The following is a 219,202-nucleotide window of genomic DNA, read 5'->3' on the forward strand; positions in this document are numbered from 1 at the left end:
TGGACGTGATCATCGGCGAGACGCTGGCCACGCTTTCCAACGTCCGTGCCTTCCTTGACGGCACCGCACAGGGCGCGCCAAACACGCCGCGCTGGATTTCCGTCACGGTCGAGGATCGCGACGGCACTCTCCTGCGCTCGGGCGAGCCGCTGACCGACCTTGCCGATCTGGCGCAGCAGGCCGATGCCGTGCTGGTCAACTGTTCGTCGCCCGAGGCGATTGATCAGGCGATGCCGATCCTTGCGACCTTCGGCAAACCCTTCGGCGGACAGGGCAACGGGTTCCAGCAGATCACCTCGGATTTCCTCAAGGCCAATCCGACCGTCGACGCGCTGACCAACCGTCCCGAGATGACGCCCGAGCGCTACGCCGACTTCGCCATGGGCTGGGTCGCGCAGGGGGCCACCCTGATCGGGGGCTGCTGCGAAACCGTGCCCGACCACATCGCCGCCATCGCCCACCGCCTGCGCGCGGCGGGTTATCCCATCGCCTGAGGTGTCGCCCATGCCCCTGCCAACGCATGCCCGTGTGGTGATTATTGGCGGGGGCATTTCGGGCTGCTCCGTCGCCTATCATCTGGCCAAGGCGGGCTGGACGGACATTGTTCTGCTGGAACGCAAGCAGCTGACCTGCGGCACCACATGGCACGCCGCCGGGCTGATCGGCCAGCTGCGCGGTTCGCTGAACATGACCCGCCTCGCCAAGTATTCGGCAGACCTCTACGTCCGGCTCGAAGCCGAGACCGGCATCGCCACCGGGATGCGCCAGACCGGCTCGATCAGCGTGGCGCTGACGCAAGCCCGGCGCGAGGAACTCTACCGCTCGGCCGCGCTGGCCCGCGCCTTTGACGTGGCGGTGGACGAGATCAGCCCGGCGCAGGTCAAGGCGATGTACCCGCATCTCAATGTCGGCGATGTGGTCGGCGCGGTGCATCTGCCGCTCGACGGGCAATGCGATCCCGGCAACATCGCGCTGGCGCTGGCCAAGGGCGCGCGGATGCGCGGCGCGCAGGTGTTTGAGGGCGTGAAGGTCACAAAGGTGCTGGACGACGGCACGCGGGTCACCGGCGTCGCCTATGAGGCGGGGGGCGAGGCCGGGGTGATCGCCTGCGAGCATGTGGTCAATTGCGGGGGTATGTGGGGGCGCGATCTGGCGGCTCAGTCGGGTGTCACGCTGCCGCTGCACGCCGCCGAGCATTTCTATCTGGTGACCGAACCGATCGAAGGCCTGGGCCGTCTGCCGGTGCTGCGCGTGCCCGATGAATGCGCCTATTACAAGGAAGACGCAGGAAAAATGATGCTGGGGGCCTTCGAGCCCAAGGCAAAACCCTGGGGCATGGCGGGTATCCCTGAGGATTTCTGCTTCGACAGTCTGCCCGAGGATTTCGAGCATTTCGAGCCGATCCTGGGGCTGGCGATGAACCGCATGCCGCTGTTTGAAAAAGCCGGGATCCACACGTTCTTTAACGGTCCCGAAAGCTTTACGCCGGATGATCGCTACTACCTTGGGCCCGCGCCGGAACTGGGCAACTACTGGGTCGCGGCGGGGTATAATTCGGTGGGGATCGTGTCGTCCGGCGGGGCGGGGATGGCGCTGGCGCATTGGATGACTGAAGGCGAAGCGCCGTTTGATCTGTGGGATGTCGACGTCCGCCGCGCGCAGCCGTTCCAGCGCAACCGGCGCTATCTGAAGGAGCGGGTGACCGAGACGCTGGGCCTGCTCTATGCCGACCACTTCCCCTACCGGCAGGTCGAAACCGCGCGCGGTATCCGTCGCTCGCCGCTGCACGCGCATCTGGCCGCGCGCGGCGCGGTGTTTGGCGAGGCGGCGGGATGGGAGCGCGCCAACTGGTTCGCCAAGCCGGGGCAGGAACGGGAATACCGCTATGCCTGGGGGCCGCAGAACTGGTTTGGCAACCAGAAGGCCGAGCATCTGGCGGTGCGCGACGGGGTCGGGCTGTTCGACATGACCTCGTTCGGCAAGATAAGGGTCGAGGGGCGCGATGCCTGCGCGTTCCTGCAACGGCTCTGCGCCAATGACGTGGATGTCGCCGCGGGGCGGATTGTCTATACGCAGATGCTCAACGACCGGGGCGGGATCGAAAGCGATCTGACCGTCACACGCCTGTCCGAGAGCGCCTTCCTGCTGGTCGTCCCCGGCGCGACCCTGCAGCGCGATCTGGCCTGGTTGCGGCGGCATGTCGGCGATGCCTTTGCCGTCATCACCGACGTGACGGCGGGCGAGGCGGTGCTGTGCCTGATGGGCCCGCAGGCGCGCGTGGTGCTGGCGCGGGTCAGCCCGGCGGCGCTGGACAATGACGCTTTCCCCTATGCCACCGCGCAGGAGATCGAGCTGGGCCTTGGTCTGGCCCGCGCGCACCGGGTGTCGTACGTGGGCGAGCTGGGCTGGGAGCTGTATGTCAGCACCGATCAGGCCGCGCATGTGTTCGAGGCGCTGGTCGAGGCAGCGCCGGAGATGGTGCTTTGCGGTCTGCACGCGCTGGATAGTTGCCGCATAGAGAAGGGCTTTCGCCACTGGGGCCATGACATCACCGATGAGGACCACGTGCTTGAGGCCGGGCTGGGATTTGCGGTCAGGACGGCCAAGGGCGACTTCATCGGCCGCGACGCGGTGCTGCGCAAACGCGAGGCCGGGCTGACCCGCCGGATGGTGCAGTTCCTGCTCAGCGACCCTGCCGCGATGGCCTATCACAACGAACCGATCTGGCGTGACGGGCGCATCGTGGGGACGGTGAGTTCGGGCAATTACGGCCATGCGCTGGGGGCCTCGGTTGCCATGGGCTACGTGCCCTGCGTGCCGGGCGCGGATGTGCTGGCCGGGACTTATGAGATCGACATTGCCGGGCGGCGGGTGGCGGCGAGGCCGTCGCTGGTGCCGCTCTATGACCCGACGGCGGTGCGCGTTCGGATGTGACGAAGCCGGGGGGCTGCTCGCCCCCGGACCCCCTCGCCCAAGGGGGCGCAGGCGCCCCCTTGGGAAACCCCCGTTCAAAAGATGCGTATTTTCAGCAAGATGAAGGAGTTGCGCGATGACGGATGATGTGTGCGCGCCCGCAAAGGCACGGCGGAGCGGGGGGCGCGGGGCGCGGGTTGCGCTGCGCGCGGCTCCTCTGGAAGAGATGCTGCGTCCGGTACGGGCGGGGATGTCGGGCGGGCAGTACAACCCGCTGAGCGCGGCTTCGGTTCAGCGCATCCATGAGGCGGCGCTGCAGGCGCTGGAAGTCATCGGGCTGGCCAATGCACCGCAGTCGGGCATCGAGATCATGACGCGGGCCGGGGCCATTCTGGGCGGTGACGGGCGGCTGCGCTATCCGCGCGCGCTGGTCGAGGACATGCTGGCCAAGGCGGCGCGCGGCATCACCCTGCATGGCCGCGACCCGCGCCACGATCTGCATCTTGAGGGCACGCGGGTGCATTACGGCACGGCGGGCGCGGCGGTGCATGTGGTCGATCTGGAGACCAACACCTACCGCGACTCGACCGCGCAGGATCTGCATGACGCGGCGCGGCTGGTGCACCATCTGGACAATGTGCATTTCTTCCAGCGGATCTGCGTGTGTCGCGATGTGATCGACAATTTCGACATGGATATCAACACGCTCTACGGTGCCTTGGCGGGGACGACCAAGCATGTCGGCACCTCGTTCAGCGATCCGGCGCATGTGGCGGGGTGTTTTGAGCTGCTGCACATGGTGGCAGGCAGCGAGGCGGCCTGGCGCGCGCGGCCCTTCGTGAGCAATTCCAACTGCTTCGTTGTCCCGCCGATGAAATTCGCCGAGGAAAGCTGCATCACCATGGAGGCCTGTATCCGCGCGGGCATGCCGGTGCTGCTGCTGTCTGCCGGGCAGGCCGGCGCGACCAGCCCCGCACCGATTGCCGCCACCATCGTGCAGGCAGTGGCCGAATGTCTGGCGGGGGTGGTCTATGTCAACGCCATGGCGCCAGGCCATCCGGCGGTGTTTGGCACCTGGCCCTTCGTCAGCGATCTGCGCACGGGGGCGATGTCGGGCGGCAGTGCCGAGCAGGCGCTGCTGACGGCGGGTTGCGCGCAGATGCACCGCTTCTACGGTCTGCCGGGCGGGGCGGCGAGCGGCATTTCCGACAGCAAGCTGCCTGACATGCAGGCGGGATGGGAGCAGGGCATCACCAATACGCTGGCCGGGCTGGCCGGGCTGAACCTGTGCTATGAGGCGGTGGGCATGCATGCCTCATTGCTGGGGTTCAGCTTTGAGTCGATCACGTTGGGGGATGATCTGCTGGGGCAGGCGCTCAGATGCGTGCGCGGCATTGATGTGACCGACGATTCGGTCTCGCTGGAGGTGATGAAAGAGGTCTGTCTGGGCGGGCCGGGGCATTATCTGGGCACCGATCAGACCCTGAAACTGATGCAGACCGAATACATCTATCCGGCAGTTGCCAACCGGATGAGCCCCAAGGAATGGGGCGAGGCGGGGCGGCCGATGCTGCTGGACGCGGCCAAGAAGCGCACGGCGGATATTCTGGCGCGGGCGCCCAGCCAGATTGACCCGGCCACGGACCAAGCGGTGCGCAGCCGGTTCAACATTCACTTCACCTGATGCCGTTCAGCGCGAGATCAGGACCGAGCATTGCGCGTGCCGAACGACACGGGCGGCGGTCGAGCCGATGAAATAGTCGCTCAAGCCCGGACGGTGCGAGGCGATCATGATCAGATCGGCCCCGGTGTCATCGGCGCATTGCAGGATCTGGCTGGCTGCCGCGCCGGTGCGGATCTCGGTCTGGATCGCGCTTGATTTGCCGTCAGAGAGCAGCGCCAGCTCGACCTTGGCCTCGGCCTGACGGCGGTCGTTCAGGTCGCGCGGCAGTTCGGCGGCGATATAGGTCGGCACATCCTCGAGAACGTGCAGCAGGCGGATCACGCCGCCGTCGTCCAGCAGCTGTTCGGCCTTTGCGATCAGGGCCTTGCCTGCCTCGCCATGGCTCAGGTCGACGGCGACGATGATGTTGGTGTACATGATGTTGCTCCGTATTCGCGTGTGAGGGACTTATAGCGCGGGCGGTGACGGCCTGCGTTGATCTGGGTCAAGGCCGCGCATCAGCCGGGCGATGCCCAGCAGGACCAGCCCGCCAAGCGCAAAGGCCACGCAGAGCCCGACGATGTTCAGCGCGACCTGCGCCACGCCATACTGCCCGAGGTCGAGAAAGAAATACGGATAGATCCCGTCGCTCTGTCCGCGCACCAAAGCATAGAGGCAATAGGCCACCGGCCAGATCAGCCAGACGGGCAGCATCCGCAGGCTCAGCGCCTTGCCGCCCCAGATCAGCCACCACAGGACGGCACCCAAGGGCACCAGCGTGTGATAGCCCAGATCGGTCCAGAAATCGGGTCCGGTCAGAGGCGTGTCGGGGACCAGCAGCGTGTGATAGATGCCGCCGACCATGGCGATGGACAAAACGATTCCCGCCAGCCAACCGTCACCGGGACGCCGCCCCAGCGCGATCAGCGCGAAGGCGATACCGGTCACCCCGTTGGTCAGAATGGTAAAGAACCGCACCAGCACCCACAGGCGGGCCAGCACGCTGCCCAGTTCGGGCTGCGCGCCCATGATCAGAAGCTGCCCGTAGATCGAGGCGAAAGCGATCAGCGCAATCAACGCGGCGGCGGCGCGGGCGAGGGGCGGTGTCATGGGAACCTCCGGTCTGACACCAGAAGGATAGCGGCTTTTCGGCGGAAATCACGTCAGGATTGCACGGCGCGAGAGATCGCGACAGACTGCGGGCAACGCAGGGAGAGCTTCTATGGATATGATGTCTATATCGGTGTTTGCGCTGGCCTTGATGGTGGCGGCGGGCACGCCCGGTCCCAGCATTGGGGCGCTGGTGTCGCGGGTGCTGGCGCGTGGCTGGCGCGATGTGCTGCCCTTCGTGGCCGCGATGTGGCTAGGCGAGGTGGCGTGGCTGCTCGCCGCGCTGGCCGGGCTGACCACATTGGCGCAGAGCTTCCATCTGGCTTTTGTGGTGCTCAAATGGGCGGGTGTTGCCTATTTGGTCTGGATGGCAGTGCAGATGTGGCGCGCGCCGGGGCAGGCGGGTGAGGGGGCGCTGCCGCGTCGCGGCTCGGCGTGGTCAATGTTCGGCGCGGGGCTGGCGGTGACGCTGGGCAACCCCAAGATCATGGTGTTCTATCTGGCGCTTTTGCCGACGCTGGTCGATCTGCGGGCGACGGGCTGGGGCGAGGCGGCGGTGCTGGCCGGGGTGACGCTGGTCACGCTGGCCGTGGTTGATCTGGGATGGATCGCGCTGGCGCAGCGGGCGCGCGCCTTGCTGCGCACGCCGCGCGCGGTCAGGCTGACGAACCGGGCCAGCGCGCTGGTTATGGGCGGCGCGGCGGCGGCGATCGCGGCCAAGGCCTGAGCGCAGGGGAAAAAGGGCAGCCCCGGCGGGCTGCCCCTGAGATGGATCAGCCGCGACCGCGACGCCCGCCGCGCCGGCCCGAGGCGGCGGCCGAGGCGGCAGCCGAGGCTTCGGCGAAGGTCGCGCCCTCTTTCATCGCTTCCAGCACTTTGGCCAGACGGATCCATTCACCGCCGTTGGAATCGTGGTTCATCAGCAGGTTGGCGGCGCGGATCGCCTCCATTTCCTGACTGCGGATCGGGTTCATGATGGCCGAGGTCATGCCCGCGCCCATCGCCATCGGCAGGAAGGCCGCGTTGATCCCGTGGCGGTTGGGCAGGCCGAACGAGATGTTCGACGCCCCGCAGGTGGTGTTCACGCCCAGCTCATCGCGCAGACGGCGCACCAGCGCGAAGACCTGATGCCCGGCGGTCGCCATGGCGCCGATCGGCATCACCAGCGGATCGACGACGATGTCATGCGCGGGGATGCCGAAATCGGCGGCGCGTTCGACGATCTTCTTGGCGACGGCAAAGCGCACATCGGGATCGGTGGAGATCCCGGTGTCATCGTTCGAGATCGCCACAACCGGCACGTTGTATTTCTTGACCAGCGGCAGGACCATTTCCAGCCGGTCCTCTTCACCCGTGACCGAGTTCAAGAGCGGGCGACCGTTGCAGGCTTTCAGCCCGGCTTCCAGCGCGCCGGGGACCGAGCTGTCGATGCACAAGGGCACGTCGGTGATCGCCTGCACGCGCTCGATCAGCAGCTTCATCAGCGGCGGCTCGACAAAGTTGTTGTCGGCATAGCGCGGGTCGCTGGCCATCTTGTTGGTGAACACCGCGCCCGAGTTGATGTCGAGCACCGTCGCCCCGCAGATCACCTGTTCAAGCGCGTCCCGCTCGACGGTCGAGAAATCGTCAAGCTCCAGCTCGGCGGCCAGTTTCTTGCGGCCCGTGGGGTTGATGCGCTCGCCGATCACGCAGAAGGGCTCGTCAAAGCCGATGATGACGGTCTTGGTCGCGGATTCGAGGACGGTGCGGGTCAAGGGGTAACTCCTTCAAGGCTCGCCAGCAGCGGGGCCAGCGTGGGATCGGTGAAATCGGAAATCGTGTGGTGAGCACCCGCCGCCCGCAATGCGGCGTCGGACAGGGTCGAGCGCAGGCCGATCACCCGCGCCCCGGCAGCATGGGCGGCGCGGATGCCCGAGGGGCTGTCCTCGAACGCGAGGCAATCGGCGGGGGCGACGCCCAAAAGGGTTATCGCCTGCGCATAGGGGTCAGGATGCGGCTTGCCGCGCGCGCATTCCTCGCCGATGACCAGCACCTCGAACCGCGCCCGCTGGCCAATCGCGGCCAGCATCGCCTCGGCATTGAGCCGGTTGGCGTTGGTGACCACGGCCAGCCCGTATCCGGCGCGCTCGGCGTGATCCAGCACCGCACCCAGTCCCGGCATGGCGGGAAACGGGCGGGGCAGGCGGCGGCGGAACTCGGCTTCCTTGGCGTCGGACAACGCCTGCGGATCGGCCTCACCGGGCAGGAACTCGGCGAAGATATCGACATTCAGGCGGCCGTGGACATGCGCCATGTAGAACGCCTCGTCCACCGCCAGCCCGCGCGCAGCCATCAGATCGGCAAAGACCGCGATATGGATCGGATCGGTGTGCAGCATCGTCCCGTCCAGATCGAAGAGCAAAGCCGCGCGCCGCATCCGGTCAGGCCGCCGCGCTGACGGGGGTCTGGCCGTGACGATGGGTCCATTCGGCGTTGGTCTTGATGCCGCCGAGCGGGAAGAAATGCACCGATTCAATGCCGAAACCGGGGTTGGCGGCCTTGTGCTCGGCCAGCTGGATCAGCAGCTCGTCCGGCTCATAGGGCAGCAGCAGCTTGGACACGTCCATCGCGCGTTTCTGCAAGACCTTCAGCGACGGGCCGACGCCGCAGGCTATGGCGAATTTGATCAGCGTCTGCAGCTTGGCCGGACCCGCGATGCCGATATGCACCGGCAGATCGACGCCCGCTTTTTGCAGGTTGTTGACCCAGTCGATCACCGGGCCCGCGTCAAAGCAGAATTGCGTGGCCATGGCCATTTTCGCATCGGTACGTTGGGCAAAGGCGGTTTTCCAGCGCGCGGCTTCCATCACCATGCGGTCGGATCCGTCGGGGTCGATGTCCTTGTTGCCCTCGGGGTGGCCCGCGACATGCAACCGCTCGAACCCGTCAAAGCAGCCCGATTCAAGCAATTGCATGGACGAGTTGAAATCGCCCAGCTGCTTTTGCGGGTTGCCGGCCAGAATCAGGCCCTGCTTGACGTCCGCCTCGCCCTTGTAGCGCGCCACCCAGTCGGCCAGCATCGCCTTGTCGGCGATGATGCGCGCGGGGAAATGCGGCATCGGCTCGTACCCCTCAGCGCGCAGGCGCTTGGCGGTCGCGGCCATTTCCTCGATTGGCGTGCCCTCGATATGGGCGATGTAGACGCGGGTGCCGGCGGGCAGCAGCGTGCGGAAATCGGGGATCTTTTCGGCGGTGCGCGGCATCACCTCGATCGAGTAGCCGTTCAGAAAAGCGGTTAGCGCGGCAGAGCCGGTCCGGGCAGGGGCGGCCTTGCGGCCAAAGGGGAACAGAGCCATGAGAGCCTCCCAGAGGTTAGCCACGCGCCGCCCACCCGTCATTGGCGATCAGCGCCTTGATTGCCTCTGCGTCGTAGTCCTGTTCCAGCTTGGCAGCCTCGGCGCGGGCGACCTGTTCCTGTTCGCCAGCGACATCATAGGGGTCGGCTTTGCGCCAATCGGCCATGTAGCTGTCGGCGTCGCGTGCGCCCACTTTCATCGCGCAGCGGTCGATGGCCTGCTCGAAGCGTTCGGGCAGCTGCACCTTGGCTGCACGGCGGCCTTTGCCGACGATGACCTGTGCGGGAATATCGCGCCAGAAGACGATGGTGACCGGCTGCATCGGGGCGTCTGACATGGGGACTCCTGTAGGGGCGTTACGGCGCACTCTGGCCGGAACTGCGCGCAGCGGGCGCGCCGTTTTCGACCTTGCCGCAGCGGTAAGCGACCTGCCCGTGATAGCAGGTGCGGCGTGACAGGGGCCAGCCGTCGGGATGTGAAAAATCCTCAGCATCTTGATGCGGAAAACAACAAAAGGCCCGCTCTCCTGTGCCGGAGAGCGGGCCCGATGTCAGCGCTGAAGCGTCAGATCAGAAGCGGCGCACCAGCGAGAAGCGCACCAGATCCAGATCGCCGTCGACCGTGGTCGCGCCGAAGGTTTCATCGCCATAGAAGTAGTGCTCGTAGTCGCCGCGAACGGTCCAGTCGTTCGACAGGGCGTGCTCATAGCCCAGACCCAGCATGGCACCGCCAAAGCGCGCGCCGTCGCCTGCAACGGTGACGCCGGCGTTATCGACAACAACGCTGCGCGAATCCGTGCCGTAACCGGCGGTCATGAAGACCAGCGAGCGGTCCATGGCATAGCCCAGACGACCACGGATCGAGGCCTGATGGTCCGAGGCGCTGGTACAGGTCAGCGTACCGCCGACACCACAATCGTTGGTGCCATCGCGGTTCGACACGTCAAGCGCGACTTCCGCACCATAGACCATGTTGCCGTTCTGCCAGTTGTAGCCGGCGATCCCGCTCAGGCCCGCGCCCTGCACGTCGGGGAAGTTGGGCGTTGCAACGCCGGTGGACATATCGCCCCGACCGTAGGTGACGCCAAGACCGGCATACGCGCCGGACCAGTCATACGACGCAACCGGTGCGATGGTGACGGGGGGTTCATAGACGGGAGCAACGGGGCCCGACGCCAGTGCAGCGGTGCCGATGGCAGAGGTGAGGGCTGCGATGACAAAGGTTTTCATGGCTCATTCCAATCGTTTCTTGATGTGCTGATCAGACAACGCTGCCTGACGCATTTGGTTCCATTCGTACCCGGGCGCGGTGCATTTTTTTGCATTTTGCAAGGGTGTGTCCCGGCAGGGACATAACCGGGCACGCCCCGGACGGGGCGTGCCACGGAATTCGGTGAGAGCGGTCTGGTTAGAAGCGGAAGTTCGCACCCAGTCGGACTTGCCCGTAGGCCACGTCGGTAAAGCAGTCGACGCTGCAGCCACCGCCCGGCAGCTCCAGACGGCCGAGATCGGTGTGAAGATACTCGAGGTTGACAGAGAACGAAGTCGTCAGGGCATGTTCGACGCCCAGGCCCGCCACCCAACCGTTCAGGCGATCACTGCCGGTTGCAACCGTTGCGGTGCCGGTTGCCGCGCCGCTGGCAAAGCCAAGGGTCCCGTAGACCAAGGTCCGGTCAAAGGCCCGGCCAATGCGGCCCCGCAGGTTGTAGACGTCGCTGACCTCGGTCGAACAGACGTTGCTCGCGCTGCAGCCAAAAGTGCCGCTGGTCGCGCCATTCGCCGTCAAGGTCGAGCCGGAATAGTCAAACGCAGCGCCGTACACCATCGGGCCGCTCTGCATATCGTAGCCAAAGGTCACGCCCCAGGGATGGCCGCTCCAGTCACCCGGTTCAGCGGTGGCCCCGATACTGCGCTCGGACCAGACGTTGTCCCCCGTCGGGCTGGCGATTGTTACGCCGACATACGCGCCGCCCCAATCATAGGTCGCAATGGGCGCTGCAACCGTCATCGGCGGTTGGTAGACGGGTTCTGTTGGCCCCGATGCAAGCGCCGCTCCGGCGGAAAAAACCGCCAGAAGGGCCGGGACGGCGATGCTGGATGAAATGAAACGCGTCATGGTATCGCTCTCCGTTAAAAATGAGTGCCGGTTAAAAATGAAGGCCGGTGCCGTTTGGGGGCACGTGTCACGCGCAGCTGTCCGGGGTTGCCCTGGCTTTTCGAATCACCTTGACGGTCGGGTCTCGTTAAGCCGAAGTATCCGCCTGCTCCGGAACGAAAGCCAATCACGCCGTTGTGCAACCAAGATGCGCGTCGATTTTCGGCGCCTTCCCGCTTGGCGAGAAGTTGCCGACGCCGACGGGCGCTTTGGCAACCGCCAACCACTGTTGCAGGACGGATGCACGCCGTGAACGCGCTTGCGTGGGTTTCCGCTGCACTCTAAAGTAGCGGTAACACGAAATGGAGGGCGTACATGACGCCCGAGCGTCCCGCAGGCGCGGCGGCGCATCCGCAATCGTCGAGGCCGCCCAATCGCGCGCGGACTCCGGCCGGAATCGAGCCAAAGCGCCAGTCTGGTCCCAGTGATGGGGGGCTTTATGCCGCCCTCGACCTGGGAACCAACTCTTGTCGCATGCTGATTGCACGCCCCAAAGGCGCGCAGTTTGAGGTTGTCGACAGTTTTTCCCGGGCCGTCGAGCTCGGCACCGGGCTGGAAAGCACCGGGCGGCTGGGGCATGTGCCGATGGCCCGTACCGTGCAAGCCCTGCGCATCTGCCGCCGCAAGCTCGATGAGCACGCCGTGATCCGCATGCGGCTGGTCGCGACCGAGGCCTGCCGACGCGCCCGCAACTCGGCCGAATTCATCCGCAAGATCCAGCGTGAGACCGGCCTGCGGCTGGAGATCATCCCGGCCGAGGAAGAGGCGCGGCTTGCGGTGATCTCCTGCGCGCCGCTGGTGGCTGCAGAAACCGAGCAACTGCTGGTCATCGACATCGGCGGTGGTTCGACCGAATTGGTGTGGATCGACCTGTCGGACGTCCCCCCGGCCGAGCGCCGCGCGTCGATCCTGACCGTCAAGCTGGGCTTTGCCGCGCAGGGCCTTGCCGCGCCGCTGCCGGGGCAGGCGCGGGTGGTCGACTGGATCAGCGTGCCGCTGGGTGTGGCGACGCTGCGCGAGCAGTTCAACGATGTCGAGGATGACGCCGCGCGCTTCGCCCTGATGAGCTGGCATTTCGAGGAACAGCTGCACAATTTCTCGCCCTACCAGAACCCGGCCCCGCGCGAGGGGTTCCAGATCATCGGGACGTCGGGCACGGTAACGACGGTGGCGGCCTCGTATCTGGGGCTGCGGCGCTATGACCGCAACAAGGTTGACGGGCTGACCATGACCTCGGCGCAGATCGACCGGGTGATCCGCGACTATCTCGCGCTTGGGCCGGAAGGCCGGCGCACCGACCCGCGCATCGGGCGCGAGCGGCACGGGCTGATCATGTCCGGTGCCGCGATCTTGCAGGCCCTGATGCGCGTCTGGCCAACCGATGTTATGTCGGTTGCCGACCGCGGCCTGCGCGAAGGGTTGCTTTATGCACAGATGAGCCACGACGGCGTGCTGGCGGGGCTGTGAAAGGAAAGACGATGGCGACACCGCCCGGAAAACCACCAAGTACCAAAACCCCCAGTGGCAAGAACACCTCGGGGCGCGGACAACGTGACCTCAAGGTCAAGGTCAAGACGGCGAAGGGGCGCAAGCTTTCGTCGACGCGCTGGCTTGAGCGCCAGCTCAATGACCCCTACGTCAGCCGCGCCCAACGCGAAGGCTATCGCGGCCGCGCGGCGTTCAAGATCCTGGAACTGGACGACAAATTCCGCTTCCTTGTGCCCGGCGCGCGGGTGGTCGATCTGGGCTGCGCCCCCGGCGGCTGGCTGCAGGTGGCCGTGCCCCGGGTCAACGCCCTGGGCGAGAAACAGGGGAAACGCGTGGGCACCCTGCTGGGCGTCGATCTGCAGGAAGTCGAGCCGATCGCCGGGGCCGAGGTCCATGTGCTCGACTTTCTGGCGGACGGCGCGGATGAGCAGGTCAAGGTCTGGCTCAACGGGCAGGCCGATGTGGTCATGTCCGACATGGCCGCTTCCGCCTCGGGTCACAAGCAGACCGACCATAACCGCATCATGGCCTTGTGCGAACACGCCGCCTATTTCGCATTCGACGTGCTGGCACCCGGCGGCACCTTTGTCGCCAAAGTGCTGGCAGGCGGGGCGGAGGGGGAGCTGCAACAACTGCTCAAGCAGCGATTCACCAAGGTGGTCAACGTCAAACCGCCCGCCAGCCGGGCGGATTCGTCGGAGAAATACGTGGTCGCCACAGGGTTCCGCGATGCCCCGGCCGTGATCGACAGCGACGACTGACAGGGGCAGATCGGGGGGCTGCTCGCCCCCGAACCCCTCGCCAGAGGAGGGGGCACGCCCCTCCTCTGGACTCCTCCCGTGGATATTTTCAGACAGAAAATGAAACAGGGTTAACGATACTTCATTTTCTGTCTCTAAATATCCTCGGGGGTGAATTTGCGCAGCAAAGAGGGGGCTGAAAGCCCCTTCGCGCGCCGCGTCAGCGGCGCGCCCGGCCCAACGAGGCGACCGGATCTTTGATCCGTGAGCCGAGGCGGGAGCCCCGCCTGCCACTGATCATCCCCTTCCCCCGCCGCCAACCGCCCGGGCCCAGGCCGGATGCCTTTGCAGAACGCGTCGGAAAGCGGAGCCGGGTCACCGTAGCGCTCCATCTGCGCGCTGTCGGCCACCGAAAGTTGCGCGTGATCCATGGCGCGCTGAAGCCCTGCACTCTATGCAAGCCGGTCGCGGGCCAAGGCGCTGCCCTTCCCGGTCTGGCGTGAAGGGGTCCTCAACGACGCCGATCTGCCCTTGGCGCAGGCGGTGTCTGACGGCCTCGGTCCCCACCCCTAGGCCACCTGCGCGGACCCGATCAGCCTGCCCCCAAAAACCGGCCAGGATGGACCTGCCCAACCCCCGTTTCTTCCGCACTGAAGACACCGCCCTGCCGCACCGCCTTGGCTGGCACCCGCGCCCGTCAGGGAATCCGGGACTTTTTCCGGCCTGTCTCGGACCCCGGCAGCCTCGGGTTCTGCGTCACTGATCCGGGCGCGCTGGCGGCGGGGATCCTGAAAGCCGGGCGCGACTGACGGGATTGCACGCAAAGCAGGGGGGCGAAACCGGCGTCGATATGGACAAATCGCGGCTGCTGGTTCAAGACAGCGGCCAACAGGAGCATATCATGACCGTCACCCGTTTCGCCCCGTCGCCCACCGGCTACCTGCACATCGGCAACCTGCGCACGGCGCTGTTCAACTACCTCATCGCCCGCAAGACCGGCGGCAAGTTCATCCTGCGTCTGGATGACACCGACCGCGAGCGCTCGAAGCAAGAGTATATCGACGGCATCAAGACCGATCTGGAATGGCTCGGTCTGGAATGGGATCAGGTCGAGCGGCAGTCCGAGCGGCTGGACCGCTACGCCGAGGTCGCAGACCAGCTGCGCGCCGCGGGCAAGTTCTATGAATGCTTCGAGACCCCGACCGAGCTGGACCTCAAGCGCAAGAAGCAGCTCAACATGGGCAAGCCGCCGGTCTATGACCGCGCGTCGCTGGCGCTGGATGACGCGGGCCGCGCGAAGCTGCGCGCCGAGGGGCGCGAGGGGTACTGGCGCTTTCAACTGGATCTCGAGCGCATTGAATGGACTGACGGCATTCTGGGGGATATCTCCATCGACGCCGCCTCGGTCAGCGACCCCGTGTTGATCCGCGCCGACGGGCAGGTGCTCTATACCTTCGCGTCGTCGGTGGATGACACCGATATGGGCGTCACGCATATCGTGCGCGGCGGCGACCATGTCACCAACACCGCGACGCAGATCCAGATCATCAAGGCGATCGGTGGCACCCCACCCGATTTCGCCCACCACAGCCTGCTCACCGGCCCGCAGGGCGAGGCGCTGTCCAAACGTCTGGGCACGCTCAGCCTGCGCGACCTGCGCGCGCAGGGCGTCGAGCGCATGGCGCTCTTGTCGCTGATGGCCCGCCTCGGCTCGTCGCAGCCGGTCGAGCTGCGCGCCAACCTTGACGAGATCGCCGAGAGCTTCGACCTCAGCCAGTTCGGCGCGGCCCCCACCAAATTCGACGCCGAAGACCTCTGGCCCCTGACCCGCCAGCATGTGCAGGCGCTGCCCTATGAGACCGTCGCCGACCACCTGACCGCCCTCGGTGTGCCCGCCGCTATCGCCCCGGCCTTCTGGGACGTGGCCAAGGCCAATGTCACCACGCTGGCCGATGTCGATGCCTGGTGGGTGCTCTGCCGCGACGGCGCGCAGCCGTTGGTCGCCGAGGAAGACACCGACTTTATCGCCGAGGCCTTCACCCTGCTGCCCCCGCCGCCCTATGGTCCGACCAGCTGGTCCGACTGGACCGGCGCTGTCAAAGCCGCCACGGGTCGCAAGGGCAAGGGCTTGTTCATGCCACTTCGCCGTGCCGTTACCGGCATGGACCACGGCCCCGACATGGCCTCGCTAATGCCGCTGCTGCAAAAGCGCCCGGGAACCGCTGACCCGCGCGCGCATCATCTGTCCCTAAATATCCACGGGGGTTTCCAAAGGGGGAGCGTGCTCCCCCCTTTGGCGAGGGGGTCCGGGGGCGCGCAGCCCCCCGTCTTCCCGATAAGCTGGGGGCGCGCAGCCCCCCGCTTTTCTTATTTCCCGTCCGACGGTGCAACAGCACCCGCCGCTACGCTCAGCGGCACCCGCGCCAGAACCTGCCGGTTCATGCGCATATCCTCAGCCACAAACCGCAGCTCGTAGCTGCCCGCCTCGGTTGGCGCATACAGCGTGACCTGCGGGCTGGCCGGGTCGAGATAGGCATAGGTCAACTCGCCCGAGAACTCGGCATTGCCCGGCACCACGATGTCGATCCAGCTGCGCGGGTTCGCCGGTCCTTGCCACTGCACGGTGAATTCCGCCCCCGGCGCGAGTGTCGCGGGCGCGGTCAGGGTGACCATCGGCGGCGTGACGGTCAGCGGGCGGGTCATCGCGACCACCCGGCCCTCGGGGCCCTCGGCGATATAGCGGATCTCGTAGGCACCCGGCGTCAGCGGCAGGATCAGCGGCAGCGGGTTGGCGGTCAGGTAGTCGTCCGCGGCCGCCGAGTTGGTCCGGGTCGCGCCCGCCTCGATCACATCGATATAGTCGCCTTGCGCGTTCGGGCCGGTCCAGCCAATGCTCAGCGTGCTGCCAGCCATGGCCGTTTCGGGCGCGGTCAGGGCATAGGTCAGATCGGTGACTTCCAGCGGCTGCGAGGCCAGAATGCGCGGCGCGCGGCCCTCGATTTCTTCGACATAGCGCAGGGTGTAGCGCCCCGGCGCGACCGGTACGCGGATCTGCGCGGGCAACCCGTCGCGCAGATAGCTGTAGCTTTGCACCGAATTGGTGCGGGTGCCGCCCTCTTCGATGATGTCGATGTAATCCAGCGGGTTCAGCGGACCCGTCACCTCGACCGTCAGACTGCTCTGCGCCGGTGCGGTCAGCGAGGCCGACAGGCTGGCCGGGGGCAGGGGCAGGGGGCGGGCGGGGCAGCTGCGGGTTCGACAACCGGTGCAGGCACCGGCTCGACCGCAGGGGCGGCGGCAGGGGCGGCCAGCGTCTGCGTCAGCGCCCGGGTGAGGGCGGCGGCGTCATCGGCCTGAAAATACTGCCCGCCGGTTTCCTCGGCCAGACAGGCAACCTGCGCGCCTTCCTCGGCGCTCAGCCCGAAACCCACCACATGGGCGGTGAAATTGACGCCCGAGGCGTCAAGCTCGCGCCCCAGCGCGCAAGGGTCAGCCTCGCAGGTTTCGATCCCGTCGGTGACCAGCACAACGGTCGCGGGGTCTTCGGAATAGCGCAGCGCCTCGGCGGCACGGCGGACGGCATCGGTCAGCGGCGTGCGGCCCTGAAACCGCATCGCGTTGACGGCTTGCGAAATCTGTCCGGCGGTCCCGGCAGCGGGTTCAACCATCACTTCGATATCCGAGCAATCGCCACGCCGACGGTGGCCATAGCCGATCAGGCCCAGCGTCGCATCGGGGGCCATACCGGCCAGCACCTCACCCACCACCGAGCGGGCAATTTCCAGCTTGGGCACGCCGTCAATCTGACCCCACATCGAGCCCGAGCCATCCATGACGATCATGGTGCGGGGGGTGATGGGGGTGGTTTGGGCCTGCGCCGAAACTGCACAGGCAAGGGCCAGCGATGAAGCCGCGAAACGCAGCAGGGTCTTGGACATATGAAGAATCCCGATCTTGAAACAACGACGCTGACGATACACAGCGTTTTTGTTAGTGCAACCAAGACGGGAAATCGTTCAAATATTCAGGGCGCATTGCGCCGAAAACATCCGGGCCATCCTTTCGGGGGCCGATCCGGCGCGCGGACCCTCAGGCGATGCGGCGGAAGGTCGACTCAGCGCCCGAGTTGTCAAAGAACGGCACGCTGTCCTGACGCTGTTCGCGCAGGATCGCCTCGGCCTCGGCCAGCACGACCTCGGTGATGAACGGCAGGTCGAGCGAGCGGGCTTCGGACAGGGCGATCCAGTGCAGATGGCTCAATTCATCCGTCGCGCGCGAGAAATCGTCGGGGTCGCCCGCGATATCCTCGGCCCGGGCCAGAAAGAAGCGCGCGTCAAAGCGGCGCGGCCGGCCCGGAGGCGTCACCGCGCGAAACAGGAACCGCAGCGCATCGCCAGACGGGCGCAGCCCGGCGGCGGCAAACTCGGCCCAATCGGCGGGCACGCAGCCCTCCCACGTGCCGGGACGTCCCAGCATCAGCCCGGCCTCTTCCCACAGCTCGCGGATCGCGGCGGCGGTCATCGCCTCAGGCGCCGGGGCGGTCGCGGTGACGGGCCGGTCGGCCAGGCGCGCGCGTTCGACGTCGGCCAGCGGGGCGGGCAGGGTGACCAGCCGGTCATCGGCGTCGACGGCACCGCCCGGAAACACATATTTCGACGGCATGAAGGCCGCAGCCGACCCGCGCTGCCCCATCAACACGCGGGGTGTTGCCGTGTCGGCATCGCGCACCAGAACGATGGTGGCCGCGTCACGGATCGGGGGCGAGGCGACGGCGATCAGTGTCATGCGTCGCTGCCAAAGCCATGCATGCGCCGCGACCATTGCAGCGCAACCAGTGCCCCCTTGAACCGGGGCAGCAGATAGAGCGCCAGCGCCAGCGCCAGTGTCCAGCACAGGGTGATCATCACCCAGGGCGAGGGGCCCCAGGCCAGATACACCGCCAGATACAGCGCCATGATGGATTTGCCGACCACCAGAATGGTCAGATAGGCCGGGCCGTCATCGGCGCGCTGGTGATGCAGGTCTTCACCGCAATTGGGGCATTCGTCGACGACCTTCAGATAGCCGCGCATGATCTTGCCGGTGCCACAGGCCGGGCAACGCCCCGACCAGCCCTTGCGCAACGCAGGCTTCAACGGGCGGTCGTCAACCATTTCGATGGGCTGGGCGATCATGGTCATGGCGGAACCTCTCTGCCGCGTCGCGGCGATGAAAGAAAGTCGTGTGCGGGTCTTCTGGCACCGCAGCGATGTCGGAAGGGACGGACCGTGCCTTCGACGCGGGGGGCATCAAAGCCGGTTGATCCGTGTTGCCCTCAAGATGGTGCATGCAAAGAAACAGGTCAAGTTCAGGATAACGCGAAACGCTGCGACGGAATGTCCGGTGCGCGGCGTTAGAGAGGTATCAACGCGCCAAAGGATGCCTCCGGCGGCGCACGATAGGAGAGAACCATGAACACCAAGACCCTCACCGCTATCGCCCTGCTGATCGCCGCCGTTCCGGCTGCAAGCTTTGCCCAGAGCGGCCCGATGGCAGGCATGACGCCCCCGACGCTCGATTTTGCAACGGCGGATGCCGACGGCAGCGGCGGCATCTCGGCGGAAGAATGGACCGCCTACAGCGCAACGCTGCACAGCGAAATGCGCGCCCAGCGGACCGCCGCCCGCGCCGATGCGCTGATCGCTGAGGCGGATGCGGACGGCGACGGCGCGCTGACCCGTGACGAGCTGATCACCGGCATGACCGCGATGGGTGACGCCCGCCGTGAGAGCCGTGGCGGCATGGGACGCGGCCATGGTGAGCGTCACGGCATGCGCGGCGACCATGGCGGCTGGGGCGGCCACCACATGCGCGGCGACGACGACCATGGTCGCCGGGGCGAGATGCGCGACGGACAGCGTGGCGGCCAGCGCGACGGGCAGCGCGGGGAGATGCGCGGTGAGCGCGGTGGCGATATGGCGTCACGCAGCTTTGCCCGCATGGACCGCAACGACGATGGCAGCATCGATGCCACCGAACTGGGGCAGGCGCAGGAGTTCCTGAACTGGATGGCACAGCGCCCGCGCTTCAACTGAGATCCGTTGATCTGAGTTGCTAACCGGCGGGCCGGGCGTTACCCCTCAGCGGGAACCCGGCCCGTTCACCGCCCTCTCACGGCCCCGACGCGCCAGACGGATCCATGCCAAGGGACACCGCCCTCACGATGACCGCAGCCGAGACCGACAGCGATGACGCGCTGCTCGCCCGTTACGCAACGGGCGATGCACTGGCGGCGCGGTTGTTGGTGGACCGGCTGTCGCCCCGGGTCTTTCGGCTGGCGCAACGCTTGTTGCAGGATCAGGCCGAGGCCGAGGATGTCACCCAGGAAGCCCTGCTGCGGCTGTGGAAGATCGCCCCGAAATGGGAGCCGGGCGGCGCGCAGCCGTCCACATGGCTGCACCGGGTGACCGTCAATCTGGCCACCGACCGGCTGCGGCGCAGGCGGGGGTGGGGCTGGATACCATCGACGAGCCCGACGATCCCGCGCCTGGTGCTGTCGAGACGATGATCGACGACGACCGCAAGCGGGCACTGGACGAAGCACTGGCGCTGTTGCCCGAACGCCAGCGCGTGGCGGTAGTGCTGCGCCATCTGGAAGGGATGACCAATCCCGACATCGGCGCGAGTATGGGACTTGGGGTCGAGGCCGTCGAAAGCCTGACCGCACGCGGAAAACGGCGTCTTGCCCAGCTGTTGTCGGGCCGACGCGATGAACTGGGGTATGACCGATGAGCACTGACCGTTCAGACGATCCATTTGACGACACCGCCCTCGACGCCCTGTTTGCCCAGGCGCGCGCTGCGCCGCCTGCTGCCTTGTCCGAGGGTTTCGCAGCCCGCCTGGTTGCGGCATCGCTTGACGCGCAAGGTGCCCTCGTGCCGCCAAAACCCGGTTGGCTGGCCCGTTTGCGCAGTGCTTTGGCGGAATTCGGCGGGGCACCGTCGCTGGCGGGCGTCGGCGCTGCCGGGTTGGCGGGCGTCTGGATCGGCTTTGCCGCGCCCGGATCGACCGGTGATCTGATCAGTACCGTGCTGCAAAGTGCCGCCAGCGTCAGCCCCACCGCGACGGAATGGGACGGAACCGAGACATATGTATTGGCGACCTCGGCCAGCGACCTTCTGGCGCTGATCGACGGCGATATCGAATGAGGCGATCATGAGCGATCTGACACCCACCCCTGCGACCCCGCGCCTGCGCAAACCCGGACGCGGTCTGCGCATCGCGCTTGTGCTGTCGTTGATGGTTAACCTGCTGGTTGTCGGCGTGCTGGTCGGCGGGGCGATGCGCGCCTCACGGATGGATGGCTTTGTGCCGGGTCAGCCCGATATGCGCGCGCTCTGGTGGGCGCTGCCCGATGACTCGCGCGATGCGCTGCGCGCTTCGGTCAACCGGCGGGGGATGCCGGGCGATCATGGCCATCGACCCAGCCGCGAAGAGCGCCGCGCGCGCAACGCCGAGCTGAACGCCCGCATGCTCGCCGGTCTGCGCGCTGATCCGTTCGACCCGCAGGCTTTTGCCACCGTGATGGCCGGGGACCGTGACGAGCGCGCGCGTCGGCTGGACACGGTGCATGCAGATTTTGCCGCGCAGGTCGCACAGTTGACGCCGGAACAGCGCCGCGCGATGGCGGACCGGTTCGAAGAAGGCTTGCGGCGGCACGACCGGTAATTGCCGTGCAGCGGCGGGTATGAGCGGGGCCTGTCTGGCCCCGTTTCTCTGCGCGGGGTCCGGCGCCTTGATCGGGCCGGAAAGGCTGGCAATAGCGCCTGCGGATTGGCAGCTGTGACGGCCACGACCGCACAGCCGTGTTCAGGTTGGCTGGCGTCGTTGGCCATTCACCGGTGTCTGTGTCGCAACCCGTCCTTTCGGTGCGACGACAGGTCCGGTCAATCCGCTGCCCTCGCATGCCGCGAACGTCACCGACCAGCTCTTGCCCAAAACCTGCGCCCCTCACTCGCCCTCGGTCATGCTGCGCTGTTGATGGTCACCTGATTGCGCCCGTCGGTTTTGGAATCCATCAACGCTGCATCGGCCCGCGCAAGCGCCTCGCGCGCGGCGGACCTCGTCGGTGTGGGGGGCGGATTTGAACACATCGCCAGCCCGACCGAGATGGTCACGGTGATGCTGCCCCGCCCATCGGGCAGCGAGATCGGCGCGCCACCGATCGCCCTGCACAGCGTTTCGGCGGCATGGCGGGCGTCGCCAAGCGTTGCTCTGGGGATTGCCACCAGAAACTCTTCTCCGCCAATCCGGGCAAGCAGCGTGCCGGGGTCCAGCACCCTGCTCAATCGGTGCGCGACGGTTTCCAGCACGGCATCGCCGGTCGCATGGCCATAAGTATCGTTGATCGCTTTGAACCGGTCCAGATCCAGCACCATCACGGCAAAGCGCCGTCCGGTTTCGCGCGACTCGGCGGCGATGCGGTCCAGATGCGCCAGCGCATAGCGGCGGTTATAGAGCCCGGTCAGCGGGTCGGTGATCGCCATTTTCAGCCCCGTGCTGACCGCGCTGCGCAGCCCGTCGGCGCGGCGCTTGCGCTGCACATGCTGGCGGATGCGCAGCGCGGTTTCCTGCGGATCCATCGGCATGGTGAACAGATCGCTCGCACCGACATCCAGCGCCATCGCCGCCGTTTCCGGGTCGGCATGCGCCAGCACCAGTGCCATCGCCGAATGCCGGCTAGTCATCCGCGACCGCAGATCCGAAACCAGCCGCTGGCCCGATCCATAGCGGCCCAGGTCACTGGCAATCATGTAGAAATCGGGTGCCGCGCCCGGCGGGGTATCGGCCAGCGCCGCGGCGGGAGACAGCACCATCAGCCGCCCTCGCAGATAGGGAGACAGGGCGCTGCGCCAGACCATCGAGATCGCCGTTTCCGCCGCGATCAGGCCGATCCGCCCCGGCATCGCAAACACCGTCTCCCCCTCGGCCAGATCCATCCCGCCCCAGGTTTCCGACCGCAGCCGCAGTTCGGTCTCGGTCTGATGGACGCGCAAAAGGCTGCGGATCCGCGCCAGCAAAATCACCTCATTCAGCGGCTTGGCCAGGAATTCATCCACCCCGGCCTCAAGCGCCTGCAACCGGCTGACCCGGTCGTTGATGCCGGTCACGATGACCACAGGGATATGCTGCGTCGCGGGCGACGCGCGCAGACGGCGACACACATCAATGCCCGACATGTCAGGCAGTTGCATGTCCATCAAAATCAGCTTGGGCTGCTGGGCCTGTGCGATTTCAAGTGCCTCGGCCCCTGAGGCGGCAAGCAGCGTTTCGTGGCACGCAGCGTTCAGTTTCACTTTCAATATGATCCGGTTGGTGGCCAGATCGTCAACAATGAGAATCCTACCGGTCATCACCCTATACCTTGCGCGGCTAGTCCATGGCACGTTACCCTTGAACATGTCGGGTCGCGGACATTGTTCATCCTACGCGCCAAATAGTTAATGAATTCTTTCCACTTCCCCGAAGGCACTCGCAGCCATGGCCATGACGCGGCAAACCGCCGAAACCTTTGCCGCTCAGGTTCTTGCCTGGCTGGCCGATGATAACGCCCGGATCACCGGCTTTCTCAGCTGGTCTGGTGAGAGCCCGTCGACACTGGCGGCACGCCTGACCGATCCGGGCTTTTTGCTGGCAGTGATCGAATTCCTGATGACAGACGAAGCCTTGCTGATCGACGCTTGCGCCGCTCTCGGCTATCCGCCCGAAACGCCCCTGCAGGCGCGCTCAGCGCTGCCGGGCGGGGCCGATTTTCACTGGACCTGAAAGATGCAGACAATTCGCGGTATTCTGTTCGACAAGGACGGCACGCTGTTCGATTTCCAGGCAACATGGGGCGCCTGGGCGCGCGCGCTGATTGCCGAGCTTGCCCAAGGGGATCCGGTACGGGTGCGGGCGATGGCGCAGGCGATGGCCTTTGATACCGACGCCGGGCGGTTTCTGCCCGAGTCGCCGGTGATTGCGGGCACCGGGCGCGAGGTGGCAGAACTGCTCGCGCCGATCCTTGCGGTCACGGCCGACACGCTCGAGGCGCGGATCGCCTCAGCAGCGGCCAGCGCGCCTCTGGCGCAGGCGGTGCCATTGCGCCCCTTGCTCGAACGCCTGCGCGACGCGGGTTTGCGGCTTGGCGTGGCAACGAATGATTACGAAGCCGTGGCGCGCAGCCATCTGCATGATGTGCTCGATCTCTTTGATTTTGTGGCCGGATTCGACAGCGGTCACGGCGGAAAACCGGCGCCGGGCATGCTGCTGGCCTTCGCCCGCGCCTGCAATCTGGACCCGCAGTCGGTGCTGATGGTCGGCGATTCGCGCCATGATTTGCAGGCCGGACGCGCTGCGGGCATGGCGACGCTGGCGGTACTGACCGGGGTCGCCACGGCGGCGGATCTGGCCGATCTGGCCGATGCGGTGCGGCCGGATATCGGCCATCTGCCAGAGCTTCTGGCGCTGTTTTGAACGTGTTTGCACTTTCTTAGGGAGTCTGCCGCATCGTTGCCCCTGTGACCTGAAAGGGGCGGCGATGCACGGTCTTATCAACAAGGCGCTGCAGGCGTTTATCTGCGATGCATTCGGCACGGATGCCTGGGAAGAAATCCTTCACCGGTCGGGTGCAGACGCTGTGCTGGGCAGCGACGGATTCGAGGCGATGCAGCTCTACGATGACGGCCTGACGACGACCGTTCTGGCTACGGCTGCCCAACTGCTGCGCCGGTCCCGCGATGCGCTGCTTGAAGACTTGGGCACCTATCTGATTTCCGGCGAACGGCAGGAACCTCTGCGCCGCCTGCTGCGCTTTGGCGGCGTCAGTTTCACCGATTTTCTGTTTTCGCTCGATGACTTGCAGGGCCGCAGCCATCTGGCTGTACCCGAACTGGGCCTGCCGGAACTGTCGATCAGTGAGGTCGAAACCGGTGGTTTCTCGTTGGCGTGCCGCGACGGATGGCCGGGGTTCGGGCATGTTCTGGTCGGCGCGCTCAGGGCATTGGCCGATGATTACGGGGCGCTGGTGGTGCTTGAACACCACGGCACCGGTTCGGGTACGGATGAGGTGATCGCCATCAAGGTTCATGATCCGGCCTATCACGCCGGGCGCCGCTTTGACCTTGCCGCCGAGGTGCGGTGATGCAGGACGATGCGTGCCTGTCGGGCTACGCGTTCAGCGAAGCGACACTGGGCGCGTTGATGCCTCTGTTTCTGTGGCTGGACAGCGATTGCCAGATCCGGGGTGCCGGACCGACGCTGCGCAAACTGCTGGGCGACGGGGTGATCGGTCAGGATCTTGAAAGCGTGTTCACGCTGCGCCGACCGCGCCGGACGGGGGCGCTCTGCGTCTGGTTCAGGCGCAGCGCGTGTCGATGACGCTGCGCGCGCCGCCGGGGACCCGCTTCAAGGGCGTCGCTGTTCCGCTTCAAGGTCAACGCGGGGCCTTGGTCAATCTGTCGTTTGGCTACGCGGTGCGCGATGCCGTGCGCGATCACGGGCTGTCCGCCACCGATTTCGCCGCCACCGATCTGGCGATCGAACTGCTCTATCTGGCTGAGGCCAAGGCGGCGGTCATGGGCGAAGTGACCAAGATGGCAGCGCGGCTGAAAGGCGCGAAAGCCCGGGCAGAGGAAGAGGCGTTGACCGATGTCCTGACGGGCCTTGGCAACCGGCGCGCGCTTGAGGCACGGATGGAGCGGTATCTGAATGCGGGGCAGGGGTTCGCGCTGCTGCATATCGATCTCGATCACTTCAAGCAGGTCAATGACACGCTCGGCCACGCGGCTGGTGACCATGTTCTGGCCGAAATCGCGGTGAAACTCCGCGCCAGCGCGCGGATCGGGGATCTGGTCGCGCGCATCGGCGGGGATGAGTTTGTGGTGCTGCTGGCCGGTGTGCAAGATCTTGGGCCGGTCCGCCGCGTCGGCGAGCGGATCTTCTACGAGATGCGTAAACCCATCCACTACCACGGCACGCCCTGTCGGATCAGCCTTTCCATCGGTGTCGTCTTCGCCAATCCGGCCCAACCTTGTGCGCCGACGTCGGTTCTGGCAATGGCCGACCGCGCGCTCTATGCCTCAAAGGGCGCAGGGCGCGCGCGGATGACCTTGTTCAGCGAAACCGGTGTCGTGCAAGAGCTGCTCAGCGTTGCGCGCGTCGGGTGAGGGGCGCCTCACCCTTTGACGAACAGCGTCCCTGGCAAGCGGCAAAGCTGCTCGACGCCGCTTTCGGTGATCAGGATCGGCTCGGTGATTTCGATCCCGCCATCGTCCAGCCAAAGCGCGGGCATGAAATGAAAGACCATGCCGGGCCGCAGTTCGGTCTTGTCGCCCCGGCGCAGCGACAGGGTGCGCTCGCCCCAATCGGGCGGGTAGCTCAGCCCGATGGAATAGCCGACGCGGCTGTCCTTGTGAAACCCGCGCGCGTTGAGGGTACTGTTGAAGGCTTCGGCGACGTCCTCACACAGCGCGCCCGGGCGTGCCACCGCCAGCGCCGCAGCGGTCGCCTCCTGCACCGCTTCTTCTGCCCGACGGTAGGTCGATGGCGGCTCGCCGAAGAACAAGGTGCGCGATTGCGGGCAGTGATAGCGCCGGTATACCCCGGCGATCTCAAAGAAATGCGCCTCGCCGCGCTGCATTGGCCGGTCATCCCAGGTCAGATGCGGCGCGGTGGCGTCCAGGCCGGACGGAGTCATCGGTACGATCGCCGGGTAGTCGCCCCAGTGCCCGTCCGCGCCGATCGTGCCCGCGTGCAGGATTTCAGCGACCAGCTTGTGCTTGGCCAGCCCCGGCTCGGCAATGTCGAGGATCCGTTGGTGCATCGCTTCCACGATCCGGGCGGCGCGGCGCAGGCGGGTGATTTCAGCCGGGGATTTTACCGCGCGCTGCCAGTTGACCAGCCCGGTCGCGTCCCTCAGGGACAGTGACCGCGCCAGCACGTCATGGGCTTTGGCGGAATAATAGTAGTTGTCCATCTCGACACCCACACGGCCGCTCGCCCAGCCAAGATCGGCCAGCAAGGCGGCGAGCGTTTCCATCGGATGCTTGGCCGGGTTCTGGACGTAGGTGTCGTCATAGCCGTGGATCTGATCGGCCTGCATCCAGACTGTCCGCCGCGCCCCGGCGGTGTCCATGCTGCGGCCCCACCAGAGCGGCGGGCCGTCGGGGCCGATGATCACCGCCTGGTGGACATAGAAGGACCAGCCATCATAGCCGGTCAACCAGGCCATGTTCGACGGGTCCGACAGGATCAGCGTGTCGAGCCCGGCCTCGGCCATGGCGGCGCGGGTCTTGGCGAGCCGGGCGTCGTATTCGGTGCGGGTGAAATCACTGTCGTCCATCGGGCCCTCCTGTTGATGGGCAAAGCATGGCACGGCAGCGAAACAGACGCAAAGGCGCGATGTCCCACGATGGGACAATGCAGCCTTCTGAATATTTTCAAAGATTTAGAGGGCCTGGGTAACCTTGCGTTTACCCCAGCGCCCACGGCTGCCTTTCTTTGCTCGCCAAATATCCCGGGGGGTCCGGGGGGCAGCGCCCCCGGCGGGTCGCCCAAGGAGCCTGCGCGTCAGCGCGGGGGACGAGGGCGAAACACCCCCCGCCTTGCGTCACATGTCCAGCCAGATCGTCATCGGCCCGTCATTGACCAGCGCCACTTGCATTTCGGCGCCAAACTCCCCGCGCCCGACCGCGACGCCCTGCGCGGCAAGGTGGTCGGCGAAAAGCTCATAGAGCGCGCGCCCTTCATCCGGCGGCGCAGCGGCGGAAAACCCCGGCCGGTTCCCGCGCGAAGTATCCGCCGCCAGCGTGAACTGGCTGACCACCAGCGCCCCGCCGCCCACATCCGCCAGCGAACGGTTGGTCTTGCCCGCCTCGTCGCGAAAAATGCGCAGTTTCAGGATCTTGTCGGCCAGCGCGCGGGCCTTGTCCGGCCCGTCGCCCTGCATCGCGCAGATCAGGATCATCAGCCCCGGCCCGCAGGCCCCGACCACCGCCCCGTCGACCGAGACCGACGCCTCGGTCACCCGTTGTACCAGCGCGCGCATCAGCGGTTCTGCGTGATGTAGAAGATGACGCCCGCGACGATGATCGCGACGATCACCGCGCCGGTGATCTTCCAGGCAGACCACGGGCGTTCGCCCTGCACCTTGCCGGTCTGGCCATTCACCACGAACCGATAGGATTTACCGCGATAGCGATAGGCCGCCATCCAGATCGGCAACAGCACGTGCTTGAACCGCTCATCCTGATGCTCGGTATCGACCGAATGCACCCGCTGCTCGTCGCCGCCGATGTCGCGGCGCACGTCCTGACGGATCACCTCGTCCATGCGCTCGACCGCCAGAACGTGGCCATCGGGCAGCTGCACCGTGTACCCCTCGGCGCGGAACCCGGACAGGAACTGCGGCGAATAGGGCGCCAGTTCGCCCAGCATCCACGGCTCGAGCGCGCGGACATATTTGCGCGGCAGCGATTGCGAGGCCATGATCAGCATATCGTGGAAATGCCGCGCGACCCGGCCCGACACGCGGTGCCAGCGGATCTTGCGGACCTGCTCGGTTTCCATCTTGCCGTTACGGTTCACCGTGCGGGTTTCGTAATAGGCGTCGCCCCGTTCGCCGGTATAGCGCGAGCGGGTGTCGCTGTCGAAAGACCAGTAGGGCACATAAAGCCCGTCCAGCCGCGAGCCGTCCGAGCGGGCGTAGTCCTTGAGCTTGTTGGGGGCGAACCACAGCCGCCCCAGCCATGATTTCATCGCATCATGCGCCTCGCGCTCGGCCAGTTTGAAGGGCAGGACGGCGGCGGGTTTGATCTGGCGTTGGGTGCCGGTGTCGGTCACCACCGGCGAGCCGCAGAACGGACATTGCGCCGCGTGCTGGGCGGGGTCGAAATCGACCTGCGCGCCGCAGTTCGAGCAACTGAGGATGCGGTGTTCCTCGATCGCGTCGGCGGGCAGGTGATTGGCCAGCGCGTCGCGCAGATCCATGGTTTCCAGCGCGACATCGCGCTCGGCCTCGGAATGCGGGATGTCCTGCTCGTGGCCGCAATACTGGCAGGTGAGCCGCCGCTGACCCGGCGAAAACCGCAGCTGGGCGCCGCAATTTTCGCACGGGAAACGGTGTTCATCACCCGCAACGGGCGGGGCGGGGGGCTTGTGTCGCTCATGGCGCGTTACCCGGCGGGCGGGGGCGGCGGCGGCGGCATGGCAGCGAAGACCTGTGCCAGCGCCTGCACGGCTCCGGCCTTTTCCCAGCCGGCCATGCCCTGCGTCCAGACCATGGTGTCGCGGGTCAGCTGACCCTGCGCCAGCATCTGTTGCAGTTGCGCGGTGCCGAAGGGCCCGGTCGTCTGGCCGTTCACCGCAACGTGGAACTGCGCGGCGGCGGGGGGCGGTGGCGGCGGAGCGGCGGCGGCGGGCTGCGTGTTGCTCTGATTGTTGCCCGTCATCGCATTGGCCATGGACTGCGCCATGCCCATGCCCATCCCCATGCCCATTCCGGCACCCATCGCGTTGTCGCCACCAGCCGAGGCCGCCTGCTGCATCGCCTGAGCCGCCGAAAACTGGGTGTATTTGTTCAGATCGCCCACGATCCCCATCGACGAGCGCTGGTCGAGCACCTTCTCGACCTCGGGCGGCAGCGAGATGTTCTCGATGTAGAGTTCCGGCATCGACAGGCCGTATTCGGTCAGTGTGGGCTCGATCGCCTCGCCGACGATCTTGGACAGATCCTGCGTGTTGGCCGCCATGTCCAGCGCCGGAATCCCCGAGGCCGCCAGCGACTGCGAGACCTTCTGCACAACGATATTGCGGATCTGCCCCGAGATTTCGTCCTGGGTGAATTCGCCATCCGTGCCGACGATCTCGGTCATGAACTTGGACGGATCGGTCACGCGGATCGTATAGCTGCCAAAGGCCCGCAGGCGCAGCGCGCCGAATTCCGGGTCGCGCAGCATGATCGGGTTCTGCGTGCCCCATTTCAGGCCCGGAAAGCGCCGGGTGTTGACGAAGTACACCTCGGACTTGAAGGGCGAGTTGAAGCCGTGGCTCCAGCTGCGCAGGGCCGTCATGATCGGCATATTGTTGGTTTCCAGCTCGTAAAGGCCGGGACCAAAGATGTCGGCCATCTGGCCTTCGTGGATGAACACGGCCGCCTGTCCTTCACGGACCGTCAGCTTGGCGCCCATCATGATGTTGTTGCCGTAGCGTTCAAAACGATAAACGAGCGTATCGCGGCTGTCGTCCAGCCATTCGATGACGTCGATGAACTGGCCCTTGAGGAAATTGAATACCATGGGTCACTCCTTAAGAAATCTATTCAAAAGATGGGGTCAACTTGCACCCGCCACAAGCTCGGAGGCAATTGAAAAAATCGTTCGGCGGGCCCGGGCCTCGGTCATGCCGGGGGTCAGGCGCGGGTCGTAGTGGATGCGCAGCAAGAGCAGATCCTGTTCGGTCAGCAGCGCGAATTCCTGATCATCGTTGAAAATCGACGGCCGCGCACCGTCGGAATCCGCGGCCAGTCCCAGCCCTTGGGTCAGTTCTTCGTGATAGCAGGCAAGGCGGGTCAGATCGGGGTGTTCGGCGCGAATGATGGCGACGGCTTCGGTGTAATTGGCCGACCCGTCGCGGGCAAAGGCCAGCACCAGACAGAAGGTCTCGCGCGGCATGTCGGTGATCAGGCGCACGGCTCCATCGTCAATACCGGGGATCAGCGCGCGCAGCCGGTCGCCAGCACCTTGGCGTTCGCTTTCCGAGAGGATCAGAACGTGGAAATTGCCGTCGGTCTGGCCCAGCGGCGTAACGCTGATCGGGTGGTCCGATGCTTCGGCCAGCCGGGCGGCGAGCGCGCGCACGTGTTGATAATCCGCAGCGCGGGTGGCGCGTCCGGTGGTTGCGCCGAACTCCAGCGAATAGCGCACGGGCACGGCCCAGCGACGCAGCACGCTGGAGCGGCCAGAGGCGGCACCGCGCTCGGAATGCTCGTCACGCAGGGCGACGTCGATATAGGTTTCGGCCAGCCGACCAGCGGTCAGCCGCAGGTCGTTGGTGCCCGGATCGGTGCGCAACATCCGGTTCGAGACGCGCTGCGTCTCGATCTCGGTGTAATAGCGCCGCAAGTCGGCCGATTGCGGGTCGATGGCCAGCACCTCGGCGGGCCGAGCCGGCGCGGGGGCGGCCATGGGATTGGGCGCACTCCCGCCGAGCGAGGTGCAGCCTGCCGTCAGCGCGGCGCTGAACCCCAGCGCCGCGAGGGACCGGACCGAAGGGTCGCCCGGTATGCGCACGTCAGGCCTGAGCGCCGTTTTCGCGCGCCTTGGCAGCCGACAGCGAATCGCGCAGCTCGATCTCCATCTTGCGCAGTTCCTCTTCGGCGGCGGCGCGCTTGGCCTTGCCTTCGTCGGCGATCTGCAGGCTGTCCTGAATGGTCGCGACCAGCTGATCGTTGGCGTGCTTGACGGCCTCGATATCGAAGACGCCGCGCTCCATCTGCTCGCGCACCGTGCGGTTGGTTTCGCGCAGGTTGTCGGCGTTCTTGGTCAGCAGTTCATTGGTCAAGTCATTGGCCGCCTTGATCGATTCCGCCGCCTCGCGCGAGCGTTGGATGGTCAGCGCCTGCGCCAGCTGGGTCTCCCACAGCGGCACGGTGTTCACCAGCGTCGAGTTGATCTTGGTGACCAGCGACTTGTCGTTTTCCTGCACCAGACGGATCGAGGGCAGCGACTGCATGGTGACCTGACGGGTCAGTTTGAGGTCATGCACCCGGCGCTCCAGATCGTCGCGCGCGGCGCGCAGATCGCGCAACTCCTGCGCCATGATGATCTTCTGATCTTCGGGCGCGGCCTCGACCACGGCTTCTTGCGCGGGGATCGTGGTGGCGTCGAGTTCCTTCAGCTTTTCTTCACCAGCGGCGATGTAGAGTGCCAGCTCGTTGTAAAAATCGAGGGTCTTTTCATAGAGCACATCCAGCGACTTGATGTCTTTGAGCAGGACGGTCTCATGGCTGAGCAGGTTCTCCGTGATCTTGTCGATCTGGCCCTGCACGGTCTCATAGCGGGCCATGAAATTGGCCAACGGTGCTGCCTTGCCGGTCAGACGCTCCCACCAGCTGCGTTCGCGGCGGGTGTCGAGTTCGCTGACCGAAAAGCCACGGATCGTGGTGACGATCTGGCGCAGGCTGTCACCGGCGGGGCCGACATCCTTGTTGCGCACGTCGTTCAGCATGGCCTGACTGATGGTCTGCAGCTCGACCTGGGCGCGGGCACCGAACCCGATGATCGACGAGGTTTCCGCCATGTCGATTTCATTCATCCGGCTGCGGATCGCATCGGCAACCGGGGCCTCGGCCTGATCCAGCGGGACAAGCTCGCCGACCGGCTCGGGCAGTCTCGTCAGCGCCGTTTCTTCAACGGCGGTCGCAAGTTGCGTGGCCTGCTGGCGGATCTCGTCGGACATCGGGGCTTCCTTTCAAGGGATGAGGTGCTGAAAACGGGGTCAACGGGGTTGCGGGTCGGGGATGCTGTTGGGGCCGGGAATGCGCGGGCGCAGGCCTTCGCGTTCCAGCCGCTCGCGCAGCACGTCGATTTCGATATCCAGCGCCTGACGGTCGTTGTCGCGCAGGGTTTCGGTGCGCAGCATGAAATTCTGCTCAAGATCGTCGAGCAGGGCCACATAGTCGCTGCGCGCCTCGGCGTTGCGATCACGCTCATAAATCTCGACAAACTTGACCGTCGCATCGCGCGCGCCTTCAAGGTAGACACTCAGATAGCGGCGGGCAGCGGTCAGGTTCTGCGGATCATCCTCGACCGTGCGCAACAGCTCGCGGACATGGGACTGAAAATCGGTCAGGCGGCTTTCCAGCGTGCGGTCGCGGGCGCGCAGCATGGCGTCGGACATCGCGGCCAGATAGGCCTCGGCGGTGTCGATGGCGCGGGCGACGCGGTCGGTCTGGAATTCGTCGATCCCCTCCATTCCCTTGTCGCGCAAGGGGTCGGGGCCGAAGGCGAAGAAATGCAGACCCGCGCCGAACAGGCCGAAGATCACCGGACCGGCCATGCCATAGGCGCTGCCCAGACCGGCCAGCCCAAGGCCAAGACCCATCACCACCGAGCCGAAGATCTTGCGCGGGATCGCCGGGCGGCGGGCGACGCGGCGTTGGGCGTAAGCGTCCTGGGCGATCACACCTTCGCGCGTCAGCCAGGCCGAGAGCATCAGCAGGGCAAAGACGCCCAGATGCTGCGCCAGTCCGGCGGGATCGCGGAAGAACGCGCTGAATGCCCAAAGGAAAGGCAGCATAAACAGGATGTTGACCCGCGCGCCCACCGGGTTCACCCGCTTGCGCTTGGCCTTCTTGCCGCGTTTGGGGCCTGTGCTGACCGCGGTCGAGCTGCGTTCCTCGTCCGAGCGGGGATCGCCACCGGGGCTGTATGCGCCGCCGTATCGCCGTGCCATGCCTCAGCCCCCCACGAACCAGACGTAGACGATCAAGGCGACCAACAGCAGGTAGGAGGTCTTTTGCAGGCCCGTGGTGCTCACGTCTCAATTCCCCGTCGCGTGCCCCAAGGCCGGGGCTGTGTGTCTTGCCCCCCAATAGCGGGAGAGTCCCCTCGATATAGGAGAGATTTATGAAACTATAAGACAGGTCCGGCGGGATTGGAAAGCACCGATGGGGTGCGCGCCGGTGCTCAGCCGCGTGGTTTGGGGCGGCGGGGCGGAGCGCCGTCCTTGCTGCCGCTGGGGCTGGCCGATTTCTGGCCCCATGAGCGCGGCTTGACGGTTTCGCCATCCGGCCCCTTGCGCGGACCGCCGTGCGATTTGGCCCCCCAGGATTTGCGCCCGGGCATCTCGTCGGGCGCGATCGTGCCGGGTTTGGCCGGGCGCACGGGGCGCTTGGTGGCGGGCTTGCCGATGGTGGGCTTACCGGCGGCGGGCTTACCGGCGGCGGGTTTCCCGCCCGTGGGTTTGGCCCCGGCGGGCGCGGGTTTATCGGCCGGTCTGGACGGCGCGGCGCGGCCCGAGGCGACGTCATCGGCCCCAAGCCCCAACTGGTCGCGCAGCACGCGCGGGCGCAGTTCCTCGACCGCGCCATCGGCCAGATCGCCCAGCTGGAACGGGCCGTACGCGGTGCGGATCAGGCGGTTGACGGTCAGGCCGACCGATTCCAGCGCGCGGCGGATCTCGCGGTTTCGGCCCTCACGGATGCCGACGCTCAGCCAGGCGTTCGCGCCCTGCTGGCGGTCGATCGACACCATCATCGGCTGAAAACGCTCGCCGTCGATGGTCACGCCCGCCTTGAGCGGGGCCAGCGTGGCGTCGGTCGGGCGACCGTTCACCCGGACGCGGTATTTGCGCAGCCAGCCGGTCGAGGGCAGTTCGAGCCGGCGCTTGAGCTCGCCGTCGTTGGTGAGCAGCAGCAGACCTTCCGAGTTCAGGTCAAGCCGGCCGATGGAGAGCACGCGCGGCATGTCCTCGGGCAGCTCGTCAAAGACCGTGCGGCGGCCTTTTTCGTCGCGCTCTGACGTCACCAGACCCAGCGGCTTGTTATACAGCCACACGCGCGTCGGCTCTTTGGCACCCAAGGGCACGCCATCGACGATGATCTTGTCGCGGGCGGTGACGTTCAGGGCGGGGCTGTCGATCACCTCGCCGTTCACGCGGACGCGGCCCTCGGCGATCATCGTCTCGGCGACGCGGCGCGAGGCGACGCCCAGCCGGGCCAGCACTTTGGCGATGCGGTCGCCGTCACGGACGGCGCCGGTCGGCACGGCTGTGGCTTTGGGGCGTTTCGGGGTCGAGGGTTTGGTCATCAGGGCAACGCGGGGCAGGGGAGGGGGACGGGCGGTTTTCCCGCGAAAACCCGGTGTGGCGGCGCCAACCCATGCGGGCAGGCTTGCGCGGTCGGGCGGGGACGGGCATCTAGGCCCCATGAACCCGTTCCCGAGCCCCATGTCAATCAAGCCGATGGAGATCGCGCTGGACGAAGCCCGCGCCGCCGCCGCGCGCGGCGAGGTGCCGGTGGGCGCGGTGATCACCAATCCGCAGGGCGTTGTGGTGGCCCGCGCGGGCAACCGTACGCGCGAGCTGAGCGACCCCAGCGCCCATGCCGAGATGCTGGCGCTGCGCGCGGCCTGTGCGGCGGCGGGCAGCGAGCGGCTGCCGGGCCACGCGCTGTGGGTGACGCTGGAGCCCTGTCCGATGTGCGCCGCTGCGATCGGTTTCGCGCGGATCGCCCGGCTGTATTACGGGGCGAGCGATCCGAAATCGGGTGGCGTGGCACAGGCACCACGGGTTTTTACCCATCCTCAATGTCATCATGCGCCCGAGGTTTACGACGGCATTGCCGAAGAACCGGCCGCCGCGCTGCTGCGCAGCTTCTTTTCCTCGCTTCGGCGATAATCGCTGGAAAACCGCATTATTGTTGCCAAAAATAGGGGCGAGGATGGTTAATTGTGGCCACGCGCCCCGGCAATGTCACGGAAATGCCCGGTCTGAATCGCAGTCTGAGAAAGTGGATTGCGTGATTCGGACGAATTTCGTAAAGTTATCAGCAAAGAAAAACCGAGGCAGTGGCAGAAATTCGGTCAAAACGGGCAGTTGATCAGGGCAGTTCTGTCCTGAAACCTGCGTCTGACCCGAAGCCTGTTGGTGTCGACGGCACAAACGGCAGAGCAGGCACCATGATCAATTCAGTCCAGGGACTTGTCCCTCAACGCTCCATTGCGTCCGTTGCACAGCGGATTTTCGCGGCACGCTCGACCATGGGTCGGGCGTTTCTGGCTCTGACGGCATCGGTTGCGGTGCTGGCCGGTTGCTCGGAACAAGCCGGCAACCAGGCGGCGGGCGGCGTTTACGGGTTCTTCAACTCCAGCCGCAGCCCGGCCATGGAAACGCTGGAAAACACCGTGGAATTTGCTGTGGTCGCGCCCAACCGCGCGATGGTGAACGCCCCCGAGGCGCTGGTGGTGTTCGAGCGCAACCTTGGCGGCGCGATCGAGCAGCGGATCATCCTGCCCAACGCAACCGCGATGCGTGGCGACAATGCGATTCATATCCGGGCGCAGACCTCGGGCAGCGCCGATCTGAACCGGCTCGATTTCGCCCAGATGTCGGCGCGGTTCGGCGGCATGCCGGCACCGTTCGAGACCGTCCAGGCCAGCAGCATGCAGACCGGCACGGATGCGCTGGGGGCCTATCTTTACGCAACCCAGAACGTCGGTTCAGGCGGGGTCTGCGTTCTGGTGTTGCGCCGTCTTGGTGTCGGCGCGCGCCCCTTGCCGCGCGGCACGCAGGCCTTGGATGTGGTCATGCGCAACTGCGTGAACGGCTCGCTGGAGCAGGCTCTGGCCCCGATGGGCGGCGGTGCGATGGGTGTTGGCGGTGCGCAGGGCACGATTTACACGCTGTCTCCCCATGCGGCGCCACGTGGATAAGATCATTGATTTTCATAGGCTTTATCGGGATGTACGAGTGATGCGGGGAAGCGTTCAATGAGGATCATCGGGACAAGGGCGCTGTCGCTTGGCGACAAGACCAACCTGTTGTTATGGATCGGTGTGATGGTCCTTGTCGCGGGTCTGGTCAGCGTGCCGACCTCCATTCAGGTGCAGGCGACGCTTGGCATTGCCTCGGTGATCGTGGTGGCCGTTCTCAAGCCGGTGGCCATGCAGAGCATGGTCGCGCGCTTTGCCATGATGGCCGTCGCCTCGACGCTGGTGATGCGCTACTGGGCCTGGCGGGTCACCGAAACGCTGCCGCCGCCCAGTGATATTGTCTCGTTTATTCCGGCACTTGTCCTGTTCATCGTCGAAAGCTACGCCATCGGCGTGTTCTTCCTGTCGGCCTTCATGACCGCGGACCCCGCCACGCGCGAACTGCCGCCGCGGGTGGCTGCCAAGGATCTGCCGACCGTCGATATTCTGGTGCCGTCCTATAACGAGCCGGTCGAGATGCTCGCCGTCACGCTGTCGGCGGCCAAGAACATGCACTACCCGGTCGACAAGCGCACGGTGGTTCTGTGCGACGATGGCGGCACCGATCAGCGGTGCAACTCGGATGACCCCGAACTGGCGGCCAAATCGCGCAAACGTCGGCGCGACCTGATCCAGCTGTGCAGCGAGCTGGGCGTCATGTATTCGACCCGCGCGCGCAATGAGCACGCCAAAGCCGGTAACATGTCGGCGGCGCTGGAAAAACTGGACGGCGAGATCGTGGTCGTCTTCGATGCCGACCACGTCCCCAGCCGCGATTTTCTGGCCCGCACGATTGGCTACTTCGTCGAAGACCCCAAGCTTTTTCTGGTGCAGACGCCGCACTTCTTCCTGAACCCCGATCCCATCGACCGCAACGTCGGTCTGCGCAAGGATTGCCCGCCCGAGAACGAGATGTTCTATCACCTGTCGCACCGCGCGTCTGGACCGGTGGGGCGGGGCGTTCTTTTGTGGCTCGGCCGCCTTGCTGCGCCGCAAGGCGCTGGACGAGGCGGGCGGTTTCGCCGGGGATACCATCACCGAGGACGCCGAAACCGCGCTGGGGATCCACGCGCGGGGCTGGAAGTCGCTGTATGTCGATCACGCGATGATCGCCGGTCTGCAGCCTGAGACCTTCGTGTCCTTCATCGAACAGCGGGGCCGCTGGGCGACGGGGATGATGCAGTTGCTGATCCTGAAGAACCCGTTGAAATACGGCGGTCTCAGCATCACGCAAAAGCTGTGCTACCTGAACTCGATGACGTTCTGGCTGTTCCCGCTGGTGCGGATGACCTTCATCCTTGCGCCGCTGATGTATCTGTTCTTCGGCTTGCAGATCTTCGTGGCGACCATCGAGGAAGTCGCTGTGTACATGACCAGCTACATGGTCGTTAACCTTATGATCCAGAACGCCTTGTACGGCAAAGTGCGTTGGCCGCTGATCTCCGAGATTTATGAGACTGCGCAGGCCCCGTATCTGTCGGCGGCGATCTTCAAGACCTTCTGGAACCCGCGCGGCGCCAAGTTCAACGTGACCGCCAAGGACGAGGTTCTGATCGAGGATTTCGTCTCGCCGATCTACAAGCCGATGGTGTTCATCTTCACGCTGACCCTGCTGGGCGTCGTGGCGGCGGCGGTCCGTTGGGTCATGTATCCGGGCGATCACAACATCATCATGGTTGTGGGCGGCTGGGCTGTTTACAACTTCCTGCTGGTCGGTGCCGCGCTGCGGGCTGTTGCCGAGCGTCAGCAGCGCCGGTCGGTGCCGCGGGTGCCGGTCAACGTGCCCGCAACGGTGGCCATCGGGGTCGACAACCCGTCGTTCCAGTCGGCCACGGTGGTTGATGCCTCGACCTCGGGTTGCCGGATCGTGCTGCGTACGCGGACCAATGCCGACGGCTCGTCCGCGCCGCTGCCGGTCAAGGGCGAGGCGTTCTACTTCACGCCCGAATTCCCCAAGTCGCCGCATCTGGAAAACGCCGTACGCGCGCAGGTTCAGTCGGTCACGCGCGAAGGTGAAACCGTCGCGCTGGGGGTCCGCTTTGACCCCGATCAGCCGATGGTCGTGCGCGAAACCGTGGCGCATATGATCTTTGGTGACTCGGCGTCGTGGGAGGCCGTGCGCGCCAGCCGTCACAAGCAGATGGGACTGGTGCGCGGCATGGCCTATGTGCTGTCGCTGTCGTTCCAGGGCATTTACCACACGCTGCGCGCCCTTGCGAACGAACCGGCCCGCCAAAAGCGCGCCCGGATCCGCGAACGCACCGAAGAGATCAACGAGTCAACGCCGGCGCATCTGCTCGCCTTTGGCGAGGCGTTCGATCCTGCGGCACCGTCGCGTCCGGTCTCTCTGTTGCAGGCCGCGATCTCGCAGAATGCGGCGCGCGGCGCGGATGGACGCTCGCCCGATCTGCAAGGGGGACGATCTGATGCTGGTGCGTCGCGTCGCCCTGCTGGCCGTGCTTGCGCTGGCCTTGCCGGTCGGGGTCGCCCCGGCTTTTGCCCAGTCTGACGGCATCATCCCGCTGCCCAGCACCGATGATGCGCTGAGCGGCGGTATGTCCGAAGGCGATCTTGACCGCCTGAATGAGGAACGCTTCGACGCCGAAGCGCACCGCGGCAACTTTGTCGAGCCGGTGGCCTATGATCCGTCTGTGGTCAGCCCGTTGCGCCCGATCGAGGCCCGCGGTCGCCCGGCGGGCAGCGCCATCCGTTTCGACGGTGAGCGGCGCACGCTGCAATTCGCGCTGTTCGTGCCGCGCCCGGATCAGGTGCGCGCGATGCGCATCTCGACGCTGTCGTCGATCAACGTGCTGCCCGAGCGCTCGCAGTACCGCGTGTACGTCAACGACACGCTGGTGGGCGAGGGGCGGCTGGAGAATTTCACCGAATTCGGCGCTGTTGACTTCCCGATGGGGGCGGCCGTGGTGCTGGCCGGACAAAACAACGTGCGCATCGAACTGATGCAGTACCACCGCATCTATTGCGGCCCCGAGGCCAGTTTTGCGCTGTGGTCGGACATTGATCTGGCCAATTCGGGTGCGGTGCTGTCGTCGTCCGAGGGGATTTCGGGGCAAGAGGGCTTCCTGATGGGGCTCGCCGCCGCGTCGGCGACCGGTTCGGGCATCGAGATCCGCGGGGCCGACGGGCTGGGTGCCTATCAGGACGAGTGGGTTTCGACCATCACGCAGCGCATCAGCGCGGCGTTGGGGGGCGACCCGATTCCGTTCCGCTTCACGCCCTATTGGAGCGTGCAGAGCACGGGCCGGTCGGCGTCGCGCATCACCTTCCTGCCGTCAGCCGTCAACCGGCTGAGCTTTCGCGCGGCAGGTGATGGCGCGCAGGTGATGGTGGTGGAATACGTCCCCGATCTCGCGCCCCGGTGCCTTGCCCGAGTTCGAGAACATCCTGCCCCGCGTCGCCGAACGCGCCGCGCCGGCCCTGATCGACACCCAACGCCCGGTGGCATTTTCGGAGTTCGGCTTCCGCACGACCGAAGTGTACGACCGCTATGCGCGCATCGATGCGCGCTTTCGCTTGCCCGACGATTACGTGGTGCTGACCAACGCCAAGGCCGAGATCGCGCTGGACTACATCTATGTCGACGGCCTGCCCGAAGGCGCGGCGCTGCTGGTCAATGTCAACGGCACCAACATTCGCCTGTTGCCGCTGCGCGGCGAGGGCGGTCAGTTGATCGAGCAGTTCCCGCTGCGGTTCGAGGCGCGCTATCTGCGCTCGGGCATCAACACCGTGAGCTTCGAGGCGATGATCCCCGGCTCGCCGCCCGACATGCCATGCCCGTTCACCGAAACGCCGTTTCTGGCGATTGGCCAAAGCTCGACCCTGACGATGCCCTACAGCCCGTCGATGTATCTGCCCGACATGCAGATCGGTTTTGCCGGTCTGACCCCGGCCAGCGTCCATGTGAACGAGATGTCCTCGCGGTCGTTCGACGCCAATGACGTGGTGACCCTGCGTGCCGCCCTCAGCGGCGGCGAGCGCAGCGATGCGGCGGCGCTGAACACCAGGCTGACGCTGTTGTCGCTGGATGATCTGGGCTCGGTGCCGATGGGGGGCTATCAGTTGAGCCGCCGGTCGCTTGAGGCGGCAATGACAGACTACCCGTCGACGCTGACCGGCGCGCCCGCCGAGCAGCCCGCGCATGCGCTGCTGCGCGTGCAGGACCGGTCCGACAGCACCGCTGCGCTGGCGCGGGGCTGGGACTGGATCCAGAACGGGTTCAGCACCGCGCTGCAATGGTTGCAGCCGCGGTCGGGCATGTTGCTGGAGCAATGGCTCGAGCAGCAGCACGCGCAGGCGGTGTTGATCCAGCTGGACGCGACGCATCCCAACAACCTGTGGATGGTGCGCGCACCGGATTCGGACATCAGCGCGATTGCCTCGGCCATCGTTGCCGCCCGGACCAATGCCGAAGGCCCGCGCGGTCAGGTTTCGGTTCTGGATCAGGACGGCCATTGGCAAAGCTGGGTCGCGCCTGACCGCCAGCCGGTGCTGCTGGAGGCCGTCACGCTGGGCAACGTCCGCCATGTGGTCGGCAATTTCGTGTCGGCCATGCCGATCCGGTACGTGGCCGGCCTCTTTTTCCTCGCCCTTATTTCGGCACTTTTCGCCCTCAGATTGGTGATTGCCACGCGGGAGCATGAGAAATGAATCGTCGCAATTTCCTGACGTTGCTGGGTGCTGCACCGGCTTTTGCCGCGGCTGGCGGTGCCTCGGCGCAGGGCTATCTGGCCACCGCTGATCTGTCGGTCAGCGCCGCCCCGGTGTGGGACGCGTGGAAAGCGGCGTATCTGCGCGCCGATGGCAGGGTCGTGGACGGGCTGCAGCACAATGCCAGCCACTCCGAAGGGCAGGGGTACGGGGCGCTGCTGGCGACTGAGTTCAACGATCTGGACGCCTTCGCGCGCATCGTCGAGTGGAGCGAGATGAACCTTGCCGTGCGCGGCGACGGGTTGCTGGCCTGGCGCTATCTGCCCGAAGAAAGCAACCGGGTGCCGGATCTGAACAACGCCTCGGACGGCGATCTGTTCTACGCCTGGGCCATGGTGCGCGCCGCGACGCGGTTTGACGACCGCAGCTATCTGGGCCGCGCACAGATCACCGCTGCGGCGCTGGTCGATCGCTGCGTTGTCGACAGCATGGCCAATCCCGCCGAGAAGATCTTCCTGCCCGCCGCGCAGGGCTTTGTTCATGCCGACCGGCAAGTGTTTAACCCGTGCTACATCATGCCGCTGGCCCTGCGCGAGCTGGCGGCGGCGACCGGCGTTGTCGAGCTGGCGCAGGTGGCGCAACACGCCGAAGCGATCCTGCAGCGGGTGGCCGTGTCCGGCCCGGTGCCCGACTGGTTGCAGGTAACCGCCAGCGGGATCGGACCGGCTGACGGGTTCTCATCCGCCGCCGGGTACGAGGCGATGCGCATTCCGCTGTATCTGATCTGGTCGGGGCTCAAGTCGCATCCGGCCGTGTCGCAGATGATGCGCGTCTACGAACAGACCGTCCTGCCCGGCGCCCCGGTGCCGACCCGGATCGAGCCCAGCACCGGCGCGGTGCTCGAGGCGTCCAACGATCCCGGCTACCGCGCCCTGGCCGCGCTGATCAATTGCACGGGCAATCCCGGCTCTGTCGGTTCCGATATGCCCGCGTTTGATCCCACCCAACCCTATTACCCGGCGACCTTGCAAATGTTCGCGATGATCGCTGCCAATCAGGTGAGTCCCGAATGCGTCCCGATTTGATCCCCTCCGCCCTTCGCGCGTCTGCTGCCAGCTTCGGGCTGGCGCTGGCGCTGACTTTGGCGATGCCCGCTCCGGCGCTGGCGCAGGCCCCCGGTGCCGAGGATCTGCGCGCGCTGATCTATTATCTCGACCATGACGACCAGCGCGCCGTACAGGCCGAAATGCGCCGCCTGCGCTCGGCCTTTCCGCGCTGGACGCCGCCGACGGATGTGAACGACCTGCGCGCGCAGGCCTCGACCACCGGCGCCTCGGTCGATGTGCAGCCGATCTGGGCGCGTATCCAGCGCAATGATTATGTCGGCGCGCGGGCGCTGATCGACGAGGCGCGCGCACGTGTGCCGGGCTGGTCGCCCGATGCCGAGATGCTGCGCGTGCTGGAAACCAGCGAATCGCAGATCGCCTTTGATGAGGCCTACGCCCGCCGGGACGCCGCAGCGGCCATCGCCGCCGTGCGCCGTACCCCGGCGCTGATGCGCTGTGACCGGATCAACAATGCGTGGCGTCTGGCCGAGCTTTATCAGGCGGCGGGCCAGAACGGCAACGCCGTGACCACCTATCGCGGTGTGGTGTCGTCGTGCACGCGGATCAGCGAAGTGACCCCGACGCTGGAAAAGGCCAATGACGTCACCACGCTGGAAGAACTGGCCGCGCTGTTTGACGTCGCCCGTCAGGCCGCACCGGCCAACACCAACAGCCTGAACGAGCTGGAAACGCGGTTGCGCGCCGGTCGCGGCGGGGCTGCACGCACGCCCGCGCGCACGGTGGCTCCGACCGCTCCGGCCGCTGCGGTGGCCGCTGCTCCAAGCGCCGCCGCGCCCGTGGTCACGGGCGGTGCCGCCCCCGCCGCGCCGCAGGTCGCCACCGCGCCGGGCCGTCTGCCGCTGCGCGGCGACAACCGCGCCAGTCAGGTGCGCGGGCTGAAAGAACAGGGCAACTGGGCCGGGTGCCTTGCCGCGTCGGCCAACCCGCGCTCGATCGAGGTGCTCTACGAGCGCTCGTGGTGCGCCTATAACCTCGACCGCGCCGGCGAGGCGCTGGCCGGGTTCACCGCCGCCTCGCAATCGGGCAGCGCCTTGGGCGGCGATGTGCCGCGCGATCTCGCGCTTTGGCATGATCCTTTCCTATCTGTCGATGAACATGACGGAAGAGGGGGCACGGCTGGCCGCCTCGACCCCGTTGACGCAAGAGCAGCGCGTGACGGTGGAATCGACGATTCTGGATCAGCGCGGCGTGCGGGCCTATCATTCGGGCGATTTCGCGCAGTCGATTGCCTATCTCACCGCGCTGGAACAGCTGAGCGGCTCCCTGCGCCGCGATCTGGCGATGCTGCGCGGCTATGCCTATCTCAACAATGACCAGCCGCGCGAGGCCGTGGCCGAGTTCACCCGGTTGAACGATCAGCTGTCCACCGAAGAAACCCGGGGCGCGCTGCAATCGGCCCGGGGCATCATGAGCGGGGTTAAAGACCCGTTGATGCATCTGGTCCTTCATATCGGCGCGCATGGCACCGACGGGGGCCAGATCGCCGACTGGATCGCGGGCAATCGCGGGGCGCTGAACGCCCAAGGCATCTGCGCCCCGCCGCCGCGCCTTTTTCTCACCCGGATCTCTGAGGCACTGGATGCCGGGCGCGACACCGACCCGCAGCAGCGCGAAGAGACCCTGTTGCGCGGGCTTGGGGCCTCGGGCGAGCAGCGGCGCATGGTGGTCAGCGCGCCGGGTCTGCTGGGGTCCACCGCCGATGTGCTGCAGGCCGACGGTTTCTATGTGCATGACGTGTCGCGCAGGCTGTATGCGCTTCACACACTGTTTCCGCGCACCCGCCTGACCGTGCTGATGGCCGTGCGCACGGCCAGCGGCGTGATCCCGATGCTGTTGCCCGACGAGCCGGGCGCGGCCGAGGCGCTGCTGCCGCTGATCCCCGATGATACATTGCCGTGGTCCCGGCTTGGTGCCGCGATCCGCCGCCATTTGCCGCGCGCCGCGCTGGTGGCATGGCGGCACGAGGATCTGGGCACGGTCTGGCCGCGTGTGCTGGGGCAGGTTGTCGGTCCCGACGCGGTGTTGCCGCCCAATGGTCTGCTGGATTTCGCCCTGAATGGTCTCAGCGCCGAGGCCCGCCTGCGGGCGCAGCGCTACCTGACCGGCAAGCCGCTGGTCAGCACCGCCCAGCTGCGCCACGTCGCCCATGCCTTTGCCGAGCGCTTCGGGCGCGCCCCGCTGGCCGATCCTGCTGCCGCGCTGCCGGGCTGGGTCCGCAACCGGCTGGCCGAGCTGGATGCCGGTTACACCACCGAATGGGCCGATCTGGCCGGGCTGGACGGCGTGCAGGTTCTGATGCCGCGCTAAGGGGGCGCGACGGTTCGGCACCCGCAATCCCCGCTGAAACGCCCGAATGCGCGATTCCCCCTTGGACCATGCGGCGGAATTCCTCTAAATGTCGCGCGACACGCGTTTCACCTCAGGCAAGGGCCCCTTTCGCCGATGGCAAGCCTCAACGATATCCGCTCGACCTTCCTCGATTATTTCCGCCGCCAGGGTCATGCCGTGGTCGACAGCTCTCCGCTGGTGCCGCGCAATGATCCGACGTTGATGTTCACCAACTCGGGCATGGTCCAGTTCAAGAACGTCTTTACCGGGCTGGAGCACCGCGATTATTCGCGCGCCACGACCTCGCAGAAATGCGTGCGCGCGGGCGGCAAGCACAATGACCTCGACAACGTGGGCTACACGGCGCGCCACCACACGTTCTTTGAGATGCTGGGCAACTTCAGCTTTGGCGACTACTTCAAGTCCGATGCGATTCCCTTTGCATGGGAACTGCTGACCAAGGATTTCGGCATCGACAAGAGCCGGTTGCTGGTCACGGTCTACCATACCGACGACGAAGCGGCGAACATGTGGAAAAAGGTTGCCGGTCTGTCCGACGACCGCATCATCCGCATTCCCACCGATGACAACTTCTGGCGCATGGGGCCGACCGGTCCCTGCGGTCCGTGCACCGAGATCTTCTATGACCACGGCGACCACATCTGGGGCGGCCCTCCGGGCTCCAAGGATGAGGATGGCGACCGGTTCATCGAGATCTGGAACCTTGTGTTCATGCAGAACGAGCAGCTGGAAAGCGGCGATCTGATCGACCTGCCGCGTCAGTCGATCGACACCGGCATGGGGCTGGAGCGGATCGGCGCGCTGCTGCAAGGCAAGCACGACAACTACGACACCGACCTGATGCGCGGTCTGATCGAGGCCTCGGCCAATGTCACCGACGGCGCGCCGGACGGGCCGGGCAAGACCCACCACCGGGTGATTGCCGACCATTTGCGTTCGACCTCGTTCCTGATTGCCGATGGCGTGATGCCCTCGAATGAGGGGCGCGGCTACGTGCTGCGCCGGATCATGCGCCGCGCCATGCGCCACGCGCATATGCTGGGCGCGCAGGACCCGGTGATGCACAAGCTGGTGCCGGCGCTGGTGCGCGCGATGGGCGGGCATTATACCGAACTGAAACAGGCCGAGGCGCTGATCACCGAGACGCTGCGGCTGGAAGAGACCCGCTTCCTGACCACGCTGGACCGCGGGCTGAAGCTGCTGGATGCCGAGCTGGACAAGATTGCCGACGACAGCAACCTGCCGGGCGAAGCGGCGTTCAAGCTCTATGACACCTATGGCTTCCCGCTCGATCTGACGCAGGACGCGCTGCGCGAGCGCGGGCGTGCGGTGGATGTCGCGGGCTTCGAGGCCGCGATGGGCGAGCAAAAAGCCAAGGCGCGCGCCAGCTGGTCGGGTTCGGGTGAGGCCGCCAATCTGGCGATCTGGTTCGAGCTGGCCGATGCCCATGGCGGCACCGAGTTCCTGGGCTATGACACTGAGACCGCCGAAGGGCAGGTGCTGGCGCTGGTTGCGGGCGATGCGGCGGTCAAGACGGCGACGGGCGAGGTTTCGGTCGTGGTCAACCAGACGCCGTTCTATGGCGAATCCGGCGGTCAGGTCGGCGATACCGGCTGGCTGCGCTGGGACGGCGGCGAGGCCGTGGTGCGCGACACCCGCAAGATGAACGGCGTCTTCGTGCATGTGGCCGAGGTCACGCAAGGCACGCTGCGCGTCGGCCAGCCGGTCAAGCTGGAGGTGGATCATACCCGCCGCAGCGCGATCCGCGCCAACCACTCGGCGACGCACCTGCTGCACGAGGCCCTGCGCCGCGCTCTGGGCGACCATGTCGCGCAGCGCGGCTCGCTGAATGCGCCCGACCGGCTGCGGTTCGACTTCAGCCATGGCGCGGCGCTGAGTGCTGCGGATGTGGCGGGGGTTGAGGCCGAGGTGAACGCCTTCATCCGCCAGAACGCGCCGGTGGACACGCGGATCATGACGCCCGACGACGCGCGCGCTCTGGGGGCGCAGGCGCTGTTTGGCGAGAAATACGGCGACGAAGTGCGCGTGGTGTCGATGGGCCGTCTGCTGGATTCGGGCAAAGGGTCTGACGGCAACACCTATTCGCTGGAACTCTGCGGCGGCACGCATGTGGCGCGCACCGGCGATATCGGCGCGTTTGTGCTCTTGGGCGACAGCGCATCGTCTTCGGGCGTGCGCCGGATCGAGGCGCTGACCGGCGAGGCGGCGCTCAGCCATCTGCGCGCGCAGGACGCCCGGCTGGCCGAGGTGGCGGCAGTGCTGAAAACCTCGATGGCCGATGTGGTCGAGCGGGTGAAAGCGCTGGCGGATGAGCGCCGGGCCCTGTCCAACGAGGTCGCGCAATTGAAACGCGATCTGGCGATGGGTGGCACGGGCGGCGGCGGGGTCGAGGCCGTGGAGGTCAACGGCGTCAAGTTCATCGGTCAGGTGCTGAGCGGGGTTTCGGGCAAGGATCTGCCCGCGATGGTCGACGCGATGAAGGAAAAGCTGGGCTCGGGCGTGGTGCTGCTGATCGCGGATACCGGCGGCAAACCGGCGGTTTGCGCCGGCGTAACCGACGATCTGACGGCGCAGTTGTCGGCGGTCGATGTGCTCAAGGCCGCGGTCGCGGCACTGGGCGGCAAGGGCGGCGGCGGCCGCCCGGCGCTGGCGCAAGGCGGCGGTGCGGATATGGCCGGGGCGGACGCAGCCCTCAAAGCGGCGCAAGCCGTCATCGGAGGATAACATGCCCAAAGCCCTGTGGATCGCCCATGTCGAAGTCACCGACGCCGAGGCTTATGGCCGCTACGCCAAGCTCGCCGGCCCGGCAATCGCGGCGTTCAACGGCAAGTTCATCGCCCGCGGCGGGCGCTATGAAACGCTGGAAGGCGCAGACCGCGCGCGGCACGTGGTCGCGGTGTTCTCCTCGCTGGAAGAGGGCGCGGCCTGCTACCGCTCGGACGCGTATCAAGAGGCGCTGAGCCACGCGCGCGGCGCATCGGTGCGCGATCTGGTCGTGGTCGAACTGGTCGACGACGCGGAGCTCTGAAAAGCGAGGGGCTGCTCGCCCCTCGCGCTCCCCCGCCAAAGGGGGAGCACGCTCCCCCTTTGGAAACCCCCCGTGGATATTTTCAGACAGAAAATGAAGCAGGGTTAACGAAGCCTTATCATCTGTCCTTAAATATCCTGGGGGGTGAATGCGCGGCACGCGCAGAGGGGGGCAAGGCCCCCTTGCCCGGTCTCACAGGGGCAGGGCGGTGGTGTCTTTGAGTTCTTCCATCACAAAGCTCGCCGAAACATCCGCCAGATCCACCCGCCGCGTAAGCTGTTGATAGAGCGCGTCATAGGCTTTGACGTCGGCAACGCGGGCACGGATCAGGTAATCCAGATCGCCAGTCATGCGGTAGGCGCCCAGGATTTCGGGCATGTCGCGGGTCGCCTTGGCAAAGCGCGCCAGCCAGCCGGGCCGGTGATCATTGGTGCGCACCATCAGGAAGACGATCAGGCCCAGCCCCAGTTTCTCGGCATCCAGCAGCGCGACGCGGGCGCGGATCACGCCGGATTCTTCCAGCAGCCTGATCCGCCGCCAGACGGCGTTGCGCGACAGGTTCACGGCGGCGCCGATATCGTCCAGCGGCAAGGACGTGTCGCGTTGCAGAACGGCGAGGATGCGGCGGTCTGTGTCGTCCAGGATCATCGTATTTGGCTTCTTATTGGGATGCAGTCACACGATCTTGCCATAAGACCTGAAACTTTGCGACCCTTTCCCACCGACCCGGCGCTAAACTGTCTGGACCCCAAACCGGAGACCCGCCATGATCCAGCGCCTGTTCCTTGATCACCCTGCCGCCGTCGACGAGAGCTATCTCGAGCACGCCCGCTTCGCGAGCGGCTTCAGTGGCTGGCTGATACTGGCGGGGCTGGCGGCGGCAGTTCATGCCGTGCTACCCTTTGCCTGTCAGGCGACGGCGAGCCGTATCATCCGCCGTCTGCATGCACGGATCGAGAACCGGGGTCACTGAATGTGCCGTTGGGCTGCCTATGTCGGAACGCCGATTTTTCTGGAAGACATCGTCAGCCGGCCCGGCCATTCGCTGATCCAGCAGAGCCAGCACGCCACGCAAGGCTCGACGGCGATCAACGCTGACGGGTTCGGCATCGCGTGGTATGGCGAGCGGCCTGAGCCGGGGCTTTACCGCGACACCTATCCGGCCTGGTCCGACCCCAATCTGCGCTCGATCACGGCACAGGTCCGCTCGCCCCTGTTTCTGGCGCATGTGCGCGCCTCGACCGGCACCGCGACCAGCCGCAACAATTGCCACCCGTTCACCGTCGGCCGCTGGAGCTTCATGCACAATGGACAGATCGGCGGCTATGACAGCTTTCGCCGCGACGCCGACATGATGATCCCTGAAGCGCTGTATCCCCACCGCAAGGGGGCCAGCGACAGTGAGGCGCTGTTCCTGATCGCGCTGGCCGAGGGGTTGGACCGCGATCCGCAAGGTGCCTTGGAGCGGGCTGCGGCGCGGATGATGGCGCTGAGCCGGGCCAAGGGCGGCGCGCCGCATCTGCGCATGACCTGCGCGTTCAGCGATGGCGAGACGCTCTATGCCGCGCGCTATGCGTCTGACGATGCTGCGCCCAGCCTGTGGCACCGCTGGTCGGACAGCCGGGGCGGGCGGGCCGTGGTGTCCGAGCCGCTGGAAGCCGACGAATGCGGCTGGGAAGTGATCCCGCAGGCCTCGTTCTGCCTGTTCAAAGGCGAGGCGGTCGAGATCCGGCCGTTTTCGCCCTGTCCACTGGTGCAGGCGGCTTGACAGTTCCGATGTCCGGGACGAAGCCGGACCGCATGACCCACAGTGATTTCCTGAGCGCCTTGCCGCCCGCGACCCGTGCCGCCCTGACCCATCGCTCGCCCACGGCGGGCTTGTGGCATCTGGCCGGGCATGGCGGGGTGATCATGGTGTTGGGCGCGCTGATTGCCATCGGTGTGCCGGGGTGGTGGCTGCTCATGCCGCTGCAGGGGATCGCGCTGGTCTTCCTGTTCACGCTGGAACATGAATGCACGCACAAGACCCCCTTTGCCAGCGATCGCTTATGCGACCGGGTGGGGGCGGTGACCGGGGCGTTGATCCTCAACCCCTTCACATGGTTTCGCTATTTCCATCTGGCGCATCACCGCTTCACCAACCAGCCCGGCGACCCCGAGCTGGACAGCCCCAAGCCCGAAACCCGCGCGCAGTGGCTCTGGCATGTGTCGGGCCTGCCGCTGTGGGGCGCGTCGATCCGGCTGATCCTGCGGCTGGCGGCGGGGCGCGAGCATCCCGCCTATCTGCCCGCCCGCGCCCGTGCGAAGGCCGAGCGTGAGGCGCGGCTGTTGCTGGCGGTCTATGCGCTGGCGGCGCTGACCCTGCTGTGGTCGCCGCTGATCCTGTGGCTGTGGGTCGTCCCGCTGCTGTTGGGCCAGCCGTTCCTGCGCCTGTACCTGCTGGCCGAGCATGGCGATTGCCCCCAGGTTGCCGACATGTTCGCCAATACGCGCACGACGTTCACCACCGCGCTGGTGCGGTTTTTTGCGTGGAACATGCCGTATCACGCCGAACATCACGTGTTTCCCGCCGTGCCCTTTGACAAGCTGCCCGCCTTGCATCAACAGATGCGCGAGCATTTGCGGGTGACGGCGGCGGGCTATGTCGCGTTTTCGCAGGCCTATCTGGCGCGCCGTCGCTGACAAGGGGTTGAACCGGGCGACCAAGACGGGCATGACTAGAACAAGTAGGGAACGTTGAATGAGCGACTCGAACCGGCCCAGCCTGTCGTCCATGGCCTTTGCAGGCGCCACCGCCTCGCGTCAGGCGGCGTATCTGGATGGGCTGAACAGCGAGCAGCGCGCCGCCGTCGAGGCGCTGAATGGCCCGGTGCTGATGCTGGCGGGCGCTGGAACCGGCAAGACCCGCGCCCTGACTGCCCGGATTGCGCATCTGATTTCCACCGGTACGGCGCGTCCGAATGAGATTTTGGCCGTTACCTTCACCAACAAAGCCGCGCGCGAGATGAAGCACCGCATCGCTGGCTTGCTGGGCGACACGGTTGAGGGGATGCCGTGGCTGGGCACCTTCCATTCGATCGGCGTGCGGTTCCTGCGGCGGCATGCGGAACTGGTGGGGCTTAAGTCGAACTTCACCATCATCGACACCGATGACCAGCTGCGGCTGATGAAGCAGCTGATTCAGGCCGCCAATCTGGATGACAAACGTTGGCCCGCGCGGGCGCTGGCCAATCTGATCGACGGCTGGAAGAACCGCGCATGGCGCCCGGATATGGTGCCGGGGGCCGAAGCGGGCGCGTTCAACAACCGCGGGACCGAGCTGTATGAGGCCTATCAAGAGCGGCTGCGCACGCTGAATGCCTGTGATTTCGGTGACTTGCTGCTGCATGTGGTGACGATCTTCCAGCAGAACCCCGATGTGCTGGCGCAATACCAGCGCTGGCTGCGGTTCATTCTGGTGGACGAGTATCAGGATACTAACGTCGCCCAGTACCTGCTGCTGCGGCTTCTGGCGCAGGGGCATCAGAACATCTGCTGTGTCGGTGATGACGACCAGTCGATCTATGGCTGGCGCGGGGCCGAGGTGGGCAACATCCTGCGGTTCGAGCGGGACTTTCCGGGTGCCAAGGTGATCCGGCTTGAGCAGAACTACCGCTCGACCCCGCATATTCTGGCCGCGGCCTCGGGCGTGATCAGCGCCAATGAGGGGCGGCTGGGCAAGACCCTGTGGACCGAGGCGACCGAGGGCGAAAAGGTCCGCCTGATCGGCCATTGGGACGGCGAGGATGAGGCGCGCTGGATCGGCGATGAGGTCGAGGCGCTGGAGCGTGGCACGCGCGGGCTGGACCCGATCAGCCCCGATGACATGGCGATTCTGGTGCGCGCCAGCCATCAGATGCGCGCGTTTGAGGACCGGTTTCTGACCATCGGCCTGCCGTATCGCGTGGTCGGTGGCCCGCGATTCTATGAGCGGCTCGAGATTCGCGATGCGATGGCCTATTTCCGCCTCGCCGTCAGCCCGACCGACGATCTGGCGTTCGAGCGGGTGGTGAACAACCCCAAGCGTGGCATTGGCGACAAAGCGCAGCAGACCATCCAGCGCGTCGCGCGCGAGGCCGAGGTGCCGCTGCTGATGGGCGCGGCGCTGGTGTTGCGCGACGGGCTCCTGGGCGGCAAGGCGGCGGGCAATCTGCGCGCGTTCATCGAAAGCATGGCGCGCTGGCACGATATGGTGCGCAGCCCGGTGGTGTCGGCCAATGATGATCTGGTGATTGAGGACGACGTGCCGCCGCCGAGCGTCTCGCATGTGCGGCTGGCCGAGATGATGCTGGACGAGATCCGGCTATACCGCCATGTGGCAGGCGCAAAAGACGCCCGAGGCCGAGGGGCGGCTAGAGAACCTGAAGGAACTGATCAAGGCGCTGGAGGGCTTCGACAGCCTGCAAGGCTTTCTGGAGCATGTCGCGCTGATCATGGATAACGAGGCCGAGGAATCGCAGGAGAAGGTCACCATCATGACCCTGCACGCGGCCAAGGGTCTGGAATTCCCCGCCGTGTTCCTGCCTGGCTGGGAAGACGGGCTGTTCCCCAGCCAGCGCAGTCTGGACGAAAGCGGGCTCAAGGGCCTGGAAGAGGAACGCCGTCTGGCCTATGTCGGCATCACGCGGGCCGAGCGGCTGTGCATGATCTCGTTCGCGGCCAACCGCCGGGTGTTCGGGCAGTGGCAAAGCCAGCTGCCCAGCCGGTTCATCGACGAATTGCCGCCCGAGCATGTCGAAGTTCTGACGCCGCCGGGCATTCATGGCGGTTTCAGTGCAGGCAAAGCGCATCACGCGACGCCGGTCGATGATGACTCGCTCGAAGGCCGCGCCACGCGGGCCGATGTCTATAACGCGCCGGGCTGGAAACGCATGCAGTCGCGGGGCCGGGTTGCCCCGGCGGCGCCCAAGGCCCTGCGCGGCTCGGCCGAGCCGTCGGTGCATTTTTCGGCCGGCGAGCGGGTGTTCAACAAGAAGTTCGGCACCGGCACGATCATCGCGGTCGATGGCGACAAGCTGGCCGTGGCCTTCGATCAGGCCGGGGAAAAGCACATCCTGTCGCAATATGTGCTGCCCGCTGACGGAATGGACGACGTTCCCTTCTGAGGGAAGTCGAGCGCTTAACTATAGCAGTTGAATGAAATGCCGCAGATGCGGGTTTTCCAGCGCCTGTCAGGGTGCCCTCAAGACATGAAAAAAGCGCGGTTGCCCAGGGAGGAGGAGGGGCAACCGCGCCGTTTCGCGGGACAGGGGAGGAGGTCTGGCCCGCCGTCTATGGGGCGCAGCGCCTCAGGGAGGAGGAGGAGCCGCCGCGCCATAACGAAAACCGAGGGAGGAGGTTCGGTCGTCGTATCTGTTTTGGAGCCCTTCGGCCCCGGAATTCGGGGCGCGGTTCCCAGGGAGGAGGAGGGGAACCGCGCCGGAGTGCTGTCGGCCCAGGGAGGAGGAGGGGCCTAAGCTACTGGTCGGAACCTGCCGCTGGGAGGAGGTAGCAGCGGTTCCTTGCACGATCGGCCCAGGGAGGAGGAGGGGCCGTCGTTCTGGTCGCAGGCCCAAGGGCCTGGAATTCTTTGCCTTTTAGACGTCGCGGCCGTAGGCTGCTTCGTAAGCCAGGCGGGTGATCATGCTGCGGCTGATGCCCAGATCGGCCAGCTCGCGGGTGGTCAGTGCGTTCAGTTCGTTGTAGGTGCGAACATAAACGCGCGAGCGGGTCCAAGCGGCGCTCAGCGAACCGAAAGCCGAAGCGATCTGGCCAAAGAGGCCAAAGCCGCGGGTCTGCTGGGTTGATGCGTATGCCATGGTGTCTACTCTTTCGTTCATCTGGGGTTGGACAAATTTCTTTCCCCGTTGAAGCAAAGATGGACTTTATGCTGCACTTGCACAATCCCTCGAATGAGCAACGCTGCTATGCAGCGAAGTCATGGCGACGTAGGGTAACCCAAGCGTCTGAGTTCCCGGCGCGCGGCCCGATCCGCTCCGGGCCCGCCTCGCGGTTTCGCAGGTGCAGCATTTTTCGCCACAGCGTGCTTAATCGGGTGGGGGTTGCCTTGTGCGTAAACACACTCAGGTTAGGCGCAATGATTCGGAATAAAGGGGGCTTTGCCCATGTCATCCAGCTCGGCGCCGACGCGCGAAGAGATTCTTGCAGCCCTGAAGGGCGTGGCGCTGCCGAAGGGCGGTGATCTGGTCAGTGCCGATTTGATTCGGGCGCTGGTCGTCGATGGCGGCGCGGTGCGCTTTGTGATCGAGGCCGAGACGGCTGACGAGGCCCGCGCGCTGGATCCGGTGCGCGCAGAGGCCGAGCGTGTCGTGGCGGCATTGCCCGGCGTGGCGCGGGTATCGGTGGCGATGACGGCGCATGGCCCGGCGCCCAAGCAGCAAGCGCCCAAGGGTGAGGCCCCTTCGCTCAGCATCGGTCGTCACCCGACGCCCGGCCCGTCGGTGGTGCCCGGCGTCAAGCGGATCATCGCCGTCGGCTCGGGCAAGGGCGGGGTGGGCAAGTCCACCGTGTCCGCCAACCTTGCCGTGGCGATGGCGCGCGAGGGCTGGCGCGTGGGTCTGGTCGATGCCGATATCTACGGCCCCAGCCAGCCGCGCATGATGGGCGTGTCCAAGCGACCGGCCTCGCCCGATGGCAAAACGATCATTCCGCCGGTGGCGCATGGCGTGCGGGTGATCTCGATCGGGCTGATGCTGCCCGAGGATCAGGCGTTGATCTGGCGCGGTCCGATGCTGATGGGCGCGTTGCAACAGTTGATGACGCAGGTGGCATGGGGCGATCTGGATGCGCTGATCATCGACATGCCGCCGGGGACTGGGGATGTGCAGATGACGCTGTGCCAGAAGTTCGACGTGACCGGCGCAATTGTGGTGTCGACGCCGCAGGACGTGGCGCTTCTGGATGCGCGCCGGGCGCTGAACGCGTTCTCCACGCTGAAAACGCCGGTGATCGGGCTGATCGAGAACATGTCGACCTTCATCTGCCCCAACTGCGGCCATGAGGAGCATATCTTCGGCGACGGTGGCGTTGCGCGCGAGGCCGAGAAGACCGGCATCCCGTTCCTTGGCTCGCTGCCGTTGACGCTGGAGGTCAGGCTGTCGGGGGATGGCGGTGTCCCCGTGGCGGCCACGGACAGCGCCGTTGCTGAAAGCTATCGGCGGATCGCGCGGGGGCTGATGGCGCAACTGGCCTGATCCGGCCCAGCCTTTCCCCGTGATTTCCCAGAACGGCCCGAACCTGAGAGGTTCCGGGCCGTTTTCTGTGGGCGATCTGGGAAATCAGGGGAGGGACGGACCGGGAAATCCCGGCACCCGCCGGGCTGTTTGCGGGAGGGAAGCGGGGGCGCACCGGGAATTTGCAGACGATTTCGATCTAAGTCTTTGTTTTTACGTCTTGGTGCCTTCTGGCGGCGGGTTTGGGAAATCCAGGGACATGCTTTGGGAATTCATGGCACCCGGCTGGGATTGGCCTGGGACAGGCGTGGGCCGAGCGGGCGGCGATGGGAGGCTGCGGCCCGATTCGGGGCCGGTCCGGCATCTGGTGGGAATCCATGGGAGAGCCGATTCAGCGCGAAAATCGATGGAATCGGGCCGATTTTGCCCAAAAACGCGCGACTCTGTCGGCAGGAACTGGCCGAATCGGATCACAGCCCTGTGCACGCCGATTTCAGCCTGTGGATAAACATGTTAATAAAATGAGGATAAATTCTGTTGCTTCACGGCAACAATTTTCGGGCGAGCCGGAGTTTCTTTCGGGAACAGCGCAGGCTTTGTCTTCTGCCCGATGTGGTGGGCCAAGCGCCGGTTAACCACAATATCTTGCTAACCAAAGGCTCCGAAAGCTTGATTTGGGGTCGTCATCCGCGCTGAGCGCGCCGCCCAATCCCGCGAAAATCGTCGCGTGGACTGAAATGTACCGTTGCTTCCCATGATCTCCCATGGAATACCTTGTTTCACCGAGGCAAAGCAAAAATAGAAACCCGGGAAGTAGTACAGGCAAACACTACAACGAAAGATCCAAAGCGAAGCGAGCAGCATCTCACATCCCCCCCCAATGAGATGGTTTCGTATTTGGGCTCCCTGAAAAATGGGAACGAGGGCGGCGGTCCGGGTATGGCAGCACCCGGGCCGCCGTTTCAATTTCAGCCCTCCGTTGTGGCGGGCCCATAGAGAAGGCGGGCACAGTGTCGCTGAGATTTCGCGGCAACGAGACGCAAGGCATCGACGGGAAGGGGCGCGTCTCCATCCCGGCCGACTTTCGTCCCGTGATCGTGTCCGGCGACCACCGTATGGCACAGGGCGAGCGCCCGAGCTTTGTCATCGTGTACGGCACCCGCTCTCAGAACCATCTCAAATGCTACACGCTGCGCGAGATCGAGAAAATCGAAGCGCGCATCGAGCTGATGGATGATGGTAGCGATGACCGCGAGATTTTGGAAACGATTTTCCACGGCAGCGCCATGACGGTTCAGCTGGGCGACGATGGTCGCATCGTGCTGCCGGCAAAGCTGCGCAGCAAGCTGGATCTGGGCGACAAGATTTTCTTCATCGCGGGCAACGACCACTTCAAGATGTGGAAGCCCGAGACCTACGACGACTTCGAGAATGACCGCACCGACGCGCTGCTGCGCGAACGGGGCGACCGCTTCAACCCCACCTCCCTGTTGCCCAAATTGCCGCCGCAAGCGGCCGCTGCAGAGTGACGCAAGGACCGATGACGCCGAACACCCCAGACGCCCCGCATATCCCCGTGCTCCTTGGCCCCTTGCTGGCCGGGGTGGCGCCGGTCGCAGGCGTCTGGCTGGACGGAACGCTGGGTGCTGGCGGCTATACGCGCGGGCTGTTCGAGGCGGGCGCAGAGACGGTAATCGGCATCGACCGCGACCCGCTGGCGCTGGAACTGGCACAGGACTGGGCCGCGCCTTACGGCGACCGCTTCCGCCCGGTGCAGGGCACGTTTTCCAACCTCGACACGCTGGCCGGTGAACTGCTCGACGGTGTGGTGCTGGATCTGGGCGTGTCCTCGATGCAGCTGGACCTGGCTGAGCGCGGGTTTTCGTTCAACCGCGACGGCCCGCTGGACATGCGGATGAGCCAGGAAGGGCTGTCGGCCGCGGATCTGGTCAACGACTGCGACGAGACCGAGCTGGCCGATATTCTCTATCATTACGGTGAAGAGCGCGCTTCACGCCGGATCGCCCGCGCGATCGTGGCGGCGCGCGCGGTGGCACCGATCGAGACGACGCTGAAACTGGCCGAGATTGTTTCAGCCAATCTGCCCCGTCCCAAGCCGGGGCAGAGCCATCCCGCGACGCGCAGCTTTCAGGCGCTGCGTATCGCCGTGAACGCCGAGTTCCACGAGCTTGCCGACGGGCTGGAAGCCGCAGAGCGCGCGCTGAAACCCGGCGGGATGCTGGCCGTGGTCAGCTTTCACTCGCTTGAGGACCGCATCGTCAAACGCTTCTTGCAGCAGCGTTCGGGCCGGATGGGGCAGGGCAGCCGCCACGCGCCAATGGTCGAGGTCGAGGCGGATCGCTTTGTCACCCTGACCCGCAAGGCCATCGCCGCCGATGACGCCGAATGCGCCGCCAACCCGCGCTCGCGCTCGGCCCTGTTGCGTATCGCGCGCCGCACCGAAGCGCCGGCCAGCGGTGCTGACCGCTCGGCGCTGGGACTGCCAAGGTTAGCGTTGAAAGGAGAGCGTTGATGCGCGCGCTTTTCTACGTGCTGTCGGCTTTCGCGGTGATGGGGCTGGCGATCTGGGCCTATGATCAGAACCAGAAAACCCAGACCGCCATGCGTGACGTGCGCAGCCTGCGTGCCGAGATCCACGCGCTGAACGAAGCGCTCAGTGTCCAGCGCGCCGAATGGGCGTATCTGAACCGGCCCCAACGCCTGCGGGCGCTGGTCGACATGAACTATGCCCGTCTGGGCCTGATGCCGCTGCAAGGCGCGCAATTCGGCCAGATCGGTGAAATCCCCTATCCGCTGATCGCCACCCAGACCGAGGGTTCGCTGTGACCGATCATTCCCACCAGCCGCCCCGCACACCGCTCCGCCCCTTGCCGCGCATTCTGGATGCGCGGGCGCAGGGCGTGAACCCTGAGAGCATCGAGCGCGAGAACCTGCGCGTCCGGCGCGAACAGGTGCGCGATGTGGGCCGCAGGCGGGCGGAATGGCGCATCCTGTTTCTGGCGGCGGCATTCTTTGCCGGATACGCCGCAATCGGGGCCAAGATGGGCATGCTGGCCGCTACCCCGGTGGTCGAGGCCGAGCCCTGGGTCGGTGAGGGCATCTCGGGCGAGCGGGCCGATATTCTGGACCGCAACGGCCGGGTGCTGGCGACCAATCTGGTCACGCATTCGCTCTATGCCGAGTTGCGCTACATGATCGACGGCCGCCGCGCCGCGCAAGAACTGGCGCGGATTTTCCCCGATATGGACGAAGAGCGGCTGGTCGGCCAATTGACCGACCCCAACCGTCGCTTCGTCTGGCTGCGCTCGCGCCTGTCGCCCGAGCAGGAGCAGGCCGCGCATGACATCGGCGAGCCGGGGCTGCTGCTGGGCCAACGCGACATGCGGCTTTATCCCAACGGTTCACTGGCGGCGCATTTGCTGGGTGGCACGGCCTATGGCGAGCAAGGCGTGACAGCGGCGGAAATTCAAGGCGTTGCGGGTGTCGAGTACGACATGAACGAGCGGCTCAGTGACGCTGATCTGGCCGATGTGCCGGTCGCGCTGTCGATCGATCTGGGCGTTCAGGCCATCGTCGAAGAGGTGCTGGCAGGGGGCATCGAGATGCTGAACGCCATCGGTGGCTCGGCCATTCTGATGGATGTTCACACCGGCGAAGTCGTCGCGCTGGCCTCGGCCCCGGTGTTTGATCCGAACGACCGCCCCGCGCCGCCTGTTTCGCTGGCCGAGCAGGAAACCTCGCCGCTGTTCAACCGCGGGGTACAGGGGCTGTACGAACTGGGCTCGGTGATGAAGGCCTTCGCGCTCGCGCAGGCGCTGGATATGGGCCTGATCACCCGCGAGACGATGATCGACACGCGCGGACCGATGCGCGTCGGCCGCTTCTCGATCCGCGATTACCACAATTACGGGGCGCAGATGTCGGTCGAGGATATCTTTATCCGGTCGTCCAACATCGGCACCGCGCGGATAGCGCAAATGATCGGCAGCGAGCGTCAACGCGAGTTCCTGCGGCAGTTCGGCTTTCTGGACCCGCTGCAACTGGAGCTGCCCGAAGCCCGCCGCCCGCAACCGCAATACGATCCGCGCTGGTCTGAGGTGTCGGCAATGACCATCAGCTATGGGCACGGTCTGTCGATGACGCCCATGCATCTGGCGGCGGGCTACGCCGCGATTGTGAACGGCGGCACGCTGGTGCAGCCGACCCTGCAACGCCGCGCCACGGTGATGCCGGGGCCGCGCGTGATCTCCGAGGAAACCTCGCGCATCATGCGCACGCTGATGCGCGAAGTGGTGACCGAAGGGACAGCCTCGATGGGCGAGGTCGAGGGCTATGTCGTCGGTGGCAAGACCGGTTCTGCCGACAAGCCCAACCCGCAAGGCGGCTATTATGACGACCGTCTGGTTGCCACTTTCGCCGGCGCTTTCCCGATGAACGATCCGCGTTACGTCATTGTCGTGACGATGGACGAACCTCAGGATACCTCGGGTCCGGTGGCGCGCCGCACTGCCGGTTGGACCGTGGTTCCGGTCGCGGCTGAGATCGTGCGCCGGGCCGCGCCGGTGCTGGGAATGCGCCCACAGGACCCGGCAGACGTTGAAGCGGCCCTGCGCCTGCGGTAGGCATCGCCCTAACCGGCGTTGGGGGAAAGAATGCAAGAGACAAGCCTTGGCGATCTGGGACTGACCGCCCGTTCTGGCGACACGCGGGTGCGTATCCGCGCGCTGACGCTCGACAGCCGCACGGTGAAGCCCGGCACGCTGTTCGCAGCGCTTCCGGGGTCGCGCGTGCATGGGGGCGAGTTCATCGACCCGGCGCTGCGCATGGGCGCCAGCGCGGTGCTGACCGACCGCGACGGCGCGCGTATCGCCGCCGAGACGCTGGCCCGTCACCCCGATGTCGCCCTGATCGTTGCCGAAGACCCGCGCGAGGCTTTGGCCCGCGCGGCGGCGCTGTTCTACGGCACGCAGCCAGCGGTGATGGTGGCGGTGACCGGGACGAACGGGAAAACCTCGGTCGCCAGCTTTACCCGCCAGATCTGGGCCGCGATGGGTCATGCCGCGATCAACGTCGGCACCACCGGGGTCGAAGGCGTCTGGGGCCGTCCGCTGGCCCATACCACGCCCGACCCGCTGACCCTTCAGGGGCTGCTGGCCGATGCCGCCGAGGCCGGCGTGACCCATGCCGCGATGGAGGCCAGCTCGCACGGGCTGGACCAGCGGCGGCTGGACGGGGTGCGGCTGGCGGCAGCGGCGTTTACCAATCTGACGCAGGACCATCTCGATTATCACGCGACGATGGAAGAGTATTTTCAGGCCAAAGCGGGGCTTTTCACCCGTTTGCTGCCAGAGGATGGCGTCGCGGTGATCAACACCGATGACCGGTTTGGCGCGCGGCTGGTGCGGCTGGTGTCGCAGCCGGTGCTGGCTGTCGGCTCGGGCTCCAGCTGCGATCTGCAGCTGATCGCGCAACGCTTCCATGCGCAGGGCCAGACCCTGCGCTTCGGCCTCAAGGGCCGGTCGCATCAGGTCGAGCTGGGGCTGGTTGGCGGTTTTCAGGGGGCGAATGCGCTGCTGGCGCTGGGTCTGGTGATCGCGACGGGCGGCGATACCGCCGAGGCGATCACCGCCATGGCGCAGTTGCAAGGCGTGCGCGGGCGGATGCAGCTGGCCGCCACCCGCGACAATGGCGCGCCGGTCTTCGTGGATTACGCGCATACCCCGGCGGCGGTCGAGACCGCGCTCAAGGCGCTGCGTCCGCATGTGATGGGGCGTCTGATCGTGGTGCTGGGGGCCGGTGGCGACCGCGACAAGACCAAGCGCCCGCTGATGGGCAAGGCCGCGGCGGAAAACGCGGATGTTGTATTTGTGACAGACGACAACCCGCGGAGCGAGGTTCCAGCCCTGATCCGTGCAGAAATAGTGAAAGCCTGCCCTGACGCGATCGAAGTTCCCGACCGCGCCGAAGCCATCCTGCGCGCCGTCGATGCGCTGGAGCCGGGCGATGCCCTGCTCATTGCGGGCAAGGGGCATGAGACGGGACAGACCATCGGCGACGTGGTCTATCCCTTTGACGATCTCGAACAGGCCAGCGTCGCGGTAGCGGCACTTGATGGAAAGCTGTGACATGACCCTGTGGACCGATACTGACGCCGTTGCCGCGACCGGGGGCCGCGCCACCGCGCCCTTCGCCGTCTCGGGCCTGTCCATCGATACCCGCTCGATCAGGCCCGGCGATCTTTTCGTCGCCCTGAAAGCCGCGCGCGACGGGCATGACTTTGTCGCGCAGGCCTTCGAGAAGGGCGCCGGCGCCGCGCTGGTCAGCCACATCCCCGAGGGTGTAACCGGCCCCTGTCTGCTGGTCGAGGACGTGCTGGCGGGCCTCACCGCGCTGGGGGCCGCAGGCCGCGCGCGGGCCAGGGGCAAGGTGATCGCGGTGACCGGCTCGGTCGGCAAGACCTCGACCAAGGAAATGCTGCGCGAGATGCTGGTGGAATTCGGCAGCGTCCACGCCGCCGAGGCCAGCTTCAACAACCATTGGGGCGTGCCGATCACGCTGGCGCGGCTGCCTCAGGATGCCGATTTCGCCATCGTTGAGATCGGCATGAACCACCCCGGTGAAATCAAGCCGCTGGCGCTGCTCACCCGGCCCGATGTCGCGATGATCACCACGATTGCGCCCGCGCATCTGGAGGCCTTCACCGATCTGGCGGGCATCGCGCTTGAGAAGGCCGATATCTACGCCGGTCTCACCCCGGGCGGCGTCGCGATCTACAATGCCGATCTTGAGACCTCACCGATTCTGGCCGGTGCCGCGGGCCCGCAGGGCGTGAGCTTCGGCAAGGCCGGGCAGGTGGCGCTGGCCTCGGTGCGCCTGACGCCCTCGGCGCTGGTCGCCACGACGATCATGGATGGTGACACCTATCACATCCGTCTTTCCGACGCGGGCGCGCATTTCGCCCTGAACGCACTGGGCTGTCTCGCCGTGGCGCGCGCGCTCGGGCTCGATCTGGCGCTGGCCGCACAGGGCCTTGGGCGCTGGCAGCCCCCCGCTGGCCGGGGCAAACGTGAGACGCTGCTGCTGGACCCCGCGACCGAGGCCACGGCGATCCTGATCGACGACGCCTTCAACGCCAACCCGACCTCGCTGGCCGCCGCCCTTGACGTGCTGGCCGCCACCCAGCCCGGCCCCGGTGGCCGGCGCATCGCCATTCTGGGCGATATGCTCGAGCTTGGCCCCGATGAGACTGCCCTGCACGCCGCCATCGCGCAGCACCCGGCTGTCGCCAAAACGGATCTGATCCACACCGTTGGCCCGCGCATGAAAACGCTCTGGCAAGCGCTGCCGCAGGGCAAGCGCGGCCATTGTGCCGCGCAGGCGGACGATCTTGGTGCCAAGGCGCATCACCTTGTGCATCCCGGAGACGTGGTGCTGGTGAAGGGGTCCAAAGGCAGTTATGTGTCGCGCGTCGTCGACGCGCTGCGCCATCTGGGCCACCCATTGCCCGACGATACCACGGGAGAGTAGCCATGCTTTTTTGGCTCGCAGAATTTTCCGAAGCCTTCATCGGCTTCAACCTGTTTCGCTATATCACCGTGCGGGCAGGGGCGGCGTTCTTTACCGCGCTGATCTTCGGCTTTGTCTTTGGCAAGCCGCTGATCAACTTCCTGCGCAAACGGCAGGGCAAGGGCCAGCCGATCCGCGAGGACGGGCCGGAATCACACCTGCTGACCAAAAAGGGCACGCCGACGATGGGCGGGCTCTTGATCCTGTCGGCGCTGACCTTCTCGACGCTGATGTGGGCGCGGCTGGACAATGTCTATGTCTGGCTGGTGCTGGGCGTGACGCTGGGCTTTGGCGTGATCGGTTTTGCCGATGACTACGCCAAGGTGACCAAGGCCAATACCAAAGGCGTGTCGGGCAAGATCCGCATGGCGGCGGGACTGGTGATTGCGCTGATTGCGACGGTCATCGCTGCCTATGCCCACCCGACCGATCTGTCGGGCCAGCTGGCGCTGCCGGTGTTCAAGGAATTCCTGCTCAATCTGGGTATCTTCTATGTGCCCTTCGGGATGATTGTCATCGTCGGTTCGGCCAATGCGGTGAACCTGACCGATGGTCTGGACGGGCTGGCGATCATGCCGGTGATGATCGCCGCCACCACGCTGGGCGTGATCGCCTATGCCGTGGGCCGGGTCGATTTCACCTCGTATCTGGATGTGCATTACGTGCCCGGCACCGGCGAGCTTCTGATCTTCACCGCCGCGCTGACGGGCGGGGGCTTGGGCTTTTTGTGGTACAACGCGCCGCCGGCGGCGGTGTTCATGGGCGATACCGGCTCGCTTGCTCTGGGCGGCGCGCTGGGGGCGATTGCGGTCGCCACCAAGCACGAGATCGTGCTGGCCATCGTCGGCGGCTTGTTCGTGGTCGAGGCCCTGTCTGTGATCATTCAGGTGGCGTATTTCAAGCGCACCGGGCGGCGGGTGTTCCTGATGGCCCCGATCCACCACCATTTCGAGAAAAAGGGCTGGGCCGAGCCGCAGATCGTCATCCGCTTCTGGATCATCTCGCTGGTGCTGGCACTGATCGGTCTGGCGACGCTCAAGATCCGCTGAACGGGCGGCTGTCCCATCGTTGGACAGCCCGGCCGGTTGCGGATTTACAACGGGTTGCGCGGGCGCGGTAACCCTGTGTTAACCGCTTTCGCGTCAAAGCGGCCGTTGCAGGCGCTGCAACAGCGCGCCGTTGCGGCAATAGGCGGGCGTCTCATCGGCCCCGTCGGCATGCGCTTCCAGCCAGCTTTCGCAGTCGCAGACCCCCGTGCAACCGATGCAGGTGAAGATCGCATTGCGCAACTCTTGCGCCGACAGATCGGCACGGATGATCGCTTCATCGAGGTCGGCGTGCACGGTCGTCGCCATGCGGTTCATGAGGTCGGCGTGCTGGTCGATTTTGCTGAACAGGCCCATCGGTCAAACTCCTTGCTGATGCAACAGAGTGACCCGCGCCTCGCCCGTTCACCTTGATTCAGATCAACCGCGCTTCTTTGCTCTGAAAATATCCACGGGGGGATTCCCAAGGGGGCGCGTGCGCCTCCCTTGGGCGGGGTGTGGGGCTGGCCCCACCGGGCCGAGGGGGCTCGATGCCCCCCGAGGCCCGCCCTTAGTGCCCCGGCTTGATGTGCTTTTTCAGCCGTGACGGCTGCGAGGATTTGCGGTCCTTGTAGGGGTTCTGTTCGGCACCGCTGCGCAAAAACAGCCGGATCGGCGTGCCCGGCATGTCGAAGCTCAGCCGCAAGCCGTTGACCAGATAGCGCTTGTAGCTTTCCGGCAGCGCCTCGGGGTGCGAGACCTTGACCACGAATCCCGGCGGACGGGTCTTGGCTTGGGTCATGTAGCGCAGCTTCACGCGCTTGCCGCCGGGGGCGGGGGCGGGTGGGCCTCGGTCATCGCGGCCAGCCAGTTGTTCAGGCGCGAGGTGCCCACACGGCGGTTCCAGATCGTATGCGCGCGAATGATCGCCTCGTGCAGCCGGTCCATGCCACGCCCGGTCTTGGCCGAGACGGTGACCAGCGGCGCACCCTTGAGCTGCGGCAGGTAACGCTCGAACGATTCCAGCAGCAGTTTCAGCTTGTCCTGCCGGTCTTCCTCGATGTCCCATTTGTTGACCGCGATGACCACGGCGCGGCCCTCGGTCTCGGCCAGATCGGCGATGCGCAGATCCTGGGTTTCGAATGGAATGGCGGCATCCAGCAGCACCACGACCACCTCGGCGAATTTCACCGCGCGCAACCCGTCGGCCACCGACAGCTTTTCCAGCTTGTCGGTCACGCGAGCGCGGCGACGCATGCCGGCGGTGTCGAACAGCCGCATCGGCGTGCCGTTCCACGAGAAGGGCAGGGCGATGGAATCGCGGGTGATCCCGGCCTCGGGCCCGGTCAGCAGGCGCTCTTCGCCGATGATCTGGTTGATCAGCGTCGATTTCCCGGCATTCGGCCGGCCAATGACGGCCACCTGCAGCGGGCGTTTCTCGGTCGGGGCCCAGTCGGGGATGTCGTCACCGAAGCCTTCGGTGTTGTCGGCCTCTGAATCCTCGTCAATGCTGACGTCGGTCTGCGGCGCTTCGGCCTGCGAGCGTTCCTCGAAGGTGGCGGCCAGCGGCACCAGCAGGTCATAGAGTTCGTCCATGCCCACGCCATGCTCGGCGGACAGGCGGACAGGTTCGCCAAGGCCCAGCGAGAAGGCTTCCAGATAGCCGCCTTCGCCTGCGTTGCCTTCGGATTTGTTGGCCGCCAGGATCACATGCCGTGCGCGGCGGCGCAGGATGTCGGCGAAGATCTCATCCGCCGGGGTCACGCCGATCCGGGCGTCGATCATGAACAGGCAGACATCGACCATTTCGACCGCGCGCTCGGTCAGGCGGCGCATGCGGCCCTGCAGGCTGTCGTCGGTGACGTTTTCCAGCCCGGCCGTATCGATGACGGTAAAGCGCAGGTTGTTCAGCCGCGCGTCGCCTTCGCGCAGGTCACGGGTCACGCCCGGCTGGTCGTCGACCAGCGCAAGGCGGCGACCGACCAGACGGTTAAACAAGGTAGATTTGCCCACATTCGGGCGGCCCACGAGGGCGACAGTGAAGCTCATTGCGGCCCCTGGATGCTCAGAAGCCGCCGACATAGGCGTCGGCGGGAGCTTTGTAAAGCGTCAGCGGTAGGCGAGCAGGTTGCCTTCGCGCGTCAGGATGTACATCACCCCGCCCGCGACGATGGGCGACGAGGCCGCGCCACCGGGGATCGGGATCTCGGCGACGGTGTTGCCCGAGACCGGGTCAAAGCCGCGCAGCACCCCGTCACCCGAGGCGACCCACAGCTTGCCGCCGGCCAGAACCGGGCCGTTCTGCGGGTAGATCGCCAGACGGCGGCGCACACGGTCCGAGGTATAGAGCGGCAGATCCTGCGCCCAGATCAGCGAGCCATCGCTGGCATCGAGGCGCATCAGGCGGTTCTGGTCGCTGACCAGAAACACCGAGCCGCCGACCGGCCACACCGGGTCATTGGCACCCTCGGGGCTGGTCCACAGCGTTTCGCCCGAGCGCACGTCGATGGCGAACACCCGGCCCGACTGGTTGGCGGCGTACAGGCGGTTGCCGTCGATCACCGGATCGCCGGTCAGCGCCGGGATCGAGGCCAGCGCGGCCCCGGTACGGCGGCCTGCGGCGACCGTGGTCCACATCCGCCCGCCGTTCGAGCGGCGCACGGCGGTCAATTCACCGGCCTGCGTCGGGAAGATGACGGCATCGCCCGCGATGGCCGGGGCCGAGCCGCGCGCGACGGTGGTCAGGGCAGGCGTGCCCGGCAGGGTCCAGTCGATCCGGCCGGTGGCGGCGTTGAGGCTCCACATGCTGCTGTCGATGGCGGTGACATAGACGTTGTTGCCATTCACCGCCGGCGAGCCGGTCAGCGGGGCGTCAAAGTCGACGCGCCAGATCTCCGCGCCGGTTGCGGCGTCCAGGGCAGCAAGGAAGGCATAGGCCGAGGTCACATAGACCCGCCCGCCCGACACGGCCAGCGACCCGCCCGAGGCCGAGGTGCCCCGGTCACGCGGTGCGGTCAGGTCGGTGCTCCACAGCACGGCCCCGGCGGTCGAGGTGGCTTGCACCCGGGCCGCGGCGTCGAGCGTGTAGACGCGGCCATCGGCGACCACCGGATCGGTGGTCAGGCGTCCGCGGCGGGTGTCGCCGGTGCCGATGGTCGTGGACCAGATCAGCTGCGGGTTGGCCGACAGCGCCGGGTGCGACGGGCGCGCACCGGGCGTGCCCTGACGCTGGGTCCAGCTGGCATTGGCGCTTTGCGCCGGCAGCGAGATCGGCTGCGCGCGGTTGGCTTGCACGCCGTCCGAGCCGCCCCACGGGGCGCGCAGGGCGACGCGCTCGCCTTCCAGCGGGCGTTCACGGTTACAGCCGGCGCTCAACGCCACCAGGCCAATCAGGGTCGCGGTACGGATCAGGCTCACGGGTTATCCCCCAGTAGGTCAGCCGAGGTCGCTGGGCTGGTCACCGCCCAGGACGACGATCAGTTGCGCGACCCGGCGCCGCAGCGCATCGGTCACATCGGGTTCTTGCAGCAGGGCCTGTGCCTGGGCCAGCGCGCCGTCTTGGTCGCCGGTTTCCATGGTCAGCAGGGCCAGTTGTTCCAGCGCCAGCGGGCGGAAGGTCTGCCCGGGCTGTGCCAGCCCTTGCAGTGTCGCGCGGCGTTCGTCGACAGGAATGTCGGTGCCGCCGATGATCACCCGCTTGAACGCGGCGATCTGGCGATAGGCCAGCGGCAGGGTGGAATCGTTTTCGACGCGGGCCAGCGTTTCCATCGCCCCGGCGCGATCCTCGGCCTCGATATCGGCCGCGCCCAGCAGCAGGTTCAGGATGCCCGCGCGGTCGCCGGTGGCGTCGATGGCGGTCAGTTCGGTCCGCTGGGTGGCCGGATCGGTGGTGTCGAGCGCGGAAATCACCGCATCGCCAAAGCTGCGCGCGGCGGCTTCGTCCTGCGCCTTGCGCCATTCGTTGAACGCGGCACCGCCGACGATCATCAGGACCAGCGCAATCGCGATCCAGCCGTATCTGCGCATCGCCCCATACAGGCGGTCGCGCTTGAGTTCCTCGTTCACCTCGTCGATGAAGCTGTCGGGGTTGCTCACGTCTGGCCTCCGGTTTTCTGAACGGCTGCGCCTTATGGCACACGTCGCCTCTCATAGCCCGAGACGCCAGCCCTTGCCAAGGGCGCTGCCTGCGCAGGCGCGGGGGTTCGCCGCTTTTCCTGTCAACGCATCGTTTGGCGGCCTGCCGCCTGTGCAGGTGCAGAATCTTCGGTGCACCTGCCGCATGACGCTGCGGCATGAGGCCCGCAGCGTTTGCAAAATAAGGGGTTTGGGGGTAATCCACAGGCAACCTGTTGCGTATAGACAACGTGTCAGGCTGCTTGTGGCAGGCCCATCTCTGGGCCGAGCCGTTCAAGCTGCGCGATGATCGGATTGAAAAGGCCCGAAGAATTGCTGCGCCGCGCAGCGGTTCCCGGCCCCAAGAGGTTACTTTGATGCGTGTCGTTCCGCTGATTACTGCCGCGTTGGTGCTGGCGTTCCTGTACCTGCTGGTCATGCAGCGTGACGCGCTGATGGCCTTTGTCGGCGTGGAAGCCAGCCCGGTCGAAACGGCACCGATGGGGGCTGCCGCAGCGGCACCGGTCGAGGATGCGCTGTTCACGGTCGTCGTGGAGCGGATCACCGAGCGCGATCTGGAAAGCGCCATCGTGCTGCGCGGCCGCACGGCGGCTTCGCGCAGTGTCGAGGTGCGCGCGCAGACCGGCGGTCTGGTGACCTCGCAGCCGCGCCCGCGCGGCGCGCTGGTCAGCGCCGGTGAGGTTCTGTGCCAGCTCGATCCCGGCACCCGCGCCGCGCAGATGAGCGAGGCACAGGCACGGCTGAGCGAAGCCCGTGCGCGCCTGTCCGAAGCGCAGATCAACCAGACCACCGCCACGCGTCTGGCCGAAGAAGGGTTTCGCGCGCAAAACACCACCGCCACCGCAGACGCTGCCGTTCAGGCGGCGCTGGCCGGGGTCGAAGCGGCGAACGCCGGGGTCGAAGCTGCCAGCACCGAGCTGGACCGCCTGACCATCGCTGCGCCGTTCGACGGGTTGCTGGAGGTGAACTCGGCCGAGATCGGCAGCCTGATGCAATCAGGCGGCCTGTGCGCAACGGTGATCCAGCTCGATCCGATGCTGATCGTCGGCTATGCCGCTGAGGCGCAGATCGACCGGCTGGCCGATGGCGCGCTGGCCGGGGCGCGGTTGTCGAACGGGCGCGAAGTGCAGGGGCGGGTGACCTTCCTTGCCCGCGCCTCGGACCCGGCGACGCGGACCTTCCGCGTCGAGGTGACGGTGCCCAACCCCGATCTTGAGATCCGCGATGGCATGAGCGCCGATATTCTGGTCGCCGCCACCGCAACGCGCGGGCATCTGGTGCCCGGCTCGGCGCTGACGATCAGCGATGACGGCACGCTGGGCCTGCGGCTGGTCGATGAGACCAACCATACCTTCTTTCAACCCGTCACCGTGCTGCGCGATGCGCCGCAGGGCTTCTGGGTCAGCGGGCTGCCCGCCGAGGCCGATGTGGTCGTGGTCGGGCAGGAATACGTAACCGACGGCATCGAGGTGCGGGTATCGCGCCGCGGCGAGGACTGAGCGCATGCATGGCATGATCGACTGGGCGGCAGCCCGCGCGCGGATGGTACTGGCCTTCGTGTTCCTGACGCTGGGCGCCGGGGTCATGGCCTATGTCGGACTGCCCAAAGAGGGCGAGCCGGATATCGAGGTGCCCGCGCTGTTCATCTCGGTGCCGTTTCAGGGCATCTCGGCGGCGGATTCCGAGACGCTGCTGGTCCGCCCGATGGAGCAGGAGCTGTCCGGCCTGACCGGCCTCACCGACATGACCGCCACCGCGCGGCAAGGATACGCCAGCGTCGTGCTGGAATTCGAATTCGACTGGGACAAGACCGCCACCATCGCCGACGTGCGCGACCGCATGAGCCGGGCTGCGACGAATTTCCCCGACGGTGCGGACAGTTACTCGATCAACGAGTTCAACTTCAGCCAGTTTCCCATCGTGATCATCGCGGTATCGGGTGACGTGCCCGAACGCACGCTGATGCGCGCTGCCCGCAATCTCGAGCGCGCGATCGAGGGCGTCGATGCGGTGTTGTCCGCCGATGTGTCGGGCACCCGCGACGAGATGGTCGAGGTGATCATCGACCCTTTGCGGCTTGAGGCTTATAACGTCAGCGCGGTCGAGCTGATCAACGCCGTGACGATGAACAACCAGCTGGTCGCGGCGGGGGATATCGAGACCGACTCGGGCCGCTTCTCGCTGTCGTTGCCCGGCAGTTTTGAGGACCCGCAGGACATCTACGATCTGCCGATCAAGCATGTCGGCGACCGGGTGGTGACGCTGGGCGATCTGGCCACGATCAACATGACCTTTCAGGACCGTCAGGGCACCGCCCGGTTCGAGGGGCAGCCGACGCTGGCGCTGCAGGTGGTCAAGCGCAAGGGCTTCAACCTGATCGGCACGGTCGAAGAGGTGCGCGCCGCCGTCGATGCCGAGGTCGCCAGCTGGCCGCCAGAGCTGCGCGAGTCGATCACTGTCACCCCGGCGCTGGACCGCAGCTATCAGGTTGCCTCGATGATCAGCCAGCTGGAAGGCTCGGTGCTGACCGCCATCGCGCTGGTGATGATCGTGGTGCTGGCCAGCCTTGGCACGCGCACGGCGCTGCTGGTCGGTTTCTCGATCCCGTCATCGTTCCTTTTGTCGTTCATCCTGCTGGGCGTGATGGGGGTGACGATTTCCAACATCGTCATGTTCGGCCTGATTCTGGCCGTGGGGATGCTGGTCGACGGGGCCATCGTGGTCGCCGAATACGCCGACAGCGAGATCGCCAGCGGCAAGGGGCCGATGCAGGCCTATACCACGGCGGCCAAGCGGATGTTCTGGCCGGTGATCTCGTCCACCGCGACGACGCTCTGCGCCTTCCTGCCGATGCTGTTCTGGCCCGGTGTGGCCGGTGAGTTCATGGGCATGCTGCCGATCACGCTGATCTTCGTGCTGACGTCCTCGCTGATCGTCGCGCTGATCTTCCTGCCCATTCTGGGCGGCGTGACCGGCCGGATTGCCCGCAGCTTTGACGGCATCGCCCAGCACCTGCGCCGCCTGCCGTGGCTGCTGCGCCTGCCGTTTCTGGCCGTGGCGCTGGTGGTGATGGTTGGCGGGCTGGCCACGATGCTCAACCCCGGCCTGCTTATCCCAGACGCCGGGGCCGTCGCGCAGATGGGCGTGCTGGCCGTGCTGCCCGGTGCGCTGGCGACGATGCTGGGGGCGGCGGGGATGTCGATCAGCCTGAACGCGGTCAAGCCGCGCCCGCGCGCCCGCGCGGTGCAATCGGGCTATCGCCGCACGCCGTTCGGCTGGCTGACCAAGGCGGTTGTCGGCAACCCGGTGATGCCCTTCGTGGTCACGGCGGGCATCGTCTTTGGCGTCTGGCAGGTGTTCACGTATTACGGCGAGAACAACTACGGCGTTGATTTCTTTGTCTCGACAGAGCCCGAGCAGGGCATCGTCTATGTCCGCGCACGCGGCAACCTGTCGCTGGCGGAAAAGGACGCGCTGCTGCAACAGGTCGAGCAGATCGTGCTGGCCGAACCCGGCATCGCCTCGAGCTTTGCCTTTGGCGGTTCGGGCGGGCTGGAGCAGAACACCGGCGGCGGTCAGGCACCGCGTGATATGGTCGGGCAGATCCAGTTCGAGCTGCTCAACTGGGATGAACGCGATGGCCGGCCCGAGCTTTTGGGGCAGGTGGTGCTGGACCGGATGGAGGCGCAGTTTCGCCAGATCCCCGGCATCATCACCGAATACATGATCATGTCGGGCGGGCCGGCCTCGGCCAAGCCGATCCACCTGCGCCTGACGGGGCAGGATTTCGAGGTGCTGGGGCAGGCGGTGGAAACGGTCGAAGCCCGGATGCGCGAGATCGGCGGCATCATCGGGATCGAGGACAGCCGCCCGCTGCCGGGGATCGACTGGGAAATCCGCGTCGATACCGCCACGGCGGGCCGCTTTGGTGCCGATGTCGCCACGGTGGGCGGCATGGTGCAGCTGGTCACCCGCGGGCTGATGCTGGACACGATGCGCGTCGACACCTCGGATGAGGAAATCGAGATCCGCGTGCGCCTGCCCGAAGAGGACCGGCTGCTCTCCACGCTCGATACGCTGCGCGTCCAGACGCCGCAGGGGCTGGTGCCACTGTCGAATTTCGTCACGCGCGAGGCCGTCGCGCAGCGCGGCACCATCGACCGCTACGGCGAGCAACGCTATTTCGACGTCAAGGCCGACGCCGCGCCCGAGATGGTCAGCGTGGTGAATGCCGATGGCTCCATCGCCCGTCTGGCGCCGCTGGCCACGCTCGACGCCCGTGTGCATGCCGAAGGCTCGGAGGCGGCGCAGGCGGCCCAGAGCGCGCGTCAGGCGGTCATCGAGGCGGGCCAGCATATCGTGCCCGTCACCCCGACCGAGCGCATCGCGGCGCTGACCAGCTGGCTGGAACAGGAAACCCCGCTGCCCGGCGGTATCGGCTGGCAATGGACCGGCGAACAGCAGGATCAGGAAGAGACCGGCGCGTTCCTCGGGGTCGCCTTCGGCGCGGCCATGGGGCTGATGTTCATCATCCTGCTGGCCCAGTTCAACAGCTTTTACAACGCGGTGCTGGTGCTGCTGGCGGTGGTGCTGTCCACGGCGGGCGTGTTGATCGGCATGCTGGTGATGAAACAACCCTTCTCGATGATCATGACGGGAACGGGGGTGGTGGCGCTGGCCGGGATCGTGGTGAACAACAACATTGTGCTGATCGACACCTATCAGGACTTCCTGCGCTACATGCCCAGGATCGAGGCGATCATCCGCACGGCGGAACAACGCCTGCGCCCGGTTCTGTTGACCACGATCACCACCATGGCAGGGCTGGCCCCGATGATGTACGGGCTGTCCATCGACTTTGTGAACGGCGGCTATACGCTGAACAGCCCGACCTCGATGTGGTGGAAGCCGCTGGCGACGGCGGTGGTGTTCGGGCTTGGCATCTCGACGGTGCTGACGCTGGTGCTGACCCCGGCCCTGCTGGCGGCGCGCATCTGGATCGAGGGCTTTGCCAAGGCGCTGCTGCCCTTCCTGCGCGCTTTCGCGCCGGGCCGCGCCCGCGCCGACCGCGCGCTCAAGCGCCGCAGCGGCAAGGTGCGCCATGCCGAGATCATCTGGGATCCGGCACCCGCCGTCGCGGGGCCGGCGGTCCCGTCTGTCGTGACGCCTGAGGCGCCTGCTGCCCGTCCTCTCAAACGCGGCCCCCGCCACGCGGCGGAGTGACCGGCACCACGGGGCTCCCGCCTCGGCTTGCGGATCAAAGATCCGCGCGCCTCGTTGGGCCGGGTGCGCCACGCTGACGCGCGGCGCGCGCCGCCTGGCCCTGACGGGGGTGATGAACCGACCCGGTGCTGCGTATTTAAGGCAAGATGAGGGGCAAGTGCCCCCCGCGCGCGTCTTGGCCCGCCAACGATCCTCAGGGGATGACGCCGGCTTTTGCTGAGGAGGGGGCAGGATGCCTCCTGACGCCGCGCGGCGCTACTGCCGCGCTTTGCCGGGTAACCAAAAGCCCCCGCGCCGGTTGAGGCGCGGGGGCGATTGCAGGGTCGCGATGCCGTCAGACGGTGATCAGGCTTCGTTTTCCAGCGCGTCCAGAGCGGCTTTCAGCTCGTCCTTGGTGACCTCTTTTTCGGTCACGGCGGCTTTGCCGAGGATCAGGTCGACGACCTTGTCCTCGAAGATCGGCGCGCGCAGCTGCTGTTGCATCTGCTGGTTCTTTTGCACGAATTCGAAGAATTCGCGCTCTTGACCCGGGTACTGACGCGCCTGGCCCATGATCGCCTGGGTCATCTCGGCATCGGTCACCTGAACCTCGGCCTTGCGGCCCACTTCGGCCAGCAGCAGCCCCAGTTTCACCCGGCGCACGGCGAGCGATTTGTGCTCGTCGGTCGGTTCGACCGTGTCGTGGTTGTGGTGATCGACCTCGGGGTTTTCGTCATGCCACAGCTGGTGGGCGATCTGCGAGGCTTCGGCATCGACCAGCGACTGCGGCAGATCGAAGCTGACCGCCGTGTCCAGCTGGTCGAGCAGCGCGCGCTTCACGATGGCGCGCGACGCCTGGGCGTATTCGCCTTCCAGACCGTCCCGGATCTGGCCCTTCAGCGCGTCCAGCGATTCGGCGCCAAAGCGGCTGGCCAGCTCGTCATTCAGTTCGGCCTCGGCCGGGGCTTTGACGGCCTTGATCACGCATTCAAAGACGGCTTCCTTGCCGGCCAGATGGGCGGCCTGGTATTCAGCCGGGAAGCTGACGGTGACGTCCTTGGTTTCGCCGGCCTTCACGCCGACCAGCTGCTCTTCGAAGCCGGGGATGAACTGGCCCGAGCCGAGCGCCAGCGGGTAGTCTTGCGCGGTGCCACCGTCAAAGGCTTCGCCGTCGATGCGACCGGTGAAGTCGAACACGACCTGATCGCCGTTCTCGGCAGCGCCGTCCTTGTCTTCGAAGTTCTGCGCCTGCTTGGCCAGATTGGCCAGCGCTTCGTCCACGGCAGCGTCATCGGCTTTCACCACCAGACGCTCCAGCGTCACGCCGGTGAAATCGGGATCGGCGATTTCGGGCAGGGCCTCGTAGGACAGATCGACGATGACGTCATCGCCTTCTTTCCAGGTCTCGCCGTCTTTCATCTCGACTTTGGGCTGCATCGCCGGGCGTGCGCCGGTTTCTTCGAAATGCTGCTGCATCGCGCCGTCGACGGCTTCCTGCATTGCTTCGCCGATCAGGCGCTGGCCGAACTGCTTTTTCAGCATGGCCATCGGCACCTTGCCCTTGCGGAAGCCCTTGATCTCGACCTCGGGCTGGGCCTCGCGCAGCTTTTCGTCCACCTTCGCCGTCAATTCTGCGGCGGTAACGGTGATCGTGTAGCCACGCTTCAGGCCGTCATTCAGGGTCTCGGTGACTTGCATTGTGTTCCTCGCATATGCTGACAGGCCGCCCGGACGGCGGCCTGAAGAAATCTGCGCCTTACTAGTTTGCGGGCCGGGGCGGATCAACCCTGAATCGGCGTGTGGACTAAGGCGAGTCGCGGGCTTTGCGCCCGGCTCTGGCTATGGGGGGCGAAGGCGCGCATAAAGGGCGGCGAAACACCCGCTGCCAGGGGAGGTGCGCGTGCCCCTTTTCGTCCTGTTGTTCCGCCTGCTTCGGCGCACAGCCCGCCAGCCGCGGGGTCGGCTGGTGCTGACCTTCGGCATCACGCTTGTCCTGATTGCGGTGATCTGGGGGATCGAGGCCGCAGGCTTGTGGCCGGACTGGGCGCATGTACAGGGCCGCGGGCGGTATTACTGAAGCAAGATTGCCGGTCTTGGCGGCTGGCGGGCTGACCGGGCAAGGTTCATCGACGCCGGGCGGTGAGGCGAAGCTGGTGAACCAGCAACACGCAGCAACATGCGAAGCACCCTGCCTTGCGCAGGTGAAAATCAATCAAGAACAGATTTTCAAGGCTTTGTGGCGATCCCGGAAGGAACGGAAAAATCCCCTGATCCCAACGGGATGCGCTGTAAAACAGCGCCTTGTTAGATCACGGGATTTCAATGACTTACAAACTGAATTGTAAAACCGCGCGGGTGCATCTCACAGCACCTCTTGCCGGCGGCGCGGACCACCCCTCGGCCAGTTCCGAGCAAAGGAGATGACATGAGCAAAGAGATGATGTTCCCGATCATGGGAGACCCGATCATCAAGGCTATCCCCTGGCCTGCACTTCTCCCGCATGAGGCAAGCGCTCAGCGTAACCACGGCGGGCAAACGCTCAACAGGCTCGCGCAGCGAGGCGGCCTTGGCATCGAGGAAGCCTATCACATCTTGCGGGATGAGCCTTGCCCGACCGGGGACCGGTACAACAAGGATTTGGTGCGCGTGGCATTAATGCGGATGCTCGCGAAGTTCAACGCGGGGCAGAACTGACCGTTCACCTCCGCGAATAGCTGCCCCGATAGGGCGGCGTCGTCTCTCCTGCATGCCATGACTTGATGATGTCCTCGCGCGAGGCCTGCCGCCCGCAGGCACTGCATCGCAGCCGGTGGAAGGCCATGAACCGCTCAGGTTCGCAGCCGAGCTGATCAGCCCCGAGAGTCGCGGAATGGCCGCAACCAGGGCAGGTGACGTGGATGAGAATCGCGCCGGACATGTGCGGAACGTATCGCGAACATGCGGGCGCGGAAAGGTGTCACTGAGCGACCCATTGCGCCAGCACCTGCAGCCGCTCGCCGCAGTCCAGCAACGCCGTGCGATCGGCGCGCCAGAGCGTTTCCACCTCGACCTGCCGTAGTGCCCGCTGCGGCAGGTCCACCGGGACCGGGCAGGCCGCCGTCATGGTGTCGGGCGGCGGGTCAGAACGAACCCAGGCGGCGCACGCTGTCAGCGCCCAGGCACATGCGGTCAGCGTCAGGATCGTTCGCAGCGGCATCGTCAAGCTCCTGTTGAAGGCGGTCACGTTCCAGAGCGGCAGCGGCCTGCGCCTCGGCCAGACCGATGATGCGCGCCTGAGCTTCCCGGAGATCGGCCTGCGCGCGCGCCACGCGGTCGCGTTCGACATTCCCGCGCCAATGGTAGCCGTACCCGACAGCGCCACCCCACGATGCCAGCAGGAACACGAGGCCGATTGCCCATGGCGGTAGGGCGGCTAGGGCGCGGATCATTCCGGAACCACCGGCGTTCTGATGGCCATGTCAGGCGCTCCAGTTGTTGTGAAGATTGACGATTTCGGCGGGGCCGAGCGCGCGGTTGATCGCGAGGACATTAGAGATCGGGCCGGGGAAGAAGAAGACGGGCGTCCCGCTGCTGTTGAGAGCACCGACAGCCATGCCGAGACCGTTGATCGTGGACCCGCTCTGCGCGCCGCTGTAGACCTCTGCGCCGTCCACGTACAAACGATCCGTGGTGCCATCCCAGAGCAGCGCGCCGGTGTGCCAATCGCTGCCGAGGTCAGGCCCGCCGAAGATCACGTTTGCCGAGTTTGCGCCAACGCCCCCGGACACTCGCCCGTTGGCGTCCAGCGCGAGCAAGGCGCGGGTGCCGGAACCAGAAGATCCGACGATCACGCGTGTTCCGACACTTCCCTCATTCGCCTTGAACCGCGCGACCAGCGTTCCCGCAGCGCCCGGCACGAACGCTGTCGTCAGCCGGTCGTCGCTACCGTCAAACTGCATGCCGGTGGTCTGGCGTGTCGGGCGAAAGCCGGTGGAGGACTGGGTGGCATTGATCGCATTGCCGCTCTTGTCCACCACCAGAGCCAGGGCAACCGTAAGATCCGCCGGGGTTTCGCCCGCCTCGTCAGCGAACAGCGTGGCAGGGTCTCGACCATCCAAGAGGAAGCCAGAGTCGGACGCGCCAAAGACCGCTGCGGGGGACCAGCTGTTGCGCTGTTGCTGGCCAAAAGGCGAGCCGAACCCGTCCAGCGGAGATCGGATGCTACGCATGCGACACCCATACGATGCCGGACTGCCCCGCGCCGGTTCGGGCATAGATGCGGGTTCCAGCGATTCCCGGCGCCAGATCGGCCAGATCGGCGTTACGCTCGCCCGAGTACGGGTTGTACAGGATGCCCTGCGCTCCAGTTGCTGGGGGCGTCTCGCCGACGGTGACCTGCACATAAATGCCGTAGCCACTGACGTTCTGGAAGGTGATGCTGGTCACATCGTCATTCGTGAGTTGTGTCCAAACGTCGGTGATCGGGACTTGTCCATTGCGTGCCATAGGTGGCTCCTTTCATGGGTGTGGATGCGGCGGGCAGGATGGTTGGGCTATTCCAGCGACATGCCGGCGAGGTGCAGCGCAGCGTCGAACTGCGCCGCGTAGCCCGCGATCAGCGCGGCCTTGTCTTGCCCGTTGACCGTGCGGCGCGCCTCGGCGGCTTCCTCGGCCGACAGGCCGGGGATCCCGTCCAGCATCTCATAGTGCCCGATGCCCTTGCGCCTGCCGTTCCAGCGCCCATCGATCAGACCTTTGATCAGCACCCGCGCCGAGATCACCGGTTCGAGCATCTTGTCAGGATAGCGCACCAGGTCGACACCCGCGTCGGCGGAAGACGCCGCGTAGTTATCCAGCCATGTCAGCTGGACGTGGCCCCGCCCGTAATAGACATGCCCATAGGGCGGCTGGGGCAGGGCGTAGCGCGCCACGGCGCTGGCCGCACCCCGGCGCTCGGCCAGTTTGTTGACGGCCCGGCGCGCCCCGGCGTCGGTGGCGGCAAAGCCCTCGCGCACCGGAACCATGCGAGCACCCGTTTCGTGGAAGGCTGTCGCCAGCGCATAGGCCAGCGTCGCGCGGCGGCCATCGCCGACCGTTTGGAACGCGGTCAGGATGCCGTTCATCCCGTCGACCTGCGACTGATTCAGTCGCCCACCAAAAAGGCTGCGGCGTACCGCGTTGAAAAATCCGGCGTCATTCATCGCGTTTCCTCCAGGGGATGATGCAGCGATTACCCGGGTGCGCCCATGCCGACCACCAGCGCCAGCGGGCGCGCTCGGGTTCGGGGATTGCGTAAAGTCGGGCCCGCAGGAACAGGACAGAGGCGGCAAAAACCATCAGGTTAAAGACCGCATTGAAGTCCACGCCACCCAGAGCGTCGCGCATCTGGGGCCAGCTATCTCCGAAGACCACACGCGCCCAATCCCACCAGAGCGAACGCAGGACTTTGGCCGACACCAGAAGGATCACAGCGGCGACGGTATAGCGTCCGAAAGGGTCGAGTTGCTGGCGGGTGAGCGGCCAGAAGGCTCGCATCACAAAGAGCATGCCCATGATCGCCAGGGCCGAGGAAGCCTGAGCGAAGAAGGCGGGGAGAATACTTGTCACTCGGCGGTCCTCATACTGTTCAGTGCATCCCGTAGCTGGCCGATCTCTGCGGCCAGCAGATCCTTTGCAGCCGAGCGCGCCGCATCGGCTTCGCTCTTGGCTGTCGGCTTGTCTGCCTTGCTGGGCTTCTTGCGGTTCAGGGGCCAGATCATGATCGCCCCGCCCGGTTGATCTGCACCATCGCTTCGCGAAGGGCATGGATCGCCTCAAAGAGCTGGCGCGCATCATCTCGGACGTCAGCAAGGCGCTGCGCATCAGTTTCGCGCAGAGTTTGCTGACCTCTGAAATAGAGCGCGCCCATGACCACAGCCAGAATGTAGCCCGGCCCTTGGTCTGTCGCCCATGCGATCAAAGATGTGATTGCAGCTTCCATCTAGCCCCTCAATCGGTGCTTCAGTCATCGCCTGAGCGCAACGATTTGCTGCTCAACCGGCGGCGCCTGATGCCTTTAAGGCGTCATCCAGGCGACCATCGAGGGCGCCAGCGACGCGACAATGGCGTGAGCGGCGGCGTCCTCGGTGATGTCGCGGTCGAGCACCATCCAGCCTGCGATGGCGCTTTTCCAGAAAGTCGTCGCACCGATCGATCCGACCTTCCATGTGCTGCCGAGGTCCATCGTGAGTGCCCGAGCGAGGGTGCCGACCGGGGTCTCCAGATCGTTGACAAACAACTTCGTCAGATAGTTGTTGGCGCTGGTTTCATGGCAAGTCGCCGTGATCAGGTTAGGCCCTGCCGACAGCGTCGACCCTGCGATGGAGATGGTGCCGCCCGAGTCGGCCAGCTGGAAGTAGAGCGCACCGGTTTCGGAAACCCCGATGCCGATGTGCGTCGACCCAGAAAAGCGGGTGATCGCACGTCCGTTGGTGACAACACCTCCGTCCAGCATGTCTTGCGTGATGTTCACCAACAAGAAGATGGTGAAGGCTTTGCCACCAGGCTTACCGGTGTCGATGTGCCGCGACCCGTTCCAGCCGGTGAAGCAAGGCAGATCGTTCATGCTTGCAACTTCCGTCACGGCTGGTGGCGTGCCCGTCGCACCGGCGTAAGCCATTTTGTGCGGAACAGGACCGCCCAAGAGCACACACTCAGGTTCAAGCATCCAGCCTGCGAAATAGTTGTTTACAAACTGGGAGCCGCCACCAAGGCGGGCGTAGAGTTGTGCGTACCACTCCGGCAGGAAAAACTGCGTGCCGAGGGTGACGTTTGTTGAGCCAGGGATAACCAGACCAGCCATGCTGTTTCCTCTCAGGTGATGTCGATAAGTTGCGTATGCAGGGCGTGGGATTTGGTGCGGGTTTGGCCATTGATCAGAAGATCATCCCCGGCACCGGCACTGTCCGCGATCGAGGTGCGAGCGCCGATGACCGGGCCTTGATATGTCCCTCCGACACCGGTCGCCGTATCGCGCAACCCGGCACCGAGCTGCTGCGCGGTGCCAGTCGGCGTATCGGACAGCGTGACAACAACCTCCCAATCGGTGCCGCTGTCGACGGATTCGACGGCGACATTGCTGATGGTCACGCTGTTGCCATCGCCCGCGTCCCACCAGCTCAGCCCGGCATTTGACACGGCGGTGATTGCCGCGTTGTCGATCACGATAGGCCCGACGATGTTTGCGGCGGCGGTGTTGAAGCGCACGCGGACCTCAGCCCCGGTGCGGACAGCGCTGATCATGCGGAGCGGTTCATATCCGGCAGAACCGAAGTAGGTGCCGAGCAGCGCCTCATAGACGAACCACGACCGGTGGTTGACGCCGTGATACCCCATGTGTGTGGTATCCGAACTGAGGCCTTCATCTTCTGCGTTGGTGTAGAGATACTCGGGGCCAACCGCGACGAAGTTGCGAACAGCATCTTGCATCAGCGTCAGCGGCGCGCGCGAAACTTCCATCGTGCCATTGGTCGTGCCAGCGGTGGTGTCGTTTGCATGCGTCATTCCGTGCACCAGCATCGGAGCTTCGTGACGGGTTCCGCCGTGACCTTCGATCAGATCTTGCCAGCCGTCATAGATGCGTTCGATCTCAGCGACATATTCCGCTTCGGTGTCGGCTACGTTGGAGCCGCCTTGTGACCACAGCATGGGGCCGATGATCATTTCGACGCCACGATCCTCGCACATCATGCGCAGCTGGGCGTAACAAAGCGCGAGGTTGCGCCACGTTGCGCTGCCAGGCCCCTGCTCCGACGTATTTGCGCCGCCGACAGCCACGTTGATGCCGACGATTGCGGTGTCGCTGTCGACCTCATTCAACATGTAGTTGCTGACTGCGGTGCAATCGCTTTCCGCATAGGCCGACCAGATCGTGTCTTCCTGTTCGCGCATATCCACGATCGCCCCAAGATCCTCGGGCGTGTAGAGATATTGGAACCGGTTGGGTTTGCTTGCATTGGCGAACATCTGACCGGGGCGGACTCCACCTGCGAACATTCCCAATCGGCCAGGTGCAGGGCAGGTGCCGTTCAGCAACCCGTAGGAAACGGCCGAGTTAAGCGACTGACCGCTCAAGGTCAGCACGAGTACCTTTTTATACGATGGGCTAATCGACCATCCACCTCGCCGGGGATATTGGTAGAGATGCGGGACCCCATCATACCCCGGCTGGAAGGCCTGTTCGACGAGCCCGATCGCCACCGCTGATACAGTCGCAGACAGCGCCTTAGGACCTGCAAAAGTACCGCCGTTGCTGGGGTCTTTGTATGTTGCGCTCCCCTCAGCCCCGTCCGTCAGTGGCCACAGAGCTGAAGCGCCGACGATCTGCGCATTACCGTCGCTGTCGACATAGGCTCCGTAAACCCCCAGATCCCCTTCATAGAAAAAGCGACGATAGAAAGATCCATCCTCCGTCTTCACCAGGTCGAGCGTCGCAGGAGCACCGTGCTCGCCCACAAGGCGGCGCGTCAACGGCCCATATTCTTGCAAGAGATCGAGATCTCGCGATGTCTCATCGCGGAAAAATTGACCTGAACCAGATTTGATCAGCGTGAACTCGATCGGCGCACCATGCTCGAAGGTCACGTTATCGGTGACAAAACCAAGATTGACGTCGACCGCGGCAAGGTCAGACTCGGAAACCTTACCATCCAGCGCAGCCTGCAGACCGGTCACCGTACTGATCGCCTGCTCGCCGGTGTGATCCGCCCGCGCGCGCAATGCGGCGTCCGAGGCGTTTGCCGTCGCCCCTTCCTCAACACCGGCCAGCTTGGCACGCTCAACAGACGACATGATCTTGGCAGTATCAGTTTCAGCCAGATCATCGATGTTATCGCCGGGTTGCACCGCGCTGTCTGCCAACGCGCCCTGCGCGGCGCTGGCCTTGCCTGCGAGCAACGCCTCGATCCATGCGGCCTCGTTGGCAAGATCGGCTTCATTGGAAACAACCCCGCCCGAAATCGGGCGAGTGCGCGGGGATACGGCCATAGCTGGACCTCGTTTATGTGGGGGTAGCAGTGACGGTCGCGGCCCAATGGCCGACGGCGGTGTTTTCGGTGACGGCGCGGACAAAGACGTGGTGCAGCACGCCAGCAGGAAGCCCGGTGACGGTGGTGTTCACCGGGTCCGAGGGATCGCAGGTGATCTCGGCATAGAAGATGGCAAGCTCTTGATCGGCGCTGGTGCCGACCCAGATCTGCAGCGCCGCGCAGGCGCTTTCGGACGGGGCCGTTGCGTCAATCTCGATCGAGCCTGCACCAGCCGTCAGGGAAACCCCCGTGGGCATCCCAAGAGAGAACCCGACCTGCACCGCGTAGAGAGGCACCCAAGCGCTGACACGATCATCAACCCGGCAGCGGATCCCAAAGTCATAGCTGGACCCGGAAATAGTCGCGCCCAAGCCACCCTCTGCGATCAGGTCGTCTGAGGCCTCGAAAGAGAAGTTTGCCATGGGCAGCCAGAACGGCTCTTGATTGCGACGAAACCGGGCCTCGATTGAATCGATGCGCGGATAGAAGGTCGTGATCGGCTCTTCGTAAACGTAGTCGCCCGGGACCGAGCAGGTCAGAAAGATCGTCGAGCCATCGACCGATGCCGACACCCAGCTGGTCTGCCGGACGGTAGGGTCGGAGGGAACTGTCGATTGGTCCAGCCGCTCCGCTTCATCGGTTGCCGCGTTCCACGCATAGACCGCTTCGGCATCCTCTTCGAGATCCAGCGGCAGCTGCAGCGCGACACCGCCGCCGCTTTCGAGCCACTGCGCCGGATGCGAGCGGGTCACGCGATAGGTGCCATTGCGGGCATCTGTCGGGCGGCCCAGCAGTGACACCGCCACCCGGCCACCAGCCTGCGCCTTGAGGGCGCTCGGCGGGAACAGCGCCGACAGCTGGCGCTGCAGCTTCATCCGCTCCGCGACAATCTTCTGGATGCGCTGCGCCTGCGGGCTCGAAAAAACCAAGCCAAGATCGATCGCCGTGATCCGGTCGTCATCGCCGTCCCAGTTCGCCGACACAGGGTAGGGCGGCTCTTCGGTGCTTTCCCATCCAGCGGAGGGGTCGGGGTGAACCGCCTTGACCGCCCCGGGCAGATCACGCGTCGATCGCGTGCGCCGGAAGATCACCGGCTGGTCCCGCAGGCATTCGCTCAGCGTCACCTCGGGCGCTTCCCACGCCCCCGGGGAATAGCCAATCTGACCGCCAGATCGGAACAATGTGCCCGCGCCGGCACTTTCCAGCGGCTTAAGGACATCAGACAATTCTGAACCGTCGCTATAGGCAATCAGCCCGCCGACGCGATAGCGCCGCTCGGCCCCGCCTGATTTCAGGGGCACCAGCTCATCCGCGATGACTGCCGCATCGGTGAAGTTCTGCAGGGCGATCTGGGCCAACGGATAGCGCGCGATCGGGTTGAAGCGCAGCGCGTCCAGCAGGCAGAGCGCCTGATTGTCGCTGACCTTCCATGTCTCGGGATCATCCGCGTCCTGCGTCAGATCGAGCGGGTTCCAGACCTTTGTCCAATCCGCCTGAACCTCGAGCATAGGCGGCGAGGACGGCCAGCGGGTGTTGCGTTCTTCAATGTCACCCGCGACGAAGCGCACCCACAGAACCGTCCGACCCGACCAGCGGTCCGTTGCCCAGAACTTTTCCGGGTTGATGCCGCGCAGATCGCCGACTTCTTCAAGAATGGCCGCCGGTGGGTGCGTCTGATCCCCGCGCCCGAACCAGACGTTCACATGACTGGCGAAGGGATAGTTGATCGCAACACCGCCGATGGTTCCCTTGACCGCGCGCCAGGTCACGACCGTGCCACCCACCGGCGCAGGCGCATCCAGCGTGACCCGAAGGTCGGTCGAGCCGACCGTCGCAATGGTCACCGGCCCGTCGTCGGTCCATGCGGCCATGCCGTCGCCAATCGGAGCCGAGGCGAGCCCATGCATGACATCGACGGTGGTGTTGCCCTCTAGCACGGTGGCGGTGCCCGTCGAATGCCCGCCGAAATCGTAGGGATTGCCGGTCAGGCCGACCGGGCGACGATCAAGGAACAGCGCGAAGTTCGTGCCCGCGCTGGGGCGGCTGTTCAGGATGATACAGCCATAGAGAATACCGTCCTTGACCACCCAATATGGCGCTGGCGATCCTTGGATCCGGCCATTGCGGCCATAGGCCACGCGGTACGGCGGCAGGCTGTCAGGCGTCGCAAGCTCGCGTGACAGGTCAGAGCCTTGGCTTTTCTTCTGCAGCAGCTGCGACGCGGCCGAAAGAACGACCGATATCCCAAGATTGACCAGCGCTGATGCAAGCGTTGCGTTCACCCCCCAGACCACAAGGGCCTTGATGATCAGATCTGGCATGACAGGATCACTTTCTTGAACGTCGCAAAACCGCCATCGATGCGGGATGCCCACATGTCGCCCCCGACCGATATGGCGAGCGCCCGCCGCCCACCCGCACGAATGAGGCCAATTTCCCCCGGCAAGCCGATACCGGGCTTGAGGTTCGATTCAGAAGCCAGCCCCATGAAAAGCCGCCGCCAGCCCCCGCATCACGGATCAGCGCATAGGCCCCAGCTTCGGTGCTGTACCGGCCCCGCAGCGGTGCCATCGCGTCAATGCCGTGCAGGCGCTGGAACACGTCGCACGCCGCCGTGCAGCAGTCCGACACCCCCCAGACCCACGGCCCGGACATCACGTCCAGAACCGCGTCCATAGCCGCATCGTGCGTCACCATTTCGGCAGCGATGCCACGAGATTTCCGATTGCCCCCGATACCCACCGCCCTGCCGTGTCGTCAGGGTCGGTGCGCCGTTGGTCATCCCAGCTGTGATGCGTCGCGGCGCGCGAGCGCTGCGACGGGCCGCTGGTGATCTGCAGGCTCACCAGCCGGACCATATCAATGTCGCCGTCGGCGGTGTCCTCATCGCTCACCGTGCCGATGCCGCCAGTGAAGCACAGCATCGGCTGTCCGATCAGCACCGAACCGGCCCGCTCGGTCGTCGCGCCGAACCATACCTGGACCGTCCGACCGCGCGCTGCTTCGGCGTCGCCAAGGATTTCATCGATCAGGTCAGGATCACCGCCCGCCGTTGCCGTACCCTCGACCATCGCCAGCGATGCCGCCTCATCGGGCAGGGTGACCGTTCCGGCATTCATTTCATGCAGGCCGATCCAGTCGTGCCCACCCCAGCTGATCGTCCCGGACCCGGAATGAACCCGCACGGGATCATCCGGCCAGTCCACGAAAACCAGCGTCACAGGTTGGAAGCCGCCCGCCGAGATGGCCGCGAGCAGATCATCATCGATGTCGCGCGTCAGGCCCATGGGTCAACCTCGGTGGCATCTTCGGGATACTCACCCGGCAACACCTCGCGCAGCGCCCAGGAATACATCCAGTTGCCGCTGACCGGCTGGTCTGAAGGCGACCGGCTGGTGACCCGGAAAACCGCTGTCTCGGTGTCGCCCACGCTGACAATCCCGGCAGGCAGCGCATCGAACAGCGGGATCACCGCATCGCCCGACGCATCCGCAAACACCGTCTTGACGGCTCGCGATGCGCCGCCGTCTTCGCCCTCGACGTATACCCTGATCACATCATAGGCGCGGCAGACCAGCGCCCCCGGGGTCAAGCCCGAAAGCGCCAAAGCGTCAAAGCCGTTCAACGTGGTGACTGTCGCCGCCAGGGCAGGGCCGGTGAACCACAAGAGCGAATCGCCGCCATCCGTCCATTCGAGCGGGTCACCCTCGGTTGTCCAGGTCAAAGGAGCCGAGGCCAGCGGGCGCGCTTCATGGCACCAGTTGATCGATGGGCACGCCATGCGCACCAGATTGACCCCGCCGTCCAATAGGCGATTGAGGCTTGCGCTCATGCCCGCCCCGTCGCGGTTTCCCGACAGCGATGACGCTGTGACGCGAATGATCCGGCGGCGCGGACCCGACGACGACACATAGTCCTGTCCGCTGAACACACCGCGCGACGACCGCGACGGCAGTTCGTCGTCGATCAGCGTCGCGGTGTATTTGAGCGGCGGAAAGGCGTAGATCACCGTCATGCCGGGCGCACCTCACCGAAGCTTTTATGCGTAGCGGTAACCGAATCGCGGACGATACCAGGCCTTGCATCCTGAACCGCGCGCTTCACCATCCGGCCCGTGTCGTCATAGATCGTTGCGACAAAGGCGTGCATGCTTGGGTCAAAGCCGATTCCGATGTGACTGGCACCGCCGTCGCCGCCGGACGCAACGCCAAGCTTTCCATCACTACCGCGACGCAACGGAAGGATGGCTTCCGGTCCCGCTTCGCCCATCACGCCCGCGCCTTTGGCAAATGCGAACATGGTCGGTCGGCTGACCACCTGACCGCTATAGGCAGACAGCGAAGGGCTGCCGCTGAAGACGTTCCCGTTGGCGTTGAACAAGACGTTCAGCAGGCTTCCGAAAATGCCACCTCCGGTCTTTCCGGCCGTCGTGCTGCCCAGCAACGACATCAGTGCGTTGTTCAACATCATCTCCGCCGCCCGGCTCAGCAGTTGACTGATAGCCTGACGGGCGGAATCACCGCCCTGCACCACTTGTATGAAAAATCGGCTCATGTTCCCAGCAAGGCTCTGGATGCGAGACTGCGCGTCTTCGGTCGCCTTGCTGACGGCATCGACACCGGCCGCCGCGCCCGAGGCAGCACCAGGCGTCTCTGCCAGCGCTTGATTGATTGCCGCCAGCGCAGCCGCTGTGTCGGTCGTTTCGATCCCGGCGTCGGCCATTGTTGCCCGCAGGGCTGCCAGCGCCTCGCGGGCGTGGTCAAAGCCTTGAGTAATTTGCTGAACGGCATCGGTTCTGTATTGCTGACCACGGTCGCGGGCGGTGCCTGCCAATTCGGACTGAAGTCTCGCAAACTCGTCTGCGCGGCTTCCGATTGCTTCGTCCAACCCAAGAATCTCGGCAAAATTGACGTCGCCGAAGGGCGTGCTGACGCCACCGAGGCTGCCGACCATGTTCCGAAGGAAGCCTGCCCAGATACCAGAAAGGCTGCCGACCAAAGTGTGGAATCCCGCCTCGACGCCCGCCCAAACTGCTCTGAGCCCAGTGGGAATGCTTGATGCGCTAATCACGATGCCAGCCCAGACGCCGCGAGCGACGTCGCCCAGAAGCGACAATGCCTCCCCCCAGCTTCCGGTTCGCTCGCGCAAGGTCAGCAAAGCGTTGATGGCAAAACCAGCGCCGACGATGAAGGCCCCGATGCCGGTTGCCAGCAGTGCGCCACGCAGGGTGATCAGTGATGCGACCCAGGTGCCGGTTGCCGCTATGGCTCCCCAGATCGCGGGGACATACGCGGCGACAAGCCCGACAGCGGCGCGGGCAATTGCCGGGATGAAATAGGCGGTCACCGCAGCAGACGCCGCGATGATATAGCCCTGGAAGCCGCCGACAGCATCGCTGGCAGCAGCTACCGCACTCAAAACCTGTGGACCAAAGGCCGACACTCCTGCGGTCAGCGCTGCAAAAGCCGCGACACCCAAGAGAACCGGCGATGCGATCATGGCGGTAGTTCGCAGGATCGTGCCCAGGATGATCAACAGGGGCCCGGCGACCACAGTGATCGCCGCAAGTGTCGCGCCAAAAGTCTGCATCGTGGGTGAAAGGCGGGCGAAACCGACAGAAAACTCTACCGCAGCGCTGGTAATGAAGGTCAGCGCCGGCAGAAGCGCCGCCGTAATCTGCCGCGAAATGCCGGTGACGACACGATGCAAGCGCGTCAGGTTGTCTCCAAACAGTTCAGCCGCGCGGGCGGTATTCTCAGAAAGCGTCAGACCGAGAGCATCGGCCTCATCCATCAGCGCACTCAGCCCGGCGGATCCGCCACGCAACAACGGCATCAGTTCTGCGCCAGATCGGCCCAAGAGCTGGATCGCAAGCGCTGTTCGCTCGGCCCCCTCCGGCATGCGCGCCAGCCGATCGGCGACGTCTTGCAGGACATCGACCGTAGGGCGCATCGCCCCCGCAGAATCCCTGACCGCAATCCCGACATCAGTGAAATCAGAGGCGTTCTCGACCATACCGCGCGACATGCGGGCGATTGCCCCCTGAAGCGTGCCCATCTCGACACCCGACAGCTCCGCCGCGTGCTGCAGCTGCGACAGAGCCTCAACCGGGATCCCGATCCTGTCAGCCGTTTTGACCAGATCGTCCATGGCGCTGATCTGACCGCGCACGGCCAGAGCGATGCCAGCACCGATCACACTGACCGCCGCGCCGATTTGCTGCATCCTCCGGCCGAGCTGCTGCATGGTGGACTGGGCCTGACGCGCACCGGTAGTGAATTGGGCCGCGTCCAGACCAAGATTGACCCGCAGGGCACCGACAACGCTAGAGGACATCGCTCTATCCTTTCTTATTCCGCATCAGCGCCCGGTCGATCCGATCCCAGGCAGCAATGCACGCCGCGAGGTTCTGCCCGCGCCGCGGCTTGATGCCGGTAAATTCCTCGAAACTTGGCGGCTTTTTCATCCGGGGCATGGTCGCGCCCCACCAGACCATCGCTTGTTCGCGCTGCTGGCGCGCGACCATGCCTTCCATCTCAAGGACGAACAGGCGTGGGGTCAGATCCCAGAACCGCGCCGGACATCCGCCCGCCGCGATGTAGTCTTTCAAGAGGCCGGGAATTTCTAGGCCGCTGCCTTCGGCCGTTTCCCGTTTCCCGAGGGTGCCGCCTTCTGCTCAGGGTTCATGGCTGTCATCAAGTCCGTGAACAGATTCGGGTTCGCCGCGATCAAGTCATCGACAAGATACTTGTCGGCCTCATCCTCATGGTGCCGCTGAAGCGCGATCAGCACCACATCGGTGACGATCCGCATGTTGGGCACCCAGCTTTTGCCAGCGCCAACCGGAGGCTCCAGCTTTTCCAAGGCATCCTGTCCATGCTTTTCTTGCAGATCAGCGATCGACGACATGCCCATGTGAAGCTTGTACGTTTTTTCGCCCAGCTGCACTTTCATCGACCCTCGGGGATCAGTCATGCTTCAACCTCACGCGATCGTTCTGGTGTTGGAGGCCTGCCGCTCCATGATCTTGGCAGACAGCGCGCCCATGGCCTTGTCGCCCACGGTGCCGGTGGGGATATAGTTGTTCACATACCCCCGATAAGTGCGCCGGATCGACGTGCCGGCGGGGTCGAGATTGAACTCGAACAGGACGTCCTCCTTGGTGCCAGCCTCAGTAAGCCCCGCAAGCGTGTCCAGCAGAGTGTCGCCAGCACTGCCAGGCCACAGCTGCTTTTCCTGCGACCAGTCCGCCACCGGCAGCAGGCCCGGGATGGTTTCCCGCGTCCGGCCCGGTGACTGCATATGCGTCACGTCCACATCTTCCGGGGTCTGGTCAGGAAAGGGCAGGGCCTCGAACCCGAGGATCTGGGTCCATGTGGTGGTCTCCGCGACCGTGCGACCAATCCAAAGCTCCCAGTCATAGGCGATATCGCCCGCGAATGCAGTTTGCGGCATCTCATGCCCTCCATGCAGTGGTGAAATCCATGCTGACACGGTGCGGCCGGTCAGGTTCGTTCGCGCCGCCTTCGCGGCTATCCCGGGTGGCAACATGCGTCACCAGCCGAAAGTTGGTATCCCGATACCCATGCAACACCGGGCGAATGGCACGCGCCAACGCCTTGGCCTGATCAAGGGTTTCCGCGTAGCAATCGATCTGCACGCGCCCCTCGAACAGTCCATTCGGCCCGTTCATCACCAGCCCTTCGGCATTATCGACAACCGTCAGAATAACCCCGGGCAGCGGCATCCCTTGCGGATGCGCACCCCAGTTGATGCGCGCGATCGGCGCGATAGCAATCACATCTGCCGATCCGGTCAGAAGGGCGCGAAGATCCTCTTCCATCATTCGACCTTGATCTTCACGCCGCGCGCAACGAACGAGGACAGACCCTCTGTCCAGCGATCACAGTTTATCGAACCCGGAAACAGCCATTCGATGGCGCCAAGGGCGTGGATGACCAGCCTGGCGGCCCGCAGACGCCAAAGCGGGTAGTGAACTTTCAAGAAAACCTGTGTCATCACGACCCCCTTGCAGCTTGCGCGGCAGCGCGTCGCGCTGCTCTCGCCACGGTGCGTTGGATGTCATTCCATATCTCACGCTTCAGGCGGTCCAGCATCGCATCCTTGTCCTGATCCCACGCAGGCCGCATGAAGGGCTGAGCGCGGTGATTGATGTTGCCGAACTCTTGGTTCCAAGCCGCCGGGTCGGGGCCGGGGCCCACGAACATCTCGACCGACGCCCGGTCATCCCGGAACATCCGGCGATGCTGTGACCGCTGGCGCTTGCTCAATTTAGTGCTGACCGCGATCGAATTGGCCAGATCAGGCGCACCGGTCGCAGGGTCATTCGGGGCCAGCGAGCGAGCGATCGCCGCCATCGGCTCGGCTGAGGTTTTCAATGCACGCCGCAAGCTCGCCTTCTGGGTTGCCTCGCGGCCCAAGCGCTCAAGCTCACGCTCCAGCTCCGCAAATCCCTCAAGGCGAACAGTCACGCTCATTGATCGGTCCTCGCGCTCGCGGTGATTTCCAGCCACTGACGGCGCGTCCCCGCCAATTCCTTGATCCCGTGAATGTCGTAGACCTGGCCTGACTCAACGAGCCGGTCCTTGGGCGTGATCCCAGACGAAAATAGCGACCAGCGCACAACGAAACGCGTCGTCACATGCGCGGCGGCCTCGCCCGCGCGCCAGCGTTCACCGTCGCTGATTGGCGTCTTCTGAGCCCAGACCAACAAGCCGATATTGTCCGCATCCGGGGCCACCTCGTTCCACTTCCAGTCCGACCCGAAACCGGTCGTCACCAACGTCGCGCGCCGGAATTGCACGCGACGATCGAGCAACGCGCGGGGTCTGCCGATCATCGCCATAGTCAAAAATGGGGGCGGATAAACCGCCGCAGCTTTGTCATGATTTTGGCCGGAAGCACCTCTGGCGTGCTTGCCTCACTCAGACCATCCCACTGTTCAATCAGTTCCTGCACCGCAAGCCGTATCTCGGCAGGCACATCCGCAGCAGCGTCGCCATAGCCGGCAACATAGGTAATCTGCACGGCGTCGTCGCGGTCAGCAGTGCTGGGCCACGACGATTCTGGATCGAGCCTCAGAAATGCCCCTGAGAAATCCTTGTGCAGACGGTAGGTGCTGCTGGCGAGCGTCTGCTCAACGCTACTGTCGTCGACGTAAGTGATCGACGCGATCGAGGCAACCGGCGCCAAAGCAAGCGGCAAGCGTTCCCCGGTGGGGAAAGCGGACCATGTGTCCTGCCACGTCTGGGTGATCAGGGCGCGACGCAGGATGCCGTCGATCCCGTCGAGATGCGACATCGCGGACGCGAGCAACAAATTGGTGTCTTCGAGATCGTCTGCATCATCGCCGCGACGGACCCAACGTTGCGCAGCCTCCGACGAAATCAGCGCTGCAACCGGTGCAGTGATAAGCGTCGAGTGTTGATAGCTCATTGGATCCGTCTTTCGCTGGGTGATCAGGCGCGATTGGTGCGCGGGCCACTTTTGGCCGGGGCTGCGGTGTCGGTCGGCAGCACCGCAGCCGGATCGACCTTGATCTTGATGTCCGTGTCATCAGGCCGCACGAAATCGGGAAAGAGCCCATCAAGTTCGGCACGCGTGAGGGTGGCGCTGCCGGTCAGTTCCTTGACGCGGTGCATCGCGGGCTTGCCGCCAGCGGTCCAATCCTCATCATCGCCCGGATCGAGCCGATCGAGCGCAGCGCGAACAGCGTCGGCGCTCTTGCGCGCCAACTCATCTTTGGCCTGCTGGGCGGCAGCCTCGCGCTCGCGCTGTTGAATGTCGCGCGGGTCGATCATGGCGGTCTCGCGTGCAGGCAGCTTTGCCATACTCGCGAAACCGCCTTTGATCAGGCTCTCGGCGGCGGCGGGCGACAATGAAACCACCTGTCCCGCGTCGGCGCAGCCATCGGGCCCCGCCATGATGCTGTGCATCTTCACGTCCATTTGTCAGATCCCTTGGCTGGTTGTGACCGTCAGGCCTTAAGCTGCGGCGGGCGAGGTGACCGAGACCAGATCACCATCGGCAGAGCCATCGATCGGCACTTTGCGCGGGCCGTACAGGATCGCGATCACCGCGCCAAAGGCGATGTTTGCCGTCGCCGAGGTACGGTTGACGCGCAAATACCGCTCACGAGGGCGGTAGACATCGACAGCCAGCACCTTGCCGTTGATGTCGTCATTCGTGGCGCAGGTCAGCGTCGCGACGGCATCAGCCAGAGAGGCCATGCCCGAACCCGAGTTCGCCGAGTTCTGTTCAACAGTCATCGCCGCGACACCGGTGGCGACGGAATCCTCGACCGTGGTCAAGAAGATCACGCCCTCATAACCGGCCATGTCGATAATCGCGGAATCGTTGTCGATGGAAGCACCGGCAGCGACCGCTACCGCGGCCCACACGATGCGGGTGGTATTCATCAGAGTCGGGCTCATGGCCTCACCTCATGTTGGGATCGTTTGGAAATGGCACGGGCCCGCGCGGCCCGTGCCAATCGCAGCGGGCGGGGTTTAGCCCAGTTTGACGCGGGCAAAGGCCTCGGCAAGCACCGGGGCTCCGTCGCCTTCATAGCGACCGATGAACCCGACCTGATTGGTTTCGGCGTAGAGTTCATTCAGGCGCTGGATCGTCAGCTGCAGCGAGTCCAGGATCCAGTATTGGCTGAAGTCGCCCAGCAGGCCAACGTATTGACCGGAGGTCAGCGTGTTGGGTGCGTATTCCGACATGATGACCGGCCGGCCCAGCAGGCGATCGGGCTCACCATCCCGCACACTCTCACGCCAGATATACTGACCGTTGCCGTCCTTGAGCTTGGCGATTTCCTTGACCACGTCGCGGTGGAAAAGCCAGTTGGACCGCATCTGGTAGCCCGATTTCAGGCTGTATTTGGCATTGATCAGGCCATCGGTGGTGGGATAGGTCGCGGCATTGTCAGCCGAAACATCGCGCGAGGTCGGGACACCATCGTTCGACGCGACAAACAGACCCAGCGGGCGCTTGTTGCCATTGCCGATCAGATAAGCCTTTTCCTGCGAAATTCCGAACTTGTACACCAGACGCTGGCGCACCAGCGCCTCGGCCGGCAGAGCAGAGGTGCGCAGCAGTTGTTGCGAGACCTTGATGCGCTTGGCCAGCGGGTGCGGCCGCATCTCGCGCTTGCCAAAGCCCATCGAGGTATCATTCGACCCGGTGGAAAGCTCGGTGGTCCAGTCCGCATCGTCAATGTCATTGTCAAGGCTCGGCAGGCCGATCGATGCCGAGTTCGGCATCGGGATGACATTGGCCAGGCCGCGGATCACCACGCTGTTGTCCAGCGCCTGGATCAGCTGGTTGACAAAGGTTTCCGGCGTGACCAGAAAACCGCCTTCGACGTTCACACCCGCCGAAAGGTCGCGGAACTCGCGCGACGCTTCGGCAGAGCCGCCGGTCAAGAAGCTGCGGAAGGATTCCATGACCGCATCGGTGCGACCGCGCCCCGCCCCACGATCACCACCACCCTGCGCGTTGCGCTCTTCGTCGTGCTCAAGGTTCTCGGCCAGTTCGCGTTCGGCCTGCAGCTGGCGCTCTTCACGGTCGATCCGCGTGCGCAGCTCATCGGCCTCGTTGAACAGCTTGTCGTAAGCCGTCTGTTCCTCGCCGGTGAGCGAGCGCTTTTCGGTGTCAGCCGCGTTCAGAAGCGCGCGGGCATCCTCGATCAGCTTTTTGCGCTTCTGGCGCATTTCGGTGAGCGTCATGTCAAAGATCCTTTTGCCTTGACGAAGGGCGGCACCATGCCACCCCCTAAGAACCCGCGTGCGGGGGGATTGGTCGTTGCAGAATTTCGGGGTGGTCAGAGGGCGAGCAGTTCCAGCCGCCGACGTTCGATCGCGTAATCGGGCACAGGCGGCAGCTGGTCAGCCTGCCAGCTCGCCAGCGAACGCTTGGCAATTTCGGTCTGCGGGTAGGCCGGGAAGGTCACAGGCGAGACATCGAACAGCTCGACCTCAAGCAGCGTGCGCGTGAGCTTGCCGTTGATGTCCTCCCATTTGTCGGCCTTGGTGCGGAAACCGAATGACATCTGGTCGACGTCACCAAGACGGATCGACTCGGCCAGATCGCGGGCGATCGAGGTGTTGGGCAGGGTGATCTCACACCGCAAACCGCGATTATCCTCGGCCAGCACCAGAGTTTTCGAGCGAGTGCGCCCAAGGATCAGGTTGGGATCATGGTTGAACAGCGCGCGAACATCGCCGCCGACAGCCTTCGCGAAGGCGCCCGCCGCGATCTTCTCACGAAACCCGCCCAGATCGTCGGACAGCTCATCAAACAGCGCCGCGTAGCCGATCAGCACCGTGGGCCCGGCGTCTCCGGCAGCGCGCACCTCGATATCCGGGCACGCAAAAAAGCGGCGCTCAGCGACCGGCGTGCCTTGGGTCTCTTTCGGGAAAGTCATGGCTGAACCTTTTTCGATGGTGGCGTTTCAGGGGTCGTTTGGGCGCCGGCCAGCGCATCGTTGACGATCTGCTCGACCTTGGCTTGAAGGGCAGCATCAACGGATCCGGGTGCGGCGCCGGTGGCCGCGTCGATCGCTGCGATAGGCACAGTGGCGCCCTGCACGTAGTAGCCCTCGCCGCCCGCATAAGGGTTCATATCCTCGGCACGGCGGATCTCGTTGGGGCTGATCGCGCCGATATAGAACAGGGCGCGATAGAAGTTCCCCCGCGCAGTCGCATCGCCGCGCAGCAGGCCCTTCATGTCGAAGGCAGCATAAAGCCCGGCCGCCCGGTCGGATGGCGTCAGCAAATAGGCGTTGTACCGGCTTTCGACCCGGCGCACCCAGCGCAGGATCGTGTCGACAACGAACTCGATCGCCTGATGTTCGATGTTACCAAAGGTTGCGGCGCCCATCTCTCCGATCTTGTGCGGTGGAACCAGGTAGATCCGGGCGATGTCGCCGATGCTGAACTTCTGCAGCTCGATGTATTGTGCGTCATCCATGGTCATGCCGATGCTTTCCCATTTCAGACCACCGTCAAAAATCGCGACGCGCCCGGCATTCTCCGGTCCCTGGTGACGCTCCTCCCAACTCTTGCGCAGAGCCTTGGCCGCCTCATCTGTCAACGGCTGATCGGACATCAGCGCGCCCTTGGGCTGTGCCGAATTGGCATAGAACGACCGCAGGAACTGGCCTGCCGCGAGTGCGTTGCCGATGGTCTGACGGTGTGTCGCGATTGGCGACAGACTGGTGACGCCATCCATCATCTTGTGAGGGATGCGCAGCACTTCCTCATCAAACAGGATCCGCGTCGGGCCTCGGCCATCCTCCCACCAACGATAGAGCAGCCGGCCGCGCCGATCGCGGAAAGGCTGAATATGATCGGGCAAGATCGGCGGCAGTTCGGCAATCTGGCCGCCGCGATCGGTGATGATCCGGGCAAATCCGTCGCCGCGCAGTGCGGTATGGGACAGGATCATCTCGCGCCACTCAAAAGAAGTCATCCCCGCGACTGGCATCTCGTGCAGCAGACGGTAGAGCGGGTGATCAGCGACCTTTTCGCGAGACTCCCGGCCGGTTTGCGGGTCGGTTTTCTTGCGGTAGACGTGCAGCGGCAGAGCCGCCAGCGTCTCGGCGATCAGTGAAATGCACGCATAGACCGCCGTGACGCGCATCGCTGAGTCCGGCGTCACCGAAACGGCGTCGCCACCGCCGAACATCTGCGCAAGAACGGGATCGCGCGGGTGCTTGGGGTTCACTGTGCTGCGCTGTTCCGGGGCTGAACGCGCTGTCAGAGACGAGAGAAAGCCCATCAGCCGCGAACCCCGAACACAGCAACCGCCGTAAAGACGGCACCGGATACCAGAAAGCCAGCCGCGGGCAGGATCAGGCCTGCACCATAGCCCAGCAACCCGACACCGACCAAACCGACGACATCCCGGCGATCAATCCAGACTGCGCGGCGCGGCGTCTCATCGGATTCGGTCATAGCAGGCCACCTCTTTCAAGAATTCGTTCGCTGGTCAGTTTTCCGGCGTCGCCCTGGTCACGCGATGCCACGCCGATGGCGTTCACCAGGGCAACGATGCCGTCGATGCGTTGCGCCGACTTGGCTTTCGTCGGTTTGATGTTTCCGGCCGGGTCAGTCTCGACCGCAACCACCTTTGCGTGTCGATCGAGAACCGGGTGACCGCCGTGGTGCAGTGCATTCGACATCACCAGCCGTTCCAATTCTTTGGATGGCGGCGACATCGAGATGAACCCTTGCTGAAAATACTCGATCGGCAGCCCCTCTTGAGCGATCTCGATCGTGGTCTGTGTGGCGTTGTACCGGTCAACGCCGATATTCTGGATCTCGAAACGCTCGGCGTCGTCAAAGAGCGTCTTCTTCAAAAACGCATAATCAACCACGTTGCCTGGCGTCGCGATGATCGCCCCGGCGCCGACCCACCTGTCATAGGGCAGCTTGTCACGCTTGCTATGCTCGCCGATCAGATCCTCTGGCTTGAAAAACCTTGCTACGACGGCCGGAGTTTGGAGGCCATCTTGCACCGGAAACCAGTGCAGCAGGGCCGTAAGGTCGTTGATCGACGACAAATCGATCCCCGAAAAGCACCGTTTGCCGATCAAAAGCGTCTCAAGGTCTTGCCAGCCGTGAGGGCCAGCGCAGTATTTCCACCCAAAGCGCCGGCCTGTGTCGTCTGCCATGTCGATTGGTAGCCAACGCACAGCCTGTTCCGACCAGATGTTGAGGTGGTAGGCCTTGAAGCTGTTTTCCAGCCGAGGCGATTGCATGGCACGGCGCGCGTCGGAGCGCATTGTTTCTAGCTTTTTTGACACGCCCAAATTTGGATTTGCCTTGTACCAGGTGCTTTCCTGCGTCCAGTCGTCATGGTCCGGGTCGGCGGCGTAGATGACAACTAGCGTCTCAGGGTCATCGAGCACCCCGTCGCAGATCTTCTCGCATTCGTCGTAGACCTCAGAGCCGTAACCGCCCTTTTTCCCTGCGGTCGAGATCAGGAACTCCAAAGGTTGGCGGCGATTGCCCTCCGAATCGTGCATGAACTGGTAGAGCTCGCCGCTCGGCCACTCGTGGATCTCATCACCGATCAGCCCACTGGCGGCCTTGCCGTGCTTGCCTTTGCCGGACCCGGATAGCGGCTTGAACGATGCATTCAGCGCACCGCAGTAGATCGCAGTTTTCAGGCACGTAAGCTCATTCGACAGCGCCTCGGACTTCCCGACCATCGCCGTCGCCTTGTTGAACACGATCGCAGCCTGATCACCATCAGCCGCAATCGAGTAGACCTCGCCGCCTTCCTCGCCATCGCCGAGCAGCATGAGCAGCGCTATGCCCGCAGCGAGCTCTGTCTTGCCGTTCTTGCGCGGCACCCAGATATAGCAGCGACGATAGCGGCGCGTCCCGTCTGGCCGCTTCCAGCCGAACAGAGGGCGCACGATGTCGTCAGCCTGCCAGTCCTCAAGAACAAATGGCCGCCCCGCCCATTCGCCAGAAGTCAGGCGAAGGTAGCGGGGGAAGAAATCAACTGCTGCGTCAGCTGCTTTCTCATCGAACCAATATGATCCCGACACCCAAAGGCCGCGCGTCCGGTCATACTGCGCTCCCGAGCCAACGCCTTTTGGCCGTTTCGGTAGCGTCATCTCAATTCAGTAGCCCGATCGGTGATGACTTTTCTGACTGACCTTCGGCCGCACTGCGCGGCGAGCTCGGGTTGAACAGATCCGGCGACGCGGCTGCCTGCGCCCGCGCGGCAAAGAGCCTTTGACGCGCGGCTGGATTCAGAGCGAAGTCAGCTTCCATCGAGATCAACGAACGATTCAGCCGATCGGCTTGCATGAATGCCGGGTGACCGCGCGTGTACTTTCCATGCGGGCTTTCACTTTCGTAGGTCGTTCCTTCGTTGTCGAGCACGCGCTGCAGCTGGACCCAGCGCCCGAAGTCCTGGCAGTAACGGCCAAAGGTGTGCGCATCGATCGACTGCAGGATCTTCATCGCAGCGAGGCGCGGGGCGATCTCAGACCAGATCACGCGACCTTCGGGGTTCACCCAATCCGGGGGCTGAATCTCCCCGGTTGCCCCGTCGATCGCAGCAACTGCTGCAGCTGCTTCGGCCTCGATAGGCTCTGATTTATTCGGTCTGCGCCCGGAATTCCCTTTGGCCTTCTTGACCGCCGCAGGTTCCGGCGCCGGACCCCGCCGTCCACCAGCCATCGATCGCCCCCTTGATTGAGCCCAACAAAAAAGTTCTGCCAAAACCTGCGCGAATTTTTACTTTCTTACCCGCCGGTCCCGGTCGTTAAGGGTTGCAGGGATTTACCCACCCCCTCCCTAGTCGATGCCTCGAAGTGACGCAGCCAAGCTCAAAGCCCTGGTGCTGGTCAGGTTTAGATCTGCCTTAGCGATGCGGCCCGCCGCATAGAGAGCTTCGAGCTTTTGCTTGACCACATCGTGATGCCATCTGCAGCAGGGCTGCCAGTTTGTCACAGACCAGAACAGCGACTGATCACCCTTGTGTGGGATGATGTGGTCGGTCACTCGCGATGCCTCATCACGTCCGCTTGCCAAGCAGGCAAGGCACAGAACGTTGCGGGCGAGATATGTTTTGCTCGCCTTGTCCCACCGGGTGGAATAGCCACGCTCGCGCGCAGATCCTCGATCTTTGTCGGTAGCCTTGGCACGCTCAGCACGGTCAGGCTGGTGCGGGGCACGAAATGTGGGTGGCATACTGGGCATGCCCTTAGCCATACCCTGAAACGCAAAAGCGCCCGGCGTTTCCGCTAGGCGCTATTCAGGCGTGGTGGGCCTCGCGTTTGAACGAACCCTCGCCGCCCAACCGACTGCGTCCGATGCCCGAGAGGGTGGGTTGCGCAGCCATAAGGCTATGGGAAGGGACACTAGCGACGTCTTGGCCCGTCTGTCAACTGGCCTTGCGGATCGAGATCAGATCTTCTGCCCGTGTCGAGACCAGATGCTCGGCCCCAAAGAGGCGCAGACGAACCCGCACATCGCCGGATCCTGCGATCTCGATAACCTCGCAGCGCGTTCCGGCCATCGGGCCCGCGCGAAACAGCGCACCACCGCCGGCACGCAGAGCACGCGCTGCCTTGCGCCGTGCCGCTGCTGCTGCCTCGGCATCCTCAATCTTCGCATCGACCTGCCGCATGTCATAGAGCGCGCGCAGATCCTCGGGCTTGATGCAGGCCCAGTTACCATCCTGCACCGTCAGCGCGCCCAGAACATGGGGCAGGGTGCGGATGGCATGCACCACAGGATACCCCGGGAACCGTGCGAAGACGTAACCGGGCAGGTAGCGCTTGGCCTGCTGAAGCTTGCGCCCGTGGCGCACCACCGTGCGGGTCAGGACCGGATGGAACCCCATCACGCCCCGCAGGGACAGCCAGCGTTCAACGAAGCTTTCGCGCTGTGCTGCCACCCGCAGGGCGTACCATTGCGCCGGGCCGGGCTGGAACAAGGGTGCAGGGCCCGAGGTGCTGACCACATCGCCCACAGCCACGGCACCGCGCCCGTCAAATGCTCTTGCCATCATCATCCCTGCACCGCCTCTGCCTTCGCCGCGCGCACGTCGCGCAACAGTGTCATCATCCGCGCCTGATCGGCCTCATACCGGCGCACGAATTCGGCCTCAGCCGGATCAACGCCCAGGCCGCAATCCCGGCGTTCATGGACGATGGCAATGCGCCGGGCCGCGTCGCGCGCCCGGTCCAACACCAGCGACCGCGCTTGCGGCGTTGCCGGGGGCACGCGCTTGACCTCGAAATAGCGCCAGGTCTCGACCAGCGTGCCGTCCTGCACCATCTGGTCGCCCTCGCGCGAGGCGAACCAGCTGAGCAGCTTGGTGTCAGCTTCGAGGGGCAGGGGCTGGCACAGATGCGCGAAGCTGATGAAGGCCGCGCGGGCAGGCCAGAAGTCCCGCGACGATCCTTCGCCATGCACCCGCATCATGCGCGCCAGCACGGCAAGATTGTCGTCGCTCATATAGGACAGCTCATCCGCCACGGCGTTCAGCATCGCGACGCCCGCCGCCTCTGCCACCTTCTTTGGGTGCCTGAACCCCAGCGGCTCGAACAGCAGCCTGCGCACCCGGTCCCGATTGGTCTCTGTCGTTTCCATCTTCGCCCCTTTCTCAGCCCTGCCGGACTTATCCACATGCAACCGGTTGCCGTTGTTTCCTAAGTTTTTCATTTCCTTCTCTTCTCCTTTCAGTCCGGAAGGTTTTCGGGCCGCAAAAACGGGCAAATGTGCCCGTTTGGTCGGTTTCTTTCCGAAAACGTTCCAGAAACTTTCCGGCGGAAGGTTTTCGGAATGTTTTGACGCAGCCCCTCAGCGGCCCATAGATGCCAGATCCAGTGCCTCCATTGCCTGCTTGACCCGCAAAACGGTGCGCGATGTGCCGGGCTCCAAGGTTTCGCAAAGCACCTGATCCAGCCGGACCACATAGGACTGATCTTCCGACATGCGGCGTGACCCGCCCGCGCGCAGAATGCGCTCTGGCAGGTCTTTCAGACGCTTTCGCTCGCGGTCATCGGCACGCCTCTGCTCGGCGTCGACCTTTGACTGTGCTGCCGATTTTGTGACGGTCAGCAGCTTGGGATGATAAAGCCGCACGCGCCCGTCGCTGACGATGCAACGCGTCCAGCCATAGAGCGGCGTAATCGGCCGGGCCATCAAGCGCATCCACTCGTCCAGGCTGATACGCGCGACCCACGCCAGATCGCTATCGCTGACCGGCAGCGTGCCAACGGGATCTTCATCCTGCGACGCGCAGAGCAAATCGAGGAACACGCCGCGCACGTCGCGGTCAGCATCCCTGCGGAAATCAGACGTGCGCCACCACGCGTGGTGGAACTGGAACCAGCCGTGCGATTCCAGCCGGACGCCAAGCGGTATCGGGTAACGGAACACATCGTCGGTCCCGACTGGCTGTAAATGCGGCTTGGCGCTCATTGTCGCCGGGGTGCTGCTTTGGGTCACACCAGCACCCCCTGCCGTGCATCCGGCGCATCGCGATACAGCCGCTTGCGCAGCCACGTATTCGGGCCAGGCGCAGGGCGGTTGGTGTCCCAGACAAACCAGCTGTTGCGCTGGGGCGGCGATCCGCCGCCGCGAAAGTCGATCTTCCAGCAGCACAGATATTCAACGCTGGGCGGATGCTTGGCGAACAGCGCGTCGAACCCGTTGATCCGCGCCGCCGGCCAGTCGGCGTTCAGCAGCATGGCCAGATAGCCCGGCTGCAGCGCCAGAGCGTGGGTCAGCCAGCGGCCATGCCCGTCGCGGGCGCTGATCTGGCCGTAAGGCGGGTTGGTGATCTGGATCGGTGCCAGCGCCTCGTGCACTGCAAAGAAGCTCCGCAGGATCACACCGGGCCAGCCCCGGTCCTGCACATCGTTGCCGATGACCTCGAACCCGTGCTGCGCCAGAACCCGGGCGATATGGCCAGCGCCAACGGCAGGCTCCCAGACACGGCGACCGTGGGCAAGGATCGCGTCCATCTCCGCGCCAAGAAAGGCGGCAGTCGCGTCCGGCGGCGTCGGGTCATAATCCAGCGGATCGCGGGCGTCGGCGGGCGCGTCCTGCCTTGGCAGATCAGCGATCAAGGGCACCCCGGCGACAGGGGACGGGCGCGTGGCGCGGAACAGGGCCTTTGCTGAAGCCGCACTCATGGCCAGCCCGCCACATAGACCGGCCGGGGCCGCGCGACGAAGCTTTCCACTTCATGCCGGATGCCGTCCGAGTCGCGCCACCCGGCGATGCAGGGGACATAGATCGCACTCGACGCATCGAGCATCGGCGCACACCAGCGGGTCCAGAACGCGGCGTCCAGCGCCAGCGAGGCCGCAGCTGCGCCGCCCTTCCACGACCTGACATCCCGCGTTACGGCCTGCGACTGCACGATCGGCGAGACGGCGGTAACACCGCGCATCGCCAGCCAGCGCTGCCATTGCGCGGCAAGGGCAGCGGCGTCCTCTGCCCGGGCCGGATCGTAAACCCCGGTCGGCGCGGCAAGGCGGGTGTAGGGTGTCGCCAGGTACACCTGACCCCGTGCAACCATCGCCATCGCCTCGACCGTCACGCCAAAGCGCACGGCGGGGTGGTCGCGCAGGGTGGCCCAGAAAGCCTTGGCGTCGGGCGCGATCATGTCATGCCCAACGCGGCTTTATACAGGTCAATGATCGCCTCTTCCTCGGCAATATCATCCGGCTCGCGCTTGCGCAGAGCGATGATCTTGCGCAGGCATTTGGGGTCATAGCCACGGCCCTTGGCCTCGGCCATCACTTCCTTCTGCTGCTCGGTGATGTCTTTTTCCGCCTCAAGATGCTCATAGCGCTCGACAAACTGGCGCAGCTCATCAGCGGTCACGTCATAAGCGTGCTGCTTCACGGCTTCGTCCTCGGCGGTTTCCTTCATCGGAGGCTTGCCTTGCCTTCTGGCCTTTGCAGCCTTGAAATCTTCATGGGAAAACCGGACGCTGCCGCTGCGAATTGCGGCGCCAGATCCTATCTGAAAGCAGCCCGGATCCAGCGCCTCGATCGGCGCGATAATCTTCTTGATCGCCTTGGTTTGCGCTTCGTCGTCAGTGATCGCGCGGATGCGGTCCCACTGCGGCACCAACGCGGCCCAATAGGCGTTTACCTCTGCCATCCGGGGCAGATCCCCGCGCAGCTGAGGGAACGCCGTCAGCAACGCCTCGCACCGCCCGAAATCGCCGTAATCGTGCGGATAGTCACCGGTCGATCCTACCCCGCCGCCCAGATGCGCAGCGATCGCCGAAGACGACGCGCCGCCGGGAAAGGCCTTGATCTCATCATAGATCGCCGCTGCCAAAGTCTCGCTTTGCGTCATGGATGCGCCCTCGAAAAACCGACAGCCTGCGCTGCACAAAAGGTGAAGGACCAAGCGCGCCCGCACCGGCCGGGATGGCCACCGTATGGGGTGCGGTTAACAAAAACGAACCGGACGCGCTCGGGAGGTGTGACCAGTACCAGCAGCGGCTTAACCGCCCCGTTCACGTCCGGGCGTCCCCGGCTGCAGGTCACACCACCGGAAGGCGGCTGAATGCGGGGCTTCCACCCGCTGCGGTTCGTCACCTCTGACGCCGTAACTGCCGGACGCCAACAGTCTGCGAACCGCCTCGCAGATGGCCTACTCGAACCGCCAGCCGGGCGCGGGAACGGGTGGTGCTCTCCCGGCTGGATCGCGACTGGTTCTTTCGCTTGGGATTGTTCGAGCGCGGCGGCGGGGACCGATCCCGCAGCCCGTTTCCGGGTCGCGTCCTTAGTGAAGTAAGCCCGCCGTCCATGGCGGTTCACCGCGCTCGGAAAGGGGGTGCGCAGTATGCACATCCTTTCGGAAGGCGGCTGAGAAAACGGGCGGCGCGTGATTGGCGAAAGCGCCGCCCTCTGTGTGTGCAACTTCGCGTCGATCAGACCTTCATGGCAGTCTCCCTTGCTGGTGCGCGCAGCGGCATTGTGGGGTGCGCACGTCCCCTGTCCCACGGCTGCGACGGACCGCAGGCGAAGAACAGGCTGGGCTGAAAAGGCCCCGGCAGCGTGGAACGCCGCCGGGGAAGTTGACGGGAGGCAAGCAGCGCGGATAACCCGCCGCGCACGGGAACTGGCGCCGCCACCACGCGGGGCGTGAGTGCCCCGGGCTGCCCTGGTGACGGCGATCCGCGCGGGGAGGAGGTCGCGCGAATAGGTCATGCGGATGCCCTTTGGTGGGCGGCATGCAGGCGTCCCACCACAACGTCAATCACGCGGCCACGAGCGCTTCCCCCGGCCATCCTCGACCGGGCAATGGCGTCATCGTACAGATCGGCGAAGTCGATGGCGTCAAACACTGCCGCCAATTCCAGACGCATAAACCGCTGGTTAGTGGCGATGGCTGGAAGCCATGCGCTAAGGATCGGCCCCGCGTAAGCTTCAATCTGAGCGCCTTGCATGGAGTTGGAAATGCCCGCCAGCCCGGCGGTGATTGCCTCGCCCTCGCCAGCCTCGATCATGCGCCGGATAAGGCCGATGGCGTAAATATCGCGCGGCTTTTTGAAGGCGGCGCTGGGGTTCGCCGTGGCGATCCGACAGCCGCCCGCCTCAACCGCCTTGCTGGCGGCAATCGCCCATTCCATGCCGGCCTGCAGTTCCGCGCGATAGACGGCGAGCCGATCAAGGCTAATCCTATCCCGGTTCACAGCGACGAAGCTGGCGGCTTGCTCCCTCAGAGTCATCGGCACCATCATCGCCGGAAGCGCTGTGATCCCACAAAGGGCCGCTGCATGCGCACGGTGCTGGCCATCCACCACGGCAAACTGCCCGGCATCGCCCGGTGCAATGAGGATCGGCTGATACTTCTTCCAGTCCCAGCCGCGGGCAATGCGGGCAATGATGTTGCGGCCCTTCGCCGTAAGGGCGCGCTGATACCGGGTGTCGATGGTCAGCGCAGAGACGTCTGCCCAGAGCATGGTCGGCAGCATCTGGTCAGCGGGCGCATCGGCGGGATGGAAGCCGGTCAGGTCGATGTGACGGAAGTTCATGCGCCCACCTCCTGCGTGCCGACTGAAAGTCGAAACTCAGTTCTTGATGCCCGGCCCGCAGACCAGCCCAGCGGCTTGAGAATTGCCCAGCTCCAGCGGCGGGGATCGACATGCGGCAGATCTTCGGGCCAGCTGAACAGCTGACAACCCGCCGCGTCGGCGACGTCACGCGCGACCCGGCCCAACGCCGGGGCAGGGCGGTTCACCCCGGTGTGGAACGCCAGCAGATGTCCGGCAGGCAGCGCGTCCAGCTGCTCGGCCAGCGCCTGCACCAGCACCGCGCGCGGCTCGGCCACATCGGCAACCCAGTCGACACGCCGCGACGCATGACGCAGCGGCGCGTGACCCAGCCGCACCGGCTCGACGTCGATCAGGGCCCAGACGGCAGACAGCGGCTCTTGGGCCCGCCCGGCGCGGCGCTCGACAATCGCCAACCCCTGCGCACCCAGCCTGTCGGCCAGCCGCGCTTTTGACCCCGAGAACGAGCGCGCCACGATGACGTCAGGATAGACGCGGAACTCGCGCGGCCCGAAGATCCGCCGCGCCAGTTCAACCAGATCGCTGGGGCCTTCGCTCAGAATGGTGACCAGATCGTGACCCAGCGACTTGGGGTCCAGCGTGGCCAGCATCCGCGACAGCTTGGCCGCGGGATCGGGGTCCAGTCGGCGGTCACGAGATCACCCCCCGCACCGGCACAGAAACGACAGTGTCGGTCGACGCCTTGCGTTCCACGGAAGGGTCTGTGCTTTCCGCATCCGTTTTCAAGGGGTCCGCACAACCCCCGGAAAACTTTCCCAGCCGCTGCGCCGCCCGTTCCTGCCACCACGCGCCGAACGCGCGCACATGGTTGGCAAGCAGCAGCTCGGCGACCGTCGCGCGAAACCGAATACCCATTACACGGAACCCCCCAGAAAACGCGACGCCGCATCCGGCGCCAGTGAAAACGCATACCCAACAGCAAACCCCGAGGGTGCATGACTGCCCTCCCACCATTTGCGCGCGGTCGATCCGTCGACGCCGAACAGATGCGCCGCGTGCTCGGGGCTGTCGAAACTCTCGCGGACGAACTGCGACCAGGCGGCGGCGAAGTGCTGCCGATAGGTCAGGGCCCGCCGTCTGGAACTCTTTCCGGGGGACATGCTCAGACCTTCCATGGTTGCGTGACGCGCGGCATCATCGAGGGGGTAGGGGTGTGGAACGGACGGCATCAGGAAACCGCCGTGCTTGCCGGGGTATCCCCGATGGCTGCTCGAACGCTGCCGTCGGCCTCGACCCCTCCGGCGGCGGACATCGCGGGATACCAGTCAGCGGCCATGATGGTCTTGTCTGTCAGGCGTTCGATCTTCACGGCCAGTTCGAGGGACGGCTTCTTGTTTCCACTCAGAATGGACGAAAGATGCCCTTCGGTGATCCCAAGGTTCTGGGCCCACTGTCGCTGGCTGACGCCGGAGTCTTTGATGAGTGTCCTGAGCATGGCCAATCTTTTCTCACAGAAAGCTTTTCCGCGTCAAGCAGCAACTTAACCAAGAGAAAAGCTTTTCTTTCAGGTGATGGATTGTTCTCGGCGGTCGTGGGACGCACCGACAAATGAGCACGATCCTGAAACTCTACTTAAATGCCGAACGAGGACGCCAACGGCGCCTTGCCGAAGCGCTTGGCGTGACAGAGAGCCACGTCTCAAACATCGCCAATGGTCGCAAGCAGGCATCCGTCGATGTCCTGCGAAAAATCGCGGAACTTACAGGGTTACAGTCCTCAGACCTGCTCGGAGCTGCTGAGCCAGCTGGGCTGGCCGAACAGGTTGTGCCCTACACGAGCCGCAGCATGTCTCAAGAGACCACTCTGGACGCGTATCTTGCACCAAAGACCCGGCATCGCGCGATGTTCATGACGAAGACCGGCGAGCCGTTGCTGGGCATATTGCCGGGCGACGTACTGGTGATCGACATGCGCAACCCGCCTCGACCGGGCAACACTGTGCTGGCGGCCGTCATTAGCGGTGACACGTCGGAAACCCGGATTTTGCGCTATGCACCGCCATTTCTGCTATCTGGAGATCCGACGGAAGATCCAATCTCCGAGGCGGACGCCAGAATTCAGGGCGCAGTTGTCGCGGTCGCACGGGGCCACGGGCTGTAGTCGAAAATGTCGGCTTTGCTGTTGACCGGAATTGCGCACTGCGGTTTCTTGCAGGTGTTGGTTGTGAGTGAATTGGAGGAAGCACATTGGCATTCTTTGGGCGAGCTTTGGGGTGGACCTTTCTGGGGGCGGTCGGGTTCTTTGGTTTGGTGTCAATGTGCGCGCCGCCAGACAATCCGAGAAGAGCAACACCAGACGGACCAGTTGCCGCAAGTCCTGCCGGGGCTGCTCCGGCACCGCAGCCCACAACTCCGGCCTCCCGATGGCGTGTGAGCCAAACGCGATCTGAACTCGACGATCTCGCGGCGCGTGGTTCTGTCGGTAAATTCGCTGTCCGAAATTCCGGGTATGTTTGGCGTGGCGGGTCCAGCAACGATGATCATCAGGTGCGAGCAGAATACCACCAGCGCCTATGTAACCTTTAACGGGTTGTTCATGGCGGACATTCAATCCTATGGACGGGTCGATGTCCGCATAGACCAGCGCACAGCGCGCCAAGTTTCGATGCGGGAGTCCAGCGACAACAGTGCGCTAGGGCTGTGGCGCGGAAACACAGCCATTCCATTCGTGCGCGATCTTTTCGGTGGCGATCAGCTGTTTCTCCGCGCGACGCCCTTCAATGATAGCCGGATCGACATGATCTTTCCGATAACCGGACTTGAGCAAGCCATCTCCCCCCTGCGCCAGGCTTGTAATTGGTAAAATCGCGCTCGCGCGGGCTTTCCGGTCATCGCTAGAAGGCACGAAAACACCGGACGGTCGGCGCGTCGTGAACGCAGACGAAGTCCGTGCGCAACTGGCAGCCTCCGAACAAACGCTCTCGGATATCGCGTTACGGATCAGGTCGCTTTGACACCTTCGCACCAAACGATTTCCGTCGTGCCAACTGGGCGCATTTCAGCTTGTACGCGGAAGGTCGCTTTGACTGCTTCAGCAATAAGGTCTGTGCGATCCTCTGCTATCATCCGGTGGAGATAGGCAATTTGCTCAGCCGTAAAAGGCGGCTGATCGCCAGCGTTCTGTCTGCTCATCGCAACCTCTCCGCCCCGCCTCGCGCGGGGCTTTTTCATGCGCGCCACCATGGCGCAGTGAGGGCGGCGTAGCAGCCGCGCGCAACTGATTATCTCAAAACTTTTCTATTAGTCAAGTTTATAGCTTGACTTAAACTTTTCCTGTGGGCAAGTTTCGTGACATGCTCATAACCGGAGAACCCCCATGACAACCCCCACCCCGCAGACCGCCCTGGTCGTGCACGACGACCTCAGCGCCGAACTGCTCAGCCAGTTCCGCCGCGCGCTGATCGTCCGGCCCGACAGCCTGATCCTCGACCCCGAGGACCGCCTCGACATCTGGGGCACCCTGCTGACCGCCGCCCGCCGCCGCAAAGCCCGCACCCCCGCCAGCCCGGCGGTGCCGCGTGATGCCCGGTGGCGTTGTGCACCCCAACCACGTCCGCGCGGCGATCGACCGCCTCGGCCTGCCGGTCGACGACATCCCGCGCGCCGACTTCCCAGCCCAAGGAGCCCCCGCCATGGACAGCCCCCACCCCGCCGCCAGGCTCAGCCCCGACATGGTGCAGCAGCTGGCCAGCACGCTCGACAAGATCAAGCGCCTCACCGCGATGATCGAGGTGCTGAACGGGGCACACAGCAACGGACCTACACGCGGACAATTCGGCTCGGCAATCCGCGAGCTGTTCGAGATGTCTTGGGGTGCCGATTTCCTGCGCGATGGCCCGCGCGATCACGATCTGGGCAAAAGCGCGATCACCGGCATCATCTCGGCTGTCGCCCTCCAACGGGCCGAGCTGCAGGCGCTGGTCGCCCCCTATGTCGAGGGTGCCGGCACATGACCTTCGACGCCCTGATCACGCTGGCCCAGAACAGCCAGATCCACAACGCCGCCACGCCGGTGCTCGACCGCATCGCCGAGATCCTGCGCCTGCTGCGCGAGACTCTGGATCTCGGATGACGTCGACCTGACCCCCGAGACCACCTTCGCCGAGCTGGAGATCAGCAGCTTCGACAAGGTCGAGTTGGTCATGGCGTTTGAGGATGCTTTCACCATCGAACTGACCGACGACGACATCGAGGCGATGCAAAGCGTCGGCGCGGCGATCCGCATCCTGACCCGCGATCTGGCGACCGAAGGGGCCAGCGCGTGACCGCGCTCGCCCGGCGGGCCGGGATCCTGTGCAACGACACGCGGTTCCGCCTGTTCGTCGCCCAGCGGATCACCCAGCCGGGCGGGCCGGTCACCGCGACCGCCGCCGCCGAATACCTGCGCGGCCAGTGCGGCATCACCAGCCGCCGCGCGCTGGACACCGACTCCGCCGCCGCCGCCCGCTTTGCCGCCCTGTGCACCGACTTCGACGCATGGCGCGGTCGCATCCCAACCCAACGCTGAGGTTCATCCATGACCACCGCTTCCACCAACCCGCCCCTGCGCCACGGTGCCGTCGCGCTGCTCTGCGCTGCGCCCACCGTCGCGCGCCGCTGGGCGATGAAAGACACCAGCCTCCCCCTCGCCACCCGCCAGCGCGCCGCCCACTGGCTGCGCCTGCACGGCACCCCCGCCGATCAGGCGGCAGCGCAGGCGTTTCTGACGCAGGGAAGCCCATCATGATCACCGAGCCACCCCTCGACCTGACCGCCGCGCATGAGCGCGCCAGCGCGACGCTCACCGCCGCCCGAGGCGCGCAGTTCATCGACGGCCCGGCCCGCCCGCCGCGCACCGTCCCGCTGGTCGCCGTCGCCTACGCCATCGCAATCGTCAGCCTCGCCGTCGCGCTGGCGCTGCCGTTCTGGATTTGAGGGCCCGCCATGAAAAACCGGCTGACCAACCTGACCGATCACCTTTTCGCCCAGCTCGAGCGCCTGGCCGAAGAGAACCTGACGCCCGAGCAGATCGAAACCGAGGCCAAGCGCGCCGAGGCCATCGTGTCGCTGGCCGATCGCGTGACCGACAACGCGCGCACCCAGCTGGCGGCGGCGAAACTCTTTGCCGAGCATGGTCAGCAGATCCTGCCGATGTTGCCCCAGATCGGGAAGGCATCGGAATGAAGGGTCAGAGCATTCCCTACTCCGACGCCGAACTGCGCTGGATCAAGCGCAACCGGGATCTGCCGCGCCGCGATCTGCACACGAAGTTCTGCGCGCTGTTCGATCGGAAGGACGTCTCGCGGATCAACCTGACGGCGCTGTGCAAGCGCAAGGGCTGGCTTACCGGGCGCACCGGGTGCTACGAGAAAGGTCGCGTGCCCGAGAACAAGGGCAAGCGCATGCCCTACAACGAGCGCAGCGCGGCGACCCAGTTCAAGTCGGGCCAGCGCCCTCACACATGGCGCGGCCCCGGGCACGAATCCACCGACAAGGACGGCTATGTCTGGCTCATCGTGGCCGAGACCAACCCGCACACCGGAGCCGATACTCGCCGCGTGATGAAACACCGCTGGCTTTGGGAGCAGGCGAACGGGCCGGTGCCTGACGGCCATGTGCTCAAAGCGCTGGATGGCGATCGTGGCAACACAGACCCCTCCAACTGGCGGGTGATCCCGAGGGCGCTTCTGCCGCGCCTGACCGGTCGCTTTGGCCGCGACTACGACGCCGCGCCGGACGAACTCAAACCCCTGATCATGGCCACCGCCGAGCTGGCGCAGATCGCAAGCGAGAAGAGGAAACGGCATGGCTGACCGAAAAGACACACTCCTTAGCTTTCTCCGCGACACGCGTCTCCACGAGATGACCATCGAGCTGGATCAGGGCGTTCACCGCTCGATCAGGTTTGGTCGCCCCGGATCTTCCGTATACCACTTCCGTCTCACCACCTGGGCCGGACATCTGGCGATCTCGGGTGACATGGGCACCTATGTGTTTGCGCGCCACCACGACATGTTCACCTTCTTCCGTCCAGTCGCCGGCAAGCTGGAGATCAACCCGCAGTACTGGCACGAGAAGATGCAGGCGGGCTGCAAGTATGGATCAGCGAAGACCTTCTCGGATGAGTGCTTCAAGAGCGCCGTGAAGGACATGACGGACAGGTGGGAAACCACTCTTGGCGAGGCCGACGATCTGCGCAAGGAAATCGCGGACGAACTCCTCAATGGCGACTGCTCGAACGAGCATGAGGCCTATGAGCTGCTGCGCGACTTCAGCTCGCGCGACGGCCACGAGTTCACAGATGTCGGCGACTATGACCTCACCGACTGGTCGCACGGTTTCCTCTGGGCGCTCTACGCCATCGTGTGGGGCATCAAGAAATATGACCAGCTGAAGGACGGGCGGACGCAGGCCGACCACGACCGGCGGGTATTGGCAGGGGATCGCGCTGATGCCTGACCGCGTCCAACTGTCCCGCGCCAAAGGCTGGCGGATGCCGGAGAACACCGTGAAGGTCGACCGCAGCACGAAATGGGGAAACCCGTTCACGATCGGCGACGCGCGCCGCCTCGAAACCGGGGCAACGTTTTTGCAAGAAGAAGTCAAGGACGCCGAAACCGCCGTGCGGTTTTTCCGCGACATGCTGGAATATCAGAACCGCCCTTATCCTACCGAGGCCGAAATCCGCACCGAGCTGCGCGGCAAGAACCTCGCCTGCTGGTGCAAGCCCGGCGCTCCCTGTCATGTCGATGTGTTGCTGGAGATCGCCAATGCCTGACAGACCCGACAGCCCTCCGCCTGTTTCCGCTGCACGGATTCTGGCTATATACCGTGCTACGAAATCGTTGCATCTGCGCACGGGTGGCGACCCAGCCGAGGCGTCTTTCGAGCTGCTGGCCGCAGCCTGCCTGATTATCCACGAGGCGCGCCCGATGCGCAGCGCAGCCGAAGTCATTGCAGACGTCGCCCCACATGCCGAGGTGACGGCGCTTGAATGGTTCTCCGACATGGTCGCCGAGTGGCGCAGGGGGATGCATAATGCCTGATCGCCGCATCACCCAACCGCGCATGTCGCCGCCGCACAAGGTCGGCAAGCGCGCAGTGGTCGTCTGCCTCGACCCCGGTGACTACCGGGCGCTCTACGAGCTGACGCTGACCGCTGGCACCAGCATGGCCGACTGCCTGCGTCAGCTGATCCGCGACGCAGCGCAGCGCTTGCCAACGGAGGAAGGGCAATGACCGTCTACGTCGACCCAGCCCGCCACCCTTACGGGCGCATGATGATGTGCCACATGATGGCGGATTCAACCGAGGAGCTGCTGGCGATGGCCGACAAGATCGGCGTCGCTCGCAAGTGGATCCAGAAGGCCGGATCGGTCTATGAGCATTTCGACATCGCCAAGGCGAAGCGTGAAGAGGCGGTGAGGCTGGGCGCGATCGAGGTCAGCGCCATGGACCTTGGCAGGCTGATCCGCTGGCACTCCGGGCGAGGTCCGAAGCCCGCCTTTGTGCCCGAGGCCAAGCCATGACCCGCGCCATCCGCCTCACCCTCAAGCGCCTCTTCTGCCGCCACCAGTGGGAGAGGATCAGCAACCATACCGAATGCGTCAAGTGCGGAAGGATTTGGAAATGACCGCCCGCGCCAGCATCACCTTTGCCCCGCGCCTGCTGCCGGTTGCCGAGGCTGCGGCGTATCTCGGGATCTCGCCATCGAAGCTGCGCGAGCTGCAGATCCCGCGTCGGATGCTGGGTGGCAAGCGCGTGTTTGACCGTATGGACCTTGACCGGTTTGCGTCGGATCTGCCCTATGAGGGCGACGATCAGAGCAAACGAGACGAGGCTGCATGCGACCAAGCATTCGGGATCACGCCGTGAAACTGCCCCGGGTCCACAGGGTCAAGCGCGGCAGCCGCGTCTATCGGTATCACCGCGTGACCCGGGCCCTTCTGCCCGACCTGCCCGAAACGCACCCGGATTTCATCGCCGCATGGGTGGCCGAGGACTCGCAAACGCCGGCCAGATCCAAGAGCGTTATCGGAACGCTGGCCCATGCCGTCGAGGATGTCGGCCGCGCACGCACGTTTTCCGCCCTGTCCGAGGGTTACCGCGCGATGATGCGCCGCGAGTTTGACGTCATCCGTTCGGACTATGGCACGGTCAAGATCACCACTCTACGCCCCAAGCATATCAGGGCTGATCTGGCCAAGCTGGACCCGATCAAAGGCAACAAACGGCTGCGGGCGTGGCGGCTTGTGTTCGCGAATTGCATCGAACGGGCGTGGCTCGATTCTGATCCGAGCGCTGGTATTAAAAAGATCGCAGAAAACACCACAAACCGCGCGGCATGGACCGACGAAGATGTCGCGGCCTATCGGGCGCGCTGGCCTATCGGCACCTCGGCGCGCGGGTGCTTTGAACTGCTATGGTGGACAGGCTGCCGGGACAGTGATGCGGTGAAACTGGCCTGGTCGCAGATCGGCCCTGACGGCGTGCTGACCTTCCGGCAGGAAAAGACCAAGGGTCTGGCCTATGTGCCCTGGACCGCGCCGCTCCCATCGTGGGCGGCCAGCTGGGCCGGGGACCGCGCCACCGCCATCGAGGCCGTGCGCGCCGTCGCGCCGGGCGGGTTCACGATGCTTGAAGCCCACGGCGGGCGCTCGCGATCGGCAAAGGGCCTGTCCAACCTGATCAGCGCCTCAGCCCGGGCCGCTGGCATTATCGGAAAGACAGCCCACGGCCTGCGCGTCGCGCGCCTGACGGCCATCGCGGAATCGGGTGGCCCAACCCAGGCGATCATGTCGTGGGGCGGGCACAAGACGCTCAAGGAAGCCGAGCATTACACCCTCACGGTGAACCGGAAACGTCAGGTCGTCAGGGCGGAACAAGAACAGAACGATGTAAAACAAGCGTAGCAGCCTGTAAAACATGAAAATAAGGCAGTATTTTCAAAAGCTTGCGGCTATAGTGGCGATCCCGGAAGGACTCGAACCCTCAACCACCTGATTAGAAGTCAGGTGCTCTATCCAGTTGAGCTACGGGACCGCTGGGTCTGTACATGCTTCACCCGGGCAGGGAAGGTCAAGACGTCGCGTGGCGGGTCACAGGGACAAGCTGTCTAAAGTCTCGGCCAGCAGGCTCAGGTTCTCGGGGTTCGAGAAGCGGTGATCGGCGCCTTTGACCAGTGTCAGGGTCATGTCGGGGCTGTCGGCATGGGCGAAGAGGCGCAGCGCGACCTCTTGCGGCACGTCCACATCCGCCGAGCCTTGCAGCAAGCGAACCGGGAAGGGCAGCGGCAGCGGGTCGCGCAGGACCAGCTGGCTGCGGCCTTCCTCGATCAGGCGGCGGGTGATGATGTAGGGGCCGCCGTCATACTCGGACGGCAGGGCGACGTGCCCGTCGCGTTCCAGCGCGGCGCGCTGGGGGGCGTCGAAGCTGGCCCACATGCTGTCTTCGGTGAAATCGGGGGCGGCGGCGATGCCGACCAGCGCTGCGATACGTTCTGGCATCGCCTTGGCGGTGAGCAGCGAAATCCAGCCGCCCATGGAGGAGCCGACCAGCACCAGCGGCCCCGTCGCCAGCGCGGTGATCGCCGCGACCGCGTCCTGCGCCCAGTCACCGATCGCGCCGTCGAGGAAATCCTCGCTCGACTGACCGTGGCCCGAGTAATCAAACCGCAAAAAGGCGCGGCCGCGCTCTTTTGCCCAGCCCTCAAGGAATTGCGCCTTGGTGCCGGTCATGTCGGACTTGAACCCGCCGAGGAAAACCACGGTGGGGCCGGTGCCCGGCGTCAGGACATAGGCCAGGCGGCGGCCCTGCTGGGTGGTGAGGAAATCGGTCACGCGAAGGGCACCCCTTGCGTGCCGTCGCCGCGCTTGTCGGCGGGGGCGGCCCAGGTGGCGGGGTCGGAGATCAGGGCGGCCAGCGCCTCGGCCCCGGCTTCGAGCATCTTCTCGCCCTTGTCGGCATTGGCGCGGGTGGGGTTGCCCGCCATGCCGTTGCCGGTGGCGGCGGTAAATGGCCGCCAGCGATAGCTTGCCTTGCCCGCCTTGAGGAACCCCGCACCGTCCATCCCGTGGGTGATCCCGCCAAGGTTCGAGGCATCGACCAGTTCCGGCTCGCAGGCCAGCATCATCGAGGTTTCAGCTTCACCGGCATGCATCACCCCCGGCTGATCCTCGCAATATTGCGCCAGCGATTGCCCGGCTTCGGAGACATAGGTGGTGGCCACCAGGGTCGCGGGCGAGGTCGGGCTGAGTTCGTCGCAGATCTGCTGCATGGCGATCTGGTTGCCGCCGTGGCTGTTGGAGATCAGGATGTCGCGGAAGCCGTGGCGGGTGATCGCGTCGATCAGATCGCGGATCACGGCACGGAAGGTGGCGTGGCTCAGCGTCAGCGTGCCGCCGTAAGGCATGTGATGCTCGCTGAGACCCGACCAGACGACGGGGGTAACCACGACGGGGCGCTGGTCATAGGCTTTGCGCGCGGCGCGGGTGGCGATTTCATAGCCTAGCCGCGTGTCGGTCATGGTGGGCAGGTGGGGCCCGTGCTGCTCGATCGAGGCGATGGGCAGGATGACGACAGCATTCTGCGCGGCGAGGGCGCGCAGCTCATGCGCCTTGAGCTGGGACCAGTCGACGATAGGCATGGGCGGGCACTCCTTTTGCCGGGCATTCTGCACGGGCGCGGGGCAGGTGCAAGCGGCTCAACCGGTGCTTTGCGCCAGCACCCGGCTGATGGTGGTCAGCGGCTGGCCCGATTGTGCGCGCCAGGTGTTGAAGGCGGTCTGCACGGCGGCATGGGCCTTTTTCGAGCTGGGTTCCTTGTCGATCACCCCCTCGGCCACCAGCCGGGCGACCACGTCCTGCGACAGGATATAGCTGTCCTTGCCCATCTGCCGCAGCATGTAGGGGCCGGTATTGCCGCCCAGCCGCGCGCCCTCGGACTTGAGCCACTGCACCAGACCGGCGAAATCCTCATCCGGCCAGTCGGCGATGAGGCGGCCAAAACTGCCGTGGCTGTCGCGCACCCGGCGGATCATCGCGGCGTTGTCGAGGATCGCGCGCAGTTTGGGCGGCGAGCGGATGACGCGCGTGTCTTCGCACAGGTCATAGAACCAGTCGTCGGGCTGAAAGGTGATCGCGCCGATGTCGAAGCCGAGGAAGGCCTCTTGGATACCCGGCCATTTATTCTCGACCACCTTCCAGCTGATCCCGGCCTGCAGGATGCCGCGCGCCATTTGCGCCAGCCAGCGATCGTCAGGGATCGCGGCCAGCTGGTCGGGGGACAGCGGGGTGGGGATCGCTGCCATAACGGCCTCGACGCCGCCCTTGCGGGCGGCGGCTATCGTCAGGATCTCGTCAAAGCTGCGCATCGCACCACCCCCGTTTGCGGCGATTCTGCGGGGTGAGGCGGCGCAAGGCAAGTCCTTAGCCGAGGCGGTCCAGAACCGCGTCTGTCGGCTCGACGGTGGCGTAGCTGGTCAGCCCGGCCATCATTGTCGCGTGGACCTGTGCGGCGGGCACCGTAACGCCGCCGTGGCTGAGCGCGCGCGTGGCGCAGGCGTCGTCGGCGACGAGGCAGGTATAGCCCAGATCGCCCGCCGCGCGGGTGGTGGCGTCAATGCACATGTGGCTCATCGCCCCGGCGATCACCAGCCGCTCGATGCCCAGAGCGTCCAGCGCGGCCTTCAGCCCGGTCTCGCGAAAACTGTTGGGGAAGGCTTTGACGATCAGCGTCTCGCCGTCCTGCGGGGCAAGCGAGGGATGGATTTCGGCGCCCTCGGTCCCGGCCTCGAAAAAGGGCGCGGGGCTGCGCGCCATGATGTGCTGGACGTGCAGCACCGGCCAGCCCTGCGCGCGGAAATGCGCGACCAGTTTGGCGGCTTGGGTTGCGGCGGCGTCGGTTCCTTCCAGCGCCATGCGGCCCCCGGGGAAATAGTCGCGCTGCATGTCGACGATGAGAAGGGCGGTTTCGGGCATGGGAACTCCTGTGGTTGTTGCACGCAGCTTGCACCGTGCGGCGTGCGCGTGCTACTGGCGGAACGGACATAAACCATGCCGAACCCGCCAAACCGCACCCTTGCCCTGATCGCCTATCCCGGCGCCTCGCGCGCCGCGCTTGAGGGGTTGGACGAAATGCTGACCTATGCGGGCAGGCTCTGCGTGCAGCGCGGCTTGCCGGTGATCACGGCCAGCCGCGTCGGCCCCGATCTGCCCCAGCAGCGCTTTGACGCGGTGGTCGTGCCGCCTGCGTTCGGCTCGCTCGACTATCTCAGTCCTGATCCGGCGCTTGCCGACTGGATCGCCGGGCAGCGCGGGCAGGGCGCGCTGATCGCTTCGGCCTGCGCCGGGGCGTTCTATCTGGGTGCGGCGGGACTGCTGGACGGGCGGCGCGCGACGACGCATTGGGCGCTGGCCGACCGGCTGGCGGCGCGCTTTCCGGCGGCCCGGATCGAGCCCGAGCGGGTCACGCTGACCGACGGGCCGGTGCTGACGGCGGGCGGGCTCTTCTCGTGGATCGATCTGGGGCACGAGCTGATCGCGCGGCTGGCGGGCAGTGCGGTCATGCGCGAGGTCGGGCGCTTTTTCGTGCTCGACACCGGGCGGCGCGATCAGCGGCTCTATCGCCCCGGCCCGCAGGGGCGCGCGCATGCCGATGCCGCCGTGCACCGCGCGCAAGAGGCGATGCAGGCCGATCCGGCGCGGGGCTGGCGCATTGCCGATCTGGCGCGGCTGGCGGCGCTGTCCGAGCGCAGCCTGCACCGCCGCTTTGCCGCCGCCACCGGCCAGTCGCCGCTCGATTACCTTGCCGCGCTGCGCATCGCGGTGGCGCAGGATCTGCTGGCCGATACCAGCGCGCCCATCGACGCCGTTGCCGCCAGCGCCGGTTACGCCAATACCGACGCCTTTCGCCGCGCTTTCCTGCGGCAGACCGGGCAGGTGCCCTCGGCTTACCGGCGTCACCTGCGGCGTTGACAATGCCCGCCGGGCGGCGCAGAAACCGCCGACATAACCCGCAACCGGGCGCTCCGTGGGCGCCAAAATGACGAGGAACCGGCCGATGAGCCAGATTTCCCTGACCTTTCCCGATGGCAATGTGCGCGCGTATGCGGCAGGCGTGACGCCCGCCGAGGTGGCGCAATCCATTGCGCCGTCGCTGGCCAAGGCCGCGATTTCCGCGCAGGTGAACGGCGTTCACTGGGATCTGCAATGGCCCATCACGGCCGATGCGAATTTCTCGATCAACACGCTGAAAGACGACGCCCCGGCGCTGGAACTGATCCGGCACGATCTGGCGCATATCATGGCGCGCGCCGTGCAAGAGCTGTGGCCGGACACCAAAGTGACCATCGGCCCGGTGCGCGATTACGGCTGGTTCTATGATTTTGACCGCGCCGAGCCCTTCACGCCCGACGATCTGGGCGCGATCGAAGCGGTGATGAAGAAGATCATCAACGCCCGTGATCCGGTCCGCACCGAGGTCTGGTCGCGCGCGGACGCCATCAAGTTCTATGAGGACGCCGGTGAGCCCTACAAGATCGAGCTGATCAACCGCATTCCGGCGGATCAGGATCTGCGCATGTACTGGCACGGCGAGTGGCAGGATCTGTGCCGCGGCCCGCATTTGCAGAACACGGGTCAGGTGCCCGCCGATGCCTTCAAGCTGACGCATGTCGCCGGGGCCTATTGGCTGGGCGACAGCACGCGGCCGATGTTGCAGCGCATCTATGGCGTGGCGTTCCGCAAGCGTGATGACCTGAAAGCGCACATGACCATGCTGGAAGAGGCCGCCAAGCGCGACCACCGCAAGCTGGGCAAAGAGATGGACCTGTTCCACATGCAGGAAGAGGCCCCCGGTCAGGTGTTCTGGCACCCGAACGGCTGGACGATCTATGCCGCGCTGCAAGACTACATGCGCCGCAAGCAGCGGGCGAATGGCTATGTCGAGGTGAACACGCCGCAGGTGGTGAACCGCAAGCTGTGGGAAGCCTCAGGCCACTGGGAAAACTACCGCGAGAACATGTTCATCGTCGAGGTTGACGAGGAAGGCGCGCGCGAGAAGGTGGTCAACGCGCTCAAGCCGATGAACTGCCCGTGCCACGTGCAGATCTTCAACCACGGTCTGAAATCCTACCGCGACCTGCCGCTGCGCATGGCCGAGTTCGGCTCGTGCGCGCGGTATGAGCCCTCGGGCGCGCTGCATGGCATCATGCGGGTGCGCGGCTTCACGCAGGATGATGGCCACATCTTCTGCACCGAAGAGCAGATCGAAAGCGAGGCGCGCGATTTCATAGAGTTCCTGTCGGGCGTCTATGCCGATCTGGGCTTTACCAAGTGGCGCATCAAGCTGTCGACGCGCCCCGAAAAGCGCATCGGCACCGAAGAAAGCTGGGACTTCGCCGAGGGCGCGCTGGCTGGCGCCGTGACGGCGGCGGGGCATACCTATGAGATCTTCGAGGGTGAAGGCGCCTTCTATGGTCCCAAGCTGGAGTTCGTGCTGACCGACGCCATCGGCCGCGACTGGCAATGCGGCACGCTGCAGGTTGACCCCAACCTGCCCGAGCGGCTGGACGCGGAATATGTCGGCCCCGACGGCGGCAAGCATCGCCCGATCATGCTGCACCGGGCCACGCTGGGCTCGTTCGAGCGCTTCATCGGCATCCTGATCGAGGATCACGCCGGCAAGCTCCCGCTGTGGCTGGCCCCGCAGCAGGTGGTTGTCGCGTCGATCGTGTCGGATGCGGATGACTATGTGCACGAGGTCGTGGCCGCCCTGACCAAGGCGGGCTTGCGCGCCGAGGCGGATATCCGCAACGAGAAGATCAACTACAAGGTCCGCGAGCATTCGCTGGCCAAGGTGCCCGTGATCCTGGCGCTGGGCGCGCGCGAAGTGGCCGAGCGTACGGTCTCGGTGCGCCGTCTGGGCGACACGCGCACCGCGTCGATGGGGCTTGACGACCTGGTGGCCGAACTGGCCGCCGAGGCCACGCCGCCCGATCTGGCCTGATCGCTGAATGACAAAACCCCGCCTTTCGAGGCGGGGTTTTCGTTTGGATCAGTCGATGCAGAGCGTCTCGCGCCGACCGGGAGCGGTGAACACCTCCTGACAGCCAAAGAGCGGCGTAAACGGCGCGCAGGTGCCCGAGCGCGCCAGACACAGCCCCTCGCAATCGCTGGCCGCATCGCAGCGCTGGCCTGCATCGCGCGTGGTGTGGAGGCAGGCATAAAGCCCCCGCGGCGCGGTGTCAGACTGCCCCCATCGCGCAGACAGGCAGCGCGTTGCTGGGCGAGCATCGGGGGATCGGGCGGCGGCGCGGGCGCGGGGGTGTCGGCTGGCCGGGGGCGGTGACCGGCTCGGGGGGCAGATCTGCGCTTTGGCCTGCCGGGGGCAGGGTGGTTTCGGTGATCGCCGGTGCCAGTGCCAGTGCCTGTGCCTGTGGCGGTGCCTGTGCGGGAACAGGGGCTGCGGCGGGGGCCATCTGACAGGCCGCCACCAGCAGCGCTGTCACCAGTATCAGGGCGTTGCGCAGGGCCATCTTAATACGGCATCGGATGCGCGCGGTGGATCGCGTCAAGCCGGGTCACCAGCTCGGCATCCAGCGCCATGTACAGGGCCGGAAGCTGCTGCTCGAGCTGCGCGGTCGTCGTTGCCCCAAGGATCGGCAGCACCGGAAAGGGCCGGGTCCTGAACCACGCCAGCGCCATCTGCACCGGGTCCACGCCCCAGTCGCGCGCCGCGCCCAGATAGGCGGCGACGGCGTCGAACACGCGCGGGGTGATCCGCCCGCCCAGATCCGGCGTGGCCGACCGGCGCGACGAGTCCGGCGTCACGCCCCCGGCGTATTTCCCGGTCAACAGACCCGCCGCGAGGGGCGAGAAGGCCAGCATCGGAACCTGCTCCATCGCCAAAGCCTCGGCCATGTCGGTATCGGCCAGACGGCACAGCAGGGAATATTCGTTCTGGATTGAGGCGACGCGGGGCAGGCCTGTCTCCTGTGCGATGCGCAGCCATTGCGCCAGACCCCAGGCGCTTTCGTTCGACAACGCGATCTGGCCGATCTTGCCCTCGGCGATCAGCGCCGCGGCCTCGGTCAGCACCTCGGTCATGTGCGCGCGCACGACGGCGGCGTCATGGCCGGGCCTGAAGCCCCAGTTGCGGCGGAAATGATACGAGCCCCGGTTGGGCCAGTGCAGCTGATAGAGGTCGATATGGTCGGTCCTGAGGCGGCTCAGCGAGGCCTCGACGCCCGCGCGCAGCCGCGCCGCGTCGATCAGGGGCGCGCCGCCGGGGATCACCGCGCTGCCCTCGCCGGTGACCTTGGTCGCCAGGATCAGGCGGTCGCGGCCCCCGTGCCGGGCGATCCAGTCGCCGATGACCGTCTCGGTGCCGCCCAGCGTTTCGGGCTGCACGGGATTGGTCGGATACATCTCGGCGGTGTCGAGGAAATTCAGCCCGTGCTCGAGCGCAAGATCAATCTGGCGATGCGCGTCCGGGGGTGCGGTCTGGCGGCCCCAGGTCATGGTGCCAAGGCAGAATTCGGGAATTTCGGGGCCGTTTGGGCCGAGGGTATGGGTGCTCATGCGGTCTCCTGTTGCCCTGAACGTAACCTGTCGGGGGGAAAGGCAAGCGGAGCGGGATTGAGAACAAAAAGAGAACATGCTAGGGTGCGGGGATGGCTGATCCTGACGATTCCCCCTCGCAACGACGGCTCGCGGAGCTTGCCGCGCTGGCGCAGCAGATTGCGGCAGTGCAGGGCATCGGGGCAGAGAACGGGCCGCTGCCGTCCCCCGCGCCGCTGGCCCCGCTGCCGCAGATGACACTGGCGCGCGGGCGGGTGCATGAGCTGACCGGCCCGGCCCGCACCACGCTGGCGGCGCTGGCGGCAGCGGTGGCGCAGGGGGAGGGGCCGGTGGTGTGGCTGCGGCCGGGCTGGCGGAACGAACAACTCTGCCCGCAGGGGCTGCGCGCGCTGTTGCCCGATCCGGGCGCGCTGATCGTGGTGCCCTGCGCCAAACCGGTGGATGTGCTGTGGAGCCTGGAAGAGGCGCTGCGCGCGGGCTGCGTGGCGCTGGTGCTGGCCGAACTGGCCGACGCCCCCGACCTGCGCGCCCTGCGCCGCCTGCATCTGGCGGCGGGCGAGGGGCTGGCGCGCAACCGTCAGGCCGGGCGCGTGCTGCCGGCGCCGCTGGGGCTGGTGATGGCCTGCGACAGCGCCGACAGCCGCATTGCGGGGGTGGAAAGCCGCTGGGCGCTGCACCCGCTGGCGCCGACACCGGACGCCCGCCGACAGCGCTGGCGGCTGGACCGGTTGCTGACCCGCAGCCAACCGCCGCGCGACTGGGAAATCGACGGCGGCCCGCTGCCCGAGGGCACGTCCTGCATGCCGCTGGGCGCTGATGAGACCCTGAGCGAGGTTGCGTGACCGCGCGGAGAGCCCTGCGGGCTCACGCCGTTAAGTGCGTTTGAGGGGCGCTGCCCCTCTGGCGCGTGCCGCGCCATTCACCCCGGGATATTTGGGGACAGATGAGGCGCATGGTTAACAAAACCTTATCATCTGTCTGAAAATACCCTCGGGGGGTGAATTCGCTGAAAGCGAAGAGGGGGGCAGAAGGCCCCCTTGCCCCGGTCCCGGACCCGCGCTGACGTCAGAAGGCTTCGGGCCGGATCTCGTGCGCCATGTGGTCGAGCACGGCGTTGACGAATTTGGACTCGCGGCCTTCGGGAAAGAAGGCCTGCGCGATCTGGACGAATTCGGTGATCACCACGCGCGGCGGGGTGTCGGTTTCGGCCATTTCAGCCCCGGCGGCGCGGAAGAGGGCGCGCAGGGTGGGGTCGATGCGGGCGATGGGCCATTTGGCGACCAGCGCGCGGTCGGTGAGCTGGTCGATCTTGCCTTGCCGGTCGACCGCCAGATCCACCAGTTTGCGAAACAGCGGCACGTCGGCGTCGACCCAGTTTTCTTCCTCGGTCTCGGCCCCGATGCGGTGGGTTTCGAACTCGGCGCGGACCTGCTCGACCGTCTGGCCCGAGATTTCCATCTGGAACAGCGCCTGAACGGCGTAGAACCGGGCGGCGGCGCGTTTGGCGCGTTTGTCGTTGGGCGCGCTCATGCGTCAGAGCCTCCGTCAGCCATCAGCACAGAGTCGCCTGCCGGACGAAAGCCGACGGTGCCGCGTGCGCCGCCCCAGCGGCGTTGCAGGGCGATCAGGTGCAGCGCGGCCGCGGCCGCGCCGCCGCCCTTGTTCTGGTCCTTGGGATCGGCGCGGACGATAGCCTGCTCGATGGTTTCCACCGTCAGGATGCCATTGCCCAGACACGCGCCTTGCAGGCCCAGCAGGGTCAGCGCGCGCGAGCTGTCGTTGCACACGGTGTCGTAATGCGTGGTTTCCCCACGGATGACGCAACCCAGCGCCACAAAGCCGTCGAAATTGGCCATGCGATGTGCCTGACCAATCGCGGCGGGCACTTCCAGCGCGCCCGGCACTTCGATCAGCTCATGCGTCGCGCCGGCCTCGTCCAGGGTTGCGCGGGCACCGGCGATCATCATGTCGGCGATGTCGCGGTAATAGGGCGCGACGACGATCAGCAGCTTGACCGGCTTGTCAAAGCGCGGCAGCGGCAGGGTATAGTGGCTGGCTCCGGCCATGGCTCACTCCTTGGGAATGGGGCGGGTGCCCGCAATGCTGAGCCCGTAGGCCTCGAGTCCCACCACACGCGGGGTGGGCGAATTGGTCGCCAAGGTTAGCACATGCAGGCCAAGCGCGGCGAGGATCTGCGCCCCCAGACCGTATTGGCGCAGGGTACTGGGCGAGGCACCTTCGTCCAGAGCGAGGGTCATCGCCGTGTCGCGCAGCAGCACGACAACGCCGCGCCCTTCGGCCGCGATCATCTTCATCGCGCAGCGCAGGTCGCCCGCGTGGTCCGCGCCGATGCCCAGCACGTCCTCGAGCGGGTTGAGCTGGTGCATGCGCACCAGAACCGGCTCGGGCGTGGTCAGATCGCCCATGGTCAACACGACGTGCTCGGCGCCCTGGGTCTGGTCGGTGAAGACCCGCATCGACCAGTCGCCGCCATGCGCCGAGGTCACGGCGCGTTGGGCGGTTTCGCGCACCAGATTGTCGTGGCGGCGGCGATAGGCGATCAGGTCGCTGATCGTGCCGATCTTGAGGCCATGCATCTGGGCAAAGGCGATCAGGTCGGGCAGGCGGGCCATTTCGCCGTCGCCCTTCATGATCTCGCAGATCACGCCTGACGCGTTCAGCCCCGCCAGCCGCGAAATATCGACGGCCGCTTCGGTATGCCCTGCGCGCACCAGCACGCCGCCCTCGCGGGCGCGCAGCGGAAACACATGGCCCGGCGTGGCGATGTCGGCACCGGTTTTGGACGGGTCGATGGCCACGGCGACAGTGCGCGCGCGGTCATAGGCCGAGATCCCGGTGGTGACGCCTTCACGCGCTTCGATCGACACCGTAAAGGCGGTCTCGTGGCGCGAGGCGTTGTTGGTGGACATGAGCGGCAGGCCCAGCGCGTCGATCCGGTGCCCCGGCATCGACAGGCAGATCAGCCCGCGGCCATGGGTCGCCATGAAATTGATCGCCTCGGGCGTGGCCATCTGGGCCGGGATCACCAGATCGCCTTCGTTCTCGCGATCCTCGTGGTCGACCAGAATGAACATCCGTCCATTGCGGGCCTCGTCGATGATTTCTTCGATCGACGAGATGGCTTCGCGCCAGTTGTCCTCGACCGGGCCGGGCTTTTCGTAATCCATCGCGCGCTCCTGTCCGCTTGATGTGCAGATAGCGCAAGGCAGAGGCAGGTGAAAGGGGGCGAGGGGTGCTACGTGGCGGTGCTGCGCGCATTGCAGGCCCCGCTTGGTAGACAAGAGACGAAAACCGTGATCAATCCTGCCCTGTTTTGCGGACAGGCAGCTTTCGGCAGCGGCCTGCCATGGACCCGGAAATGATGCCCCGCAGGGGCAAGACGATACAACGGACGGCCCCGAGCATGCAGAGCTATACCATTTTCGCCTACCATCTTTGTACCTACACCTGGGCGCTGGCCTATGCGGCGATCATCTATCGGGGGTTCAAGGACAAGTCCTACGGCATGCCGATTGTCGCGCTGACGCTGAACCTGGCCTGGGAGCTGGTGTTTGCGCTGCTGATCCCGCCCTATGGCAGCGCCGATGCGACGCTGATCCCGCATGGCGGGCTGAAGGCGCAGATGATCTTTCTGGTCTGGGCGACGCTGGATGTGGTGATCCTGTATACGTATTTCAAATACGGCTACAAATACTTCGCCGAGAAATACAATGTCAGCCGGCGCGCGTGGGTCGCGTTCACCATCGCGATGCTGATCTTCTCGTTCTTCATCATGTATAACGGCGGCAATTTCCTGCGCCAGTTCACGCTGTATTTCAACAACGATCAGATCGAGGCCGCCAAGGTCATCGCCTTCATCCAGAACGCGCTGATGTCGATCTCGTTCATCGCGATGTACTACATGCGGGGCAACACCGAAGGGCAAAGCTTTACCATCGCCTGGGCCAAGTGGATCGGCTCGTCGATGACCGGTGGGATCATCTATACGATCACCCATGCCGACGACGGCGCGTTTGTAATCACCTTCATCGCGGCGATCTTTGTGGCGGATGTGTACTACATGTTCCTGATGTACCGCGCGCTGAAACGTCAAGGGATCAACCCCTGGACGCGGTTCTGACACGGCAAAGCCGGCGCGTGGGGTGACTCACGCGCCGCTTTTGTGCTGGGCAAACGCCGCCTTGAGCGAGGCTGCCGAGAACGGCTTTTGCACGATGGGGCAGGGCGGATAGACCTCGACGAGCTCAGCCGAGGCACCATAGCCGGTGGCCAGCACGAACGGCACGCCCTTGGCATGCAGGGCTTCGGCCACGGGAACGGACTGTTCCTCGCCCAGATTGACATCGAGCAGCGCCAGATCGACCGGGTTGTTGGCGATCCAGTCCAGTGCGGCGGCAACGCTGGCGACGATCTTGACCTCGGACGCGCCCAGATCCTCAAGGATGCCAGCCGCGTCCATGGCGATGATCAGCGTATCCTCAAGCACCAGCGCCTTGCCCGCGATGCCGGACTTGCGCGCAGGTTCGAGCGCCGGGGGGCGGCTGGTGCGGCATCGGTGCTGCGGATTTCGGTGATCGCGGTGGGCGGCAGGCGGAACTGTGCCTCGACCCCTGACATCCGGTAGGAAATCTGTGCATCGCCGCGCAGCTCGTGCGGGATGGAATTCTCGATGATCGTGGAGCCAAAGCCGCGCCGTTTGGGGGGCGATACCGGCGGGCCGCCGCGCTCGACCCAATCGATGAGCAGCCCGCCCGAGCTGTCGCTACGCAGCGTGATCTGGAGGCGGCCCGACTGGTCGCAGAGCGCGCCGTATTTCATCGAGTTGGTCGCCATCTCATGCAGCACCAGCGCCATCGTCGTATAGGCACGCGGGGTGATCATCGCGTCGGGGCCGGTGATGTGCACGCGCTCGGTCTTGTCGTCGGCATAGGCGGCAAATTCGCAGGAGATCAGCGAGATCAGCGAGCTGGGCTCCCAATGCTCGGCGGTCAGCTGGTCATGCGCGCGGGCCAGTGCCTGTATGCGACCGTCCAGATTGTCGGTGAATTCCTCCAGCGTGCGCGCCGACGAGCGCGACTGGGCCAGCAAGCCGCGCATCAGGTTGAGGATGTTGCGCACCCGGTGGTTCAGCTCGGAAATCAGCAGCTCTTGCTGTTCCTGCGCGCGCTTGCGCTCAAGACTGGTGGCCTCGGTGATCTTCAGGAAGATCTCCAGCAGCACCGTGCGCAGGATTTCCGCCGCGTGGATCTGCTGACCGGACCACGGCGCGCTGCGCCCCTGAGCCGTTTCGCGCCACACATCGAAGCTTTTGCGCGGGGTCAGGCGCACGCCGTTGGGGCCGATGCTGACCGGCTTGGACGGATCGCCTGCCCAATCGATCGTCTCGAGCACCGGGCGGCGCGAGAGCAGCAGATAGTCGCGCGGGCGCTTGGAGATCGGAATCGCCAGAATGCCCGCGACCCGGTCCTGATAATCGCGCGCCGTGTCATGCACCTTGCCCAGACACTCGCTGGCGAACACGCCCGAGCCGATGGAGCGGTCCAGAAACCGGGCCAGCGCGCGGGCTTCTTCTTCGCTGAGTGCGGTGCCGGTGGCGCTGTAGGTGCCATCTTCGATCAGCGCGAGGCCGTCATGCGGGATGACGCCGCGAATATCCTCGGACGCAAACAGCAGGCTTTCCGACAGCGCGCGGCCATCGGCCATATGGCTCATCAACAGGGTCTGCAGGCGGCCGGTCTGTTGCTCGGCTTCCTTGCGGGCGCGGTCTTCGAAGCTGGTCAGCTCATACGAGAAGATATGCCCGAACATCTCGATCGCGGTGCGGCGCTCGTAGTCGATATAGCGCGGGCTGTGGTGGTGGCAGGCAAACAGGCCCCACAGCTTGCCCTCTTTCATGATCGACACCGACATCGAGGCCTGAACGCCCATGTTGGTCAGATATTCGATATGGATCGGCGATACCGCGCGGGTCACGGCCAGCGACAGGTCCAGCGGACGGCCCGACAGGTCAATGCCCGGATGGATCGGGCTGCCGGTGTCGCTGACATCGGCGATCAGCCGCAAGAGCGAGCGTTGATAGAGCGCGCGGGCCTGCACCGGAATGTCCGAGGCCGGGAACATCATCCCGTCGTATTTCTGCCGCCCGTCCGAGCGGATTTCGGCGATGACCTTGCCCGAATGATCGGGCTGGAACTGATAGACCATCACGCTGTCAAAGCCCGACAGCGCCTGCAATCCGCGCGCCGCGTCCATCGCCAGCATGCGCAGGCTGCCATTGCGGCGCACGGCAGCGATCTGGGGATACACCTCGGTCATCACGTCGCGCCCGCTGGCGGCACGCTTGGGCTCGAACTCGACGATCAGATGCGTGCCGGATTGGTGGATCGACACGTCAAACGCCCGCCCGTTGGCGCGCATCACCACGCCAAACAGCCGCACCACGCCATCGGGGGTCTGCACGCTGCGCAGCGTCTCGCGGATGCGGGCGAACCCGTCGGACACGATCAGCGCGGTCAGGGGCGCGCCGAGCGCCTGCTCGACCTCTACCCCCAGAATATCGGGCAGGTTGGCCGAGGCATGCTGCACGATCCAGTCGGACGAGACAGCCACCAGCGCGCCATAGGCTTGCACACGGCCCAGCTGGTGGATCGGTTCGCGGTCACAGTTGGTCAGATCGACAGGGGTGGAAGGCATCATAATGCAGCAACTTTTTCAGGGGTGTCTTGCCGGCGAGCGGCCTGCTGGAACAGCGAGAAAGCGGTGTTGGTATCGGCGATGATCGTCGCCGCGCGGGCCGAGGCCGGGTCGATGACGTCAAGCGCCGCGCAATGCGCGCGCCATAGGTCGGGCTGCGGCGACAGCTGGAAATAGGCCGGGAGGGCGCTGGGCGGCTGATCGGCAAAGATCTGGCGGCGCAGCACCTCGGTGCCCAGCCGCGAGCCGAGGATCAGGTAATCGACCGCCAGCGGGTCCAGCCCCCGCAAGGGCTGCGCGGGGTGCGCAGTTGTTCCGGTGGCCGCGAGATCAGCATCGAGGCGGGCGATCAGATCGTGCAACACGGGCGTGCAGATCAGCGCCGCAGGGTCAACACTGCAAAAGACCGCCCACAACCCGGCGCGCTGGGTCGCCAGAAACCACGGCAGGTGCCCGATGGGAGAGGCGGTGAAACGGGCGAGGTCATGCTCGGTGGCCACGTGCTGGGCCTGCGTCTGCTGACGCAGCTCGTGTCGAAAAGAGAGACGTGTCAAAATAGGCCGACCCTTTGTGCACCTTGGCTTTCAAAGCGTTTCACAATTGAGAGTCGCAAAACGTTGAACCCAACGTTGACGGACTGCAAAAGGTTCCGCCCCGGGCAAAGATTTTTCCAATAAAACGTAAGTTCTACCGGCGATTGTGCGACCGGTCGGCGCGGATGGGATCGCCCAGCAGCCGCAATCCGTTGAGCACCACCAGAACCGTCCCGCCCTCATGCCCGATCACCGCCAGCGGCAGCGGCAGCTCGAAGAAAAGCCCGCCGGTGACCAGCACCGCCATCGCCCCCAGCGCGAAGATCAGGTTCTGCTTGACGATCCGCGCCGTGCGCCGCGCCAAGCGGTGCGCCTCGGCCAGACGGGTCATGTCGTCGGACAACAGCGCCACATCGGCGGCCTGCAACGCCACCTCGGACCCCGCCGCGCCCATCGCGATGCCGACGTCGGCCCGCGCCAGCGCCGCCGCGTCATTCACCCCGTCGCCGACGAAAGCCACCTTGCCGCGCGCCGCCATCGCGGCGACCAGCGCCACCTTGTCGGCGGGCAGCAGGTCGGCGTGGATTTCATCCGGCGCGAGCCCCAGATCGCTGCCGATCCTGAGCGCCACAGCGCGCCGGTCGCCGGTCATCATTGCGCGCTCGGCAATGCCGCCCGCGCGCAGCGCCGCCAGCCCGGCGCGCGAGCTGGGCCGGGGTTGGTCGGCCACCGTGACCGCGCCCAACAGGTCGGCCCCGCGTCCCGCATAGATCAACGTCTGTGCGCCATCGGCCAGTGCCGCAACCGCGGGCCGGGTCACATCCGCCCCCATCCGCGCCGCCATGCGGGCGTTACCGGCCCAGAGCGCGCCCTGCGCATCCTCGCCCAGAATACCCTCGCTGGGCGCGGCATGGACGTTCTGCGCCGCCACCAGCGTCAACCCGCGCCGCGCCATCTCGGCGCGCAACGCGTGGCCAATGGGATGCTCGGAATTCGCCTCAAGCCCCGCCAGTGTCGACAGAAACGCGTCCTCGTCACCCGCCGCCCAAAGCCCGGTCACTTCGGCTTTGCCGGTGGTCAGCGTCCCGGTCTTGTCAAAGGCAAAGGCGCGCACCTCGGCCAATGTTTCCAGCGCCGCGCCGCCCTTAAACAACACGCCGCCCCGCACCGCTGCCGATAGCGCTGACAGGATCGCGGCGGGGACCGAGATCACCACGGCGCAGGGACTGGCCGCAACCAGCAGCGTCGCGGCGCGGTAGAGCGCGTCGTCCCAGCTCCAGCCCAGCAGCAGGAAGACGCCCAAGGCCAGCGCCGCGCCAAGCAGCACGGCGACGGTATAGCGCTGACCGAACCACGCGCTGAACCGCTCGGACGGGGCCTTGGCCGCCTGCGCATCGGTGACCAGCGCGATCATCCGCGCCACGGTTGACTCGGCTGTGCCATGCGCGACGGTCACATCAAGCACACCGTCCAGATTGGCCGTCGCCTCGAACACCGGGTCGCCGGCGGCCTTGTGGACGGGCATCGACTCGCCCGTGATCGTGCTTTCATCCAGCGTGCCATCGCCCGAAGCAATCACCCCGTCCACCGGGACCCGCGCGCCGGGGCGCAGAACGACGGTATCGCCGGGGATCAGCGAAGCGACGGCGACCTCGCGCAGCGCGTCGCCGTCGCGTTTCAGTGCCGTATCCGGGCGCAGCGCCATCAGCGCCTCGACCGCGCGGCGGGCGCGGCCCATGGCGCGGTGTTCCAGCGTGTTGGACAGCGAGAAGAGCGTCAGCAGCACCGCCCCCTCGATCGCGGCACCGACCGAGAGCGCGGCCAGCGCGGCGACGACCATGAGCAGATCAATGTCGAACACACGCGCGCGCCACAGCTCACGCCCCGCCGTCAGCGTCGCGGGCACCCCACCGGCCAGATAGGCGAGCAGCAGGGCAGGCGGGCCAAACCCGTCGGGCAGCGGTGTCCAGTGCGCCAGTGCGGCCACGATCAGCCCCAGCGCCGTGAGGGCGCTCAGCGCCAGGTCCATCGTGTCGATCCAGCGTTTCATGGCAATCGTCCTTGGGGCACACCGCAGGCAGAGCATGGCGGACGGTGTGAAACAAGGGCCAAGGACGCGTTACGTCCAAGGCACGACGCCGCAGCTTCCCCAGCGGAAACCCGCACGACGTTCTGGGGGGGGATTGTGGGATTGCGGCGGGCCGCCAGCGGAATTTCTTGACAGGCTGGCACGCGTCACCTCACGCTGGGATTTGTATAATTGTGGGTTGCAGGAGAATAAACGTGAGTATCGAGCAAACGATCAAATTGCTGTCGGACCGGGTAAATCGCCACGCCTCAACCATGCAGACCGAAGAAGCTGTCAAGACTGCCGTCGTGTTGCCGTTCTTACAAAGCCTTGGGTACGACGTTTTCAATCCGACTGAAGTTGTGCCTGAATTCACTGCTGATGCAGTGGGAAAACGCGGCGAAAAGGTCGACTATGCGATCAAGATCGACGATGAAATCCGTATCCTGATCGAATGCAAGCCTATCACGACCAAACTGGATAAAGTCCATTTGGCGCAGTTGTTTCGGTATTTCACTGTTACCAGCGCGAAGTTCGCCATTCTTACGAATGGTCGCCACTTTCAGTTCTTCTCTGACCTGGACGAACCCAACAAGCTTGATGCGCGACCGTTCTTCACATTTGACCTGGCTGAACCTCAGGCACACATTCTGGCCGAGTTGGTTAAGTTTGAGAAAAAGGGATTCAACGTTCAGGCAATTCTCGCGGACGCTGAACGCCTGCGCTACACGTCGGCGGTAAAGTCGCAGATCCAGAAACTCATGGAAGACCCGCCAGAAGATCTTGTTCGGTTGGTCGTAGGTCCGTTGCATGAGGGACGGTTTACTGCGGCGATCGTCGACCAGTTCCGCGGACTGGTGAAATCGGCCTTCCGTGATATGGTTCGCGAGGCAGTGCAGGTGCGACTGTCGTCGGCCCTTGCCACAACCGAAAGTGCGCCCGAGGTTGCCGAAGAGACCTCGGACATCGTCACGACCCCCGAAGAGACCGAAGGTTTTATGATCATCAAGGCGATTGTCGGTGGCACTATCAGACCTAGCCGCGTGGTGATGCGCGATCAGAAAAGCTATTGCGGTGTTCTGATTGATAATAACAATCGAAAGCCGCTTGCGCGGCTGCACTTCAACAGGACGGTAAAGTACCTCGGGCTGTTCGATGGTGAGGCAGAAGAGCGTGTTCCTCTGGAAACGCTTGAGGACATTTACGGGCACGCTGGGCGTCTGACCGCCACTGCCGCGCGCTATGCCGCGACCTGACAGCCCGGCGCACCGCACCCCGGACGCAGACAGCCCGGCAGAGCGCGACCGGCCGGGGCCGGGCGCGCCTTTGTTGGTGTCACGCCCGGCGCGCGGTGGCGGGTTCGGGGACCTCGGTGCGCCAGACAGGCAGGCGGATGACCGCGCTTGTTCCGGTGTCGGTGGTGCGCACCAGAAAGTCACCGCCGTGCAGCTCGACCAGCTTGCGGGTCAGCGGCAGGCCCAGCCCCAGACCGCCGCGCGTGTCACGGTTCTTGATGTCACCGCCCACCACGAAAGGCTCATAGAGCCGCGCCAGATTGACGTGATTTTCCAGCCGTCCGTTGTCGGTGACCCACAGCTCGAGATTGCCGTCGCCGTCCCGCCGCGCACCGACGCGGATCTGGTCGCCGCCATGGTTGATGGCATTGAGCGCCAAGGCATTCAGGGCGGTTTTCATATGGTCGGGGTCAAGCTGAACACGCAGCGACACGAAATCCGGATCGCGTTCGATGGTTTTCAGCGCGCCCGAGGCACCCGGCAGCGTCATGCCTTCGATGACCGCGAAAAGCTCGGACAGGTCGCACAGCTGCTCGTTCAGCGTCACCTCTCCCGACGAGGCATCACTGAAGTGGATGATCGTCTCGACCAGCGCCATCAGATGTTCGACCGATTTGCGCGCGGCGCGGGTCAGGCGCGGGTTGGCGGGCTCGCCTTCCTGCATCTCGAGCAGGCGCAAGCTGCCAAACAGGATGGTCAGCGGCGTGCGCAGTTCGTGGCCGATCAGGGCGATGAAGGCCTGCTTGGCCGACAGATCATCGGTGAGCGTTGCGGGCTGCGGTGGTGCCGCTTCGAGGGCCGCGACAACGGCGCGGCCCAGATCGACGAGGATGGCGATCTGCGCCTCGGAGGGGCTTTCATGCGGCTTGAGATCGAGCGCACACAGGCTGCCCAGCCGCTGACCCGACGCCAGAACCAGCGGCACACCCGCGTAAAACCGCGCCTGCGGACCGCCGGGGACCACCATCGGGTGACGCTTGAACCGAGGGTCGGCGGACAGGTCGGCGACGACGAGCGGATCGCCGGTCAGGACCGTGTAGGCGCAAAAGCTCATTTCCCGCGGCATGCGGTCCAGATCCATCCCGACGACGCATTTGTACCATTGGGTATCGTCTTCAAGGATGCTGATATGCGCCACGGGGCAATCCAGCAGCTTTCGGGTGGCTTCACAGAGCGCCTCGAACAAGGCGTCATTGTCCGACCCTAGGCCGGGCACGGCGAAAACAGACCGCAATCGGGCCTCTTCGTTAAAGGGGATAGGGTACGTACGCAACGAGATCGCTTCCTAAAGGGCAGTAGTGTTGACCTAATGCTAGGGCGATTTTTGGCGCGTCAAGGGGAAATCTGCAGATCAGGGTAAGGTTAACCTGTCGCAGGGGTGGAAACTGTGCGGTTTGTGCCACGCTTTGTGTCTGATCGCGGACCAATGCAGGCGGATGAAAGCCGCGGGACGGGTATCGTTGCCTCAGATCGGGCGGTCGATGCCGTCGTAGACCGCCTGCAGCGCCTGAAGACGCCGGTTGTAAGCGTCGCGGATGCAGGCGGCATTGGCACCGCAGGCCATACGCTCGCGCAGCCATGCGCTCTGATCGTCGTGCATCGCACCGCGCATGCCCATTGCGAACAGACCCGAGAGCAGCCGGAACATCGTTGCCATCTCGACATCGAGATCGTTGAGGTCGCGGTTCTGGCAGATCACCTGTTCGTTGGGGGTGAGCGTGGTCAGCGTGCAGTCAAAACTGGCCGCCTGCACCGCGCCGGGCAGCAGCAGGGCAAGACAGGTAAGAGTGCTCAAAAGGCTCCGCATGGGGGTGCTCCAATCGGGCGGGGTGTCCGTCTGTGAAGGATACACGACGCCACAGAGCCGTCCATGGTGCTGATGGCCGTCCGCTGCCGCCGCGACGACAGCTTTTGGCCGACGCAGGGCAACCGGCCCAGCCGGGCATCAGGCACCCGTGAAACCGTGCCCGCAAGGGGCCGGGGCAAAGCGCCAGACGCTGCCAAACCCCGCGTTTCCACCGCAAATGGCGAGGAACACACATTTTGACCAAAACGCAATCAACGCGCGCGTTTTGGTCAGGATGTGTGTTTCAGAACACTGCCGCTGGAAATAGTTTGTTCCCGGCTAAGGCATGGGCGGCTGAGGCAGGCCGGGTTTTATCGGCGTAGACTGGCCATTTGCCGCTTCCACACGCCACGCGATAAGGGGAAACCGTGTGTGTGGTGAAAGAGATATGCCGGGATTTAATATCTTGATTTCACTTTGTGGCATTAATGGCCGAGAAATATTATCGGTTGTCCCTCTCTCCCTTTTTTGTCTAGGTTTCACGCGCGTTGCACCGCCTGTCGCAGCGAGTCACGTGTCTTTTGGGAGAGATCTATGCCTGTTGCCTGCCGCCCCGTTGCCGCCGCCGCTTGCGCCCTTCTGTGCGTCGCGGCCCCTGTCTCAGCGCAGGACTGGTCTGGCACTTATGCAGGCCTGAGCGCGGGTTACACGGAAAGCGACGTTGATTGGACGGCCATGGGCACAAGCCTGTTCGTGCCGCCGAACGCGGGCTATTCCTCTGCCGAGAACGGCTCGACCTATGGTTTGCATCTTGGCCAGCGCTTTCAGCGGGACAATGGTCTGGTGCTTGGCTGGGAAGTTGGTGTTGCCGACCTTGACCATGATCGCCTCGCCGAGAATCCCTATACGTCCGGCGAAACCTTTCAGACCCAGTTCGGCCCCATGCTGACGGTCACCGGGCAGATTGGCCAAGCGACCGGCAATTGGCTGGTTTATGCCGAAGCCGGTCTGGCATGGGCCGAACGCCGGGTCACCAATCGCGCGCCTTATTGCGCCGTGGGGCCTTGCACGCTTGATCTTTCCACCTCGCGGCCGGGGTTCGTTCTTGGGCTCGGTGTGGATTATAAGGTGAGCGACCAGATGTCGATTGGCGTCAGCTATCGCAATACCCGCTTTGGCTCGAGCGAGGAAGCGGGGACTGTCTCGCAGATCGGCTTCCCGGAACAGTTGCGTATCGACGGCGACGCGTCCGTCGTCAGCCTGCGGCTGAACTGGTACTTTAACTGATAGTCCAGCCGGCACAGTCGCTGAAGATCGTGCCGGCAAGGCCCCGCCAGCGTTTCGGCGGGTGGTCAAGGCCGATGCCGTCAGCGCCAGCCCGGCCGATCAATGCCGACGATGCGCCGCCTTTCCGCCCGTTTTAGCCCGTCACTCGGGTGATCGATCCAGCCGCGCGGCATCCGTGATGGCCTGCGCGACGGCCACGGGCGGCAGCGCCGTGACGGGGGTGCGGCCGACGGCCATGCGGCGTTGCCAGTTCCGGCCCCCGGCCTCGAGCCGCTGGTTGATGGCGCGGGTCGTGGAGCCTTCGCTGGCCGGCAGGGGTCCGCCGAGCTGGACCGCAAGCGTATCGACGGCTTGGGTTTGCGGACCGGCCCAGAGGCACGAGAGACTGTCGCCGTCCCACAGGATCAGCGCGCGCTCATCGCCCTTGGTCAGCAGTGCGCCGCCGCCATCGAGCGCGCGTTCCACCGCGTCGGTCAGCGGGCCGAGAAGCTCGATCTGCGCCTCGGGCGTGCGGTCCGGCAGGAAAGACCACAGATGCGCCGCCGCGAGTGTCGTCAGTGTCGCGCGCCGCTCGGCGGTGTCGGGGTCGACCCATCCGCGCGCGCGCAGACCGGCGACGATCTCTGCGCCTTGTGCTGTCGTCGGCGTGCAATCGGCCATCAGGGCCGAAACTTCGGGCGCGGCGGTTACGGTGATCTGCGCGACGGCGGGCAGAGCGCCGAGGCTCAGGGCGGCGGCAAGTAAAAGCGTGTGCGTTTTCATCCCTGTCTTTCTTGCGTGAACCGGCATCAAAGCGGCGTGGAGCGGGGGCAGCAGCTGCGCTCAACCCTGCGGCGTCAGGCGTTCCATGTAGAACAGGTCGCTCAGCGGCGTCGGCGCGGGCTCGTGCGTGAGCCGCGACCAAAGGCGCATCGACCGGGTGCCTGTACCGTCGTCCTCGATCACCCGGCGGCTCAGCAGGCCGGTGGCGGCATCGTCTTGCGCCCCGCCGTGTTGATCCATCAGAGCGTCGGTTTCAGGGTTGCGCGGCATGCCAAGGATGCAGGTCACCTGCTCGCCACCCTCAGGCAAGGGGCGCAGCGCCACGAACAGAAGGGCTGCGTCCTTTTCATAGACGCGGGCCGCACCAGAGAGAACCATGTGCTCAAAGTTCCCGGCCAACTGCGGGGCGCGCGCGAAGCGCGCGTCGAGATCGTCACCCTCGTCGGTGATCTCCAGCACCAGCGCGGTGGCGAGGTCCGTGTAGCGCCCGTCGCGATCGGCGACGGCTTGGTGCCAGCCCTCTTGCTCAAGCGTGGCGCGGATCCCCAGACCGTCACGGCTGCGGTCGAAACACAGGGCGCTGACGTCGGCCATGGTGCCGCCAAAGGCAGCGGTCGCGGCGAGGGAAAGGATGAGGCTCTGGGCGACGAGGCGAGGGGCTCGGGTCGGCAGGCAATAGGCCATGGTGTCTCCGTCAATCTGGGCGGGCATGGTGGCAAGCCCCGCCGCGTATGACAAGACACTTGCGGCCTTCGGCAAATCTGGGAGGGGCGATGAAGGATGCCTGCGGGCACGCGCGATGGCAGGGCGCGGGGCCAATAGGTTCTGGTGATCAAGGGCTGGCGCTGCACCGCCGCTCAGCCTCGCCGCGGACTGGACAGGGACAGGAGGGCGGGAAACCAGCGGGGAAACATGTCCATCAGACCACCGGTGGTTGCCGGGGGGGGCGCAAGGAATGTTTCTTGAAAGTGGTGCGGGTGAAGGGACTCGAACCCCCACGCCAAAGGCGTCAGAACCTAAATCTGGTGCGTCTACCAATTCCGCCACACCCGCAAGCCAAGGCGGGTTCTAGCGTGCCACGGGCTTGAACGCGAGGGGGAATCGCCGTCAAAATGCGCGGGGCAGGTCATAATTTCGCCCTTATTGGTGCCAAAATGGAAACAATATCGAGCACCGCGTTTTTGTCAGAGGAAGTCATCCATGTTGTCATCCATCACGCCCCAGCTGTCGCCGCTTCCGCTTGCCACGCGCCGGTCGCGTCCGACCGGGCTGGTGCCGGGCACGTTGGTTCGGACGCGGGACGGCGAGATGCCGGTGGAGTTTCTGCTGGCCGGGGATCTCATCGAGACGGCCGACGGTCTGGTCGAGCTGCGCGGCACCTCGGTGCTGGCGGCGCGGGATGTGGATGTTGTCGTGATCGAGCCGGGCGCGCCGGTGGCGGCGGTCGGGCAGGGCCGGGCGCTGGTGGTGCCGGTGGATCAGCAGGTGCTGGTCAGTGACTGGCGGGCGATGATCCTGCACGGGCAGGCGCAGATGCTGACACCGGCCTCGTCGCTGGTGGACGATCTGCTGGTGCGCCGGGAGACGCGCGCCGCCGTGCCTCTGATCCGGCTGCATTTTGACACGCCCCAGGTGATCCGGGCCGATGGGATCGAGGTCGCCAGTGCGAGCACCCGCGCGCCGGTGGCCGGGGTCGAGCGCTACCTGCACTGAAGACGGTGCGCTCAAGCGCACCCTACCCGGGGTGGCCGATTACACGGCGCAGTACCGCAGGCAGGGCTTCTGGCAGATCCTCGGCGATCAGACCCGGACCGACGTGCCGCGCGGCGGCGGCATGCAGCCACGTGCCGGTGCAGGCGGCGGCGTAGGAGCCGACGCCCCGCGCCAAGAGACCGGTGATTATCCCCGCCAGAACATCCCCCGATCCCGCCGTTGCCAGCCACGGCGCAGCCTGAGCACCGCTGGCGGCGTGGACCGAGCTGCGGCCATCGGGCGCGGCGATGACCGTATCGGGGCCTTTGAGCACCACCACGCAGCCCGCGCGCGCCGCCGCCTGACGCCCAGCGTCGAGGCGCGAGAAGGCGGGGCCGTTGGCCGGTTCGGCGCTCAGGCGCGCGGCCAGATCGGGAAACAACCGGGCGAATTCGCCGCCATGCGGGGTCAGCACCCAGTCTTCGGGCAGGGCGCCGCTCACCGGTCCCAAGGCGGTCAGCGCATCCGCATCTACCACCGTAGGGCGGGGTTTCACCCCGCCTTCCCGCAACGCGCCCAGCAGCGCTGCCGCGCGCTCGATCCCCAGACCGGGGCCAAGGCAGAGCGCGGTGATGCGTGTGTCGGCCAGCGCTTCCGCCAGCGCCTCGGGGCTGTCGATCCGGCGCAGCATCAGCGCGGTGATCTGCGCGGCGACCTCCATCATCGCGGACCCCGGCGCGCCGAGCGTCACCAGTCCCGCCCCGATCCGAAGTGCGGCGCGGGCAGACAGGCGGGCGGCACCGGTGCGGCCCATGCCGCCGGTCAGGATCAGCGCGTGGCCATGGGTGAATTTATGCGCGGCGGTGGTTTTGTCGAGCTGTGCAAAGGCCGGGTCGTCGGGGGTGACAAGGCTGGCCGTCACGCCCGCAGCCTCACGCCAGGCGGCCACGCCGATATCCACGGTGACCATCTCGCCGCACAGCTCTGGTCCTTGTGCCAGCACATGACCGGGCTTGCGCCAGCCGAAGGTGACGGTGAGCGCGGCACGGGCCGGGATGCCGCCGGGGATCAGGCTGCGCCCGCTGTCCAGACACAGGCCTGAGGGGGCGTCGACGGCCACCACACGCGCGGATACGCGCGCAAGCGCTGCCACGACCCGCGCCAGTTCGCCCGTGACCGGCCGCGACAGGCCAGTGCCGAACACCGCGTCAACATAGACATCCGCCTGCGGCCCCTCTGCCAACGCCTCAGCCGTCAGTGGAGCAACCGGCCCCGTCCAAGCCCGCGCGTTCGACACCGCGTCAGGGGGCATCCGGTCCGCACCCGCCGCCGCCAGCACGCGGACCGTCCAGCCCCGGGCGGCGAGCAGCCGCGCGACCGCAAACCCGTCGCCGCCGTTGTTGCCCGGCCCGCAGAGCACACAGGCACGTTCAGCCCCCGGCCAGCGGGTCACAAGGGCGGCAACGACCCCCTCGGCGGCGCGTTCCATCAGGTCCAGACCGCGCACGGCGCCCGACTCAATCGCAGCCGTTTCTATGGCGCGCATTTGTGCAGATGTTACTAATTCGATCACGTCCGCCCCGTTTGCATTCAGTTGAAGCCTAAACTATAGTACATTTGCACAAATAATGTGCGATATCGGGGGATTTCCGCCGCGAATGGTGGAAAAGCCGCACCCCGGCAGGCTAGCGGATTGTCGCCTTGGCGGGAACGTGGTCTGAGGGTTGCGAGCCCGAACCCGGAGGGAGCGTCCGCGCATGAAAAAGATCGAAGCTATCATCAAGCCCTTCAAACTGGATGAAGTGAAGGAAGCCCTTCAGGAAATCGGTATTCAGGGGCTGTCGGTGATCGAGGTCAAGGGCTTCGGACGCCAGAAGGGGCACACGGAACTCTATCGCGGCGCCGAATACGTCGTTGATTTTCTGCCCAAGGTTAAGATCGAAGTGGTGCTGACCGACGACATGGTCGATCCCGCGATCGAAGCGATCATTGCCGCCGCGCGGACCGACAAGATCGGCGATGGCAAGATTTTCGTTTCACCCGTCGAACAGGTGATCCGCATCCGCACCGGTGAAACCGGCGACGACGCGGTCTGAGCCTAAACTTTACACTACAATCAGGGGACAAATATGAGCGTTGAAACGGTTCTCAAACTGATCAGCGACGAGCAGGTCGAGTATGTGGACATCCGCTTCACCGATCCGCGCGGAAAGCTGCAGCACGTCACGGTCGTGTCGGATCTGGTCGATGAGGATTTCCTCGAAGAAGGCTTCATGTTCGACGGCTCGTCGATCGCCGGCTGGAAATCAATCGATCAGTCGGACATGAAACTGATGCCGGACACCAGCAGTGTCTACATCGACCCGTTCTATGCCGAGAAAACCATCGCGCTGCACTGCGACGTGGTCGAGCCGGACACCGGCGAGGTTTACGACCGTTGCCCGCGTCAGACTGCCAAGAAAGCCGAAGCCTACCTGAAATCCTCGGGTATCGGCGACACGTTCTACGCTGGCCCGGAAGCCGAGTTCTTCCTGTTCGACGACGTGCGCTATTCCGTGACCCCGCAAAAAGTGTCGTTCCAGATCGACGCTGATGCGGCGGCCTGGAATACGGATGCCGAGTTCGAAGGCGGCAACATGGGCCACCGTGCTGCGCACAAGGGCGGCTACTTCCCGGTGAACCCGGTGGACGAAGCCCAGGACATCCGTTCGGAAATGCTGTCGACGATGAAGTCGATCGGCATCAAGGTCGACAAGCACCACCACGAGGTCGCGACCTGCCAGCACGAGCTGGGCATGATCTTTGGCGGTCTGGTCGAGCAAGCCGACAACATCCAGAAATACAAATACATCATTCACAACGTGGCCGCTGCTTACGGCAAGACCGCGACCTTCATGCCCAAACCGATGAAGGGTGACAACGGGTCGGGCATGCACGTAAACATGTCGATCTGGAAAGACGGCAAGCCGCTGTTCGCAGGCGACCAGTATGCGGATCTGTCGATCGAAGCGCTGTATTTCATTGGCGGTATCCTCAAGCACGCCAAGTCGCTGAACGCGCTGACCAACCCGTCGACCAACAGCTACAAGCGCCTGATCCCGGGCTTTGAAGCCCCGGTTCTGCGCGCGTATTCGGCCCGCAACCGCTCGGGCTGCGTTCGCATCCCGTGGACGGAATCGCCCAAAGCCAAACGCGTCGAAGCCCGCTTCCCCGATCCGGCAGCGAACCCCTACCTGGCCTTCGCCGCTCTTCTGATGGCTGGTCTGGACGGCATCAAGAACAAGACCCATCCGGGCGAAGCCTCGGACAAGGATCTGTACGACCTGCCGCCGGAAGAACTGGCCGCCATCCCGACCGTCTGCGGCTCGCTGCGCGAAGCCCTGGAAGAGCTGGAAAAGGATCACGACTACCTGCTCGCAGGCGGCGTGTTCACCAAGAGCCAGCTGGAAGGCTACATGGCGCTGAAATGGGACGAGGTTTACGCGTTCGAGCACACCCCGCACCCGATCGAATACGCGATGTACTACAGCTGCTGATCTGAGGATCACGGTTTTGAGGGGCGCCCATAAGGGCGCCCCTTTTCCGTTTGGGGACGGGCGGATATAGACTACAGTTGCGCCGGACCCTCATGGTGTCGGGTCTCTGCAAGGACGGGCTATGACCAAGTACCACCCCCTCGATGTGCGTCATCCCGACAACCGGCCGTATCTGAGCAAGAATTACCTGCTCGACCCGCCGTCGATGACGCATAACACGCGCTATGACGCGGTCGAGCCCGCCCGTGGACGCGCCGCGCGTCTGGCCGAAATGGTCTCGGCGCCGCTGGGCCGGGGGCAGCGCACCAGCACCGCCACCCCGTCCAGCCCGGCTCAGGCGACCGCGCCCTGGGGCAGCACGCCGTCCCGCGCCGCGCCGGTCGGCGCGACGTCCTCGGGCGCGTCCCGCGCAGCCGGGATCTTGCGCACGGTGTTCTTTCTGGGGGTGTTTGGTTTCATCGTGCTGAACCAGACCGATGCGTTCGAGCAGATCACCGCCGAGTTGCGCGGCTGGTTCGCCTCGATGGGCATTGCCTTCCCCTTCTGATTTATTCGGTCAAAGTCGTGCAAAATTGTGCAGACTTCCAGCGCGCTTGCGGGCGGCGGTTCTGGTATCCTTTCCCTCTGCGCAGGCACGTCAGCGCAGCGGTGGAAGGGCATTATGCGCACAGGGACAGGCATCGCCGGGGCAACACTGCTCTTTGATGCGCGGGACGGCGAGCCGGACCTCGTGCTGGCCATGCAGTACCTGCTCGATGACCTGCGCGCTGAGGGGCGGCGCATTGTCGGCCTCAAGCTGACCTCCAGCACTCTGCGCCTGCGCGCAGAGCCGTATGAAATGGTGGTAACCGTCGCGCCTGATCCGTTACCCGCCAGCGCGATGCACGGCCTGTTGCGGCCCGTCATCGGCGACGCGCCCGATTTCGCCCGCGTCCATCTGGGCCGCGCCCTGCGCACCCATAGCCGGGCGATGGGGTTCCTGCTGCGCCGCCGTGGCGCTCCGCTGGCCGATCTGGAGGACAGCGAGCGTCTGCTGGTGCATGAAGGCCGCCATTGCCTGTTGTCGGTGCTTGAGGCGGCGACGCCCTCGCTGCTGATCTGGCAGCCGGGGGGGCTGGTGCTCAGCCTTGACGAATTCCGCCGCGCCGACCCCGCTGTGCTGATCGCGCAGGGCGACCTGTCCGCGCCGCTGACCGCGCCGTCGCCAGACCGGCTCAGCCTGCCGCGCCCCGGCACCGAACGGGACACAAGCGCCGAACAACCGCCGCCGGAAGCCGCCCTGTTGACCCGCGCGGATCGCCGCGACAAACGCAGCCTCGGGCGGCTCTTTGGCAAACCATCCCCGCGCCCGCCCATCGTCCCGCAGCTCGACCGCCAAAGCGAACGTCTCGCCGCCGCGCTGCGTCAGGGCGACGGGCCGGACCCGCCGCCAAAGCGCCGCTTCTGGGCGGGGCGTGCCTAGCCGCGATGGCGCGCGTCAAAGGCTGCCTCTTCGGCGGGGGTCAGCGTTTCGCGGCGCACCTGATAGGTATGGATGGCAAACAGCACCGCCCGCGTCTTTGGCAGCCGCATCAAGACCTGCCGCTCGCTGCGGATATAGCCGCGCCGCTCGGTATCGGGCGCGCGTTTTTCCGCTTCACGGCGCGGCTGAAACAACGCCGGATCGATGTAATCGAGCACATTGCCCCGCCACAGCGGTTGTTCTGGCCGGATCAGATCAAACAGGCGCTGAACCCGCTTCCCAACGCCGGTATCGTAGGAGGCGACCGGTGTGTGGATGCCGGGCAAGCCGCGCCCGATCTTCTCGCTCAACGTCCAGCTGGCGGGAAAGCACAGCACGGCGGCCGTCATCACATGATGCCCGTCGGGGCCATCCTGCAACAGCACCAGATCCTCTTGCACCAACCGCCCCAGCACCGCCAGCGGCGCTCCCTCACGCGCGACGAACCGCCCGTCCGGGCAGCGCCAACCCTCGCTCCCAGCCGTGAACCCCAAGGCGGGCAGGCGCGCCGTGACGGCCTCGAATAGCTCATCGACCGCCGCTTCCGATCCGGGCAGGGCGGCCAAGACCGCGCAGGGTCGCTCGGCAAGCAGGCGTTCGCGCTCGGCCATCTGCTGCGCGTAGACCTCGTCAACCCGCAACCAATCCTCGGGATCGAGGGGCTGAATGCCGGGCAGGCGGCTCAGGCGCGGGTCCATCCAGGTCTTGAACGGCAAGGCATCGTGCAAAATCGCCATTGTGGCCTTTCCCCAAGTCGCTTTTGGACAAGACTGTCCATAAACCCTGCGCAAGGCTGGGCAGGGATTTCGGGGGCAGACGATGGACCACTACGCAGACCGGCGCAAGATTGACCCAACCCGCGGCGCAGAGCTGGGCGACGGCAGCGCCAATGACAACGACCGGGTCGAGATCGGCCCGACCCAGCTGGCCTTTCGCGAATGGGAGGCAGCCGGCCTGACCCTGCCCGATCTGGCCCGGATGCGCGCCTACCGGCTGGCGCGGCTGGTGCAGGCGATACAAGCGCGCGATCTGGCCGGGCTGTTGCTGTTCGACCCGCTCAACATCCGCTACGCCACCGACACCACCAACATGCAGCTGTGGAACAGCCACAACCCTTTTCGCGCCTGCATGGTCTGCGCAGATGGCCACATGGTGGTCTGGGAATACAAGAATGCGCCGTTTCTGGTCGATTTCAACCCGCTGGTGAAAGAGCTTCGCCACGGCGCGTCCTTCTTCTACGCGGTGACCGGCGACAAGGGCGGCGACGCGGCCAACGGTTTTGCCGGGCAGATCACGGAAGTGTTGCGCGCGCATGCCGGCGACAACAAGCGGCTGGCGATCGACAAGATCCAGATCCTGGGCCTCAAGGCGCTGGAACGCGCCGGTTTCGAGATCCACGAGGGTGAGGAAGTCACCGAACGCGCCCGCGCGATCAAAGGTCCCGACGAGGTTCTGGCGATGCGGTGCGCCAGCCATGCCTGCGAAGCCTCGATCGCTGAAATGGAACACTTCGCGCGGACCGAAATCCTCAAGGGTGGAATCTCCGAGGATGACGTTTGGGCCGAGCTGCACAAATCCAACATCCGCCGGGGTGGCGAATGGATCGAAACCCGCCTTCTAGCCTCGGGTCCGCGCACCAATCCCTGGTTTCAGGAATGCGGTCCCCGGCTCATCCAGCCCGATGAAATCGTCGCCTTTGATACCGACCTGATCGGGACCTATGGCTTTTGCATCGATATCTCGCGCACCTGGTGGATCGGCGAGGGGCGACCGACCAACGCGATGGTATCGGCCATGAACCACGCCGTCGATCACATCGCGCAGAACATGGCGATGCTCAAGCCGGGCGTGACGATCAAGGAACTGGTCCACAGCGGCCACCCGCTCGCGCCCGAGTTCTGGGCGCAGAAATATTCGTGCAAGATGCACGGGGTCGGGTTGTGCGATGAATGGCCCTACGTGCCCTATCCCGATGGCTGGGTCGAGGGCGCCTTCGACGTCGCCCTGGAGCCGGGTATGGTGCTCTGCGTCGAGGCGCTGGTCTCGCCCGAGGGCGGGGATTTCTCGATCAAGCTGGAAGATCAGGTGCTGATCACCGAGACCGGCTTTGACAACCTGACGCGCTATCCGCTGGACGCCGCTCTGCTGGGGTAAGCCGCAGAACCGGGAGGATTTTCCATCCTCCCGGACCCTCCTGGAGGATACTTTCAGACAGAAAATGGCGCATGGTTAACAAAACCTTATCATCTGTCCTTAAATATCCTGGGGGGTGAATTGGCCGACAGGCCAAGAGGGGGCAAGGCCCCCTTGCCCGGCCGCAGGCGATCACCGTCGCCGCGGCAGCGTCGCCAGTGCCACGCCGGCCAACACCACGGCGCAAGCCAGCACCGCGCCGCTGCTCAGCCGCTCGCCCATCAGCATCGCGCCCGCAGCCAGCGCGATCACCGGCACCGTCAGTTGTGCCGCAGCAGCGCGGGCGGCACCGAGCTGCGGCAGCACCGCGTACCACAGCGCGTAACCCAGACCTGAGGTCACGGCCCCCGACACGATCGCCAGCACCCAGCCCATCGGGGCGATATCGCCCAGTCCGGCGGGCAGGCAGGCCAGCGCGACCATGGGCGTCGCCAGCAAGAAATTCGCCGCCGTCGCCTGAAGCGGATCGGCCGCGCGGCGACCGGCGAGGGAATAGAGACCCCAGCCAAGCGCGGCCGCGCCCATCAGCAGGGCGGGGGGCAGGGCGGGAACCGCATCCGCGCCCGGCAACAGCAGCCCCGCCAGCCCGGCCAGCGCCAGCCCCGCACCCCAGAACCGGCGCGCGGGCGGCTGTTCGCCGCCCATCACCGCACCGGCCAGCATCGTTACCTGCACGCCCGCGAACAGGATCAGCGCGCCGATGCCGCTGTCCAGTGCCCGGTATGCCAGCGAGAAGCCAACCAGATACAGCGTCAACCAGAGAGCGGGCAGCAGGTTCGCCCGTCCCGGCCACGCCCGCGCCAGCGCCGCCAGTACCAATGCACCCGCCGTCACGCGGATCAGCGCGAAGGGCAGGGCTTCGATCAGCCCGCCGCCCACCGCGGCGCGGTTGAGCAGCGAGTTGGCCGCGAAAGCGACCATGACCAGCGCGCTGAGCGCGAGCAGGCGCATGTCAGCCGTCGAGTTCCACGGCCTTGAGCGCGGCGTCGAGCCGCGACAGCGTGCCCGGCACGTCCTTGAGCTTGTCAAGACCAAAGAGGCCGATGCGGAAGGTGCGGAACCCGTCACCCTCGCCGACCATCAGCGGCACGCCCGCCGCGATCTGATACCCGGCGGCAGCGAAGGCCGAGCCGTTCTGCAGCTCGGGCCGCTCGGTAAAACACACCACGACACCCGGCGCGCCAAAGCCCTCTGCCGCAAGCGGCGGGTGGCCATAGGCGGCCAGCAGCGCCCGCGCGCCCTTGCCAAGCGCGCATTGTGCCTTCTTCGCGGCCTCGAAACCCATTGCCTTGGTTTCCAGCATCGCATCGCGAAGACCGGCCAGCGCGTCGGTCGGCAGGGTGGCGTGATAGGCGTGGCCGCCGTCCTCATAGGCTTTCATGATCGCGCGCCATTTCTTCAGGTCCAGCGCGAAGCTGTCCGAGGTGGTCTCGGCCAGACGCGCCTCGGCGCGCGGGCCCATGACCACGATCCCGGCCGAGGGCGAAGCGCTCCAGCCCTTTTGCGGCGCCGAAACCAGCACATCGACGCCAAGCGCCTTCATGTCGACCCAGGCCGCGCCTGAGGCGATGCAGTCGAGCACCATCAGCGCGCCGACCTCATGCGCGGCATCGGCCAGCGCCTTGATATAGTCGTCGGGCAGGATCATCCCGGCCGAGGTTTCCACATGCGGCGCGAAGACCGCCTGCGGGGCCTCGGCGCGGATCTTGGCGGTGACTTCGGCGATCGGGGCCGGGGCATAGGCCGCCTGCGGGCCATTGCCACCGGGGCGGGCCATCATCACCTCGGTGCCGTCGTTCAGATCGCCCGCGTCAAAGATCGCGCTCCAGCGGAATGAAAACAGCCCGTTGCGCACCACAAGGCATTTGCCGCGCGCGAATTGCCGCGCGACCGATTCCATCGCGAAGGTGCCGCCACCGGGCACCAGCGCCACGGCACTGCCATTGTAGACTTCTTTCAGCATGCCCGAGATGTCACGCATGACACCCTGAAAACGCTGCGACATATGGTTCAGGGACCGGTCGGTGAAGACGACCGAAAATTCCTCGAGTCCGCCTTGGTCGATGGCATCATGAAGCGCGGGCATCGGGTACTCCGTATTTGATTTGCGCGCCAACTTAGGCCGGGCAGGCCCCCGGCGCAACGTGGCGCGTCACGGGGTCGCGGCGAGCAGCTCGGACAGGGTGACCAGCCGAAATCCACGCGCGTGCAACCCGTCGATGATCAGAGGGAGCGCCGCACGGGTGGCGCTGCGGCTGCTGGCCATCGCGTGCAGCAGGATGATCGAGCCGGGCCGCGCCTGTTCGATCGCGATGCGCGCGATGCGCTCGGCCCCGGCGTTGAGGTCGCTGTCGGGTTCGATGTCCCACATGACGGTGGTGCGGTTCTGCTCGGCCAGCACCCAGGGCAGCACGAACAGGCGCTTGCCATAGGGCGGGCGAAAATGGATCGGGCCGGTGTACCCCGCCGCTCGGATCGCCGCATCGGTGCGGGCCAGCTCGCGTTCGACAAAGGCCGGGCGCACCAGCACCATCCGCGTGTGGCTGTAGGAATGATTGCCCAAGTCGTGCCCGGCGGCGACCAGCGCGGCGGTGAGCATGGGGTTCGCCTCGGCCTCGCGTCCGGTGACAAAAAAGGTGGCGCGCAGGCTGCGCCCGGCAAGGATGCCAAGAATCGCCTCGGTCTGCACCGGCACCGGCCCGTCATCGAAGGTCAGCGCGACCAGCGGCTGCGTGGTCTCGACCCGGTCCACCATTGCACCGAACAGCTGGAAGCTGCGCGCGCGCGACAGCTGCCACAGGCCAGCGGCGGCCAGTGTAAGGATCAGGAGAAGGGCAAGGAGTCGGCGCATCGCCAGAGCCTGCGCCGCGCGGGCGCCCCCGGTCCAGTCTAGAGCGCGGGGATGAGCGCCCAGCCGCCGAGGCCGATGAGCATCACGGCGGACAACCGTGAAACCAGCCGCGCAAAGCCGGCGGGCAAGCGGCTGCGCGTCAGCGCCACGCCGCCCGACAGGATTGCCCACCAGGCCAGCGAGCCGAGGAACACGCCCGCGACGGCGATGCTGGCGGTGGCGATGGTTGCGTCTTCGGCCAGCCCCAGCCCGGCGAACATCGCCACAAAGGACAGGATGGTGGCCGGATTGGCGATGGTCAGCGCATAGGTCGCCGCCGCCGTGGTGATCAGGGTGCGGGCATTGGCTGTGGCGGGCGTCGCTTGGCCGCCACCACTTAGCCAGCCGCGTATCCCCAGACCGATCAGCAGCAGGCCGCCAAGGATGCGCACCCAGCCCGCGCCACCGTCCAGAACGCCCGCCATCGCGGCGAAGCCAAAGGCGGCAAAGGCGGCATAGGTCGCATCCGCCAGCGCGGTGCCGACACCCCCGGCAAACCCGGCGGCGAAGCCCATGTGCAGCGTGCGCGCGATGCACAGCGCACCGATGGGTCCAAGCGGGATGGCGACGGCGAAGCCCAACAGAACAGCCTTGAAAAACAACATGCTGTCAGCTCGCGACGGGTGGCACAAAAACCCCGGCCACCGGCGAAGACAGCGCCAGCACCGTCTGTGAACGGCCCAGAAATCCCAGCTGCTTCAACCCGGCCAGAAAGGTCTCAAGATCGGCCAGCGAGCCGGTGCGCATCTTGACCAGATAGGACCAGTCGCCGGTGACATGGTGGCACTCCTCGATCTGCGGATCGGCGGCAGCATGGGCGCGGAAGGCTGCCTCATCGGCGCGCTCGGACAGGGCTATCCAGACAAAGGCGAGGATGGGCAGATCCAGCGCCTGCGCCTCAACCGCGACGGTGAACCGCTGGATCGCACCGCTGGCCACCAGACGGCGCAGACGTTCGTTCACGGCCGAGGGCGACAGGCCGACATGCGCACCGATATCCGCCAGCGCGCGGCGGGCATCTTGGGCCAGAAGGTCGACGATTGTGCGGTCAATGGTATCCATAACCGCAATATTTGCTGAAATAGTGGCGATTCGCAAGCTAAATTCATGGCCTGGGCGGCTTGGAGCGTCGCGCCAGGGAAAGCCCGCAGCCTTCAAGGCACGCGATCAGCCGGTCTGCTGGCGCGCAACCTCTTCGAAGGCGGCGATGCAGGCTTTGACGATCCGCGAGGGGCGGGTCTGCGGCGCGGTCAGCAACAGCGTGCGGAAGTGGATCGCGGGCACAAAGGGGCGCAGTTCGATCTGGGTGCCGCGATAGAGCTCGGCGGTGAGCGGATTGACAAAGCCACAGCCGATCCCCGCCGCGATCATCGCGCACACGGTCGACGAATAGGGCGTCTCGAACACGATCCGCGGTGTCGATCCGGCGGCGCGCAGGATCGCGTCGGCTTCTTGCCGGGTGGTGTCTTCGGCGGCCAGCGCAACGAATTCCTGCCCGTCCAGATCCTGTGGCGTGATCGACTCCAACGCGCACAGCGGGTGCCCCTTGGGCAGGCCGACCATCGCGCATTTGGTCACGAAGGGCCGCGCATCGACGCCGCTCAGGTCGATCTCGTCGGCGGCAAGGCCAAAGTCGAACTGCCCGGCCACCACCAGATCGCGCACCACGGACGACATATGCGTCTGCATGGTGATCGCCACTTCGGGGTAGGCGCGGTGAAAGGCGGCCAGCGCCAGCGGCGCGATGGTGGTGCTATAGGCGGACAGGCAGGCGATGCGGATCTCGCCCGCGCCGAAATCGCGGATCCGCGCGGCAGCGGAGTTGAGCCGCGACAGGCCGATGAAGCAGGCTTCGACCTCACGGTGCAGCATCTGCCCTTCGGCGGTGGGAACCATGCGGCCCTTGATCCGCTCGAACAGCGCAAAGCCGATGTTGCGCTCAAGCTCGATGATCGCCTTGGATGCGGCAGGTTGCGAGATGCGCAGCAGATCGGCGGCCCGCGACACGGTGCCGGCGGTCATGATGGTGTGGAAAATCTCGATCTGTCGTTGGTTCACGGCACGAAACCCATAACCTGAGAGAATGGAGTGATCAGACCTTAGTATTGGACGGAATAGACCGCAACGCCGTAAAACCGGGGCTATGAAGACGAGTCCCGAGGATGCCATGCACGACCAGACGCTTTGCGTGACCCCGCCTGAGGCCGATATGACCGGCTTTGACACGCTGGCCGTGCCGGTCTACCGCGCCAGCACGATCCCCTTCGCCGATGCCGAGGGCTATCAGAACCGCCGCCTGCGCGGGCCGGATGGCTACAGCTATGGGCTGGGCGGTACGCCGACCACGCGGTCGCTGGAAGGCCAGATCACCGCGCTGGAAGGCGGAGAGCGGACCGTGCTGGTGCCGTCGGGGCAGGCCGGAATTTCGGTGGCGATGCTGACCTTTGTTCAGGCGGGCCAGAAGATCCTGATGCCCGACACGGTCTATCCCCCCGCGCGTGATTTTGCCCGTCAGGATCTGGCGCGCATGGGGATCGTGACCGACTTCTACGATCCCGGCTCGCTGGACGATCTGCGGGCGCGGCTCGACGACCAGACGCGACTGGTCTGGCTGGAATCGCCCGGCTCGACCACGATGGAAGTGCAGGATTTCGCCGCCATCGCCGATTTGGCGCATGCGCAGGGCGCGCTGGTGGGTTGCGACAATACTTGGGCGACGCCGCTCAATTTCAAACCCATCGCCCATGGTGCAGATCTGGTGGTCGAGGCGCTGACCAAGTATTTCTCGGGCCATTCCGATGTGCTGATGGGCTCGATCACCACCGCGACGGTCGCGTTGGGCCATCAGCTGCGCCGGTCGCTGGGGCGTTTGGGCATCGGCGTATCGCCGGACGATTGCTCGCTGGTGCTGCGCGGTATGCAGACGATGAGCGTGCGCATGCAGCATGCCTCGGCGGTTGCCCTGCGCGTGGCGCGATGGATGCAGACCCGGGCCGCCGTGACGCAGGTCCTGCACCCCGCGCTGCCCGACTGCCCGGGCCACGCGCTGTGGAAACGCGATTTTAGCGGCTCAAGCGCCGTGTTCAGCATCGTCCTGACCGCCGGGGCGGAAGCGCGGCTGATGCGGGCGCTGGATACGTTGGACCATTTCGTCATCGGTGCCTCATGGGGCGGCACGCGCAGCCTGCTGGCGCCGATGAACATTTCGGGGGACCGAAGCCTGCCGCGGGCAGGCGCACCCGAAACCTATCTGCGCGTCAGCATCGGGCTCGAAAATGAAGCCGATCTGATGGCGGATCTCGAGCGGCTGTTCGCAGCGCTCGAAGAAACAGCGCGTGACGCTGAATAAAAACAAACCTGGCCGACAGCCACCCCCAGCCCAACAGACAGGACGTCCCGATGACCCAGACCCGACGCAATTTTCTTGCCGCTACCCTGTGCAGCGCCGCGCTTGCCAGCGGATTCGCCGCGCCTGCCATGGCCGAGACTGCCCTGACCGAGCGCCTGTCTTCGGACACGCTGGTCATCGGCATTCACAACCGCGCGCCCTGGGGCTTTCGCGGCACCGACGGCGAGGCCACCGGCTATCACCCCGATCTGGTGCGGGCCGCCTTCTCGCATCTGGGTGTCGAGAACATTGAATTCGTCATCTCGGATTTTGGCGCGCTGATCCCCGGACTCAGCGCCAACCGCTTCGACATGATCGCCTCGGGGATCGCCATCACGCCTGAGCGGTGCGAGCAGGTGATCTTCAGCGAGCCGGACCTGTCCATCGGCGACGGGCTTCTGGTCGAGCAGGGCAACCCGCATAACATCCACTCCTACGCCGATTTCGTCCAGAACCCGGATCTGATGCTGGCCGGGGGCCGGGGCACGCTGAACTCGCGCAATGCGATGGAAGCCGGCGTGCCCGAGGATCAGATGCTGCAACTGCCCGAAACCAACGATCTGGTTTCGGCGCTGCTGGCCGGGCGGGCACAGGCGGCGACACTGTCGTCGCCCTCGGTGATCTCGCTGCTGGCCGATCCCAACCTGGCCGAGCGCGGGCTCGAGCGCGCCGAGCCGTTTGAGGGCCTGATGCGGGCGGATGGCACCCCGGCGGCGATGTATACCGCCATCGCGTTCCGGCCCGCGGATACCGCGCTGCGCGACGCCTATAACGCCCAGCTGTCGGTCATGATCGAGGATGGAACGCTGGAAGAAATCATGGGCCGCTATGGCTTCGGTCCGGCTGAAATGCCGCCGTCGCGGACCACGGCTGATATCTGCGCCGCCCGCTGACGTCGCGGTTGAAGGACAGGCTTCGTGACCTTCCCAAACATCCTTGCGGGCATCTTCGAGGGGTTCGGCGTCACCGCTGCCGTGACGTTCTACGGCATGCTCTACGCCGTGCCCTTCGCCTTTGGCGCCGGCATCTTGCAGCACTTCACGCGCGGGTGGGCCCGGCTTGCTGTTACCGCCGTGATCGAGTTCTGGCGCTCGTCGCCGGTGATCATCACCTTGTTTGTGATGTATTACACGCTGCCCAGCTTCGGCCTCACCCTGTCGGGAATGACAGTCGGGGCGATGGCGCTGGGGCTCAACATCGGCGGCTATGGCAGCCAGGCGGTGCGGGCGGCCCTGCAATCGCTCGACAAGGGACAAGTCGAGGCCGGGCTCGCGCTCGGCCTCAGGCGCTGGGAGGTGCTGGGGCTGGTTGAGCTGCCGCAAGCCTTCACCGCCATGCTGCCCAGCTTCGTCAACCAGTTCATCCAGCTCGTCAAAGGGACTGCGCTGGTGTCGCTGATCACCCTGACCGACATGACCTTTCGCGCCAAAGAGCTGTCGCAGCTGAGCTATGATCCGGTCGGCACCTATACCGGCCTGCTCGTGGCCTATTTCATCGTCTGCTATCCCGCGACCATTCTGGGACGGATGCTGGAGCAGCGGGTCTCGACGCCCGCAAGGGGGCTTCATGACCTTTGATGTCGATTTCGCACTCTCGACACTGCCCTTCATTCTCAAGGGCTTGTTCACCACGCTTTGGGTCACGGTGGCCAGCGCGCTCGGCGCGTCGATCCTGGGGTTCGTGTTCGAGGTATTGCGCCGCACCAGCCGCGTGATGGGGCTGCTCATGCGCTTTGTCATCGACGCGATCCGCTCGACCCCGGTTCTGGTGCAGCTCTATTTCTTGTACTTCGTGCTGCCGTTCTGGGGCGTCGTGCTGCCTGCGCTGGTCGTCGGCGTGATCGGATTGAGCGTCTATTACAGCGGCTATCTGGCCGAGGTGTTCAAGGCCGGGATCGACGCCATCCCGCGCGGGCAGACCGAGGCGGCCAAGGCCATCGGCCTGACCCGGCTCGATGTCATCGCCTTTGTCATCGCCCCGCAGATGCTGCGCAATATCGCCGCCCCGATGGGCAACTACTTTGTGTCGATCCTCAAGGCGACGCCGTATCTGGCGGTCATCGCGGTGCCCGAGATGCTGGGCTCAGCGCTGGATATCGGCTCGCGAACCTTCCGCTATGCCGAACCCATGCTGGTGGTCGGCGCGATCTTCCTGGTGCTGGCCGTCGCCATCGGTCAGGGCGTCCGGTGGCTGGAACTGCGCCTGCTCGCCTCGACCAGACGCTGAGCGCCGCGTATTGAAAGTGAGAGCAATGACCGAAACTGTGATCCCCGCCGTCTCGTTGCAGGGCGTGACCAAGAAATACGGGACATTTCAGGCGCTGACCAACGTCTCGCTCACCGTCGCCAAGGGCGAGCGCGTGGTGATCTGCGGGCCCTCGGGGTCGGGCAAGTCCACGCTGATCCGCTGCATCAACCAGCTTGAGCGGCACGACGGGGGCAAGATCATTGTCGACGGGGCCGAGATCGGAGCGCGCGGCACCCGCCTGCCGGACCTGCGGCGCGAGGTCGGGATGGTGTTCCAGCACTTCAACCTGTTCCCGCACCTGACCGTCTTGCGCAACTGCACGCTGGCGCTGACCCGCGCCCGCAAGATGCCGCGCGCCAAGGCCGAAGAGATCGCGCACCATTACCTTGCGCGCGTGCGCATCCCCGAGCAGGCCGACAAGTTTCCCAGCCAGTTGTCAGGCGGCCAGCAGCAACGCGTCGCCATCGCGCGGGCGCTGTGCATGAACCCGCAGGTGATCCTGTTCGACGAGCCGACCTCGGCGCTGGACCCCGAAATGATCAAGGAAGTGCTCGATGTCATGATCGACCTGGCGCAGGGTCAGATGACGATGATCTGCGTCACGCATGAGATGGGCTTTGCGCGCAAGGTCGCTGACCGGGTGGTGTTCATGGACCGGGGCGAGATCGTCGAAGCCGCGCCGCCCGAAGACTTCTTCAACACCCCGCAGAACGAGCGAACGCGCTTGTTTCTGGGACAAATCCTGTGAAAGGCGCGGCGATGGACAAGAGCATGGTCTGGTGTGGTCTCGATCTTGACGCCGAGGGCAAGGACAGCGACTTCCTGCGCATTCCGCATTCGGTCGACACCTCGGCCTATGGCTGGATCGGCGTCCCGGTGGTGCGCATCAAGAACGGCGAGGGGCCGACCGCGCTGCTCTGCGCGGGCAATCATGGCGATGAATACGAGGGGCAGGTCGCGCTCAACCGTCTGGCCCGCGCGATCGACGCGGCGGATGTCACGGGCCGGGTGATCATCCTGCCCGCGCTCAACGCCCCGGCCGTGCGCGCCGGACGCCGTGTCTCGCCGCTGGACGAAGGCAACCTGAACCGCGCCTTTCCCGGGCGCGCTGCGGGGACGCCGACCGAGATGCTGGCGCATTACATCTCGACCGAACTTTTTGCGCGTGCCGATCTGGTCATCGACCTGCATTCGGGCGGGCGTTCGCTGAACTATTTGCAGTGCGGGTTGGGACACTACGGCAAGGCACCCGAGACCGACGCCGCCATCCGCACGCTGCTTGAGGTCTTCAGTGCGCCGTGGAGCATCTTGACGCAGGGCGGCGGCGGCGGGGGGCGACAACCCTCTACGCCGCTGCCGCCGAGCGCGGGATACCGGCGATCACCTGCGAACTGGGGGGCGGTGCCACGCTGGACCCCGAGGGCACGCGCCACGCCGAAGAAGGCACGCGCCGCGTTCTGGCGGCCTACGGGATCTGGCGGGGCGCAGAGGTTCCGCCGCGCGCCAAGACGCGCTTTGCGCGGACTTTGCCGCGCGATCTGTCGATCTACGCCCGCCACACCGGTCTGTTCGAGCCGCACGCGGCGCCGGGTGACGCGGTCAGCAAAGGCCAGAGTGCGGGCCTGCTCTATCATATCGATCAGGTGCTGACCCCGCCGACCGAACTGCGGTTCGCCGTGGATGGCATTGTTTCATGCCGCCGGGCGCTGACGTTGGCGGGGCTGGGCGACTGTCTGTTCAATCTGGCGGAAACGATCTGACGGCAGCGTGCGTCGACGGGGCGATTGTCACCGTTGGGCAAGCGAGAGCGCGGCAAAGCTTTCCAGCCCAAAGCGTGTCCACCCATCGACGATTTTCAGAACCCGGTCGCTGTCCCAAGGTAGCGAGACCCTTCAACGTGTCACCAGTCGCCTGCGATGCGCAACGTCACCTCGACCGAAAACCGGCTTGACGATGTCTGGCGGCGGTGCGGTGGGCAGGGGCCTCTGGTGAACCGTTTGGTCGCCGCATATGGTCCTGATCAGCGTGTCGCAAGCAAGCGAACGCTTCGAGGCCTTTCCGCCCCTTCGGAACTGTGCGTCAACGGTGCGCTGATGATGTCTCGGGACGAGTCGCAAACCCCTGAAAGTGCATCATGGCCGCCTGATTGATCATAGTCAGCTGGTTGTGCGCGATCATCCCGCGACCGAGAGCTTCTAAACGGCGGTGATGTCCGTGTCGGAGCCCGACGGCAACAACATCGGCGCGGTTTACCAAGACGAAGCAACGCGCAACGCATCATCCGTCACCCTCGAGTTCTGGGCCAGCGTAGCAGCCGTTCGCCATGCCCGCTCGAAACCGCGCCGAGCACCGGGTGGCAAACGCCCGCTACCCGCCCTTTGCGCCCGAGGCACCAAGGACGCTGCGATCACCCTACGCGGCACGTCTGGCATAAGGCGGTGTCTGTTCGCTGACCTGCGGCTCATCGTCGGGCTGCCCTTGACGTCTTCAAGCTCATGAAATACGAACCGTCTTCAGTTGCGGGCGTTGTGTAATGGTAAGACCTCAGCCTTCCAAGCTGATGACGCGGGTTCGATTCCCGCCGCCCGCTCCAGGTTTTCCACCCAGATCTCAGCCGATGGACGCATACAGCGCGTAATCTGCCGACAGCCGCGTTTGAGCACGGGCGCGCAGCGCGTCGGGCAGGGCGCCATCGCCCTTGGGTGACACGTTCACCTCCGGCAGTTCGATGGCGAAATCCAGAAGCTCTTCCAGATACGCGACAAAGCCGCCGATCTCTTCATAGCGAAACAGCCGGTCAACGCCGCAGGCTCTCCCGTCATCGCCCTTCAGAAACGCCGATTGGCAGCCCACATCGGCGACCACGCTGCGCGGGGTGTCGAGATGCCCCTCGATGAAGTCGGCAAAGCTCATGCCCATGGTCGAGCCCGGCAGCTCGAACATATCCTCGCGCTGGCGCACCCGGTACCACGAGCCCAGCCAGTCTATCGGCTCGCGCATCAGCGCCACGGCGGTGAAGTCCTGCCCCGACAGCTCGCGCAGATAGGGCCGCAGGAACCGCTGCCAGTTGCGCGCGTCGCTGTGCTTGAGAGCGCCGGGTTGCATCACCGACAGCGATGCAAGCGGTGCCAGCGCGGTTTCGATCGCCGTGGACCCGGTCTTTGGCGTGGCCAGGATCACCAGGCGCTGTTCCCAGAAGACAAGCATCGCGCGCCCTTTCCCTGACGGTTTGAACGGTTTCTTAACTAAACTGGCAAAAATAGGGAATGCGACAAAGAAAGCTTGAAATGTTCTCTTTATGTCCGCATATAGATGAGAACATTGCTGGAACAAACGCTGTATTGTGGCCCCGGGCGGGCTGTGAAATAAGGGGCTAAACCATGGCAACCGCGAGCCTTCTCGACATGCAGGACAAGCGTTCACAGGATAAGCAGAAAGCACTCGACTCGGCATTGGCCCAGATCGAACGTCAGTTCGGTAAAGGGTCGATCATGCGTCTCGGGGCCGATAACCCTGTGGCCGAGATTGAGTCGACATCGACCGGCTCGCTCGGTCTGGATATCGCGCTGGGGATCGGTGGTCTGCCCAAGGGGCGGATCATCGAAATCTACGGGCCGGAAAGCTCGGGCAAGACGACGCTGACCCTGCATGTCATTGCAGAGGAACAGAAAAAAGGCGGCGTCTGCGCCTTTGTTGACGCCGAGCACGCGCTTGATCCGCAATACGCCAAGCGTCTGGGCGTCAATCTGGACGAGTTGCTGATCTCGCAACCCGACACGGGCGAGCAGGGGTTGGAGATCGTCGATACGCTGGTGCGTTCGGGCGCGGTGTCGCTGGTGGTGGTCGATTCGGTCGCTGCCCTCACCCCGAAGTCCGAGCTTGAGGGCGACATGGGCGACTCCAGTCTGGGCGTTCACGCCCGCCTGATGAGCCAGGCCATGCGCAAACTGACCGGGTCGATCAGCCGGTCGAACTGCATGGTCATCTTCATCAACCAGATTCGCATGAAGATCGGCGTCATGTTCGGCTCGCCCGAAACGACGACCGGCGGCAACGCGCTGAAATTCTACGCCTCGGTTCGTCTGGACATCCGCCGCATCGGCTCGGTCAAGGACCGTGACGAAATCGTCGGCAACCAGACCCGCGTGAAAGTGGTGAAGAACAAGGTTGCGCCGCCGTTCAAGCAGGTCGAATTCGACATCATGTATGGTGACGGGATCTCGAAAACCGGCGAGCTGATCGACATCGGCGTAAAGGCTGGTGTCGTTGAGAAGTCCGGCTCGTGGTATTCCTACGGCGATGAACGGATCGGGCAGGGGCGTGAGAATGCCAAGAGTTATCTCAAGGCCAATCCGACCATCGCGATGGAGATCGAGGATAAGATCCGCGCCGCCAACGGTCTGGATTTCCACGTCGGTGAAGAAGAAGGCCCCGTGCTCGACGATTGAGGAACGGTTTGGATGAGCGATCAGGCGACCCGCGCCGAACTTGATGCCGCAATCCCGCATATCATGGCCGCGCCAAAGGATGGCGCGGCCATCGAACAACTGTGCTTGCGCCCCGGCTACGGGGCCCGCCAGTTCGTCGATCAGATTACGCTGACCGCCGCCAGGGGTATCCCGGGCGAGCGATGGTCGACTGCGCCTTGGTTGCGCTTGCCCGATGGCAGCCCGCATCCGGGCATTCAGGTCTGTATCCTGCAACGCCGCGTGCTCGATCTTGTCTGGCGTGACCGCAGGGCCACACCACATCCGGGCGACACGTTCATCGTCGATATGGACCTGTCCGAGGCCAATCTGCCGACCGGGACGGTGTTGCAGGTTGGCACGGCGCAGCTGCGTGTGTCCGACGTGTTCAATGATGCCTGCGTCAAATGGAAGACCCGCTACGGTGCCCCGGCCAAAGACTGGGTCACCGCGCCGGGCCATCCGGCTTTACGTCTGCGAGGCCTCTTGTGCAGCATCACGCAGGACGGCGTGATCCGATCCGGTGACAGGCTGCGCAAGGGTTGAATCGGCTCAGCTCACCGCCTTGAGCCGTTCGATCAAGTGCCCGATCTCGCCGACATCCGCGTTGGCAAAGGCTATTCGCATCTCTCTTGCACCCTCGCTTTGTGCGTCGGGCCGGAACATCGTGCCCGGAAGCATGAGAACGCCGACCTCTGCCAGCAACCGTTTGGCGACAGTGGTTGAATCGGTTTCAAACGGGTGGCGCGCGTAGCCGAAATAAGCGCCGCAACCCAGCAGCTCCCACCCAGGGACCTGCGCGAAACCGTCCAGCAGGGCGCGGCGTCGCCGCAAAATTTCCAGGCGCTCACCGGCCAGCCAGCTTTCAAGGTTCTCCAACCCCCAAAGCGCCGCCATTTGCCCGGGGCCGGATACACAAATCGTCACCGTATCGAGAAACTTCTCGATCTCGGCCAGACGCGCGGGCGACGCGGCAATCGCCCCGACGCGGTGGCCCGTCAGGCGATAGGCTTTCGAAAAGCTGTAGAGATGAATGAAATTCCGGTCCCAGTCCGGGTTCTGGAACAGCCGATGCGGCGGTCCGTCTTGCGTGTGGAAATCGCGGTAGGTCTCATCGACGATCAAGGCGATGCCATGGCGTTCGGCCAGGGCAGCAAACGCATCCAGCGTCTCGGCGGAATACTCGACACCACCGGGATTGTTCGGCGTCACCAGCGTGATCGCTTTGGTGCGGGGCGTGATCAGGGCGGCGCAGCGCTCAAGATCGGGCAACAGATCCGAGCCTGTGGGCAGCGGCACAGCCTTCACACCAGTCATGCTGAGCCACATAACATGGTTAAAGTACCACGGCGTTGGCAGAATGACGTCGTCCCCCGGTCCGGCGAGCGTGGCGATCACCGCGCAAAATGCCTGGTTGCAGCCCGACGTCAGCGCGACCTGTTCACCCCGCACGGCGCCAGCGTACAACGCAGCCGTCCGCGCCGCCAATCTCTCGCGCAGGGCGGCATTACCCAAAACCGGACCGTAGAGGTGGATCTCGGGGTCTTGCTCGATCGCCCGCGCCATGGCTGCACGCAGATCCGCGGTCGGCGGCTCGACCGGGGCCGCTTGCGACAGGTTGAGCAGCGGATACTCCGACGGCACTGTGGTCTGGGTTAACCAACGGCGCGCTTCGGGGACCGGCGGGGCAAAGGTGGCGGCGAAGGCAGGGTTCAGGGGCAGGGACATGGCGTGCTCGCATTGGGTCGTGGCCAGAGTGCCGCATGCCGCCATGTTCGGCAAGGTGGCGGGCCTTGCCATCCGTGCGTCACTGCCGCATGCACGACGGGTATTCAAAACCCCCGAGGCCCCATGACCCCTGCCGCGCGCGAGGCTGCCGCCATTGAACTTCTCGACCGCTGGCTGGGCGGGCACCCTGTTGAGCAGGCGCTCACCCTCTGGGCGCGGGCCAGCCGATTCGCAGGGTCCGGTGATCGCGAGGCCGTGCGCGATCTGGTGTTTCAGGCGGTGCGGCGCCGGCGGTCGGCGGCGGCTCTCGGTGGCGGCGAAACGGGGCGCGCGCTGGTGCTCGGCCTCGCGCGCGAGGCCGGGATCCGGCCCGAAGCCTGGACCGGCGTCGGTCACGCTCCTGCTGAACTGAGCGAAGCCGAGGCGCGCCTTCTGGACGCGCCGCTGCCCGTTCTGGCCCGGCCTGTCGCGCTCGACTGTCCGGACTGGCTGCTCGACCATTTTGAGGCCGCGCTGCAGGGGCAGACCGACGTCATCCTGTCACGCATGCGCGATCGCGCTCCGGTTTTTCTCCGCGTCAACACGGCACGGACCAGCCGTGACGCGGTGGTCAGCGAGCTCACGGCGCTGGGGATCGAAACGCGCCCGCACCCGTTGGCGCCAACCGCGCTCGAAATCACCGCAAACCCCCGTCGCTTGCGCAACTCTGACGCGCTGGCCGAAGGGCGCGTCGAGATGCAGGACGCGGCCAGTCAGGCCATTGCGCTCGACTTTGCCGCCCATGCCCGCGGCCCCGTGCTGGACTATTGCGCCGGGGGCGGTGGCAAGGCGCTGGCACTTGCCGCCGAAGGATTCTCCGTTTCGGCGCATGATATTGATCCCCGCCGCATGGCCGACCTGCCAGCACGCGCCAAACGTGCAGGGGCAGCCATCCAGGTTCTTTCCGGCCCGCCCACCGGGACGTGGTCCGCCATTTTTGCGGACGCACCCTGTTCTGGCTCAGGCAGCTGGCGACGTGCGCCCGAGGCGAAATGGGCTTTTACACCCGCGAGGCTGGCCGAGTTGACGGCAATTCAGGACACCATCTTGCGCCAGTGCGCGGACCTCACGGCGCCAGGCGGTTTGCTGGGGTATGCGACATGTTCGATGCTGCGCGAGGAAAATGAAGATCGGGTTAAAGCGTTTTTGGAAAACCAGCCCGGCTGGCGCTGTATTCTCGAGCGGCGTTTGTCCCCCCTTGACGGGGGCGATGGCTTTTATCTGGCGGTGCTGCGCAAAAGCGCTGGCAGCTAAACCTATGCGCGAAATCCGTTTTCCGGTACCATAGTGCTGTTGTTAATCATGCCTTAATGCCTTGGAGCCACAACGGGGTTATGCCCAGTTCCTTGCGCCATCCCGATCTCGCATATCCTCAACAGCAACTTCGCTGCGTCGGAGGTGGATGCCCGCGGCGGTTTGGCGACACCGCTCAAGCGCCTTGCGAGCGCCGCGAATCAGATCCTGGTTGCCGCTTTCGGGAGCGCTCTTCTTGCCGGGGCCGCCGCTGTATCTGGCTTCGGGGCGGCGGCACTTGTCGTTGCCAGTGTCTCTGGAACCCTCATGATCCTGGCTCTTGCGGCGGCGCTGTCGCGTCTGCTGAATGAAAGGCGCGATACAGCCCGCAGTGCGTCACTCCTTCACGCGGCGGAGTTTGATCCCGATCCGGTCGTCATAACGACGTTTGACGGTGCACCAAGGGCGGCCAATCCAGCGGCAGGGTATGAGACGGATCCGGTTCGGATCCTGGGTGCCTGGTGTGTCGAGGCCGCGCCAGTGGTCGCAGCACTCCTCGCAGACGTTGAAGAAACTGGTGGTGTCACGCGCGAATTCTGGCGTCAAAAGAAGGGACTAAGGCTTTCCCTTCATCGTCTGGGTGCTGCTGGCGACCTGGTGGCCTGGCGTTTTTCTCCTCTCAATCGCGGCGGCGGCAGATATATTGACGACCTTGGGATGCCGGTGCTTACCCGCGATGCCGAAGGCGTGCGCGCCAACGCGGCGACACGCAGCCTTTTCGATCATGGAGAGGACGCGGCGCAGGTTCTGGAGGCCGTTGAAGCCGCCCGCGATGCTGGCGAACAGATGCCTTTGGCACTTACGCTACACAATGGCCATTCCATGCGCGCCTTGCCTGTTGGTGGGCGGGACGGGTTGCTTGACGTGGTTCTGATGCCAGCGTGGCGCGTTTTGCAAGAAGGTGAGGTGGCGGCAGCGTCGAATTTCGAAGAGATTCCAGTCGCTCTCATGCAGATCGATCCCGAGGGACGCATTGCCGAAACGAACCGTCACGCGCGCGCGCTGCTGGGGGTGGCCGAGGGAGAGAGGCACTTTTTCTGGGAGGTTGTCGAAGGGTTGGGGCGTCCGGTTGCGGATTGGCTTGAGGATGCGCGCAACGGACGAACGCTTGGACGGCCCGAGGTTTTGCGCGCGCCGCTGACGGGGCAGGACACGTTCGTGCAGATTATTCTGCGTCGCGCCACGGCGCCGGAAATGCAGGGGGCTCTGGTGGCCGTTGTGTCGGATGCAACCGAGCTCAAATCGCTTGAGGCGCGCTTTGTTCAGAGCCAGAAAATGCAGGCAATCGGACAACTTGCCGGTGGCGTCGCTCATGATTTCAATAATTTGCTGACCGCGATCTCGGGGCACTGCGATCTGCTCTTGTTGAACCGGGATCGCTTCGATCCTGATTACAATGATCTGTTGCAAATCCACCAGAACGCCAACCGCGCCGCGGCTCTGGTGCGCCAACTTCTGGCCTTCTCACGCAAGCAAACCATGAAAACCGAAGTCCTTCGCCTCGAAAGCCTTCTGGAGGATCTGACCCATCTGCTGACCCGGCTGGTCGGGGAGCGCATCACCGTATCCCTGAGCCATGCCCCCGACGTCGGCGCAATTCGTGCGGATCGTCGGCAGTTGGAGCAGGTGATCATGAATCTGGTGGTCAATGCGCGTGACGCGATGCCGATGGGGGGAACGATCCGGATCGAGACCGAGGCTTTGCGCCTGCGCGAAGAGCGCGAACTGGGGCGGGCGCGCATTCCGCCGGGGACGTATGCGCTTATCCGCGTGATCGATCAGGGTCTCGGTATACCGGACGATATCATCGACAAGATCTTTGAGCCGTTCTTTACGACGAAAAAGCTTGGCGAGGGGACAGGGTTGGGTCTGTCCACAGCGTATGGCATCGTCAAGCAAATGGGCGGTTACATCTTCGCCGACAGCCATGAAGGTTCGGGTACTGTTTTCACGCTCTATTTCGGTATCGCTGCCGGTGCCGATGTCCTTGATCCCGTTGAGCCGGCCCGGGTGAGCACCAGGCACACCACCAAAGAGGCGCCGCGTGCGTTCACGTCGCCGGTCACGCTGACGGCGAAGCCCGGCGGTTTCAGCCAGCCTGCGGCGCCGTTTAAGACCGACCGCCCATCCCAGGATCCGGCCGCGGCACAGGCCGGCGATGTTCGGCCAGTGTTTGCCGCGCGGGGAGGGTCGGTTCTTCTGGTCGAAGATGAAGCCCCCGTGCGCGCCTTCGCCGCGCGTGCACTGCGGCTGCAGGGATACCAGGTGTTCGAAGCGCAAGATGGTGAACAAGCTCTGGAATTCCTGGCTGATCCGACGATCCGCGTCGACATATTCGTCACCGATGTCATCATGCCTGGCATCGACGGTCCCGGCTGGGTCGCCCAGGCTCTGGTTTCACGGCCGGGGACCCCGGTGGTCTTCGTCTCGGGGCACACCGCCGATACGTTCAGCGCTGCGCTGAACCGGACGCCCCGCGCGGTATTCCTGGGTAAACCCTTTTCCCTCAAGGATCTCACCGATACCATCGCGCAACACCTCGATCCATCGGGTGTCGCGGCGCGGGCATGAGCGGTCGCCCGCGGCGCTTGCAACGGAGGGGCGGGGTGTTAGGAAGGGCAGGAACCCGACCAGAACCCGAGGTTGACCTTGATCGATACTCTCGCCGCGCGCATCCGTCAGACCATCGACGCAAAGACCAAACCGCTGGGATCGCTGGGGCAAATAGAAACCCTCGCCGAAACCATTGCGTTGTTGCAAGAAACCACCGAACCCACGATGCGCAACTGCACGCTGGTCATCTTTGCTGCGGACCACGGCATTGCGCTTGAAGGTGTGTCGGCTTTTCCTCAGGTCGTCACTGGCCAGATGGTCCTGACTTTCCTGTCCGGCGGTGCGGCGGCGAATGTGTTCGCCACGGTGAACGGTGTGACGCTCAAGGTTGTGGATTCCGGCGTCGCGGGCAAGCCGATGTCGCATCCCCAGCTTATTGACCGACGCCTTGGCGCCGGTACCGCCAGCTTTCTGACGGGCCCGGCTATGAGCGCGGCACAGGCACAGTTGGCGCTGGACCATGGCGCCGCCTGCGCGCGCGAGGCAGAGGGTGACGCGCTCGCTTTTGGCGAAATGGGCATCGCCAACACGGCAACGGCAAGCGCATTGGCGCATAAGCTGACCGGGCTGCCGCTCGCGGATCTGATCGGCCGCGGAACCGGGCTGGACGACGCGGGCGTTCAACGCAAACTCGCCATCCTGACCCGGGCCGTTGCGCGGACCGGTGCGCTGACACCCCAAGAGGCTATGGCCGAATACGGCGGGTTTGAGATCAACATGATCGCCGGCGCGATGCTGGAAACCGCGCGCCAGCGTCGGGTGGTGATCGTGGATGGCTTCATCGCCACCGCCGCAGCGGTTCTGGCGACCAAGCTCGAACCCGAGTCGCGCAGCGCCATGGTCTTCGCGCATCACTCGCATGAAGCTGGCCATACCGCCTTGCTCAACGTGCTCGACGCCAAACCCTTGCTGGCGCTGGACATGCGGTTGGGAGAGGGGACCGGTGCCCTGTTGGCCTGGCCGTTGCTGAAAGCTGCCGCGGCGATGATGACCGATATGGCCAGTTTTGAGGCCGCCGGGGTCTCGAACAAGGACTGAGCGATGCGAGGCGCGCGCGCAGCTCTGGCATTTCTGACGCGGCTGCCTGCGGGCGCACTTGAGAGTGCCGATTTTGCCCGTGCGCCGGGCTGGTTTGCGGCGATTGGTCTGCTGATTGGTGGGCTCACGGCAGTGATCTGGTGGTTGGCTGCGCTGGTCTGGCCGCCGGTCATCGCTGCGATCATCGCCGTCGCGGCGGGATTGCTGCTGACCGGGGCGCTGCATGAGGACGGGTTGGCCGACACGTTCGACGGTCTCGGCTCGGGCCGTCCGCGCGAGCGCGCGCTGGAAATCATGCGCGACAGCCGGATCGGCAGCTATGGCACCCTGGCGTTGGGACTGGCGCTTGCTGTCCGTGTGGCAACGCTTGCCGCGTTGGGGCCGTTTGCGCCCGTTGCCTTGATCGCGGGTCAGAGCCTCAGTCGGGGGGCATGGCCCTGATGCTGCGCGTCGGGCCCTATGTGCGTGCCGCAGGGTCGGGCACTGGAATGACCGGGCCGCTGGGCGCGACCCGCTGGCCGCTGATCGCAGTGCTGCTTGCGGCGGTCGCGCTGACGGGCACGACGCTCGGCTGGGCGCTGGTTCCGGCTTTGGGCGGGTTGATCGCCGCGCAAGCGTTGATCCGCGCCTGGGCCCTCAAGCGGCTGGGCGGGTTGACTGGTGACGTGCTGGGCGCGGCGCAGGTGTTGGGTGATTTGGGCTTTTTGTTGGGGGTTTTAGCATGGCGTTAATACTTTTGCGTCACACTCGACCGGAACGGGCCGAGGGAACCTGCTATGGGCGCACTGACATGCAACTGGACGACAGCTTTGCGGCCGAGGCCGCGCGCATCGCCGCGGAACTGCCTGACGTAACGCGCATTCTGTCCTCGCCCCTGTCGCGCTGTCACCGCCTTGCGCAGGCCGTGGCGCAAACCCGCGGCCTGCCGGTCGAACTGGATGAACGTCTGATCGAGATGGATTTCGGCGCGTGGGAGAACACGCCCTGGGATGCCATCCCGCGTGATCAACTCGACGACTGGATGCGCGATTTTCTGGGCGCACGGCCGCATGGGGGCGAGTCGGTGCAGCAACTCTATGACCGCGTCGCTGCGGCGCTGAGCGATGCGGCTCAGGGCCCCGGGCCTGCCTTGGTCGTCACGCATGCGGGGGTTATCAAGGCCGCGAAAACGGCGCGCGGCGATGAAAACGGCTGGCAAAGCGACATTGCCTTTGGCGGCTGGGTACAGGTGGACTGGGCATGAGCACGGTGCTGGTGCTGGGCGGCGCGCGTTCAGGCAAAAGCGCCCTTGCCGAACGCCTGACGCTCGCCACAGGCGCTGCGCCGCTCTACATCGCCACCGGGCAGGCGTGGGATGATGAGATGCGCCAGCGAGATCGCCGACCACCGCCAACAACGGGACGGGCAGGGCTGGACGACCTGTGAAGCCCCCCTCGCGCTGGCAGGCGCCCTCGCCGCCGCCCCCGCCGACCAGCCCGTCCTGATCGACTGCCTGACGCTCTGGCTCACCAATCTGATGCTGGGCGAGCACCCCATCGACCCCGCCACGCAGGCGTTGCGCGATACGCTTGCCGCCCGCCCGGGCCTGACCGTCCTTGTCGCGAATGAAGTCGGGCTTGGCATCGTGCCTGACAACGCGCTCGCCCGTCGCTTCCGTGACGCGGCCGGGCGGCTCAACCAGCAAATCGCGGCGCAGGCTGACACCGTGGTCTTCACCGCCGCTGGCCTGCCGATGATCCTGAAAGGGCAACTCCCGCCCGCGTGAGCCGCGCCTCTCTTGCGCGACGCGGACGGGCAGGCGATAACCCCTGCATGGCCAAGGCATCCCCCCAATTCACCTGCACGGAATGCGGCGCGCTCCACACCAAATGGAGCGGGCGCTGCGATGCCTGTGGCGCGTGGAACTCCATCGTTGAAGAGGCACCGCTGAACGCCGGTCCCAAGGGCCCGGTGGCGCGCGGCCGCTCGATCCAGTTGAGCACGCTGACCACGCAAGAGGCACCGCCCCCCGCACCCTGTCCGGCGTGGCCGAATTCGACCGCGTGCTGGGCGGTGGTCTGGTCAAGGCATCCGCCATCCTCGTTGGCGGCGATCCGGGCATCGGCAAATCGACCCTGCTGTTGCAGGCCGTCGCAGCCTTCGCGCGCAACGGTTTGAACACGCTCTATATTTCCGGAGAGGAAGCCGCCGCCCAAGTCCGCATGCGCGCGCAACGTCTTGGCTTGGGCGACGCACCGGTGCGGCTGGGTGCGGAAACCAATCTGCGCGACATCCTGACCACGCTCGACACCGAGCGCCCCGATCTGGTGATCATCGACTCGATTCAGACCATGTGGCTGGACAACATCGGCTCGGCCCCCGGCAGCGTCTCGCAGCTGCGCGCGGCGGCGCATGAGTTGGTCACGCTGGCCAAACAGCGCGGCGTGTCGGTGATTCTGGTCGGCCATGTCACCAAGGATGGCCAGATCGCCGGCCCCCGGGTGATCGAGCATATGGTCGATTGCGTGCTCTATTTCGAGGGCGAGCGCGGCCACCAGTTCCGCATCCTGCGCGCCGTCAAGAACCGCTTTGGCCCGGCCGATGAGATCGGCGTGTTCGAGATGACCGGCGCGGGGCTGGCCGAGGTGCCGAACCCCTCGGCTCTGTTCCTGTCCGAGCGCGGCAAACCCGCCCCCGGTTCGGTGGTTTTCGCCGGGATCGAAGGCACGCGCCCGATGCTGACCGAAATTCAGGCCCTCGTCGCGCCGTCCCCCTTGTCCAACCCACGGCGCACGGTGGTCGGGTTGGACAGCGGGCGTCTGTCGACGATTCTGGCCGTGCTCGAGGCCCGCTGCGGCATCCCTTTCGCCGGGCTCGACGTCTTTCTCAACGTCGCCGGGGGGATGCGCGTCAGCGAACCTGCGGCGGATCTGGCGGTCGCTGCCGCACTTTTAAGTGCGCGAGAAGACATCGCACTGCCTGCAGACACTGTTGTCTTTGGGGAAATCTCTCTGTCGGGCGCGTTGCGGCCGGTAAGTCAGACAGAAAACAGGTTGAAAGAAGCCGCAAAACTTGGTTTCACCACGGCCATGCTACCCAAAGGTGGTAAAGCAGGGCCCAAGGTCGGCGTTCAGCTGCGCGAGATGACGGATCTCACGGGTTTTGTCGGCGAAGTTTTCGGCGCGGGATAGTGCCAAGGAGCGGATTTCTATGGATTCCTTTACTCTGGTCGACGCCGCAGTCGCGCTGGTCATCATTGTGTCGGCCATCCTCGCCTATTCGCGGGGGCTGGTGCGCGAGTTGCTGGCGATCGCAGGCTGGGTTGTCGCTGCCGTGGTCGCCTTTGTCATGGCGCCCACGTTCGAGCCCTTGGTCCGCGAGATCCCCTATATCGGCAATATTCTGGGTGACAGCTGCGAGTTGACGATTATCGCGGCGTTTGCCGGGGTCTTTGCGATCATGCTGGTGCTGGTGGCGCTGTTCACGCCGCTGTTCTCCAGCCTGATCCGCAATTCGGCGCTCGGGGGGCTTGATCAGGGGTTAGGGTTCTTCTTCGGTGTGTTGCGCGGCATCCTGCTGATCGCTGTCGCGCTGATCGTCTTCCAGAACGCCGTGCCGCCGGGGACCGTGCCGATGGTCGACAACGCGCGCTCGGTTGCGCTGTTCGCGCAGGTTCAGGCCGCAATCACAGATACGCTGCCAGCGGATGCGCCCAACTGGATCGTGCAGCGCTATGAAGAACTGACCGCCAGCTGCACGGCCACGACGGGCACCTGATCCCTTGATCGACCCTCAGTTTCGCGCCGAGCTGAACGAGAGGCTGTTCACCTGCTACATCGGGGGGCGCTGGACAGCGCCCTTGGCACACGTGCTGTGCCGGTTCACCCGTTCGAGGGCACACGGATGGGCACCATCGCCTGCGCCGAGCAGGGCGATATCGCGCGCGCGGTGGCTGGTTTGGGCGGGCCGCTGCCCGAAAGACCCGCGCTTGAGGACGCCTATGCCGGCAGCGCCTCTCTCTGCGCGCGCTGCGCCGCGAGGAAGGGTTCGCCGACGCTGTCGCGCCCCCGCGCGTGCCCGCGACCTTACCGCCCGGTGACGGGCCGCTGATTGTGCTCAGCGCCGCCGCGACCGCCTTGGCGCGGATCGTCGGAGTGTTGATTGCCGGGGCCGGGCGCGGGGTGATCTGGAAACCTGCGCCGCGTGCTGCCGCGTCCGCCCATCTGCTCATGCGGGCGCTGGGGCCGGTATCGGGGATGCGGCTGGCGATGGTGCAGGGCGATCACGCCACCGGCGCGCTGTTGGCGGGGCAGGGCGGGCTGGTGTGGCTGTCGCGCGCGCCGTGCCCCTTGGTGGTTAACGACCCGGCCACAGCGCCACTCCCCCAGTGATCCCCGCGTCCGGCGCGCCCAGAGCCGCCTCATCCTTGCGGTCGTAGTCGAAGTTTGAGAGCAGCCGCTGCACAGCCGCAATCCGGGCACGGTATTTGTCGTCGCCGCGGATCACCGTCCAGGGGGCAAAGCTGAAATCCGAGCGCGCGAAGGTCTCGCCGATTGCCTTGGTGTAGGCGTCCCATTTTTCCAGCCCGTTCACGTCAATCGACGACAGCTTCCACTGCTTGAGCGGGTGCTTTTCACGCTCCAGCATGCGGCGCAGCTGTTCGGCCTGACCGACATTGAACCACAGTTTGATCAGCTGAATGCCGTCATCGACCAAGGCTTTCTCGAAGCCCGGCAACTGGTCAAAGAAATGCGCGCGTTGCTCAGGGGTGCAAAAGCCAAAGACCTGCTCGACCACGGCACGGTTGTACCAGCTTCGGTCCAGCAGCGCGATTTCTCCGGCGGCGGGCAGATGGGCGATATAGCGCTGAAAGTACCATTGTGTGCGCTCGCGGTCGGTCGGTTTGGGCAGGGCGACGGTCTTGGCACCACGCGGGTTGAGGTTTTCACGCACCCGCTTGATCGCGCCGGACTTGCCCGCCGTATCGCGCCCCTCGAAGACCACGACGATGCGCTGGCCGGACGATTCGACCCAGCGCTGAAATTTGACCAGCTCCACCTGCAGGTCTTTCATCTGCGCTTCGTAGTCGTCCTTTTTCATCCAGCGGTCATAGGGGAAGTCGTCGATCAGGATGTCGCGCTTGGCACCCTCTTCAATCGCCTTGCGCACCGCCTTGGGCGCGCCATTCTTGAAATACTCGGAAATCGCGCCGTCGAAAGGCAGGTCCATGGGGAGGCTCCAGTGTTTTGCGCAGGCTAGGCTGGTGAGCCTGCTGACGACAAGCAGAATTCGGCGCTTAGATGTCAGGCATTATAATGACAGACATTGCTTGTGGGCAGGTTTGATTAGTCTCAATCAGACGCACGGGGACGGGGACGGGTCAGGCATCAAAGCGTTGCCGACTGCATCAACGCGCGTATAAGCATGATAACCCTCTGAATACAAATAATGCCTGACAATATGGGTGGCTGGCACTTGCGCTGATACAAAACCGCGTGCAACAGGGGTCGGCAGTTTGGCCCGGTCCATGACCGGATCAGCGTCACCCTGTCACGACCTCTTGCCAAGCGCCTCGCCACGCAGCACTGTTTCCCCATGCCGACACCGATTTCAGACCTGCGCAACCTTGGCCCCTCGAGCGAAGAGAGCTTCGCCCGCGCCGGGATCCATGACGCCGAAACGCTGCGCGATCTTGGCGCTGATGCAGCCTATGCCCTTTTGCTCAAATCCGGCGAGCGGCCGCATTTCATCGTTTACTACGTGTTGCACATGGCCCTGCAGGGTCGGCCGTGGAATGATTGCAAAGGCGCGGAAAAGGACGCGCTGCGTCTGCGCTTCGATGGGCTGAAAGCCGCGCATAAGGCCCAAGGGGGGATTGAGGGAATCGAGGCGATCCTTGATGAGATCGGCGTGATCGACCCTGCCGGACCCCGGCGTAAACGACGGAGCGGATGACAGTGCCGATGATGAAGACAACCCTGGCCGTGCTCGTGGTGCTGGCGCTGGCCGCGTGCGGGGGCGGGCGCCCGGACGACATTGACGTGCCCAGCCGCCTGTTCCCCGGCGAGACGCCGCAAATGCGCGTGCTCATCATACAGGCGTCGCAGGATCTGGAGATCCCCGAGGCGCTGCTGCACCGCGTCATCCAGCGCGAAAGCGACTACCGCGCCGATGCGCGCAACGGGCCGTATTACGGGCTGATGCAGATCCTGCCACAGACCGCCCGCACCATGGGCTTTCGCGGCGAACCGCGTGAGTTGCTCGATCCCGAGGTGAACCTGCGCTATGCCGGGCGCTATCTGCGCGGCGCGTGGCTGGTGTCAGACGGCGATATGGAGGATGCGGTGATGCATTACGCGCGCGGCTATTACTACGACGCCCGCGACCGCTGTCTGCTGGTCGAGACGGGCCTCGCGCAGCGCGAAACAAACCGCCGCTGCCGGTAAGCGCCTGCCCGCGCGCATGGAAAAAGGGCGGGGAAAATCCCCGCCCTCAATCATTCCTCAAGTGGTGGCTTAGCCGACCAGCTCAAGACCCGAGAAGAAATACGCGATTTCCTGCGCGGCGGTTTCCGGCGCGTCCGAACCGTGGACCGAGTTCTCGCCGACCGACAGGGCGAAATCGGCGCGGATGGTGCCTTCATCGGCTTGCGCCGGGTTGGTTGCGCCCATCACTTCGCGGTTCTTGGCAATGGCGCCTTCGCCTTCCAGAACCTGCACGACGACCGGAGCCGACGCCATGAATTCACACAGTTCGCCGTAGAAGGGGCGCTCTTTGTGCACTTCATAGAACTGGCCAGCCTGCGCCGGGGTCAGGTGAATGCGCTTTTGCGCGACGATCCGCAGGCCCGCATCCTCGAACTTGGCGTTGATCTTGCCGGTCAGGTTGCGGTTGGTGGCGTCGGGCTTGATGATCGACAGCGTGCGTTCGATAGCCATGTGACTCTCTCTCGATGGGCGACAAAGGCCCCATGCCCGTGCCGCCGGTTAAATCCCGTGCGCGTCTACCATGGGTCGCCGGGCTTGAAAACCCGCGACGGGTGGGCGTTGTGGCTCACAGTTCGTCAAACCCTCCGGCCCGGTCCAGCCGGATCGCGATGATCCCGGCCGCCAGCGCCGCCAGCGCCGAGCCGAGAATCAGCGACAGCAGCATGACGGGCGTGCTGCTGCGCTCGACCGCCAGCAGGGTGATCCAGGTCAGCGCCGCGCCGCCCGTCACCGCCAGCGCGCCGGCAAGGCTGGCCGCCGTCCCGGCCAGATCGGGCCGTACCGAGATCGCGCCGGTATTGGCATTGGCCATGGTCAGCCCGTTGCCAACCCCCACCGTCATGGTGAATCCGAACAGCAAGAACGGGCTGGAATAGCCCATGAGGAAGGCCAGCAGACCCAGGCTCAGCCCCACCGCCGGGATCAACCGCCCGACCAGAATCAGCCGGTGGATGCCCAGCCGGGGCGCCAGCCGCGCCGTGGCCAGCGCGCCCAGCAGGAACCCCCCGGTGATTGACCCGATCCCGGCCCCGATCCACGCAGGCGACAGATCCCACAGCCGTGTGGCCACGAACGGCGCGCCTGCGATGAACACATAGAACGCCCCGACCGAGAACGCCTGACACATCGCGTAGCTCCAGAACCGGCCCGAGCGCAGCAAGGACGTGTAATCCGACAGGCGCAGCGGGCGCGGCCCGGTTTTCAGCGTCTCGCCCAGATCGGCCCAGACCAGCGCCAGCGCCATCGCTCCCAGCGCGGCATAGAGCGCGAAAATCGCCCGCCAGCCGATCACGGTGTCCAGAATCCCGCCCACCGTTGGTCCCAGCATCGGCGCCAGCGCCATCGACGCGCCGATCACGCCCATCTTGCTGGCCGCTTCGCGCGCCGGGAACTGGTCGCGGATGATCGCCGCCCCCAGCACCGTGCTGGTGATGATCACCGCCTGCGCCATGCGGAACACCAAAAACAGCATTTCGTCCTGCGCCAGCACGCAACCGACCGAGGCCACCATATACAGCGCCACCGCAAACAGCATCACCGGGCGGCGGCCCAGCCGGTCGCTGACCGGTCCCATGACCAGTTGCAGCAGAGCCGAGACGATCATGTACCCCGAGACGGCCAGCGCCATGCTGCTTTCCGTTGCGCCCAGATCCACAATCATGCGGGGCAGCGAGGGCAGGAACATGTTCAGGCTGAGCACGGCCATGCCGGTCAGCAAGATCAGGGTCGACAGATGGGGGGCGTTCGCGTGTGCATGGATACCTCGGCTGTGTGCGCCATCCAAAGGCGGGCCAGCGGGGAATTGCAACCCGTGCAAGAATTTCTGCATCCGCAAAGGCCCCCGCTGGCGTGTGTCGCGCCCTTCTGCTAAGCGGCGCAGCATGTTGACCATAAATGACCTCAGTTACTCTGTTGACGGACGCCCGCTGCTTGTGGGCGCGTCGGCGCGCATTCCGACCGGCCACAAGGTTGGCCTCGTGGGCCGCAACGGTTCGGGCAAAACCACGCTGTTTCGCCTGATCCGGGGTGAGCTGGTGCTTGAGGGCGGCTCGATCAGCCTGCCGTCCCGCGCCCGCATCGGCGGCGTCGCGCAAGAGGTGCCGTCGCCGTCGACCAGCCTTCTGGACACAGTGCTTGAGGCGGATGTCGAGCGCGCCTCGCTGATGGCCGAGGCGGAAACCGCCACCGACGCGCATCGCATCGCCGAGATACAGGCACGTCTGGCCGATATCGATGCGTGGTCAGCCGAGGGGCGGGCAAGCACGATTCTGAAAGGTCTGGGCTTTACGGCTGAGGAAATGCTCATGCCCTGCTCGGATTTCTCGGGCGGCTGGCGCATGCGCGTGGCGCTGGCGGGGGTGCTCTTTGCCCAGCCGGACCTCCTGCTGCTTGATGAGCCGACCAACTATCTCGATCTTGAGGGGGCGCTCTGGCTTGAGGCCTATCTCGCCAAATATCCGCACACCGTCATCGTCATCAGCCACGACCGTGGCCTGCTGAACCGCGCTGTCGGTGCAATTCTGCACCTCGAAGACAAGAAGCTGACGCTCTACACCGGCGGCTATGACACGTTTGCCAAGACCCGCGCCGAACAGCGCGCGGTGCTGGCAGCCGAGTCCAAGAAGCAGGACGTGCGCCGCGCGCATCTGCAAAGCTTCGTCGACCGCTTCAAGGCCAAGGCGTCGAAAGCCCGTCAGGCCCAGTCGCGCGTCAAGATGCTGGAGAAAATGACGCCGATCACCGCACCGGCCGAGGCTGCCAAGCACGTCTTCACCTTCCCTGCGCCGGAAGAACTCTCGCCCCCGATCATCAACATGGAGGGTGTGTCGGTCGGCTATGGCGACACGATCATCCTGCGGCGTCTGGGGCTGCGCATCGATCAGGACGACCGCATCGCCCTGCTGGGCCGCAACGGCGAGGGCAAGTCAACGCTGTCCAAACTGCTGGCCGGAAAGCTGGAGCCGCGCGGCGGCAGCTATACCCAGTCCAACAAGCTGCGCGTCGGCTATTTCGCGCAGCATCAGGTGGATGAGCTGTTCCTCGATGAGACCCCGGTGCAGCATTTGCGCCGCATCCGTCCCAATGAGGGCGAGCCACGCCTGCGCGCGCGTCTGGCCGGGTTCGGCCTGATGGCCGATCAGGCCGAGACGGTGGTGGGCCGCTTGTCGGGCGGGCAGAAGGCCCGTCTGTCGCTGCTGCTTGCGACGATCGAAGCGCCGCATATGCTGATCCTCGACGAGCCGACCAACCACCTGGACATCGAAAGCCGCGAGGCCCTGGTCGAGGCGCTGACCGCCTATAGCGGCGCGGTCATTCTGGTCAGCCACGACATGCACCTGTTGTCGCTGGTCGCCGACCGTCTGTGGCTGGTCAAGGACGGCGCGGTCGAGCCGTATCTCGAAGACCTCGACGCCTACCGCGCGCTGTTGCTGGGCGAGGGCACCGAGAAGCCGAAAGCCGAGAAAGCGCCCAAGCCCAAGGCCACGCGCGAGCAGGTTTCGGCGCTGAAATCCGAGCTGCGCAAATGCGAGCAGCGCGTCGCCAAGCTGGAAGAGATGCGCGAGAAGCTGGCCAAGAAGCTGGCCGACCCGCAGCTCTATGAAGACGGGCGCAAAGGCGATCTGGACGTCTGGAACCGCAAATACGCGGAAGTCATGGACGCTGTTGACCGGGCCGAGGCTTTGTGGATGAAAGCCGTGGAAGCGGTTGAAAACGCTGAGAAGTAAATGTCAGGCCTTTAAGGTCTGACGTTTAATTTCCGGCCGCAGTAACCGCCGGGCAGGGCGGCGTGTCCAGATAAGGCCCCGGTGCCGCCAGAAGCGCGAGAGCGGCTTGTGGCGCGGTGCTCTGGGGTGTCAGGCAATTGTCTGACATAAAGGCTTCCAGTGCGCCGATGGTCTCGGCGCGGCTGGCCCCGTCCATCAGGCCCGGCTGATACCCGCGCAACGTCAGCGCCACTTGGACGGCTTGAAGATCGCCTGCGGACAGGGCCGCGTTGCGCGCCTCGTCATCGGCCTGCGCGGGCGGCAACCACCCCAGTTGCTCGACCCGCTGCAATACTCCGTCGCGAAACTCGACCGCCCGCAGTTCGGCCCCGACAATCTCGCAGGCGCGGCAGCCATCGGTCAGGTTCTCCATCAGCACAAAGCGCTGCAGGCCATTCGCAGCCCGATGCCCGGTGACGCGAAGCCGCGCGTCGCCAAAGGCCTGCGGATGGGCGGTCTGCAGGGCCAGCGATTGCGGGTCGCCGGGGTTTTCTGCCGTCAGTGTCTGCGGCAGCAGCGCGCCCCGTGCGCCGTTCACGAAGACCGGCTGCACATTGGTATTGGCGCGGAAGGGGAATTCGACCTCGGCCAGATCGACCACGCCCAGTTCAACAAAACCAGTCGCCACCCCCGGCTCGCCAATCCGTGGATCGTTGGCAAGGCGCTGCGCGAACAGCAGCCCACCCGGCGGCAAACCCGCCGCATCGAGGCAGGTCCACAAAGCATCGGTGATCCCGTCGCGTTGACATCCAGCGGCAACACCCGCCGGGGCGATGTCGAGGCTGCTCAGCACGGACTCGGTCTGCGCTGCCAGCGGAACGGAAAACAACAGCGTTGCGACGGCTGCGGGCAGAAAGGAATGGGGCATGAGCGCTCGATGAGTCATCGCGAAAATCTTACCATATGGAGTTATGCTGCACTGCGTCAAATCACAGCGGCGTTGACTTTGATGCGCGGACACGGAAGCCTCTGATCATGCTTGATCTCGCGTTTCTCACCTCGGCCTTTGTCACCCTGTTCGTGATCATTGATCCGATCGGGCTGGCCCCGCTGTTCATTCCGCTGACCGCCGGCATGACCGCACAGAATCGCCGCGCCGTGGGGTTGCGGGCCTGCCTGATCGCGGCGGCCCTGCTGACGCTCTTCGGGCTGGCGGGCGAAAGCATCCTGACGACCATCGGCATCACCATGCCCGCGTTCCAGATCTCGGGCGGGGTGCTGTTGTTCCTGACCGCGCTGGACATGCTGTTCGACCGCCGCCAGCCGCGGAGAGAGGGGCACGCGACGCAGGACGCGCCCGACCCGTCGGTGTTTCCGCTGGCCATGCCCCTGATCGCGGGGCCGGGGGCGATGACCTCGATGATCTTGTTGATGAACCAGACCACCGGCTGGGGCGGGGCAGCGGCGCTTTTGGGCGTGATGCTGGCCGTCGCCGGCTCGGCCTTTGTCTTTTTCCTGCTCGCCCCGCCGATCGAGCGTCTGCTCGGCCGTACCGGCGAGATGGTGATCACCCGCCTGCTGGGCATGCTGCTGGCGGCGCTGTCGGTGCAGTTTATCCTGAACGGCGCCCGGGCGGCGGGGATCATCTGACGCAGGCGTGACAGCCGGTATCCCTTGGCGCAGGCCCATCACTGGCCTACATTGAGCGAACCCCAAGGACATGTAGATGCCCAGTTTCGAGCAACTCAGTGATGATCAGATCGCCCGGCTCGTCTATCTGACGATCCTTGGCGCGGTTCTGATCAGCTACATGCTGGTCGCCACACGCGGACGCATCCTGACGGTGGTGCGTCACCTTCTGCTCTGGGCGCTGATCTTCACCGGTGCCGTGGCGGCCTATGGGCTGTGGGACAACTTCCAGTACACCACCGCAGCCGTGCAATCCGCCGACGGCGAGGGGTTGATCCTGCGCCGCAGCCATGACGGGCAGTATCATCTGACGCTGGACATCACCGGGCCCGATGGCCGCGTGCAACCGGTGCGTTTCATCATCGACACCGGCGCGACCGAGATGGTCCTCACCCAGCAGGACGCCGCCAAGCTGGGCTTTGACGCCGACGATCTGCAGTATCTGGGCACGGCCAGCACTGCCAATGGCATCACGCGCACGGCGCAGGTCACCTTGCGGCAGGTCACGCTGGAAGGGCACACCGCCCGGCAAGTGCGTGCGCTGGTCAATGAGGGCGCGCTGCATGCGTCCTTGCTGGGCATGGGCTATCTTGAGCGGTTCTCGCGCATCGAGATCATGCGCGACCGGCTCAGCATCACCTTCTAGGCTGCGACGGTCTTGGCCTTTTCGCAGCGCGCCAGCGACGCCCCGCGCGCAATCGAGTTCAGCGCCAGGATCGATTCCAGACCCTCATTGCATTCCACCAGTTCCCCCACCGTCAGCGGGTCCAGCGTGGCATAGAAAGCCTCGACCGCGTTGGCCAGATGGCCCGCCATCCGGCACACACCCTTGAGCGGACAGGTGTTGTCCTTGGCCATGCATTCGATGAACGGCAGATCGGATTCGAAGGTGCGAAACACCGCCCCCACGCTGATCTCGCGCGCTGGCCGGGCCAGCATGAAGCCGCCATGGCGACCGCGCAGCGTGGTGATATAGCCCGATTGCCCCAGTTGATTGACCACCTGCGCCAGATGGTTCTCTGAACCATTGATGACAGCGGCGACATCGCTCTTGCGCACGATCCGGTCCGGATTGACCGCGCAAACCATCAGCGTGCGCAGGGCGAGGTTGGTTCGGGTTGTCAGGCGCATGGGCTCTCCGGGTTACTGGGGGTACTGATTGATACGGGGCAGGGTCACGTTTTTTCGGTGCGCTTACCTTGATTGAGATCAAATCGGCGGCGATTGTCGGGTGCCCCACCACGTGACGGGCGCGGCGTTGCCCTGAAAGACCCGGTGCAGCGGGCCGAAGGGGCGATCTTTTCTTTCGCCTGTGAAGCGTCTAGGCTCGCCCGGAACAAGACCGGAACCCCCGCCTATGCGCTCGACCATCCTGATTGCCGTCGTCTCGATGCTGGGCTGCACGATGCTTGTCGCGGGCACCTCGCTGATCGCCAAGGCGCTGGGCAGCGGGGCGCTTGGCACGGTGATCCACCCGCTGATGGTCAGTCAGGCGCGCTTTGTCTTCGGGTTTCTGGCCGTGGCCGTGGTGTTGTCGCTGCGCCTTGCCTCAGGGCGCAAGGCCTGGGTGCAAAGCCCGCAGACCCCCAAGCCCAACTGGACCCGCCACGCGCTGCGCACCCTGCTGGGCTGGACCGGCGGCGGGCTGATGTTCGCGGCGGCGGCGCAACTGCCGCTGGCCGATGTGAACGCGCTCAGCTTTACCAGTCCCGTCGCCACCATGCTCTTCGCCATGCTCCTGCTGGGCGAGCGGGTCGGCCCATGGCGCTGGGGCGCGGCGGTGATCGCCATGCTGGGGGCGCTGGTGCTGCTGCGGCCGGGCGCAGGCGTGATTCAGCCCGCCGCGCTGCTGGCAGTGGGGGCGGCGGTCGCGATGGGGATCGAGGCGATTGTCATCAAACGGCTGGCGACGTCCGAGCCGCCGGGGCGCACCATGCTGATCAACAACGCCATGGGCGCGGTGCTGTCCTCGGTTGTTGCGCTGACGGTCTTTGTCTGGCCGCAGGGCGCGACGGTCTGGGCCGGGCTGATCGGCATGGGCGTCGTCATGGTCACGGCCCAAATTCTGCTTCTGGGCGCAAACCGGCTGGTCGATGCCAGCTTTGTCGCCCCGTTCTTCTATCTCACCCTGGTCTGGGCTGCGGTCTATGACATCGTGTTCTTTGACGTCTGGCCCGATGCCGTCAGCCTGACGGGCGCGTCGATTGTCATCGCGGGGGGGCTGGTGATGACATGGCGCGAGGTGCTGAACGCGCGCCGCGCGGCCGTTCCTGCCTCGGTCACGGTGCAGGCGCTGCGCTGATTGGCTTGCGCGCGCAGGGCCGGAGTGCTAGGGCAATCGCATGACAACGCTGCGCATCCTCATTTGCTGCTGCATTACCCGCTGACCGCAAGGTCGCGCGGGGCGCTGTCTTTCCCCACCCGGAAGGTCTGTCGCTAACCCCGCGCAAGGGGTGTATTTGGCATGAGCTTGGGCTTGGGAGAGGGACAGACCATGACCGCGATCCGGCTTTACAACACGCGCTCGCGCTCGAAAGAGGGGTTCACCCCGTTCGATCCGCTCGATGTGCGGCTGTATGTCTGTGGCCCCACGGTCTATGACCGCGCGCATCTGGGCAACGCAAGGCCGGTGGTGGTGTTTGACACGCTGTTCCGGCTGCTGCGCCATGTCTACGGCGACGGGCACGTCCGGTATGTGCGCAACTTCACCGACGCCGATGACAAGATCAACGCCACCGCGCTGGCCCGGCACGAGGCGGGGGCCGAGGGCACGTTGGAAGAGCTGATCCACCAGCGGACCGAGGAAACCATCGGCTGGTATCATGCCGATATGGACGCGCTGGGCGCGCTGCGCCCGACACAAGAGCCGCGCGCGACCGAGTATATCGGCGAAATGATCGCGATGATTCAGGGGCTTATCGACAAGGGCCACGCGTACGAGGTTTCGGGCCACGTCCTGTTCGATGTGCGCTCATATCCTGACTATGGCCGTCTCTCGGGTCGTTCGGTCGATGACATGATCGCCGGTGCCCGGGTCGAGGTCGCGCCCTACAAGCACGACGCGATGGATTTCGTGCTGTGGAAACCCTCGGACGCCTCGCTGCCGGGGTGGGAGAGCCCCTGGGGCCGGGGCCGTCCCGGCTGGCATATCGAGTGCTCGGCGATGAGCTTCGAGCTGCTGGGCGCGTCGTTCGACATCCACGGCGGCGGCATCGACCTGCAATTCCCGCACCACGAAAACGAGATCGCCCAAAGCTGCTGCGCCCATCCGGGGTCCGATTTCGCGCGGGTCTGGATGCATAACGAGATGCTGCTGGTCGAGGGAAAGAAGATGTCCAAATCTCTGGGCAATTTCTTCACCGTGCGCGAGCTGCTGGAGCAGGGCGTGCCGGGCGAGGTGATCCGATATGTCATGTTGATGACCCATTACCGCAAGCCGATGGACTGGACTGAAAAGAAGCGGGATGAGGCTGAGGCGATGTTGCGCAAGATCGCGCAATTCCTTGCAATGGATCCGATGCAGAAGCCGTGGATGGACAGGCAGGGGGCGCACCCGCCTAAAGAATTCGTTGACGCACTTGCGAACGATCTAAATACCTCGCTCGCGCTCACTTTGTTGAGCAAGTACCTGAAGGACCAAAACGAGGGGGCTCTCACTGCTGCGCTCAAATTATTGGGGTTTGATCCGGCGAGCTTGCGCGAGCGATTTTCTGGTTTCATTGCGACGTCGGCGACCAATGAGTTTGTCTCTGGTAGCCACACGATGACCTTTTGCGAAGGGCATGGAGTGGATGCAAACCATGTTAGCGAACTGAGGGCGCGACTCTCGGCGCTCCGTGACCAAGCCATGGCGACCAAGGATTTCGCATCGGTCGACGCGCTGAAAGCCGCGCTGATCGAGGCCGGGGTTGAGGTGCGGATGTCGAAGGCCGGGGTCGAGCTGGTGCCGGGGCCGGGTTTCGATGCGGCCAAGCTGGGGGCGCTGCGGTGAGCGGCGCGCGGGTTGCGGTGTCGGAACCGGGGGTTTCACACCCCCGGACCCCCGTGGCGTATTTCGGGCAAGATGAAGCGCGCGGGTTAAGAAAAGGTAAACGGGGGGCGGTATGTCGTTGAAATCGCACGAGGCAGGCGCACGTCCCATCGGGGGACAGCGCGAGCGACTCTATCTGTATGACACCACGCTGCGCGACGGGCAGCAGACGCAGGGCGTGCAGTTCTCCACGCCCGAGAAAGTCGCGATCGCCAAGGCGCTGGACGGTTTGGGCGTCGATTATATCGAGGGCGGCTGGCCCGGCGCGAACCCGACCGACAGTGAGTTCTTCGAGGCGCGGCCGCAGACCAAGGCGGTTTTCACCGCCTTCGGGATGACCAAGCGGGTCGGGCGCTCGGCGGCGAATGACGAGGTGCTGGCCGGGGTGATGAACGCGGGCACGCCGGCGGTGTGTCTGGTGGGCAAGACGCATGATTTCCATGTGACGACCGCGCTGGGCGTGGCGCTGGGTGAGAACATCGAGGCAATACGCGAGTCCGTGGCGCATATGGTGGCGCAGGGTCGCGAGGCTTTGTTCGACGCCGAGCATTTCTTTGACGGCTACAAGGCCAACCCCGACTACGCGCTGGCCTGCGTGATGGCGGCCTATGAGGCCGGGGCGCGCTGGGTGGTGTTGTGCGACACCAATGGCGGGACGCTGGCCGGTGAGGTGAGCGGGATCGTCGCGGCGGTGATCGCGGCGGGGATACCGGGCGATCATCTGGGCATCCATTGCCATGACGACACCGGCAGCGCCGTGGCGGCCTCGCTGGCCGCCGTCGATGCCGGGGTGCGCCAGATTCAGGGCACGCTGAACGGGCTGGGCGAGCGCTGCGGGAATGCCAATCTGACCAGCCTGATCCCGACGTTGCTGCTCAAGGAGCCCTATGCCAGCCGCTATGAGACCGGGATCACCCGTGAGGCGATGGCCGGGCTGGTGAAGATCTCGCGCAGGCTGGACGATATCCTGAACCGGGTGCCGTTGCGCTCGGCGCCCTATGTGGGGGCCTCGGCCTTTGCGCATAAGGCCGGGTTGCATGCCAGTGCGATCCTGAAGGATCCGACCACCTATGAGCATATCGAGCCCGCGCTGGTCGGCAACGCGCGGGTGATCCCGATGTCGAACCAGGCCGGGCAGTCGAACCTGCGGGCGCGGCTGCAATCGGCGGGGATCGAGATCGACAAGGGCGACGACCGGCTGACGCGCATTCTGGACGCGGTCAAGGCGCGCGAGGATCAGGGCTATGCCTATGACAGCGCGCAGGCCAGTTTCGACCTGCTGGCGCGCGCAGAGCTGGGGCTGTTGCCGAGCTTCTTCGAGGTCAAACGCTACCGCGTCACGGTCGAGCGGCGCAAGAACCGCTATGATCAGATGGTCAGCGTCTCGGAAGCCGTGGTTGTGGTGAAGATCGGCGATCACAAGGTGCTGTCGGTCAGCGAGAGTGTTGACGAGACCAGCACCGACCGCGGCCCGGTCAACGCGCTTTACAAGGCGCTGAGCAAGGATCTGGGGCCGTATCAGGCCACGATCGACGACATGAAGCTGGTCGACTTCAAGGTGCGCATCACGCAGGGCGGGATAGAGGCCGTGACGCGGGTGATCATCGACAGCGAGGACGGGCAGGGCCGGCGCTGGTCGACGGTGGGGGTGAGTGCCAACATCGTCGATGCGTCGTTCAGCGCGCTGCTGGATGCGATTACGTGGAAGCTGGTCCGCGACGGGATCGAGCCGGCAATGTAACCTTGACGGGACATCTTGCTGCCGCTATGTAACCCTTGGGTTACTTGATGGAGGTGGCACGATGCGGCCCGAAACGATTGCGGCGATACGGACGACGGCGCTGGGTCTGACCGGCTTAGGCTGTCTGGCCTATGGTCTGGCTGCGCTGGTGCTTGGGCGGCCCGATCCCGTGGCGTGGTACTGGCCTTCGGTGCTGGGGCTGTTGGCAGCGGCGGTGATCTCTGTGGCGTTCATGGCGGCGGGCCGCGCCGCCGCCACGGCTTCGAAGGACGAGCTGTACCGGTTGGTCTGGCGACGCGCGTCGGCGCAGGCCTATTGGGCTTCACTGGCGATCTTTGCGCTGTTTGCGGTGCTGGGCGCAACGGGACAGGTGGTCTGGCCTGCCGCGGTTGCGGCGATGGGGTGCCTGATGGGGGCCTCGTTCCTGTGCCTTTTCGTGCTGCATGATCTGAGGATGCGATGAGCCTGATCGTCCATCTGGCCGACTACCGCCGCCGCGCGGGCCTGACACAGGCGCAGCTGGCGCAGGAGGCGGGGGTCAGCCGCAAGACCATCAACACCATCGAGAACCGGGTGTTTGTGCCCTCGACCACGCTGGCATTGACCTTGGCGAAGGTGCTGGCGGTCAGCGTACACGACTTGTTCGCATTGGAGGAAGAATGAGCGTGCTCGGAAAAATTGCCGTCTCTGTTGCGCTTGGTGTCACGATTACGGGCGCGCTCGCGCTGGGCCTGATCGCGAGCGACCGCCCGGTGCCGGATCTGCACGCCGAGACCGGCGGGCTGGATTTCAGCGTCTTGCAGCAGGCGGCGTTGCCTGACCTGCGCCAGTACGTGGCGCGCGACGGCGCGTCGCTGGGGTTCCGGCGCTGGGACGCCGGACAAGAGGGCGCGCCGCTGATCGTCGCCGTGCACGGCTCGGGCTGGCATGGCGCACAGTTTGCCGGGCTGGGGGCGGCGCTGTCTGCCCAAGGGTTCGACGTGATTGCACCGGATCTGCGCGGGCACGGACCGGCACCGCAGCGACGGGGTGACATCGATTATATCGGGCAGTTCGAGGATGATCTGGCCGATCTGATCGCACGTGAGGCCGCATCGGGGCAGGAGGTGGTCCTGCTTGGCCATTCCTCGGGCGGGGGGCTGGTGATCCGCTTTGCCGGGGGCGGGCATCGCGCGCTGATCGACCGGGCGGTGCTTCTGGCCCCCTTCGTGCAATACGACGCGCCCACCGCGCGGCCCGAGTCGGGCGGGTGGGCGCGCGTGATGACGCGGCGGATCATCGGGCTGACGATGCTCAACGCCGTGCGTATCCGGGCGCTGAACGCGCTGCCGGTGATCCAGTTTCGCTTTCCTTCCAGCGTGTTGGACGGCCCGCAAGGGCAGACGGCCACGCGGGCGTATTCCTACCGGTTGAACGCCAGCTTCGCACCGCGTCGCAACTGGCAGGCGGATGTCGCGGCACTGCCGCCCTTTCTGCTGATCGCAGGCGCGCAGGATGAGGCCTTCCGCGCCGAGGCTTACGAACCCACCTTCCGTGCGATCACCGAGCGGGGCCGCTATACGCTGACCGGTGCCAGTCACCTGTCGGTGGTGGACGATCCCGAGACCGCACAGCGGATCGTGGATTTCCTGCGCGGCAGCTGACGCGCGGGGCTGGCGCAAGGCCCGCCGCCGCGCTATGCGGCGGGCATGACACCTGATGCGATCAATGCCTGCGCTGCTCTGGTTGACCGGGGCGATCCGGACCGCTTTCTGGCCGCGATGGCGGCGCCTGTGGCCCAGCGTGGCCCGCTGTTCGTGCTTTACGCCTTCAATCTGGAACTGGCCCGCGCCCCGTGGGTCACGCGCGAAGCGATCATTGCGCAGATGCGGCTGCAGTTCTGGCGCGACGTGGTGGCGCTTGAGGAGCCCAAGGCGCATGAGGTGGCGGACCCGCTGCAGGTGCTGATCCGCGACGGGCTGCCGGTTGGGCCGCTCAACGCCATGATCGACGCGCGCGAGGCCGAGATCGGCACCTCGGCCCCGTTCGAGGATGAGGCGGCGCTGTGGCGCTATCTTGAGGGCACAGCGGGCGCGCTGATGGAGGCCTCGGTTCAGGCGCTGGGCGGGCCGCAGAGCGATGCCGCGCGCCGTCTGGGGACGGCGCAGGGGTTGGCCAACTATCTGCTGGCAATCCCCGCGCTGGAGGCGGCAGGCCGCCACCCTCTGCCCGACGGTCGCCCCGAGAGCCTTGTCTCCCTTGCCCGGCAGGCGCGGACACGGTTGAAGGCCGCGCGCCCTGCGCTGCGCCCGTTGCCGCGCGCGGCGCTGTTGGCCGCATGGCGCGCGGATGCCTTGCTGGCGCAGGTCGAAAAGGCCCCGCAGAGGGTTGCGCAAGGGTTGCTGGGGCAGTCCGAATTCGTCCGGCGGGGCAGCTTGCTGGTACGGAAAGTGTCCGGCTTCTGAGCCAAGACTCCATTGAACGGTTGACGCGTCTTGGCCCTGAGTTTACCTCAGAATTAGTTCTGTCCATTGGGTTATCTTTTTTTGGCCAGTGTCTCAGTTGCGTGGCTGACCTGTCTACGGCAATTTTGAGGAGACAAAGATGATCGGTCATGGCGTGCCGGGACTCGATATTCGGCAAGACCATGAGTTTGTCGCAACAGCTGCCGCGGTTTTCGCGGCGCTGACGATTGGGCTGGACGCATGGTGGCCAGTCAGCCTGCGGCTGACCGGACAGGGCGGGCATATGCATCTTGAGCCCGAGCTCGGTGCAAAGCTGACGGAACTGGGGCCCGGTGGGTCGGGTGTGATCTGGGGCGTGGTCGATGCCATTGACCCGGACCGCAGGATTTACATTCAGGGCTGGTTCGGCGTGCGCGGTGTTGTTGCCGGGCGCGTGCATTTCGATCTTGAACCCAGCCCCAGCGGTTGCCGCCTGAAACTGGTGCATCAGGCCATTGGCCCGGTGCCCGAAGATCAGAACACCCGCTATCGCCAGATGTGGCGCGAAATTCTGGATGGTGCGCTGCGGCGCTATCTGACGGGAACCGCGGTCTGAGCATGGCTGTGACTGCGCCTGATGCGCTTGCCGCCCTGATCGACGCGCGGCAGGCGGCGTCGGGCGGGCGGCTGATCGTCGCGCTGGCCGGGGCGCCAGCCAGCGGGAAATCGACGCTGGTCGACGATCTTGCACGGATGCTGGGCGCGCGGGCCGCCGTGGTGCCCATGGATGGCTATCACCTTGATAACGCTGTGCTCGAGTCGCGCGGGCATCGGGACCGCAAAGGCGCGCCCTGGACCTTTGACGTCGGGGGACTGGCGCGCGATCTGGCGCGGGTCCGGGCCGATGAGGCCTCGGTTCTGGTGCCGGTGTTCGACCGTGCGCTGGATCTCTCGCGAGGTTCGGCCCGCGAGATCACCCCGGATGTGCGCATCGTGCTGGTCGAAGGCAATTACCTGTTGCTCGATGATCCCCCCTGGGCGGCGCTGGCCGGTTTCTGGGATCTGACGGTGATGCTTGACGTGCCGCTGTCCGTGCTGGAAACCCGGCTCATCCAGCGCTGGGAAGGGCGTTCTGGCGCGGCGGACTGGATCCGGCTGAACGACTTGCCCAACGCGCGTATCGTGGTCGAACGGTCACAGCCGGCGGATGTGGTGATCGGCGGCTAAGCGGCGTTTGCAGGCTGCAGGTCACGGCGTTCTCCGGCCGCGCGGGATTCCGTGACGGTTCCGCACGGTAGGGTGCGGTTTGTGGTGGCAAGCCCCGCTTTATTCATGTTAGCGCCGCTTGGGTAAGGGTTCGGTTTGGCGCATTTTTCAGCATCTGCTGCAGGGTCCACCGGGGTTCGGCTTTGGATCTGTCGTGCGCGCTTTTAAGCTGTGACCGCCTCGGGATCTGTCTTTCCCGGGCCTTGTGTGAACGCGTAAACCCTTGAAACAGGGTGGTGGCCTTCCGTCTTACAGAACGGTTTCACAAATCGATGCTGGGAGCAGCGCTATTCACGTGCACCATTTAGCCTATGTCAGCCGATCGCTGACACCGTTGGACCCGTTGATGCTGGATGATATTCTTGACGTCTCGGTGCGTAATAACCAGCGCGACGGGATTACCGGCGTTCTCATGTACCACGATCAATTGTTTTTTCAGGTTCTGGAGGGCGGCAAGCAGGTTGTCGAGCACTGCTACGAGCGCATCAAGACTGACCTGCGCCACAGCGGTGTCTCGCTGATCTGGAGCCATATGGTCGAAGCGCGTGCCTTTGCGGAATGGGCAATGGGCTATGCGGGACCGGAAGAGATCGGCGCGTATTCGGATGACAGTTTTCATTCCCTTGCCGACATCTTGCTCAGCAAAGACACCGTGCCTGCCAGCGAATGCGTCGCACTCAGTCTTGCCCGGCTGATGTACAAAGACTTCAAAGACTGCGGCTAAGACCGCAACGGCTTCAGGTCTCGCTGAGAAACCGTGCTGCCAGCGGCAGGGCGGCGGCTCCCAGCGCGCGGGCATCAGGGCCAAGCGTGCCTTCGATCAGGCGCGGGGCGGTGATCCCGGGCGCTGGCAGGGCTTTGAGCGCTGCCCCGGTCGCGGCCAGCAGGCGGGTTCGCAGGGGCGCGGGCATCCAGCCGTCGATCACCATCGCGTCGATATCCAGCAGGGCTGTGGCCGTCAGTGCCACCTGCGCCAGCCCCTGCGCAGCCTCGGCCAGCCAGTCAGCGACCAGCGCCTCGGGCACGTCCCAAGCGTCGGGCGATGCCCACAGCAGATCTGGCGACAGGCCGTGATCCTGCAGTCGCTTCTCAAGTCCGACGGTCGAGGCGAGGTCGATCAGTTGGCGCGGCTGCCCCGCACGGTCGAGGACACTGAGCGATCCCAGCGCCCCGGCGTTGCCCTGCGGCCCGCTGCGCAACCGCCCGTCCAGTGCCAGCCCGCCACCGGCAAAAAAGCCGACATAGGCATAGGCGATGTCGGCGGGCAGGGCGGTCCTGCCGAAGACCAGCTCGGCCTCGCAAGCGGCGCTGGCGTCGTTTTCCAGAAACACCGGATAGGGCAGTAGGGCGGAAAATTCGTGGCGCAGATCGGCGGTGCGCCATGCCTCCATCGCCTGTTCCGAGCCGCCCGGCCAGTCCCACAGCCGGAACGGACAGGCGATGCCCAGCCCGGCAAGGCGCGGTTGCAGCGCGGCGGGAAGCTGGGCCATCAGTTCGTCGACGGCAAGTTGACCAAAGCGCAGCGCGGCGTCGGGTGTCGGCCAGTCGTGGCGGCGCAGGCGACGACCCCTTATCTGGCCGGTGAAATCGACCAGCAGCATTTCATTCGAGCGACGGCCGATCTTGAGCCCCAGAAAGAACGCCCCGTCCGGGTTCAGCGCCATCGGCACCGAGGGCTGGCCCACCCGCCCGCGTTGCGGCTCGCCTCGGGTCAGCAGCGCCTCGGCTTCCAGATCGCGCAGGATGACCGACGCGGTCTGTGCCGACAGCCCGCTGAGCCGCGCCAGCGCGGCGCCGGGTTGCGGGCCGTGGCGGCGCAGCAGGGTCAGCAGCAAACGCCCATTGGACTGGCGCATGCTGACGGCATTGGTCGCGTGAGAGGTGTTCATCGGCGGGTCTCCTGTCGCTGAGCATGCGAAGGGGGCGGGGGCTGTCAATAGATAAGTCAGAGTGATTTATTTATTGACAGACTCACCCGTTTCCCGCGAAGACAAAGCATCAAACCGGGGAGGGGACCAGATGATCCTGTGTTGCGGCGAGGCGCTGATTGACATGTTGCCCGTGGACGGCGGCGCTTTTGCGCCCCATGCGGGCGGGGCCGTGTTCAACACTGCAATCGCGCTGGGGCGGCTGGGCGCGCCGACCGGGTTCTTTTCCGGGCTCAGCGCGGATTTCATGGGCGATATCCTGCGTGCAAAGCTGGCCGAGGCGCGGGTGGATACCAGCCTGAGCGTCACGGCGGACCGGCCCTGTACGCTGGCCTTCGTGCAACTGGTCGACGGGCAGGCGCGCTATGCGTTCTATGACGAAGGGACGGCAGGGCGGCTGTTGAGCGTTGCCGACCTGCCGAACGTGACCGCACAGGCGCTGTTCTTTGGCGGCATCTCGCTGGTGGTCGAGCCTTGTGGCGCGACCTATGAAGCGCTGATGCAGCGCGAGGCGGGCAAGCGCGTGCTGATGATCGACCCCAACATCCGCCCTGGCTTCGTGCGCGACGAGGCGGGCTATCGGGCGCGGCTGGGCCGGATGCTGGCGATCGCGGATATCGTCAAGCTATCGCTTGAGGATCTGGACTGGCTGGCCCCGGACGGGCGCGAGGCCTTTGTGCAGGGGTTGCTGGACGGCGGCACGGCGCTGGTGCTGCTGACCGATGGCAGCGTCGGCGCGACGGCGATCACACAGACGCGCCGGGTGTTCGAGCCTGCGCGCAAAGTGAGCGTGGTGGACACCGTCGGCGCGGGGGATACGTTCAACGCCGGCGTGCTCGACAGCCTTCAAAAAGCCACGGCCCTGAGTCGCGCGCGACTCAGGGAACTGGACGAGACGACGATTCGTGACGCTTTGCGGCGTGGGGCATCGGCGGCGGCGGTGACCGTCAGCCGGGCCGGGGCAAACCCGCCCTGGCCCTCGGAACTGATGGATTAACAATATGTTAACCGCAACGGCGCGCGCGGCAGTTGCGCTTGGGTGCGGGATCGCTTTGGGGTCTGTTACGGAACTGTCATGAAGCCGTGACAGAAGCGTCATGTATCGGGCGTACCCGGTGCACAGCCTCAAGAGTAGGGGCTGGACCCCGAACCGATCCAGGAGCAACTCCATGTTCGCCAAGACCACGAGCCGTATCGCGATTGTCGCCGCCACCGGCGCCCTGCTGGCCGCCGTGCCGCTGGCCGCGCAGACCCGCACCAACATTCAGGTCGCCGGTTCGTCAACCGTGCTGCCTTTCGCCTCGATCGTCGCCGAAGAATTCGGCCAGATCTTCCCGGAATTTGAAACCCCCGTCGTCGCGTCGGGTGGTTCGTCGGGCGGCCTGCGCCAGTTCTGCACCGGCGTTGGTGAGAGCACCATCGACATCGCCAACGCCTCGCGTGCGATCAAATCGTCGGAAATCGAAACCTGCGCCGCCAACGGCGTGACCGACATCCGCGAAATCCGCATTGGCTATGACGGCATCGTCTTTGCCTCGGCTGCCGACGGCGACGCCTTCGCGCTCGAGCCGCGCGACGTGTACATGGCCATCGCTGCGACCATGCCCGAGGGCGTTGCCCAGCCGACCATGTGGGACGAAATCAACCCCGAGCTGCCGCACCAGCGCATCGTGATGGCGATCCCCGCCTCGAACCACGGCACGCGCGAAGTGTTTGAAGAGAAAGTCATCTTCCCGGGCTGTGAAGCCGTTCTGGGCGAAGACACCGACCACGAAGTCTGCGGCGCCCTGCGTCAGGACAACGTGATCGAAATCGCCGGTGACTACACCGAAACGCTGGCCCGTCTGGCCTCGGACCGTGACACCGTCGGCGTGTTCGGCCTGTCGTTCTACGAGCAGAACCGTGACACCCTGCGCGTCGCCACCATGAGCGGCGTCACCCCGTCGCTGGAAACCGTTGCCTCGGGCGAATACCCCGTGTCGCGCCCGCTGTTCTTCTACGTGAAGGGCGAGCACGTCGGCGTCATCCCCGGCATCACCGAATACGTCGAGTTCTTCCTGTCGGACGCGATGACCGGTGCTGGTGGTCGTCTGGAAGAAGCTGGCCTGATCCCGATGCCCGACGCCGAGCGCGCTGGCGTGCTGGAAGCCTACACCAACGGCGTGTCGGTCGGTCAATAACCTGCCCTGATCCCCTGTGGCGCCCCGATCCCCGGGGCGCCATGTCCTTGTCTCAAAGATGAAGCCGCGCGCATGACCAGCGTCCTGATCGCCGCCCTTGTCCTGGCCTTGATGGCCTTCGCCTACCGGCAAGGGTATTCGCGCAGCCGCGTGTTGGCCGGGCAGTCCCGCCTGCACTCGCGGCCGCAGTACCACGGAGCTTTGCTGGCCCTCTGGGCTGTCGTTCCCTTCCTTCTCATTCTCGCGCTCTGGGGCCTGACCTCGGGGCAGGCGCAGGAATGGTATCTGGCCAGCCTGATGCCCTCGGATGTCGCTGCGGGCTCGGACTATGCCGCAGCCGCCGCCCGGTTGCGCAACATTGCCTCGGGCTTCGGCGTCGCCGGCGACATGGCCGAGTGGGAGCGCAGCGCGGGTGAAAGCCTGGGCCGGTTCAACACCATCCTGAAACTCTCTGCCGTCGCACTAGGAGCGCTTGTGGGCATCGCCGGTCTGGTGATGGCGCGCGGGCGTCTGACCGCCCGGCTTCGCGCGCGCAACCATGTCGAGTCCGCCATCAAGGCGCTGCTGATCTTCTGCTCGATCGTGGCCATCCTGACCACGCTGGGCATTGTCGTCTCGCTGGTTTCCGAAACGCTGCGCTTCTTCACCTATGTGTCGCCGATCGACTTCTTCTTCGGCACCGTCTGGAACCCCGGCTATTCGACCACCTCGAACGAAGCCAGCGGCTCGTACGGCATGCTGCCGCTGCTCTTGGGCACCGTGATGATCTCAGGGATTGCCATGCTGGTGGCCCTGCCCATCGGGTTGATGAGCGCGATCTGGCTGACGCAATACGCCCAGCCCCGCGTGCGCAACATGATCAAGCCGGTGATCGAGGTTCTGGCCGGGATCCCGACCATCGTTTACGGCTTTTTCGCCCTTGTGACCGTCGGCCCGGCCCTGTCGGGAATGGGCGATGCGGTTGGCCTGAGCATCAACGCCACGTCGGCGCTGACCGCAGGCATCGTCATGGGGATCATGATCATCCCCTTCATCAGCTCGCTGTCGGACGACATCATCCGGCAGGTGCCGCGCACCATGCGCGACGGCTCGCTGGGGCTGGGGGCGACCAAATCCGAGACCATCCGCATGGTCATCGTGCCCGCCGCCCTGCCGGGGATCGTAGGCGCCATCCTGCTGGCCGTCAGCCGCGCAATCGGCGAGACGATGATCGTGGTGCTGGCTGCCGGTAACGCGCCGATCCTGCGCTTCAACCCGGCCGAGCCGACCTCTACCTTCACCGTGACGATCGTCACCGCCCTGACCGGCGACGCCGATTTCGCCTCGCCGCAGTCGCTTGTCGCCTTTGCGCTGGGCCTGACCCTCTTTGTCATCACCCTGATGCTGAACATCGGCGCGCTTGTCATCGTTCGGAAATACCGGGAGCAATACGAATGAGCAGTGTCGAGACTGAATTCGACGCCAACACCCGGCGCCGCGCGCAGGTCCGCCAGTCGCTGACCCGCCGCAACCGTGCCGAGAGCCGCTTCCGCCTGCTGGGGCTGGGCTCGGTGCTGGCGGCCATGGCCTTTGTCGCCGTGCTCTTTGGCAACATCCTGTCCAATGGTCTGCCCGCCTTCTGGCAGTACAACCTGCAGACCGAGGTCTATTTCGACCCCGACGTGATCAACGTCCCGGCCCCGCCGGTGCAGGAAGCCGGTCAGTCCGACGCCGACTTTCAGGCGGCCTCGCTCGCCTGGCAGCGCCGGTTGGCGATGGTCAACTGGAACCGCCTGATCACGGCGTCGATTACGCAGGCCATGCAAGGCGTGGATGTCGAGATCGACGACCGCTCGGCCCTGTCCATCGTCGACACCGGCACCCGCTTTGTGCTGCGCGACATGGTGCTGGCGAACCCCGACCTGATCGGGCAGCGGCGCAACGTCAGCATGCTGCTCTCGGCCGATGGCGACAACTGGTCCAAGGGGAAGCTGAGCCGCGACCTGCCCGATGACCGCCAGCAACTCAGCCGCCCGGCCCGCGACGCGATTGACGCGCTGACGGAGACAGGGGCGGTCCACCCGGCCTTTGCCTGGCATATCTTCACCAATGTCGACAGCCGCTCGTCACCGGCAAGCGCCGGTCTGGCGGGGGCCTTTGTCGGCTCGCTCTACATGATGCTGGTGGTGATCCTGCTGTCAGTGCCGATTGGTGTGTCGAGCGCGATCTATCTTGAGGAATTCGCGCCCAAGAACCGCATCACCGACCTGATCGAGGTCAACATCAACAACCTCGCGGCCGTGCCCTCCATCGTGTTCGGTCTGCTGGGGGCGGCGGTGTTCATCAACATCTTCCACCTGCCACTCTCGGCCCCGCTGGTCGGCGGTCTGGTGCTGACGCTGATGACCCTGCCGACGATCATCATCGCTACACGCTCCAGCCTGCGCGCCGTGCCGCCGTCGCTTCGGCAGGCGGCATTGGGGATCGGCGCGTCGCGCATGCAGATGGTGTTCCACCATGTGCTGCCGGTGACGTTCCCGGGCATCCTGACCGCCTCGATCCTGGGTGTGGCACAGGCGCTGGGCGAAACCGCACCGCTCTTGCTGATCGGCATGAACGCCTTTGTGGCCAACATCCCGGCTACGCCACTGGAGCAATCGGCGGCACTGCCGGTGCAGATCTATCTGTGGCAGGGCAACGAGAACCGTAACTTCTTTGAAGAACGCACCTTTGCTGCGATCATCGTGCTTCTGGCGCTGATGATCCTTCTGAACGCTCTGGCGATCTGGCTGCGCAGCCGCCTTGAAAGGAAAGCATGACATGGACGCCACCTCTGACCCCCGGCCGATGGCCAGCAACCACCGCATCGTCCCCAGCGCCCCGGCGTCGGTAGGCGCGCGCGACAGCCGGATCTCGGCCCGCGACGTGACGGTGCATTACGGTGCGAAGCAGGCGATCTTCGATGTGTCCATCGACGTGCCAGAACGCTCGGTCACCGCGTTCATCGGCCCGTCGGGCTGCGGCAAGTCGACCTTCCTGCGCTGCTTCAACCGCATGAACGACACGATCGAGGGCTGCCACGTCGGCGGCAAGATCACCATCGACAGCGAGGATATCTACGATCCCTCGCTCGATGTGGTCGAACTGCGCGCCCGCGTGGGGATGGTGTTCCAGAAGCCGAACCCGTTCCCCAAGTCGATCTATGACAATATCGCGTACGGGCCGCGCATCCACGGGCTGGTGAAAAGCAAGGCCGAGACCGACGCGCTGGTCGAATCCTCGCTGAAAAAGGCGGGGCTCTGGAAAGAGGTCTCCGACCGTCTCGATCAGCCAGGCACCGGGCTCTCGGGTGGGCAGCAGCAGCGCCTGTGCATCGCCCGCACGATTGCGACCGGACCGGAAGTAATCCTGATGGACGAGCCCTGCTCGGCGCTGGACCCTATTGCCACGGCGATTGTCGAGGATCTGATCCACGAGCTCAAAGAGCAGTACACGATCATCATCGTGACCCACTCGATGCAACAAGCGGCGCGGGTCAGCCAGAAGACGGCGTTCTTCCACCTCGGCAAACTGATCGAATACGGCGACACCGAACAGATCTTCGTCAACCCGCGGGACAAACAGACCGAGGCGTATATCACTGGCCGCATCGGCTGATACCAGGGCCGCGGGCGGGTTTCGCCCTTGGCCAAGACGCTTTGCAGCGTCTCGCCCGCGGGCGACCGGGCAGGGGGCTTTCAGCCCCCTCTTCGCTTTCAGCGAATTCACCCCCCTGAGGATATTTAGAGACAGAAAATGAGGGGCGGTTAACCAGACGTTAACGCCCCTCTTTGCTCTCTCAATATCCCGGGGGGCGGGCCGGAACGGCCCGGTGGGGGGCAGCGCCCCCGCGCGGCGCGAAGGGGCTCGATGCCCCTGAGCGCCGCTTCTCCCTTACCGCCAATGCGCCATCGGCAGCCCCGCGACCGGGCTGCGGAACGCCGGAATGCGGGTGCCGCGCAGCGAGCCGATGTAGAGCGTTTGCAGATCGGGCCCGCCGAAGGTCACCGAGGCGAACCACGGCGCGATCTGGCCACCGCAGGCGAGCATGTGGTTGGGGGTGACGGCGTCGCGCTCGAAGGCCTCGTACAGCGCCGCCGACGGGCCGGGGTTGTCGTCGTCCAGAATCACCCGGAAATCCCCTTGCGGCGTGATGGCAAAGATCCGGTCGGACATGACATGCGTCCCCCACAGGTTGCCGAAGCTGTCAAAGGCGATCCCGTCGATGAACCCGCCGGTGTCGGAAGGCCCGAAAACTTCGCGCTCCAGCACCGTCGCACCTTCACCGACCCGCAGGCGGGTCACCCGGCGGCCCGAGGTCTCGACCACGTAAAGCCATTCCTCGGCTGCATCGAAGCGGATCTCGTTGGTGAACATGAACCCGTCGGCCACGATCCGCGCGCCGTCGTTGTCCAGCACCGCGACATAGCCGTCGCTCAGTTTGGGACTGATCGCCGCCATCCAGTTGGTGATCCGGGTCGAGATCGTCAGCCAGATCCGCCCCTGACTGTCGCGCAGCACGAAATTGACCTTGCCAATGGCCGTGCCGTCGATCGTATCCAGCACCACCGTCGTGCGCCCGTCACGGGTCATGCGTTCCAGCCGGTCGGTGCCGAAATTCGAGATCAGGATCGAGCCGTCCACATCAAAGGCCAACCCGTTGGGCAGGGTGCCCTGGGTGAAGCGATCCGCCTCGTCCAGCGTGCCGCCAAAGCGCTGGTCCAGCGATTGCGCGACCAGTGCCTGTGTGCCATCGGGCCGGATATGCACCACCCCGCCGCGCGCATCGGCAGACCACAGAGAGCCGTCGGGTTCAGCAAGGATGCATTCGGGCCGTTGCAGGTCTTCGCCGACGTACCACAGATCCTGCGCGGTGACGGTGAAACCGTCGAGGGGGTTGCGCATCACGTCACCCTTTGGCCTTCGCCATATCGACGAATTTCTGTGTTTGTTCCCAGGCGGCCCGCACCGGATTGTGGATCGGTTGCGCCTGCAAGGCGTCCCAGGCGGCGGCGACGTCATCGACATCCGGCGCGTCGCCCAGGGCAAGGCCCGGCGTTTCTTCGATCCGCGCTACGGCAATGACGCCGGCGCCCGCCGTCAGGATGGTTTTCGTCGGCGCGCCCTCGCTGACCAGAAACAGTGCGGCAGGCGAGACCTTTTCCGGTCCCAGCGCGTCGGCTGCGCCCGCAGGCAGCAGCGCTTCGGTCATCTGCGTCATCGCGGCGGGGGCAAGGGCGTTCACCCGGATGCCGCTTTTCTCGCCTTCGATCGCCAGCGTGTTCATCAGCCCGACCAGCGCCAGTTTGGCGCTGGAATAGTTGGCCTGACCGAAGTTGCCATACAGCCCCGAGGACGAGGTGGTCATCAGCACCCGCCCGTACCCCTGCGCGCGCATGATCTCCCAGACCGCCTGCGTGCAGACCCATGCGCCGCGCAGATGCACGTCGATCACCGCTTCGAAAAAGTCGGTGGGCGTCTTGGCAAAGCTCTTGTCGCGCAGGATGCCGGCGTTGTTGATCAGGATGTCGATGCGGCCCCACTGCGCGATGATCCGCGCGACCATGTCCTGCACCGCATCGGCATCGCTGACCGAGGCCGCGCTGGCCATCGCCTCGCCCCCGGCGGCGCGGATCTCGTCGACCACGGACTGCGCGTTGCCCACGTCGTTCACCACGACCTTGGCGCCGCGCGCGGCCAGCGCCAGCGCATGCGCGCGGCCCAAGCCGCCGCCAGCACCGGTGACAATGGCAACGCGGGTATCGAAACGGATCGGGTCAGACATCTACCCAGCCTCCTTCAGTTTTCAGCCGGTGGCGGATCGGATTGGTCCGGCCCAGCGTCTGTTCGATGAAACACCCCTTCTTAGCGGCCTCGATCAGGGCTGCAACCTCTGCTTGTGTGTTGGGGCTTTCCATCAGCACGTCGATTTCAAAACTCTTGGGTGCGGTCTCATAAACGCGCCCCTTGGCCTGCCAGTCCCATTGCACGCGGGTTTCGACCTTGAGGTCGCTCAGCGTGACGCCCATGCGTTTGGCGAAAGCGCGGATCTGGGTCATGATGCAGCCGGTCAACCCGCCGACGAACAGCGCCAGCGGTGGTGGCGCGCTGGCGTCGCCGCCATGGAACGCGCCCTCATCGGTGGCCATTTCCCATGGCCCTTCGGCGAAGGGATGCACCATGGTGACGCTCAGATCATTGCGCATCTTGCCCGAGGCGGTGCCTGCGGCGTCGAACTGGACGATTGCCTTTTCCATGCTCACTCCATGATTGCGACGGCGCGGACGAACCCGGCCGAGGCGCGTTTGATCTTGAACGGAAAGCAGGAAATCCTGAACCCGGTGGCAGGCAACTGGTCCAGATTGGCCAGCTTTTCCATGTGGCAATAGCCGATCTCCATCGAGGCGCGATGCCCCTCCCAGATGATCGAGGGATCGTGGCTTTCGGCGTAGCGCTGCGCGGTGTGGTAGAAGGGCGCGTCCCAGCTCCACGCATCGGTGCCGGTCACGCGCACGCCGCGTTCCAGCAGGTACATCGTTGCCGCCTTGCCCATGCCGCAGCCCTTGAGCAGGAAATCCGGCTGTCCATAGGCCGCACCGGCCGAGGTGTTGATCACCACGATCTCCAGCGGGCTGAGGCTGTGATTGATGCGGTTGAGCTCGGCCTCGACATCCTCGGGCGTGACCACATACCCATCGGGGAAATGGCGGAAATCCAGCTTCACGCCGGGCTGAAAGCACCAGTCCAGCGGTACTTCGTCGATTGTGATCGACGGGCGGCCCCCCGGCACCAGCGCGCGGTCCATGGTCGAATGGTGGTGATAGGGCGCGTCCAGATGGGTGCCGTTATGCGTGCTGACCACCAGCGTTTCGACCGCCCAGCCATCGCCGTCCGGCAAATCCTGCGCGGACATGCCGGGGAAAAAGTCGGTCATCTGTGCCTGCGTCTCGCGGTGGTTCATGTAGTTGATCTGCGGCAGCATCGCGGGCGGGTCCGAGGCAATGCCGGACTCGAGTGCGACGGAAAGGTCGATGATCTGCATACAGGCTCCTTACAGCAGTCCGGTGGACATAGGGGGAAGACGATCAGCGCCAGCAGCACCAGCACCATGATCGCGGCAAAGGGCAGCGCGCCTTTGAAGACATCGCCCAAGGGGATGGACGCATCGTCGAGCGCGCCCTTGATGACAAAGACCGACAGGCCCAAGGGAGGTGTGAGAAGGCCGATCTCGACGGCCAACACGGTCACGATGCCGAACCAGATCAGGTCGATCTGCATCGCCTGCGCGATGGGCAGGACCAACGGCAGGGTGATCATCATGATCGACGAGCTGTCCAGAATGGTGCCCAGCACGATCAGGATGGCACAGAAGATCAGCACGAAACCGACCGTGCCCAGTTCCAGCGCGATGGCCCATTCGGTGACGGCGGCGGGCAGGCCGCTGAGCGACAGAAACCGCGAATACATCGTGGCGGCGATGATCAGAAAGCAGATCGAGGCGGTGATATGCCCGGTCTCCAGCGTCACCTGCCACAGCACGCGCGGCCCGATCCGGCGTTTGACCCCGGCGATGACGATCGCGCCAAGGGCACCGATGGCCCCCGCTTCGGTCGGGGTGAAGATGCCGCCATAGATACCGCCCAGCACCAGCCCGATCAGCGCGGCGATGGGGAAGAGTTTGGACGCGGTATCGCCCAGCAGCGAGCCTTCCTGCACGCTGGCCGGGACCGGGCGCGGCGTGCCGGTGAAGCGGGGCCAGTAGCGCACCATCAGCGCGATGCCGATGCAATAGGCAACCGCCAGCACCAGACCCGGCCCGATGCCCGCCAGAAACAGCAGGCCGACGGATTGCTCGGCCAGAATGCCATACAGGATCAGCAGCAGCGACGGCGGGATCAGCATGCCCAGCACGGACGAGCCCGCCACCACCCCGGTGGCAAAGCGCGCGGTATAGCCGATGCGCATCATCTCGGGCACCGCGACCTTGGTGAACACGGCAGCCGAGGCGATGGAAATCCCGGTAATCGCCGCGAAAATCGCATTCGCCCCGACCGTGGCCATGCCCAGCCCGCCCTTGAGCCGACCCAGCGCGCGGTTGGCGACATCAAAGGTATCGCGGCCAATATCGGCGCGGCTGACCACCAGACCCATCAGCACGAACAGCGGCACAACGCCGAACAGGTAGCTTGAAATGCTCTCGCGCGTGGCCAGCGACATCATCCGGGCGGCGTATTGCGCATTGTCGCGCAGCACCCAGATGCCGATGAACGAGGTCAGCGCCAGCGCGATGGACACATGCATGCCCAGCCAGATCAGGCCCAGAATACCGGCCAGCGACCACAGACCAATCTCGACGCCGCTCATGCGGAGACTCCTTTGACGGCTCGGATTGCCAGCACCAGTGCGCGCAGGCCAAAGACCAGCGCCATCATCGCGGCACCCAGCAAAACGATGCCATGCACCGGCCAGATCGGTGCCAGAAACTGGCCGACCGTGCCGACCATTTCATTTCGCCCGTACGAGCGCAGAAACAGGGGATAAAACGCCGATACCAGCGTGCAAAGCAGCACCGCCCCGGCCAGATGCAACAGCGCGTCAAAGGCCTCAGCCAGACGCGGGTTGTTGCGGTGCAAGGCCCCCAGCAGCGCGTCTGAACGGGTCAGTTTGCCCTGCGCGGTGGTGTTGGCGATCTGCAGGAACACGATGGCGAGGATGGACATGGCGACCATCTCGGGCACGCCCGCAATAGGGCGGTCAAAGAAGAACCGACCGACTACATCCGCGGCGATCAGCAGCATCACGGCCAGAATCATCAGCGTGCCCAGAACGGACAACAGCGCGGTGATCCGGTCGACGAGGCGGGAAAAGGCGTCCAGCGGGGCGATGCCCGTGGAAAGCTGGTCGAGCGAGGCCATGGCAGGGGCTCCGTCAGAGGGAAGAGGGGCCGGAGGGGACAGCGCCCGCCCGGCCCGCAGGGATCAACGTCCCGATCAGCGCATCGACCAGTCGCGGCCCAGATCGGCCCCGGCGGCTTGCAGCGTGGCGACATAGGCGTTCAGCACCTCGGTCGCAGGCAGGCCCGCCGCATCCGTCGCAGCAGCCCAGGTGCCAGCCACGTCGGGCAGAGCGGCGGCCCAGCGCGCGCGCTCTTCCGGGGCCAGCGTGTGAAGGTGGTCAGCATCCGGTGCGATGGCTGCCATGGCGGCCGTCACGCGGGCGCTTTGCTCTTCCAGATAGCCAGCCTGATAGGCCGCAGCCCCGGCGCGCAGGGCGTTCTGGACAACCTCCGGCTGGTCGGCCAGCCACGTCTGGTTGGCAACGATGCCGCCCGCCGATTGCGCGCCAAAGTCGGTCACGGTCACATAGGGCGCAACCTCTTGCAGACGGGCAGGGGCGGCGGCGGTGGCGAACACGATCACCCCGTCAAACACCCCGGTCTGCAGATCGTTGTAATAGGTCGTCAGGTTGCCCGCGACACCGACCGCGCCGGTGCCTTCCAGCCAGTTGACCGCCGGCCCGGGGGCCGCAATGCGGTGACCAGCCAGATCGTCAATCGAGGTGACCGGGAAATTGGTCATGAGGATATAGTTGTCCAGCGCGAAGCCGCCGCCGAGGTATTCGGTATCATAGGTATGCCAGCTCTCGCCCATCGCCGGGATGGTGTCATAGAGCACTTCCATGGCGCTCATCACCATCTGCGCGCTGGAGGGGCCAAAGGGCGTGTTGTAGGTGACGTTCTGCAACGGCAACTGGTTGGGCATGAACACCGTCGGCACGCTACCGATCTCGGCCAGACCGTTCTCGATGGCTTCCAGCTCGCCGCCGACGCCGGCCAGCGTGCCGCCGTAGGCCTCGGTCCAGTTGATCGCATAGCCCGAGCCTTCAAGCGCCGCATCCACGGCTGGGATGAAGGATTCCGTCAGGTGCTTGACCCACAGAAAGATCGGCGGGTGGCCGTTGACGATGGTGATGTCGATGGTCTCGTCAGCCATCGCAGGAAGCGCCAGACCGGCGCTCAGTCCGGTTGCCAGTGCGGTGCCTGCCAAAAGGCGGCGGATGGTCAGTGTCATGGTCTCTCCTCCTCGGTTGGTCGTTGCCGGATCCTCCCCGGACCCGGATTTCTGCGCATTTTCGTGGGGCTACTCGCCGGTTTGCGCCATCGCGCGGATACCCGCCGCGTTAAAGCGAACCGCTCCGGCGATGACCTCCTCCAGATCGTCATCGGCCAGCGCCCCGTCCGACAGGGCCTGCACGCGGCCTGTCGGCGCCATCAGCGTGATGCCGATGGAGATCGTGTTCAGATACCCGCGCACCGCGCCTGCGCGGCCTAGTCCGGGCACCGCAGCGGCCAGTTCGGCCACAAAGAGCCGCGCGATATCGTCATAATAGGCCCCGATGATCCGCTGCGAGCGCGCATCGGTCCCGGTCGCCGCATGGCCCAGCAGGCGGGCATACGAGGCACCGCCGCCCACCGGGTTGCGCCCCATCGTGATCGTCGGGCGAAGCAGGGCGTCCAGCACCATCTCCAGCGTCACGTCGCCCGCCGCATGCAGCTGCGCCAGCCGGGCGCGGCGCGCGTCGTTGATCGCACCCGAGCGCCGGGCGATCACCGCTTCATACAGCGCTTCTTTCGAGCCGAAATAGTAGTGGATCAGCGCGGCATTCGCCTGCGCACACAGGCCGATGGCGCGGGTGGTTGCGCCGTGGAAGCCGTTCTCGGCAAAGACGATCTCGGCGGCATCAAGGATCGATTCCTGCGCCAAGCTCCGGTCCTGTCGCTGCTCAACGGGTCGCGTCACAACCGACTCCCCCGGTTAATTAATCGCCTGATTAAATTGCGGCGCACACGGCCATTCTGTCAATGGGAAACTTTGCATTCTGCAATGCAGCAATGCTCAGCCCACAGGTTCGAACTGCAAAACCGTTCCGCCCAGTTGCCGCAAGGCTCTGGTGCGGCAGCTGAAAACGAGGATCTGCAGATCGGCCGCCTGCGCATGCAAGGCGTTGAACATCGCTTCCATCCGCGTGTCATCGGTGAACACCAGCGCGTCGTCCAGAATCACCGGCGCATGCTGACCGCTGCGCGCCAGCAGCCGGGCAAAGGCCAGCCGGACCAGCAGCGAGATCTGCTCGCGCGTGCCGCCAGAACAGGGTGCCGATCGATTCGATCCGCCCGTCGCGCAGCAGCTCGACCGGCAAAAGGCTGTCGCCGTCGAAGCTCAGCTCGGCGCCGGGCCAGAGCAGGCGGAGCATGGGGCGCAGCTCGGTCAGCACCGGCTCGAAATAGCGGTCGCGGGCGGCGGATTGCGCGGCCTCAAGCGCGCTGATCAGGCAGCGCAGCACCGCCACTTCACGCTCATGCGCATCGCGGGTGGCTTGGGCGGCATTCAGGCGGGCGGTGGCATCGGCGAGGTCTTCCTCGACGCCTTCGCCGGACAGATGCGCGACTGTGGCGTCCAGCCCGGCAAGGGCAGTGTTCAGGGCGTTGATCGCGTCGTCTGCCGCTTTCACCACGCTCTGCGCCCGGCTGAGCGCGGCGCGGCTGGTGGTCAGATCAGGGGCCCCGGCGGCAAGGGCTTGGTGGGCTTGGGCGGCGGTTTGGCGCTGGGCGTCGGCCTGTGTGAGGGCTTGGTTCAGCGTTTCGGCGTCGGGTTTCTCGGCCAGATCGGCGCGCGCGTCGGCCAGCCGCCGGGTGAGCGCGCCTATTTCATGGCGTGCACCAAAGGCGGCCTCGCGCGCGGTGTCGCAGGCGGGGCGCAGGCGGGCGGTTTCCAACTCGGCGGCGGTCTCGGCGGCGCGCGCGCGCTCGACGGCGTCGGTCGCGGTGGTCAGATCGGGGGCCTCGGGCACATCTTGCGGGGCGAGGCGGGCCAGCGCGCCGCGCAGCGCGTCGATGCCTTCGGGGGCAAGGCGCTTGAGGGCTTCCTGCACCTCTTTCAACCGCTGCGCGGCGTCCCCGCGCGCCCGCGCCGCGCGCCGCGCGGCCTCGGGGGCATCGGTGCCGGCCTGTGCCAGCGCGCGCGCCAGATCGTCTTGCGCGCGGGCCAGCCTGTCGGGCGCATCACCCGCGCCGGGGGCGATGGACAGGGTGCCGAGGCCGGGAAGGTCCAGCGTAACGGCCTGCGTGATCGCATGGGGGGTGCTGTCCAGCGGGGCACCGTCGAGTGAGACCGTGGGCGCACCGGGGAGGGGCGTGAAGGTCAGGTGAGGCGCGGTAGCCTGAGCCAGCCCTTCGGCAATGGCAAGGGCTTTGGCCGCGTCCTCAAGGGCTTGCAACTGGCGCGCATCGGGGCCGGTTGCAGCGGCCTCGCGCAAGGCGGGCAGCGTGGCGGCGAGGGTTTCGGCCTGTGCCAGCGTTTCCGAGAGCTGTGCGTGACGCGCGACTTCGGCCCGGCGGGCTTCGATCCTGAGTGCCGCTTGCATCTGCACCTCGGCCTCACGCAGAGCCTTGCGGGCAGCGGCATGGGCGTCGGTGGCTTTGGTCAGCGCGGTTTGCGCCTCGGTCGCGCGGGCGTCGGCCGCCTCGGCGGCAGATTGCGCGGTGCTGCTTTGCGCGGTGAGCGTCTCAATTGCCTGCGCCGTGCGCGTCCGGTTGTCGATCTCGCGTCGTGCCGCTTGCAACGCCAGATCAGCGGCCTTGAGCGCAGCCTCGGCGGCCTGCAACTGGCTGGCGTGACGGTCGGCAGCCTTGAAGGCGGCATCGGCTTGCGTCAGGCGGTCGGTGCGGGTTTTCACCTCTTGCGGGTCGGTCAACTCGGCCAGTTCGCGCCGTTTCGCGCGCCGTTCGCCCAGCGCCGCGCGCAGCTTCGTTGCCTTGTCGGTCAGCTCGGTGACACGGGTTTCCAGCGCGGCCACGGTCTTTTGTGCGCTGTCCAGCGGTCCGCCTGCCTTGGCCCCGCGCAGCGTCACCAGCCGGTCGAGTTCCTCGCGTGCGCGGGCCAGTGCCCGGTCCATCCGCTTGCCACCGGTCAGCGCCGCGATCTCGCCGGTGACCGAGGTCAGCAGATCCTGCCGCGTCTTCACCGCCGCCTTGTCGGTATCGTCCAGCGCCGTGATGCCCTGCCGCACCCAGAGCAGCCCAGCAGGCCCACCATCGGCGGGCGACTGGGTCAGCGCGGCGATCTGCGCCTCGGCCTCGTCCGCTTTGGCGACCAGCTGGCCACCGCGCCAGACCTCGGCATAGGGCCCACGGCCCCAGCGTTTGCGCAGGGTCAGCAGGCCGCGCGCGTCTTCCAGCGTGACCTCGATTTCAGGATTGCCGCCGACATCGGGGCGCAGGGATTTGATCTTGGCCGAGCGGTGGGGAATGAAGAACGCCGCATGGATCGCGTCGAACAGCGTGGATTTGCCGCTTTCATTCGGGGCCGACAGCAGGTTGACGCCGTCACCGATCCCGGCCACGCGCACCGGGCTGGTGAACTGGCGCACATCGTTCAGGGTGACCGAGCGCAGCTTCATGCGCCCTCGCTCAGATAGGCGTAAAGCCGGTTGAGCGCACCGGCAGCGATGCGGCGGTCGTCCTCGGCACGGGCAGGGTCGCGGGCTTGCGCGGCCAGCGCCTCGGCGGCGACGCGCAAAGCGCCGCCGTGGTCGAGCGCGTCCAGATCGGCGGCGTCGATTTCGGTGTCGAGCGTTGCGGTGTCCAGCGCGAAGAAGGCGAATTCCGGGGCGGCGGCCTCGGCCGCGTCGCGCAGCGCCTGCTGTTCGGCCAGCGTGGCGCGGCCTTGCGCGCGCAGGCGCAGGAGGTGGTCGCGGCGACCGGCGCCCGGAGGGGGCAGGAGCGCGGACAGGGCAGCGGCGGCGTCCTGACCGGGGACCAGCGACAGCGGTTGCTCGGTCCAGTCGAACTGGCCGGTTTCCACCCGCGTGATCTGCGGGACAGCCCCGGCGTAAGCGGTCACCGCCAGGCAGGCACCGCGTCCGGCGTGGCGGAATTCCTCGAACTCGGGCGTGCCGGCATAGGCGGTGCGCGGGCCGACCGTCATCTGCCCGTGCCAGTCGCCCAGCGCCAGATAGGCCAGCCCGGCGGTTGTGGCGCGGTCGGGCGGGATGATGCCCTCGTCGCTGGCATCTTCGGAGAAGGTCTGCACGCCGCCATGGGCCAGCCCGATCCTGAGCGTGCCCTCAGCCGTGGCGGCACCGGGCATCCAGTCGGTCAGGTCGCGCCCGGCGTGGCGGCGGGGCAGGGGCGCGGGCAGCAGCGTGACGCCGGGGGCCAGATCGACCGGCGCGGCTTGGGTCAGGGGGTGCACATTGGGCGGCGCGATGCGGGCGATGTTGTCCCACAAGGCTTCGGCCGCGAGGGAATCGTGGTTGCCGGGCAAGAGCCACCAGCGCAGCCCTTGGTCCGCTCCCATCGCCAGCAACGCCTGCCGCCATGTCGGGTCCGCCGGGGTCTCGCTGTCGAAGGTGTCGCCCGCCAGCAGGATGTCGCGCGCGCCGTGATCGCGCGCCGCCTGCGCCAGGCGGGCGATGATCTGGTGCCGCGCCTCGATCAGACGACCGCGCACGCCTTCGGGCAGGCTGCCGAAGCGGCGCCCGAGATGCAGGTCGGCAGAGTGCAGGAAGCGGAACCCGTCGGTCATATCCCGCGCAAGGTGAGCGAAAACCGCACCGGCGGCAAGGTGCCGATCCACTCACGCTGGCGTGATTCTGTGGGGGCATCGGCGGAACTTCGCTTTGTCTGGTGCCCAAAACATGCACTCGACGCTCAGATTTGCTGCTTGGAAGGGCAATTGGCGCTCAAATCTTCGGCGATCCCCGCCTGACATCCTGCCGTCGCGTAAAACCGCGCCACTTTCGCCGCGACGCGGCAATAGCGTGTCCTTGGGCGCATTGACGCCCACCGGAACGCAACTCCGCCCTGCCGGGCGCGACCGTCGCGCCGCAGGGAGAAAAAGATGGACAGGGGATTATGAAAAAACTGCTGCTTTCGACCGCGCTCTGCGCGAGTTTCGCCACGGGCGCTTTCGCGCAGGAAGGCGAGCCGATCCGCGTTGGTATCCTGCACTCTCTGTCGGGCACGATGGCCATTTCGGAAACCACCCTGCGCGACGCGATGCTGATGCTGATCGAACAGCAAAACGAAGCCGGTGGCCTGCTGGGCCGTCCGCTGGAAGCCGTGGTTGTGGATCCCGCCTCGGACTGGCCGCGCTTTGCCGAACTGGCCCGTGAGCTGATCGCCGGTGACGGTGTCGCGGCGGTGTTCGGCTGCTGGACCTCGGTCAGCCGCAAATCGGTGCTGCCGGTGTTCGAGGAACTGAACTCGATCCTGTTCTACCCGGTCCAGTACGAAGGTCAGGAATCGCAGCGCAACGTGTTCTACACCGGTGCCGCCCCCAACCAGCAGGCGATCCCCGCCGTTGACTACCTGCTGGCCGAGGGTGTCGAGCGCTTCTACCTTGCCGGGACCGACTATGTGTACCCGCGCACCACGAACCAGATCCTTGAGGCCTATCTGCTGGCGCAGGGCGTCGCGCAAGAAGACATCATCGTCAACTACACGCCGTTTGGTCATTCCGACTGGCAGACCATCGTCGCCGAAATCGCTGCCTTCGGGTCGACCGGTCGCCCGGCTGCGGTTGTGTCCACCATCAACGGTGACGCGAACGTGCCCTTCTACAACGAGCTGGCCTCGCAGGGTATCTCGGCCGAAGATATCCCCGTCATCGCCTTCTCGGTGGGTGAGGAAGAACTGGCCGGTATCGACACCGCGCCGCTGGTCGGCCACCTGGCCGCCTGGAACTACTTCATGTCGGTCGACACGCCCGAAAACGACGCCTTCATCGACGCCTGGCACGCCTATATCGGCAGCGACGAGCGGGTGACCAACGACCCGATGGAAGCCCATTACATCGGCTTCAACATGTGGGTTGATGCCGTTGAAGCCGCTGGCACCACCGACGCCGACGCTGTCATCGACGCGCTGGTTGGCGTGGCGGTTCCGAACCTGACGGGCGGTCTGTCCTCGATGGGGGCCAACCACCACATCACCAAGCCGGTGCTGATCGGCGAGATCCAGGATGACGGCCAGTTCGAAGTGGTCTGGGAAACCTCGGGTCTGGTGCTGGGCGACGAATGGTCCGACTTCCTGCCGGAATCCGCTCCGCTGATCTCGGATTGGCGCGCGCCGCTGTCGTGCGGCAACTACAACGTCGAAACCGGAACTTGCGGCGGCTCTGAATGAGCCACCGCCGGGGGGCGCCCCTTCCTGCCCCCCGATTTTTCTGCCGCGCGCGGCGTTAGTGCCGCGCGCACCCCTCACAGAACCCGCGACCTGACATCCGCGTCCCCCCGGAGAACCCATGCTCCTGCGCCTGATGACGCTGTGCCTCGCGCTGCTGCTTCCCAGCCTCGCGTCTGCCCAGACCCTCGACGAGCTCGTGGGGCAATTGCCCGACGGAAACTACAATGACCGCGCCGCTTTGGTCACCCGGATCGCCGCCACCGGCGACCCGCGTGCCGCCGGTGTGCTGGACGCGCTGCTTGAGGGCGAACTGGAGCAGCGCACCGCCGACGGCCGCATCGTGCACGTCACCGGCTCGCGCAACAACGAGACGGCTGTGGATGTGCTGACCGGCGAAGAGCTGGGCACCGTCGCGCGGCGGTCCACCGAATCCATCCGCGTCAACAACAGCCTGCGCCGCCAGATCCGCACCGCGCTGGGCGTGTTGACCCTGCGCGATCCCGATCCCGCGCGCCGTCTGGCCGCTGCCGAGGCCGCGCTGCGCAGCCCCGATGCCGATCAGCTCGACCCGTTGTCCGAGGCGCTGGAGGCCGAGCAGAACACCACCATCCGCACCGCGCTTGAACGCGCCCGCGCCGCCACGCTGCTGGCGACCGATGCACCGCTCGACGCGCGCCTTGCCGCCATTGCCACGCTTGCCGATGCGCCCGCGATGACCGTGCAATCCGCCCTGAACGCCCACCGCGCCGATGCCGATCCGCAGATCGCCGCCGCCGTCGCTGCGGCCATTGCCGAGGCCGAGCGCCGTCAGGCCGTCTGGTCGCAGGCGCAGAACCTGTGGTTCGGGCTGTCGCTGGGTTCGGTCTTGCTGCTGGCCGCGATCGGCCTTGCGATCACCTTTGGCGTGATGGGGGTGATCAACCTTGCCCATGGCGAGCTGGTCATGCTGGGCGCCTATACCACCTACGCCGTGCAGCAGGTGTTCCGCGCCTATGCGCCCGACATGCTGGGCTGGTCGCTGGCCGTCGCTGTGCCGGTCGCCTTCCTGCTGGTGGGGGCCGTGGGTGTCGCCATCGAGCGCGGTATCGTGCGCCATCTCTACGGGCGGCCCCTTGAAACGCTGCTGGCGACATGGGGCGTCAGCCTGATCCTGCAGCAATTGGTGCGCAGCCTCTTTGGCCCGACCAACCGCGAGGTCGGCACGCCGGACTGGATGTCGGGCGCGTTCCAGCTGGGCGAGATGACGGTGACATGGTCGCGCGTGTCCATCGTGGTCTTTGCCCTCGTGGTGTTCTTCGGCCTTCTCCTGCTCATGCGGTACTCGGCCTTTGGTCTGCAAATGCGCGCCGTCACGCAGAACCGGCCGATGGCCGCCAATCTGGGCATCCGCACCGGCTACGTCGACGCGCTGACCTTCGGTCTGGGCGCGGGCATTGCCGGGCTGGCCGGTGTGGCGCTCAGCCAGATCGACAACGTGTCGCCGAACCTTGGTCAGAGCTACATCATCGACAGCTTTCTGGTCGTGGTGTTCGGCGGGGTCGGCAACCTGTGGGGCACCTTTGCGGCCGCGCTCAGCCTTGGCATCGCCAACAAGTTCCTCGAGCCTTGGGCGGGGGCCGTGCTGGGCAAGATCCTGATCCTGATCTTCATCATTCTCTTCATCCAGAAGCGTCCGCGCGGGTTGTTCCCGCAGCGTGGCCGCGCGGCCGAGGGCTGATCCCATGAAAGCAAGCATGACCCGTCTGATCGACCTGCGCCTTGGCCTGTTTCTGGCCGCCCTGTTCGCCGTTACCGTGCTGGCGCCCTTGGCCACCACGCTGTCGTCGTCTTCGCCGTTCAACCTGCCCAGCTACCTGATCCCCTTGATGGGCAAGTACCTGTGCTATGCCTTGCTGGCCGTCGCGCTGGATCTGTGCTGGGGCTATGCGGGCATCCTGTCGCTGGGGCACGGCGCGTTCTTCGCGCTGGGCGGCTATGCGATGGGCATGCACCTCATGCGCGAGATTGGCGCGCGGGGCGTCTATGCCAACCCCGAACTGCCCGATTTCATGGTGTTTCTCAGCTATCAGGAGCTGCCGTGGTTCTGGTGGGGCTTTGACAACTTCGGCTTCGCAGTGCTCATGGCATTGCTGGTGCCGGGGCTGCTGGCCTTTGTCTTTGGCTGGTTCGCCTTTCGCAGCCGGGTGTCGGGCGTGTATCTGTCGATCATCACCCAGGCGCTGACCTTCGCGCTGCTGCTGGCGTTTTTCCGCAACGAGATGGGCTTTGGCGGCAACAACGGGTTGACCGATTTCCGCGACGTGCTGGGCTTCTCGCTCTCGGCCCCCTCAACCCGCATCGCGCTGTTCGTGCTGACCGCGATCTGTCTGGCCGCCTGCATCCTGATTGCCCGCGCGATCACTATCTCCAAGGCGGGCAAGGTGCTGGTCGCCGTGCGTGACGCCGAAAGCCGCACGCGGTTTCTGGGCTACCGGGTGGAAAGCTATTCGGTCTTTGTCTTCACCGTCTCGGCAATGATGGCCGGGCTGGCGGGCGCGCTTTACGTCCCGCAGGTCGGCATCATCAACCCCAGCGAATTTGCGCCCGCCAACTCGATCGAGATCGTGGTCTGGGTGGCTTTGGGCGGGCGCGGCACGCTGGTCGGGGCTGCCATCGGCGCGCTGGTCGTCGTGGCGCTGAAAAGCTGGCTCACCGCGACCTTCCCTGATCTGTGGCTCTTCGCGCTGGGCGGGCTGTTCATTCTGGTGACGCTGGCGCTGCCCAACGGGCTGCTGGGTCTGCTCGACCGCTTCCGCCGTGCCAAATCTGCGCCCAAGGAGGCCGCCGCATGACCGCGCAACTCTATCTGGATGGCGTGACCCGCAGTTTCGACGGGTTCAAGGCGATCAACAATCTGGCGCTGTCGGTCGACAAGGGCGAGCTGCGCGCGGTGATCGGTCCGAACGGCGCGGGCAAGACCACGATGATGGACATCATCACCGGCAAGACCCGCCCCGATGGCGGCGAGGTGTTGTGGAACATGGACACCGACCTGACCCGTCTGGACGAGGCGCGCGTCGCCCGGCTGGGCATCGGGCGCAAGTTCCAGAAACCCACGGTGTTCGAGACCCACACGGTCGAGGACAACATCCGCCTGTCGCTGAAGGCCCCGCGCGGGGTGTTTGCCTCGCTGTTCCACCGCTCGACCAAGGCGGAAGAGACGCGGGTCACCGAACTGATGGATCAGATCCGCCTGACCCATCTGCGCTTTGAGGACGCCGCCAATCTCAGCCACGGCCAGAAGCAATGGCTGGAAATCGGCATGCTGCTGGCGCAGGAGCCGCAGTTGTTGCTGGTCGATGAACCCGCCGCCGGCATGACCGACGCCGAGACGATGGAAACCGCCGAGCTGCTCAAATCCATCGCCGGAGAGCGCACCGTGATCGTGGTCGAGCATGACATGGATTTCGTGCGCGCGCTCGATTGCCGGGTGACGGTGCTGCATCAGGGCTCGGTTCTGGCCGAAGGGTCGCTCGACTATGTGTCGGCCCGTGATGACGTCATCGAAGTGTATCTGGGGCGCTGAGCATGTTGGAAATCACCGATCTCACGCTGCATTACGGTGCGGCACAGGCCCTCAAGGGCATCTCGCTGACCGCGCAGGAAGGCCAGATCACCACCGTTCTGGGCCGCAACGGCGTAGGGAAAACCTCGCTGATGCGGGCCATTGTCGGGCGGCATCCGGCCTCGGGCGGGAAAATCCTGTGGAACGGCGAGGAGATCAACAAGCTCTCGCCCCCTGAACGCGCCAAACGCGGCATCGCCTATGTCCCGCAGGGGCGCGAGATTTTCCCTCTTCTGACCGTGCGCGAGAACCTGGAGGCCGCCTTCGCCACCCTGCCGCGCGGTTCGCGCAAGGTGCCCGACGCGGTGTTCGAGCTGTTCCCGGTACTGTTGCAGATGATGAACCGTCGCGGCGGGGATCTGTCGGGCGGCCAGCAGCAACAGCTGGCGATTGGCCGCGCGATGGTCATGCAGCCGCGTCTGTTGGTGCTGGACGAGCCGACCGAGGGCATCCAGCCGTCGATCATCAAGGACATCGGCCGCGCCATCGAATATCTGCGCGATCAGTTCGGTATGGCGGTGGTGCTGGTCGAGCAATATTTCGACTTTGCCCGCGCGCTGGCCGACCGCTTTGCCGTGCTCGACCGGGGCGAGCTGGTCATGTCCGGCACCAGCGCCGACATCGACGCCAACGAGGTCGAGCTGCGGCGCTGGCTGACGGTGTGATCACACCCGCGCGGTGCTCCAGTCATAAAGCTGGACGATGATCGCCCCCAGCGCCTGACCGCGCGGGGTGAGCGCATAGGCCACCCGCCTGCGCGCGTCCTGCTTGGGCGTGCGGCTGATCAGGCCTTCGGCCTCGAACACCCTGAGTTGCTCGGTCAGCACCTTGCGGCTGATGCCGCCAAGGGCGCGTGACAGTTCGAGAAAATGCATCTCACCGCCGGTCAGGCAGTGCAGCAGGGTGGGGCCGTGCTTGCCACCCAGCAGGCGCAGCGTCTCGGCCACCGGGCAAACGCCGGTCACCGGATCGGACCAGGGGCCCGGGGTGTGTGCGGTCATCGTGAACCCTCCGGTTCCCAAAAAGTGCCCAATTGCGATGCTCGGCCATGGATGCGATCAGCCGGACCGCAACACCATAATAGGCGGGTTCGATGATGACGCAAACCTCTGTGCACAGGCTGGCGATGCTCCCTTACGGCATGCTGAACGCATTTCTGCTGGTCCGTCAGGGCAGGGCGCTGCTGGTCGATACCGGCCTGCCGGGTGCGCGGCCCCGCATCGAGCGGGCCTTGCGCGGGCAGGGGCTGGGCTGGGCCGATGTCGCGCTGACCGTGCTGACCCATGCCCATATCGACCACGCCGGATCCGCCGCACAGGTTCAGCGCCACACGAACGCGCCGCTGATCCTGCACCGCGACGAGCTGGCCTATGCGCAGGGCGCGAAGCCGCTGCTCAGGCCCTCGGGGCCGTTCGGCTGGCTGTTCCACAAGACCGGCGCGATCGAGCGGCCCTTCGAGCCGGTCACCCCCGACCGGCTGATGACCACCGACACGCTGGATCTGGCGGATTATGGCTTTCCCGCGCTTTTGGTCCATACGCCCGGCCACACGCCGGGGTCTGTGTCTGTGGTGCTGGAGGGGGGCGGGTGATCGCCGGGGATCTGCTTGCCTCGGGTATCCTGCTGGGCGGGATCGCGTTGCGCGGGCGGCCCAAATCCCCGCCGTTCGAGGAAGACCGCGCCGCCGTCGCCGCTTCGCTGCGCCGTCTGCTGGCGATGGGCTGCGAGACCTTCTATCTTGGCCACGGCGGACCACTGCCCGCCGCCGCCGTGCGCCGTCATATCGAGCGCCTGCGGGGGTGAGGTCAGCCCGTCGGCCCCGCGTCGAACACCGTCAGGCCGGCGTCCAGCCGGTCCCAGTCCAGCCCGCGCAACCCGTAGGTGACGAAGCCGGGCGCGAAGCGTTCGGGCGCGTCCATACTGCCCGGGTGGATCGCCGTGATCCCCGGACTGGCGGCAAAGGTGACGTAAAGGGGGATACCACAGACCGGGCAAAAGGCGTGATGCTTGTCCGTCCCGCTGTCGCCCTTGAGGCTCCAGACCCGAACCGCGCCCGTCAGCGTGACGGCCTCGGTCCCGGCGAACACCAGATAGGACGCGTGTCCCGTTCCGCTGCGCATCCGGCAGTGGGTGCATTGGCAATGCAGTTGCGCGACCGGTCGGCCCTCTGCCTGATAGCGCACCGCGCCACAGCCACAGCCGCCCGTATAGACGTCGTCCGACATCCGGGTTCCTCCCGATAAGGGTTACAGATCAAAGCCCTGACCGGTTTCGAGCAGGGATTTCAGGCTGGACAGCACCATCGGCCAGCCCTTGCTGATGCCCGCAAGCATGCCGCTGTCCGGTTGCAGATCGGTATGGCTGACCGTCAGCTTGACGCCCTCCAGCGCAGGCTCGATGTCAAAGGCGACGGTGCTGGTGTGGGCGGGGTCATGCTGCTGGCTTTCATTCGACCAGCTCAACACCAGACGCCGGGGCGGGTCGCTTTCCAGCACCTTGCCCACCAGATCGACCACATTGGCGTCGCTGGCACGCACATGTTTCCATGTCGAGCCGGGCTGCCAGTCGTCCGAGACATTGGCATGGCCCCAATAGCGCAGCGCGATCTCGGGTTTGATGATCGCCTCGAACACCTGCTCGGGCGTGGCGCGGATATAGGTGACATAGATGAAGCTGGCGGATGTGTCGGTCATGGCTGGTCGCCTTCAAGCTGGGTTTTGAGGTCATGCAAAAGGCTCAACCGGCCTTCCTCGAACTTGCGGATCCAGCGCTCGTAGACCTCGTGCAGCGGGATCGGATTGATAAAGTGCAGTTTCTCCCGACCCTTGCGGGTCGTGCTGAGCAGGTTGGCATCCTCCAGCAGGCCCAGATGCTGGGTCACTGACTGGCGGGTCATGTCCAGCGCCGCGCAGAGCTGGCTCAGCGTCTGGCCGTTGTGATCACACAGGCTGTCCAGCAGCTTGCGGCGGCTGGGGTCGGCCAGTGCCTTGAAAACCTTGTCGTCGTCCATCGGGCCTCGTTTCTCCTGCGACTCAATTAAGCAGGTAAATGCCTGCCTGTCAAGAAAGGCAGTCAAATGACTGCATGACAGGCGACGGACCCCTGTGACTTTCCCGCGCGCCTGTGCTTTTGTGCCCGCAACAACAGGAGGCTGACATGCGGCAGATCTGGCGCGGGGCGCGGGTGTTTGACGGCTGGTCCCTGCGCGACGGTTGCGCGCTGGTGGTTGAGGACGGGCGCGTCGTGGCGCTGGCCGAGGACACGGGCGAAGGCGTCGATCTGGACGGCGGTATCCTTGCGCCCGGTTTCATCGACCTGCAGGTGAATGGCGGCGGCGGCGCGCTGCTGGGGCAGGGTGACCCCGACGCGGCCTTGGCGCTGATGTGCGCCGCCCATGGGCGGCTGGGGACGGCGGGGCTGTTGCCGACGCTGATCACCGCTGACCGCGTGGTAACTGAAGGCGTGCTGGCGGCGGGTATCCGGGCGGCAAAGACGGGGCTGCCGGGGTTTCTGGGTCTGCATCTGGAGGGCCCGCATCTGGACCCGCGCCGCAAGGGCGCGCATGACGCCCGGCTGATCCGCCCGATGGAGGACACCGACCTTGCACAGCTGCTCGCTGCCGCCCGCGCGTTGCCGGCGCTGATGGTAACGCTGGCCCCCGAGAGCGCCACGCCCGCGCAGATTGCCGCGCTGGCGGCGGCGGGGGTGCTGGTCAGCCTGGGCCACAGCGATTGCACCGAAGCACAGGCGCGCACGGCACAGGACGCAGGCGCGCGCGTCGTGACGCATCTTTTCAACGCCATGTCGCCGCTCGGCCACCGCGCGCCCGGTCTGACCGGCGCGGCGCTGGAGGGCACGGCGCAGGTCGGTATCATCCCCGATGGCGTGCATGTCGCGCGCACGCCCTTCCGGCTGGCGGTGCAGGCAGCGGGCGAGCGGCTGTTTGCCGTGACTGACAGCATGGCGGTGGCGGGGACCGACGACGACCGCTTCACCCTGAACGGCCGCACCATTCTGCGACAGGACGGGCGGTTGACGCTGGAGGATGGCACGTTGGCCGGGGCCGATGTCAGCTTTCCGCAGGCGCTGGCGTGGATGACCGCGCACGCCGGGATCGGGCTGGAAACCGCCTTGGCGATGATGACCCGCCGTCCGGCACAGGTGCTGGGGCTAAGCAACAGAGGCGTGCTGACCGAAGGCGCCCATGCCGATCTAGTGCATCTGAGCGACGCGGGCGCGCTGCTCGGTGTCTGGCGCGGCGGCTTGGAGGCCTAGAAAAAAGGGCCGGGAAATTTCCCCGGCCCTGACCGTCTCAGCCCGCTTTCTTCAGCGTCTCGACCAGATCGGTCTTTTCCCAACTGAACCCGCCATCCGCCTCGGGCGCGCGCCCGAAATGGCCGTAAGCCGAGGTGCGCGCATAGATCGGCTTGTTCAGCCCCAGATGCGTGCGGATGCCGCGCGGTGTCAGGTCCATGCTACGCGCCACGATCCGCTCGATTTCCTCATCCGGCATGACGCCCGTGCCATGCGTGTCGACATAGATCGACAACGGCTTGGCCACGCCGATGGCATAGGAAATCTGCAGCGTGCAGCGTTTGGCCATGCCTGCGGCGACGATGTTCTTGGCCAGATAGCGCGCGGCATAGGCGGCCGAGCGGTCCACCTTGGTCGGATCTTTCCCCGAGAACGCACCGCCGCCATGCGGGGCAGCCCCGCCATAGGTATCGACAATGATCTTGCGCCCTGTCAGGCCCGCGTCACCATCCGGCCCGCCGATCACGAAGGTGCCCGTCGGGTTGACCCACCATTCGGTAGTCTCGGAAATCCAGCCCGAGGGCAGGACTTCACGGATGTAGGGCTCGACGATGGCGCGGATGTCGTCCGAGGTCTGGCTTTCCAGCGCGTGCTGCGTCGAGAGCACGATCGAGGTCACCTCGACCGGCTTGCCACCCTCATAGCGCAATGAGAGCTGCGATTTGGCGTCAGGCCGCAGCGTCGGTTCCTGCCCCGATTTGCGCACTTCGGTCAGGCGCTTCAGGATCGCGTGGGCGTATTGGATGGGGGCGGGCATCAATTCCGGCGTTTCATCCACGGCATAGCCGAACATGATCCCCTGATCGCCCGCGCCGTCGCGGTCAACGCCCTGCGCGATATGCGCCGATTGTTCATGCAGGAAGTTCAGAACATGCAGGGTGTTCCAGTGGAAGTGCTCCTGCTCATAGCCGATGTCCTTGATGCAATCGCGCGCGATCTGCGGGATGCGGCCCATGTAGTCCTTCAGACGCTCGGGGTCGGACAGACCAACCTCGCCGCCGATCACCACCATGGACGAGGTGGCGAAGGTCTCGCAGGCAACGCGGGCGTTGGCTTCTTCGGCAAGAAAGGCATCAAGGATGGCATCCGAGATCCGGTCACAGACCTTGTCAGGATGCCCCTCGGAAACGGATTCCGAGGTGAAAATATAGTTCTGTCGGCTCATGGGCGAGTGCTCCGTTAGGGTTCAGCCGTCACGCCAGGAAGCCGTTGTGACGGGATTATTAAGGCGCTAGCGCGTTGTGTCTGGCAGGTCAATCAGCTTGTCGGCTTAATTGGAGGCGTATCAGACCCCATGCCAGCATCGCCAACATCCCCAGACCCAGCGCGATATGCCACGGCAGGTCACCCCATCGCACATAGGGTGTCGGGGGCAGTGCGCCGGGCAGCGCAGCGTCCAGCGCGCCCATCTGGTCCAGCGGCAGAGATGCCGTCACCCGCCCGCGCGCATCGATAAAGGCCGAGATCCCGGTGTTGGCGGCGCGCACCAGCGGCAGGCCGGTCTCGATGGCCCGCAGCCGCGCTTGTGCGAAGTGCTGGTAGGGGCCGATGCTGGTGCCGAACCACGCGTCGTTGGTGGCTTGCAGGATCCATCCGGGGCGCTGTTGGGTGCGCAGGTCGCGGGGAAACACGGCCTCGTAGCAGATCAGCGGCAGCGCCCTGCCTGCCGGGCCGAGGGCCAGCAAGGCCGGGCCGGGGCCGGGGGTGTAGCCCGACAGGGCCTGCGCGGCGAGGCCAGCCCAGCCGTTGCGCGCGGCGTAGTCGCCCAAGAGCGGGATGTATTCGCCAAAGGGGACGAGGTGGTGCTTGTCATAAACGGCACCGACCGTGCCGTCTGCGGCGAGCACGGCCAACGAATTGTAATAGCGCTGAACGCCCTCGGCATCGGTTTCGCGGCGTTGGATGCCCATGACGATGGGCACGCCTGCCGCGTCCGCTGCCATCTCCAGCCCGTCGCCGGGGCGGTCCAGAAAGAACGGCGCGGCGGTTTCGGGCCAGATCACCAGATCGGGCGGCGTGTCCGAGGGGGCGGCGCTCAGATCGAGATGGCGCTGGTAAAAGCCGCGCACCAGATCGTGCTGCCATTTCAGGTCTTGCGGAACATTGGCCTGCACCAGCCGCAGCGTGACGCCCGGCCCTTCAGGCAGCGGCTGAGCCAGCCGCGCGGTGCCCGCGAGCCAGACGCCGAGCAGCGCGACCGCAGCGACAGCCGCCACGACGCCGCCGCGCAGCCAGCGGCGCTGCCGCCAGCGCAGGCCGGCGGTGGCCAAGGCTGCCGACAGACCCAGCGTCAGCGCGCTGAGCAACAACGCCCCGCCATAAGCGGCGATCTGATCCGGCGGGGTGCCGATCCAGATATGGCCGCTCAAGGCCCAGGGAAAGCCGGTCAGCATCACCCCGCGCGCATCCTCAAAGGCCAGCAGCGCCAGCGCCAGCAGCCAGATCCGCGCCACGGGGCGGCGGGTGGCCCAAGCGACCAGCAGCGCCGGAACCGCCCAGAACAGCGCCATCCCCAGCGCCATCAGCGCCAGAGCAAAGGGAGCCATCCACGCGGTGACGGCCGCGTCGACCAGAAACGGATCAATAATCCACGCCATCACCGGCGCGAAATGCGCAAGCCCAGCGACCAGCGCGCGCCCGAACGCGGCGCGCGGCCCCGGCGCGCGGGCCACCAGCCACAAAATCCCCGCCATGCCGAGCAGCGTCAGCGGCCACAAGCCCCACGGCGCCTGACCGGGCGCGGCCAGCGCGCCGCACAGGGCGGCGGCAAGCCACGGGATCAGGCGCAGTCGGGCAGGGGTCATGTCAGGCGGTTTCGGTGCCGGTTTCGGCGGCTTCCACCACGGCACCCGTGCCGTTCCCCTTGCGCCGCAACCGCAGCCGCTTGACGCGGCGCGGGTCGGCTTCAAGCACTTCGATCTCGTGACCCTTGGGATGCTCGATCACCTCGCCGCGCGCGGGAACCCGACCCAGCAGCACAAAGACCAGCCCGCCGATGGTGTCCATATCCTCGTCACTGACGTCGGTGCGCAGATCGATCTTCAACGCCTCTTCCAGATCGTCGATCATCGCGCGGGCCTGAACCAGCCAGACGCCCGGCGATTCCTCGGTCCACAGGTTTTCGTCCTCGGTGTCGTGCTCGTCGTCGATCTGGCCGACGACCTGTTCGAGCAGATCCTCGATCGTCACCAACCCGTCCACGCCGCCGTATTCGTCGATCACCAGTGCCATATGCGTGCGCTCGGTCTGCATTTTCTGCAGCAAGACGACCAGCGGCATCGAGGGGGACGAACAGCAGGGGGCGCAGCATGGACGCGATGTCCAGATCGCCCTCGGAAACGTTGAACCCGCGCTGCAAGACGACATCCTTGAGCAGCAGCAGACCCATCGGCTTGTCGAGCGTCTCGCTGTAGACCGGCAGACGCGAGAAGCCCGACTCGCGGAACACCTCGATCAGTTCATCGCGGTCGATGTCGACGGAAATTGAAACGATCTCGGCCTTGGGCACCGACACATCGGCAACGCGCAGGCGCCGCAGATTGGCCAGTCCCGGCAGAACCTGCCGCATCGAGGCGCTGAGCGCCGTCTCGGCTTCGTTCTGGGCGTCGTGCGGGGTCAGGGCGTCGAACAGGCGACCGAACAGGCCGCGTTGTTGTTGATTGCCGTCCGGACTCTGGTCGGGGTCATCGGCAGGATCCGCCGATGGCGTCGAACCGGAAGTGATATCGCTCATGGGTCCTTTCCAGGATCGTTTCAGTCCACTGCCGTCACGCCAAGGGGCGCGGCGTCGTGGTCGTCTGCATATGGGTCCGCGATGCCCATCTGCGCAAGGACCAACACTTCGGTTTTCTCCATCAGAAGCGCGTCTTCGTCGGTTTCGTGATCGAATCCCAACAGATGCAGCGTCGAGTGGATAATCAGGTGGGTCACATGGTCGGCGAATCGCTTGCCCTGTTCGTCGGCTTCACGCGCGCAGGTCTCATAGGCCAGCGCGATGTCGCCCAGGGCTTCGGGGTCATCGGGCGTGCCGGTTTCGGGCGCGTCGGGCGTGCCGCCGGGGCTTTCGGGCGACAGATCCCACGCGGGCCAGGACAGCACGTTGGTCGGTTTGTCCTTGGCGCGGAACTGACCGTTCAGGCCCTTGATGCGGGTGTCGTTGCAGGCCAGCAGGCTGACTTCGAAACACGCAGGGTCATGGCCCAGATGCACCAGCGTCGCGTCAATGGCAGCGCGCGCCAGAGGGTCCAGATCCCCCCAGCGCGGCTCTTCATCGTTGATATCCAGAGAGACGCTCATACCTGTGCGGGCGACTGCCTGTCGTACGCCTCGACGATGCGGGCAACCAGCGGGTGGCGCACGACATCGACCGAGGTGAAGTAGTTGAAGCTGATCCCCTTGACCCCGTTGAGCACCCGCTCGGCCGAGACCAGCCCCGACTGCATCCCGCGCGGCAGATCGACCTGCGTGCGGTCGCCGGTGATCGCCATGCGCGAGCCTTCGCCCAGACGGGTCAGGAACATCTTCATCTGCAACTCGGTCGCGTTCTGCGCTTCGTCCAGCACCACAAAGGCATTGGACAGGGTGCGGCCACGCATGAAGGCCAGCGGCGCGATCTCGATGCGCTTTTCCTCCATCAGCTTGGCCAGCATCTTGGACGGCAGGAAATCACCCAGCGCGTCATAGAGCGGCTGCATGTAGGGATCGACCTTTTCCTTCATGTCGCCGGGCAGATAGCCCAGTTTCTCGCCTGCCTCGACGGCAGGGCGCGACAGGATGATCCTGTTCACATGACCTTCGATCAGGAAGTTCACCGCCGCCGCGACCGCGATATAGGTCTTGCCGGTGCCCGCCGGACCGATGCCGAAGTTCAGTTCGGTTTCAAACAGCGAGCGGGCATAATCCTGCTGCGCCTTGGTGCGGGGTGCTACGTTCTTCTTGCGGGTGCGGATTTCGACCTGTCCGGTGCGGAACATTTCCAGCTGGTGCTCGCCGCGTTCACCGGCGGACAGGCGCACCGCGCCGTCGACATCGCCCATTTCCACTGGGTTCCCTCCTTTGAGCCGGTCATAGAGCGATCTCAGTGTCTCGGCGGCGCGGTTGCGCGCCTCGACTTCGCCCATGATGTGCAACTGATTTCCCCGGTGGATGATCTGGACGCCCAACTCGGTTTCCAGCTTGACCAGATTGCGGTCATATTCACCGCAAAGGTCGACCATCAATCGGTTGTCGGCGAATTCCAGCAGTGTCTGCATCGTATCACCGGCGGTGGGCGGGGGGGTCAGCGCGCTGATGCCCAAATGGCTCTCCTGCTTCAAAACGGGGCCCCGAGGGGATGACCCCATGCTGCCGCGCGCGTGCCTTTCTCGCAAGCAAAGATCGTGTGACAGTCGCTCAATAGGCGAGATGCGGCTAATTGTTGTGCTTTTGCCATGGTGACTTGCGATATCTGGTCCGGAAATGCGGAACGGCCCCACCGGGGGCCGCACCGTTCTTGACAGGGTGATGGCAGACTCAGGTGCCGCGGCGATAGCGGCCCACGGCGATGGTCGGCGGGGCGATGCCCGAGCAGACCGGGTTGCCGTACTGGTCCAGACGCGCGGACATATAGCCTTCGATGCCTTCGTCGATGATCCAGTGATCACAGCCATGCGGGTCAACCCAGATCCCGGCATCGCGCATGTTCGACAGATGGTTCGGCACGCCCAGTTCCCGGTCCGACGTGTTGTCGGCGGTGTTGATCTCAAGAAAGCCGCCTTGGCGGTTCTGCGGGCCGCCCGGAGCGGTGCTGACACAGGCCGACAGCGCAACGGCGCTAAGCCCAAGCAGGACGAGTTTCGTGGTTTTCATGATGTTTCCCCCGACCTTACTGCACGCACAGAACTTCGACGCGGCGGTTTTGCTGCATGCCCGCGGCCGAGTTGTTCGAGGCGACCGGATTCATCGGACCAAAGCCGCGCACCGTTGCGACGCGCCCGCCATTGGCGATGGCGACGTTGGCGACGACACGCGCGCGGTTTTCCGACAGCGCCATGTTGTATTCGAACCCGCCGCGCGGATCGGTGTGACCATAGACCACAAAGGCCGTGTCATTGCGCGAGCGGAAGAACGCGGCCAGACGATCAGCGGCACCCGGACG

Annotated in this window: 236 protein-coding genes, 3 tRNA genes, 9 pseudogenes and 1 riboswitch (2 of these 249 running past the window's edge); of the genes and pseudogenes, 119 read left to right on the forward strand and 129 right to left on the reverse strand. The window is 65.4% G+C overall.

The genetic code is table 11. The features are described from left to right. From OKW52_RS09750 to OKW52_RS09760, 3 genes are all read left to right on the forward strand, one after another. Window positions 1-494, forward strand: partial view of a homocysteine S-methyltransferase family protein gene (locus OKW52_RS09750; RefSeq protein ID WP_264507685.1) — the 3' portion only. The gene continues 406 nt to the left of window position 1, outside the view; only the last 494 of its 900 coding nucleotides appear in the window; the start codon falls outside the window, past its left edge; the stop codon is at window positions 492-494. A 10-nt stretch (window positions 495-504) separates the two neighbouring features. After that, complete coding sequence (locus OKW52_RS09755; protein WP_264505524.1) at window positions 505-2,934, forward strand: GcvT family protein; 2,430 nt, start codon at window positions 505-507, stop codon at window positions 2,932-2,934. Between the two features lie 115 nt (window positions 2,935-3,049). Further along, window positions 3,050-4,597 (forward strand): trimethylamine methyltransferase family protein, encoded by a 1,548-nt coding sequence (locus OKW52_RS09760; RefSeq protein ID WP_264505525.1) that lies wholly within the window; start codon window positions 3,050-3,052, stop codon window positions 4,595-4,597. 6 nt (window positions 4,598-4,603) lie between these two features. On the opposite strand, the gene OKW52_RS09765 is transcribed toward OKW52_RS09760, so the two are convergent. Beyond that, window positions 4,604-5,014, reverse strand: a complete 411-nt coding sequence (locus tag OKW52_RS09765; protein WP_264505526.1) for a universal stress protein — start codon at window positions 5,012-5,014, stop codon at window positions 4,604-4,606. Window positions 5,015-5,044: 30 nt separating this feature from the next. After that, window positions 5,045-5,686, reverse strand: a complete 642-nt coding sequence (locus tag OKW52_RS09770) for a Pr6Pr family membrane protein (RefSeq protein ID WP_264505527.1) — start codon at window positions 5,684-5,686, stop codon at window positions 5,045-5,047. A 112-nt stretch (window positions 5,687-5,798) separates the two neighbouring features. Here OKW52_RS09770 and OKW52_RS09775 point away from each other — a divergent pair, with 112 nt between their 5' ends. Next, entirely contained in the window at window positions 5,799-6,413 is a 615-nt protein-coding gene (locus OKW52_RS09775; protein ID WP_264505528.1) for a LysE family translocator, read from the forward strand. Window positions 6,414-6,459: 46 nt separating this feature from the next. On the opposite strand, the gene OKW52_RS09780 is transcribed toward OKW52_RS09775, so the two are convergent. From OKW52_RS09780 to OKW52_RS09805, 6 genes are all read right to left on the reverse strand, one after another. Beyond that, complete coding sequence (locus OKW52_RS09780; protein WP_264505529.1) at window positions 6,460-7,440, reverse strand: methyltetrahydrofolate cobalamin methyltransferase; 981 nt, start codon at window positions 7,438-7,440, stop codon at window positions 6,460-6,462. Next, window positions 7,437-8,102 (reverse strand): HAD family hydrolase, encoded by a 666-nt coding sequence (locus tag OKW52_RS09785; RefSeq protein WP_264505530.1) that lies wholly within the window; start codon window positions 8,100-8,102, stop codon window positions 7,437-7,439. The genes OKW52_RS09780 and OKW52_RS09785 overlap by 4 nt, the downstream gene beginning before the upstream one ends. Window positions 8,103-8,106: 4 nt before the next feature. Further along, window positions 8,107-9,021: a methylenetetrahydrofolate reductase gene (locus OKW52_RS09790; RefSeq protein WP_264505531.1), complete on the reverse strand. Its 915-nt coding sequence runs from the start codon at window positions 9,019-9,021 to the stop codon at window positions 8,107-8,109. Between the two features lie 16 nt (window positions 9,022-9,037). Beyond that, a complete protein-coding gene (locus OKW52_RS09795; protein WP_264507686.1) occupies window positions 9,038-9,343 on the reverse strand; it encodes a virulence factor in 306 nt (101 codons plus the stop codon). Window positions 9,344-9,590: 247 nt separating this feature from the next. Then, the gene (locus OKW52_RS09800; protein WP_264505532.1) at window positions 9,591-10,250 is read right to left on the reverse strand and encodes an outer membrane protein; all 660 of its coding nucleotides are present in this window, start codon (window positions 10,248-10,250) and stop codon (window positions 9,591-9,593) included. A gap of 178 nt (window positions 10,251-10,428) precedes the next feature. Beyond that, window positions 10,429-11,136 (reverse strand): outer membrane protein, encoded by a 708-nt coding sequence (locus tag OKW52_RS09805; protein WP_264505533.1) that lies wholly within the window; start codon window positions 11,134-11,136, stop codon window positions 10,429-10,431. A 354-nt stretch (window positions 11,137-11,490) separates the two neighbouring features. Here OKW52_RS09805 and OKW52_RS09810 point away from each other — a divergent pair, with 354 nt between their 5' ends. From OKW52_RS09810 to gltX, 3 genes and pseudogenes are all read left to right on the forward strand, one after another. Next, window positions 11,491-12,642: a Ppx/GppA phosphatase family protein gene (locus OKW52_RS09810; protein WP_264505534.1), complete on the forward strand. Its 1,152-nt coding sequence runs from the start codon at window positions 11,491-11,493 to the stop codon at window positions 12,640-12,642. Between the two features lie 11 nt (window positions 12,643-12,653). Beyond that, window positions 12,654-13,424, forward strand: a complete 771-nt coding sequence (locus OKW52_RS09815; protein ID WP_264505535.1) for an RlmE family RNA methyltransferase — start codon at window positions 12,654-12,656, stop codon at window positions 13,422-13,424. Window positions 13,425-14,304: 880 nt separating this feature from the next. After that, window positions 14,305-15,612 (forward strand): annotated as a pseudogene (gltX, locus tag OKW52_RS09820) (glutamate--tRNA ligase); the annotation flags it as partial. Window positions 15,613-15,770: 158 nt separating this feature from the next. On the opposite strand, the gene OKW52_RS09825 reads toward gltX, so the two are convergent. The 4 genes from OKW52_RS09825 to OKW52_RS09840 all read right to left on the reverse strand — a co-directional run bounded on the left by OKW52_RS09825 (window position 15,771) and on the right by OKW52_RS09840 (window position 18,583). After that, window positions 15,771-16,565, reverse strand: coding sequence for a hypothetical protein (locus OKW52_RS09825; protein ID WP_264505536.1), 795 nt, complete (start codon window positions 16,563-16,565; stop codon window positions 15,771-15,773). A 32-nt stretch (window positions 16,566-16,597) separates the two neighbouring features. Then, window positions 16,598-17,341 carry a vWA domain-containing protein gene (locus OKW52_RS09830; protein ID WP_264505537.1) on the reverse strand — a complete coding sequence of 248 codons (744 nt, stop codon included), beginning with the start codon at window positions 17,339-17,341 and terminating at the stop codon, window positions 16,598-16,600. Between the two features lie 151 nt (window positions 17,342-17,492). Beyond that, the gene (locus OKW52_RS09835; protein WP_264505538.1) at window positions 17,493-18,188 is read right to left on the reverse strand and encodes an NUDIX hydrolase; all 696 of its coding nucleotides are present in this window, start codon (window positions 18,186-18,188) and stop codon (window positions 17,493-17,495) included. Next, window positions 18,185-18,583, reverse strand: a complete 399-nt coding sequence (locus tag OKW52_RS09840) for a DUF983 domain-containing protein (RefSeq protein ID WP_127104434.1) — start codon at window positions 18,581-18,583, stop codon at window positions 18,185-18,187. The genes OKW52_RS09835 and OKW52_RS09840 overlap by 4 nt, the downstream gene beginning before the upstream one ends. A gap of 270 nt (window positions 18,584-18,853) precedes the next feature. On the opposite strand from OKW52_RS09840, the gene OKW52_RS09845 reads away from it, so the two are divergent. The 4 genes and pseudogenes from OKW52_RS09845 to OKW52_RS09860 all read left to right on the forward strand — a co-directional run bounded on the left by OKW52_RS09845 (window position 18,854) and on the right by OKW52_RS09860 (window position 21,110). Beyond that, window positions 18,854-19,477, forward strand: coding sequence for a hypothetical protein (locus OKW52_RS09845; protein WP_264505539.1), 624 nt, complete (start codon window positions 18,854-18,856; stop codon window positions 19,475-19,477). 104 nt (window positions 19,478-19,581) lie between these two features. Then, window positions 19,582-20,174, forward strand: a pseudogene (locus tag OKW52_RS09850) (RNA polymerase sigma factor). Beyond that, the gene (locus tag OKW52_RS09855; RefSeq protein WP_264505540.1) at window positions 20,171-20,590 is read left to right on the forward strand and encodes a hypothetical protein; all 420 of its coding nucleotides are present in this window, start codon (window positions 20,171-20,173) and stop codon (window positions 20,588-20,590) included. The pseudogene OKW52_RS09850 and the gene OKW52_RS09855 overlap by 4 nt, the downstream one beginning before the upstream one ends. A gap of 7 nt (window positions 20,591-20,597) precedes the next feature. Continuing rightward, window positions 20,598-21,110 carry a periplasmic heavy metal sensor gene (locus tag OKW52_RS09860; protein WP_264505541.1) on the forward strand — a complete coding sequence of 171 codons (513 nt, stop codon included), beginning with the start codon at window positions 20,598-20,600 and terminating at the stop codon, window positions 21,108-21,110. A 296-nt stretch (window positions 21,111-21,406) separates the two neighbouring features. Here OKW52_RS09860 and OKW52_RS09865 read toward each other — a convergent pair whose 3' ends face one another. Then, window positions 21,407-22,795, reverse strand: a complete 1,389-nt coding sequence (locus OKW52_RS09865; protein WP_264505542.1) for a diguanylate cyclase domain-containing protein — start codon at window positions 22,793-22,795, stop codon at window positions 21,407-21,409. Window positions 22,796-22,928: 133 nt separating this feature from the next. Between OKW52_RS09865 and OKW52_RS09870 the strand changes: the two genes are divergently transcribed. From OKW52_RS09870 to OKW52_RS09890, 5 genes are all read left to right on the forward strand, one after another. Further along, complete coding sequence (locus tag OKW52_RS09870) at window positions 22,929-23,207, forward strand: DUF3572 domain-containing protein (RefSeq protein WP_264505543.1); 279 nt, start codon at window positions 22,929-22,931, stop codon at window positions 23,205-23,207. A gap of 3 nt (window positions 23,208-23,210) precedes the next feature. Then, window positions 23,211-23,897, forward strand: coding sequence for an HAD family hydrolase (locus OKW52_RS09875; protein WP_264505544.1), 687 nt, complete (start codon window positions 23,211-23,213; stop codon window positions 23,895-23,897). A gap of 64 nt (window positions 23,898-23,961) precedes the next feature. After that, complete coding sequence (locus OKW52_RS09880) at window positions 23,962-24,564, forward strand: heme NO-binding domain-containing protein (protein WP_264505545.1); 603 nt, start codon at window positions 23,962-23,964, stop codon at window positions 24,562-24,564. Beyond that, window positions 24,564-24,800 carry a hypothetical protein gene (locus OKW52_RS09885; protein ID WP_264505546.1) on the forward strand — a complete coding sequence of 79 codons (237 nt, stop codon included), beginning with the start codon at window positions 24,564-24,566 and terminating at the stop codon, window positions 24,798-24,800. Before OKW52_RS09880 ends, OKW52_RS09885 begins: the two co-directional genes overlap by 1 nt. Next, complete coding sequence (locus tag OKW52_RS09890) at window positions 24,797-25,588, forward strand: GGDEF domain-containing protein (protein ID WP_264507687.1); 792 nt, start codon at window positions 24,797-24,799, stop codon at window positions 25,586-25,588. The genes OKW52_RS09885 and OKW52_RS09890 overlap by 4 nt, the downstream gene beginning before the upstream one ends. Before the next feature lie 8 nt (window positions 25,589-25,596). On the opposite strand, the gene OKW52_RS09895 is transcribed toward OKW52_RS09890, so the two are convergent. The 8 genes from OKW52_RS09895 to OKW52_RS09930 form a co-directional block, all read right to left on the reverse strand. Further along, complete coding sequence (locus OKW52_RS09895) at window positions 25,597-26,763, reverse strand: M24 family metallopeptidase (RefSeq protein WP_264505547.1); 1,167 nt, start codon at window positions 26,761-26,763, stop codon at window positions 25,597-25,599. Window positions 26,764-27,030: 267 nt separating this feature from the next. Continuing rightward, window positions 27,031-27,468, reverse strand: coding sequence for a D-aminoacyl-tRNA deacylase (dtd, locus tag OKW52_RS09900; RefSeq protein WP_264505548.1), 438 nt, complete (start codon window positions 27,466-27,468; stop codon window positions 27,031-27,033). After that, on the reverse strand, window positions 27,468-28,409 hold the full coding sequence (locus tag OKW52_RS09905) for a primosomal protein N' (replication factor Y) - superfamily II helicase (RefSeq protein WP_264505549.1): 942 nt from the start codon (window positions 28,407-28,409) through the stop codon (window positions 27,468-27,470). The genes dtd and OKW52_RS09905 overlap by 1 nt, the downstream gene beginning before the upstream one ends. Window positions 28,410-28,594: 185 nt before the next feature. After that, window positions 28,595-29,716 carry an SPFH domain-containing protein gene (locus OKW52_RS09910; RefSeq protein WP_264505550.1) on the reverse strand — a complete coding sequence of 374 codons (1,122 nt, stop codon included), beginning with the start codon at window positions 29,714-29,716 and terminating at the stop codon, window positions 28,595-28,597. A 36-nt stretch (window positions 29,717-29,752) separates the two neighbouring features. Continuing rightward, the gene (locus OKW52_RS09915) at window positions 29,753-30,709 is read right to left on the reverse strand and encodes a DUF2927 domain-containing protein (protein WP_264505551.1); all 957 of its coding nucleotides are present in this window, start codon (window positions 30,707-30,709) and stop codon (window positions 29,753-29,755) included. 1 nt (window position 30,710) lies between these two features. Then, a complete protein-coding gene (locus tag OKW52_RS09920) occupies window positions 30,711-31,877 on the reverse strand; it encodes a toxic anion resistance protein (protein WP_264505552.1) in 1,167 nt (388 codons plus the stop codon). Between the two features lie 39 nt (window positions 31,878-31,916). Next, the gene (locus OKW52_RS09925) at window positions 31,917-32,873 is read right to left on the reverse strand and encodes a 5-bromo-4-chloroindolyl phosphate hydrolysis family protein (RefSeq protein WP_264505553.1); all 957 of its coding nucleotides are present in this window, start codon (window positions 32,871-32,873) and stop codon (window positions 31,917-31,919) included. A gap of 233 nt (window positions 32,874-33,106) precedes the next feature. Next, window positions 33,107-34,228 (reverse strand): pseudouridine synthase, encoded by a 1,122-nt coding sequence (locus OKW52_RS09930; protein ID WP_264505554.1) that lies wholly within the window; start codon window positions 34,226-34,228, stop codon window positions 33,107-33,109. 139 nt (window positions 34,229-34,367) lie between these two features. On the opposite strand from OKW52_RS09930, the gene OKW52_RS09935 reads away from it, so the two are divergent. The 10 genes and pseudogenes from OKW52_RS09935 to OKW52_RS09975 all read left to right on the forward strand — a co-directional run bounded on the left by OKW52_RS09935 (window position 34,368) and on the right by OKW52_RS09975 (window position 47,083). After that, the gene (locus tag OKW52_RS09935) at window positions 34,368-34,817 is read left to right on the forward strand and encodes a nucleoside deaminase (protein ID WP_264505555.1); all 450 of its coding nucleotides are present in this window, start codon (window positions 34,368-34,370) and stop codon (window positions 34,815-34,817) included. Window positions 34,818-35,098: 281 nt separating this feature from the next. Then, on the forward strand, window positions 35,099-35,851 hold the full coding sequence (locus OKW52_RS09940) for a hypothetical protein (RefSeq protein WP_264505556.1): 753 nt from the start codon (window positions 35,099-35,101) through the stop codon (window positions 35,849-35,851). A 516-nt stretch (window positions 35,852-36,367) separates the two neighbouring features. Next, window positions 36,368-36,742 (forward strand): annotated as a pseudogene (locus tag OKW52_RS09945) (glycosyltransferase); the annotation flags it as partial. Between the two features lie 130 nt (window positions 36,743-36,872). Beyond that, entirely contained in the window at window positions 36,873-38,399 is a 1,527-nt protein-coding gene (locus OKW52_RS09950; protein WP_264505557.1) for a glycosyltransferase family 2 protein, read from the forward strand. Window positions 38,400-38,667: 268 nt separating this feature from the next. Then, window positions 38,668-38,865 (forward strand): annotated as a pseudogene (locus OKW52_RS23280) (hypothetical protein); the annotation flags it as partial. 409 nt (window positions 38,866-39,274) lie between these two features. Further along, window positions 39,275-40,558 (forward strand): cellulose biosynthesis cyclic di-GMP-binding regulatory protein BcsB, encoded by a 1,284-nt coding sequence (locus OKW52_RS09955; RefSeq protein WP_264505558.1) that lies wholly within the window; start codon window positions 39,275-39,277, stop codon window positions 40,556-40,558. Further along, window positions 40,555-41,643: a glycosyl hydrolase family 8 gene (locus OKW52_RS09960; protein WP_264505559.1), complete on the forward strand. Its 1,089-nt coding sequence runs from the start codon at window positions 40,555-40,557 to the stop codon at window positions 41,641-41,643. The genes OKW52_RS09955 and OKW52_RS09960 overlap by 4 nt, the downstream gene beginning before the upstream one ends. After that, window positions 41,628-42,998 carry a hypothetical protein gene (locus OKW52_RS09965; protein ID WP_264505560.1) on the forward strand — a complete coding sequence of 457 codons (1,371 nt, stop codon included), beginning with the start codon at window positions 41,628-41,630 and terminating at the stop codon, window positions 42,996-42,998. The genes OKW52_RS09960 and OKW52_RS09965 overlap by 16 nt, the downstream gene beginning before the upstream one ends. Before the next feature lie 1,129 nt (window positions 42,999-44,127). Continuing rightward, window positions 44,128-46,779 carry an alanine--tRNA ligase gene (gene alaS, locus OKW52_RS09970; RefSeq protein WP_264505561.1) on the forward strand — a complete coding sequence of 884 codons (2,652 nt, stop codon included), beginning with the start codon at window positions 44,128-44,130 and terminating at the stop codon, window positions 46,777-46,779. A 1-nt stretch (window position 46,780) separates the two neighbouring features. Continuing rightward, window positions 46,781-47,083 carry a DUF1330 domain-containing protein gene (locus OKW52_RS09975; protein ID WP_264505562.1) on the forward strand — a complete coding sequence of 101 codons (303 nt, stop codon included), beginning with the start codon at window positions 46,781-46,783 and terminating at the stop codon, window positions 47,081-47,083. 192 nt (window positions 47,084-47,275) lie between these two features. On the opposite strand, the gene OKW52_RS09980 is transcribed toward OKW52_RS09975, so the two are convergent. Continuing rightward, window positions 47,276-47,731, reverse strand: a complete 456-nt coding sequence (locus OKW52_RS09980) for an Lrp/AsnC family transcriptional regulator (protein WP_264505563.1) — start codon at window positions 47,729-47,731, stop codon at window positions 47,276-47,278. 118 nt (window positions 47,732-47,849) lie between these two features. Here OKW52_RS09980 and OKW52_RS09985 point away from each other — a divergent pair, with 118 nt between their 5' ends. From OKW52_RS09985 to OKW52_RS10000, 4 genes and pseudogenes are all read left to right on the forward strand, one after another. Next, complete coding sequence (locus OKW52_RS09985; RefSeq protein WP_264505564.1) at window positions 47,850-48,056, forward strand: DUF6356 family protein; 207 nt, start codon at window positions 47,850-47,852, stop codon at window positions 48,054-48,056. Further along, entirely contained in the window at window positions 48,057-48,851 is a 795-nt protein-coding gene (locus OKW52_RS09990) for a class II glutamine amidotransferase (RefSeq protein WP_264505565.1), read from the forward strand. Between the two features lie 32 nt (window positions 48,852-48,883). Further along, window positions 48,884-49,765 carry a fatty acid desaturase gene (locus tag OKW52_RS09995; protein WP_264505566.1) on the forward strand — a complete coding sequence of 294 codons (882 nt, stop codon included), beginning with the start codon at window positions 48,884-48,886 and terminating at the stop codon, window positions 49,763-49,765. A gap of 91 nt (window positions 49,766-49,856) precedes the next feature. Further along, window positions 49,857-52,227: pseudogene (locus OKW52_RS10000) on the forward strand (ATP-dependent helicase). Window positions 52,228-52,698: 471 nt separating this feature from the next. Here OKW52_RS10000 and OKW52_RS10005 read toward each other — a convergent pair. Next, window positions 52,699-52,920 (reverse strand): DUF1127 domain-containing protein, encoded by a 222-nt coding sequence (locus OKW52_RS10005; RefSeq protein ID WP_127104403.1) that lies wholly within the window; start codon window positions 52,918-52,920, stop codon window positions 52,699-52,701. 306 nt (window positions 52,921-53,226) lie between these two features. Here OKW52_RS10005 and OKW52_RS10010 point away from each other — a divergent pair, with 306 nt between their 5' ends. The 8 genes from OKW52_RS10010 (at window position 53,227) to mraY (ending at window position 62,930) form a co-directional block, all read left to right on the forward strand. Then, window positions 53,227-54,315, forward strand: a complete 1,089-nt coding sequence (locus OKW52_RS10010; RefSeq protein WP_127104402.1) for an Mrp/NBP35 family ATP-binding protein — start codon at window positions 53,227-53,229, stop codon at window positions 54,313-54,315. A 1,094-nt stretch (window positions 54,316-55,409) separates the two neighbouring features. After that, window positions 55,410-55,823: a division/cell wall cluster transcriptional repressor MraZ gene (locus OKW52_RS10015; RefSeq protein WP_264505567.1), complete on the forward strand. Its 414-nt coding sequence runs from the start codon at window positions 55,410-55,412 to the stop codon at window positions 55,821-55,823. Between the two features lie 11 nt (window positions 55,824-55,834). Beyond that, window positions 55,835-56,827, forward strand: coding sequence for a 16S rRNA (cytosine(1402)-N(4))-methyltransferase RsmH (gene rsmH / locus OKW52_RS10020; protein WP_264505568.1), 993 nt, complete (start codon window positions 55,835-55,837; stop codon window positions 56,825-56,827). Continuing rightward, window positions 56,827-57,141 (forward strand): cell division protein FtsL, encoded by a 315-nt coding sequence (gene ftsL / locus OKW52_RS10025; RefSeq protein ID WP_127104399.1) that lies wholly within the window; start codon window positions 56,827-56,829, stop codon window positions 57,139-57,141. The genes rsmH and ftsL overlap by 1 nt, the downstream gene beginning before the upstream one ends. Beyond that, on the forward strand, window positions 57,138-58,937 hold the full coding sequence (locus tag OKW52_RS10030) for a peptidoglycan D,D-transpeptidase FtsI family protein (protein WP_264505569.1): 1,800 nt from the start codon (window positions 57,138-57,140) through the stop codon (window positions 58,935-58,937). The genes ftsL and OKW52_RS10030 overlap by 4 nt, the downstream gene beginning before the upstream one ends. A 30-nt stretch (window positions 58,938-58,967) precedes the next feature. After that, window positions 58,968-60,440: a UDP-N-acetylmuramoyl-L-alanyl-D-glutamate--2,6-diaminopimelate ligase gene (locus OKW52_RS10035; protein WP_264505570.1), complete on the forward strand. Its 1,473-nt coding sequence runs from the start codon at window positions 58,968-58,970 to the stop codon at window positions 60,438-60,440. Window position 60,441: 1 nt separating this feature from the next. Beyond that, on the forward strand, window positions 60,442-61,842 hold the full coding sequence (locus OKW52_RS10040) for a UDP-N-acetylmuramoyl-tripeptide--D-alanyl-D-alanine ligase (protein WP_264505571.1): 1,401 nt from the start codon (window positions 60,442-60,444) through the stop codon (window positions 61,840-61,842). A 2-nt stretch (window positions 61,843-61,844) separates the two neighbouring features. After that, a complete protein-coding gene (mraY, locus tag OKW52_RS10045) occupies window positions 61,845-62,930 on the forward strand; it encodes a phospho-N-acetylmuramoyl-pentapeptide-transferase (protein ID WP_264505572.1) in 1,086 nt (361 codons plus the stop codon). A 93-nt stretch (window positions 62,931-63,023) separates the two neighbouring features. Here the strand turns inward: mraY and OKW52_RS10050 are convergent, their stop codons facing one another. The 4 genes and pseudogenes from OKW52_RS10050 to OKW52_RS10065 all read right to left on the reverse strand — a co-directional run bounded on the left by OKW52_RS10050 (window position 63,024) and on the right by OKW52_RS10065 (window position 67,001). Further along, complete coding sequence (locus OKW52_RS10050) at window positions 63,024-63,284, reverse strand: DUF6455 family protein (protein ID WP_264505573.1); 261 nt, start codon at window positions 63,282-63,284, stop codon at window positions 63,024-63,026. 193 nt (window positions 63,285-63,477) lie between these two features. After that, window positions 63,478-64,955: pseudogene (der, locus tag OKW52_RS10055) on the reverse strand (ribosome biogenesis GTPase Der). Between the two features lie 60 nt (window positions 64,956-65,015). Beyond that, window positions 65,016-66,323 (reverse strand): outer membrane protein assembly factor BamB family protein, encoded by a 1,308-nt coding sequence (locus OKW52_RS10060; RefSeq protein ID WP_264505574.1) that lies wholly within the window; start codon window positions 66,321-66,323, stop codon window positions 65,016-65,018. Between the two features lie 18 nt (window positions 66,324-66,341). Further along, complete coding sequence (locus OKW52_RS10065) at window positions 66,342-67,001, reverse strand: hypothetical protein (protein WP_264505575.1); 660 nt, start codon at window positions 66,999-67,001, stop codon at window positions 66,342-66,344. 395 nt (window positions 67,002-67,396) lie between these two features. On the opposite strand from OKW52_RS10065, the gene OKW52_RS10070 reads away from it, so the two are divergent. Both OKW52_RS10070 and OKW52_RS10075 read left to right on the forward strand, forming a co-directional pair. Further along, window positions 67,397-68,539, forward strand: coding sequence for an efflux RND transporter periplasmic adaptor subunit (locus OKW52_RS10070; protein ID WP_264505576.1), 1,143 nt, complete (start codon window positions 67,397-67,399; stop codon window positions 68,537-68,539). A gap of 4 nt (window positions 68,540-68,543) precedes the next feature. Beyond that, a complete protein-coding gene (locus OKW52_RS10075) occupies window positions 68,544-72,263 on the forward strand; it encodes an efflux RND transporter permease subunit (protein ID WP_264505577.1) in 3,720 nt (1,239 codons plus the stop codon). A gap of 345 nt (window positions 72,264-72,608) precedes the next feature. Here OKW52_RS10075 and tig read toward each other — a convergent pair whose 3' ends face one another. Continuing rightward, window positions 72,609-73,940, reverse strand: coding sequence for a trigger factor (gene tig, locus OKW52_RS10080; RefSeq protein WP_264505578.1), 1,332 nt, complete (start codon window positions 73,938-73,940; stop codon window positions 72,609-72,611). A 202-nt stretch (window positions 73,941-74,142) separates the two neighbouring features. On the opposite strand from tig, the gene OKW52_RS10085 reads away from it, so the two are divergent. Next, on the forward strand, window positions 74,143-74,319 hold the full coding sequence (locus OKW52_RS10085) for a hypothetical protein (protein ID WP_264505579.1): 177 nt from the start codon (window positions 74,143-74,145) through the stop codon (window positions 74,317-74,319). Window positions 74,320-74,667: 348 nt separating this feature from the next. Further along, window positions 74,668-74,937 (forward strand): hypothetical protein, encoded by a 270-nt coding sequence (locus OKW52_RS10090; RefSeq protein ID WP_264505580.1) that lies wholly within the window; start codon window positions 74,668-74,670, stop codon window positions 74,935-74,937. Between the two features lie 262 nt (window positions 74,938-75,199). Here the strand turns inward: OKW52_RS10090 and OKW52_RS10095 are convergent, their stop codons facing one another. The 43 genes and pseudogenes from OKW52_RS10095 to OKW52_RS10300 form a co-directional block, all read right to left on the reverse strand. Continuing rightward, window positions 75,200-75,346 carry a hypothetical protein gene (locus tag OKW52_RS10095; protein ID WP_264505581.1) on the reverse strand — a complete coding sequence of 49 codons (147 nt, stop codon included), beginning with the start codon at window positions 75,344-75,346 and terminating at the stop codon, window positions 75,200-75,202. Window positions 75,347-75,362: 16 nt separating this feature from the next. Continuing rightward, on the reverse strand, window positions 75,363-75,671 hold the full coding sequence (locus OKW52_RS10100; protein WP_264505582.1) for a hypothetical protein: 309 nt from the start codon (window positions 75,669-75,671) through the stop codon (window positions 75,363-75,365). 30 nt (window positions 75,672-75,701) lie between these two features. After that, window positions 75,702-76,451 (reverse strand): LamG domain-containing protein, encoded by a 750-nt coding sequence (locus OKW52_RS10105; protein WP_264505583.1) that lies wholly within the window; start codon window positions 76,449-76,451, stop codon window positions 75,702-75,704. Beyond that, window positions 76,444-76,728, reverse strand: coding sequence for a hypothetical protein (locus tag OKW52_RS10110; protein WP_264505584.1), 285 nt, complete (start codon window positions 76,726-76,728; stop codon window positions 76,444-76,446). Before OKW52_RS10110 ends, OKW52_RS10105 begins: the two co-directional genes overlap by 8 nt. A gap of 47 nt (window positions 76,729-76,775) precedes the next feature. Then, complete coding sequence (locus tag OKW52_RS10115) at window positions 76,776-77,423, reverse strand: glycoside hydrolase family 19 protein (RefSeq protein ID WP_264505585.1); 648 nt, start codon at window positions 77,421-77,423, stop codon at window positions 76,776-76,778. After that, window positions 77,416-77,829, reverse strand: a complete 414-nt coding sequence (locus OKW52_RS10120) for a hypothetical protein (RefSeq protein ID WP_264505586.1) — start codon at window positions 77,827-77,829, stop codon at window positions 77,416-77,418. The genes OKW52_RS10115 and OKW52_RS10120 overlap by 8 nt, the downstream gene beginning before the upstream one ends. Then, window positions 77,826-77,981 (reverse strand): hypothetical protein, encoded by a 156-nt coding sequence (locus OKW52_RS10125; protein WP_264505587.1) that lies wholly within the window; start codon window positions 77,979-77,981, stop codon window positions 77,826-77,828. The genes OKW52_RS10120 and OKW52_RS10125 overlap by 4 nt, the downstream gene beginning before the upstream one ends. After that, complete coding sequence (locus tag OKW52_RS10130) at window positions 77,978-78,202, reverse strand: hypothetical protein (protein WP_264505588.1); 225 nt, start codon at window positions 78,200-78,202, stop codon at window positions 77,978-77,980. Before OKW52_RS10130 ends, OKW52_RS10125 begins: the two co-directional genes overlap by 4 nt. Window positions 78,203-78,277: 75 nt before the next feature. Next, entirely contained in the window at window positions 78,278-79,063 is a 786-nt protein-coding gene (locus OKW52_RS10135; protein ID WP_264505589.1) for a hypothetical protein, read from the reverse strand. Between the two features lie 11 nt (window positions 79,064-79,074). After that, window positions 79,075-81,246 (reverse strand): hypothetical protein, encoded by a 2,172-nt coding sequence (locus tag OKW52_RS10140; protein ID WP_264505590.1) that lies wholly within the window; start codon window positions 81,244-81,246, stop codon window positions 79,075-79,077. 13 nt (window positions 81,247-81,259) lie between these two features. Beyond that, entirely contained in the window at window positions 81,260-83,608 is a 2,349-nt protein-coding gene (locus OKW52_RS10145) for a phage tail protein (RefSeq protein ID WP_264505591.1), read from the reverse strand. After that, window positions 83,596-83,775, reverse strand: a complete 180-nt coding sequence (locus OKW52_RS10150; protein WP_264505592.1) for a hypothetical protein — start codon at window positions 83,773-83,775, stop codon at window positions 83,596-83,598. The genes OKW52_RS10145 and OKW52_RS10150 overlap by 13 nt, the downstream gene beginning before the upstream one ends. Next, window positions 83,769-83,984, reverse strand: a pseudogene (locus OKW52_RS23285) (DUF6950 family protein); the annotation flags it as partial. The gene OKW52_RS10150 and the pseudogene OKW52_RS23285, both read right to left, overlap by 7 nt. Beyond that, the gene (locus OKW52_RS10155) at window positions 83,978-84,574 is read right to left on the reverse strand and encodes a hypothetical protein (protein WP_264505593.1); all 597 of its coding nucleotides are present in this window, start codon (window positions 84,572-84,574) and stop codon (window positions 83,978-83,980) included. The pseudogene OKW52_RS23285 and the gene OKW52_RS10155, both read right to left, overlap by 7 nt. Continuing rightward, a complete protein-coding gene (locus OKW52_RS10160) occupies window positions 84,565-85,302 on the reverse strand; it encodes a hypothetical protein (protein ID WP_264505594.1) in 738 nt (245 codons plus the stop codon). Before OKW52_RS10160 ends, OKW52_RS10155 begins: the two co-directional genes overlap by 10 nt. Further along, the gene (locus OKW52_RS10165; RefSeq protein WP_264505595.1) at window positions 85,299-87,623 is read right to left on the reverse strand and encodes a hypothetical protein; all 2,325 of its coding nucleotides are present in this window, start codon (window positions 87,621-87,623) and stop codon (window positions 85,299-85,301) included. The genes OKW52_RS10160 and OKW52_RS10165 overlap by 4 nt, the downstream gene beginning before the upstream one ends. Before the next feature lie 4 nt (window positions 87,624-87,627). Beyond that, on the reverse strand, window positions 87,628-87,897 hold the full coding sequence (locus tag OKW52_RS10170; RefSeq protein ID WP_264505596.1) for a hypothetical protein: 270 nt from the start codon (window positions 87,895-87,897) through the stop codon (window positions 87,628-87,630). Window positions 87,898-87,911: 14 nt separating this feature from the next. Further along, window positions 87,912-88,241 carry a hypothetical protein gene (locus tag OKW52_RS10175; RefSeq protein WP_264505597.1) on the reverse strand — a complete coding sequence of 110 codons (330 nt, stop codon included), beginning with the start codon at window positions 88,239-88,241 and terminating at the stop codon, window positions 87,912-87,914. 30 nt (window positions 88,242-88,271) lie between these two features. Then, window positions 88,272-88,742: a phage tail protein gene (locus OKW52_RS10180; RefSeq protein ID WP_264505598.1), complete on the reverse strand. Its 471-nt coding sequence runs from the start codon at window positions 88,740-88,742 to the stop codon at window positions 88,272-88,274. A gap of 1 nt (window position 88,743) precedes the next feature. Then, entirely contained in the window at window positions 88,744-89,133 is a 390-nt protein-coding gene (locus OKW52_RS10185; RefSeq protein ID WP_264505599.1) for a DUF3168 domain-containing protein, read from the reverse strand. Further along, a complete protein-coding gene (locus tag OKW52_RS10190) occupies window positions 89,130-89,306 on the reverse strand; it encodes a hypothetical protein (RefSeq protein ID WP_264505600.1) in 177 nt (58 codons plus the stop codon). The genes OKW52_RS10185 and OKW52_RS10190 overlap by 4 nt, the downstream gene beginning before the upstream one ends. Continuing rightward, a complete protein-coding gene (locus OKW52_RS10195; protein WP_264505601.1) occupies window positions 89,306-89,785 on the reverse strand; it encodes an HK97-gp10 family putative phage morphogenesis protein in 480 nt (159 codons plus the stop codon). Before OKW52_RS10195 ends, OKW52_RS10190 begins: the two co-directional genes overlap by 1 nt. Continuing rightward, the gene (locus OKW52_RS10200) at window positions 89,782-90,147 is read right to left on the reverse strand and encodes a head-tail adaptor protein (protein ID WP_264505602.1); all 366 of its coding nucleotides are present in this window, start codon (window positions 90,145-90,147) and stop codon (window positions 89,782-89,784) included. Before OKW52_RS10200 ends, OKW52_RS10195 begins: the two co-directional genes overlap by 4 nt. 8 nt (window positions 90,148-90,155) lie before the next feature. Beyond that, on the reverse strand, window positions 90,156-90,743 hold the full coding sequence (locus OKW52_RS10205) for a head-tail connector protein (RefSeq protein ID WP_264505603.1): 588 nt from the start codon (window positions 90,741-90,743) through the stop codon (window positions 90,156-90,158). 23 nt (window positions 90,744-90,766) lie between these two features. Beyond that, the gene (locus tag OKW52_RS10210) at window positions 90,767-91,255 is read right to left on the reverse strand and encodes a hypothetical protein (RefSeq protein WP_264505604.1); all 489 of its coding nucleotides are present in this window, start codon (window positions 91,253-91,255) and stop codon (window positions 90,767-90,769) included. A 36-nt stretch (window positions 91,256-91,291) separates the two neighbouring features. Continuing rightward, a complete protein-coding gene (locus OKW52_RS10215; RefSeq protein WP_264505605.1) occupies window positions 91,292-91,741 on the reverse strand; it encodes a hypothetical protein in 450 nt (149 codons plus the stop codon). Between the two features lie 75 nt (window positions 91,742-91,816). Beyond that, window positions 91,817-93,040 carry a phage major capsid protein gene (locus OKW52_RS10220; protein ID WP_264505606.1) on the reverse strand — a complete coding sequence of 408 codons (1,224 nt, stop codon included), beginning with the start codon at window positions 93,038-93,040 and terminating at the stop codon, window positions 91,817-91,819. A 95-nt stretch (window positions 93,041-93,135) separates the two neighbouring features. After that, a complete protein-coding gene (locus OKW52_RS10225) occupies window positions 93,136-93,738 on the reverse strand; it encodes an HK97 family phage prohead protease (RefSeq protein ID WP_264505607.1) in 603 nt (200 codons plus the stop codon). Beyond that, a complete protein-coding gene (locus tag OKW52_RS10230) occupies window positions 93,735-95,093 on the reverse strand; it encodes a phage portal protein (RefSeq protein WP_264505608.1) in 1,359 nt (452 codons plus the stop codon). The genes OKW52_RS10225 and OKW52_RS10230 overlap by 4 nt, the downstream gene beginning before the upstream one ends. Then, on the reverse strand, window positions 95,093-95,269 hold the full coding sequence (locus OKW52_RS10235) for a hypothetical protein (protein ID WP_264505609.1): 177 nt from the start codon (window positions 95,267-95,269) through the stop codon (window positions 95,093-95,095). Before OKW52_RS10235 ends, OKW52_RS10230 begins: the two co-directional genes overlap by 1 nt. Then, window positions 95,266-96,942, reverse strand: coding sequence for a terminase large subunit (locus tag OKW52_RS10240; RefSeq protein ID WP_264505610.1), 1,677 nt, complete (start codon window positions 96,940-96,942; stop codon window positions 95,266-95,268). Before OKW52_RS10240 ends, OKW52_RS10235 begins: the two co-directional genes overlap by 4 nt. Window position 96,943: 1 nt before the next feature. Beyond that, window positions 96,944-97,513, reverse strand: coding sequence for a phage terminase small subunit P27 family (locus OKW52_RS10245; RefSeq protein WP_264505611.1), 570 nt, complete (start codon window positions 97,511-97,513; stop codon window positions 96,944-96,946). 706 nt (window positions 97,514-98,219) lie between these two features. Beyond that, a complete protein-coding gene (locus OKW52_RS10250) occupies window positions 98,220-98,846 on the reverse strand; it encodes a transcription termination/antitermination NusG family protein (protein WP_264505612.1) in 627 nt (208 codons plus the stop codon). A 2-nt stretch (window positions 98,847-98,848) separates the two neighbouring features. Beyond that, window positions 98,849-99,433, reverse strand: a complete 585-nt coding sequence (locus OKW52_RS10255) for a hypothetical protein (protein WP_264505613.1) — start codon at window positions 99,431-99,433, stop codon at window positions 98,849-98,851. A gap of 210 nt (window positions 99,434-99,643) precedes the next feature. Then, complete coding sequence (locus tag OKW52_RS10260) at window positions 99,644-100,267, reverse strand: hypothetical protein (RefSeq protein ID WP_264505614.1); 624 nt, start codon at window positions 100,265-100,267, stop codon at window positions 99,644-99,646. A 23-nt stretch (window positions 100,268-100,290) separates the two neighbouring features. Continuing rightward, on the reverse strand, window positions 100,291-100,983 hold the full coding sequence (locus OKW52_RS10265) for a hypothetical protein (RefSeq protein ID WP_264505615.1): 693 nt from the start codon (window positions 100,981-100,983) through the stop codon (window positions 100,291-100,293). After that, window positions 100,980-101,459 (reverse strand): DUF1937 family protein, encoded by a 480-nt coding sequence (locus OKW52_RS10270; RefSeq protein WP_264505616.1) that lies wholly within the window; start codon window positions 101,457-101,459, stop codon window positions 100,980-100,982. The genes OKW52_RS10265 and OKW52_RS10270 overlap by 4 nt, the downstream gene beginning before the upstream one ends. Next, on the reverse strand, window positions 101,456-101,728 hold the full coding sequence (locus OKW52_RS10275) for a DUF2312 domain-containing protein (protein ID WP_264507688.1): 273 nt from the start codon (window positions 101,726-101,728) through the stop codon (window positions 101,456-101,458). The genes OKW52_RS10270 and OKW52_RS10275 overlap by 4 nt, the downstream gene beginning before the upstream one ends. 1,291 nt (window positions 101,729-103,019) lie before the next feature. After that, window positions 103,020-103,850 (reverse strand): ParB/RepB/Spo0J family partition protein, encoded by an 831-nt coding sequence (locus OKW52_RS10280; RefSeq protein ID WP_264505617.1) that lies wholly within the window; start codon window positions 103,848-103,850, stop codon window positions 103,020-103,022. Next, window positions 103,847-104,479: a hypothetical protein gene (locus OKW52_RS10285; RefSeq protein ID WP_264505618.1), complete on the reverse strand. Its 633-nt coding sequence runs from the start codon at window positions 104,477-104,479 to the stop codon at window positions 103,847-103,849. Before OKW52_RS10285 ends, OKW52_RS10280 begins: the two co-directional genes overlap by 4 nt. Before the next feature lie 40 nt (window positions 104,480-104,519). Continuing rightward, window positions 104,520-104,744 carry a hypothetical protein gene (locus OKW52_RS10290; RefSeq protein WP_264505619.1) on the reverse strand — a complete coding sequence of 75 codons (225 nt, stop codon included), beginning with the start codon at window positions 104,742-104,744 and terminating at the stop codon, window positions 104,520-104,522. Continuing rightward, window positions 104,744-104,989 (reverse strand): hypothetical protein, encoded by a 246-nt coding sequence (locus OKW52_RS10295; protein WP_264505620.1) that lies wholly within the window; start codon window positions 104,987-104,989, stop codon window positions 104,744-104,746. Before OKW52_RS10295 ends, OKW52_RS10290 begins: the two co-directional genes overlap by 1 nt. Before the next feature lie 68 nt (window positions 104,990-105,057). Then, window positions 105,058-105,324 (reverse strand): helix-turn-helix domain-containing protein, encoded by a 267-nt coding sequence (locus OKW52_RS10300; protein ID WP_264505621.1) that lies wholly within the window; start codon window positions 105,322-105,324, stop codon window positions 105,058-105,060. A gap of 113 nt (window positions 105,325-105,437) precedes the next feature. Between OKW52_RS10300 and OKW52_RS10305 the strand changes: the two genes are divergently transcribed. Both OKW52_RS10305 and OKW52_RS10310 read left to right on the forward strand, forming a co-directional pair. Next, on the forward strand, window positions 105,438-105,989 hold the full coding sequence (locus OKW52_RS10305; protein ID WP_264505622.1) for a helix-turn-helix domain-containing protein: 552 nt from the start codon (window positions 105,438-105,440) through the stop codon (window positions 105,987-105,989). 309 nt (window positions 105,990-106,298) lie between these two features. Beyond that, entirely contained in the window at window positions 106,299-106,691 is a 393-nt protein-coding gene (locus OKW52_RS10310; protein ID WP_264505623.1) for a type VI secretion protein, read from the forward strand. A gap of 137 nt (window positions 106,692-106,828) precedes the next feature. Here OKW52_RS10310 and OKW52_RS10315 read toward each other — a convergent pair whose 3' ends face one another. Further along, window positions 106,829-107,020 (reverse strand): hypothetical protein, encoded by a 192-nt coding sequence (locus OKW52_RS10315; protein ID WP_264505624.1) that lies wholly within the window; start codon window positions 107,018-107,020, stop codon window positions 106,829-106,831. 389 nt (window positions 107,021-107,409) lie between these two features. Here OKW52_RS10315 and OKW52_RS10320 point away from each other — a divergent pair, with 389 nt between their 5' ends. From OKW52_RS10320 to OKW52_RS10390, 15 genes are all read left to right on the forward strand, one after another. Further along, entirely contained in the window at window positions 107,410-107,841 is a 432-nt protein-coding gene (locus tag OKW52_RS10320) for a hypothetical protein (protein ID WP_264505625.1), read from the forward strand. Continuing rightward, window positions 107,838-107,960, forward strand: coding sequence for a hypothetical protein (locus tag OKW52_RS10325; RefSeq protein WP_264505626.1), 123 nt, complete (start codon window positions 107,838-107,840; stop codon window positions 107,958-107,960). The genes OKW52_RS10320 and OKW52_RS10325 overlap by 4 nt, the downstream gene beginning before the upstream one ends. Window positions 107,961-108,000: 40 nt before the next feature. Further along, window positions 108,001-108,153 (forward strand): acyl carrier protein, encoded by a 153-nt coding sequence (locus tag OKW52_RS10330; RefSeq protein WP_264507689.1) that lies wholly within the window; start codon window positions 108,001-108,003, stop codon window positions 108,151-108,153. Beyond that, window positions 108,150-108,395: a hypothetical protein gene (locus OKW52_RS10335; RefSeq protein WP_264505627.1), complete on the forward strand. Its 246-nt coding sequence runs from the start codon at window positions 108,150-108,152 to the stop codon at window positions 108,393-108,395. Before OKW52_RS10330 ends, OKW52_RS10335 begins: the two co-directional genes overlap by 4 nt. A 9-nt stretch (window positions 108,396-108,404) precedes the next feature. Then, complete coding sequence (locus OKW52_RS10340; RefSeq protein WP_264505628.1) at window positions 108,405-108,614, forward strand: hypothetical protein; 210 nt, start codon at window positions 108,405-108,407, stop codon at window positions 108,612-108,614. Beyond that, window positions 108,611-108,802, forward strand: a complete 192-nt coding sequence (locus OKW52_RS10345) for a hypothetical protein (protein ID WP_264505629.1) — start codon at window positions 108,611-108,613, stop codon at window positions 108,800-108,802. Before OKW52_RS10340 ends, OKW52_RS10345 begins: the two co-directional genes overlap by 4 nt. A gap of 9 nt (window positions 108,803-108,811) precedes the next feature. Next, entirely contained in the window at window positions 108,812-109,051 is a 240-nt protein-coding gene (locus OKW52_RS10350) for a hypothetical protein (protein ID WP_264505630.1), read from the forward strand. After that, window positions 109,048-109,680: an HNH endonuclease signature motif containing protein gene (locus tag OKW52_RS10355; RefSeq protein ID WP_264505631.1), complete on the forward strand. Its 633-nt coding sequence runs from the start codon at window positions 109,048-109,050 to the stop codon at window positions 109,678-109,680. The genes OKW52_RS10350 and OKW52_RS10355 overlap by 4 nt, the downstream gene beginning before the upstream one ends. Continuing rightward, window positions 109,673-110,326, forward strand: a complete 654-nt coding sequence (locus tag OKW52_RS10360; protein ID WP_264505632.1) for a hypothetical protein — start codon at window positions 109,673-109,675, stop codon at window positions 110,324-110,326. The genes OKW52_RS10355 and OKW52_RS10360 overlap by 8 nt, the downstream gene beginning before the upstream one ends. After that, entirely contained in the window at window positions 110,319-110,645 is a 327-nt protein-coding gene (locus OKW52_RS10365) for a DUF4326 domain-containing protein (RefSeq protein WP_264505633.1), read from the forward strand. The genes OKW52_RS10360 and OKW52_RS10365 overlap by 8 nt, the downstream gene beginning before the upstream one ends. Further along, window positions 110,638-110,913 carry a hypothetical protein gene (locus OKW52_RS10370; RefSeq protein ID WP_264505634.1) on the forward strand — a complete coding sequence of 92 codons (276 nt, stop codon included), beginning with the start codon at window positions 110,638-110,640 and terminating at the stop codon, window positions 110,911-110,913. The genes OKW52_RS10365 and OKW52_RS10370 overlap by 8 nt, the downstream gene beginning before the upstream one ends. Then, the gene (locus OKW52_RS10375; RefSeq protein WP_264505635.1) at window positions 110,906-111,106 is read left to right on the forward strand and encodes a hypothetical protein; all 201 of its coding nucleotides are present in this window, start codon (window positions 110,906-110,908) and stop codon (window positions 111,104-111,106) included. Before OKW52_RS10370 ends, OKW52_RS10375 begins: the two co-directional genes overlap by 8 nt. Continuing rightward, window positions 111,103-111,396: a DUF4031 domain-containing protein gene (locus OKW52_RS10380; protein ID WP_264505636.1), complete on the forward strand. Its 294-nt coding sequence runs from the start codon at window positions 111,103-111,105 to the stop codon at window positions 111,394-111,396. Before OKW52_RS10375 ends, OKW52_RS10380 begins: the two co-directional genes overlap by 4 nt. A gap of 100 nt (window positions 111,397-111,496) precedes the next feature. Continuing rightward, window positions 111,497-111,742, forward strand: coding sequence for a helix-turn-helix domain-containing protein (locus tag OKW52_RS10385; RefSeq protein ID WP_127104333.1), 246 nt, complete (start codon window positions 111,497-111,499; stop codon window positions 111,740-111,742). Between the two features lie 56 nt (window positions 111,743-111,798). Then, a complete protein-coding gene (locus tag OKW52_RS10390) occupies window positions 111,799-112,779 on the forward strand; it encodes a tyrosine-type recombinase/integrase (RefSeq protein WP_264505637.1) in 981 nt (326 codons plus the stop codon). A 53-nt stretch (window positions 112,780-112,832) separates the two neighbouring features. On the opposite strand, the gene OKW52_RS10395 is transcribed toward OKW52_RS10390, so the two are convergent. The 5 genes from OKW52_RS10395 to OKW52_RS10415 form a co-directional block, all read right to left on the reverse strand. After that, window positions 112,833-112,909: transfer RNA gene (locus tag OKW52_RS10395), tRNA-Arg, on the reverse strand. 56 nt (window positions 112,910-112,965) lie between these two features. Further along, on the reverse strand, window positions 112,966-113,706 hold the full coding sequence (locus tag OKW52_RS10400) for an alpha/beta fold hydrolase (protein WP_264505638.1): 741 nt from the start codon (window positions 113,704-113,706) through the stop codon (window positions 112,966-112,968). Beyond that, on the reverse strand, window positions 113,703-114,512 hold the full coding sequence (locus tag OKW52_RS10405; RefSeq protein ID WP_264505639.1) for a creatininase family protein: 810 nt from the start codon (window positions 114,510-114,512) through the stop codon (window positions 113,703-113,705). The genes OKW52_RS10400 and OKW52_RS10405 overlap by 4 nt, the downstream gene beginning before the upstream one ends. A 57-nt stretch (window positions 114,513-114,569) precedes the next feature. Further along, window positions 114,570-115,238, reverse strand: coding sequence for a DNA-3-methyladenine glycosylase I (locus tag OKW52_RS10410; RefSeq protein ID WP_264505640.1), 669 nt, complete (start codon window positions 115,236-115,238; stop codon window positions 114,570-114,572). A gap of 55 nt (window positions 115,239-115,293) precedes the next feature. Next, a complete protein-coding gene (locus OKW52_RS10415; protein ID WP_264505641.1) occupies window positions 115,294-115,845 on the reverse strand; it encodes a cysteine hydrolase family protein in 552 nt (183 codons plus the stop codon). A 75-nt stretch (window positions 115,846-115,920) separates the two neighbouring features. On the opposite strand from OKW52_RS10415, the gene OKW52_RS10420 reads away from it, so the two are divergent. Together OKW52_RS10420 and thrS are read left to right on the forward strand one after the other, a co-directional pair. Next, the gene (locus tag OKW52_RS10420) at window positions 115,921-116,841 is read left to right on the forward strand and encodes a GlxA family transcriptional regulator (RefSeq protein WP_264505642.1); all 921 of its coding nucleotides are present in this window, start codon (window positions 115,921-115,923) and stop codon (window positions 116,839-116,841) included. A gap of 85 nt (window positions 116,842-116,926) precedes the next feature. Continuing rightward, window positions 116,927-118,873, forward strand: a complete 1,947-nt coding sequence (gene thrS / locus OKW52_RS10425) for a threonine--tRNA ligase (RefSeq protein WP_264505643.1) — start codon at window positions 116,927-116,929, stop codon at window positions 118,871-118,873. Window positions 118,874-119,111: 238 nt separating this feature from the next. On the opposite strand, the gene OKW52_RS10430 is transcribed toward thrS, so the two are convergent. Further along, the gene (locus tag OKW52_RS10430) at window positions 119,112-119,402 is read right to left on the reverse strand and encodes a hypothetical protein (RefSeq protein WP_264505644.1); all 291 of its coding nucleotides are present in this window, start codon (window positions 119,400-119,402) and stop codon (window positions 119,112-119,114) included. Window position 119,403: 1 nt separating this feature from the next. Then, on the reverse strand, window positions 119,404-120,447 hold the full coding sequence (locus OKW52_RS10435; protein ID WP_264505645.1) for an aldo/keto reductase: 1,044 nt from the start codon (window positions 120,445-120,447) through the stop codon (window positions 119,404-119,406). 92 nt (window positions 120,448-120,539) lie between these two features. On the opposite strand from OKW52_RS10435, the gene OKW52_RS10440 reads away from it, so the two are divergent. Continuing rightward, window positions 120,540-121,289: an ImuA family protein gene (locus tag OKW52_RS10440; RefSeq protein ID WP_264505646.1), complete on the forward strand. Its 750-nt coding sequence runs from the start codon at window positions 120,540-120,542 to the stop codon at window positions 121,287-121,289. 223 nt (window positions 121,290-121,512) lie between these two features. On the opposite strand, the gene nusB is transcribed toward OKW52_RS10440, so the two are convergent. From nusB to ribB, 3 genes are read right to left on the reverse strand one after another with little or no spacing between them, the layout of a single operon-like run. Beyond that, window positions 121,513-121,977: a transcription antitermination factor NusB gene (gene nusB / locus OKW52_RS10445; protein WP_127104322.1), complete on the reverse strand. Its 465-nt coding sequence runs from the start codon at window positions 121,975-121,977 to the stop codon at window positions 121,513-121,515. Then, window positions 121,974-122,513, reverse strand: coding sequence for a 6,7-dimethyl-8-ribityllumazine synthase (locus tag OKW52_RS10450; RefSeq protein ID WP_264505647.1), 540 nt, complete (start codon window positions 122,511-122,513; stop codon window positions 121,974-121,976). Before OKW52_RS10450 ends, nusB begins: the two co-directional genes overlap by 4 nt. 3 nt (window positions 122,514-122,516) lie before the next feature. After that, the gene (gene ribB / locus OKW52_RS10455; protein WP_264505648.1) at window positions 122,517-123,635 is read right to left on the reverse strand and encodes a 3,4-dihydroxy-2-butanone-4-phosphate synthase; all 1,119 of its coding nucleotides are present in this window, start codon (window positions 123,633-123,635) and stop codon (window positions 122,517-122,519) included. 236 nt (window positions 123,636-123,871) lie between these two features. Here ribB and OKW52_RS10460 point away from each other — a divergent pair, with 236 nt between their 5' ends. Further along, window positions 123,872-124,588, forward strand: a complete 717-nt coding sequence (locus OKW52_RS10460) for a transmembrane-type terpene cyclase (protein ID WP_264505649.1) — start codon at window positions 123,872-123,874, stop codon at window positions 124,586-124,588. Window positions 124,589-124,615: 27 nt separating this feature from the next. Here OKW52_RS10460 and OKW52_RS10465 read toward each other — a convergent pair whose 3' ends face one another. From OKW52_RS10465 to OKW52_RS10480, 4 genes are all read right to left on the reverse strand, one after another. Continuing rightward, complete coding sequence (locus OKW52_RS10465) at window positions 124,616-124,954, reverse strand: response regulator (RefSeq protein ID WP_264505650.1); 339 nt, start codon at window positions 124,952-124,954, stop codon at window positions 124,616-124,618. Beyond that, entirely contained in the window at window positions 124,936-127,164 is a 2,229-nt protein-coding gene (locus tag OKW52_RS10470; protein WP_264505651.1) for an HWE histidine kinase domain-containing protein, read from the reverse strand. The genes OKW52_RS10465 and OKW52_RS10470 overlap by 19 nt, the downstream gene beginning before the upstream one ends. Beyond that, entirely contained in the window at window positions 127,161-127,715 is a 555-nt protein-coding gene (locus OKW52_RS10475; protein WP_264505652.1) for a heme oxygenase-like domain-containing protein, read from the reverse strand. Before OKW52_RS10475 ends, OKW52_RS10470 begins: the two co-directional genes overlap by 4 nt. Window positions 127,716-127,848: 133 nt before the next feature. Continuing rightward, window positions 127,849-129,744, reverse strand: coding sequence for a heavy metal translocating P-type ATPase (locus OKW52_RS10480; protein WP_264505653.1), 1,896 nt, complete (start codon window positions 129,742-129,744; stop codon window positions 127,849-127,851). A gap of 233 nt (window positions 129,745-129,977) precedes the next feature. Between OKW52_RS10480 and OKW52_RS10485 the strand changes: the two genes are divergently transcribed. Further along, window positions 129,978-131,018 carry a type I restriction endonuclease gene (locus tag OKW52_RS10485; RefSeq protein ID WP_264505654.1) on the forward strand — a complete coding sequence of 347 codons (1,041 nt, stop codon included), beginning with the start codon at window positions 129,978-129,980 and terminating at the stop codon, window positions 131,016-131,018. Between the two features lie 79 nt (window positions 131,019-131,097). Here OKW52_RS10485 and OKW52_RS10490 read toward each other — a convergent pair whose 3' ends face one another. Beyond that, window positions 131,098-132,291, reverse strand: a complete 1,194-nt coding sequence (locus OKW52_RS10490) for a GAF domain-containing sensor histidine kinase (RefSeq protein WP_264505655.1) — start codon at window positions 132,289-132,291, stop codon at window positions 131,098-131,100. Window positions 132,292-132,522: 231 nt separating this feature from the next. Further along, on the reverse strand, window positions 132,523-132,864 hold the full coding sequence (locus OKW52_RS10495; protein ID WP_264505656.1) for a lysozyme inhibitor LprI family protein: 342 nt from the start codon (window positions 132,862-132,864) through the stop codon (window positions 132,523-132,525). Between the two features lie 573 nt (window positions 132,865-133,437). Here OKW52_RS10495 and OKW52_RS10500 point away from each other — a divergent pair. Further along, complete coding sequence (locus tag OKW52_RS10500; RefSeq protein WP_264505657.1) at window positions 133,438-134,130, forward strand: outer membrane protein; 693 nt, start codon at window positions 133,438-133,440, stop codon at window positions 134,128-134,130. A 141-nt stretch (window positions 134,131-134,271) separates the two neighbouring features. Here OKW52_RS10500 and OKW52_RS10505 read toward each other — a convergent pair whose 3' ends face one another. The 3 genes from OKW52_RS10505 to OKW52_RS10515 all read right to left on the reverse strand — a co-directional run bounded on the left by OKW52_RS10505 (window position 134,272) and on the right by OKW52_RS10515 (window position 135,945). Next, window positions 134,272-134,892 (reverse strand): hypothetical protein, encoded by a 621-nt coding sequence (locus OKW52_RS10505; RefSeq protein ID WP_264505658.1) that lies wholly within the window; start codon window positions 134,890-134,892, stop codon window positions 134,272-134,274. A 60-nt stretch (window positions 134,893-134,952) separates the two neighbouring features. Continuing rightward, a complete protein-coding gene (locus OKW52_RS10510; protein WP_264505659.1) occupies window positions 134,953-135,603 on the reverse strand; it encodes a hypothetical protein in 651 nt (216 codons plus the stop codon). 258 nt (window positions 135,604-135,861) lie between these two features. Next, a tRNA-Leu gene (locus tag OKW52_RS10515) sits at window positions 135,862-135,945 on the reverse strand. A gap of 147 nt (window positions 135,946-136,092) precedes the next feature. Here OKW52_RS10515 and OKW52_RS10520 point away from each other — a divergent pair. After that, window positions 136,093-136,605 (forward strand): Hint domain-containing protein, encoded by a 513-nt coding sequence (locus OKW52_RS10520; RefSeq protein WP_264505660.1) that lies wholly within the window; start codon window positions 136,093-136,095, stop codon window positions 136,603-136,605. Between the two features lie 22 nt (window positions 136,606-136,627). On the opposite strand, the gene OKW52_RS10525 is transcribed toward OKW52_RS10520, so the two are convergent. Then, window positions 136,628-138,157, reverse strand: coding sequence for an NAD(P)H-hydrate dehydratase (locus tag OKW52_RS10525; RefSeq protein ID WP_264505661.1), 1,530 nt, complete (start codon window positions 138,155-138,157; stop codon window positions 136,628-136,630). Window positions 138,158-138,341: 184 nt separating this feature from the next. Here OKW52_RS10525 and OKW52_RS10530 point away from each other — a divergent pair, with 184 nt between their 5' ends. From OKW52_RS10530 to OKW52_RS10545, 4 genes are all read left to right on the forward strand, one after another. After that, window positions 138,342-138,680, forward strand: coding sequence for a P-II family nitrogen regulator (locus OKW52_RS10530; RefSeq protein ID WP_127104309.1), 339 nt, complete (start codon window positions 138,342-138,344; stop codon window positions 138,678-138,680). 33 nt (window positions 138,681-138,713) lie between these two features. Continuing rightward, a complete protein-coding gene (gene glnA, locus OKW52_RS10535; RefSeq protein WP_264505662.1) occupies window positions 138,714-140,120 on the forward strand; it encodes a type I glutamate--ammonia ligase in 1,407 nt (468 codons plus the stop codon). A gap of 121 nt (window positions 140,121-140,241) precedes the next feature. Then, window positions 140,242-140,667: a hypothetical protein gene (locus tag OKW52_RS10540; RefSeq protein ID WP_264505663.1), complete on the forward strand. Its 426-nt coding sequence runs from the start codon at window positions 140,242-140,244 to the stop codon at window positions 140,665-140,667. 114 nt (window positions 140,668-140,781) lie between these two features. Continuing rightward, complete coding sequence (locus tag OKW52_RS10545) at window positions 140,782-141,582, forward strand: hypothetical protein (protein ID WP_264505664.1); 801 nt, start codon at window positions 140,782-140,784, stop codon at window positions 141,580-141,582. On the opposite strand, the gene OKW52_RS10550 is transcribed toward OKW52_RS10545, so the two are convergent. Beyond that, window positions 141,579-142,358, reverse strand: coding sequence for a heme-dependent oxidative N-demethylase family protein (locus tag OKW52_RS10550; RefSeq protein WP_264505665.1), 780 nt, complete (start codon window positions 142,356-142,358; stop codon window positions 141,579-141,581). The genes OKW52_RS10545 and OKW52_RS10550 overlap by 4 nt on opposite strands. Window positions 142,359-142,440: 82 nt before the next feature. Between OKW52_RS10550 and dddP the strand changes: the two genes are divergently transcribed. Beyond that, window positions 142,441-143,775: a dimethylsulfonioproprionate lyase DddP gene (dddP, locus tag OKW52_RS10555; protein WP_264505666.1), complete on the forward strand. Its 1,335-nt coding sequence runs from the start codon at window positions 142,441-142,443 to the stop codon at window positions 143,773-143,775. A gap of 171 nt (window positions 143,776-143,946) precedes the next feature. Here the strand turns inward: dddP and OKW52_RS10560 are convergent, their stop codons facing one another. From OKW52_RS10560 to OKW52_RS10585, 6 genes are all read right to left on the reverse strand, one after another. Then, window positions 143,947-144,765 (reverse strand): DMT family transporter, encoded by an 819-nt coding sequence (locus tag OKW52_RS10560; protein ID WP_264505667.1) that lies wholly within the window; start codon window positions 144,763-144,765, stop codon window positions 143,947-143,949. 1 nt (window position 144,766) lies between these two features. Next, complete coding sequence (locus OKW52_RS10565; protein WP_264505668.1) at window positions 144,767-145,900, reverse strand: aminotransferase class V-fold PLP-dependent enzyme; 1,134 nt, start codon at window positions 145,898-145,900, stop codon at window positions 144,767-144,769. 66 nt (window positions 145,901-145,966) lie between these two features. Continuing rightward, complete coding sequence (locus OKW52_RS10570) at window positions 145,967-146,665, reverse strand: polysaccharide deacetylase family protein (protein WP_264505669.1); 699 nt, start codon at window positions 146,663-146,665, stop codon at window positions 145,967-145,969. A gap of 38 nt (window positions 146,666-146,703) precedes the next feature. Beyond that, a complete protein-coding gene (locus OKW52_RS10575; RefSeq protein WP_264505670.1) occupies window positions 146,704-147,309 on the reverse strand; it encodes a LysE family transporter in 606 nt (201 codons plus the stop codon). Between the two features lie 4 nt (window positions 147,310-147,313). Further along, window positions 147,314-147,766: an Lrp/AsnC family transcriptional regulator gene (locus tag OKW52_RS10580; RefSeq protein WP_264505671.1), complete on the reverse strand. Its 453-nt coding sequence runs from the start codon at window positions 147,764-147,766 to the stop codon at window positions 147,314-147,316. A gap of 105 nt (window positions 147,767-147,871) precedes the next feature. Beyond that, window positions 147,872-148,762, reverse strand: a complete 891-nt coding sequence (locus OKW52_RS10585) for a LysR substrate-binding domain-containing protein (RefSeq protein ID WP_264505672.1) — start codon at window positions 148,760-148,762, stop codon at window positions 147,872-147,874. Window positions 148,763-148,847: 85 nt separating this feature from the next. On the opposite strand from OKW52_RS10585, the gene OKW52_RS10590 reads away from it, so the two are divergent. The 7 genes from OKW52_RS10590 to OKW52_RS10625 all read left to right on the forward strand — a co-directional run bounded on the left by OKW52_RS10590 (window position 148,848) and on the right by OKW52_RS10625 (window position 154,932). Further along, window positions 148,848-150,053, forward strand: a complete 1,206-nt coding sequence (locus tag OKW52_RS10590) for a trans-sulfuration enzyme family protein (protein WP_264505673.1) — start codon at window positions 148,848-148,850, stop codon at window positions 150,051-150,053. A gap of 50 nt (window positions 150,054-150,103) precedes the next feature. Then, on the forward strand, window positions 150,104-150,985 hold the full coding sequence (gene ehuB / locus OKW52_RS10595; protein ID WP_264505674.1) for an ectoine/hydroxyectoine ABC transporter substrate-binding protein EhuB: 882 nt from the start codon (window positions 150,104-150,106) through the stop codon (window positions 150,983-150,985). 24 nt (window positions 150,986-151,009) lie between these two features. Next, a complete protein-coding gene (locus tag OKW52_RS10600) occupies window positions 151,010-151,669 on the forward strand; it encodes an amino acid ABC transporter permease (RefSeq protein ID WP_264505675.1) in 660 nt (219 codons plus the stop codon). Further along, the gene (ehuD, locus tag OKW52_RS10605; protein WP_264505676.1) at window positions 151,659-152,318 is read left to right on the forward strand and encodes an ectoine/hydroxyectoine ABC transporter permease subunit EhuD; all 660 of its coding nucleotides are present in this window, start codon (window positions 151,659-151,661) and stop codon (window positions 152,316-152,318) included. The genes OKW52_RS10600 and ehuD overlap by 11 nt, the downstream gene beginning before the upstream one ends. A gap of 25 nt (window positions 152,319-152,343) precedes the next feature. After that, window positions 152,344-153,087, forward strand: a complete 744-nt coding sequence (locus OKW52_RS10610) for an amino acid ABC transporter ATP-binding protein (RefSeq protein WP_264505677.1) — start codon at window positions 152,344-152,346, stop codon at window positions 153,085-153,087. 11 nt (window positions 153,088-153,098) lie between these two features. Then, complete coding sequence (locus OKW52_RS23355; RefSeq protein WP_455430308.1) at window positions 153,099-153,989, forward strand: hypothetical protein; 891 nt, start codon at window positions 153,099-153,101, stop codon at window positions 153,987-153,989. A gap of 869 nt (window positions 153,990-154,858) precedes the next feature. Further along, a tRNA-Gly gene (locus OKW52_RS10625) sits at window positions 154,859-154,932 on the forward strand. Window positions 154,933-154,949: 17 nt separating this feature from the next. Here OKW52_RS10625 and OKW52_RS10630 read toward each other — a convergent pair. Then, entirely contained in the window at window positions 154,950-155,546 is a 597-nt protein-coding gene (locus tag OKW52_RS10630) for a sulfotransferase family 2 domain-containing protein (protein ID WP_264505678.1), read from the reverse strand. Window positions 155,547-155,719: 173 nt separating this feature from the next. Between OKW52_RS10630 and recA the strand changes: the two genes are divergently transcribed. Next, window positions 155,720-156,787 (forward strand): recombinase RecA, encoded by a 1,068-nt coding sequence (gene recA, locus OKW52_RS10635; RefSeq protein ID WP_264505679.1) that lies wholly within the window; start codon window positions 155,720-155,722, stop codon window positions 156,785-156,787. 12 nt (window positions 156,788-156,799) lie between these two features. Then, window positions 156,800-157,351 carry a hypothetical protein gene (locus tag OKW52_RS10640; RefSeq protein WP_264505680.1) on the forward strand — a complete coding sequence of 184 codons (552 nt, stop codon included), beginning with the start codon at window positions 156,800-156,802 and terminating at the stop codon, window positions 157,349-157,351. A gap of 6 nt (window positions 157,352-157,357) precedes the next feature. Here the strand turns inward: OKW52_RS10640 and OKW52_RS10645 are convergent, their stop codons facing one another. Beyond that, complete coding sequence (locus OKW52_RS10645) at window positions 157,358-158,533, reverse strand: aminotransferase (protein ID WP_264505681.1); 1,176 nt, start codon at window positions 158,531-158,533, stop codon at window positions 157,358-157,360. Window positions 158,534-158,656: 123 nt separating this feature from the next. Between OKW52_RS10645 and OKW52_RS10650 the strand changes: the two genes are divergently transcribed. From OKW52_RS10650 to OKW52_RS10695, 10 genes and pseudogenes are all read left to right on the forward strand, one after another. Further along, a complete protein-coding gene (locus OKW52_RS10650; protein WP_264505682.1) occupies window positions 158,657-159,826 on the forward strand; it encodes an RsmB/NOP family class I SAM-dependent RNA methyltransferase in 1,170 nt (389 codons plus the stop codon). 306 nt (window positions 159,827-160,132) lie between these two features. Continuing rightward, window positions 160,133-162,436 (forward strand): ATP-binding protein, encoded by a 2,304-nt coding sequence (locus tag OKW52_RS10655; protein WP_264505683.1) that lies wholly within the window; start codon window positions 160,133-160,135, stop codon window positions 162,434-162,436. A 78-nt stretch (window positions 162,437-162,514) separates the two neighbouring features. Next, entirely contained in the window at window positions 162,515-163,516 is a 1,002-nt protein-coding gene (gene cobT, locus OKW52_RS10660) for a nicotinate-nucleotide--dimethylbenzimidazole phosphoribosyltransferase (RefSeq protein ID WP_264505684.1), read from the forward strand. A gap of 3 nt (window positions 163,517-163,519) precedes the next feature. Continuing rightward, the gene (locus tag OKW52_RS10665) at window positions 163,520-163,957 is read left to right on the forward strand and encodes an adenosylcobinamide-GDP ribazoletransferase (protein WP_264505685.1); all 438 of its coding nucleotides are present in this window, start codon (window positions 163,520-163,522) and stop codon (window positions 163,955-163,957) included. After that, a complete protein-coding gene (locus OKW52_RS10670; RefSeq protein WP_264505686.1) occupies window positions 163,948-164,247 on the forward strand; it encodes an adenosylcobinamide-GDP ribazoletransferase in 300 nt (99 codons plus the stop codon). Before OKW52_RS10665 ends, OKW52_RS10670 begins: the two co-directional genes overlap by 10 nt. Beyond that, window positions 164,238-164,759, forward strand: coding sequence for an alpha-ribazole phosphatase (cobC, locus tag OKW52_RS10675; protein WP_264505687.1), 522 nt, complete (start codon window positions 164,238-164,240; stop codon window positions 164,757-164,759). Before OKW52_RS10670 ends, cobC begins: the two co-directional genes overlap by 10 nt. After that, window positions 164,756-165,281: pseudogene (gene cobU / locus OKW52_RS10680) on the forward strand (bifunctional adenosylcobinamide kinase/adenosylcobinamide-phosphate guanylyltransferase). The gene cobC and the pseudogene cobU overlap by 4 nt, the downstream one beginning before the upstream one ends. Before the next feature lie 47 nt (window positions 165,282-165,328). Then, a pseudogene (gene radA / locus OKW52_RS10685) lies at window positions 165,329-166,686 on the forward strand (DNA repair protein RadA). A gap of 19 nt (window positions 166,687-166,705) precedes the next feature. Further along, window positions 166,706-167,272 carry a CvpA family protein gene (locus OKW52_RS10690; protein WP_264505688.1) on the forward strand — a complete coding sequence of 189 codons (567 nt, stop codon included), beginning with the start codon at window positions 166,706-166,708 and terminating at the stop codon, window positions 167,270-167,272. Between the two features lie 296 nt (window positions 167,273-167,568). Beyond that, window positions 167,569-167,886, forward strand: coding sequence for a hypothetical protein (locus OKW52_RS10695; protein WP_264505689.1), 318 nt, complete (start codon window positions 167,569-167,571; stop codon window positions 167,884-167,886). Here OKW52_RS10695 and ppk2 read toward each other — a convergent pair. Continuing rightward, window positions 167,852-168,724 carry a polyphosphate kinase 2 gene (gene ppk2, locus OKW52_RS10700; protein WP_264505690.1) on the reverse strand — a complete coding sequence of 291 codons (873 nt, stop codon included), beginning with the start codon at window positions 168,722-168,724 and terminating at the stop codon, window positions 167,852-167,854. The two genes, OKW52_RS10695 and ppk2, sit on opposite strands and share 35 nt — an antisense overlap. A 366-nt stretch (window positions 168,725-169,090) precedes the next feature. On the opposite strand from ppk2, the gene OKW52_RS10705 reads away from it, so the two are divergent. Then, the gene (locus OKW52_RS10705; protein WP_264505691.1) at window positions 169,091-169,450 is read left to right on the forward strand and encodes a TfoX/Sxy family protein; all 360 of its coding nucleotides are present in this window, start codon (window positions 169,091-169,093) and stop codon (window positions 169,448-169,450) included. Between the two features lie 11 nt (window positions 169,451-169,461). Continuing rightward, window positions 169,462-169,941 (forward strand): lytic transglycosylase domain-containing protein, encoded by a 480-nt coding sequence (locus OKW52_RS10710; RefSeq protein WP_264507691.1) that lies wholly within the window; start codon window positions 169,462-169,464, stop codon window positions 169,939-169,941. Between the two features lie 69 nt (window positions 169,942-170,010). Here OKW52_RS10710 and ndk read toward each other — a convergent pair whose 3' ends face one another. Together ndk and OKW52_RS10720 are read right to left on the reverse strand one after the other, a co-directional pair. Then, complete coding sequence (gene ndk / locus OKW52_RS10715) at window positions 170,011-170,433, reverse strand: nucleoside-diphosphate kinase (RefSeq protein ID WP_127104272.1); 423 nt, start codon at window positions 170,431-170,433, stop codon at window positions 170,011-170,013. A gap of 115 nt (window positions 170,434-170,548) precedes the next feature. After that, complete coding sequence (locus tag OKW52_RS10720; protein ID WP_264505692.1) at window positions 170,549-171,811, reverse strand: multidrug effflux MFS transporter; 1,263 nt, start codon at window positions 171,809-171,811, stop codon at window positions 170,549-170,551. A 52-nt stretch (window positions 171,812-171,863) separates the two neighbouring features. Here OKW52_RS10720 and OKW52_RS10725 point away from each other — a divergent pair, with 52 nt between their 5' ends. Next, window positions 171,864-173,708: an ABC-F family ATP-binding cassette domain-containing protein gene (locus OKW52_RS10725; RefSeq protein ID WP_264505693.1), complete on the forward strand. Its 1,845-nt coding sequence runs from the start codon at window positions 171,864-171,866 to the stop codon at window positions 173,706-173,708. A gap of 25 nt (window positions 173,709-173,733) precedes the next feature. Here the strand turns inward: OKW52_RS10725 and OKW52_RS10730 are convergent, their stop codons facing one another. Next, window positions 173,734-174,615, reverse strand: a complete 882-nt coding sequence (locus OKW52_RS10730) for a hypothetical protein (RefSeq protein ID WP_264505694.1) — start codon at window positions 174,613-174,615, stop codon at window positions 173,734-173,736. A 107-nt stretch (window positions 174,616-174,722) separates the two neighbouring features. Here OKW52_RS10730 and OKW52_RS10735 point away from each other — a divergent pair, with 107 nt between their 5' ends. Further along, a complete protein-coding gene (locus tag OKW52_RS10735) occupies window positions 174,723-175,337 on the forward strand; it encodes a MarC family protein (RefSeq protein WP_264505695.1) in 615 nt (204 codons plus the stop codon). A 76-nt stretch (window positions 175,338-175,413) separates the two neighbouring features. Then, window positions 175,414-176,022 (forward strand): retropepsin-like aspartic protease family protein, encoded by a 609-nt coding sequence (locus OKW52_RS10740; RefSeq protein WP_264505696.1) that lies wholly within the window; start codon window positions 175,414-175,416, stop codon window positions 176,020-176,022. Here the strand turns inward: OKW52_RS10740 and OKW52_RS10745 are convergent. Continuing rightward, window positions 176,019-176,507: an RrF2 family transcriptional regulator gene (locus OKW52_RS10745; protein ID WP_264505697.1), complete on the reverse strand. Its 489-nt coding sequence runs from the start codon at window positions 176,505-176,507 to the stop codon at window positions 176,019-176,021. The two genes, OKW52_RS10740 and OKW52_RS10745, sit on opposite strands and share 4 nt — an antisense overlap. A gap of 226 nt (window positions 176,508-176,733) precedes the next feature. On the opposite strand from OKW52_RS10745, the gene OKW52_RS10750 reads away from it, so the two are divergent. The 10 genes from OKW52_RS10750 (at window position 176,734) to OKW52_RS10795 (ending at window position 185,560) form a co-directional block, all read left to right on the forward strand. Beyond that, window positions 176,734-177,678, forward strand: coding sequence for a DMT family transporter (locus tag OKW52_RS10750; protein WP_264505698.1), 945 nt, complete (start codon window positions 176,734-176,736; stop codon window positions 177,676-177,678). 192 nt (window positions 177,679-177,870) lie between these two features. Next, window positions 177,871-179,367 (forward strand): cysteine--tRNA ligase, encoded by a 1,497-nt coding sequence (gene cysS, locus OKW52_RS10755; protein ID WP_264505699.1) that lies wholly within the window; start codon window positions 177,871-177,873, stop codon window positions 179,365-179,367. A gap of 112 nt (window positions 179,368-179,479) precedes the next feature. Continuing rightward, a complete protein-coding gene (cimA, locus tag OKW52_RS10760) occupies window positions 179,480-181,147 on the forward strand; it encodes a citramalate synthase (protein WP_264505700.1) in 1,668 nt (555 codons plus the stop codon). 61 nt (window positions 181,148-181,208) lie between these two features. Beyond that, window positions 181,209-181,610, forward strand: a complete 402-nt coding sequence (locus tag OKW52_RS10765; protein ID WP_264505701.1) for a hypothetical protein — start codon at window positions 181,209-181,211, stop codon at window positions 181,608-181,610. Next, window positions 181,607-181,810 (forward strand): helix-turn-helix transcriptional regulator, encoded by a 204-nt coding sequence (locus OKW52_RS10770; protein WP_264505702.1) that lies wholly within the window; start codon window positions 181,607-181,609, stop codon window positions 181,808-181,810. Before OKW52_RS10765 ends, OKW52_RS10770 begins: the two co-directional genes overlap by 4 nt. Continuing rightward, a complete protein-coding gene (locus tag OKW52_RS10775) occupies window positions 181,807-182,790 on the forward strand; it encodes an alpha/beta hydrolase (RefSeq protein WP_264505703.1) in 984 nt (327 codons plus the stop codon). Before OKW52_RS10770 ends, OKW52_RS10775 begins: the two co-directional genes overlap by 4 nt. Window positions 182,791-182,835: 45 nt before the next feature. Beyond that, window positions 182,836-183,591 carry a squalene/phytoene synthase family protein gene (locus OKW52_RS10780; protein ID WP_264505704.1) on the forward strand — a complete coding sequence of 252 codons (756 nt, stop codon included), beginning with the start codon at window positions 182,836-182,838 and terminating at the stop codon, window positions 183,589-183,591. A gap of 139 nt (window positions 183,592-183,730) precedes the next feature. Further along, entirely contained in the window at window positions 183,731-184,186 is a 456-nt protein-coding gene (locus OKW52_RS10785; RefSeq protein WP_264505705.1) for an SRPBCC family protein, read from the forward strand. A gap of 2 nt (window positions 184,187-184,188) precedes the next feature. Beyond that, window positions 184,189-184,797, forward strand: a complete 609-nt coding sequence (locus OKW52_RS10790; RefSeq protein ID WP_406622239.1) for a nucleoside/nucleotide kinase family protein — start codon at window positions 184,189-184,191, stop codon at window positions 184,795-184,797. Between the two features lie 334 nt (window positions 184,798-185,131). Then, window positions 185,132-185,560, forward strand: a complete 429-nt coding sequence (locus OKW52_RS10795) for a BLUF domain-containing protein (protein ID WP_264505707.1) — start codon at window positions 185,132-185,134, stop codon at window positions 185,558-185,560. Window positions 185,561-185,573: 13 nt separating this feature from the next. Here the strand turns inward: OKW52_RS10795 and OKW52_RS10800 are convergent, their stop codons facing one another. Further along, window positions 185,574-186,725 carry an ROK family protein gene (locus OKW52_RS10800; protein WP_264505708.1) on the reverse strand — a complete coding sequence of 384 codons (1,152 nt, stop codon included), beginning with the start codon at window positions 186,723-186,725 and terminating at the stop codon, window positions 185,574-185,576. 130 nt (window positions 186,726-186,855) lie between these two features. On the opposite strand from OKW52_RS10800, the gene OKW52_RS10805 reads away from it, so the two are divergent. The 5 genes from OKW52_RS10805 (at window position 186,856) to pstB (ending at window position 192,580) form a co-directional block, all read left to right on the forward strand. Further along, the gene (locus tag OKW52_RS10805) at window positions 186,856-187,761 is read left to right on the forward strand and encodes a carbohydrate kinase family protein (RefSeq protein WP_264505709.1); all 906 of its coding nucleotides are present in this window, start codon (window positions 186,856-186,858) and stop codon (window positions 187,759-187,761) included. Between the two features lie 172 nt (window positions 187,762-187,933). Next, window positions 187,934-188,944, forward strand: coding sequence for a PstS family phosphate ABC transporter substrate-binding protein (locus OKW52_RS10810; RefSeq protein WP_264505710.1), 1,011 nt, complete (start codon window positions 187,934-187,936; stop codon window positions 188,942-188,944). 72 nt (window positions 188,945-189,016) lie between these two features. Next, window positions 189,017-190,381: a phosphate ABC transporter permease subunit PstC gene (gene pstC / locus OKW52_RS10815; RefSeq protein ID WP_264505711.1), complete on the forward strand. Its 1,365-nt coding sequence runs from the start codon at window positions 189,017-189,019 to the stop codon at window positions 190,379-190,381. Further along, window positions 190,378-191,742 carry a phosphate ABC transporter permease PstA gene (gene pstA, locus OKW52_RS10820; RefSeq protein WP_264505712.1) on the forward strand — a complete coding sequence of 455 codons (1,365 nt, stop codon included), beginning with the start codon at window positions 190,378-190,380 and terminating at the stop codon, window positions 191,740-191,742. The genes pstC and pstA overlap by 4 nt, the downstream gene beginning before the upstream one ends. 28 nt (window positions 191,743-191,770) lie before the next feature. Next, complete coding sequence (pstB, locus tag OKW52_RS10825) at window positions 191,771-192,580, forward strand: phosphate ABC transporter ATP-binding protein PstB (RefSeq protein WP_264507692.1); 810 nt, start codon at window positions 191,771-191,773, stop codon at window positions 192,578-192,580. Window positions 192,581-192,856: 276 nt separating this feature from the next. Here the strand turns inward: pstB and OKW52_RS10830 are convergent, their stop codons facing one another. The 11 genes from OKW52_RS10830 to OKW52_RS10880 form a co-directional block, all read right to left on the reverse strand. Next, window positions 192,857-193,867: an SMP-30/gluconolactonase/LRE family protein gene (locus tag OKW52_RS10830; RefSeq protein WP_264505713.1), complete on the reverse strand. Its 1,011-nt coding sequence runs from the start codon at window positions 193,865-193,867 to the stop codon at window positions 192,857-192,859. 4 nt (window positions 193,868-193,871) lie between these two features. Then, window positions 193,872-194,747, reverse strand: a complete 876-nt coding sequence (locus OKW52_RS10835) for an SDR family NAD(P)-dependent oxidoreductase (protein WP_264505714.1) — start codon at window positions 194,745-194,747, stop codon at window positions 193,872-193,874. Continuing rightward, window positions 194,740-195,219 carry an OsmC family protein gene (locus OKW52_RS10840; protein ID WP_264505715.1) on the reverse strand — a complete coding sequence of 160 codons (480 nt, stop codon included), beginning with the start codon at window positions 195,217-195,219 and terminating at the stop codon, window positions 194,740-194,742. Before OKW52_RS10840 ends, OKW52_RS10835 begins: the two co-directional genes overlap by 8 nt. 2 nt (window positions 195,220-195,221) lie before the next feature. Then, the gene (locus OKW52_RS10845) at window positions 195,222-196,004 is read right to left on the reverse strand and encodes a cyclase family protein (protein ID WP_264505716.1); all 783 of its coding nucleotides are present in this window, start codon (window positions 196,002-196,004) and stop codon (window positions 195,222-195,224) included. After that, a complete protein-coding gene (locus tag OKW52_RS10850) occupies window positions 195,920-197,326 on the reverse strand; it encodes a TRAP transporter large permease (protein WP_264505717.1) in 1,407 nt (468 codons plus the stop codon). The genes OKW52_RS10845 and OKW52_RS10850 overlap by 85 nt, the downstream gene beginning before the upstream one ends. Next, window positions 197,323-197,877, reverse strand: a complete 555-nt coding sequence (locus OKW52_RS10855) for a TRAP transporter small permease subunit (protein ID WP_264505718.1) — start codon at window positions 197,875-197,877, stop codon at window positions 197,323-197,325. The genes OKW52_RS10850 and OKW52_RS10855 overlap by 4 nt, the downstream gene beginning before the upstream one ends. A 75-nt stretch (window positions 197,878-197,952) precedes the next feature. After that, entirely contained in the window at window positions 197,953-199,032 is a 1,080-nt protein-coding gene (locus tag OKW52_RS10860; RefSeq protein ID WP_264505719.1) for a C4-dicarboxylate TRAP transporter substrate-binding protein, read from the reverse strand. 69 nt (window positions 199,033-199,101) lie between these two features. Further along, window positions 199,102-199,725 (reverse strand): TetR/AcrR family transcriptional regulator, encoded by a 624-nt coding sequence (locus tag OKW52_RS10865; protein ID WP_264505720.1) that lies wholly within the window; start codon window positions 199,723-199,725, stop codon window positions 199,102-199,104. 132 nt (window positions 199,726-199,857) lie between these two features. Next, window positions 199,858-200,025: a hypothetical protein gene (locus tag OKW52_RS10870; protein ID WP_264505721.1), complete on the reverse strand. Its 168-nt coding sequence runs from the start codon at window positions 200,023-200,025 to the stop codon at window positions 199,858-199,860. After that, on the reverse strand, window positions 199,991-202,420 hold the full coding sequence (locus tag OKW52_RS10875) for an AAA family ATPase (RefSeq protein WP_264505722.1): 2,430 nt from the start codon (window positions 202,418-202,420) through the stop codon (window positions 199,991-199,993). The genes OKW52_RS10870 and OKW52_RS10875 overlap by 35 nt, the downstream gene beginning before the upstream one ends. Beyond that, a complete protein-coding gene (locus OKW52_RS10880; protein WP_264505723.1) occupies window positions 202,417-203,547 on the reverse strand; it encodes a metallophosphoesterase family protein in 1,131 nt (376 codons plus the stop codon). Before OKW52_RS10880 ends, OKW52_RS10875 begins: the two co-directional genes overlap by 4 nt. A gap of 329 nt (window positions 203,548-203,876) precedes the next feature. Between OKW52_RS10880 and urtA the strand changes: the two genes are divergently transcribed. The 5 genes from urtA to urtE all read left to right on the forward strand — a co-directional run bounded on the left by urtA (window position 203,877) and on the right by urtE (window position 209,417). Beyond that, complete coding sequence (gene urtA, locus OKW52_RS10885; RefSeq protein ID WP_264505724.1) at window positions 203,877-205,148, forward strand: urea ABC transporter substrate-binding protein; 1,272 nt, start codon at window positions 203,877-203,879, stop codon at window positions 205,146-205,148. A gap of 118 nt (window positions 205,149-205,266) precedes the next feature. Continuing rightward, entirely contained in the window at window positions 205,267-206,865 is a 1,599-nt protein-coding gene (gene urtB / locus OKW52_RS10890) for an urea ABC transporter permease subunit UrtB (protein ID WP_264505725.1), read from the forward strand. A 16-nt stretch (window positions 206,866-206,881) separates the two neighbouring features. Then, window positions 206,882-207,979 (forward strand): urea ABC transporter permease subunit UrtC, encoded by a 1,098-nt coding sequence (gene urtC / locus OKW52_RS10895; RefSeq protein WP_264505726.1) that lies wholly within the window; start codon window positions 206,882-206,884, stop codon window positions 207,977-207,979. Then, the gene (urtD, locus tag OKW52_RS10900) at window positions 207,976-208,713 is read left to right on the forward strand and encodes an urea ABC transporter ATP-binding protein UrtD (protein WP_264505727.1); all 738 of its coding nucleotides are present in this window, start codon (window positions 207,976-207,978) and stop codon (window positions 208,711-208,713) included. Before urtC ends, urtD begins: the two co-directional genes overlap by 4 nt. A 2-nt stretch (window positions 208,714-208,715) precedes the next feature. Next, complete coding sequence (gene urtE, locus OKW52_RS10905; protein ID WP_127104238.1) at window positions 208,716-209,417, forward strand: urea ABC transporter ATP-binding subunit UrtE; 702 nt, start codon at window positions 208,716-208,718, stop codon at window positions 209,415-209,417. Here urtE and OKW52_RS10910 read toward each other — a convergent pair whose 3' ends face one another. Further along, window positions 209,418-209,753, reverse strand: a complete 336-nt coding sequence (locus tag OKW52_RS10910) for a winged helix-turn-helix transcriptional regulator (protein WP_264505728.1) — start codon at window positions 209,751-209,753, stop codon at window positions 209,418-209,420. A gap of 92 nt (window positions 209,754-209,845) precedes the next feature. Between OKW52_RS10910 and OKW52_RS10915 the strand changes: the two genes are divergently transcribed. Beyond that, window positions 209,846-210,343, forward strand: coding sequence for an MBL fold metallo-hydrolase (locus tag OKW52_RS10915; protein ID WP_264505729.1), 498 nt, complete (start codon window positions 209,846-209,848; stop codon window positions 210,341-210,343). Next, window positions 210,340-210,555 carry an MBL fold metallo-hydrolase gene (locus tag OKW52_RS10920; protein ID WP_264505730.1) on the forward strand — a complete coding sequence of 72 codons (216 nt, stop codon included), beginning with the start codon at window positions 210,340-210,342 and terminating at the stop codon, window positions 210,553-210,555. The genes OKW52_RS10915 and OKW52_RS10920 overlap by 4 nt, the downstream gene beginning before the upstream one ends. A 2-nt stretch (window positions 210,556-210,557) precedes the next feature. On the opposite strand, the gene OKW52_RS10925 is transcribed toward OKW52_RS10920, so the two are convergent. From OKW52_RS10925 to OKW52_RS10935, 3 genes are read right to left on the reverse strand one after another with little or no spacing between them, the layout of a single operon-like run. Further along, the gene (locus tag OKW52_RS10925; protein WP_264505731.1) at window positions 210,558-210,977 is read right to left on the reverse strand and encodes a GFA family protein; all 420 of its coding nucleotides are present in this window, start codon (window positions 210,975-210,977) and stop codon (window positions 210,558-210,560) included. A 21-nt stretch (window positions 210,978-210,998) separates the two neighbouring features. Then, entirely contained in the window at window positions 210,999-211,445 is a 447-nt protein-coding gene (locus OKW52_RS10930; protein ID WP_264505732.1) for an SRPBCC family protein, read from the reverse strand. Then, the gene (locus OKW52_RS10935) at window positions 211,442-211,762 is read right to left on the reverse strand and encodes an ArsR/SmtB family transcription factor (RefSeq protein ID WP_264505733.1); all 321 of its coding nucleotides are present in this window, start codon (window positions 211,760-211,762) and stop codon (window positions 211,442-211,444) included. Before OKW52_RS10935 ends, OKW52_RS10930 begins: the two co-directional genes overlap by 4 nt. 146 nt (window positions 211,763-211,908) lie before the next feature. Here OKW52_RS10935 and nagA point away from each other — a divergent pair, with 146 nt between their 5' ends. Next, window positions 211,909-213,027, forward strand: coding sequence for an N-acetylglucosamine-6-phosphate deacetylase (nagA, locus tag OKW52_RS10940; protein ID WP_264505734.1), 1,119 nt, complete (start codon window positions 211,909-211,911; stop codon window positions 213,025-213,027). Between the two features lie 37 nt (window positions 213,028-213,064). Here nagA and metK read toward each other — a convergent pair whose 3' ends face one another. From metK to OKW52_RS23225, 3 genes are all read right to left on the reverse strand, one after another. Next, a complete protein-coding gene (metK, locus tag OKW52_RS10945) occupies window positions 213,065-214,231 on the reverse strand; it encodes a methionine adenosyltransferase (protein ID WP_264505735.1) in 1,167 nt (388 codons plus the stop codon). A gap of 7 nt (window positions 214,232-214,238) precedes the next feature. Continuing rightward, window positions 214,239-214,287, reverse strand: a riboswitch (SAM-SAH riboswitch). A gap of 32 nt (window positions 214,288-214,319) precedes the next feature. Then, on the reverse strand, window positions 214,320-215,870 hold the full coding sequence (lnt, locus tag OKW52_RS10950; protein WP_264505736.1) for an apolipoprotein N-acyltransferase: 1,551 nt from the start codon (window positions 215,868-215,870) through the stop codon (window positions 214,320-214,322). A gap of 1 nt (window position 215,871) precedes the next feature. After that, the gene (locus tag OKW52_RS23225; RefSeq protein ID WP_319800463.1) at window positions 215,872-216,318 is read right to left on the reverse strand and encodes a transporter associated domain-containing protein; all 447 of its coding nucleotides are present in this window, start codon (window positions 216,316-216,318) and stop codon (window positions 215,872-215,874) included. On the opposite strand from OKW52_RS23225, the gene OKW52_RS23230 reads away from it, so the two are divergent. Then, entirely contained in the window at window positions 216,302-216,553 is a 252-nt protein-coding gene (locus OKW52_RS23230; protein ID WP_319800464.1) for a hypothetical protein, read from the forward strand. The genes OKW52_RS23225 and OKW52_RS23230 overlap by 17 nt on opposite strands. Window positions 216,554-216,819: 266 nt before the next feature. Here the strand turns inward: OKW52_RS23230 and ybeY are convergent, their stop codons facing one another. The 4 genes from ybeY to OKW52_RS10975 form a co-directional block, all read right to left on the reverse strand. After that, window positions 216,820-217,362, reverse strand: a complete 543-nt coding sequence (gene ybeY, locus OKW52_RS10960) for an rRNA maturation RNase YbeY (RefSeq protein WP_264505737.1) — start codon at window positions 217,360-217,362, stop codon at window positions 216,820-216,822. Beyond that, complete coding sequence (locus OKW52_RS10965) at window positions 217,359-218,363, reverse strand: PhoH family protein (protein ID WP_406622242.1); 1,005 nt, start codon at window positions 218,361-218,363, stop codon at window positions 217,359-217,361. The genes ybeY and OKW52_RS10965 overlap by 4 nt, the downstream gene beginning before the upstream one ends. Window positions 218,364-218,577: 214 nt before the next feature. Then, a complete protein-coding gene (locus OKW52_RS10970) occupies window positions 218,578-218,913 on the reverse strand; it encodes a hypothetical protein (protein ID WP_264505738.1) in 336 nt (111 codons plus the stop codon). A 16-nt stretch (window positions 218,914-218,929) separates the two neighbouring features. Then, a protein-coding gene (locus OKW52_RS10975) for an OmpA family protein (protein WP_406622243.1) crosses the window boundary here: on the reverse strand, window positions 218,930-219,202 show its final stretch. Its footprint extends 309 nt past the window's final position; 273 of the gene's 582 nt are visible here — the last part of the coding sequence; its start codon lies beyond the right edge, outside the window — the gene reads right to left on this strand; its stop codon occupies window positions 218,930-218,932.

Source organism: Pararhodobacter zhoushanensis (genome assembly GCF_025949695.1).
In the GTDB taxonomy this organism is placed as follows: domain Bacteria; phylum Pseudomonadota; class Alphaproteobacteria; order Rhodobacterales; family Rhodobacteraceae; genus Pararhodobacter; species Pararhodobacter zhoushanensis_A.

Excerpts from the sequence above, each read along its gene's own strand:
- OKW52_RS09755 (WP_264505524.1), top strand. The coding sequence starts at position 505 with ATGCCCCTGCCAACGCATGCCCGTGTGGTGATTATTGGCGGGGGCATT.
- OKW52_RS09760 (WP_264505525.1), top strand. The coding sequence starts at position 3,050 with ATGACGGATGATGTGTGCGCGCCCGCAAAGGCACGGCGGAGCGGGGGG.
- OKW52_RS09765 (WP_264505526.1), bottom strand. The coding sequence starts at position 5,014 with ATGTACACCAACATCATCGTCGCCGTCGACCTGAGCCATGGCGAGGCA.
- OKW52_RS09770 (WP_264505527.1), bottom strand. The coding sequence starts at position 5,686 with ATGACACCGCCCCTCGCCCGCGCCGCCGCCGCGTTGATTGCGCTGATC.
- OKW52_RS09775 (WP_264505528.1), top strand. The coding sequence starts at position 5,799 with ATGGATATGATGTCTATATCGGTGTTTGCGCTGGCCTTGATGGTGGCG.
- OKW52_RS09785 (WP_264505530.1), bottom strand. The coding sequence starts at position 8,102 with ATGCGGCGCGCGGCTTTGCTCTTCGATCTGGACGGGACGATGCTGCAC.
- OKW52_RS09790 (WP_264505531.1), bottom strand. The coding sequence starts at position 9,021 with ATGGCTCTGTTCCCCTTTGGCCGCAAGGCCGCCCCTGCCCGGACCGGC.
- OKW52_RS09795 (WP_264507686.1), bottom strand. The coding sequence starts at position 9,343 with ATGCAGCCGGTCACCATCGTCTTCTGGCGCGATATTCCCGCACAGGTC.
- OKW52_RS09800 (WP_264505532.1), bottom strand. The coding sequence starts at position 10,250 with ATGAAAACCTTTGTCATCGCAGCCCTCACCTCTGCCATCGGCACCGCT.
- OKW52_RS09805 (WP_264505533.1), bottom strand. The coding sequence starts at position 11,136 with ATGACGCGTTTCATTTCATCCAGCATCGCCGTCCCGGCCCTTCTGGCG.
- OKW52_RS09810 (WP_264505534.1), top strand. The coding sequence starts at position 11,491 with ATGACGCCCGAGCGTCCCGCAGGCGCGGCGGCGCATCCGCAATCGTCG.
- OKW52_RS09815 (WP_264505535.1), top strand. The coding sequence starts at position 12,654 with ATGGCGACACCGCCCGGAAAACCACCAAGTACCAAAACCCCCAGTGGC.
- OKW52_RS09830 (WP_264505537.1), bottom strand. The coding sequence starts at position 17,341 with ATGTCCAAGACCCTGCTGCGTTTCGCGGCTTCATCGCTGGCCCTTGCC.
- OKW52_RS09835 (WP_264505538.1), bottom strand. The coding sequence starts at position 18,188 with ATGACACTGATCGCCGTCGCCTCGCCCCCGATCCGTGACGCGGCCACC.
- OKW52_RS09840 (WP_127104434.1), bottom strand. The coding sequence starts at position 18,583 with ATGACCATGATCGCCCAGCCCATCGAAATGGTTGACGACCGCCCGTTG.
- OKW52_RS09845 (WP_264505539.1), top strand. The coding sequence starts at position 18,854 with ATGAACACCAAGACCCTCACCGCTATCGCCCTGCTGATCGCCGCCGTT.
- OKW52_RS09855 (WP_264505540.1), top strand. The coding sequence starts at position 20,171 with ATGAGCACTGACCGTTCAGACGATCCATTTGACGACACCGCCCTCGAC.
- OKW52_RS09860 (WP_264505541.1), top strand. The coding sequence starts at position 20,598 with ATGAGCGATCTGACACCCACCCCTGCGACCCCGCGCCTGCGCAAACCC.
- OKW52_RS09865 (WP_264505542.1), bottom strand. The coding sequence starts at position 22,795 with ATGACCGGTAGGATTCTCATTGTTGACGATCTGGCCACCAACCGGATC.
- OKW52_RS09870 (WP_264505543.1), top strand. The coding sequence starts at position 22,929 with ATGACGCGGCAAACCGCCGAAACCTTTGCCGCTCAGGTTCTTGCCTGG.
- OKW52_RS09875 (WP_264505544.1), top strand. The coding sequence starts at position 23,211 with ATGCAGACAATTCGCGGTATTCTGTTCGACAAGGACGGCACGCTGTTC.
- OKW52_RS09880 (WP_264505545.1), top strand. The coding sequence starts at position 23,962 with ATGCACGGTCTTATCAACAAGGCGCTGCAGGCGTTTATCTGCGATGCA.
- OKW52_RS09885 (WP_264505546.1), top strand. The coding sequence starts at position 24,564 with ATGCAGGACGATGCGTGCCTGTCGGGCTACGCGTTCAGCGAAGCGACA.
- OKW52_RS09890 (WP_264507687.1), top strand. The coding sequence starts at position 24,797 with ATGACGCTGCGCGCGCCGCCGGGGACCCGCTTCAAGGGCGTCGCTGTT.
- OKW52_RS09895 (WP_264505547.1), bottom strand. The coding sequence starts at position 26,763 with ATGGACGACAGTGATTTCACCCGCACCGAATACGACGCCCGGCTCGCC.
- dtd (WP_264505548.1), bottom strand. The coding sequence starts at position 27,468 with ATGCGCGCGCTGGTACAACGGGTGACCGAGGCGTCGGTCTCGGTCGAC.
- OKW52_RS09905 (WP_264505549.1), bottom strand. The coding sequence starts at position 28,409 with ATGGATCTGCGCGACGCGCTGGCCAATCACCTGCCCGCCGACGCGATC.
- OKW52_RS09910 (WP_264505550.1), bottom strand. The coding sequence starts at position 29,716 with ATGGTATTCAATTTCCTCAAGGGCCAGTTCATCGACGTCATCGAATGG.
- OKW52_RS09920 (WP_264505552.1), bottom strand. The coding sequence starts at position 31,877 with ATGTCCGACGAGATCCGCCAGCAGGCCACGCAACTTGCGACCGCCGTT.
- OKW52_RS09925 (WP_264505553.1), bottom strand. The coding sequence starts at position 32,873 with ATGGCACGGCGATACGGCGGCGCATACAGCCCCGGTGGCGATCCCCGC.
- OKW52_RS09930 (WP_264505554.1), bottom strand. The coding sequence starts at position 34,228 with ATGACCAAACCCTCGACCCCGAAACGCCCCAAAGCCACAGCCGTGCCG.
- OKW52_RS09935 (WP_264505555.1), top strand. The coding sequence starts at position 34,368 with ATGTCAATCAAGCCGATGGAGATCGCGCTGGACGAAGCCCGCGCCGCC.
- OKW52_RS09940 (WP_264505556.1), top strand. The coding sequence starts at position 35,099 with ATGATCAATTCAGTCCAGGGACTTGTCCCTCAACGCTCCATTGCGTCC.
- OKW52_RS09960 (WP_264505559.1), top strand. The coding sequence starts at position 40,555 with ATGAATCGTCGCAATTTCCTGACGTTGCTGGGTGCTGCACCGGCTTTT.
- OKW52_RS09965 (WP_264505560.1), top strand. The coding sequence starts at position 41,628 with ATGCGTCCCGATTTGATCCCCTCCGCCCTTCGCGCGTCTGCTGCCAGC.
- alaS (WP_264505561.1), top strand. The coding sequence starts at position 44,128 with ATGGCAAGCCTCAACGATATCCGCTCGACCTTCCTCGATTATTTCCGC.
- OKW52_RS09975 (WP_264505562.1), top strand. The coding sequence starts at position 46,781 with ATGCCCAAAGCCCTGTGGATCGCCCATGTCGAAGTCACCGACGCCGAG.
- OKW52_RS09980 (WP_264505563.1), bottom strand. The coding sequence starts at position 47,731 with ATGATCCTGGACGACACAGACCGCCGCATCCTCGCCGTTCTGCAACGC.
- OKW52_RS09985 (WP_264505564.1), top strand. The coding sequence starts at position 47,850 with ATGATCCAGCGCCTGTTCCTTGATCACCCTGCCGCCGTCGACGAGAGC.
- OKW52_RS09990 (WP_264505565.1), top strand. The coding sequence starts at position 48,057 with ATGTGCCGTTGGGCTGCCTATGTCGGAACGCCGATTTTTCTGGAAGAC.
- OKW52_RS09995 (WP_264505566.1), top strand. The coding sequence starts at position 48,884 with ATGACCCACAGTGATTTCCTGAGCGCCTTGCCGCCCGCGACCCGTGCC.
- OKW52_RS10005 (WP_127104403.1), bottom strand. The coding sequence starts at position 52,920 with ATGGCATACGCATCAACCCAGCAGACCCGCGGCTTTGGCCTCTTTGGC.
- OKW52_RS10010 (WP_127104402.1), top strand. The coding sequence starts at position 53,227 with ATGTCATCCAGCTCGGCGCCGACGCGCGAAGAGATTCTTGCAGCCCTG.
- OKW52_RS10015 (WP_264505567.1), top strand. The coding sequence starts at position 55,410 with ATGGCACAGGGCGAGCGCCCGAGCTTTGTCATCGTGTACGGCACCCGC.
- rsmH (WP_264505568.1), top strand. The coding sequence starts at position 55,835 with ATGACGCCGAACACCCCAGACGCCCCGCATATCCCCGTGCTCCTTGGC.
- ftsL (WP_127104399.1), top strand. The coding sequence starts at position 56,827 with ATGCGCGCGCTTTTCTACGTGCTGTCGGCTTTCGCGGTGATGGGGCTG.
- OKW52_RS10035 (WP_264505570.1), top strand. The coding sequence starts at position 58,968 with ATGCAAGAGACAAGCCTTGGCGATCTGGGACTGACCGCCCGTTCTGGC.
- OKW52_RS10040 (WP_264505571.1), top strand. The coding sequence starts at position 60,442 with ATGACCCTGTGGACCGATACTGACGCCGTTGCCGCGACCGGGGGCCGC.
- mraY (WP_264505572.1), top strand. The coding sequence starts at position 61,845 with ATGCTTTTTTGGCTCGCAGAATTTTCCGAAGCCTTCATCGGCTTCAAC.
- OKW52_RS10050 (WP_264505573.1), bottom strand. The coding sequence starts at position 63,284 with ATGGGCCTGTTCAGCAAAATCGACCAGCACGCCGACCTCATGAACCGC.
- OKW52_RS10070 (WP_264505576.1), top strand. The coding sequence starts at position 67,397 with ATGCGTGTCGTTCCGCTGATTACTGCCGCGTTGGTGCTGGCGTTCCTG.
- OKW52_RS10075 (WP_264505577.1), top strand. The coding sequence starts at position 68,544 with ATGCATGGCATGATCGACTGGGCGGCAGCCCGCGCGCGGATGGTACTG.
- tig (WP_264505578.1), bottom strand. The coding sequence starts at position 73,940 with ATGCAAGTCACCGAGACCCTGAATGACGGCCTGAAGCGTGGCTACACG.
- OKW52_RS10090 (WP_264505580.1), top strand. The coding sequence starts at position 74,668 with ATGAGCAAAGAGATGATGTTCCCGATCATGGGAGACCCGATCATCAAG.
- OKW52_RS10095 (WP_264505581.1), bottom strand. The coding sequence starts at position 75,346 with ATGACGGCGGCCTGCCCGGTCCCGGTGGACCTGCCGCAGCGGGCACTA.
- OKW52_RS10100 (WP_264505582.1), bottom strand. The coding sequence starts at position 75,671 with ATGATCCGCGCCCTAGCCGCCCTACCGCCATGGGCAATCGGCCTCGTG.
- OKW52_RS10105 (WP_264505583.1), bottom strand. The coding sequence starts at position 76,451 with ATGCGTAGCATCCGATCTCCGCTGGACGGGTTCGGCTCGCCTTTTGGC.
- OKW52_RS10110 (WP_264505584.1), bottom strand. The coding sequence starts at position 76,728 with ATGGCACGCAATGGACAAGTCCCGATCACCGACGTTTGGACACAACTC.
- OKW52_RS10115 (WP_264505585.1), bottom strand. The coding sequence starts at position 77,423 with ATGAATGACGCCGGATTTTTCAACGCGGTACGCCGCAGCCTTTTTGGT.
- OKW52_RS10125 (WP_264505587.1), bottom strand. The coding sequence starts at position 77,981 with ATGATCTGGCCCCTGAACCGCAAGAAGCCCAGCAAGGCAGACAAGCCG.
- OKW52_RS10130 (WP_264505588.1), bottom strand. The coding sequence starts at position 78,202 with ATGGAAGCTGCAATCACATCTTTGATCGCATGGGCGACAGACCAAGGG.
- OKW52_RS10135 (WP_264505589.1), bottom strand. The coding sequence starts at position 79,063 with ATGGCTGGTCTGGTTATCCCTGGCTCAACAAACGTCACCCTCGGCACG.
- OKW52_RS10140 (WP_264505590.1), bottom strand. The coding sequence starts at position 81,246 with ATGGCCGTATCCCCGCGCACTCGCCCGATTTCGGGCGGGGTTGTTTCC.
- OKW52_RS10145 (WP_264505591.1), bottom strand. The coding sequence starts at position 83,608 with ATGCCAGATCTGATCATCAAGGCCCTTGTGGTCTGGGGGGTGAACGCA.
- OKW52_RS10150 (WP_264505592.1), bottom strand. The coding sequence starts at position 83,775 with ATGGGGCTGGCTTCTGAATCGAACCTCAAGCCCGGTATCGGCTTGCCG.
- OKW52_RS10155 (WP_264505593.1), bottom strand. The coding sequence starts at position 84,574 with ATGGGCCTGACGCGCGACATCGATGATGATCTGCTCGCGGCCATCTCG.
- OKW52_RS10160 (WP_264505594.1), bottom strand. The coding sequence starts at position 85,302 with ATGACGGTGATCTACGCCTTTCCGCCGCTCAAATACACCGCGACGCTG.
- OKW52_RS10165 (WP_264505595.1), bottom strand. The coding sequence starts at position 87,623 with ATGTCCTCTAGCGTTGTCGGTGCCCTGCGGGTCAATCTTGGTCTGGAC.
- OKW52_RS10175 (WP_264505597.1), bottom strand. The coding sequence starts at position 88,241 with ATGAAAGTGCAGCTGGGCGAAAAAACGTACAAGCTTCACATGGGCATG.
- OKW52_RS10180 (WP_264505598.1), bottom strand. The coding sequence starts at position 88,742 with ATGCCGCAAACTGCATTCGCGGGCGATATCGCCTATGACTGGGAGCTT.
- OKW52_RS10185 (WP_264505599.1), bottom strand. The coding sequence starts at position 89,133 with ATGATGGAAGAGGATCTTCGCGCCCTTCTGACCGGATCGGCAGATGTG.
- OKW52_RS10190 (WP_264505600.1), bottom strand. The coding sequence starts at position 89,306 with ATGACACAGGTTTTCTTGAAAGTTCACTACCCGCTTTGGCGTCTGCGG.
- OKW52_RS10195 (WP_264505601.1), bottom strand. The coding sequence starts at position 89,785 with ATGAGCGTGACTGTTCGCCTTGAGGGATTTGCGGAGCTGGAGCGTGAG.
- OKW52_RS10200 (WP_264505602.1), bottom strand. The coding sequence starts at position 90,147 with ATGATCGGCAGACCCCGCGCGTTGCTCGATCGTCGCGTGCAATTCCGG.
- OKW52_RS10205 (WP_264505603.1), bottom strand. The coding sequence starts at position 90,743 with ATGAGCTATCAACACTCGACGCTTATCACTGCACCGGTTGCAGCGCTG.
- OKW52_RS10210 (WP_264505604.1), bottom strand. The coding sequence starts at position 91,255 with ATGGACGTGAAGATGCACAGCATCATGGCGGGGCCCGATGGCTGCGCC.
- OKW52_RS10215 (WP_264505605.1), bottom strand. The coding sequence starts at position 91,741 with ATGAGCCCGACTCTGATGAATACCACCCGCATCGTGTGGGCCGCGGTA.
- OKW52_RS10220 (WP_264505606.1), bottom strand. The coding sequence starts at position 93,040 with ATGACGCTCACCGAAATGCGCCAGAAGCGCAAAAAGCTGATCGAGGAT.
- OKW52_RS10225 (WP_264505607.1), bottom strand. The coding sequence starts at position 93,738 with ATGACTTTCCCGAAAGAGACCCAAGGCACGCCGGTCGCTGAGCGCCGC.
- OKW52_RS10230 (WP_264505608.1), bottom strand. The coding sequence starts at position 95,093 with ATGGGCTTTCTCTCGTCTCTGACAGCGCGTTCAGCCCCGGAACAGCGC.
- OKW52_RS10235 (WP_264505609.1), bottom strand. The coding sequence starts at position 95,269 with ATGACCGAATCCGATGAGACGCCGCGCCGCGCAGTCTGGATTGATCGC.
- OKW52_RS10240 (WP_264505610.1), bottom strand. The coding sequence starts at position 96,942 with ATGACGCTACCGAAACGGCCAAAAGGCGTTGGCTCGGGAGCGCAGTAT.
- OKW52_RS10245 (WP_264505611.1), bottom strand. The coding sequence starts at position 97,513 with ATGGCTGGTGGACGGCGGGGTCCGGCGCCGGAACCTGCGGCGGTCAAG.
- OKW52_RS10250 (WP_264505612.1), bottom strand. The coding sequence starts at position 98,846 with ATGGCAAGAGCATTTGACGGGCGCGGTGCCGTGGCTGTGGGCGATGTG.
- OKW52_RS10255 (WP_264505613.1), bottom strand. The coding sequence starts at position 99,433 with ATGGAAACGACAGAGACCAATCGGGACCGGGTGCGCAGGCTGCTGTTC.
- OKW52_RS10260 (WP_264505614.1), bottom strand. The coding sequence starts at position 100,267 with ATGAGCGCCAAGCCGCATTTACAGCCAGTCGGGACCGACGATGTGTTC.
- OKW52_RS10265 (WP_264505615.1), bottom strand. The coding sequence starts at position 100,983 with ATGAGTGCGGCTTCAGCAAAGGCCCTGTTCCGCGCCACGCGCCCGTCC.
- OKW52_RS10270 (WP_264505616.1), bottom strand. The coding sequence starts at position 101,459 with ATGATCGCGCCCGACGCCAAGGCTTTCTGGGCCACCCTGCGCGACCAC.
- OKW52_RS10275 (WP_264507688.1), bottom strand. The coding sequence starts at position 101,728 with ATGAAGGAAACCGCCGAGGACGAAGCCGTGAAGCAGCACGCTTATGAC.
- OKW52_RS10280 (WP_264505617.1), bottom strand. The coding sequence starts at position 103,850 with ATGAACTTCCGTCACATCGACCTGACCGGCTTCCATCCCGCCGATGCG.
- OKW52_RS10285 (WP_264505618.1), bottom strand. The coding sequence starts at position 104,479 with ATGCTGGCCACGCTGGACCCCAAGTCGCTGGGTCACGATCTGGTCACC.
- OKW52_RS10290 (WP_264505619.1), bottom strand. The coding sequence starts at position 104,744 with ATGGGTATTCGGTTTCGCGCGACGGTCGCCGAGCTGCTGCTTGCCAAC.
- OKW52_RS10295 (WP_264505620.1), bottom strand. The coding sequence starts at position 104,989 with ATGTCCCCCGGAAAGAGTTCCAGACGGCGGGCCCTGACCTATCGGCAG.
- OKW52_RS10300 (WP_264505621.1), bottom strand. The coding sequence starts at position 105,324 with ATGCTCAGGACACTCATCAAAGACTCCGGCGTCAGCCAGCGACAGTGG.
- OKW52_RS10305 (WP_264505622.1), top strand. The coding sequence starts at position 105,438 with ATGAGCACGATCCTGAAACTCTACTTAAATGCCGAACGAGGACGCCAA.
- OKW52_RS10315 (WP_264505624.1), bottom strand. The coding sequence starts at position 107,020 with ATGAGCAGACAGAACGCTGGCGATCAGCCGCCTTTTACGGCTGAGCAA.
- OKW52_RS10320 (WP_264505625.1), top strand. The coding sequence starts at position 107,410 with ATGCCCGGTGGCGTTGTGCACCCCAACCACGTCCGCGCGGCGATCGAC.
- OKW52_RS10325 (WP_264505626.1), top strand. The coding sequence starts at position 107,838 with ATGACCTTCGACGCCCTGATCACGCTGGCCCAGAACAGCCAGATCCAC.
- OKW52_RS10340 (WP_264505628.1), top strand. The coding sequence starts at position 108,405 with ATGACCACCGCTTCCACCAACCCGCCCCTGCGCCACGGTGCCGTCGCG.
- OKW52_RS10345 (WP_264505629.1), top strand. The coding sequence starts at position 108,611 with ATGATCACCGAGCCACCCCTCGACCTGACCGCCGCGCATGAGCGCGCC.
- OKW52_RS10350 (WP_264505630.1), top strand. The coding sequence starts at position 108,812 with ATGAAAAACCGGCTGACCAACCTGACCGATCACCTTTTCGCCCAGCTC.
- OKW52_RS10355 (WP_264505631.1), top strand. The coding sequence starts at position 109,048 with ATGAAGGGTCAGAGCATTCCCTACTCCGACGCCGAACTGCGCTGGATC.
- OKW52_RS10360 (WP_264505632.1), top strand. The coding sequence starts at position 109,673 with ATGGCTGACCGAAAAGACACACTCCTTAGCTTTCTCCGCGACACGCGT.
- OKW52_RS10365 (WP_264505633.1), top strand. The coding sequence starts at position 110,319 with ATGCCTGACCGCGTCCAACTGTCCCGCGCCAAAGGCTGGCGGATGCCG.
- OKW52_RS10370 (WP_264505634.1), top strand. The coding sequence starts at position 110,638 with ATGCCTGACAGACCCGACAGCCCTCCGCCTGTTTCCGCTGCACGGATT.
- OKW52_RS10375 (WP_264505635.1), top strand. The coding sequence starts at position 110,906 with ATGCCTGATCGCCGCATCACCCAACCGCGCATGTCGCCGCCGCACAAG.
- OKW52_RS10380 (WP_264505636.1), top strand. The coding sequence starts at position 111,103 with ATGACCGTCTACGTCGACCCAGCCCGCCACCCTTACGGGCGCATGATG.
- OKW52_RS10385 (WP_127104333.1), top strand. The coding sequence starts at position 111,497 with ATGACCGCCCGCGCCAGCATCACCTTTGCCCCGCGCCTGCTGCCGGTT.
- OKW52_RS10405 (WP_264505639.1), bottom strand. The coding sequence starts at position 114,512 with ATGCCTATCGTCGACTGGTCCCAGCTCAAGGCGCATGAGCTGCGCGCC.
- OKW52_RS10410 (WP_264505640.1), bottom strand. The coding sequence starts at position 115,238 with ATGCGCAGCTTTGACGAGATCCTGACGATAGCCGCCGCCCGCAAGGGC.
- OKW52_RS10415 (WP_264505641.1), bottom strand. The coding sequence starts at position 115,845 with ATGCCCGAAACCGCCCTTCTCATCGTCGACATGCAGCGCGACTATTTC.
- OKW52_RS10420 (WP_264505642.1), top strand. The coding sequence starts at position 115,921 with ATGCCGAACCCGCCAAACCGCACCCTTGCCCTGATCGCCTATCCCGGC.
- thrS (WP_264505643.1), top strand. The coding sequence starts at position 116,927 with ATGAGCCAGATTTCCCTGACCTTTCCCGATGGCAATGTGCGCGCGTAT.
- OKW52_RS10430 (WP_264505644.1), bottom strand. The coding sequence starts at position 119,402 with ATGGCCCTGCGCAACGCCCTGATACTGGTGACAGCGCTGCTGGTGGCG.
- OKW52_RS10435 (WP_264505645.1), bottom strand. The coding sequence starts at position 120,447 with ATGAGCACCCATACCCTCGGCCCAAACGGCCCCGAAATTCCCGAATTC.
- OKW52_RS10440 (WP_264505646.1), top strand. The coding sequence starts at position 120,540 with ATGGCTGATCCTGACGATTCCCCCTCGCAACGACGGCTCGCGGAGCTT.
- nusB (WP_127104322.1), bottom strand. The coding sequence starts at position 121,977 with ATGAGCGCGCCCAACGACAAACGCGCCAAACGCGCCGCCGCCCGGTTC.
- OKW52_RS10450 (WP_264505647.1), bottom strand. The coding sequence starts at position 122,513 with ATGGCCGGAGCCAGCCACTATACCCTGCCGCTGCCGCGCTTTGACAAG.
- ribB (WP_264505648.1), bottom strand. The coding sequence starts at position 123,635 with ATGGATTACGAAAAGCCCGGCCCGGTCGAGGACAACTGGCGCGAAGCC.
- OKW52_RS10460 (WP_264505649.1), top strand. The coding sequence starts at position 123,872 with ATGCAGAGCTATACCATTTTCGCCTACCATCTTTGTACCTACACCTGG.
- OKW52_RS10470 (WP_264505651.1), bottom strand. The coding sequence starts at position 127,164 with ATGATGCCTTCCACCCCTGTCGATCTGACCAACTGTGACCGCGAACCG.
- OKW52_RS10480 (WP_264505653.1), bottom strand. The coding sequence starts at position 129,744 with ATGAAACGCTGGATCGACACGATGGACCTGGCGCTGAGCGCCCTCACG.
- OKW52_RS10495 (WP_264505656.1), bottom strand. The coding sequence starts at position 132,864 with ATGCGGAGCCTTTTGAGCACTCTTACCTGTCTTGCCCTGCTGCTGCCC.
- OKW52_RS10500 (WP_264505657.1), top strand. The coding sequence starts at position 133,438 with ATGCCTGTTGCCTGCCGCCCCGTTGCCGCCGCCGCTTGCGCCCTTCTG.
- OKW52_RS10505 (WP_264505658.1), bottom strand. The coding sequence starts at position 134,892 with ATGAAAACGCACACGCTTTTACTTGCCGCCGCCCTGAGCCTCGGCGCT.
- OKW52_RS10510 (WP_264505659.1), bottom strand. The coding sequence starts at position 135,603 with ATGCCCGCCCAGATTGACGGAGACACCATGGCCTATTGCCTGCCGACC.
- OKW52_RS10520 (WP_264505660.1), top strand. The coding sequence starts at position 136,093 with ATGTTGTCATCCATCACGCCCCAGCTGTCGCCGCTTCCGCTTGCCACG.
- OKW52_RS10530 (WP_127104309.1), top strand. The coding sequence starts at position 138,342 with ATGAAAAAGATCGAAGCTATCATCAAGCCCTTCAAACTGGATGAAGTG.
- glnA (WP_264505662.1), top strand. The coding sequence starts at position 138,714 with ATGAGCGTTGAAACGGTTCTCAAACTGATCAGCGACGAGCAGGTCGAG.
- OKW52_RS10540 (WP_264505663.1), top strand. The coding sequence starts at position 140,242 with ATGACCAAGTACCACCCCCTCGATGTGCGTCATCCCGACAACCGGCCG.
- OKW52_RS10545 (WP_264505664.1), top strand. The coding sequence starts at position 140,782 with ATGCGCACAGGGACAGGCATCGCCGGGGCAACACTGCTCTTTGATGCG.
- OKW52_RS10550 (WP_264505665.1), bottom strand. The coding sequence starts at position 142,358 with ATGGCGATTTTGCACGATGCCTTGCCGTTCAAGACCTGGATGGACCCG.
- dddP (WP_264505666.1), top strand. The coding sequence starts at position 142,441 with ATGGACCACTACGCAGACCGGCGCAAGATTGACCCAACCCGCGGCGCA.
- OKW52_RS10560 (WP_264505667.1), bottom strand. The coding sequence starts at position 144,765 with ATGCGCCTGCTCGCGCTCAGCGCGCTGGTCATGGTCGCTTTCGCGGCC.
- OKW52_RS10565 (WP_264505668.1), bottom strand. The coding sequence starts at position 145,900 with ATGCCCGCGCTTCATGATGCCATCGACCAAGGCGGACTCGAGGAATTT.
- OKW52_RS10570 (WP_264505669.1), bottom strand. The coding sequence starts at position 146,665 with ATGCGCCGACTCCTTGCCCTTCTCCTGATCCTTACACTGGCCGCCGCT.
- OKW52_RS10575 (WP_264505670.1), bottom strand. The coding sequence starts at position 147,309 with ATGTTGTTTTTCAAGGCTGTTCTGTTGGGCTTCGCCGTCGCCATCCCG.
- OKW52_RS10580 (WP_264505671.1), bottom strand. The coding sequence starts at position 147,766 with ATGGATACCATTGACCGCACAATCGTCGACCTTCTGGCCCAAGATGCC.
- OKW52_RS10590 (WP_264505673.1), top strand. The coding sequence starts at position 148,848 with ATGAAGACGAGTCCCGAGGATGCCATGCACGACCAGACGCTTTGCGTG.
- ehuB (WP_264505674.1), top strand. The coding sequence starts at position 150,104 with ATGACCCAGACCCGACGCAATTTTCTTGCCGCTACCCTGTGCAGCGCC.
- ehuD (WP_264505676.1), top strand. The coding sequence starts at position 151,659 with ATGACCTTTGATGTCGATTTCGCACTCTCGACACTGCCCTTCATTCTC.
- OKW52_RS10610 (WP_264505677.1), top strand. The coding sequence starts at position 152,344 with ATGACCGAAACTGTGATCCCCGCCGTCTCGTTGCAGGGCGTGACCAAG.
- OKW52_RS23355 (WP_455430308.1), top strand. The coding sequence starts at position 153,099 with ATGGACAAGAGCATGGTCTGGTGTGGTCTCGATCTTGACGCCGAGGGC.
- OKW52_RS10630 (WP_264505678.1), bottom strand. The coding sequence starts at position 155,546 with ATGCTTGTCTTCTGGGAACAGCGCCTGGTGATCCTGGCCACGCCAAAG.
- recA (WP_264505679.1), top strand. The coding sequence starts at position 155,720 with ATGGCAACCGCGAGCCTTCTCGACATGCAGGACAAGCGTTCACAGGAT.
- OKW52_RS10640 (WP_264505680.1), top strand. The coding sequence starts at position 156,800 with ATGAGCGATCAGGCGACCCGCGCCGAACTTGATGCCGCAATCCCGCAT.
- OKW52_RS10645 (WP_264505681.1), bottom strand. The coding sequence starts at position 158,533 with ATGTCCCTGCCCCTGAACCCTGCCTTCGCCGCCACCTTTGCCCCGCCG.
- OKW52_RS10650 (WP_264505682.1), top strand. The coding sequence starts at position 158,657 with ATGACCCCTGCCGCGCGCGAGGCTGCCGCCATTGAACTTCTCGACCGC.
- OKW52_RS10655 (WP_264505683.1), top strand. The coding sequence starts at position 160,133 with ATGATCCTGGCTCTTGCGGCGGCGCTGTCGCGTCTGCTGAATGAAAGG.
- OKW52_RS10665 (WP_264505685.1), top strand. The coding sequence starts at position 163,520 with ATGCGAGGCGCGCGCGCAGCTCTGGCATTTCTGACGCGGCTGCCTGCG.
- OKW52_RS10670 (WP_264505686.1), top strand. The coding sequence starts at position 163,948 with ATGGCCCTGATGCTGCGCGTCGGGCCCTATGTGCGTGCCGCAGGGTCG.
- cobC (WP_264505687.1), top strand. The coding sequence starts at position 164,238 with ATGGCGTTAATACTTTTGCGTCACACTCGACCGGAACGGGCCGAGGGA.
- OKW52_RS10690 (WP_264505688.1), top strand. The coding sequence starts at position 166,706 with ATGGATTCCTTTACTCTGGTCGACGCCGCAGTCGCGCTGGTCATCATT.
- ppk2 (WP_264505690.1), bottom strand. The coding sequence starts at position 168,724 with ATGGACCTGCCTTTCGACGGCGCGATTTCCGAGTATTTCAAGAATGGC.
- OKW52_RS10705 (WP_264505691.1), top strand. The coding sequence starts at position 169,091 with ATGCCGACACCGATTTCAGACCTGCGCAACCTTGGCCCCTCGAGCGAA.
- OKW52_RS10710 (WP_264507691.1), top strand. The coding sequence starts at position 169,462 with ATGAAGACAACCCTGGCCGTGCTCGTGGTGCTGGCGCTGGCCGCGTGC.
- ndk (WP_127104272.1), bottom strand. The coding sequence starts at position 170,433 with ATGGCTATCGAACGCACGCTGTCGATCATCAAGCCCGACGCCACCAAC.
- OKW52_RS10720 (WP_264505692.1), bottom strand. The coding sequence starts at position 171,811 with ATGCAGAAATTCTTGCACGGGTTGCAATTCCCCGCTGGCCCGCCTTTG.
- OKW52_RS10725 (WP_264505693.1), top strand. The coding sequence starts at position 171,864 with ATGTTGACCATAAATGACCTCAGTTACTCTGTTGACGGACGCCCGCTG.
- OKW52_RS10730 (WP_264505694.1), bottom strand. The coding sequence starts at position 174,615 with ATGCCCCATTCCTTTCTGCCCGCAGCCGTCGCAACGCTGTTGTTTTCC.
- OKW52_RS10735 (WP_264505695.1), top strand. The coding sequence starts at position 174,723 with ATGCTTGATCTCGCGTTTCTCACCTCGGCCTTTGTCACCCTGTTCGTG.
- OKW52_RS10740 (WP_264505696.1), top strand. The coding sequence starts at position 175,414 with ATGCCCAGTTTCGAGCAACTCAGTGATGATCAGATCGCCCGGCTCGTC.
- OKW52_RS10745 (WP_264505697.1), bottom strand. The coding sequence starts at position 176,507 with ATGCGCCTGACAACCCGAACCAACCTCGCCCTGCGCACGCTGATGGTT.
- OKW52_RS10750 (WP_264505698.1), top strand. The coding sequence starts at position 176,734 with ATGCGCTCGACCATCCTGATTGCCGTCGTCTCGATGCTGGGCTGCACG.
- cysS (WP_264505699.1), top strand. The coding sequence starts at position 177,871 with ATGACCGCGATCCGGCTTTACAACACGCGCTCGCGCTCGAAAGAGGGG.
- cimA (WP_264505700.1), top strand. The coding sequence starts at position 179,480 with ATGTCGTTGAAATCGCACGAGGCAGGCGCACGTCCCATCGGGGGACAG.
- OKW52_RS10765 (WP_264505701.1), top strand. The coding sequence starts at position 181,209 with ATGCGGCCCGAAACGATTGCGGCGATACGGACGACGGCGCTGGGTCTG.
- OKW52_RS10770 (WP_264505702.1), top strand. The coding sequence starts at position 181,607 with ATGAGCCTGATCGTCCATCTGGCCGACTACCGCCGCCGCGCGGGCCTG.
- OKW52_RS10775 (WP_264505703.1), top strand. The coding sequence starts at position 181,807 with ATGAGCGTGCTCGGAAAAATTGCCGTCTCTGTTGCGCTTGGTGTCACG.
- OKW52_RS10780 (WP_264505704.1), top strand. The coding sequence starts at position 182,836 with ATGACACCTGATGCGATCAATGCCTGCGCTGCTCTGGTTGACCGGGGC.
- OKW52_RS10785 (WP_264505705.1), top strand. The coding sequence starts at position 183,731 with ATGATCGGTCATGGCGTGCCGGGACTCGATATTCGGCAAGACCATGAG.
- OKW52_RS10790 (WP_406622239.1), top strand. The coding sequence starts at position 184,189 with ATGGCTGTGACTGCGCCTGATGCGCTTGCCGCCCTGATCGACGCGCGG.
- OKW52_RS10800 (WP_264505708.1), bottom strand. The coding sequence starts at position 186,725 with ATGAACACCTCTCACGCGACCAATGCCGTCAGCATGCGCCAGTCCAAT.
- OKW52_RS10805 (WP_264505709.1), top strand. The coding sequence starts at position 186,856 with ATGATCCTGTGTTGCGGCGAGGCGCTGATTGACATGTTGCCCGTGGAC.
- OKW52_RS10810 (WP_264505710.1), top strand. The coding sequence starts at position 187,934 with ATGTTCGCCAAGACCACGAGCCGTATCGCGATTGTCGCCGCCACCGGC.
- pstC (WP_264505711.1), top strand. The coding sequence starts at position 189,017 with ATGACCAGCGTCCTGATCGCCGCCCTTGTCCTGGCCTTGATGGCCTTC.
- pstA (WP_264505712.1), top strand. The coding sequence starts at position 190,378 with ATGAGCAGTGTCGAGACTGAATTCGACGCCAACACCCGGCGCCGCGCG.
- pstB (WP_264507692.1), top strand. The coding sequence starts at position 191,771 with ATGGCCAGCAACCACCGCATCGTCCCCAGCGCCCCGGCGTCGGTAGGC.
- OKW52_RS10830 (WP_264505713.1), bottom strand. The coding sequence starts at position 193,867 with ATGCGCAACCCCCTCGACGGTTTCACCGTCACCGCGCAGGATCTGTGG.
- OKW52_RS10835 (WP_264505714.1), bottom strand. The coding sequence starts at position 194,747 with ATGTCTGACCCGATCCGTTTCGATACCCGCGTTGCCATTGTCACCGGT.
- OKW52_RS10840 (WP_264505715.1), bottom strand. The coding sequence starts at position 195,219 with ATGGAAAAGGCAATCGTCCAGTTCGACGCCGCAGGCACCGCCTCGGGC.
- OKW52_RS10845 (WP_264505716.1), bottom strand. The coding sequence starts at position 196,004 with ATGCAGATCATCGACCTTTCCGTCGCACTCGAGTCCGGCATTGCCTCG.
- OKW52_RS10850 (WP_264505717.1), bottom strand. The coding sequence starts at position 197,326 with ATGAGCGGCGTCGAGATTGGTCTGTGGTCGCTGGCCGGTATTCTGGGC.
- OKW52_RS10855 (WP_264505718.1), bottom strand. The coding sequence starts at position 197,877 with ATGGCCTCGCTCGACCAGCTTTCCACGGGCATCGCCCCGCTGGACGCC.
- OKW52_RS10860 (WP_264505719.1), bottom strand. The coding sequence starts at position 199,032 with ATGACACTGACCATCCGCCGCCTTTTGGCAGGCACCGCACTGGCAACC.
- OKW52_RS10875 (WP_264505722.1), bottom strand. The coding sequence starts at position 202,420 with ATGAAGCTGCGCTCGGTCACCCTGAACGATGTGCGCCAGTTCACCAGC.
- OKW52_RS10880 (WP_264505723.1), bottom strand. The coding sequence starts at position 203,547 with ATGACCGACGGGTTCCGCTTCCTGCACTCTGCCGACCTGCATCTCGGG.
- urtA (WP_264505724.1), top strand. The coding sequence starts at position 203,877 with ATGAAAAAACTGCTGCTTTCGACCGCGCTCTGCGCGAGTTTCGCCACG.
- urtB (WP_264505725.1), top strand. The coding sequence starts at position 205,267 with ATGCTCCTGCGCCTGATGACGCTGTGCCTCGCGCTGCTGCTTCCCAGC.
- urtC (WP_264505726.1), top strand. The coding sequence starts at position 206,882 with ATGACCCGTCTGATCGACCTGCGCCTTGGCCTGTTTCTGGCCGCCCTG.
- urtD (WP_264505727.1), top strand. The coding sequence starts at position 207,976 with ATGACCGCGCAACTCTATCTGGATGGCGTGACCCGCAGTTTCGACGGG.
- urtE (WP_127104238.1), top strand. The coding sequence starts at position 208,716 with ATGTTGGAAATCACCGATCTCACGCTGCATTACGGTGCGGCACAGGCC.
- OKW52_RS10910 (WP_264505728.1), bottom strand. The coding sequence starts at position 209,753 with ATGACCGCACACACCCCGGGCCCCTGGTCCGATCCGGTGACCGGCGTT.
- OKW52_RS10915 (WP_264505729.1), top strand. The coding sequence starts at position 209,846 with ATGATGACGCAAACCTCTGTGCACAGGCTGGCGATGCTCCCTTACGGC.
- OKW52_RS10925 (WP_264505731.1), bottom strand. The coding sequence starts at position 210,977 with ATGTCGGACGACGTCTATACGGGCGGCTGTGGCTGTGGCGCGGTGCGC.
- OKW52_RS10930 (WP_264505732.1), bottom strand. The coding sequence starts at position 211,445 with ATGACCGACACATCCGCCAGCTTCATCTATGTCACCTATATCCGCGCC.
- OKW52_RS10935 (WP_264505733.1), bottom strand. The coding sequence starts at position 211,762 with ATGGACGACGACAAGGTTTTCAAGGCACTGGCCGACCCCAGCCGCCGC.
- nagA (WP_264505734.1), top strand. The coding sequence starts at position 211,909 with ATGCGGCAGATCTGGCGCGGGGCGCGGGTGTTTGACGGCTGGTCCCTG.
- metK (WP_264505735.1), bottom strand. The coding sequence starts at position 214,231 with ATGAGCCGACAGAACTATATTTTCACCTCGGAATCCGTTTCCGAGGGG.
- lnt (WP_264505736.1), bottom strand. The coding sequence starts at position 215,870 with ATGACCCCTGCCCGACTGCGCCTGATCCCGTGGCTTGCCGCCGCCCTG.
- OKW52_RS23225 (WP_319800463.1), bottom strand. The coding sequence starts at position 216,318 with ATGCAGACCGAGCGCACGCATATGGCACTGGTGATCGACGAATACGGC.
- ybeY (WP_264505737.1), bottom strand. The coding sequence starts at position 217,362 with ATGAGCGTCTCTCTGGATATCAACGATGAAGAGCCGCGCTGGGGGGAT.
- OKW52_RS10970 (WP_264505738.1), bottom strand. The coding sequence starts at position 218,913 with ATGAAAACCACGAAACTCGTCCTGCTTGGGCTTAGCGCCGTTGCGCTG.